This is a genomic window from Pseudomonas sp. ZS1P83 (assembly GCF_054897825.1).
The window spans coordinates 4,854,516-5,085,201 of sequence record NZ_CM142706.1 but is presented as its reverse complement, the minus strand read 5'-3'; the positions used below and the strand labels follow the sequence as shown (position 1 = coordinate 5,085,201).

Below are 230,686 nucleotides of genomic sequence, written 5' to 3'. Positions count from 1 at the left end.
CGGTCTGTTGCTGTTGTCCGAGCAATACAACGCCTGGCGCTGGTTGGGTTGGGCGATTCTGCCGAGCCTGTATTTGGTACTCGCGGCAGCAACCCGTGGTTGGCCATGGCCGGTGTCGGCTTATCCGCGCGAATACCGTGTGTATGCGGCGGCACCGTTGGCGTTGCTGATGCTCGGCTGGTTCTGGCTGGCAAACGTCGTCAGTGACGGCACCGCCGAGCCGTTGCCTTACGTGCCGCTGATCAACCCGTTGGAGTTGGGCCTGCTGTTTGCGCTATTCGGCGTTTATGTCTGGTCCCGCAGCGCCGTGACGCAACTGTTGATCCGCAAGGACTACGCCAAACACGCCACGCAACTGATCGCTGGCGCCTCGCTGTTTGTTTTCTTTACTGCGCTGGTGATGCGCACGGCCCACCATTGGGGCGGTGTGCCGTTCGAGCTGGAGGCGTTGCTCGAATCCATGCTGGTGCAGGCCGGTCTGTCTATCGTCTGGACCTTGATAGCCCTGAGTCTGATGATCGGCGGCCATCTGCGTCATCGCCGCGAAGTCTGGCTGATCGGTGCGGCGCTGATCGGTGTGGTGGTGGCCAAACTGTTGTTTGTCGAGTTGAGTAACCGCGGTGGGCTGGCGCGGATCGTGTCGTTTATCGGCGTTGGCGTGTTGCTGTTGGTCGTGGGCTATTTCGCCCCGTTGCCACCTAAGCGCGCCGAGGCTGTACCGGAGGCTGAACAACCGGCCCCGCAAACCGAAGGAGTGTCGTCTTGAGTCAGAAGCTGAGCCTCGGCTGGTTGGGCGCTGTTGCGCTGGGTGTGGCGCTGTCGGCCAGTGCTCAGGAAAAACCGACGGACTTCGCCACACAGGTGCCGTTGTCGGTAAACGGCGAAGGCCCGTGGTATCACCTCGAATTGCCCTTGAATGTGCAATTGAATGCGCGGAAAACCGATCTCAGCGATGTGCGCGTATTCAATGCTGCCGGTGAGGCTCAGGCGTATTCCTTGGCCCGCGCGCCGGCGCAAACCAGCGAAAACCGCACCCTGACTGACGTGAAATGGTTCCCGCTGTACAACTCGGCGGATTCCACCGAGCACGCACCGAGCGTGCGGGTGCAATCGAGTACCAACGGCACGCTGGTCGAAGTGCAGCCGTCCAGTCAGCTGGAAGCGGGCGAAGAAATGCTGCGCGGCTGGTTGCTCGACGCCAGCAGCATCAAAGCACCCTTGCAGCAGTTGATTCTCGACTGGACCAGCGAACGCGACGGCTTCCAGCGTTTCACCCTCGAAGCCAGCGACGACTTGCAACATTGGCAGTCCTGGGGCGAAGGGCAGGTGGCACGCCTGACGTTTGCCGACGAGCGGGTCGAGCAGCATGAAGTCGCTCTGCCGGGTCAATCAGCCCGTTATCTGCGTTTGCTGTGGAGCACGCCGCAATCGGCCCCGACGTTGACCTCGGCGCAACTGCAAAGCGCCAAGACCCGCAGTCTGCCGCTACCGCTGGTCTGGTCACAACCGCTGGCCGGCAGCAGCGTGAAGGCCGGTGAATACACCTGGCAATTACCCATGGGGCTGAATGTCGAGCGCTTGCAAATCGAGTTGAGTCAGCCCAACAGTTTGGCGCCGGTAACCTTGTCCGGTCGTCGGGAAAGCAGCCTGCCGTGGCAGCCGCTGAGCAGCGGTTTGCTCTATCGCCTGACCCAGAATGGCCAGGACGTGGTGCAGAACGAATTGCAGCTGTCAGGGCAAACCGTGCAGCAGTTGAAACTGACAGTGGACGAGCGCGGCGGCGGACTGGGGGGCGAGGCTCCGACTGTGCGGTTCGCCGTGCGCTCCACTCAATTGGTGTTCCTGGCGCGCGGAGCGGGGCCCTATACGCTCGCGTTGGGAAGTGCCACGGTGAAGGCGGCGAGCCTGCCGCTGTCGACGTTGATTCCGGATTACAGCGCTGCAAAGTTGGCGACGTTGGGCAGGGCTACGGTGGAGGGCGGGGCGGTGGTCACGCCGGCGTCGACAGTGACAACGGATGCTGCGACTGACATCAATTGGAAGAAGTTCGGGTTGTGGGCGGTGTTGCTGCTCAGCGTTTTGTGTCTGGCCGCGATGGCATTCAGTCTGCTGCGCAAGCCGCCGGTCAACCCTTGAAACTGGCAGCAATCCCCGGTGCACATCCGGGCGGTTTCGAACTACGCTCAACCGGGCGCATGAACTCTATTGGGTGTAACACGTCTGATAGGAGGAAATACGCCCCGACTCGCGTTAAACTGCGCGGGTTTTTAGCCCCCCATTCCACCGGAGCCTTCCATGTCCCGCGTTACCCTGAGTCGCTATTTGATTGAGCAGACCCGTAGCAACAACACGCCTGCCGATCTGCGTTTCCTGATCGAAGTGGTGGCGCGCGCCTGCAAGGAAATCAGCCACGCCGTGTCCAAAGGCGCCCTCGGTGGTGTTCTGGGCAGCATGGGCACCGAAAACGTCCAAGGCGAAGTGCAGAAGAAACTCGACGTGATCTCCAACGAGATCTTGCTCGAAGCCAACGAATGGGGCGGTCACCTGGCCGGCATGGCGTCCGAAGAAATGGACAATGCCTACCAGATCCCGGGCAAATACCCGAAAGGCGCGTACTTGCTGGTATTCGACCCACTGGACGGCTCGTCGAACATTGATATCAACGCACCGGTCGGTACTATCTTCTCGGTGCTGCGTTGCCCGAACGAATACCTGAGCCAGAACGAAGCCTTGAACGAAAAGGCCTTCCTGCAGCCAGGCACCGAGCAGGTAGCCGCCGGTTATGCCATCTACGGCCCGCAGACCATGCTGGTGCTGACCCTGGGTGATGGCGTGAAGGGCTTTACCCTGGACCGTGAAATGGGCAGCTTCGTGCTGACCCACGAAGACATCACGATCCCGGAGTCCACTCAGGAATTCGCGATCAACGCGTCCAACCAGCGTCACTGGGAAGCACCGGTACAACGCTACGTCGGCGAATTGCTGGCTGGCGACGAAGGCCCGCTGAAGAAGAACTACAACATGCGCTGGGTGGCCGCGATGGTCGCCGATGTGCACCGCATCCTGACCCGTGGTGGCCTGTTCATGTACCCGCGCGACAGCCGCGAGCCGTCGAAGCCGGGCAAACTGCGTTTGATGTACGAAGCCAACCCGATGTCGTTCCTGGTTGAGCAAGCGGGCGGCGCGTCCACCGATGGTCACCAGCGCATCCTCGACATTCAGCCTGAAGGCCTGCACCAGCGCGTAGCGGTGTTCCTCGGCTCGAAAGAAGAAGTCGCACGCGTCACGGCTTACCACAAGGAATAAATCCATGACCGCGCCCTGGAAGCCGTTGCTCGAATGGTGGTTTGGAAACTCCGAATCACCCAACGAAGTAGCGGCTGACAAGGGCAAGTTGTGGTTCGGCAAACGCGACAGCCAGGACCTCGAAGCGCGCACGCGTTTCGGGGACTGGGTCGAGCAGGCACTGGCCGGCGGATTGACTGACTGGGCGCAACGCCCCGAAGGTTGGCTGGCCCTGGTGCTGTTGCTCGATCAACTCCCGCGAATGATCTTTCGCGACACGCCCAAATCCTTTTCAGGCGATCTCAGGGCTCAGGCACTGGTGGCGCAAGGCATCGCTGCGGATTTCGATCGGCAGTTGCGGCCGATCCAGCGGGTGTTCATCTACCTGGTGTTTGAGCATTGCGAAAACCTGGTGGTGCAGAATGAAGCAGTTTCGCGGTTTATCGAGTTGGTGGTGCGACAACCGGAGGCTGATCGGGCGGTGTTTGCCGATAACCTGGATTATGCCGAGCGGCATCAGAAAGTGATTGCGCGGTTTGGGCGGTTTCCGCATAGGAATGCGGTGTTGGGGCGGGAATCTACGGCTGAGGAGTTGGAGTTTCTTTCGGGGCCTGGTTCAAGGTTTTAAATCTTCATCGCGGCTGATGCCGCCTTCGCGGGCAAGCCTCGCTCCTACAAGGATCAATGTCCTCTGTAGGAGCGAGGCTTGCCCGCGAAGGGGCCCGCAAGAACGGCTTAGATCCTGAAACTACCCACCAACTGCTTCAACCGCGCCGCCTGCCGCTCAAGATCGGCACACGCGCGCAAGGTCGACTGCAAGTTCTCCACGCCTTCCTGGTTCAACGTGTTGATCTCGGTAATGTCGACGTTGATCGATTCCACCACCGCCGTCTGCTCTTCTGTCGCTGTCGCCACCGACTGGTTCATCCCGTCGATCTCACCGATCCGCTGAGTCACGCTGCTCAGACGTTCGCCCGCCTGGTTGGCAATGCCGACGCTGCTTTCGCTCTGGCGCTGGCTCTCGGTCATGGTGCTCACGGCTTCCCGGGCGCCGACTTGCAGTTCCTCGATCATCTTCTGCACTTGCTGCGCCGAATCCTGGGTACGGTGCGCGAGGTTACGCACCTCGTCCGCTACCACGGCAAAACCACGACCGGCTTCACCGGCGCGGGCCGCTTCGATGGCTGCGTTGAGCGCCAGCAAGTTGGTCTGCTGGGAGATGCTGGTGATCACCTCCAGAATCTGCCCGATGTTCACGGTGTTGCTGTTAAGCGTTTCGATGTTGCCGCACGAATCGCTGATCTTCGCCGAGAGCTGCTGCATCGCCGCGATGGTTTTATCGACGACTTGCTGACCGTCTTCGGCCAATGCGCGAGCATCGCTCGAATGCTGAGAGGCGAGGGCGGCGTTCTGGGCGATTTCCTGGGCGGCGGCGCCCAGCTCGTTGATGGCTGCGGCCACGCTGCTGGTGCGCGAAGCTTGCTGGTCAGAGTTGAACATCGACGAGTTCGACGCGGCAACCACACGCAGCGCGACTTCATTGACCTGGCCAGTGGCCGAGGACACCTCGCGGATCGAGGTGTGAATACGTTCCACAAAACGGTTGAACGAGGTACCCAGCGCGCCGAATTCATCGTGGCCGTGGATGGTCAGTCGTTTGGTCAGGTCGCCTTCACCTTCGGCGATGTCATGCATCGCGCGACCCATGGTCAGCAGCGGCTGCATCAAGAAGCTGATCAGCATGCTCAACAGCGCGATGATGATCACCACGGCAATGACCATGGCGATAATCGCCGACGTGCGGAATTCGCTGAGCATCGAGAACGCGGTGTCCTGTTCCAGCACCAGCGCCACGTACCAGTCTGCCGAGGGCACACCGTTGACGTGTGTAAAGGAGATGAATTGAGTCTTGCCGTCGATCTCGACTTCTTTCATGCCCGGGCTGACTTTCGGGGCGCCGTTCGGGTAGGCGTCGGTCAGGCTCTTGAGTACCAGTTTACTGTCCGGGTGGATCAGGATTTTGCCGTCGGCACTGACGATAAAGGCATGGCCGTGGCCGCCGAAGTTCAGCGAGTTGATGATCGCGCTGACGCTGGACAGGTCAATGTCTGCGCCGGCGACGCCGATCATTTGATTCTGATGTTTCACCGGTGTGGCGACGGTGATCACCAGCTTGCCCGACGACGCGGCGATATACGGTTCGGTGACGATGGTCTGTTGCGCGCTGTAGGCCGCCTTGTACCAGCCGCGGGCGCGGGGATCGTAATCCGCCGCACGATTGCCGGCCGGGACCGAAAACATCACGCCGTCGGTGCCACCGAAGTAGCTCAGCTGAAAATTACTGGTGTAGGCCGGCAGGTCAATGGCGCGCTTGAGGTTGGCCTGAGCGCTGCCGTCCACCGCGATCTGCTGCGACAGCGATTGCAGCAACTGAATGCGGCTTTCCAGCCAGGTCTGGATGTTGCTGGTGGTCAGGCTGCCGAGTTCCTGCATCGAGGATTCGGTACTGCTGCGCAGGGTTTGCCGCTGGCGGTAGTCGTTGAAGAGGATGAAGCAAGCGAATGCAACGGCCACCACGAGGGCAGCAGCCAACAAGATCTTGTGGCTGAACTTCATGTTTTTGGTCATTAAATGAACTACCGCGAAGAGGCTGGTCAACAAAGGGGGCGTAAATTTGCCACAGTCGTGGGCTTTGCGCTGCTTTTATGTCGACTGAGCGGCGCCAAAGATTAGGCGGCTTTTGCGAAAACCGACGAAATGTTCAACAGCAAACAAAAGTTCCTTCTATTTCACGAAAGGCGGACGGCCGGCCCAAAAATAGCCGACCGGCCACGGAACCAGATGGGGGTTTTCTCTTCTAAGCTTCTGCTTGGCAGTCCTGCCATTCCCCTTCGCCCCAGGAGCTACACAATGTCGCTGCGTTCAATCGCCCTGCTTTCGTTCTGCGTGTTGCTGGCCGCGTGCAGCAAGGTCAATCAGGAAAACTACTCGAAGCTGTCGTCAGGCATGCCCAAGGCCGAGGTAGAAACCTTGTTGGGTAAACCCACTGACTGCTCGGGCGCGCTCGGCATGTCCAGTTGCACCTGGGGTGACAAAAACAGCTTTATCAGCGTGCAGTACGCCGGTGACAAAGTGCTGATGTTTTCCGGCCAAGGCCTGAAGTAATCCGGGGCTAAGCGCCCACGGGAGAAAAATAATGAAGCGGTTACTGATAGTCCTTTTTGCCGGCCTGGTATTGGCCGGCTGCGCCACTTCCGGCGTAGATCCGTTGGCACCGAAAACCGTCAACAGCGTCAATCTTAAGAAGTACCAAGGGACCTGGTACGAGTTGGCCCGTCTGCCGATGTATTTCCAGCGCAACTGCGCGCAATCCGAAGCCCATTACACGCTCAAGCCTGACGGCGACGTGTTGGTACTGAACCGCTGCCTGACGGCGGACTGGCAATGGGAAGAGGCCAAAGGCACGGCTTGGCCACAGGTGCCGGGCAAACCCGACAAATTGTGGGTCGAGTTCGACAACTGGTTTTCGCGGCTGATACCGGGTGTGGCGAAGGGCGAATACTGGGTGTTGTACGTCAGCGATGACTACAAGACCGCCATTGTTGGCGATCCGAGCCGCAAGTATCTGTGGCTGCTGTCCCGGACCCCGACGGTCAATGGCGTTGTGCGTGAGGAATTGCTGAGCAAGGCACGTCAGCAGGGCTACGACACCACGCGACTGATCTGGCGCGCGACAGATACGCAAATGGCCAAGACTTCGAACTGATTAATCCGCTAATGATAGTTCCCACGCTCCGCGTGGGAATGCAGCCCGGGACGCTCCGCGTCCCAAGAGCGGACGCAGAGCGTCCATTGAGGCATTCCCACGCAGAGCGTGGGAATGATCAGTGAGGGATCAGTCCAGGAGGTCGCGCAGGACTTGGGTGAAGGCGCGATTGCTTTCTTCTTCCCCGGCATGATGCCCGTCGCGCACTACCCACTGGCCATTGACCAGTACATCCCGCACCTGGCGGTCGCCGCCGGCAAACAACCAACGATTGAGAATCCCGTCGCCACTGGCTGTCGCCAGGTACGGATCGTTGCCATCCAGCACCAGCCAATCCGCGCGTTTGCCAACTTCCAGCGCGCCAATCGGCTGACCCAACGCCTGAGCCCCGCCATCCAGCGCTGCGTCGTACAGCGTGCGGCCAACCATCGGCTGATCCGCGCCATACAAACGATTACGACGTTGGTCGCGCAGGCGCTGGCCATATTCCAACCAGCGCAATTCTTCCACCACGCTCAATGACACATGACTGTCGGAGCCGATCCCCATGCGCCCGCCCTGAGCGAGGAAATCCACCGCCGGGAAGATACCGTCGCCGAGGTTGGCTTCGGTCGTCAGGCACAAACCGGCGATGGCGCGACTCTTGGCCATCAGCGTAACTTCTTCCGGGTTGGCGTGGGTCGCGTGAACCAGGCACCAGCGTTGATCGACCTCGGTGTTTTCGTACAGCCATTGCAGCGGACGGCGACCGCTCCAGCCCAGGCAGTCATCAACTTCTTTCTGCTGCTCGGCGATGTGAATGTGCACAGGGCACCGCTTGTCGCTGGCGGCCAGCACTTCGCTGATTTGCTGCGGTGTTACCGCACGCAACGAGTGGAAACACAAACCCAGCGACTGCGCCGGTTGTTGCGCCAGGATTGGCTGCAAGCGCGACTGAAGCTTGAGGTAGTTTTCGGTGGTGTTGATAAAGCGACGCTGACCTTCGTTCGGGGCTTGACCGCCGAACCCGGAATGGCTGTAGAGCACCGGCAGCAGGGTCAGGCCGATCCCGGCGGAACTGGCGGCCTGGCTGATGCGCAGCGCCAGTTCGGCCGGGTCCGTGTACGGTTGGCCGTTATTATCGTGGTGTACGTAATGAAATTCCGCGACCGAGGTGTAACCGGCCTTGAGCATTTCGATGTACAGCTGACGGGCGATGACGCCGAGCTGCTCCGGGCTGATTTTTCCGACGAGGCGATACATCAAATCACGCCAGGTCCAGAAACTGTCGTTCGGATTACCCGCCACTTCCGCCAACCCGGCCATGGCCCGCTGGAACGCGTGGGAGTGCAAATTCGGCATACCAGGCAGCAGCGGACCGCTAAGCCGTTCGGCGCCATCTGCGTGGGAATCGGCCTGGATATGGGTCAACACGCCATTGGCGCTGACCTCAAGACGTACATTGTTGGCCCATCCACTAGGCAGCAGCGCGCGTTCGGCAAAGAAGGCGGACATGGTTCAGCACCCCATCGTGTGTTATTTGTATATACATATACAGACGTTTGCCTGCTCGGTAAACTCCGGCAAGCTATGTGGCTCGTGTGGTTAGTTCGTCAGTTCAAGTCCGGATGCCAGAAATTCAGAGCCAAGGCGCTGCGACGAGTCATAGCTGGCTATGGCGAGGAGCAGCAACGCAGGATCTGGATTTCTGGCGCCGAAATTGAATGACAGAACTAACCATACGAGCCATATCACCTCTAACAGATCAACAAGGATTAACCGTGCCGACTCCGCCTGCAGTCTCTCCGTTGGCCGCACACATGGGCGACAGTCCGGCGCCCTTGTACGCCCGCGTCAAACAGATGATCACCCAGCAAATTGACAGTGGAAACTGGCCGCCGCACTACCGCGTTCCGTCGGAAAGCGAGCTGGTCAACCAGCTGGGCTTCAGCCGCATGACCATCAACCGCGCCCTGCGCGAGATGACCGCCGACGGTCTGTTGGTGCGCATGCAAGGTGTCGGCACTTTTGTCGCCGAGCCGAAAAGTCAGTCCGCGCTGTTTGAAGTGCACAACATCGCCGACGAAATCGCCTCCCGTGGCCATCGCCATACCTGCAAGGTCATCATCCTCGAAGAAGAGGCTGCCGGCTCCGAGCGCGCCTTGGCGCTGGACATGCGCGAGGGCCAGAAAGTCTTTCACTCGCTGATTGTGCATTTCGAAAACGATATCCCGGTGCAAATCGAAGACCGTTTCGTCAACGCACTGGTGGCGCCGGACTACCTCAAGCAGGACTTCACCCTGCAAACGCCCTACGCCTATCTGAACCAGGTCGCGCCGCTGACCGAAGGCGAGCATGTGGTCGAGGCGATTCTGGCCGAGGCCACCGAGTGCAAATTGCTGCAGATTGAAAAGGGCGAGCCGTGCCTGCTGATTCGTCGCCGTACCTGGTCCGGCCGTCAGCCGGTGACCGCCGCCCGTTTGATCCACCCCGGTTCCCGTCATCGTCTGGAAGGTCGGTTTCATAAATAGAGAGCCATAAATGAATGAGTTGAAGGTTCTACGCGCAAAGGATTACCCGCGCATGCCGTGGAAAAACGGCGGCGGCAGCACCGAAGAAATCACCCGTGATGCGGGCACCGGCCTTGATGGATTTGGCTGGCGCCTGTCGATTGCCGATATTGGCGAGTCGGGCGGGTTTTCCACCTTTGCCGGTTACGAGCGGGTGATCACCGTATTGCAAGGCGACGGCATGACCTTGCGCGTCGATGGTCAGGACACTCGGCCATTGTTACCGCTGGACCCGTTTGCCTTCAGTGGTGAGAGCCAGGTTTCCTGCACATTGCTAGGCGGGCCGATCCGCGATTTCAACCTGATCTATGCGCCGCAGCGTTACCGCGCGCGGTTGCAGTGGTTGGACGGCGAGCAGCGGTTTTTCAGCTCGGCGGGCACTGTGCTCGTGTTCAGTGTCACCGACGAGCTTGACGTGCAGGTCGGTAACAGCGCCTCACAACTCGGTCGGCATGATTGCCTGCAACTCGACGGTAACGCCGGCCTGCTGGAAGTCTCCAGCAACGGGCCATGCTGCGTGATTGAGCTGACTGCACACTGATCCAAAAACCACCACTGATCGTTCCCACGCTCCCGCGTGGGAATGCATCCCCTGACGCTCCGCGTCACCGTCGCAACAGCGGACGCGGAGCGTCCAAAGAGGCGTTACCACGCAGAGCGTGGGAACGATCATCTGATTCGAAACTGCGCACCACTTTGTTACCGAACGCCCCAGCGTGGCGCAAAACCCCGATCAAGTAACAGCTGTCACTCCCCTTGAAAAATCCCTCCGAAAAATTTCATCTCTGCCATAACCCTTGATCCAGACGCTTTCCAGCCCTTACAAAACTTTTCTTGAACAGCCATCCAACAAGTTGGCCGCTTGATTGCATATGCTTGTATGTACAAGTAAAGACGTATGCGTATGAGTCGATCCAGATTCCTCGCAGCGTCAACTGATTCGCTTATGGCGCAACGATGCGCACAAGCAGGCTGCCCACCGCCAGGGTTGGTTTGGATTGATCGCTGAGGAGTCTTTTTCGTGACTGACAATACCCAGAAACCTACTACCGCCTCTTTTACAAAGCACCGTGACGTTGAAATTCGTGCCGCTCGCGGTAACAAGCTGACCGCAAAAAGCTGGTTGACCGAAGCGCCGCTGCGCATGCTGATGAACAACCTCGACCCGGAAGTCGCCGAGAACCCTAAAGAACTGGTGGTTTACGGTGGTATCGGTCGTGCGGCGCGTAACTGGGAATGCTACGACAAGATCGTCGAAAGCCTGACCAACCTGAACGACGACGAGACCCTGCTGGTGCAATCCGGCAAGCCGGTCGGCGTGTTCAAGACCCACAGTAACGCCCCGCGCGTACTGATCGCCAACTCCAACCTGGTGCCACACTGGGCGAGCTGGGAACACTTCAACGAACTCGACGCCAAAGGCCTGGCCATGTACGGCCAGATGACCGCCGGCAGTTGGATCTACATCGGCAGCCAGGGCATCGTCCAGGGTACCTACGAAACCTTCGTCGAAGCCGGTCGCCAACACTACAACGATGACCTGACAGGTCGTTGGGTCCTGACCGCAGGCCTCGGTGGCATGGGCGGCGCTCAACCACTGGCCGCGACCCTGGCCGGCGCTTGCTCGCTGAACATCGAATGCCAGCAGGTCAGCATCGATTTCCGCCTGAACAGCCGCTATGTCGATGAGCAAGCCACCGACCTCGACGACGCTCTGGCGCGCATCGCTAAATACACCAAGGAAGGCAAAGCGATTTCCATCGCGCTGCTCGGCAACGCGGCTGAAATCCTGCCGGAACTGGTCAAGCGCGGCGTGCGCCCGGACATGGTCACCGACCAGACCAGCGCCCACGACCCGCTCAACGGTTACCTGCCAGCCGGCTGGACCTGGGACGAATACCGCGCTCGCGCCAAGACCGAGCCAGCTGCCGTGGTGAAAGCCGCCAAGCAATCGATGGCCGTGCACGTTAAAGCCATGCTCGAATTCCAGAAGATGGGCATCCCGACCTTCGACTACGGCAACAACATCCGTCAAATGGCGCAAGAAGAAGGCGTTGAAAACGCATTCGACTTCCCGGGTTTCGTACCGGCTTACATCCGTCCGCTGTTCTGCCGTGGCATCGGCCCGTTCCGTTGGGCTGCACTGTCGGGCGATCCGCAGGACATCTACAAAACCGACGCCAAAGTAAAAGAACTGATCCCGGACGACGCCCACCTGCACAACTGGCTGGACATGGCGCGCGAGCGCATCAGCTTCCAGGGTCTGCCGGCACGTATCTGCTGGGTTGGCCTGGGCCTGCGCGCCAAGCTCGGTCTGGCGTTCAACGAAATGGTTCGCAGCGGTGAATTGTCCGCGCCAATCGTGATTGGTCGCGACCACCTGGACTCCGGTTCTGTCGCCAGCCCGAACCGCGAAACCGAATCCATGCAGGACGGTTCCGATGCCGTGTCCGACTGGCCACTGCTCAACGCGCTGCTCAACACCGCGAGCGGCGCGACCTGGGTTTCCCTGCACCACGGCGGCGGCGTCGGCATGGGCTTCTCCCAGCACTCGGGCATGGTGATTGTCTGCGACGGTACTGACGAAGCGGCCGAGCGTATCGCTCGCGTACTGCACAACGACCCGGCCACCGGTGTCATGCGTCACGCCGATGCGGGCTACCAGATCGCTATCGACTGCGCCAAGGAACAGGGACTGAACCTGCCGATGATTACCGGTAAATAACAACGCAAAGCCAACCCCACAAAACAATCCACAGAGGTTGAATCATGGCTGTTAACAGCGATCGTGCAGGCAGTAAACCGTTGATCGAGAAACGTTCGATCGACTACATCCCGGAAGCGGAGAGACACGGTCGTTTGTTAAGCCAATTCACCCTGTGGTTGGGTGCCAACCTGCAAATCACTGCGATTGTAACGGGTGCGCTGGCGGTGGTGCTCGGTGGTGATGTGTTCTGGTCGTTGATCGGTCTGTTGATCGGTCAACTGCTGGGCGGCGGGGTGATGGCGTTGCATGCGGCGCAAGGGCCCAAGCTTGGCCTGCCGCAGATGATCTCCAGCCGGGTACAGTTCGGGGTTTATGGCGCGGCCATCCCGATCGTGCTGGTCTGTTTGATGTACCTCGGCTTCACCGCAACGGGAACCGTGCTTTCCGGTCAGGCGCTGGGCCAGTTGTTTGGCGTCAGCGACAGCGTCGGTATCCTCATCTTCGCCAGTGTCATCGTGCTGGTCACGGTGCTCGGTTATCGGGTGATCCATTTCATTGGCCGTGTCGCCAGCGTCATTGGTGTAATTGCCTTTGTTTACCTGTTCAGTCGTCTGATGAGCCAGACTGACATTGGCGCACTGCTGCAAATCCGTCACTTCAGCTGGAGCAGTTTCCTGCTCTCGGTGTCGCTCGCGGCGTCCTGGCAGATCGCCTTCGGCCCTTACGTGGCTGACTATTCGCGCTACCTGCCAAGCAAGATTTCCTCGGTGAAAACCTTTTTCGCCGCTGGCGCGGGTTCGGTCATTGGCGCACAGGTGGCGATGATCCTCGGCGTGTTTGCCGCCGCCACGGCCAATGGGCAATTCGCCGGCCACGAAGTAGCCTACATCGTTGGTTTGGGCGGTACCGGTGCCACCGCTGCGCTGCTGTACTTCAGCATCGCGTTCGGCAAGGTCACCATCTCCACGCTGAATTCCTACGGCAGCTTCATGTGCATCGCGACCATCATCAGCGGTTTCCGTGGTCACCTGCAGGTCACGCGCTTGCAGCGTCTGGTTTTCGTGCTGGTCATCGTTGGTACTGCGACCCTGATCGCGCTGCTCGGTCAGCACTCGTTCCTCGGTGCGTTCAAGTCGTTCATCCTGTTCTTGCTGGCGTTCTTTACGCCATGGAGCGCGATCAACCTGGTGGACTACTACTGCATCACCCGCGAGCGCTATGACGTGCCGGCGTTGGCCGATCCGAACGGTCGCTACGGCCGTTGGAACCCTCTCGGTATCAGCGTCTATGTCTTCGGTGTACTGGTGCAACTGCCGTTCATCTCCACCAAGTTCTATACCGGTCCGCTGGTAGACGCCCTGGGTGGTGTGGATATTTCCTGGATCATCGGTCTGGTGCTTCCCGCAGCCCTGTATTACGTGTGCGCAAAAAAATGGCATGGCACCGTACCCGATCAACTGATTCTGCCGGTCGAGCAGGACAGCGTTGTACAACCTAAAACAAGCGGGGCCGGTCGCGCTGCGGCGCAGACCTGATTGGATGTGGACAGGGCTGGATGCCTCTTGACTGCCGTAAGCCAATTCATGATTAGGAGCGTCACACAATGAAATCGAACAAGACCCTGCTGACCACATTGCTTTCCATGGGCCTGCTGGCCAGTGCCGGCGCCACTCAGGCGGCTGGTTGGTGCGAGTCGGGAAAACCGGTGAAGTTCGCCGGCCTGAACTGGGAAAGCGGCATGCTGTTGACCGACGTGATGCAGGTCGTGCTGGAGAAAGGTTACGACTGCAAGGTCGACAGCCTGCCAGGCAACTCCATCACCATGGAAAACGCCCTGAGCAGCAACGACATTCAAGTGTTCGCCGAAGAATGGGTCGGCCGTAGCGAGGTTTGGAACAAGGCCGAGAAGGCCGGCAAAGTCGTCGGTGTCGGTGCTCCGGTGGTGGGTGCCATCGAAGGTTGGTACGTGCCGCGCTACGTGATCGAAGGCGACGCCAAGCGCAAGCTGGAACCCAAGGCGCCGGACCTGAAAAACATCGCCGACCTGGCCAAGTACGCCGCCGTGTTCAAGGATCAGGAAGAGCCATCGAAGGGCCGTTTCTACAACTGCCCGGCCGGCTGGACCTGTGAGCTGGACAACAGCGAAATGCTGAAAAGCTACGGTCTGGAAAGCACCTACACCAACTTCCGTCCGGGCACCGGCCCGGCGCTGGATGCCGCGGTGCTGTCGAGCTACAAACGTGGCGAGCCGATCCTGTTCTACTACTGGTCTCCAACCCCGCTGATGGGCCAGGTGGACCTGGTTAAACTCGAAGAGAAGCCAGGCGTGGACAAGCGCGTAACCATCAAGGTCGGCCTGTCCAAGACCTTCCACGAGCAAGCCCCGGAACTGGTGGCTGTGCTGGAAAAGGTCAACCTGCCAATCGACCTGCTGAATCAGAACCTCGGGCGCATGGCCAAAGAGCGGATCGACTCACCAAAACTGGCGAAAACCTTCCTCAAGGAACATCCTGAAGTCTGGCACGCATGGGTGAGCGAAGACGCAGCCAAAAAGATCGACGCGGCCTTGTAGGTTGAGCCTCTCCGACTGCCCTGAGCGGCAGTCGGACGCTTGATCGCAACCCCTTGATTGAGAGTCTCTTATGTTTCCCGAAAGCTTTACCTTTTCCATCGCCGACTGGGTCAACGGTTGGGTCGATTCGCTGGTCACCAACTACGGCGACGTGTTCCGGCAGATCTCCGACACCCTGTTGTGGGCCATCGTCAATCTTGAAGGGTTGCTGCGTGCGGCGCCCTGGTGGCTGATGCTGGCGATCGTGGCGGGCGTTGCCTGGCACGCGACCCGCAAAGTCGTGACCACCGCCGTGATCGTCGGATTGTTGTTCCTGGTTGGCGCGGTCGGCCTCTGGGACAAGCTGATGCAGACGCTGGCGCTGATGATGGTCGCGACGGTCATTTCGGTGCTGATCGGCATCCCTCTGGGCATTCTCTCGGCGCGCAGCAATCGTCTGCGTTCGGTGCTGATGCCGTTGCTGGACATCATGCAGACCATGCCGAGTTTCGTGTACCTGATCCCGGTGCTGATGCTGTTCGGTCTGGGCAAGGTTCCGGCGATTTTCGCCACCGTGATCTACGCCGCGCCACCGCTGATCCGCTTGACCGATCTGGGCATTCGCCAGGTCGACGGTGAAGTGATGGAAGCGATCAACGCCTTCGGTGCCAACCGTTGGCAGCAACTGTTCGGCGTGCAACTGCCGCTGGCCCTGCCGAGCATCATGGCCGGGATTAACCAGACCACCATGATGGCCCTGTCGATGGTGGTCATTGCCTCGATGATCGGTGCCCGTGGCCTGGGTGAAGACGTGTTGGTGGGGATTCAGACCCTCAACGTCGGACGTGGTCTTGAAGCCGGTCTGGCGATCGTGATTCTGGCAGTGGTTATCGACCGCATTACTCAAGCGTACGGTCGGCCACGGCATGAGGTGAGCAAATGAACAACGAAGCCATCAGCAAAATCGAAGTCAAAAATGTCTTCAAGATTTTCGGCAACCGTTCCAAGGATGCGCTGGCAATGATTGGTCAGGGCAAAACCAAAGATCAGGTGCTGTCCGAAACCGGCTGCGTGGTCGGCGTGAACGACTTGTCCCTGAGCATCGCTACCGGCGAGATCTTCGTGATCATGGGCCTGTCGGGCTCCGGCAAGTCCACCCTGGTGCGCCACTTCAACCGCCTGATCGACCCGACCAGCGGCGCGATCCTGGTGGACGGCGTGGACATCCTGCAATACGACATGGAAGCCCTGCGCGAATTTCGTCGGCACAAGATCAGCATGGTGTTCCAGAGCTTTGGCCTGCTGCCGCACAAGCCCGTGGTGGATAATGTCGCCTACGGCCTGAAAGTGCGTGGCGAGACCAAGCAAATGTGCTCCGAACGCGCGCTGCACTGGATCAACACCGTGGGCCTCAAGGGCTACGAAAACAAATACCCGCATCAGCTTTCCGGCGGTATGCGTCAGCGTGTAGGTCTAGCCCGCGCGTTGGCGGCGGACACTGACATCATCCTGATGGACGAAGCGTTCAGTGCCCTCGACCCGCTGATCCGCGCGGAGATGCAGGACCAGTTGCTGGAACTGCAAAAGACCCTGCACAAGACCATCGTTTTCATCACCCACGACCTTGATGAGGCGGTGCGGATTGGTAACCGGATTGCGATTCTCAAGGACGGGCGCCTGATTCAGGTGGGTACGCCGCGAGAGATCCTGCATTCGCCGGCGGATGAGTATGTGGATCGGTTCGTTCAGCGGCGGGCTGCGGTGGTTTAAAGGTCGATCGTTCCCACGCTCTGCGTGGGAATGCATCCCGTGACGCTCCGCGTCACACATGCGCAGGGCTTGAGCCTTGCGATGACAACGGGACGCGGAGCGTCCCAGGCGGCATTCCCACGCAGAGCGTGGGAACGATCAAATTTTGTATGAGGCTTCAGATGTCCCAGGCTGAAAATATCGTAATCGCCGACGCCCCGTTGCGTTGGCAGGATGTGGTCGCCGTAGCCCGCCATGGCGCACAGCTTGAGCTGTCGCCACAGGCCTGGGCGCGGATCGAGAATGCCCAAGCGATCGTCCAGCGCATCGTCGCCAGCGGCGAGCGCGCCTATGGCGTCAACACCGGCCTCGGTGCCTTGTGCAACGTCTCGTTGAAAGACGAGCAACTCAGCCAACTCTCGCGCAACACCTTGCTCAGCCACGCCTGTGGCGTTGGCGCACCATTGGCCGACGAGCAGACCCGCGCGATCATGTGTGCGGCAATCCTCAATTACAGCCAAGGCAAGTCCGGTATTCACCGCCGGGTGGTCGAAGCGTTGCTGGCGTTGCTCAATCGCGGTATCACTGCGCAAGTGCCGTCCCAGGGTTCAGTGGGTTACCTGACCCACATGGCGCACATCGGCATCGCGCTGTTGGGCGTCGGCAATGTCAGCTATCGCGGGCAGATCGTTTCTGCGCAACAAGCTCTGGCCGAAGAAGGTTTGCAACCGGTTCAGCTCGGCGCCAAAGACGGCCTGTGCCTGGTCAACGGTACGCCGTGCATGACCGGCCTCAGCTGTCTGGCGATTGCTGATGCCACGCGCCTGCTGCAATGGGCTGACGTGATCGGCGCCATGAGCTTCGAGGCCCAGCGCGGCCAGATTGCTGCGTTCGATGCCGAGATCATCGCGCTCAAGCCGCATCCGGGCATGCAGCAGGTTGGCACCAATCTACGGGCGTTGCTGGATGGCAGTGAAGTGATTGCTTCGAGCATAGGCATTCGCACGCAGGATGCGCTGAGCATCCGTTCTATTCCGCAAGTCCACGGTGCTGCACGAGATCAACTGGCGCACGCGACTCAACAGATCGAAACCGAACTCAACGGCTGCACCGATAATCCGTTGCTGCTGGGCACGCCGGACAATTTCCGCATCATGTCCCAGGCCAACCCGCACGGCCAGTCAGTGGCATTGGCGGCGGATTTGCTGGCGATTGCCATGGCGGAAATCGGCTCCATCGCCGAGCGTCGCCTGGACCGCTTGATCAACCCGCATGTCAGCGGTTTGCCGGCATTCCTGGTGGCCAACCCGGGGGTTAACTCCGGAATGATGATCGTCCAATACGTCGCCGCTTCGCTGTGCGCGGAAAACCGTCAGTTGGCGCAACCGGCGGTGCTGGACAACTACGTCACCTCGGGCCTGCAGGAAGACCACTTGAGCATGGGCACCAACGCCGCGCTGAAGCTGCATCGCGCCCTGGAAAACTGCACGCAGATCCTCGCGATTGAGTACCTGCTGGCGGCACAGGCGTTTGAATTCCTCAAAGAACAACGCTTCGGCGCCGGCACCGATACCGCCTGGCGTCTGTTGCGCGAGCGGGTCCCGGCCTACGACCAGGACCGCTGGCTGGCACCGGACATCGCCGCCGCTGCCGGTGTGTTGAAAGACCCGATTTTGCTGCACAACGCTTTACCTAACCTGAACTGATTTCCACAAAACACCAGCGTGCCAAGGCGCAGCCCCCCAAAAGGTGGGAAGCGACGGACAACGGAAATCTCCGGAGCGTCTGGTGAGTACTCTTCACCTAAGAAGAAGACAAACTCTCAAAAGGAGCACGAAAATGACTGCGCTAAACCTGATTCCCGGCCAACTGAGCCTTGCCCAACTGCGTGATATCTATCAGCAGCCGGTCAAAATCACCCTCGACAACAGCGCTTCGCAACAGATTGAAGCCAGCGTTGCCTGCGTGGAACAGATCCTCGCCGAGAACCGCACCGCTTATGGCATCAACACCGGTTTCGGCCTGCTGGCTTCGACCCGTATCGCCAGTGAAGACCTGGAAAACCTGCAGCGCTCGCTGGTGCTGTCCCACGCCGCCGGTGTCGGTGAGCCGATCAGCGACGCGCTGGTTCGACTGGTCATGGTGCTCAAGGTCAACAGCCTGAGCCGTGGTTTCTCGGGCATTCGTCGTAAGGTCATCGACGCACTGATCGCCCTGATCAATGCCGAGGTTTACCCGCACATTCCATTGAAAGGTTCGGTCGGTGCATCCGGCGATTTGGCGCCTTTGGCCCATATGTCGCTGGTGTTGCTGGGTGAAGGCAAGGCTCGCTACAAAGGCGAATGGATGGAAGCGACCGAAGCGCTGAAAGTGGCCGGTCTGACCCCGCTGACCCTGGCGGCGAAAGAAGGTCTGGCGCTGCTCAACGGTACCCAGGTTTCCACCGCTTACGCGCTGCGTGGTTTGTTCGAAGGTGAAGACCTGTTCGCTGGCGCTGTGGCGCTGGGCGCCCTGACCGTCGAAGCCGTGCTGGGCTCGCGCTCGCCGTTCGACGCCCGGATTCATGCCGCTCGCGGTCAGAAAGGCCAGATCGACGCCGCTGCCGCTTACCGCGATCTGCTGGGCGAGCGCAGCGAAGTCTCCGACTCGCACCAGAACTGCGAAAAGGTTCAGGACCCGTACTCCCTGCGTTGCCAGCCGCAAGTCATGGGCGCCTGCCTGACTCAGTTCCGTCAGGCTGCCGAAGTGCTCGCTATCGAAGCCAACGCCGTTTCGGACAACCCACTGGTATTCGCCACTGAAGGCGACGTGATCTCCGGCGGTAACTTCCACGCCGAACCGGTCGCCATGGCCGCCGACAACATGGCCTTGGCCATCGCTGAAATCGGCTCCCTGAGCGAGCGTCGTATCTCGCTGATGATGGACAAGCACATGTCGCAACTGCCGCCGTTCCTGGTGGCCAATGGCGGTGTAAACTCCGGCTTCATGATTGCCCAGGTAACAGCGGCGGCACTGGCCAGTGAGAACAAGGCGTTGTCCCATCCGCATTCGGTGGACAGCCTGCCGACTTCCGCGAACCAGGAAGATCACGTGTCGATGGCCCCGGCTGCCGGCAAGCGTCTGTGGGAAATGGCCGAAAACACTCGCGGCGTTTTGGCGGTTGAGTGGCTGGCGGCGTGCCAAGGTCTGGATCTGCGTGATGGTTTGAAGACTTCGACCAAGCTGGAAAAGGCTCGCGCCATCCTGCGTGCTGAAGTGCCGTTCTATGAGAAGGACCGGTTTTTTGCGCCGGACATCAATGCTGCTAGCGAGCTTCTGGCGACTCGTTGCCTGAACGAGCTGGTTTCGGCGAAGTTGCTGCCTAGCCTGTAACGGCCTCTTCGCGAGCAAGCCCGCTCCCACAGGGTTTTTTGATCGTTCCCACGCTCCGCGTGGGAATGCAGCCTGTGACGCTCTGCGTCACCGGACGCGGAGCGTCCCTAGAGGCACTCCCACGCGGGAGCGTGGGAACGATCATCGATCCTTTCCGCCAATAAAAATAATTAAGGACGAGAAATGCAACAGCCAGCAAAAGGTTTGAAACGCGGGCTCTCTGCCCGACATATTCGCTTCATGGCACTGGGGTCGGCGATCGGCACCGGGCTGTTTTACGGTTCTGCCTCGGCCATTCAAATGGCCGGGCCTGCAGTACTGCTCGCTTACCTGATCGGCGGCGCGGCGGTGTTCATGGTCATGCGCGCCCTCGGCGAGATGGCGGTGCACAACCCGGTGGCCGGCTCTTTCGGCCAGTACGCCAGCACTTACCTTGGGCCGATGGCGGGCTTCATCCTCGGTTGGACCTACGCGTTTGAAATGGTCATCGTCGGTATGGCCGACGTCACCGCGTTCGGGATTTACATGGGCTTCTGGTTTCCGGAAGTCGCCCGCTGGATCTGGGTGCTAGGCATCGTTTCGGTGGTCGGCGGCTTGAACCTGTGCAACGTCAAAGTCTTCGGTGAAATGGAGTTCTGGCTGTCGTTGCTCAAGGTGGCGGCCATCGTCGCGATGATCCTGGGCGGCTTCGGCATCATGCTGTTCGGCATCAGCACGGCCCCCGGCGCTCAGGCGACCGACATCAGCAATCTCTGGAGCCATGGCGGCTTCATGCCCAATGGCGTGGGCGGCCTTATCGCTTCGTTCGCGGTGGTGATGTTTGCGTTCGGCGGCATTGAAATCATCGGCGTGACGGCCGGTGAAGCCAAAGACCCGCAGCACGTGCTGCCCCGGGCGATCAATGCCGTACCGCTGCGTATTTTGCTGTTCTACGTACTGACCATGTTAGTGCTGATGTCGATCTTTCCATGGCAGCAGATCGGCAGTCAGGGCAGCCCGTTTGTGCAGATTTTCGACAATCTGGGGATCAGTTCGGCGGCGACTATTCTTAATATCGTGGTGATTTCGGCGGCGATATCGGCGATCAACAGCGACATCTTCGGCGCTGGCCGCATGATGTACGGCCTGGCCCAGCAAGGGCACGCGCCCAAGGGCTTCGCCCGGTTGTCGCGCAATGGTGTGCCATGGATGACGGTGGTGGTGATGAGTGGCGCGCTGCTGCTGGGCGTGCTGTTGAACTACCTGATTCCGGAGAACGTATTTCTGTTGATTGCCTCCATCGCGACCTTTGCGACGGTGTGGGTCTGGTTGATGATTCTGCTCACCCAAGTGGCCATGCGTCGTTCCATGAGCAGCGAACAGGTCGCACAGTTGAAATTCCCGGTACCGTTCTGGCCCTATGCGCCGATGGCGGCGATTGCCTTCATGCTGTTCATCTTCGGCGTGCTGGGCTATTTCCCGGACACCCAGGCGGCGCTGATCGTCGGTGTGGTCTGGATTGTATTGCTGGTGCTGGCCTACCTGACGTGGGTTAAGCCCGCGGCGGGGAAGGCAGTACCGGTGGAGCAGGAACCTTCTTTTTCACATCGATAACCTAACGGAGGCCAAGGATGAAAACGCTCTGGCAACACTGCCACGTCGCAACCATGGCGCAAGGCGTCTACTCGATCATCGAGGATGCGGCCGTCGTGACGTCCGGTGCGCACATTGAGTGGATTGGCCCACGCGCTGAACTGCCGGCGGGCGAATACCCGGCCGTCAATGACTTAAAAGGCGCCTGGGTGACTCCGGGCCTGATCGACTGCCACACCCACACGGTGTTCGGTGGTAACCGCAGCGGTGAATTCGAACAGCGCCTGCAAGGCGTCAGCTACGCGCAAATCGCCGCGGCCGGTGGTGGCATCGCCAGCACCGTGCGCGCCACTCGTGCTGCCACTGAAGACGAACTGTTCGCCAGCGCCGCCAAGCGCCTGAAGAGCCTGATGCGTGACGGCGTGACCACGGTCGAGATGAAATCCGGCTACGGCCTGGACCTGGCCAGTGAACGCAAGATCCTGCGGGTGATTCGCCGTCTCGGCGCCGAACTGCCGGTCAGCGTGCGCAGCACCTGCCTTGCCGCCCACGCCTTGCCGCCGGAATACGCGGACCGTGCCGACGACTACATCGATCACATCTGTGCCGTCATGCTCCCGGCCCTGGCCGCCGAAGGGCTGGTGGATGCGGTGGACGCGTTCTGTGAATACCTGGCGTTCTCGCCCGCGCAGGTCGAGCGGGTGTTCATCACTGCGCAGAATCTCGGTTTGCCGGTGAAGCTGCACGCCGAGCAGTTGTCGTCCTTGCACGGTTCAAGTCTGGCGGCGCGTTACCACGCACTGTCGGCCGATCACCTGGAATTCATGACCGAAGACGACGCCATCGCCATGGCCAAGTCCGGCACTGTCGCGGTGTTGCTGCCCGGCGCCTTCTACTTCCTGCGGGAGACTCAGTTACCGCCGATGGAGGCTTTGCGCAAACACGGCGTGAAAATCGCCATCGCCAGCGACCTCAATCCAGGCACTTCACCGGCGCTATCGTTGCGCTTGATGCTGAACATGGCCTGCACTTGTTTGCGCATGACCCCGGAAGAAGCCCTGGCGGGCGCGACGATTCATGCCGCCACCGCGTTGGGCATGGCTGAGACTCACGGCTCGCTGGAAGTCGGCAAGGTCGCGGATTTCGTCGCCTGGCAAATCGATCGTCCGGCCGACCTGTCGTACTGGTTGGGCGGTGATCTGGAAAAACGCGTCGTGCGTCACGGCGTCGAAACAAGCGTTTAGGAGAGCAGTTGTGGATAAGGTTCTGAACTTCAAACAAGGCCGCGTGCCGCTGCTGATCAGCATGCCCCACGCCGGCCTGCGTCTGACCCCGGCGGTGGAAGCGGGGTTGATCCCCGACGCGAAAAGCCTGCCGGACACTGACTGGCACATCCCGCAGCTATACGATTTTGCTGCCGAGCTGGGCGCCAGCACCTTGGCCGCCGAGTACTCGCGTTTTGTCATCGACCTGAATCGACCGTCTGACGACAAGCCTTTGTATGTCGGCGCCACTACCGGTCTGTACCCGGCGACGCTGTTCGACGGCATTCCGTTGTTCCGTGAGGGCATGGAGCCGTCAGCGACGGAGCGAGCGACTTACCTGGAGCAAATCTGGACGCCGTATCACAGCACCTTGCAAAACGAACTGGCGCGACTGAAAGCCGAGTTTGGCTACGCGCTGCTGTTCGATGCGCACTCGATCCGCTCGGTGATCCCGCACCTGTTCGACGGCAAGCTGCCGGACTTCAACCTTGGCACCTTCAACGGCGCCAGTTGCGATCAACAGTTGGCCATTCAGTTGGAAGCCATCTGCGCGCGCCACGGCGAGTACAGCCATGTGCTGAACGGTCGCTTCAAGGGCGGCCACATCACTCGCCATTACGGCAATCCGGCCGAGAACATCCATGCCGTGCAACTGGAGTTGGGCCAGTGCACGTACATGGACGAGTTCGAGCCGTTCCGTTATCGCCCGGATCTGGCGGCACCGACCCAGGTGGTGCTCAAGGAACTGCTGCAAGGGCTGCTGGCCTGGGGCGCAAAGAACTACCGTTGACTGATCGTTCCCACGCTCCCGCGTGGGAATGCCTCAAGGGACGCTCCGCGTCCAGTGACGCGGAGCGTCACGGGCTGCATTCCCACGCAGAGCGTGGGAACGATCGATAGGGACGGTCGCCACCGTGCAAAACACGGTCGCCACAGGTCGCTTTTATGATCTCGACGCTGCGTAATGTTCGGGCACGGTGCACAAAGACGCCGGCCCTCACAATAATCTGCCGCACGAGACCCTCCCAATGAAAAGACTGTTCACCCGCTGTCTCTCAATCCTCTGCGGCACCGCTCTTCTGAGCACCAGCGTCTTGGCCCGTGACGACGCTTCCTGCAAGGCCGTGCGCATGGGCGTGGTCAACTGGACCGACGTGATCGCCACCAGTGGCATGGCCGATGTGCTGCTCAACGGCCTTGGCTACGAAAGCAAGCAAACCAGCGCCGTGCAGCAAATCATCTTCGCCGGCATCCGCGACAAGCGTCTGGACCTCTTCCTCGGTTACTGGAAACCGGCGATGGACAAAAACATCGCGCCGTTCGTGGCCGCCAATCAAGTGAAGGTCATGGACAAGCCGAGCCTGGCCGACGCTCAGGCAACGCTCGCCGTACCTGAGTACGTCGCCGAAGCGGGCCTGAAAACCTTCGCCGACATCGCCAAATTCAAGGATCAGCTCGGCGGCAAGATTTACGGCATCGAGCCGGGCAGTGGCGCCAACACCACCCTCAAAACCATGATCGAGACCAATCGCTTTGGCCTCAAAGACTTCAAGCTGATCGAGTCGGGTGAGGCCGGCATGCTTGCCGCCGTACAGCGGTCGGTGAATCGCAAGGAATTCGTGGTGTTCGTCGGGTGGACGCCGCACCCGATGAACATCAACATGAAGCTCGCCTACCTGACCGGCAGCGAAGATGTTTACGGCCCGAACGAGGGCGCCGCAACCGTTTCCACGGTGACCGCCCCGGACTACGCCCAGCGCTGTGCGAACGTAAACCGCCTGCTGGAAAACCTGACCTTCACCGCCGCCCAGGAAAGCCAATTGATGGTGCCAATCATGGAGCGCAATACGCCTCAGGACGTTGCCAAACAATGGCTGCGCGACCATCCGGAAGATTTGCAACGCTGGCTGGCGGGTGTCAGCAGTTTCGATGGCAAGGAAGGCGTGGCAACCGTTCAGGCCAGTTTGAAACCTTGATGGCTGCGTATCCTTTATCTGAACAGATGACGGCGTTCGTCGAGAAAACCGTCAGCTTCAACAGCACTGACAGCAACCTCACCGGTTTGCGTCAGGCCTACAGCGGGATGTGCCGGGCGTTTACTCCGCCGCGTCCCGCCGGGCTTTATGTGGTCGACTTTGAATTGGCAGGCGTGCCGGTGCGGTCGTATCAACCGCCGGTTTCGTCACCGACCAGCGGTTGCCCGTGCATCGTGTATCTGCACGGCGGCGGTTGGGTGGTGGGCGACCTGGATTCCCACGACTTCATCTGCGCCGAACTGGCGTCGACGCTCGGCGTGCTGGTGATCGCCGTGGATTATCGGTTGGCGCCGGAACATCCGTTTCCGGCGGCGTTCGAGGATTGTCTGGGTGTCTGGCGTGCGCTACGGGGCGGACCATTGCGGCTCGATCCCGAGCGAACGCTGGTGGCCGGGGACAGCGCCGGTGGCAACCTTGCTGCTGCGTTGTGTCTGGCGTTGCGCGATGCGGGCGAGCCATTGCCGGCTGCGCAGGTCCTGATTTATCCGGGGCTGGGTGGTGATTCGCGATTGCCATCGCGCAGCGAATGCATCGATGCACCCTTGCTCAGCAGCAGCGATCTGGAGTGTTATCACGCCCTGTACTTGCGCGGCACCCGACAGCCAGGTGCTTATGCTATGCCGTTGCTCGCCGAGGATTTCAGTGGTTTGCCGCCGACCTTGATCGCCGTGGCGCAATTCGATCCGTTGCGCGATGACGGCATGCTCTACACCGAGCGATTGAAAGCAGCAGGTGTGGCAGCGACGCTTTATTACGGGGAGGGGTTGGTTCACGGCTGTTTGCGGGCTCGGGGGCAGGTCGCCGAGGTCGATGCACTCTATGAAACGCTGCTCGGCTATTTGTCTGAAAAAACCGGCTGAAAAACTCTGACTCTGCAAGGCATGCTCATTGGCGTAATTCGGGTTTATGATGCCGGACGGCAGAATAATAGAAGTCCCCCCAGGGATGACCTCGACCCCTTACGGAGCGCGCAATGCAGACTTTGTACCCGCAGATCAAACCCCACGCCCGGCACGATCTGGCCGTCGATGAAACCCACACGCTGTATGTCGACGAAAGCGGTTCACCGGAAGGATTGCCGGTAGTGTTCATCCACGGCGGCCCCGGCGCCGGGTGCGATGCCCAGAGCCGTCGGTATTTCGATCCGAACCTGTATCGCATTGTGACCTTCGACCAGCGCGGTTGCGGTCGTTCCACGCCCCACGCGAACCTGGAAAACAACACCACCTGGGATCTGGTTGCCGACCTTGAGCGGACTCGTAAGCACTTGGGGATCGACAAATGGGTGTTGTTCGGCGGTTCGTGGGGTTCGACCCTGGCGCTTGCCTACGCGCAAACCCACCCGGAGCGTGTGCACGGTCTGATTCTGCGCGGGATTTTTCTCTGCCGCCCGCAGGAAATCGAGTGGTTCTACCAGGCGGGCGCCAGCCGTCTGTTTCCCGATTACTGGCAGGACTACATCGCGCCCATCCCGCTGGATGAGCGCGACGACTTGCTCTCGGCTTTCCACAAACGCCTGACCGGCAACGATCAGATCGCCCAGATGCATGCGGCCAAAGCCTGGTCCACTTGGGAAGGCCGGACCGCCACCCTGCGCCCGAACCCGCTGGTGGTCGATCGCTTCTCCGAGCCTCAGCGCGCGCTGTCGATTGCCCGTATCGAATGTCACTACTTCACCAACAATGCGTTTCTTGAGCCGAACCAGCTGATTCGCGACATGGGCAAGATCGCTCATTTGCCCGGCGTGATCGTCCATGGTCGCTACGACGTGATCTGCCCGTTGGATAACGCCTGGGAGCTGCATCAAAACTGGCCGAACAGTGAATTGCAGGTGATCCGTGACGCCGGCCATGCCGCCTCCGAGCCGGGCATTACTGATGCACTGGTTCGCGCCGCCGATCTGATGGCCCGGCGTCTGCTCGACCTGGCCCCTGAAGAAGCATGAAGGGCCTGCTGCAACGCGTGCGTGGCGCGCGAGTCGAGGTAGCGGGGGAGGTGGTTGGCGCAGTCGATCAGGGTTTGTTGGTGCTGGTAGCGATCGAGCCCGAAGATACTCGGGCCAGCGCCGACAAACTTCTGCATAAGCTGCTTAACTATCGTGTGTTCAGTGACGCCGAGGGCAAGATGAATCTGTCCCTGGCGGATGTAGGCGGTGGGTTGCTGCTGGTCTCACAGTTCACCCTGGCCGCCGATACCAGGAATGGGTTGCGTCCGAGTTTTTCGACCGCTGCCCCTCCGGCCCTGGGCGAGGAACTTTTCGACTATCTATTAGGCAAGGCGAAACAGGTGCATGGCACTGTGGCATCAGGTAGATTCGGCGCGGATATGCAGGTGCACATGGTCAACGATGGCCCGGTAACCTTCCTGTTACAGACCTGAAAGCGCTTGAAACATCTTTTTAAGGGCTTTTCGACTGAAAACAGGCGTTTTTCGCGATAAATACTTTGTTACCCCTGATGCGTTGTAACGCGGCCTACTAGATAATCGCGCGCTACGGGGATCAGCGTTCGTTGGTCCATTTTGACTTAGGTAGAGACTTGTCCTGGACCGTTTGGGGAATCATTTAGTCCCATCGGAGTCGGAACAATGCTCGCCAACTTGGCAAGAGTGGTCTGTAGGGTCGGTTTTTTCATTCCGCACACCTCACAGGCACTTTAACTGGCCGTTGGTTTTTTGATCTGTTTTCGGCGAGGGTTGCTCGTGATTGTTAGTCCCTGTAATGCACCAAAATTGTCTGCCAAACGGTTTCGAAGCGCACTGGTAGCGGGCTCTGCACTGCTCTGCCTGCTCAGCGCCGGTCAGCTTTGGGCATTCAATCTGGATGATGTATCGGTCAAGGCAAAAGAGCTGGCCGGGCAGAAATACGAAGCTCCGCGCAGTAACCTGCCGAACGAGTTCCGCGAGATGAAATTCGCGGACTATCAAAAAATCCGCTTCCTGACCGAAAAAGCTGAGTGGGCCGATCAGAAAACTCCGTTCAAGCTGTCGTTCTATCACCAGGGTATGCATTTCGATACGCCGGTGAAAATCAACGAAATCACGGCTAACACCGTCGAAGAGATCAAATACGACCCAAGTCGGTTCGATTTCGGCGACGTGAAGGTCGATCCTAAAGCCACCGAACAACTGGGTTATGCCGGTTTCCGTGTGCTGTACCCGATCAACAAGGCCGACAAGCAAGACGAAATCATGACCATGCTCGGCGCGAGTTATTTCCGCGTTGTCGGCAAGGGTCACACCTATGGCTTGTCCGCTCGCGGCATGGCCATTGATACCGCTTTGCCGTCCGGCGAAGAATTCCCGCGTTTCACCGAGTTCTGGATTCAACAGCCAAAACCGGGTGACAAGCAGCTGGTGATCTTTGCACTGCTGGATTCGCCACGGGCTACCGGTGCGTATCGCCTGACCCTGCGACCGGGCAGCGACACCGTTGTCGACGTCAAGGCCAAAATGTTCCTGCGTGACAAGGTCACCAAACTTGGCGTTGCGCCGCTGACCAGCATGTTTCTGTTCGGCGCCAATCAGCCGTCGAAAGTGCTGAACTACCGTCGCGAACTGCACGACTCCAGCGGTCTGTCGATCCATGCCGGCAATGGCGAGTGGATCTGGCGCCCACTGAACAACCCGAAACACCTGGCGGTGAGCAACTTCGCCATCGAGAACCCACGTGGCTTCGGCTTGCTGCAACGTGGCCGTGACTTCAGCCACTACGAAGACCTCGACGACCGCTACGACAAGCGGCCAAGTGCCTGGATCGAACCAGAAGGCGATTGGGGCAAGGGGTCCGTCGATCTGGTCGAGATTCCGACTGCCGACGAAACCAACGACAATATCGTTGCGTTCTGGAGTCCGGAAAAGCTGCCTGAGCCTGGCCAGCCGCTGGACGTCGCTTATCGCATGCACTGGACCATCGACGAAGCCGCACTTCACGCACCGGACAGCGCCTGGGTCCAACAAACCCTGCGCTCCACGGGTGACGTGAAACAGTCCAATCTGATCCGTCAGCCGGACGGCAGCGTTGCCTATCTGGTGGACTTTGAAGGTCCGTCCCTTGCGGCATTGCCGGAAGATACGGACGTGCGCAGCCAGGTCAGCGTTGGCGAGAATGCCGAGCTGGTCGAGAACAGCGTACGTTACAACCCTGAAACCAAGGGCTGGCGCCTGACCCTGCGGATGAAAATCAAGGATCCGGGCAAACCTACCGAGATGCGTGCTGCACTGGTCAAAAACGTCGTGACTGCCGACCTGGCCAAAACATCGGTACCCGCGTCCAATTCGTCCGTCGCCAAGGCCGACAAGATTGCCGCACGGCAGCAGGAGAAGCTGGACAAGGAAGCCAAGGAAGCCAAGCAAGCTGAAGCCAAACAAGCCGAGGCCAAGCAGGTCGAAGCCAAGCCAGCCGCAAATTCCAAGGACAAGGACAACAAAGACGCCAAGCAGCCAGTCGCTGCCGACGCGGTCCCAGCCACACCGGAATCGGCACCGACTGAAGAAGTCCTGACCGAGACCTGGAGCTACCAGTTGCCTGCCGATGAGTAATTCTCAAGTACAGCCAGAGACTCTTGCCGAGTATCTGGCGCATCTGCCAATGACCGACGAGCAGCGCGCGGAACTCGCGGGCTGTCAGTCCTTCAGCGAGCTGCACCAGCGTCTGTCGTCCTCGACGTTCGATGCACCGACCGAGGCTGCGCAAGCCTCGGTGGGCCGCCGTTTGACCCTGAACACCGCTGAAGAACTGGAAGAAGCGGAAATGCTGGTGCTCGACGCCAGCGGTCGGGTTTGCCTCAGGGCAACACCGCCGATCCGCCGGACCAAAGTCGTGCCCGAGCCGTGGCGCACCAACATTCTGGTGCGGGGCTGGCGGCGTCTGACCGGTCGCACCAATCCGCCGGCCCTGCCGAAAGACGAGAACGTGCTGCCGGCGGCGCGCTGGCGCACTGTCGGTTCGATCCGCCGTTACATTCTGCTGATACTGATGCTCGGTCAGACCATTGTTGCCGGCTGGTACATGAAAGGCATCATGCCGTATCAGGGCTGGTCGTTCGTCGATCTGAACGAAATCCTGCATCAGCCGCTCGTGCAAACCGTCACGCAAGTGCTGCCGTATGCGCTGCAGACCAGCATCCTGATTCTGTTCGGGATTCTGTTCTGCTGGGTATCGGCCGGATTCTGGACCGCGCTGATGGGCTTCCTCGAGTTGCTCACCGGTCACGACAAATACCGCATTTCCGGTAAAAGCGCCGGCAACGAGCCGATCCCCACGGACGCTCGCACCGCACTGGTGATGCCGATCTGCAACGAAGACGTGCCACGGGTGTTTGCCGGTTTGCGGGCGACCTTCGAGTCGGTTGCGGCCACGGGTAACCTGGATCGCTTCGACTTCTTTGTCCTCAGCGACAGTAACGACGCCGATATCTGCGTCGCCGAGCAACAAGCCTGGCTGGACGTCTGCCGTGAAGCCAAGGGCTTCGGCAAGATTTTCTATCGCCGCCGTCGACGTCGCGTTAAACGTAAAAGCGGCAACCTTGACGACTTCTGCCGTCGTTGGGGCGGTGATTACAAGTACATGGTCGTGCTCGATGCGGACTCCGTGATGAGCGGCGAATGCCTGACCAGTCTGGTGCGCTTGATGGAGGCCACCCCGGATGCCGGGATCATCCAGACCGCGCCGCGCGCTTCGGGCATGGACACGCTGTATGCACGCATGCAGCAGTTTGCGACCCGGGTGTATGGTCCGCTGTTTACCGCCGGTCTGCACTTCTGGCAGTTGGGTGAATCCCATTACTGGGGCCACAACGCGATCATCCGCATGAAGCCGTTCATCGAGCACTGCGCCCTGGCGCCGTTGCCGGGTAAAGGCGCATTTGCCGGTGCAATTCTGTCCCACGACTTCGTCGAAGCTGCGCTGATGCGCCGTGCCGGCTGGGGCGTGTGGATTGCCTATGACTTGCCGGGCAGCTACGAAGAATTACCGCCGAACCTGCTGGACGAACTCAAGCGGGACCGTCGCTGGTGTCACGGCAACCTGATGAACTTCCGGCTGTTCCTGGTCAAGGGTATGCACCCGGTGCACCGTGCGGTGTTCCTGACGGGCGTGATGTCTTACTTGTCGGCGCCGTTGTGGTTCTTCTTCCTCGTGCTGTCGACGGCGCTGTTGGCAGTCAACACGCTGATGGAGCCGCAGTACTTCCTTGAGCCACGCCAGCTCTATCCGCTATGGCCACAATGGCACCCGGACAAGGCGATCGCGCTGTTCTCGACCACCGTCGTGCTGCTGTTCCTGCCGAAGTTGTTGAGCATCATCCTGATCTGGGCCAAGGGCGCGAAAGAATTCGGTGGCAAGTTCAAGGTGACCCTGTCGATGCTGCTGGAGATGCTGTTCTCCATGCTGCTGGCGCCGGTGCGGATGATTTTCCACACCCGTTTCGTACTCGCCGCGTTCCTCGGCTGGGCCGCGACCTGGAACTCGCCGCAACGTGACGACGATTCCACGCCATGGAGCGAAGCGGTAAAACGCCACGGTCCGCAAACCTTGCTGGGCTTCTTCTGGGCCCTGCTGGTGATCTGGCTGAACCCGAGCTTCCTCTGGTGGCTGGTACCGATCGTCGGTTCATTGATGCTGTCGATTCCGGTGTCGGTGATCTCCAGTCGAGTCGGTCTGGGCCTCAAGTCCCGTGACGAAAGCCTGTTCCTGATCCCTGAGGAATACAATCCGCCACAGGCATTGCTGGCAACCGACCAGTACACCCATGAAAACCGTTGGCATGCGCTGAACGACGGCTTCATCCGGGCAGTGATCGATCCACAGCAGAACGCGTTGGCGTGCTCGCTGGCGACGTCCCGTCACCGTCAGGCCGAGCCGATCGAGTGGCTGCGGATCGAACGGGTTCGTCATGCGCTGAAAGCCGGGCCTGAGGGTCTGAACAACAATGAGCGCGTGCAACTGCTCAGTGACCCGGTGGCATTGGGTCGTCTGCATGAGCAGATCTGGAACGAAGGTCACCCCGAGTGGCTGGAGGCGTGGCGTAAATCGGTGAAGGCCGATCCCCATGCGCCGCTGTTGCCGCTCAAGCCGCTGAGTGCGCAGCCTCAGTTGGCATAATGAAAAGCCCCGCTACTTAAGCGGGGCTCTTTTTTGCCTGATGATTGTTCTCACGCAGAGCGTGGGAACAATCAGCCCGGCCGATTAAACCTTGAACCTTCCCACCAGCATCTGCAGATGCGTCCCCAGCCGCGCCAGCTCAATGCTGGAGGCCGCGGTCTCTTCACTGGCTGCCGAGGTCTGCTCGGATACGTCGCGCACGTTCAGCACGCTACGGTTGATCTCTTCGGCCACCGCGCTCTGCTGTTCGGCTGCTGCAGCAATCTGCTGGTTCATCGACTGAATCGCCGAGACGGTGCGGGTGATGCTTTCCAGTGAACCACCGGCTCGGCGGGTCAGTTCGACGCTGCTGTCGGTCAGGCTGCGGCTGTTGTCCATGATGGTTGCGACTTGCTGGGTGCCGGTTTGCAGGCCGACGATCAGCTCTTCGATTTCTTCGGTGGACTTCTGGGTGCGCTGGGCCAGGCTGCGGACTTCGTCGGCGACCACCGCAAAACCACGTCCGGCCTCACCGGCACGGGCGGCCTCGATGGCAGCGTTGAGGGCCAGCAGGTTGGTTTGCTGGGCCACGGATTTGATCACGTCGAGCACGCTGCCGATCTTGTCGCTTTCGCGTTTGAGATGAGCCATGGCCTCGGTGGAGTTGCCAACTTCTTTGGCCAGGCGCTCGATCTGGGCGATGGCTTCGCCGACCACTTTGTCACCTTCGCGGGCCTGTTGGTCGGCGGCGACGGCGGCTTCGGACGCTTCTTCGGCGTTACGCGCGACTTCCTGCACGGTGGCGGTCATTTCGTTCATGGCGGTAGCCACCTGGTCGGTCTCGACCTTCTGGCTGTTGACCCCGGCGCTGGTCTGCTCGGTGACTGCCGACAGCTCTTCGGCGGCACTGGCGATTTGCGTCACGCCGTCACTGATGCCACCAATCAACTCGCGCAGGCCCAGGGTCATGCTCTGCATGGCACGCTGTAGCTGGCCGAGTTCGTCCTGACGCTCAGAGATAAGGTTCTGGGTCAGGTCGCCGGCAGCAACGCGCTCCGCCACTTTGAGGGTCTGGCTCAGGGGAATCACGATCTGGCGAGTGATGGCCCAAGCGGCAAGCAGGCCGAAGGCGAGCGCCAGAACGGTGGCCATCAGCAGCAGGTTTTTGGCGTGAGCGGCGTCGGTGTCACGGACGATGGTTTGCGACTCGGTGAGTTTTTTGCTGGTGTCGCGCAGGATCTGGCCTTGATCGGCCATGTGTTGGAGTGCCGCGGCGCTGGCGACCTGAGAGTCGCGGAACTGGCTGACGGCGGCGCGATAGGCCTTCAACGAATCCGTAGCTTGTTGCAGGTTGGCGATGTGCTGCTCTGGCAGTTTGGAGGGCAGGCTTTCGAGGTTTTTCAACGCGTTGTCGATGGCGTCCAGAGCCGGTTGCTCGGCCTCGGTTTTGCCGCTGTAGGTATAACCGCGAACCTGGAAGCGCGCTTGCTGGATCAGTTTGCTCAGGTCGATCACGCTATTGAACTCGGCGACGCTGTCACCCTGCAGCATGGATTTTTCGACTTCGGCGACACGGGCCACGGCGTTGTCGGCGGTGGCGCCAAGTTTGCCGCGGGCGTCTTCGCGGTTGGCGCCGGCCTGGGTCATGGCGCTGAAGGCTTGTTTGTACTCACTGACGGCGGCCAGTTGCTGGTCGATCATGGCCGCGTCGGCCGGTTGTTCGATCAACGTGCGCGCGGTCTTCAGGCCGGTATCGAGTTGGCTGAGCAGGTCGTTGACCGCACCGGGCCCTTGTTCGCCGCGACGTATTTCGTAATCCAGACGGGCCAGGCGCAGGTCTTTGGCCAGGTCATTGAGGCTGGCAATAAAACCCAGCTTATCGCCGCGACTCATCACGCCACTCAGGCCGGTCCAACCGGTGAAAGTGATCAATAAGGTCAGCAGCAGCACCAGACCGAAGCCGATACCCAGTTTGCGATTGACGCTGACGTTCCCCAGTTTCTCGGCTATCCATCGGTACATGCTGCTACTCCCTCGAACCATTCGTTGGTTTTATGGAGACTGTATCGGCAGGCAGCCGGGTATCTGTAGGGATTAGAACAGGCGTGCGAGCAGTGCAGTGACGGCGGTTTCGACCCGCAGGATGCGGTCGCCGAGCTGTACCGGTTGCAGACCGGATTTGCCCAGCAGTTCGATTTCGTAGGGGATCCAGCCGCCTTCGGGGCCGATCGCCAGGGTCACCGGTTCGTCCAGGCCACGAGGGCAGGGTGGGTAACTGCCGGGGTGGCCGACCAGGCCGAGGGTGCCTTCGGTGATGGCCGGCAGACGATCTTCGACGAACGGCTTGAAGCGCTTCTCGATAACGACTTCCGGCAACACGCTGTCCCGGGCCTGTTCGAGGCCGAGAATCAACTGCTCGCGAATCGCCTCGGGCTCAAGGAACGGGGTTTGCCAGAAGCTCTTCTCGACGCGATAGCTGTTCACCAGCACGACTCGTGGCACACCCATGGCCGCCACGGTCTGAAACACCCTACGGAGCATTTTCGGCCGTGGCAGGGCCAACACCAGGGTCAGCGGCAGCTTGGCCGGTGGTGGCTGGTCGAGAGCGACGCGCAGTTCGGCTTCATCGGCGTCCAGGCGTAGCAGTTCGGCCGAGCCCATCAGTCCGCCGATGCGCCCGACCCGCAGGCTGTCGCCGACAACGGAGCGATGGACTTCCTGCATGTGAGTCAACCGGCGATCGCGCAGGATCACCCGGTCGGCCGCAATGAAATCGGCTTCTTCGAGAAGCAGCAGGTTCACGGTTGGGTCGCTGGTGGCTGGTCGTTGTTATCGTCGGCCGGTTGGTCGTCCGGGTGCTCGCCGCGCTTGCTGATCAGGCTGCCGAACAGGATGCCGATTTCGAACAGTAGCCACATCGGTACGGCCAACAGCGTCTGCGAGAAGATGTCCGGCGGCGTCAGGATCATGCCGACTACGAAGCAGCCGATAACCACGTACGGGCGGATCTTCTTCAGGTATTTGACGTCGACCACGCCGATCCACACCAGCAGCACCACGGCCACCGGGATCTCAAACGCCACGCCGAAGGCGAAGAACAGCGTCATGACGAAATCGAGGTAGCTGGTGATGTCGGTCATCATTTCCACGCCGGCCGGGGTGGCGGCGGCGAAAAATTTGAATATCAGCGGAAACACCAGGTAATAGGCAAACGCCATGCCGGTGTAGAACAGCAGGATGCTGGACATCAGCAGCGGCACCGCAATGCGTTTTTCATGCTTGTACAGGCCTGGCGCGATAAAGCCCCAGATCTGATGCAGGATCACCGGGATCGCCAGGAACAGCGAGACCATCATGGTCAGCTTCAACGGCGTCAGGAACGGCGACGACACGTCGGTGGCGATCATCGTCGCGCCCACTGGCAGGTACTGACGCAGCGGCGTGGAGACGAAGGTGTAGATCTGCTGGGTGAAGGCAAACAGCCCGGCGAAGATGATGAAGATCGCCGCTACGCAACGCAGCAGACGGGTACGCAGCTCGGTGAGGTGCGAAACCAGCGGCATGTGCTGGTCGTTTTCAGGGAGATCGCTCATGGGGCTCGCGGCGGCAATGTTGGGTCATGAGGAGCGGGAGCAACTGGCGCCGCCGCGGGAGCAACAGGTTCTACGGGTGTCGGCGCGGCAACAACAGGCGCGGGCTCGACGCCACCCACGGTGGCCACCGATTCTGTTCCCGACGCGTGAATCGTCTGCTCCACCACCGGTTCAACCGGCTGAACCGGTGAGGCTTGCTGCTGAGTCGGAGTGAAAATCTTCCGCGCCTCCTGCTCCAGCGACAGAATGTGCTCGTTGTGCAGTTGCCGACGAATCTCGTCGGCACCGATTTCACGTTCAACTTCCTGTTTGATCGCGTTGAAGCTGCGCTTCAGACGTCCGACCCACAGGCCGGCGGTGCGCGCAGCACCCGGCAGACGCTCGGGGCCCAGCACCAGCAGGGCCACCAGGCCGACGAGCAGCAGTTCAGAGAAGCTGATACCAAACATTAGTCAGTGCTCACACGTCTTTGCGGATCGGCTCTTCGACTTTTTGCGCCTGCACGTCGATGGTGTGCGGCGGGTTCACGGACTGTGTGGTCTGTGGCTGAGCGGGTGGAACCGGTTGGGCCGGTGTTACCGTCGGGTCAGCTGTCTTGTCTTCATCGTTCATGGCTTTGCGAAAGCCCTTGATCGACTCACCCACGTCAGTGCCAAGGTTTTTCAGTTTCTTGGTGCCGAACACCAATACGACAACAACCAGGATGACGATCCAGTGTTTCCAGTCAAAAATGCCCATGTCGCTGCTCCTCTCCAATAGTTGTTCAGGCGGACGGACGCGAGGCTTTCTCGGCGTGTCCGGACAGACCGAAACGACGGTCCAGTTCATCGAGTACAGCCTGTGGATGCTGCCCCAGTTGGGCGAGCATGACCATGCTGTGGAACCACAAATCGGCGGTTTCGTAGATCACATCGCTGCAGTCACCGCTGATGGCGGCATCCTTGGCGGCAATGATGGTTTCGACCGACTCTTCGCCGACTTTTTCCAGAATCTTGTTCAAGCCCTTGTGGTACAGGCTGGCGACATACGAGCTGTCGGCAGCGGCGCCTTTGCGCTCTTCCAGTACCTCGGCCAGACGGGTCAGAGTGTCACTCATGGGTGTGTCCTGCGGAATAGATGGCGTGCGGGTCTTTCAGAACCGGGTCGACGGTTTTCCAGTCGCCATTCTCGAAGACGCGGTAGAAGCAGCTCTGTCGGCCGGTATGGCAGGCGATATCGCCGATCTGCTCGACCATCAGGATGATGACGTCGGCGTCACAGTCCAGGCGCATCTCATGCAGGGTTTGCACGTGGCCAGACTCTTCGCCCTTGCGCCACAGCTTGCCACGGGAACGTGACCAGTAAATGGCGCGGTTCTCGGCAGCGGTCAGTTCCAGCGCTTCACGGTTCATCCAGGCCATCATCAGGACGCGCCCGGTCTTGTGATCCTGGGCAATCGCCGGCACCAGGCCATCGGCGTCCCACTTGATCTCGTCCAGCCAGTTTTTCATCTTCGACTCCGATGCAGGCCCACACTTCATGAATAGAAGCCTACGTGAAATTCAGCGTTGAAACAGTGTGCCAGCGTGTGGGGGCTCTGGCTATCGGCGAACGACCAGATACAAACCGACGGCCACCATGATGCCGGCCGGCCAATGACCCAGTTCGTTCAACGGCCCACCGGCAGCGAGTATTGTGCCGCCGGCCAGGTGCGCGCCGCCAAGCAGTCGCAAGAACCAATCATCCTTGCGCCGGTGCCACGGTGGCGGCGGGTCGTAGGCGTGGGGCTGGGACATGCGCTCGAGCAGGTCACGGGCCATATTGGCCAGGTGCGGCAGTTGTTCGAACTGGCTCTGCACGTTGCCGAGCAAGGTTTTGGGGCTGACCCGCTCACGCATCCAGCGTTCGAGGAACGGCTGGGCGGTGTTCCACAAATCGAGGTCCGGGTACAACTGCCGGCCCAGGCCTTCGATGTTCAACAGGGTTTTTTGCAGCAGCACGAGCTGCGGCTGCACTTCCATGTTGAAGCGCCGAGCGGTCTGGAACAGGCGCATCAGCACCTGACCGAAGGAAATATCTTTTAACGGTTTTTCGAAGATTGGCTCGCACACGGTGCGGATCGCCGCCTCGAATTCGTTGAGTTTGGTTTCCGCCGGCACCCAGCCCGAATCGATGTGCAACTGCGCCACACGACGGTAATCACGCTTGAAGAACGCGAACAGGTTGCGCGCCAGGTAATCCTGGTCTTCCGGGGTCAGGCTGCCGACGATGCCGCAGTCGATTGCGATGTACTGCGGGCTCCACGGGGTCACGGTGCTGACGAAGATGTTGCCGGGGTGCATGTCGGCGTGGAAGAAGCTGTCGCGGAACACCTGGGTGAAGAAGATCTCCACACCGCGTTCGGCGAGCATTTTCATGTCGGTACGCTGATCAGCCAAGGTCGCGAGGTCAGTGACCTGAATGCCGTAGATGCGCTCCATCACCAGCACTTTCGGCCGGCACCAGTCCCAATAGACTTGCGGCACGTAGAGCAGCTCCGAGCCGTCGAAGTTGCGCTTCAACTGGCTGGCGTTGGCCGCTTCACGCAGCAGGTCGAGTTCGTCGTAGATGGTTTTTTCGTAGTCCAGTACTACGTCCACCGGGTGCAGCAGGCGCGCGTCGGAAGAGAGCTTTTCGGCGGCGCGGGCGAGGATGAACAGCCACGCCAGGTCCTGCGCGATGATCGGTTTCAGGCCTGGGCGGATGACCTTGACCACCACTTCTTCACCGGTTTTCAGCTGCGCGGCATGCACCTGCGCCACCGAGGCCGAGGCCAGCGGCTCGACGTCGAAGCGGCTGAAGACTTCACTGATCTTTTTGCCGAGCTGCTCTTCAATCAGCTTGATCGACACTTGCGAGTCGAACGGCGGCACGCGGTCCTGCAGCTTCATCAGCTCATCAGCGATGTCTTCCGGCAGCAAGTCGCGGCGGGTGGACAGGATTTGCCCGAATTTGATGAAAATCGGCCCCAGGTCCTGCAACGCCAGACGCAATCGTGCGCCACGGCTCAGGTCCAGCGTCTTGCGCGGGAACCAGCGCCACGGCAAGGCGTAGCGCAGCGCCAGCAAAAACCACGGCAATGGCAGGGCGAACAACAGGTCATCGAGGCGGTAGCGAATCACAACGCGCTGGATGCGCAACAAACGGCGGACGGCAAGCAGCTTCATGCGTTATCGCTTGGGTCGAGGGATCGGGAAAGGCGCTCGAAGCGCGCCTCGAGACGTTCCAGATCGAGTTTGATCTGGTCCAGTTCACTGAAACGGGCTTCGGCTTCGCGCTGGCCGACGAGGGTGCGCGATTCTTCGGCCAGGTACTCGCCAAGATTCTGGTTCAGGCTAGCGAACCCTTGCTGATAAAAGCGTGCGCGGCTGCGCAGGTGGCCGCCGAGCAGTTGCGTGGCGACAGGTCCCAGCACGCGTGCGAGCTCGTACTCCCAGTCCAGCTCAAGGTCCTGAAGGATCGCCGCCAGTTCCAGCAGCACGCCGCTGTCGCCGTCGAGTTCGACTTCAGGAGCATGCAGGACCGAAGTCTTGTCCTTGCTCATTGCCAGTTTCAGCAGGCTGGAGGCCGGTGCACGCAGGGTGCAGTCGGCGCCGGTTTCCCAGTGGGAAGCCAACATCAAGCCTTCGTCGCTGGGCAGGATAAACACTTGCAGCGCCGGGCTGCGGCAGTCGACGGCAATCACCTTGCCGCTCAAATGCGCCAGCCGCGGCAGCGCCGTGCTGTCGAGACGCAGCACCCGGTTCAGACCGAGTTCAACGCTGGCGAGCAGGCCGGTCAGCAACATCAGGGTTTGATGCCACGGTGCAGGGCGACGATGCCTGCGGTCATGTTGTGGTAGGTCACGCGGTCGAAACCGGCCTCGACCATCATCGACTTCAAGGTTTCCTGATTCGGGTGCATGCGGATCGATTCGGCCAGGTAGCGATAGCTTTCCGAGTCGTTGGTGATCAGCTTGCCCATCAGCGGCATGAAGGCGAACGAGTAGGCGTCGTAGGCTTTGGACATCAGCGCGTTGGTCGGTTTGGAGAATTCCAGCACCAGCAGACGGCCGCCCGGTTTCAGCACGCGCAGCATCGAGCGCAAGGCGTCTTCTTTATGGGTAACGTTGCGCAGGCCGAAAGCGATGGTCACGCAGTCGAAATGGTTGTCCGGGAATGGCAGCTTTTCAGCATCGGCCTGGACGAATTCGACGTTGCCAGCCACACCCAGGTCCAGCAGGCGGTCACGACCGACCTTGAGCATGGATTCGTTGATATCGGCCAACACGACCTGGCCGGTCGGGCCAACGAGGTGCGAGAACTTCTTGGTCAGATCGCCCGTGCCGCCGGCGATGTCCAGCACGCGGTTACCGGTGCGAACGCCCGACAACTCGATCGCGAAACGCTTCCACAGACGGTGCATGCCGCCCGACAGGAGGTCGTTCATCAAGTCGTACTTGGCGGCTACCGAGTGGAAAACCTCAGCGACTTTTTCCGCTTTTTGGCTTTCCGGAACGTTTTTGAAACCGAAGTGAGTGGTGGGTTCGGTATCGCTGCCTTTGCGCTGATCAGTCATATCGCTGTCACCAGAAGAGAATGCGGGACATTCTAATCCCGGTGGCCTGCTTTGTCTTGGCAAGGCTGAAGGTAAGATAGGTAACCACCGGGACGTTTTGCCGCAGTAGCGGTCAAGATGCTTCAGGAAAGTATCCATAAAGCAGGAGTCATTTGATGGCCCGTATTAGTGTTGAGCGTGCCCACGGCCTGGGTAAGGAAGCGGCCCGCGAGAAGGCTGACAAGTTGGCGCAAAAACTGTCCGATCAATATGGCCTGGAGCCGCAATGGTCCGGCGACACCCTGAACCTCAAGCGTTCCGGTGTGAAAGGCGCGGTGTATGTGGGCGAGAATTCGATCAAGGTCGATGTCGAACTTGGCCTGTTGATGTCGGCCATGAGCGGCACCCTCAAATCGGAAATCGAGAAGGCCCTCGATAAAGCGTTGGCATAACGTCGAACCCCACAATTGATCACAGACCCGGCCCAAGGGTTTGTGTCAGTAGTTAGGGTGCTGTTTCTAATAATTCTCACTACTTTGTGCCTGAGCCCGACGCTTTCGCGGGCAGTTCCTCAAACCTTCTGCGCGTGAGGTGCACCATGGCCAAAGTTATTTTGAAGAAAAAAATCGACGCTTCGACGACTGCTCTGAGCGACGTTAAATCTTATGCCCGCAAGATCTGGCTGGCAGGCCTGGGGGCCTACGCCAGGGTCGGCCAGGAGGGTGGCGAGTACTTTCAAGAGTTGATCGTCGCGGGTCAAGCTGTTGAAAAGAAAGGTAAAGAAGCAGTTGCCGAGAAACTTGAAGCGGCTAATGCCGAGATCGATGAAGCCACGACTGAAGTCAGCACTTTCAAAGGCAAGGTCGAAGTTCAACTCGACAAAGTCGAGAAGGCTTTTGACTCGCGTGTCGCAAGTACCTTGAATCGCATCGGCATTCCGTCTAAACATGACGTTGAGACACTCTCTGCCAAGCTCGATGAGCTGACGGCATTGCTCGAACGCGTCGCGCAAAAATCTTAAGGAGAACGGGATGGCTGGTAAAAAGAATACTGAAAAAGAAGGCAGCTCGTGGATCGGGAAAGTCGAAGACTACTCCCGCAAAATCTGGCTGGCTGGTTTAGGCGTGTACTCGAAGATCGACACTGACGGCAGCAAGCTCTTCGAAGCATTGGTCAAAGACGGCGAGAAAGCCGAAAAACTCACCAAGAGCGCTGTCGACAAAAAAGTCGATGCGGCCAAGGATTCCGCTACGTCGGCCAAGTCGCGCATCAGCGGCGTGAAAGATCGCGCACTGGGCAAGTGGGATGAGCTGGAAGGGGCTTTCGACAAGCGTTTGAACAGCGCCATTTCGCGCCTGGGTGTACCGAGCCGCAATGAAGTCAAAGCGCTGCACAGCAAGGTCGATACCTTGACCAAGCAGATCGAGCGTCTGACCGGTGCGAAGGTTGCGCCTGTTGCGGCGAAAACCGCGGCGGCCAAACCTGCGGCGAAGTCCGCTGCCAAACCACTGGCCAAAGCTGCCGCTAAACCGGCTGCCAAACCAGCGGCCAAAACTGCCGCAGCGAAACCTGCAGCAGCCAAGCCAGCAACCAAGCCAGCGGCAAAACCTGCCGTAGCGAAGAAGCCGGCAGTGAAAAAACCGGCAGCGCCGAAAGCCGCTGCACCAAAACCAGCAGTAGCTGCCGCCAAACCGGCAACCCCGGTCAGCGCATCGAACTCCGCTGCTGCGCCAACCCCTGCTGCAACCTCGACTGTCGCGCCAGCTCCATCAACGCCAACCAGTCAGTCCTGATGATCGTTCCCACGCTCCGCGTGGGAATGCCTCACCGGACGCTCCGCGTCCATTGCAGCAGTGACGCGGAGCGTCACCGGCTGCATTCCCACGCGGAGCATGGGAACGATCACGCCCGGCCTGTGAAGGTCGGGCGTTTTTGTTTGGGTGGTTTGCAATGAGGAAATTGGTGGTTCTGACTGACTCACTCATGCTCCTCGAGATATTGCAAAGCCAACTGCTCCGTCGCCACCTTGATCGGCGGCAACAAATGCGGCGCCACCAGCATCATGATCTGGTACACCACCAATCGCACCTCACCTTCACGATCAAGAATCCGCTGATAGTCCAGCGAGAACAGCAGCGTCATGGTGATCTGCTCCACCAGTTGTCCCAGTGCCTGGGTCTCGCTGACCAATTGCCCCTGAGCCTTCAATCGAGCGAGTAATGAAGCCAGCGTGCGCTTCAACGCATTGAGCAGGTTGCGTATGCCCTTGGCCAGTTTCGGCAAGCGCCCGGCGAGGTTCGACAGGTCCTGGAACAGAAACCGGTAGTGGGCCAGGCGCTCGACGATCAGGTGCAGGAACAGCCAGTAATCTTCCGGTGCAAGCTCGACATCGGCCGGTGGATCGAGCAGGGGCGCCAGTTCGACCTGGAAGCGCTCGAACAACCCGAGAATCAGCGGTTCCTTGCCGTGGAAGTGGTAGTAGAGGTTGCCCGGGCTGATGCCCATTTCATTGGCAACTTCCATGGTAGAGACGTTCGGTTCGCCCTTCTGATTGAACAACTGCAAAGCACATTCGAGAATCCGGTCGCGGGTTTTCATCCAGTCTTCTTAATGGTTCGTTGAACGTCAGCGCACACGCACGTAAGTACCGGGTGCTGCCTCCATCGGTGGATAGTTCGGGTTGCCGAGGGCCATGTCGGTTTCTTTTTGCGCGCCTGAACGTTCTTGAATCCAGCTCAGCCATTGGGTCCACCAACTGCCGTCGACTTGCTTGGCGTCGTAATACCAGGCCCGTGGGTCGCTGCTCAGTTTCGTGCTTTCGACGAAATTGGCTTTCGGGTTGGAGGGCGGGTTGAGAATGCTCTGCACATGACCGCTGTTGGAGAGCACGAAACGTCGCTCGCCACCCAGCAGCAGGGTCGAGCGATACACCGCATCCCACGGGGTGATGTGGTCGTTGATGCCCGCGACGCTGAAGCTGTCGACGGTGACTTTCTGCAAGTCGATCGGCGTGCCGCACACCTCCAGACCACCCGGATGACTCAGCGGGTTGTGTTTGAAGAAGTCCAGCAAGTCGCCATGGAGGGCTGCCGGCAAACGTGTGTTGTCGTTGTTCCAGTAGAGGATGTCGAACGCTGGCGGCTCCTTGCCCAACAGGTAGTTGTTAACGAAATAGCTCCAGATCAGATCGTTGGGGCGCATCCAGGCGAAGACCTTGGCCAAGTCGCGGCCGTCCAGCACGCCTTTCTGATAGGAGCGGCGTTTGGCCGCCTCAAGGGTCTGTTCGTCAGCGAAGAGGGTCGCAGGCGAGTCCATCTGACTGTCGAGCAGGCTTACCAGATACGTTGCGCTGGACACTCGCCGCAATTGCCGCTTGGCCTGCAAATGCCCTTGCAGCGCGGCAATGGTCAGCCCGCCCGCGCAGGCGCCCATCAGATTGACTTCACGAGCACCGGTGATCGCCCGGCAGACGTTCATCGCTTCTTCCACGGCTTCCACGTACGTCGACAGTCCCCATTCGCGATGCCGTACATCCGGATTGCGCCAACTGATCATGAAGGTCTGCAAACCGTTTTTCAGGGCGAACTGGACGAAGCTGTTGCCGGGGCTCAAGTCGAAAATGTAGTACTTGTTGATCTGTGGTGGCACCACCAGCAGCGGTTTTGAATACTGCTTTTCGCTCATAGGTTTGTACTGGATAAGCTCCAGCAACTCATTGCGAAACACCACGGAGCCAGTAGTGGTGGCGACCGTTTTGCCGACCTCGAAAGCTTGCTTGGTGACTTGTCTGGGCAAGCCATCGTTGTGCAGGAAGTCGTCGACCAGGTGGCTGATACCTCGCACCAGGCTGTTGCCGCCGGAGTTGAAGATCTCCTTGATCGCCAGCGGGTTGAGCAGGCTGTTAGACGGTGAAACGGCATCGTTCAGCAAGGCGAAAGCGAAGTGGGCGCGGGTGCGATCATCCGGGCTCATGTTGCTCTCATCGATCCAGCTTTTGACCTGTTTTTGCCAGCTCAGGTAGGCCTGCAAACTACGGCGATAAAAAGGGTTGAGGCTCCACGCCGGGTCAGCAAAGCGACTGTCCTGCGGATTGGTCGGGTGCAAGGTTTCGCCGAGCAGCACGCGGCCCAGTTGGCCGCCCAGCTTCAAGGCGTGTCGGGCGCTGTGCACCGGGTTGCGCAAGCCATGGGCGGCAACGCTGCGCAGGGTCGACAACAGATCCCGACCGCGCAGGCCGGTAATCGCACTCTGTGCGTTGATGAACGCGGCGGGAGCGGGCAAAAAGTCCCTCGCTGGTTTTTCGCGCATGAAACAACACTCCTTCGTCTTCAGGCCAAATACAGATACACCGAACCAGAACACCATAGACGCTGTTACGGGTTGTTGCGCGGCGCGGCGTCCTGCCGAGCCTTTTTTCGTTAACAAAACCGGGGCCGGTTAATCGCCGAATGGCGCCGGGTGCGGGTGCATCACGGCACGCTGACGTTCTTCCTCGAGAAACATCATGATGATCGGTGCCACCGCTTCGGCCCGGGTAATCAAAAACAGATGCCCGTCATCGATGATGTGCAACTGGGCGTTGGGAATTCGCCAGGCCAGCACACGCATGTTAATCAGCGGGATCAGCGGATCGTCGTCGCCGGCCAGCACCAGAGTCGGCTGGTGGATCTTGTGCAGCCAGTGAATGCTGGTCCATCCGAGGCCGGCGAACAGCTGCCAGTAGTAACCGAGTTTGCCGGCCGAGCGGACCTTCGCAGCGTGGCTCGCGGCGAGCGTCGGATCGCGACGGAACGCGCCGCCGTAGATCATCGGCGCAATGCGAATCACGTGAGACGGTTGGATATAGCGTCGTGGGCTGGCCATCATCCATAGGACTTTCGGCTTGCCCGGTACCATCACCGTGCCGGCCGCCGTGGCCGCCAGAACGAGTTTCTTGCAGCGCTCGGGATAGTCGTAAGCGAACTGCTGGGCGAGGGCGCCCCCCCAGGAAACGCCGATCACATTGACTCGGCCGTAGTCGAGATAGTCGAGCATCCGCGCCGTGAGTTTCGCCAGGCCCGGAAAGCGATACGGTCGATTCGGCGTCGATGAACCGCCGACGCCAGGGACGTCGAAGGCAATGACTTCCAGGTCCGGATCCAGCGCCGCGACAAACGGAAACACCAGCTCCAGGTTGGCACCGATGCCGTTGAAAATCAGCAAAGGCGTCAAGTGAGGCTTGCCGGGGCGTACCGCCGTGCGGAGGGTCTGGCCATCCAGGTCGACGGTACGAAATATGAATTGTTGCGGCATGCTTCAAGCCCTGTGGGTCACTTTCTCAAATTCATCCTCGATCCCTGTAGGAGCGAAGCTTGCTCGCGAACGCGTCAGATCAGTCGACATCTATGTTGAGTGAATGACCGCTTTCGCGAGCAAGCTTCGCTCCTACAGGGGCGCGAGGTGTGTCAGTTACCGCTCATGCACATAAGTGCCCGGCGCAGCTTCGCCCGCCGGATAAGCCTTGCTGCCCAAACTGCCCGGAGACTTCTTCAGCTTGCCCGAACGCTCGGCTTGCCATGCCTGCCAGTGCAGCCACCAGGAATCGGTGTGTTTGGTGGAATTTTCTTGCCACTCCTCGGCCTTGACCGGCATCTCGGTGCTGGTCATGTAGCGCGATTTCGGATTGCCCGGCGGGTTCAGAATGCTCTGGATATGCCCGCTGCTGGACAGCACGAATTCGACCTTGCCACCGAACAGTTGCGCCGACTTGTAGCAGGACTTCCACGGGGTGATGTGGTCGTTGGTGCCGGCCAGGGAGAAGATGTCGGCAGTGACCTGCTTCAGATTGATCGGTGTGCCGCACACTTCCAGTGCATCAGGACGGATCAACGGGTTGGTTTTGAACAACTCGATCAGGTCGCCATGGAACGCGGCGGGCAACCTTGTGGTGTCGTTGTTCCAGAACAGGATGTCGAAAACCGGCGGTTCGTTGCCCAGCAGGTAGTTGTTGACCCAGTAGTTCCAGATCAGGTCGTTGGGACGCATCCAGGCGAAGACTTTCGCCATGTCGCGGCCTTCCAGGACGCCGGCCTGATAGGAGTGACGCTTGGCGGATTCCAGGGTCTGCTCGTCGACGAACAGTGCCACGTCGCTGTCCAGGGTGGTGTCCAGCACGCTGACGAGCAGCGTCAGGGCGTTGACCTTGTTCTCACCGATCGCGGCGTAGTGGCCCAGCAGGGCGGTGCAGGTGATGCCGCCGGAGCAGGCGCCGAGCATGTTCACGTCTTTGCTGCCGGTGATCGCAGTGACCACGTCGACCGCTTCCTTGAGCGCTTCGATGTAGGTCGACAGACCCCATTCGCGCTGCTCCTTGGTCGGGTTGCGCCAGCTGACAATGAACGTCTGCACATTGTTGCGCAGGCAGAAACGCGCCAGGCTCTTGTCCGGGCTCAGGTCGAAAACATAGAACTTGTTGATCTGTGGTGGCACCACCAACAGTGGGCGCTCGTACACCTGCTCGGTGGTCGGCCGATAGTGGATCAACTCCAGCACGTCATTGCGAAACACCACCGCGCCTTCGGTAACGCCCAGGCTCTTGCCGACCTCGAACGCGCCCATGTTGACCTGGCTCGGCATACCGCCGTTGTGCACCAGGTCCTTGGCCAGATGGGCCAGGCCGTCGAGCAGGCTTTTGCCGCCGGTTTCGAAGAAACGTTTGACCGCCGCCGGGTTGGCCGCACTGTTGGTCGGGGCCATGGCTTCGGTCATGAGGTTGATCACGAAATGCCCGCGTGCGACGTCCTTGGGCGAGAGGTTGCTGTCGCCGATCCAGTCGTGGAGTTCCTTGCGCCACGCCAGGTAAGTTTGCAAATAACGTTTGTAGAGCGGGTTCTGGCTCCAGGCCGGATCGGCGAAGCGACGGTCATCGCTTGTCGGTAGAAGCTCGGATTTTCCGAACAACACATTTTTCAGTTCAAGGCCGAAATGGGCGACATGCCTGGCGCTGTGAACCGGTTGTCGGATGGCATGCCTTAGCACCATTCGAGCAGAAGCCAGTAGATCCTTTCCACGCAGCCCAACGACAGGATTCAGCCCCAAGGTGTGTTCCGAGGCTTGATACTTCAAGTCATCGTTATTCTTGTTACTCATCTACGACGCTCCATTGTCCTGAGGCGAGTACCTGGTCCCAGCTGTGCATTCACACGGCAAATGCCAGGTACTACTGCTCGGTTGACCGTTAATACTGCATCGCTGCTTTTTTATCGCAGAGAGCACTGCAGGGAACTTGCCAGTTCCATTGGTTACCCGAGTTTAATTTTTTTCGCAAGCAGGCCAATCGTCGACCCGAAAGCGGAGCATTCAAACAGATGGAATTAGAAAATGCCTTCTAAAGAGCGAGAGGCCCGAGTTAGAGCATCAGCTTGACGATGGATTGATTCGGATCGCGGGTTTTTCCGGCGGCTTTGAGCTCGGCAAGATAATCGTTCCAGAGATCCTCTTGGCGCACTCCCAGCTGGTACAGATATTCCCAAGTGAACAGGCCGCTGTCGTGGCCGTCGTCGAAGGTCAATTTCAGTGCGTACTGACCGGCCGGTTCGACCTTGGTCAGGCCTACGCCGATCTTGCCAAATTGCAGGATAGGTTTGCCGTGGCCCTGGACTTCGGCGGAAGGAGAGTGCACGCGCAGGAATTCGGCAGGCAGGTGATATTCCTCGCCGGACGCGTACTTCAGCGACAGGGTTTTCGAGGCTTTGTGCAGTTTGATATCGGTGGGGAGTTGGGTCATGACCTGGAGTCCGTCTGTAGGCGCGTGGTCTGACTCCTGTAGGAGCACGGCTTGCCGGCGATGGCGATTTCAAGTGCGCCATCGCCAGCAAGCTGTGCTCCTACAGAGGGTCGCTTGGCTTACAGGATATAACGGGACAGGTCTTCGTTCTGCGCCAATTCGCCCAAGTGGCTGTTGACGTAATCGGCGTCGATCACGATCGCTTTGTCGTCGTGGGCACTGGCCAGATCACCGGCGCTGAACGACACCTCTTCAAGCAGACGTTCAAGCAGCGTGTGCAGGCGACGGGCACCGATGTTCTCGGTCTTCTCGTTGACCTGCCAGGCGATCTCGGCAATACGCTTGATACCGTCCGGCTGGAACTCGATAACCAGGCCTTCGGTTTTCAGCAGTGCGCAATACTGCTCGGTGAGTGACGCATGCGGTTCGCTGAGAATGCGCTCGAAATCTTCAGGCGTCAGCGCCTTGAGCTCGACACGAATGGGCAGGCGACCTTGCAGCTCGGGTACCAGATCGCTCGGCTTGCTGAGGTGGAACGCACCGGACGCGATGAACAGGATATGGTCGGTCTTGACCATGCCCAGTTTGGTGTTGACGGTGCAGCCCTCGATCAGCGGCAGCAGGTCGCGCTGTACGCCTTCACGGGACACGTCGATGCCACCGGAGTTGCCGCGCTTGGCGACCTTGTCGATTTCGTCGATGAACACGATGCCGTGCTGCTCGACGGCTTCCAGCGCCCTGGCTTTCAACTCTTCTTCGTTGACCAGGCGACCGGCTTCTTCGTCACGCACCAGTTTCAGCGCTTCCTTGACCTTGATCTTGCGGCTTTTCTTTTTGCCCTTGCCCATATTGGCGAACAGGCTCTGCAGCTGGTTGGTCATCTCCTCCATGCCCGGTGGCGCGGAGATATCGACGCCGGTCACTTCGGCGACTTCGATTTCGATTTCCTTGTCATCCAGCTGACCTTCGCGCAGACGCTTGCGGAACAGCTGCCGGGTGTTGGAATCGGCCGACGGTGCGGCGTCGTCGTTGCTGAAGCCCATGCGTGCCGGTGGCAGCAGGGCGTCGAGGATGCGTTCTTCGGCGGCGTCTTCGGCGCGGTGGCGAACCTTGGTCATTTCCTGTTCGCGCAACAGTTTGATCGCCGCGTCAGCCAGGTCACGAATGATCGATTCAACGTCGCGGCCGACATAACCGACTTCGGTGAACTTGGTCGCTTCAACTTTGATGAACGGCGCGTTGGCCAGTTTGGCCAGACGACGAGCAATCTCGGTTTTACCGACACCGGTCGGGCCGATCATCAGGATGTTCTTGGGGGTCACTTCAACGCGCAGCTCTTCAGGCAGCTGCATCCGGCGCCAGCGGTTACGCAGCGCGATGGCGACGGCGCGCTTGGCATCGTCCTGGCCGATGATATGACGATTGAGTTCGTGGACGATTTCACGGGGAGTCATGGACATAGTAATTGGCGGTCCTCAAGTAAAAGTGAGCCGTGGCGTGGTGGCCAAAACAGGCTTACTCAGCGAGGTCCTGCTCCTCAATGGTGAAGGTGTGGTTGGTGAATACACAGATGTCGCCGGCGATGCCGAGGGCAGTTTCGACGATTTCGCGGGCCGACAGATCTGTTTTCTTCAGCAGCGCGCTGGCGGCGGCCTGGGCGTAACCGCCACCGGAGCCCATGGCGATCAGACCTTCTTCAGGTTCGACCACGTCGCCGTTGCCGGTGATGATCAGAGAGGCATCTTTGTTCGCGACCGCGAGCATGGCTTCGAGGCGGCTGAGGGAGCGGTCAGTGCGCCATTCTTTGGCGAGTTCGACAGCGGCGCGAACCAGGTGGCCTTGATGTTTCTCAAGCTGGCCCTCAAAACGCTCGAAGAGGGTGAAGGCGTCAGCGGTGGCTCCGGCAAAACCGGCGATTACCTGGCCGTGGTACAGGCGGCGAACTTTCTTCGCGTTACCTTTCATCACGGTATTGCCGAGAGAAACCTGGCCGTCGCCGCCCATGACGACTTTGCCGTGGCGGCGAACTGAAACGATGGTGGTCAAGGGAGAGTCTCCACGCAGCGAGGCGAAAATGCCTTATGCCAACTCATATGGGGGTGGTGGAGCGGTTTTCAACTGCGGAGCGGGAGAGGGGACGAGCGGTTGATCGTTCCCACGCTCTGCGTGGGAATGCCTCTGGGGACGCTCCGCGTCCAGTGACGCGGAGCGTCACGGGCTGCATTCCCACGCAGGAGCGTGGGAACGATCAATGATCAGCGGAAGGTCAGCGGTTCTGGCGTTGTTGTAACAGCAGGTTGCTGAAGCCAGCACCGGACAGTTGTTTCTGGGCAGTAGTCAGCTGTTCGCGGTTGCTGAACGGCCCGACGAGTACCCGATACCAGGTCTCGTCCTTCACGGTGCCGGACTCAACCGCCACTGCCTGGCCGAGCAAAATGATCTGCGCACGCACCTTGTCCGCGTCAGCCTCCTTGCGGAAAGAACCAGCCTGCAGGAAGAACTTGGTCACCGGCGCCGCTTTGGAAACCGGTGGCGCTGGCGGTGGAGTGATCCCGGCCAGTGCTGCCTGAGCCCGCGCGGTATCGATCTTCGCCGCTTGCTCTGGCGTGACCGGCGTCGTCGGAATGGCCGGAACTTGCGGCGTCGGCAGGGTTTTCTCCGGAACGGCATCCGGCGGCACGATGACTTCCGATTCCGGCAGCAACGTGTAGAAGTCGTACTTCGGCTTCACCGGTTGCGTCGGGCTCGGCGGGGTCTTGTTGGCCTCGGCGATCTTGGTGGCTTTCTGCTGCTCGATCTTCTCGCGCTTGACGCTCTCGCTGCCCTTACCCGGCTCCAGCTTCATCAGGAACACGATAAACGCACCGACCGTCAGGCCGATGGCCATCCACAGCCAGCCCGGGATCGGTTGCTTTGCAGGAGCGGTGTAACGACTGGCGCCACGCTTGGGTGCAGGTTTTTTCTTGGCAGCCAACTTACATACGCTCCAGAGTTTCCAGACCCAAGAGTTCAAGGCCTTGCTTGAGTGTGCGACCGGTCAGCGCGGCGAGGCGCAGACGGCTCTGCATTTGCGCCGCAGTGCCGGCACTGAGGATCGGGCAGTTCTCGTAGAAACTGGAGAACAGACCGGCGACATCGTACAGGTAGGTGCAGAGGATGTGCGGTGTGCCTTTGTCGGAAACGTTGTTCAGCACTTCGCCGAATTGCGCGAGCTTCGCCGCCAATTCGTGTTCGTGCGCCGCTTCGAGGACGATCTGGCCTTCGACTTCGCTGAAGTCTTTGCCGAGTTTGCGGAACACACCGGCCACGCGAGTGTAGGCGTACAGCAAGTAAGGCGCGGTGTTGCCTTCGAAGTTCAGCATCAGGTCGAAGTTGAAGCTGTAGTCGCTGGTGCGATGCTTGGACAGGTCGGCGTATTTCACCGCGCCAATGCCCACGACCTTGGCGATGTTGCGCAACTCGTCATCGGCCAGCTCTGGGTTCTTGTCCTTCACCAGGGTGTAGGCGCGTTCCTGAGCTTCGGTCAGCAGGTCGATCAGCTTCACGGTGCCGCCATCACGGGTCTTGAACGGACGGCCATCTTTACCGTTCATGGTGCCGAAGCCCATGTGTTCCATTTCCATCGGGTGCGTCACGAAGCCGGCCAAGCGCGCGACCTGGAACACTTGCTGGAAGTGCAGGGCCTGACGCTGGTCGACGAAGTACAGCGCGCGATCAGCCTTCAACTTGCTACTGCGGTAACGCACGGCCGCCAGGTCGGTGGTGGCGTAGAGGTAGCCGCCGTCAGCCTTGACGATAATCACTGGCAGCGGGTCGCCGTCGGCGTTCTTGAATTCGTCGAGGAACACGCACTGGGCGCCGTTGCTTTCGACCAGCAGGCCGGCGGCCTTGAGGTCGTTGACCACGTTGATCAGGTCGTCGTTGTAGGCGCTTTCGCCCATCACGTCGGCCATGGTCAGTTTGACGTTCAGCAGTTCGTAGATTTTCTGGCAGTGGGACAGGGAGATGTCTTTGAACTTGGTCCACAGCGCCAGGCAGTCCGGGTCGCCGGCTTGCAGCTTGACCACCAGGCCACGGGCGCGGTCAGCGAACTCTTCGGATTCGTCGAAGCGTTGCTTGGCGGCGCGGTAAAAGTTTTCCAGGTCCGACAGCTCATCGCTGGTGATCGGGTTTTCCTGCAGATACGCCATCAGCATGCCGAACTGGGTGCCCCAGTCGCCGACGTGGTTCTGACGGATCACTTCGTCGCCGAGGAACTCCAGCACTCGCGCCACGCCGTCGCCGATGATGGTCGAGCGCAAGTGGCCGACGTGCATCTCTTTGGCCAGGTTCGGTGCCGACAGGTCGACGACGGTACGCTGCACCGGGTCGGTCTTGCGCACGCCGATGTGGGCGTCGGCCAGGGCGGCGTCCAGGCGAGAGGCCAGGGCTTGGGTGTTCTGGAAAAAGTTCAGGAAGCCGGGACCGGCGATTTCGGTCTTGGTGACGTTTTCGTCAGCCGGCAGCGCGGCGATGATTTTCTCCGCCAGGTCACGCGGCTTCATGCCGGCCGGCTTGGCCAGCATCATCGCGATGTTGCTGGCGAAGTCGCCGTGGGTCTTGTCACGGGAGTTTTCCACCTGGATCGCCGGCGACAGGCCTTCAGGCAACACACCTTCGTTGACGAGTTGGGTGATGGCTTGTTGGATCAGCTGGCGAATGGTGTCTTTCATGGTGTTCTCTTTCGACCGCAAGCGCGGCGGCGCTTCGATGCGCTGGTGGAAAAACTGGGCATTATCCGTTGCGAAGACGGGCTTGCCAACTATAGCGGGCAGGTTATGGATATGTGGTGACAAATAGACCGCCTTCGCGGGCAAGCCTCGCTCCTACAGCTATGCGTTTGACCACTGTAGGAGCGAGGCTTGCCCGCGAAGGCGATCTGTCTATCAGTACAAATCCACAGGATCGACATCCAGCGACCAACGCACCGCCCGCCCGCTCGGCATCTGCTCCAGCGCCAGCAACCAGCTGCTCAACAGCCGATGCAGCGGCGCCCGAGCCGTCGCTTGCAGCAACAGCTGCGCACGATAACGCCCGGCCCGGCGTTCCATCGGTGCCGGCACCGGCCCGAGCAGTTCAATCCCGGTCAGATTCTGCTCGGCCAGCAAGCGCTCGGCCTCGCTGCACGCCTCATCGAGAAAGCCTTCGGCCTGCCCCGGTTTGTGCGCTTCAGCCCGCAGCAGTGCCAAATGCGCAAATGGCGGCAGGCCCGCCGAGCGACGTTCGCTCAAGGCCTGTTCGGCAAAGGCGAAGTAACCCTGCTCGGTCAATTGCACCAGCAGCGGATGGTCGGCCAGGTGCGTCTGGATAATCACTTTGCCCGGCTCTTCAGCCCGGCCCGCGCGCCCGGCAACCTGGACGATCAGTTGCGCCATGCGCTCGCTGGCGCGGAAGTCGCCGGAAAACAGCCCGCCGTCGGCATCGAGAATCGACACCAGGGTCACCCGTGGGAAGTGATGCCCTTTGGCAAGCATCTGCGTGCCGACCAAAATGCACGGTTGGCCCTTCTGGATGGTCGCGAACAGTTGATTCATCGCGTCCTTGCGCGAAGTGCTGTCGCGGTCGACCCGCAGCACGGGGACATCCGGAAACAAAATCCCCAATCGCTCTTCGGCGCGCTCGGTGCCGGCACCCACTGGCCGCAAATCGACCTTGCCGCACTTCGGGCAATGCCGGGGCACGCGTTCGACGTAGCCGCAATGGTGGCAGCGCAATTCGCCGGAGCGTTGGTGCACGGTCATGCGCGCATCGCAGCGCTGGCACTCGGACATCCAGCCGCAGTCGTGACACAGCAAGGTCGGCGCAAAACCGCGACGGTTAAGGAACACCAATACTTGTTGGCCTGCGGCGAGCGTCTGACCGATGGCTTGCTGCATCGGCCCGGAAATGCCGCTGTCCAGCGGTCGGCTTTTCACGTCCAGGCGCAGAAAGCGCGGTTGTTTGGCGCCACCGGCACGCTCGTTTAATCGCAGGAGGCCATAACGACCGGTGTAGGCGTTGTGCAGGCTTTCCAGCGAAGGCGTGGCAGAGCCGAGGACAATCGGGATGTTTTCCTGCCGGGCGCGGACCAATGCCAGGTCGCGGGCGTGGTAGCGCAAGCCTTCCTGCTGTTTATAGGAGCCGTCGTGCTCTTCATCGATGATGATCAGGCCGGGGTTCTTCATCGGCGTGAACAGCGCCGAGCGGGTGCCGATAATAATGTCGGCGTCACCGTCCCGGGCGGCGAGCCAGGCTTCGAGCCGCTCGCGATCGTTGACCGCCGAGTGGATCAGCGCGATGCGCGCATTAAAACGCTGCTCGAAGCGCGCCAGGGTCTGGGGGCCGAGGTTGATCTCCGGGATCAATACCAGTGCTTGTTTGCCGGCCTCAAGGGTTTCGCGGATCAACTGCAAATAGACTTCGGTCTTACCGCTGCCGGTGACACCGGCCAGCAGGAACGCGTGATAACTGTCGAACCCGGCGCGAATGGCTTCATAGGCCGCACGCTGCTCCGGGTTGAGTGGCAGTTCCGGCTGCGCCAGCCAGTGTTCGTGGCGGGCGCCGGGGGCGTGCTTGCGGATGTCGACTTGCACCAGATCCTTGGCCAGCAGCAGGTCCAGGCTGTCCTTGCTCAGCATCAGTTTGCTCAACAACTGATGGGCGACGCCATGGGGATGCTGGGCCAAGGTCGCCAGGGCCTCACGTTGACGCGGGGCGCGAGCGATGCGCGGGTCATCAAGGCGGGCGCCCGGTGCGGCCGACCAGAAGCGTTCCTGCCGTGCTTCGGCCAGTTCGCCCTGACGCAGCAACACCGGCAGCGCCCAGCTCAAGGTATCACCGAGACTGTGCTGGTAATACTGGGATGTCCACAGGCACAGTTTGAACAGCGCCGGCGGCAGCGGCGCTGTGGCATCGAGCAGTGCCAGAGCCGGTTTGAGCTTCTCTGCCGGGACTTCGCTGGTGTCGGTGACCTCCACCAGAATCCCGATCATCTCCCGCCGACCGAACGGCACCCGCAGGCGCATGCCCGGTTGCAACTGGGCGCGCAGGACCCCGGCCGGGGCACGGTAATCGAACAGGCGGCGCAGGGGCGAAGGCAGGGCGAGGCGCAAAATGGCGTCGGGCACGCGATGATTTACTCGATGATGGGACGGTGAAGAAGGCCGGGAGCCTAGCAGACGACTGGTTCAAGCGACAGCTTGCGTGATTGCAAAGGTCTGGTAGAATCCGCGGCCTAATTACGTGCGGTATTCAACAATAGTGTTGAGTGGCGGCACGCTAGCCTGAGGAATACATCATGAAAGCCGATATCCATCCAGCGTACGAAACCATTGCAGTAACTTGCAGCTGCGGCAACAAGTTCGAAACTCGTTCGAACCTGTGCAAGCCACTGGGTACTGACGTATGCAACGAGTGCCACCCGTTCTACACCGGTAAGCAGAAGACTCTGGATACTGGCGGCCGTGTACAGCGCTTCGCAGACCGTTTCGGTGCTTTTGGCAAAGCCAAAGCTCCTGCTGCTGCAGAGTAAGGTTGCAAAGCCCCATGGGCTTTACCTTGCTGATGAAAAAGGCGTCCCTTGCGGGCGCCTTTTTTATGTCTGCGATTTGGCTGTCCGGTGCCCAGGCCTTCTGCCCGGCGCCGAGCGGGCTGACACCCGTCGCGGTGCAGCGGGTGGTGGATGGTGACACGCTGCGCCTGAGCGATGGCCGCAGCGTGCGCATGATCGGTTTGAACACGCCGGAGCTGGGCAAGAAAGGCCGCTCCGACGAGCCGTTCGCGGTGACGGCGCGCCAACGCCTGGAAGCGCTGGTGGCCGCCAGCGACGGTCGGGTCGGTTTACTGCCCGGCAAAGAGAGCAAAGATCATTACGGTCGCACGCTGGCCCATGTCTACAGCGCCGATGGCGCCAACCTTGAGGCGCAGATGCTCGCTGAAGGGCTCGGTTTCCAGGTGGCGGTCGCGCCGAATGTCGATCTGGTCGACTGCCAGCAAGTGGCGGAACGCAGTGCCCGTCAGGCCGGACTCGGGTTGTGGCGCCAATCCCCTGTGCTGAAAGCGGAGCAGATCAGCACGTCTGGTTTCGCTGTGCTCAGCGGTCGTGTGAGCAAGGTTCAGCGCAATCGCGGTGGGGTTTGGATCGAGTTGCAGGATTCGGTTGTATTGCGCATTGCACCCCATCTGTTGGAGCAGTTCGATATTGCGACTCTTGAGCAGCTGAAGGGCAGGCAGATTGAGGCGCGTGGCTGGGTGCTGGACCGTTCGCGCCGCGGTGGACTTAAAGAAGGGCAGGCGCGCTGGCTTCTGCCATTGACCGCTCCGGCGATGCTGCAAGCGGCGCCATGAGAAAAAATTGTAGACATTCTTACTCTCGATTGTGAACAGGCTATCCCTTGTGTTCCGCGGCTCTTGGTCCAAAGTCGTAGGGCCGGGTGCTTGGCAGGGGTGACTGGTCAGTCTTGTGGGGACTTTACGACACGCGTATCCTCGGCGGTCCGTCTGTCCAACAGTAAAAAGCGGAATGCCCACATGTCTGATTTGAAAACTGCCGCTCTCGAATATCACGCCCATCCTCGTCCAGGGAAGCTGAGTGTCGAGCTCACCAAGGCCACCGCTACCGCCCGCGACCTGTCGCTGGCCTACAGCCCCGGCGTAGCCGAACCAGTACGCGAAATCGCCCGCGATCCTGAACTGGCCTACAAATACACCGGCAAGGGCAACCTGGTTGCAGTCATTTCCGATGGCACCGCAATTCTCGGCCTGGGTAACCTCGGCCCTTTGGCTTCCAAGCCAGTAATGGAAGGTAAAGGTGTGCTGTTCAAGCGCTTCGCCGGCATTGACGTATTCGACATCGAAGTCGATTCCGAAAGCCCGCAAGCCTTCATCGACACTGTCAAGCGCATCTCCATCACCTTCGGTGGCATTAACCTGGAAGACATCAAGGCACCTGAGTGCTTTGAGATCGAACGCGCTCTGATCGAGCAGTGCGACATTCCGGTATTCCACGATGACCAGCACGGCACCGCGATCGTTACAGCGGCCGGCATGATCAACGCCCTGGAAATCGCTGGCAAAACCCTCGCTGACGCCAAGATCGTCTGCCTGGGCGCCGGTGCGGCGGCCATCTCCTGCATGAAATTGCTGGTGAGCATGGGCGCCAACATCGAAAACATCTACATGGTTGACCGTACCGGCGTGATCCACTCCGGCCGGGACGACCTGAACCAGTACAAGGCTGTCTTCGCTCACGCGACCGACAAGCGCACCCTGGCTGACGCCCTGACCGGTGCAGACGTGTTCGTTGGCCTGTCCGGCCCGAACCTGCTGAGCGCTGAAGGCCTGAAATCCATGGCAGCCAACCCGATCGTGTTCGCGTGCTCCAACCCTGATCCGGAAATTTCCCCGGAACTGGCTCACGCCACCCGTGATGACGTGATCATGGCCACCGGCCGTTCGGACTACCCGAACCAGGTCAACAACGTGCTGGGCTTCCCGTTCATCTTCCGTGGTGCCCTGGACGTTCGCGCCAAGCGCATCAACGAAGAAATGAAAGTGGCTGCCGCCAACGCCTTGCGTGAACTGGCCAAGCTGCCGGTTCCTCAGGAAGTGTGCGACGCCTACGGCGGCATCAAACTGGAATTCGGTCGTGAGTACATCATTCCGAAGCCAATGGATGCGCGTCTGATCACCCTGATCTCCGATGCTGTGGCCAAGGCCGCGATCGAGACCGGCGTAGCGACCCTGCCGTATCCGAAGAACTACCCGCTGAAAAGCGTGGATGACGTGTTCAACGGCTAAGTCGTTGTAGCGCTTCAACAGAAAGCCCCGGCTCTTGTGAGTCGGGGCTTTTTTTTGCCCGGGAGTTTTGCAGCGGTAGTGATGGCCTCTTCGCGGGCAAGCCTCGCTCCTACAAGATTTGCGTCATACGCAATATCGCTAGCGACACATATCTGTAGGAGCGAGGCTTGCCCGCGAAGAGGCCGGCACAGGAAACACAGATGCAAAAAAGCCCCGCTCTTCTCTCGAAGGCGGGGGTTTTTGTTGCGTCACCCGATCAGAACAAATCGATCGGCGCCGCTTCATCCGCTGGCAGTGGGCTGCCCGGTGCGTTGCCGTTACCCAGCTCATTCACCGACGGTGGCGTGTCTTCGGCCTTGAACAGCTCGAAGTAGGCGCCTGGCGTGCCTGGGGTGGCTGCACGGCCGCTGATCGGGTCGACTCGCAGGCTGAGGATGCCTTCCGGCTCTTGTTGCGTATGGGGCGGCATGCCTTTGAGTGCGGCGCCCATGTAGCTCATCCAGATCGGCAGGGCGACGGTACCGCCGAACTCCTTGCGACCCAGGCTTTCAGGCTGGTCGAAACCGGTCCAGACGGTTGTTACATAATCGGCGTTGTAACCAGAGAACCAGGCGTCCTTGGATTCGTTGGTGGTACCGGTCTTGCCCGCAATGTCGCTGCGGCCCAAGGCCAAGGCGCGGCGGCCGGTGCCGAGTTTGATCACGTCCTCGAGCATGCTGTTGAGGATGTACGTGGTGCGGCCATCAACGATACGCTCGGCCACGGCCGGCGTTTGTGGTGCTGGCTGGGCAGTCAGGGCTTCGCCCGGGGTTGCGTTGACGGTGAAGGCGTTGGCCGCGACAGGGGCGGCAATGCCGTCGGTGGCGACGTTGCCTTTCGGGACGCTCGGCGGGTTGGCGACGAACAGCGTGTCGCCATTGCGGCTTTCGATCTTGTCGATGATGTAGGGGCTGATCTTGTAGCCGCCATTGGCGAAGGTGCTCCAGCCAGTGGCGATTTCCATTGGCGTCAGCGTCGCGGTACCCAGGGCCAGGGACAGGTTGCGTGGCAGGTCCTGCTTGTTGAAGCCGAACTTGCTGATGTAATCAATGGTGCGGTCGACGCCCAGCGCCTGCAGCAAGCGGATCGACACCAGGTTGCGCGACTTGTAGAGCGCTTCACGCATACGGATCGGGCCGAGGAAGGTGTTGGTGTCGTTCTTCGGACGCCATACCTTGTCCAGGTACTCGTCGACGAACACGATCGGTGCATCGTTCACCAGGCTGGCGGCGGTGTAGCCGTTATCCAGCGCGGCACTGTAGACGAACGGCTTGAAGCTCGAGCCCGGCTGGCGCTTGGCCTGCATGGCGCGGTTGTAGTTGCTCTGTTCAAAGGCGAAACCGCCGACCAGGGAACGAATGGCGCCGTTCTGCGGGTCGAGGGAAACCAGTGCGCCCTGAGCCTGCGGGATCTGGCTGAATTTCAGCGAATTGTCTGGCTGACGCTGTACCCGAATCAGGTCGCCGACCTGGGCGACGTCCGACGGCTGCTTCGGATTGGCACCCATGCTGCTGGTGTTCAGGAACGGACGCGCCCATTTCATGCTGTCCCAACCGACGTGTTCGTCACCGGTACGGGTCATCACCTGTAAGCCGGTCTTGTCGACCTGGGTGACGATGGCAGGCTCAAGGCTGCTGATGGTGCGCTGCTTGGTCAACTCGGTTGTCCAGGCCTCGCGAGTCTTGCCCGGCAGGCGCGACTCCGGGCCGCGGTAACCATGACGCTGGTCGTAGCTCATCAAACCTTCGTGGACCGCGGTGTTGGCCATTTCCTGCAGGTTGCTCGGCACCGTGGTGGTGACGCGGAAACCCTCAGTATATGCGTCGCTGCCATAACGACCGACCATTTCGGCGCGGGCCATTTCAGCGATGTACGGTGCATTCACTTCCGGGGTCGGCACGTGATAGCTGGCGTTCAGCGGCTCGTTGATCGCCGTGGTGTAGTCGGCTTCGGTGATCTTGCCGAGCTTGTACATGCGCCCAAGGATCCAGTCCCGACGTTCCTTGCTGCGGGCCGGGTTGGCCAGCGGGTTAAAACGCGAAGGGGCCTTTGGCAGACCGGCGATCATCGCCATCTGTGCGAGGCTGACGTCACGAATCGATTTGCCGTAATAGACCTGCGCCGCCGCCTCGATGCCATAAGCGCGGTTACCCAGATATATTTTATTGACGTATAACTCAAGGATCTCGTCCTTGGTCAGCTGCCGTTCGATCTGCAGGGCGAGGAGAATTTCGGTGGTCTTGCGCGAGAAGCTGCGTTCGCTGGTCAGGAAGAAGTTCTTCGCCACCTGCATGGTGATGGTGCTGCCGCCGGACTGAATGTGTCCGCTTTTTACCAACTGGGTGGCCGCGCGCATCAGGCTGCTAGGGTCGACGCCGTAGTGGTTGGCGAAGTTGTCGTCTTCAGCACTTAGTAACGCATTAATGAAATTGGGGGGAATGTCGGCGAAACGGATCGGGGTACGGCGCATTTCGCCAAATTCTGCGATCAACTTGTTGTCGCTGCTGTACACCCGCAAAGGGATCTGCAACTGAATGCTTCTCAGCGCCTCCACGGACGGTAATCCCGGACTAAGGTAGAGAAATGCGCCGCTAAGACCGAGGAGCAGTCCGCAAAAAACGGCGACGATGGACCAACCGAAAAATTTCAGCAGACGAATCAAGGCTTTTGGACATCCAGGGCAAAGAATGAATGAGGCATCAGGGTTCAGATAACAGGGAACGACCCGCGCTTGAAGTAAAAACCGGAAAAAAACGCTGGGCATTATAAGCATTTTTCCGTCGAGGGCGTCATTTGCGCTGCTGTCAAGACGGGTGGTTTGAACGCAACTGATATTACAGAGTCCGTAAGACACGGATAGTCATAGGGAATTGGTAGTGCTAGGACTCTTCAATAAAAAGGCCAATACGCTTCTGGGGATCGACATCAGCTCCACGTCGGTAAAGCTTCTGGAGCTAAGCCGCCAGGGCGACCGTTATCGGGTCGAGGCCTATGCGGTGGAGCCTTTGCCCACCAATGCGGTGGTCGAGAAAAATATCGCCGAGCTCGATGGCGTGGGGCAGGCACTCGCGCGCGTGCTACTCAAGGCCAGAACCAGCCTCAAGAACGTCGCCGTGGCCGTGGCCGGTTCGGCGGTGATCACCAAGACCATCGAGATGGATGCCGGTCTTTCCGACGACGAGATGGAAAACCAGCTGAAGATCGAGGCCGATCAGTACATCCCTTATCCATTGGACGAAGTGGCCATCGACTTTGAGGTCCAGGGTGTTTCCGCGCGCAATCCCGACCGAGTCAATGTGCTGCTGGCCGCCTGTCGCAAGGAAAACGTCGAGGTCCGGGAAGCGGCCCTGGCCCTGGCCGGGCTGACGGCGCGCGTGGTCGACGTCGAGGCCTATGCGCTGGAGCGTTCTTACGGATTGTTGGCGGGGCAACTGGCTGCTTCTCAGGAGCGTCTGACAGTAGCGGTGGTCGACATCGGCGCGACCATGACCACCCTGAGCGTGCTGCACAAGGGACGAATCATTTACACCCGCGAACAATTGTTCGGCGGTCGTCAACTGACGGAGGAAATCCAGCGACGTTATGGGCTGACGCTCGAGCAGGCCGGGCTGGCGAAGAAGCAGGGGGGATTGCCGGACGATTACGTCAGCGAGGTGTTGCAGCCGTTTCGCGACGCGCTGGTGCAGCAGGTGTCGCGTTCGTTGCAGTTTTTCTTCGCCTCCGGTCAGTACAACTCGGTTGATCACATCCTGCTGGCCGGAGGTACCGCATCGGTCTCGGGGTTGGATCGGTTGATCGAGCAGCGATTGGGCACGCCGACGCAAGTAGCTAACCCATTCTCCAACATGGCCCTGAGCAGTAAGGTCAACGCCGGTGCCCTGGCCAGCGATGCGCCGGCACTGATGATCGCTTGCGGGCTGGCCCTCAGGAGTTTCGACTGATGGCACGGATCAATCTTTTACCTTGGCGTGAAGAGCAGCGTGAAGCGCGCCGCAAACGCTTTTTGTTGTCGCTGGTCGGTGTGATAGTGGGGGCAGTGGGCGCGGTGTTGATCGCAAACCAGGCCATCAATGGCGCCATCGATCGGCAAGTTGCTCGTAATGACTACATCGGAAAACAGATTGCTGTGGTCGACGAGCGGATTAAGCAGATCAGCGATTTGAAGGCCCGTCGCCAGCAACTGGTCGAGCGCATGCGCATCATCCAGGACCTGCAAGGCAACCGCCCGATCAGCGGGCGGATCTTCGATCAGTTAGCGCGTACCTTGCCGGACGGAGTGTATTTCACCGAAGTGAAAATGGCTGGCAAAACCCTGTCCATTACCGGCGCGGCAGACTCCAACAATCGTGTTTCGGACCTGATGCGTAATCTGGATGCGTCGGACTGGTTCAATGCGCCGACCCTGACGGAAGTCAAAGCGACCACTGCTGGTCAGCTGGACCAGGCCAACGTCTTTCAATTAACCGTTCGTCAGACTCAGCCAGCCGCTGCGGAGGGCGGCCAATGACTCCGTCTGAATGGTTTGAGGGGCTGCGCAGGGTCGACATCAACGACCTGGACACCAATAACATGGGTTCCTGGCCGCCAGCCATCAAGGCACTGGCGGGTATTCTGCTGATGGTCCTGGTGCTTTCACTGGGCTACAGTTTTTCCGTCAGCGACCTTCAGAGCCATCTCGATCTCAAGCGCGAGGAAGAGTCGACCCTCAAGGAGCAATTCGCCAACAAAGCCCACATGGCGGCGAATCTGGAGCTGTATACCCAGCAGATGAAGCAAATGGAGAACTCCTTTGGCGTGCTGCTGCGGCAATTGCCCAGTGACACCGAAGTGCCTGGTCTGCTGGAGGACATCACTCGCACCGGCCTGGGCAGTGGGCTGGAGTTCGAAGAGATCAAACTGCTGCCAGAGGTCACGCAGCCGTTCTACATCGAGCTGCCTATCCAGATCACCGTCACCGGTGCCTATCACGACCTGGCCACCTTCGTCAGCGGCGTGGCCGGGCTGCCACGGATTGTCACCTTGCATGACTTCGACCTTGCGCCGGCTAACCCGGAAGGTGGTCCGAAGTTGCGCATGAGCATCCTTGCCAAGACCTACCGCTACAACGACAAGGGGCTGCAAAAATGAGCCCGATTCGTTACTTTTCGATGGTTGTGTTGGTCGCCGGCCTGGCCGGTTGTGGCAGCGACAATGACTTCAGCGACCTGGACGCCTACATGAACGAAATGCGTTTGCGTGCGCCCGGCAAGATTGAACCAACACCGACATTTCGGTCTTACCCAACATTCACGTACAACGCCGCCAACCTGCGAAGCCCGTTTTCCCGACAGATCAGAGTCGACCTGGCCGGCCAGAAGCACGGCTCACGCAACGTCAAACCTGACCCTGATCGGGTCAAGCAGTACCTCGAAGGTTTCAACATCGAGCAGTTTGAAATGGTCGGAACGATTGCCAATGCGGCCGGCTCCTTTGCGCTGGTGCGCGGGGCGGGTGGGGTGCATCGGTTGAAAGTCGGCGATTACCTGGGGCGTAACGATGGGCGGATCGTCGCCATCAGCGGCTCGCAGGTCGATGTGGTCGAAATCGTTCCCGACGGCCAAGGCGCCTGGCTGGAGCGGCCGCGGACCATACCTTTGAAAGAGCACTCATAGTGGAACTCGAATAATGAACAGGATTTTCTCAACCTTCGGTATTTCGCTATGGATAGCGTTGCTTTCGCCGATGGTACAAGCGGCTAACCTTAAAGCGCTGGATGTTGCGGCGCTGCCGGGGGGCCGCATCGAGTTGAAGTTGTCGTTCGATGGGCCGCCACCGCCGCCCCACGGTTACACCACGGAACAACCGGCTCGGATTGCGCTGGATCTGCCCGGCGTCGTCAGTCAGCTAAAAAACAAAAATCGTGACCTGGGCGGTGGAAATGCCCGCAGCGCCACAGTGGTGGAAGCCAAGGACCGCACACGACTGATCATCAATCTGACCCAGTTGACCCCGTATAACGCACGGGTCGAAGGCAACAATCTGTTTGTGGTGGTCGGGCAAGGAGCCAACAAAACGGCCTCCAACCCAGCGCCCAAAACGCAGCGCGCCGCGACTGCAACGCCAGCCCCGGCGAAAGCCTATGCGCCGGTAGGCAAGGCCATTCGGGGTGTGGATTTCCAGCGCGGCACTCAGGGCGAAGGCAATGTGGTCATCGATCTGTCGGACCCTTCTATCGCCCCGGACATTCAGGAGCGCGACGGCAAGATCATTCTCGGTTTTGCCAGGACCCAATTGCCTGAACCGTTGCGTGTACGTCTGGACGTCAAGGATTTCGCCACGCCGGTGCAGTTCGTCAACGCCAGCGCCACCGGTGATCGGGCCACGATCAGCATTGAGCCCAGCGGTGCATTCGATTATTCGACTTACCAGACCGACAACAAGCTGACCGTCAGCATCCGGCCGATGACCGTCGATGACTTGCAGAAGCGCAACACTGAACGTTTTGCCTACACGGGTGAAAAACTTTCGTTGAATTTCCAGGACATCGATGTGCGTTCGGTGCTGCAACTGATCGCCGATTTCACCAATCTCAATCTGGTCGCCAGCGACACAGTGCAGGGCGGCATCACTCTGCGTTTGCAGAACGTACCGTGGGATCAGGCGCTGGATCTGGTGTTGAAAACCAAAGGCCTGGATAAACGCAAGATCGGTAACGTGTTGCTGGTGGCGCCGGCCGATGAAATCGCCGCCCGCGAGCGTCAGGAACTGGAGTCGCAGAAGCAAATTGCCGACCTGGCGCCCCTGCGTCGCGAGCTGTTGCAGGTCAACTACGCCAAAGCTGCCGATATCGCCAAGCTGTTCCAGTCTGTGACCAATGCCGAGGCAAAGGCCGATGAGCGAGGCTCGATCACGGTTGATGAGCGGACCAACAACATCATTGCCTACCAGACTCAGGATCGCCTCGACGAACTCCGCCGTATCGTCGCGCAACTGGATATCCCGGTGCGTCAGGTGATGATCGAGGCGCGTATCGTCGAAGCCAACGTCGACTATGACAAAAGCCTCGGCGTGCGCTGGGGTGGTTCGTTGCAGAACAAGGGCAACTGGAACACCTCAGGCGTCAGCAATGGGGCTAACGCTTCTTCGACCATTGGAACGCCTGGCAGCACCAGCACCAACTCGCCGTTCGTCGACCTGGGCACTGCCGCCAACACCTCGGGGCTCGGCATCGCGTTCATCACCGACAATGTTTTGCTGGATCTCGAGCTGACGGCCATGGAAAAGACCGGTAACGGCGAAATCGTCTCGCAACCCAAGGTGGTCACGTCGGACAAGGAAACTGCGAAAATCCTCAAGGGCACCGAGATTCCCTACCAGGAAGCCAGCTCCAGCGGCGCGACCTCGGTGTCGTTCAAGGAAGCCTCGCTGTCTCTGGAGGTGACGCCGCAGATCACCCCGGACAACCGGATCATCATGGAGGTCAAGGTCACCAAAGATGAACCGGACTACCTGAACAAGGTGCAGGATGTACCGCCTATCAAGAAAAACGAGGTCAATGCCAAGGTCCTGGTCAATGACGGCGAGACCATCGTGATTGGCGGGGTTTTCTCAAATACTCAGAGCAAGGTTGTAGATAAGGTGCCATTTCTCGGTGATGTGCCGTATCTTGGCCGCCTTTTCCGGCGTGACGTGGTTTCGGAGAAAAAATCCGAGCTGCTGGTATTTCTCACTCCGCGTATCATGAATAACCAGGCGATTGCTGTGAGTCATTGATTCTGTGCGAAATTTGATTCTTGTTGGACCGATGGGGGCTGGAAAAAGCACCATCGGCCGGTTGCTGGCCAAAGAGCTGCGCCTGCCGTTCAAAGATTCCGATAAGGAAATTGAATTGCGCACGGGCGCCAATATCCCGTGGATTTTCGATAAAGAAGGCGAACCGGGCTTTCGGGACCGCGAGCAGGCGATGATTGCCGAGCTGTGCGGGTGCGACGGCGTGGTGCTGGCGACCGGCGGCGGCGCGGTGATGCGCGAGGCCAATCGTTTGGCGCTGCACGCCGGTGGTCGGGTGGTCTATCTGCATGCGTCAGTCGAGCAGCAGGTGGGCCGCACTTCTCGCGATCGCAATCGCCCGCTGTTGCGTACTGCCGATCCGGCCAAGACCCTTCGGGATCTGCTGGCGATTCGCGATCCGCTTTATCGGGAAATCGCCGATCTGGTGGTGGAAACCGATGAGCGGCCGCCGCGAATGGTAGTGCTCGATATTCTCGAACGCTTGCAGCAGCTACCTCCCCGTTAATGCGCAGCGCGAAATGCGCTATCCTCGGCGTCCTGTCACAGCCGCTCAAGGTTGTGGTGGATGGCTACCGAACGGTGTCACACCAGCAGACGCCGTGGACATTAACTCAAGGCAGGACGCCTGATTCCATCTTTACTGTGGGGACACATGCAGACACTCAAGGTCGATCTAGGCGAGCGCAGCTACCCGATTCATATTGGCGAAGGTTTGTTGGATCAGCCTGAGCTACTGGCTCCGCATATCCGCGGACGGCAAGTGGCAGTCATATCCAACGAGACCGTTGCGCCGCTCTATCTCGAGCGTCTGACCCGCAGTCTTGCACAGTTCTCGGTGGTTTCCGTGGTGCTGCCCGACGGCGAAGCCTTCAAGACCTGGGAAACCCTGCAACTGATTTTCGACGGTCTGCTGACCGCACGGCACGACCGCCGTACCACGGTGATCGCCCTCGGTGGTGGCGTGATTGGTGACATGGCCGGTTTTGCTGCCGCCTGCTACCAGCGTGGTGTCGATTTCATCCAGGTCCCGACCACGCTGCTGTCGCAAGTCGACTCTTCAGTGGGCGGCAAGACCGGGATCAACCATCCCCTGGGCAAGAATATGGTCGGTGCTTTCTATCAGCCGAACGTGGTGCTGATTGATACCGCTACCCTAAATACCCTGCCGGCCCGCGAACTGTCCGCCGGGCTTGCCGAGGTCATCAAATACGGGCTGATCTGCGACGAGCCGTTTCTGACCTGGCTTGAAGAAAACGTTGATCGCCTGCGCGCCCTGGACCAGGTCGCCCTGACATACGCCATCGAGCGCTCTTGCGCGGCCAAGGCTGCGGTGGTCGGTGCCGACGAACGGGAGACCGGTGTTCGCGCCACGCTCAATCTGGGTCACACCTTCGGCCACGCCATCGAAACCCATATGGGCTATGGTGTGTGGCTGCATGGTGAAGCGGTCGCTGCTGGCACCGTAATGGCCTTGGAAATGTCCGCGCGCCTGGGCTGGATCAGCGAGCAAGAGCGCGATCGCGGCATTCGTCTGTTCCAGCGTGCCGGCCTGCCGGTCATCCCGCCTGAAGAGATGACTGAAGTCGATTTTCTCGAACACATGGCAATTGACAAGAAAGTGATCGACGGTCGTTTGCGCCTGGTGCTGCTGCGCCACATGGGCGAAGCGGTGGTGACCGACGATTATCCGAAAGAGGTTTTACAGGCCACGCTGGGAGCGGATTACCGCGCTCTGGCTCAGCTTAAAGGTTAATAAGATCCCGATGACTAGTTTGCACGCCGACGAGGCTTTCCTCGGCCATTACCAGTTGAGTCATGACCCTTTTGCTCCACGGGTGCCTGGCTTCAAATTCTTCCCGGCCCAGCGCAAACCGGTGCTGGGACAATTGCATCACCTGGCACGCTACAGCCAGTTGCTGTTGGTCGTCACTGGCCCGCAAGGCAGTGGCAAGACGCTGTTGCGCCAGGCCCTGGTGGCCAGCACCAACAAACAGTCGGTGCAGAGCGTGGTGGTTTCCGCCCGTGGTGCCGGCGATGCGGCGGGTGTGCTGCGTCAGGTTGCTCAGGCGCTGAACGTGGCCCAGGCCGAGATCGGCGCGATTCTGGCTCAAGTGGTGCAACTTGCGCTCACGGGGCAGGAAGTCTATTTGCTAGTGGATGACGCCGAGCAACTCGACGAGTCCGCGCTGGAAGCCTTGATGGCCCTGGCCGCCGGTGCACCGGAAGGTCGCCCGCATGTGTTCCTGTTCGGTGAGTCGTCGCTGATTGCTCAACTTGAGGCGCTGAGCCTCGAGGAAGAGCGTTTCCACGTCATCGAGTTGCAGCCTTACACCGAAGAAGAAACCCGCGAATATCTGGACCAGCGGCTCGAAGGCGCCGGTCGGGGTATCGAACTTTTTACCGCAGATCAGATCTCTGATATTCACGAAAGCTCCGACGGTTGGCCTGGCACCATCAACCAGGTCGCCCGCGATGCAATGATCGAAGCCATGATTGCCAGCCGCTCAGCGGTCAAGCGTCCAAGTATGGGGTTCAACATGCCGAAGAAACACGTATTGGCGATTTCCGCCGTCGTCGTGGTCGCGGTAGCCGCCGCCTGGTTGATGCCGGGTCGCAGCAAAGCACCGACCACGGGTGCACCTGCCAACGAACAGGCGCAACTGCCGCTCGGCCAGGGCACGCCACAACCTAACAGTGGCGGCGCGCCTGCCGTCGAATTCGCCGGTAACTCGCAACCGATGCCATTGCCGCTGGTCGGCAACTCGCAACCGGTCATGCGCGGTCCACTGGCCGAAGCTGCCGGCGGCATCTCCGAAGGCGACGACGGCGTGCCGGTCGAAGGTTCCAGCGCTACGCCGCCAACCGTGACCACCACCGCGCCTCCAGCAGGTCTGTCGGCCGGTCCTGCACCGACGCCAGCCTCCAAGCCTGTGCCTGCGCCGACTCAGGTCGCTACGGCCAAGCCAGCCCCGGCGCCTGCCGTGAAGCCTGCGCCAGTGGTTAAACCGGCGCCGGTGACCAAACCTGTCGAGAAACCAACCACCGTGGCCAAGGCCGCCGGTGGCACCTGGTACGCAGGGCAAGCACCGGGTAACTACGTGGTGCAGATTCTCGGCACCAGCTCTGAAGCGGCCGCGCAATCCTTCGTCAAGGAGCAGGGCGGCGAGTACCGTTATTTCAAGAAAGTCCTCAACGGCAAGCCGCTTTACGTCATCACTTACGGTAGCTTCGCCAACCGCGATGCAGCCCTTACCGCCATCAAGGCCTTGCCAGCGAAGGTTCAGGCTGGTAAACCTTGGCCTCGCACTGTCGCCAGCGTCCAACAGGAACTGGCAACAACTCGCTGAAGATTCGGCGGCCTTACCCAGGCCGCCTCTCCCGGCACCTCAAAATTTCTGCAAGCGCATGCCGCCTTTAGGGTCTGTTGGCGCTTGCTGACGACCGCGTTGCGCGCCAACATGCGCGAGGCTGCGTTGCGGGATTTGCCAAGGGAAGAGCCATTGGCAGCATCCCGCGCCTTGCCCCGCACACGTGGGCATCACAACGCGGTTCGTCAGCAAGCACCAACAGACCCTGGGCCGCGTGCCTTGTGGTGTCTGCGTCACAGTAGTCTTTGAGTCGTTGCAGTCAAAATTAAAAAAGTTTTGACTAGCACAGCATATCGCTTTAAACCTTTCATAAATGCGACATAGATTTGCGACATTTCGTCGTCAAATTTGTGAGCCTCTGTGTCGGTGTGTACAATGACCTCCCTTTTGCCCCCGCAAAGCTGGCGTACGTTCGGCGCGGATGGCAAGTGGTTGAATTGAAAAGAAATTTGCCTCGCTAAGAGGCAGCCTGGTGAGAAAGTGTCTATGAAAGCAGGTCTGTACCAACCAGATGAATTCAAGGATAACTGCGGTTTCGGCCTGATAGCGCATATGCAGGGCGAGCCCAGTCATACCCTTTTGCAAACGGCCATCGAGGCCCTGACCTGCATGACCCACCGCGGTGGGATCAACGCCGACGGCAAGACCGGTGACGGTTGCGGTCTGCTGATTCAAAAACCGGATGTGTTCCTGCGTGCAATTGCCCAGGAAACCTTCGGCGTCGAACTGCCTAAGCAATACGCTGTGGGCATGGTCTTCTTCAACCAGGACCCGGTTAAAGCCGAGGCCGCTCGCGAGAACATGAACCGCGAGATCCTGGCCGCCGGTCTGCAACTGGTCGGCTGGCGCAAAGTGCCGATCGACACCAGCGTCCTCGGCCGCTTGGCCCTTGAGCGCCTGCCGAAGATCGAGCAGGTGTACATCGGCGGTGAAGGCCTGAGCGATCAGGACATGGCGATCAAGCTGTTCACCTCCCGTCGTCGCTCGTCCGTGGCCAACGCCGCCGACGCCGATCACTACATTTGCAGCTTTTCGCACAAGACCATCATTTATAAAGGCCTGATGATGCCGGCGGATCTCACCGCCTTCTATCCAGACCTCAGCGACAAGCGCCTGCAAACTTCGATCTGCGTGTTCCACCAGCGCTTCTCCACCAACACCCTGCCGAAATGGCCGCTGGCTCAGCCGTTCCGCTTCCTCGCCCACAACGGCGAGATCAATACCATTACCGGTAACCGCAACTGGGCCGTGGCCCGTCGCACCAAGTTCACCAACGACTTGATGGACCTGGAAGAGCTCGGCCCGCTGGTCAACCGCGTCGGTTCCGACTCCTCCAGCATGGACAACATGCTTGAGCTGATGGTTACCGGTGGTATCGACCTGTTCCGGGGCGTGCGGATGATCATTCCGCCTGCGTGGCAGAACGTCGAAACCATGGACCCGGATCTGCGTGCGTTCTACGAATACAACTCGATGCACATGGAACCGTGGGACGGCCCGGCCGGCGTGGTAATGACCGACGGTCGTTACGCGGTGTGCCTGCTTGACCGTAACGGTCTGCGTCCGGCGCGCTGGGTCACCACCAAGAACGGTTTCATCACCCTGGCCTCTGAAATCGGTGTCTGGAACTACCAGCCTGAAGACGTGATCGCCAAGGGCCGCGTCGGGCCGGGTCAGATTTTTGCCGTGGACACCGAAACCGGTCAGATCCTCGACACTGACGCCATCGACAACCGCTTGAAGTCGCGTCATCCGTACAAGCAATGGCTGCGCAAGAATGCCCTGCGCATCCAGGCGACCATGGAAGACAACGACCACGGTTCGGCTTTCTACGACGTCGACCAGCTCAAGCAGTACATGAAAATGTACCAGGTCACTTTCGAAGAACGTGACCAAGTGCTGCGTCCGCTCGGCGAGCAAGGCTACGAAGCCGTTGGCTCGATGGGCGACGATACGCCGATGGCCGTGCTGTCCCAGCGCGTGCGCACGCCGTACGACTATTTCCGCCAGCAGTTCGCGCAGGTCACCAACCCGCCGATCGACCCGCTGCGTGAAGCCATCGTCATGTCGCTGGAGATCTGCCTCGGTGCCGAGCGCAACATCTTCCAAGAGTCGCCGGAGCACGCCTCGCGCGTGATCCTCAGCTCGCCGGTCATTTCCCCGGCCAAGTGGCGCTCGCTGATGAACCTCGATCGTCCGGGCTTCGAACGCCAGATCATCGACCTCAACTACGACGAAAGCGTCGGTCTCGAAGCGGCGATCCGCAACGTTGCTGATCAGGCTGAAGAGGCTGTGCGCTCCGGTCGTACCCAAGTCGTGTTGAGTGACCGTCACATTGCCCCGGGCAAGTTGCCGATCCACGCTTCCCTGGCCACCGGCGCGGTGCACCACCGCCTGACCGAAAAAGGCCTGCGTTGCGACTCCAACATCCTCGTGGAAACCGCGACGGCTCGCGATCCGCACCACTTCGCGGTGTTGATCGGTTTCGGCGCCTCGGCGGTCTATCCGTTCCTGGCCTACGAAGTGCTGGGCGACCTGATCCGTACCGGCGAAGTCTTGGGTGACCTCTACGAGGTGTTCAAGAACTACCGCAAAGGCATCACCAAAGGCTTGCTGAAGATCCTGTCGAAGATGGGCATCTCGACCATTACGTCGTACCGCGGTGCGCAGTTGTTTGAAGCCATCGGCCTGTCTGAAGAAGTCTGCGAGCTGAGCTTCCGTGGCGTACCGAGCCGCATCAAAGGTGCGCGTTTCGTCGACATCGAAGCCGAGCAGAAAGCCCTGGCTGCCGAAGCCTGGAGCCCACGCAAACCGATCCAGCAGGGTGGTTTGCTGAAGTTCGTCCACGGTGGCGAATATCACGCGTACAACCCGGACGTGGTCAACACCCTGCAAGCGGCTGTGCAGCAGGGCGACTACAGCAAGTTCAAGGAATACACGGCGCTGGTCGACAACCGTCCGGTGTCGATGATCCGCGACCTGTTCAAGGTCAAAACCCTGGACACGCCGCTGGACATCAGCGAGATCGAACCGCTGGAGTCGGTGCTCAAACGCTTCGACTCCGCGGGCATCTCCCTTGGCGCGCTGTCGCCGGAGGCTCACGAAGCCCTGGCCGAAGCCATGAACCGCCTCGGTGCGCGTTCCAACTCTGGCGAAGGCGGTGAAGACCCGGCGCGTTACGGCACCATCAAGAGCTCGAAAATCAAGCAAGTCGCGACCGGCCGTTTCGGTGTGACTCCGGAATACCTGGTCAACGCTGAAGTGCTGCAGATCAAGGTCGCTCAGGGCGCCAAGCCCGGCGAAGGTGGTCAGCTGCCAGGCGGCAAGGTCAACGGTCTGATCGCCAAACTGCGTTACGCAGTGCCGGGCGTGACCCTGATTTCGCCTCCGCCGCACCACGACATCTACTCGATCGAAGACTTGTCGCAGCTGATTTTTGACCTGAAACAAGTCAACCCGAAGGCCCTGGTCTCGGTGAAGCTGGTAGCAGAAGCGGGCGTTGGCACCATCGCCGCTGGTGTGGCCAAGGCCTATGCGGACTTGATCACCATCTCTGGCTACGACGGCGGCACCGGTGCATCGCCGCTGACGTCGATCAAATACGCGGGCGCTCCGTGGGAGCTCGGCCTGGCCGAAACCCACCAGACCCTGCGCGGTAACGACCTGCGCGGCAAAGTCCGGGTGCAGACCGACGGCGGCCTGAAAACCGGCCTCGACGTGATCAAGGCAGCGATCCTCGGCGCTGAAAGCTTCGGCTTCGGCACCGCGCCAATGATCGCGCTGGGCTGCAAATACCTGCGCATCTGCCACCTGAACAACTGCGCCACCGGGGTCGCAACTCAGAACGAAAAGCTGCGCAAGGATCACTACATCGGGACCGTCGACATGGTGGTGAATTTCTTCACCTACGTCGCTGAAGAAACTCGTGAGTGGCTGGCCAAACTGGGTGTGCGCTCCCTCGAAGAGCTGATCGGTCGCACCGATCTGCTGGAAATCCTCGAAGGCCAGACCGCCAAGCAGCAACACCTGGACCTGACGCCGTTGCTGGGCAGCGACCACATCCCGGCAGACAAGCCTCAATTCTGCCAGGTCGACCGCAACCCACCGTTCGACAAAGGCCTGCTGGCCGAGAAAATGGTCGATATGGCCACCTCGGCCATCAATGACATGAGCGGCGCTGATTTCGCTCTGGATATCTGCAACTGCGACCGTTCGATCGGCGCGCGGATCTCCGGTGAAATCGCTCGCAAGCATGGCAACCAAGGCATGGCGAATGCGCCGATCACCTTCCGCTTCAAAGGGACGGCCGGTCAGAGCTTCGGTGTGTGGAACGCTGGTGGCCTGCACATGCACCTGGAAGGCGACGCCAACGACTACGTCGGCAAAGGCATGACCGGCGGCAAGCTGGTTATCGTTCCGCCGAAGGGCAGCGTCTACAAGACGCAGGACAGTGCCATCATCGGCAACACCTGCCTGTACGGCGCCACCGGCGGCAAGCTGTTCGCCGCCGGTACCGCGGGCGAGCGTTTCGCGGTGCGTAACTCCGGTGCTCACACCGTGGTGGAAGGCACTGGCGATCACTGCTGCGAGTACATGACCGGTGGTTTCGTCTGCGTGTTGGGCAAGACCGGTTACAACTTCGGCTCAGGCATGACTGGCGGTTTCGCCTACGTGCTCGACCAGGACAACTCCTTCGTTGACCGGGTCAACCACGAACTGGTGGAAATCCAGCGGATCAGCGGTGAGGCGATGGAAGCCTATCGCAGCCACCTGCAACGCGTGCTGAACGAATACGTCGCGGAAACCGATAGCGAATGGGGTCGTAACCTCGCTGAAAACCTCGATGACTATCTGCGTCGTTTCTGGCTGGTCAAGCCCAAGGCTGCCAACCTGAAATCGTTGCTTTCCAGCACCCGTGCCAACCCGCAGTGATATGCGCCTGAAGAGTTTGATGAGGTTTTAACAATGGCTGAACGTCTGAATAACGACTTCCAGTTCATCGATGTCGGGCGCAAAGATCCGAAGAAGAAACTGTTGCGTCAACGCAAGAAAGAGTTCGTGGAGATCTACGAACCGTTCAAACCCCAGCATTCGGCCGATCAGGCTCACCGCTGCCTGGGTTGCGGTAACCCGTATTGCGAATGGAAGTGCCCGGTGCACAACTTCATTCCGAACTGGCTGAAACTGGTGGCCGAGGGCAACATCCTTCAGGCCGCCGAGCTGTCGCACCAGACCAACACCTTGCCGGAAGTGTGCGGCCGGGTGTGCCCGCAGGATCGTCTTTGCGAGGGTGCCTGCACCCTCAACGACGGCTTTGGCGCAGTGACCATCGGTTCGGTCGAGAAGTACATTACCGACACCGCGTTTGCCATGGGCTGGCGCCCGGACATGTCCAAGGTCAAGCTGACCGGCAAGCGTGTTGCCATCATCGGCGCGGGCCCTGCTGGCCTCGGTTGTGCCGACGTGCTGGTACGCGGCGGCGTGACCCCGGTGGTGTTCGACAAGAACCCGGAAATCGGTGGTCTGCTGACCTTCGGTATCCCCGAGTTCAAGCTGGAAAAGACCGTGCTGAGCAATCGTCGCGAAGTCTTCACCGGCATGGGCATCGAATTTCGCCTGAACACCGAAGTGGGCAAGGACGTGACCGTCGAGCAACTGCTCGAAGAATACGATGCCGTGTTCATGGGCATGGGCACCTACACCTACATGAAGGGCGGTTTTGCCGGTGAGGATTTGCCAGGCGTGCATGACGCGCTCGACTTCCTGATCGCCAACGTCAACCGCAACCTGGGCTTTGAAAAGTCGCCGGAAGATTTCGTCGACATGAAAGGCAAGAAGGTTGTGGTCCTGGGTGGCGGCGACACGGCGATGGACTGCAACCGTACGTCGATTCGCCAGGGTGCCAAGTCGGTGACCTGCGCTTATCGTCGTGACGAAGCGAACATGCCGGGCTCGCGCAAAGAGGTGAAGAACGCCAAGGAAGAGGGCGTGAAATTCCTCTACAACCGCCAGCCGATCGCCATCGTCGGTGAAGACCGCGTCGAAGGCGTGAAAGTGGTCGAGACCCGTCTCGGCGAACCGGACGCCCGTGGCCGTCGCAGCCCCGAGCCGATCCCGGGTTCCGAAGAGATCATCCCGGCCGACGCCGTGGTCATCGCGTTCGGTTTCCGTCCAAGCCCGGCGCCGTGGTTCGAACAGCACAGCATCCAGACCGACAGCCAGGGCCGCGTTGTGGCTCCGGAACAAGGCCAGTACAAGCACCAGACCAGCAACCCGAAAATCTTCGCCGGTGGCGATATGGTTCGCGGTTCCGACCTGGTGGTAACGGCGATCTTCGAAGGGCGCAACGCCGCCGAAGGGATCCTGGATTACCTGGGCGTCTGATTGACGCCGGCCCCGCTGATCGTTCCCACGCTCTGCGTCACTAGTGTCCGGTAAACATGCTTCATAGTTGAAGGCTGCCTTGGGCAGCCTTCAACTTTTCTCGCTCCTGCCTTCGTCGATCCCTCAATACTGGGGTTCCGGGCCGTTCAAACAGGACATGAACTATGCGAACCGTCAGTTCGAACAACGAGCCGGTAAATCCTGAGCGACGATGGAGTATTTGCAGTAACAGATAGCTGATCAAGGCACTGTAAATCTGCAAACGCACCGCATTTTCGGAGTAGGCATAAAAGCGTTTGAGCTTCAGATGTTGTTTGATCCACTTGAAAAATAGCTCGATCTGCCAACGATCTTTGTACAAGGACGCGATTTCTTCAGCTGTCCTCGTGAAGTCGTTGGTCACCAGAACTAACGGCGTCGCATGCCCCTCGCGCTCAACCACGACGCGTCTTACCGACTTTTCCCAATAGTCGTTCAGGCGTTTGCCGGCCAAATGCTTTTTGCCAAACTGGACGACTTCATCGGTCATGACCGAGCTTTGCTCAGTCACGGTCGAGTGCTCATGCAGCACTTTGATATTGGCGTTTTTCTTCAGGCGGGTGACGAAAAAAGCACCTTTGGTCTGCAACTCGTGCCACCAGTTGTAATCGCAGTAGCCCTTGTCGAAAACATACGTCATGCCGGTCTGGATCGGCATTTCCAGTGCATCGCTCAGGTCGTTGACGTTGGCAGGCGTAATGTTCACGTACACCGGGGCCAGCTGCGCCAGATCCAGCCCGACATGCACTTTGAGGCCTTGGGTGATGCGGGTTTTCGTCGCGGCTGTCCAGCCATCGAAGTGAGGTCCGCGCAAGGTGATCGACGTGGAGTCAATCAGGCTAACCATGGCCCCGACCTCCTTGCGCTGCTGGCGGCTGACGGCGCTCATCAGGTACCCACAAAGGTCCTGTAATGGCCGGTAGTCACGCTTGTTCAAGGCATCGGACATTGTCGAGCGGGCAATAGGGCCGGCATTAAGATGGTAGCTATGCGGGCCGAAATTTTCGGAGATAGTCGCCAAGGATCGCAGGCTTGAGGCTCGGGTCAAATGGCCGCTGATCAGTGTCACCAGCAATTGCCAGGTCGTGCAGCGTTTGACGTAGCGATCAGCTTGGTGTGTTTCGATGGATTGCTGGAAAAACTGGCGCGGGATCGCACTGAGTAGTTGGCTTAAACGGGTGCTGGAAAACATAAGTCAAAATCGAGTCTGAAAAAACCGATTATGCCTCACAGCCGCCAACAGCAAGGGGGAGCAAGCTCCCCCCTCGTTTTTTACCGGACACTAGTGACGCGGAGCGTGGGAATGCAGCCCGGGACGCTCCGCGTCCCAAAGGCGTGACGCGGAGCGTCACTGGAGGCGTTACCACGCGGAGCGTGGGAACGATCTTTCGGGGGCGAACCCGCGACAAATTGACCCGATAGACAAAAGGCACGGCTCTTGCCGTGCCTTTTACGTCGCGCTCTGAGAAAATGCCCGCACTTTTTTACCGGATGCCGACATGACTGCCCTGAAGAACGACCGTTTCCTTCGCGCCCTGCTCAAGCAACCCGTAGACGTCACCCCTGTGTGGATGATGCGTCAGGCCGGCCGCTACCTGCCTGAATACCGCGCCAGCCGTGCCAAGGCCGGCGACTTCATGAGCCTGTGCATGAACCCGGAGTTCGCTTGCGAAGTCACGATGCAACCGCTCGACCGCTATCCACAACTGGACGCGGCGATCCTTTTTTCCGACATTCTGACCATCCCGGACGCTATGGGCCAAGGCCTGTACTTCGAAACCGGTGAAGGTCCGCGCTTCAAGAAAGTCGTCAGCACCCTGGCCGACGTCGAAGCCCTGCCAATCCCTGATCCGCACAAAGACCTCGGCTACGTCATGGACGCGGTCAGCACCATCCGCCGCGAACTGAACGGTCGCGTGCCGCTGATCGGCTTCTCCGGCAGCCCATGGACCCTGGCCACTTACATGGTCGAAGGCGGTTCGTCGAAAGACTTCCGCAAGACCAAGGCCATGCTCTACGACAACCCGCAAGCCATGCACTTGCTGCTGGACAAGCTCGCGCAGTCGGTCACCAGCTACCTCAACGGCCAGATCATGGCTGGCGCGCAAGCGGTGCAGATCTTCGACACCTGGGGCGGCAACCTGTCAGCGGCGGCGTATCAGGAATTCTCCCTGGCCTACATGCGCAAAATTGTCAGCGGCCTGATCCGTGAACACGAAGGCCGCAAGGTGCCGGTCATCCTGTTCACCAAGAACGGCGGCCTGTGGCTGGAAAGCATTGCCGATGCTGGCGCTGATGCGCTGGGCCTGGACTGGACTTGCGATATCGGCGAAGCCCGCCAGCGTGTCGGCAACAAAGTCGCGCTGCAAGGCAACATGGACCCGACCGTGCTGTACGCCAAGCCAGAAGCCATTCGCGCCGAAGTCGGCCGAATCCTCGCCAGCTACGGCAAAGGCAGCGGTCACGTGTTCAACCTCGGCCATGGCATCACCCCGGAAGTTGATCCGGAACACGCCGGTGCGTTCCTGCGCGCGGTGCATGAACTGTCGGCGCAGTATCACGAGTGATCGTGGCCCGATAACGAAAACGCCCGGCTTTTGCCGGGCGTTTTTGTTTTCAGGCTTTCACGCCGGTCAACGGCGGCAACTTCGCCAGCTTCAACGCCACCAGCAACGCAATCACCAGCAACCCGCCAATGAACAGTCCAATCCCGTTCCAACCGCCGAGGTGCCAGAACACCCCGCCGGCAGTACCGGCAATACTCGACCCGGCGTAGTAGCTGAACAGATAAAGCGACGACGCCTGCCCCTTGGCCTTGATCGCACGACGGCCGATCCAGCTGCTGGCTACGGAGTGCGCGCCGAAGAAGCCGAAGGTAAAGATCAACATGCCAATGATCACCACCGGCAGCGGCGTGAGCATGGTCAGGGCGAGGCCGGCGATCATCAGCACGATGGTCACCCACAGCACTTTGCGACGGCCAAGTTGGTCGGCCAAGGCGCCGATTTTCGCTGAGCTGTAGATACCCGACAGGTACACCACCGAGAGCAGCCCGACGAAGGCCTGGTCCATGTGGTACGGCTCGGCCAGCAAGCGATAGCCGATGTAGTTGAACAGCGTGACGAACGCGCCCATCAGCACGAACGCTTCGACAAACAGCAGCGGCAAACCGGCGTCGCGAAAGTGCAGGGTGAAGCCATCAATCAAGCTGCGCGGGTGCAATGAACGGGCGCGGAAGTTGCGCGACTCGGGAAGGATTTTCCAGAACACCGCCGCCGCGATCATGGCCAGACCGCCGATCACCAGCATCGCCGTGTGCCAGCTGACGAAATCGATCAACACGCCGGTAATCAAGCGTCCGCACATCCCGCCAATCGCGTTGCCGCCGATGTACAAACCCATGGCCAGGCCGATGTGCTGTGGATGAATCTCTTCGCTCAGATAGGTCATGGCCACCGCTGCCAGGCCGCTTAACGACAATCCGATCAACGCACGCATGATCAATACACCTTCCCAACTCGGCATCATCGCGCTGGCCATCGTGCACAAGGCCGCCGCGAACAACGCGGTCACCATCACTGGCTTACGTCCGACGCGATCGGAAATCGGGCCAGTGATCAGCAGGCCGATGGCGAGCATGCCAGTGGCCACCGAGAGGATCAGGCTGCTCTGCGCCGCGTTGATGGAATATTCGTGGGACAACAGCGGCATCATCGGTTGCACGCAATACAGCAGAGCGAAGGTCGCGAAACCGCCAGAGAACAGCGCCAGCACCGTGCGCATAAACATCGGCGTGCCTTTTTCGATGTAGATCTCCTTCAATTCGGCGACAACATCCTCCACCGCTGCGGGCGGAACTTCATGGGCAAGTGGAGCGACAGCAGTTTTCACTTCGGACCTCGGAGGGCGCAGCCGGTCAGGTAATGAAAAAAGCATATAGCTGCCTAATGATTCAATCCAATATATTGTTCGACCTGTTTGATAGGTTTAACGACCTAATGGAGTTTTCATGGAATTGCGTCACCTGCGCTACTTCATCGCCGTCGCCGAAGAACTGCACTTCGGCCGCGCCGCCCAGGTGCTGGGCATCTCGCAACCGCCGCTGAGCCAGCAGATTCAGGCGCTGGAGCAAGAGGTGGGTGCGCGGTTGTTCGAGCGGACCAATCGTCGGGTCGAGCTCAGTGAAGCCGGTCGGCTATTTCTGGAAGAGGCGCGTCTGGTGCTGGCGCAGGTCGATAAAGCGGCAGACGTGGCACGGCGGGCGCAGCTGGGTGAGTTGGGCGAACTGAAGATTGGCTTCACCTCGTCAGCGCCGTTCAACTCAACGATCCCTCAGGCGATTTTTTCATTTCGTCAGCGCTTCCCGGCGGTGCATTTGAACCTGCGGGAGATGAGCAGCACCCAGGTGGCGGATGCGTTGGTGGATGAGTCGATCGAAGTCGGGATCATGCGGCCGCTTGGGTTGCCGGACTCGCTCAGCGTGGTGGAGCTGATGCGCGAACCACTGGTGGCGGTGCTCAGCTCCAAGCATCCGTTGGTGAATGACAGCGAAGAGGGCTTGTTTCTGTCAGCCCTGGCCCTCGAACCCTTCGTATTTTTCCCACGCAGCTATGGCAGTGGTCTGTACGCACAATTACTTAGCCTGGCCCGAGATGCCGGTTTCAGCCCGCACTTCGCGCAAGAGGCGGGCGAGGCGATGACGATCATTGGTCTGGTGGCCGCGGGGCTGGGTGTTTCGGTGCTACCAGCGTCCTATCAACGGATGCGCATCGACGGGGTGGTCTATCGGCCTCTGCTCGATCCTGAGGCGGTGTCGGCGGTGTGGCTGGTGCAGCGCAAGGATCAGAAGTCGCCGATGGCCAAGGCGTTTGTGGAGTTGTTGACGCGTAAGGTTGAGCCGCTGAAGGCGTGACTGCTTCGCAGTCATTCGCGAGTTCACTAGAAATGGTGCAGTTGCCTATGCCAAAGCGGACACTTCGCTGAGGAGCGTAGGACATTTCCGAACCGTCTCGGACAGGCCACAGCGCCTTGCGGCATTGCCTACAACTAATCCAGAATCCGCCGGCTTGTGCGCTTTGGGGGCCATCGGTAACTTCGTTCGCATCACTGATTCCCAGTGATCGGGTTTAGTAGCCCGTGGATTAACGAGGCGCATTTGCGCTCCTGACAGTCAGGTATTTCATACCTGCACTTGATGGCAGCAGTGCGCAGGGCGCCTTCGGGCGCGCCGGTTTCTCGTGTCCCCGGTCTACTAACCTGCGCACAGCTGCCACCCTTTTGTGTAGTAGCGACTCGGTGACGGCTCCACTTTTTTGGACCGAATTATGACCAATACAACAGCAAACCCACCGGGCACGGATCTGGACGCTCCACGCCAACCAAGCAAAATCTTCCTCATCGCCCCCGATATCGACAACCACACCCTACTGGAATACGCCTGTGAATCCCTGGCATCAGCGAATGTCATGGCGAGCGATTTCGCGAGGTCTCTGCAAGGATCGCAAAGCAACACACTGCTCGGGATTCAACAGTCGATCATGCTGGGGGAGCTGGCGGTGAACCGGGTGCTGGATAACCTCGATCCACGCTGAGCGGACCTAACTGATCGTTCCCACGCTCCCGCGTGGGAATGCCTCTCCGGACGCTCTGCGTTCGGCTCTGGAGGGGACGCAGAGCGTCCCGGGCTGCATTCCCACGCAGAGCGTGGGAACGATCAAACGCAGCATCACCGTACTTCGCGGGCACCAATACTACCCGCGTTCCCGAAAGCGCCCTTTGTCGTTCGGGCGTTACTGAAATCGTTGACTGACTCGATTTATGACCAGCGCAGGAAGATCAGCGGGGCGGTTACGACCCCATTGAGCTTCAAGGTTTTGTTGGGTACGGCCGATAACAGTCGTTGGACTCATCAAAAAGCATGGAGATACAGGATGTTCAAGCAGTTAACCTTCACCGTTTTGCTGGCATTGACCGCTCTGACCGGTGGTTGTGCTTCGGTAAAAATGGCGGATGAAAGCCAGGACGCTCAGGCCAAGACCTTTCAGGTCACCCCGGACAAAGCCAATATCTACGTTTATCGCAACGAGAGCATGGGTGCAGGCGTGAAAATGCCGGTGGCACTCAATGGTAAGCCGGTAGGGCAAACCGTCGCCAAGTCTTACCTGATGTTATCTGTCCCAGCCGGTCAACAGACCCTGGTGTCTTCGGCGGAAAACGATTCTGAACTGAAACTCACCGCAGAAGCCGGCAAGAACTACTTTGTCTGGCAGGAAGTGAAAGTGGGCTTCATCAAGGCGCGTAACAACCTGCAAGTTGTCGACGACAAGACAGGCCGCGCTGGCGTCGCGGAAAGCAAATTGATTCAAGCTCAGTAAGCGTCTGGGCGACCCCTGCGTAAATCGCGGGGGTGGTCCCGTTCACTGCACCCGTACCAAATCCCCGCGCAACGCTACTCGCGCCACAAACACTCCGGCCCGGCACTCATAGGTGTTCAGGTCTTGGCGCACATGCTGATCGTAATAACTCACGATGTTGATCACCGCATTCGCCCCGACCCGCTTTGCCTCTGCTTGCAACTCGATCAACGTCGATTGCACTGCCCACTCACAGGCATCGAAATCGCTCTTGTTGAAGGCATTGGTGGGCCAGTCGCTGACGACATTCGTGCGCAACACTTGAAGGTGCTCCGTCGGTCCATTGCCGGCCAGGTAGAACCTCACGCTGCCATCGAGCCGCCCGGCGCGGATCGCATTGGACAGGACTGTCTCAAAAGGCATGTACATCAGATTGGTTGCTTGGCTGGCACTGGGCAGCAGGCCGAACAGTAACGCGGCGATCAGGGCTTTCACTTGCATGGTCATCTCCTTGACGTGAAAGAGAACCGCGAGTCGTGTGACGGATCAGCGTTTTCGGTTCGAGCAGGCTGGGTGCATGCGGGTCTGATTCAGCGAGTGTAGATGGGATTGACTGATCGTTCCCACGCGTCGGGATATCTTGTCAGCGGCTCACGCGCATGCCAGCTGGATCTTGTGCGGTTCTTGGCCTCCATAGTTGAAAGCTTCGGCTCCATACCACGTACTCAGCAGTCAGTGCTTTAAAAGCTTCGAGTATCGGCTTGTTTACGGCCCAGTTTCCGTGGCAATTTAGGTACACATGAGCTTCGCCGAACACCAGACGGATTTCCCGCGCAGCGAGGGCTTGCGGTAGATAGTTCTGTTTACGGTATTCGGCCAGCATCCATTGGGCGATGCGCATGTCTTCATCTGTCCAAGTCATGGCGTGGATTCCTGCTGAAGGCCCTTAGTTCACAATTGCTGATCGGGGCGGAAGAGGTGTTGATCGAGAATGCGTTCAACCTGTTGCGGCGTCTTGCACGAGAACCACAGGTTAGCGGGGTAAATCACCATGACCGGGCCGTGGTCGCAGCGGCCCAGGCAGCCCGATGCGTTGGCACGCGATGTTCCCGGTTTACCCATTTTGGCGAGCTTGCGTTTTGCTGCGCTGAGCAGTTCATGAGCGCCTGAGCCTGAGCAACTACGGCGACCATCGGGGCGCAGGTTGGTGCAAATCAGCACATGGTGTTCGTAAGCCAGGGTCGGATTTTCTGAGTCATTCATAGGTGGTCTCGACCTCTGTTCAAACTTTGTCGACAGGCACTGCGGCTTTCGATGGTTCCAGATTGAGGGCGAGTACGCTCGTCAGCACAATGGCCGTTCCTACGATGACCATGGCAGAAGGGCGTTCACTCAGAACCAACGAGGCCATCAACATCGCTGTGGGTGGTATCAGGTAAAGCGAAATGGACGCGCGGCTCACGTTGCTCTGTGCCAGTACGTATGCCCAGGCGAGGTACGCAAGGGCGCTGGGGAAGATGCCCAGAATGAGCACCGCCAGGTTGACCGAAGTTGAGGCATTTTGTACTTCGCCCCACAGCCCCGGGATATATACAAGCAGCAGGACCGTGCCCGACCAAATGGTGTAACACACCATCGTCAGCCCGTCATAACGATGGGAATGGCGTTTTTGCAAGGCGAAATATAGGCTCCAAGACAACGCCGCCAGCAGAATCAACAGCCCATGCGCGTCCAGCTCACCAAAACCACGGTCCCCGGTGACTACCACCGCGGCGCCGAGTAGCCCGCATAGCACACAGATCCATTGCCAGCCGTTGACCCGATCTTTGAACGCGAAATGCGCCAATAACGTGCTGAACAGCGGGGTGGATTGTGCCAGTACGCTGGCGGCCCCAGCGCTAACACCTCGTTGGCCGTAGTTGAGGGCTATGTGGTGCAGGCTGACGGCAAAGAACCCCAGCACCGCCAGCAGAGGCAGGTCTTTCAGGCGAGGCAGGGAAATACGCATCACCAATGCGACGCCAGCCATGAACGTTGATGCGATGAGAAATCGCATTAGCGCGAGATGACCGGGCTCATAGGCCTTTAGCCCGATGTGGATTCCAATGGGGGAATAGGCCCAGCAAAGGATTACAAAAATCGCCGCCAAAGCGGTTTTTATGCCGGGCCTTGTATTCATTAAGCCGTAATCCTCGACGCAGACCGATTTTGCATGCTGGGCATGGCACGGGCTATACCGTCCCAGTACTGCTCGGTGATGATCAGGAAGCGGTTGAACGAAGCGCTGACTTCCTCTATGTGCTGGTCGGTGGTGCATTCTTGAGTGGCCGCTTTCACCGCCTGGATCTTGTGTTCTTTTTCTGCATCCCCGATGTGGATGTAGAAGTACTCGCAGTGCTCATGAAAGTCGTCGTTATTGGCGTACAGGTGCTTATAGTTGCGTGCCCCTTCGTACAAACGGGTGAGCATCGAATAGGCCAGCCATTCCTGAGCCAACAATGTGCCGAGTACATGGCGCGGATTGTTGTTGCCACCGTCGGTATAGAGACTCAATTGTTCGCGACTAAACGTGTGGCTACTTTCCAACACCGGCAAAGCCGTGAGTTCGTCCATACTGTACGGCCGATCAGCGAGACGGCTGAGAAGGTCGATGAGGTAGCTTTCCAGCAGGGCAAGGTGGGCCTTTTCCGGGTTGCCGTAGCCCATTTCGGAGTACAGGTTTTTGACGATTTCGACTTGAGCGTACAGGTCGTCAGTGCTCACAAATGATAGGGCAACCATACGAGAAGTCTGTGTGGTACGGGCCAGGTAGTTTCGAGCAAACACCTCAACGTCGGCGAGGGGGAGTGAGCCACCCATCCAGCGTCGATAGAATTCGTTATCCAAGGCTTTATGGGTGAAAACGCTTTCGGCGAGGGACTGGATTTTTCGCTCAACTAACTCCATAAAAACTCCTGCTTATCGAGGGATATGAAAGGGCGACGGCGTCACTGCAACGTGCGCCGGTTGAAGTATCAAAAACACCCAGCCTCACTACAAGTGACTTAAACTGATCTATGCATTCACTCTGGGTGAGCTATGGAATTGTCCCAACTGCGCATGTTCAAGACGGTTTACGACTTCGGCAGCATCGCGCGCGCTGCCGAGTTGCTGCACTGCGTGCCGTCCAACATCACCGCACGTCTCAAGTCCCTGGAGCGTGAGCTCGGCACACCGTTGTTTTTCCGCGACGGACGAGGGTTGCGGATCACTCCTGCTGGGGAGGTGTTTCTTGATTACGCGACGAAGATCCTGGGTTTGGCTGATGAAGCTCGGCGCGCGGTAGCGCCCACCAACACGCCAGGCGGTCCACTGCGCATTGGCGCCATTGAATCTAGTGCTACGGGACGGCTGCCCCGTTTATTGGCCAAGTACCATGCGCTGTACCCGCAGGTGTCTCTGGAGTTGAGCACCGGCACTTGGGCTCAATTGCTGGACGATACTCAACATCACCGACTTGATGGGGTGATCGTGGCGGTGAACATTGAACGCCCCGGACTTAAGCGTGCAGTGGTGTACCGGGAAGATTTAATTCTCATCGCGTCCGAGTCGCATGGGCCATTACGCAAAGCAGCGGATCTGCAAGGTAAGGAAATTTTCATGTGGCCCCCGGGCTGTCCGTACCGGTTGGCGCTGGAGCAGTGGCTGTTGCGCCATGATCAGGTGTTGCCGATCGTCAGCATTGCAAGCTATGGCACCATAGTTGGTTGTGTCAGTGCCGGTGCCGGCGTTGCGCTGGTACCTCGCGGTATCTATGAGCAATACCGCCACAGTGCGGGTTGGCAAGGATATGAATTCCCGGAACTGACGAGTATCGACAACCTTTTTTATTGGCATGAAAATGCAGGTCGACACCCGGCTCGGGAGGCGTTTTTGGCGCTACTGCAGACTGAGTTCGAGGGCCCGGCGGCGTCGGAAGGAGGCGCTTGTGCGCCTCAGGTAGAACCATACTGATTACGGCACCTTCACCAGATCCCCTTCAACGCAACCCGGCCATAATCGTCCCGCCGTGGCATTCATAGGTCTTGGGGTCCTTGCGTTCATTGCTCTTGTAGACGCTGACGATATCCTTGACCTTGAAGTTTTAAGTTACGACCAGCGCCGGAAGATCAGCGACGTATTAACCCCGCCAAACGCAAAATTATTGTTCATCACGTACTGGTTGCTCATCTTTCGGAACTCGCCGCGCAGGTAATCGAGCTTGCCGCAGTGCGGGTCGACCTCGTCGAGGTTGAGGGTGTGGACGTACAGGTCGCGGTTCAGCATTTCGATGCTGAACCAGGATTCCAGTGCACCGCAGGCTCCCAGGGTGTGGCCGAGGAAGCTCTTCTGCGAGCTGATCGGCATGTGCTCGCCGAACAACGCGCTCGTTGCCAGTGTTTCGGCAATGTCGCCTTGTTCAGTCGCGGTGCCGTGACCATTCACGTAGCCGATGTCCGAAGGCTTCAGCCCGGCGTCTTCCAGGGCCAGCTCCATGGCTCGGCGCATGGTGGTTTGCTCCGGCCGGGTGGCGTGCTGGCCGTCGGCGTTGCTGCCGAAACCGACGAGTTCGGCGTGGATGTGCGCACCGCGAGCCAAGGCGTGTTCGAGTTCTTCGAGCACCAGCATGCCGCCGCCTTCACCGATCACCAGGCCATCGCGGCCGATGTCGTAGGGGCGTGGGGAAGTCTGCGGTGCGTCGTTTTTCAGGCTGGTGGCGTAGAGCGCGTCGAAGACCATGGCTTCGGTCGGGCACAGTTCTTCGGCGCCGCCGGCGAGCATCAATGGCAAGCGGCCGAACTTGATCGATTCGTAGGCGTAACCGATGCCCTGACTGCCGCTGGTGCAAGCGCTGGAGGTCGGGATCAGCCGACCGGTGAGGCCGAAGAAGATGCTGATATTCGCCGCTGTGGTGTGCGGCATCATGCGCACGTAGGAGTTGGCGTTCAGGCCCTCGGCCACAGAGTTGAGCAGCATGTTGCCGAACGCCTTGATCTCGTCGGTGCTGCCGGTGGATGAGCCGCAGGAAACGCCCATGCGCCCGTCCTTGATCGATTCGTCACCCAACAGCCCGGCATCGGCCAATGCCTGTTCCGCCGCACCGACCGCCAGGCGCGAGACCCGGCCCATGCTGCGCAATTGTTTGCGGGTCCAGTGGCTCGGCACTTTGAAGTCATCGATCGGCCCCGCCAGGCGCGTGTTGAGTTCGGTGAAGCGATCCCACTCATCCATGCGGCGTATGCCGCTGCGATTGGCGGCGAAGTTGCTGGCGATGGTGTCCCAATCGCTGCCCAGTGAGGTGATGCCGGCCATGCCGGTGACGACGACGCGCTTCATCAGCACAGGCCTCCGTTGACGGCCAGAACCTGCCGGGTGATGTACGACGCTTCCGCCGACATCAGGAAATTCACAGCGCTGGCCACCTCTTCAGGTGTGCCCATGCGTTGTGCGGGAATCATTTTCATCAGTTCTTCCACCGGCACGTTTTCATCGAGCATCGCGGTGTCGATCAAGCCGGGTGCGACACAGTTAACGGTAATTTTGCGCTTGCCCAATTCGATCGCCAACGCCTTCGCGGCACCGATCAACCCGGCCTTGGAGGCGCTGTAGTTGACCTGGCCACGGTTGCCGATCAATCCGGAAACCGAGGTGATGCAAACAATCCGTCCGGCCGCGCGGCGACGAATCATCGGCATCATGACCGGGTGCAGCACGTTGTAGAAACCGTCGAGATTAGTGCGCATCACCACATCCCAATCATCCTCGCTCAGGGCTGGAAAAGCACCGTCGCGCGTCAGACCGGCGTTAAGCACCACGCCGTAATAGGCGCCGTGGGTTTCCACGTCGGCGTCGAGAGTGGCTTTGCAGCTGGCGCGGTCGGATACGTCGAATTGCAGGATGCGCGCTTTACGCCCCAACGCTTCGATGTCGGCCTTCACGGCTTCAGCGTCCGCAAGGCCACTGCGGCAATGCAGCACGATGTCATGCCCGGCCTGGGCCAGACGCAAAGCGATGGCGCGGCCGATGCCACGGCTGGAACCGGTGACCAGTACGGATTCAGTCATGACTGGGCTCCTTGAGATTCATGAAGGTATTGAGCGGCCTGAGGCGGACGGAACACGTTCAGACGAGCGGTGGCGTGAATGCCGGGGGCGGTGATGTGGCATTCGAATACGCCCATGCCGTTGTCGTCTTCCAGCGAGCGTATTCCGTGGATGGTCAGCTCGGTGCCGACGGGGAAGTGCTCGACGTTGCATTCGAATTTACGGGTGCCGAGCAGAAACCCCAGTTCCACCGCATCGCCACGCTGGCGGGCATGGCAACCGGCGTAGGCAGCGACGCTCTGGGCCATCAATTCGATGCCGACCCAGGCCGGCAGGCTGCCGTCCGGGCGGTTGAACAGGCCATCGGGCTTGACCGTGAGACGGGTGTGAATCTGCTCGTCATCGAACGCCAGGATCTGATCGATGAAGATCATGTCGCCAGCGTGCGGCAGCAGTTCGGCGATCGGCCAGTCAATCATGGGGCGTCTCCGATAATCAGGCTGACGTTGTTGCCACCGAAGGCAAAGGAGTTGCTCATCAGATAGCGAGGTGCAATGGACGCCAGGCGATTGGCCGGGGTCACCCAATTCAGGGCTGGCAGTTCGGGGTCCGGTTGGCCGTCCCAGACGTGGGGTGGCAAGGCGTGCTCGCGGTTGCCTGCACTCAGGCTCAACCAGCAGAACGCCGCTTCCAGAGCGCCGGCCGCGCCGAGGGTGTGGCCGGTCATGGGTTTAGTCGACGAACACGGCACACCCGCCGGGAACAACGTCGCCACTGCCAGGCTTTCCATGGCGTCGTTGTGTTGGGTGGCGGTACCGTGCAGGTTCAGGTAATCGATCTGCTGCGGCTGCAGTTCTGCTAGGCTCAAGGCTTTGCGCATTGCTTGCAGGGCGCCACGGCCGCTGGGTTCCGGTGCGGAAATGTGATGCGCATCGGAGCTGGCGCCACTGCCGAGCAGGGCAATCGGCTGGCTGTCGCCGACACTTTTGCTCATCAAAAACAGCACCGCCGCTTCGCCAATGTTGATGCCGTTACGGTTCACCGAAAACGGGTTGCAGCGTTGCCCGGACACCGCTTCCAGCGCTGAGAACCCATTGAGGGTCAGCTTGCACAGGCTGTCGACACCGCCGCACAGCACCGCGTCGCACACGCCCAGGTTCAGCAACCGCTGAGCACTCATCAGCGCTCGGGCGCTGGAGGTGCAGGCTGTGGAAATCACATAGGCCGGGCCGCTCAGTTGCAGCCAGTCGGCGAGGAAGTTCGCCGGGGCGCCGAGTTCCTGTTGCTGATAGTCGTAATCGGCCGGGAACTGATGCTCGCGGATGTAATGGGCCAGGCCGCGACTGGCTTCGTCGATGCCCGAAGTGCTGGTGCCCAGAACGATACCGATGCGGCTGCGACCGTAAGTCTGGATCGCCTGGTCGATGTCTTCGCGAATTTGCAACGCGGCTTCCAACAGCAATTGATTATTACGGCTGCTTTGCTGCGCAAGCTCAGCCGGGATCGGTGCCAGTTCACCTTGGACCGCGGCCACGGGTAGCGACCGTTCCGCCACCCAGCCGGCTTCATTGCGCATGCCCGAGCAGTCACCGGCAAACAAGTTGCGGGCGACTTCGTGCTTGTCACGGCCCAGGGTGCAGATCACCCCGAGGGCATTCAGGTAGGCCGTCATGGCGCGTCCCCACTGAGCGGCGTGACGCGATATTTCGGGCCTTTGGGCAGGTTCAATTCAAAACTCATGGGTTGTGAGTAACGGACGTCCCAGTGCGCTGGCAAGGACCGCTGCGCGCCATGCTGCCAAGCGGCGGGATAGTTGCCTGACAGTTCATCTTTGGGGGTCAGTGCAAACAGCAACGCAGCGAACAGCTCTCGCGCTTCTGGATTGGGTGGCAGCAGGCCGTCAGCCTGCCACTCACCATCGACCAGTTTCTGGCGTGCCTGTGGAATGCCCAGCAAGTCCATCATCGACCAGCGAATGCCCGGGCCTTCACGCTGGATCACCAGCACCCAGTCCTGCCGTTGGTCGGCCACCAGGCGCTGGATGTGCAATTGCAGCGGCAACGACAGGTTCAGAGGGTGCTCGGGCAGCGGCGCCCGGCTGGCACAGGCGCTCAGCAACAGGACGCAACCCAGGAGCAGAAAACGGATCATCAGGCACACCTTTCAAGGGGTTTGCGCGCGACCACATTGACCAGGGTTTCTTCCCGTTGGCCAATGGGTTTTGGCTGGCGTAGACCAAAGCGTTCAAGCAAGCCGAAATCCTTGGAGCGGCTCCACCACAGGTACGGATAAGACACGTTTTTCGGGCCGAATTCGAAACCCTGTTGGCGAATCATTTCCAGATACCCGGCGGCGCTCTTCTGCACATGCATTGGATGGCGGAACAACCAGCGGATCACCCAGGTATCAATGTAAGCCTCGGTGGATTCGGCGAACAGCAGATAGCCACCGGGCTTGAGCACGCGGTAGAACTCGGCCAGTGCCTGATCTTGCTGCACCAGATGATGGAAGGTCTGGTGACAGAACAGCAGATCGACGCTGGCGTCCGCAACGTTGATGCGCGCGCAGTCGCTGCCGATCAACTCAACCTCCATGCCCTGACGGACGGCTTCTTCGCCGGCCAGGTTCAGGCTGTGAGGGTCGGCGTCCAGACCGATCAGGCGCTGGGGCGCAAAGGTCTGGTGCAAGTACTGGAATGACTTTCCCTGACCGCAACCGGCATCCAGCAGCACCGGGTTGCTCGGCGGTGTTTCGCTGAACAGGCTGCGCAAATCGTTGATTGCCACTCGCAGTACATGGTGCTGCCAGGTGTGGCTGCGCAGGAACCAGAAACCGAAACGGGTTTCTTCGACGTAGGTGTCGCTCAAGTAGCTCAAGAGGCATCACTCGCGCAAATTTCCGAGAGCATACGCAACCGGCGTTTGGCTTCGCTGACAAACGGATTACGTTCGTCCCACGCATAGCCGGCCAGGATCGAGCTGATCATGCGGCGAATATCCGCAGAGCCGCCCACGTGATAGATCACGTCCTGGAACGTCCCGGCGTACCAGCCTTCGACGTAGCAACGGAAGGTGTCGACGCCGCGCTTGAGCGGGATGGCGAACTCAGTCTGCCAATCGACACGTTCGCCTTGCAGTTGGCGATGCAGAACCCCGGCGGCCATGCTCGCCGAGCGCATGGCGATGGTCACGCCGGAGGAGAACACCGGGTCGAGAAACTCCGCCGCGTTGCCGAGCAGTGCAAAGCCAGGACCGTGGAGCGTTTTGACGTTGGCCGAGTAGCCGCCGATGGTTCGAGCAGGCGTATCCCACACAGCGTTGTTCAGCACACCGGCCAGGCTTGGGGTTTCAGCGATAAACCCACGCAGGCACTCGTCCAGATTCTCCATGCGGCCTTCGAAGTGTTCGGCTGCCGCAACCACGCCCACCGAGCAACGGCCTTTGCTGAACGGGATGGTCCAGAACCAGATATCGCGGTGGATCGGATGGGTGGTGATGAGGATTTTTTCCCGCTCGAAGGTCGGGTTGTCAATGTGGTCTTCGACATGGGTGAACACAGCCTGACGCACCGGGAAATCCGACGGTGCTTCAAGGTCGAGCAAGCGCGGTAACACGCGGCCGTAGCCGCTGGCATCAAGTACGAAATCGGCTTCGACGCGGTACTGGCTGCCGTCTTCGCGAAGCACGTCGAGCTGCGGTTTGGGCAGTGTGAAATCGACGCTGACGATGGCTTCGCCGTAGCGAACGTCCACGCCTTGCAGCGCGGCCTGATCGGCCAGCAGTTTGTCGAAATCGGCACGCTGGACCTGGAAGGTGGTTGGCTTGCCGTTGCTGAAGGTGTCACCGAAATCAAAAGCGCTGTACTGCTCGCCCCAGGCGAATGCCGCACCGTTTTTCAACTGGAATCCAGCGGCGTTTACGGCCTCGAGCATGCCGGCTTCTTCGACGAAATCCAGGCAGTGAGACAGCAGGCTTTCACCGATGGAAAACCTTGGGAAATGCTGGCGTTCGATCATCAACACATCGTGGCCTTTGCGCTTGAGCAGCGCGGCGGCGATGGCGCCCGATGGACCGGCACCGATCACCACGACCTGGCGATGTTCCATTTCAACTGTTGGCACGGGGGCTCCTTGCCGGGACGGCGATGTTCAGAGGGGTTCGGTGCATGCCGGCAAGTGCCGGCAGCAGTGTCGCGATCAGGCCCATCACCATCAGCGCGAAGTACAGCGCCGGGCTGATGAGGTGTTGTTGCAGCAGCAAGTTGAGAAAGACGATTTCACTCAAGCCACGAATATTCAGCAAGATACTTTCGCGCCAGCGACTGGCGCCTTCAAACGAGGCGCCGGCCCACCCGAGGCCCAGCCAGTTGCCCAGCAGTTTACTGGCAATCGGGAACAGCAGCAGTGCCGCCAGTTGCACCCAGCCGAGGCTGGCCATGGCGCTGTGGACGTTGATCTGCACGATGCCGAACGTGAGGATCAGCGGGATCGCGATGTACGTCTGCAAGTGACTCATCCAGATCACCGGCAACGGCAGCACCAGCGGCACTTTGAGCAGGGCCATCCACATCAGGTAGCCGATGCCGAAAATCAGCGCGTTGAGCTTGAAGTGTTCCGCCACGACCAGCAGTGCGAAGAAGCAACCGCTGTGCAGCAACGGTTGGCGCAATCGGAGCAGACGCAGCAGCAACGGCAGGCAGGCGCCCGCCAGCGGCAGCAGGAGGCTGCTCAAGTGCAGGCTGCCCTGGGCGATGGCGAACAGGGTCCAGCAGGTGAGGTCGATGAGGATGGCGGTCTGCACCAGTCGCCGGGTCGCGGTGGGCGGGTAGTTGATGTGCCGCAGGTACAAATACAACACCGGAATCGCGGTGATGGCGAACAGCAAGCCGACCGCCAGAGAACTGATCCACGGCTGCGGCGGTAACAGCCACACCGCTGTCGCGAGGCCGCAGGCAAACGGAATGGAGAAACTCGGCAGGGCGATTTTCAGGCTCTGACGGTCGAGTCGCAGGTCGATCACGTCACTGAGAATGTGCCCCAGCAACAAGGCAAAACTCAGGCTGTAGAGGTTTTTCAGCCAGACCGGCGCGACCAGCGCGGCGCCGCTTAATTGCCACTGGGGTTCGACCCAGAAGTACATCAGTAGCGGCAGGCCGAAGGTGGCCAGCAGCAACTGGCTGACGATCGGGATCACGCCGAAGTGACGACCGACCCGGGTGGCCACGGCGAACAGTGCCAGGGCCATTGCCCAAAACAAGGCAATCATCATGCAGCAGACTCCGCGACCGGGGTGGTGTGAATCTGGCGTCCGGCCCAAGGCGCAAGCATGAAGCTGAAGGCCAGGCCCAGGCTAACGGACAGGCCGAAGTTGCTCACCGCCGGAGTGCTGGACACTGCCAGCAGACCGAACGACAGCCAGGTGGTCAGTGCCGCCAGCAAGGTGCCCAGCAGGCTCACCGCAGCGCCACCGACCTGTTCACGCATGAGGATCGCGTAATCGACGCTGATGGCCGTCACCAGCAGCAGGCCGAACAGGCTGAACAGCGTCAGCGGTTGCCCCAGCCAACCGAGACTGGCCAGGCTGCACAGCGCGGCCAGCAGTGGCAGGGCGACGATTCGCAGCGCGCCGCCGAAGCCGAACGGCAGGATCAGCACCAGCACGATCAGCACACAGGAAGCGAGTTTCAGCTCTGCGGCACTGACCTGAGTCGCGGCGAACACCTTGTTCAACTCACCGAGGCGATCCACCAGTTCCACGCCCGGCAAATCCAGCGCCTGGACGCGCAGCAGAGAGGGGTTGTTCAGGCCTTGCAGACTGACCATCGCCGCTACGCCGTCCTCGGTCGGCCCCAGCCACAGTGCGCGATAGGGTTCGGCCAACGGACCGACCAGCGCCGCGTCGATGTCTTCGGTGGGCAGTGCCTGTAACTTCGTGAGCTCTGCTTGCAGCGCCTCGGCCGGCACGCCGACATCGAGCAGCGGTTGCCAGAACTGCGGCAATGTGTTCAACGCTTCGCGCACTTGCCGCTGTTCGGTCGGCTGGCTAACCAGTTGATTGAGCGACAGATAACCCTGGAGTTTTTCCAGGTTGATCAACTGATCCAGCCGCTCGCTCAACGCGGTTTGGCGTTCGAGCAGTTCCTGCTGATTGGCCGCCCGCACCAGGAAGAACTGGCTGGTGGGTTGATAGCCCGTGATGCGCGCAATGGTTTGTGCTTGGTCAGTCAGTTGCTGCGGTGCACCGACCCATTGGCGAATGTCGTTTTTGGTGTCGAGCTGCAACAGACCACCCACACAAAAGGCAATCAGCAGCGCCAACAACACCGGCGTGCTCGCGAGTTTGAGCAACGCTTCACGGCGCCCCAGCAAATACTCGGAAACCCGCAGTGGCCATTGCGCCGGTCGTAGGTCTACGCCTTTGAGCAGTGCCGGGAGCAGGCACACCGCAGACAAATAAGCACCGAGCAGACCAGCGGCAGAGAACACGGCAATCTGGGTCAGCGCCGGGAAGGGGGTCCAGGCCAGGGCCAGGTAACCGATGCAACTGGTGATCAGGCTCAGCGTCAGGCCCGGCAACGTCAGGCGCAGGGCCGGCCAACTGTGCCAGGGTTTCAGGCTCCAGCTCTTGGACAGGTAATGCAGCGGGTAATCGACCGCCACGCCGATCAGGCTCGAACCGAGCACCAGCGTCATCACGTGCATATGGCCGAACAGCGCCACGCAGGCCACCGCGCCGAAGAGCATGCCCACCAGCACCGGGACGAAGGCCAGCAACACGCGCCAGCGCCGGAAGGCCAGCAACAGCAACAACAGAATCCCCGCTGTGGCACCGCCACCGACCCAGGTCATTTCTCGCGTCGCTTGCTGTTGACCGGCTGCTGCGTAGAGCAGGCCGCTGGCGGCAATCAGCTGCACGTCGGCTTGGGCGGCCTCTTCGCGGCTGTGCTTGAGCAGATCGGCCACTTGCAGCGGCAGGTTCATGTCGAAGGCGTTGCCCGTGGTTCGCGAGCGCAGCAACACCCAGCTCTTGCCGTCGGCATCGGCGACCAGCGCACCGCTGCCGATGTCCAGTTGCACGGCGCCGTGTTGCGGCTGGCTGTTCTGGATGCGCCCGGTCAGGCCCAGCCAGTCATCCTGGCTCGGCACCAGACTGAAACCGGTGAAGGGGTCGAACAGCGCTTGCACCCTTTGCTGGATAAACGCGTCGGGATGCTCGATCAGTTGCTGCCGGTCGACCGCCGAGAGCATTGCCAGTCGGCCTTGCAGCAATTGCGTGCGCAGCGCCGGGAGGTCGGCTTGCAGGTTCCATTGGACCTTTTCGAATAAGCCGCTCGCCTGCCACTGCTCACCCAGTTTCTGCGCCATGGCGACGGCTTGCTGGCGATCCGTATGACCCACCAACACCAGCATTTCGCGGTTCAGCGGTTCTTGCATGCGTTGTTCGGCGCGCAGTTCCAGCGCGTCCGGCGCCGTGCCTGGCACCAGTTCCATCAGGTTGGCCGACAGCGGGGCGCCGTCACGCCATTGCCAACCGGCGAGCGCGAGCACCGCCAGCAGCAGGATCAGAAACAGCCGCGGAAGACTCCGTTCACTCGGCAAAGTCATGTTGCTCCGCGTTGCTCAACGGTTGGGCGCTGGTGCTGTCTTGCATGCGTAAAAGCGTGCTGTCGCCCTGGGTTTCGAGCAGCTCGATGCTGTGCACCAGTTCGCCGCCGGCAATGTTGATCTGAGTGAACACCTGCTTGAGGAGCATTGAACGCGGGGTCAGCGTCAGCTTCCAGTTCTGCGCATCGCCGCTCAGCGAAAGCTCGAAATCCCGTTGCAGCCCGCTGCTGTCACCTTGCAGTACGGCGAGGAACAAGCGGTTCTGCTGGGCGCCGGCATGCTTGCTCGGGAGCATTTGCCAACCGTTGGCGTCACGCCGGGCAATGCCTTTGTCGCTGATGCGGTAATCCTGTTGCAGCGGGGTTTTCAGCAGCCAGAGCAAGCCGTGGTTTTTAGCGAGGACGAAGGTGCCTTTGCTGGTCAACGGCTGGGGCAGGGAGCGCAGGTGTTTTTCCTGGATGAAGTTGCCGTGGATCACATCAGGTTTGGCCAATTGATCGCTGAGTTGTTGCAGATCGAAGGCATGAGCGATTGATGACAAACCAAGCAGCGCCACCGCGCCGAGGCATTTGAAGAACGGGGTCATGCGAGCATCCTTTCAACAGCGTCAGTGAAGACCTTGGGTGAGGCCAACAGCATTTCGCGGCTGCTCATGTCGACGGCGACCTGCACGGAACTGGCGCGGGTCAAGCGTTCGCCGGTTTCCAGATCGCTGATCAGGTAGCTGATCTTCAGACGGTTCTCCCACTCGACCAGGTTTGCGCGCACATTCAACTTCTGGCCGAACACTGCGCCGCGCACATAACGCAATTGCAGATCGATCACCGGCCATGCGAAACCGGACTCGACCATGGCGTCGTAGTTGTGGCCGATCTTGTCCAGCAGCGCGCAGCGGGCGACTTCCAGGTATTTGACGTAATGGCCGTGCCAGACGACGTTCATGGTGTCGACGTCAAAGAACGGCACGAGGATTTCCGTATCGGTGTGAAGCACGCCCTTGCTACGCATGCAGCCTCCAGTGTTGCTCGGCGATACGCTGCAGGCACAGGCGCAATTCGCCTTCCAGCGCCCGGTCTTCGATGACCGGCGGGAAGTCTTTCGCCAGCTCTTCGTGCATGGCGGCCAGGGCTGGCGGCAATGGACGGCCATCCTCGGCCTTGCTGCGCAGCCAGACGCCTTGATTGGCGGCCAGCAGGGTGGCGGCGGCGACCTGTTCGGTCAGTTCCAGCACGCGGATCGCATCGCGAGCGGCGATGGTGCCCATGCTCACCTTGTCCTGGTTGTGACACTCAGTGGAGCGCGAGAAGACACTGGCCGGCATGGTGTTTTTCAGCGCTTCGGCGGTCCAGGCACTGGTGCCGATCTGCACGGCTTTGAAGCCGTGGTTGAGCATCGCGCGATCCGCGGTTGCACCGGACAGGTTGCTCGGCAAACCGTGGTTGTATCGCTCGTCCACCAGCAACGCGAGTTGACGGTCGAGCAGATCGGCGACATTGGCCACCAGGTTCTTCAGGCTGTCCATGGCGAACGCAATGTGGCCGCCATAGAAGTGCCCACCGTGCAGCACGCGTTCGGCTTCGGCGTCGATGATCGGGTTGTCGTTGGCACTGTTGAGCTCGATCTCGATGAATGAGCGCAGCCAGTTCAGGCTGTCGGCCAGCACGCCGAGGACGTGGGGCGCGCAACGCAGGGAATAGCGGTCTTGCAGGCGATGCAGCGGCGCGGTCGGCGCGTCGATCGCCAGATCCTTGCGCAGCCACGCGGCGACTTTCATTTGTCCCGGATGCGGTTTGGCGGCGAACAGGCGCTCGTCGAAGTGCTCGGGGTTACCTTGCAGCGCGACCACGTTCAACGCGGTGATGCGGGTGGCCAATTGCAGCAGGTAATCGGCGCGGGCGAAAGCGAGGCAAGCGATACCGGTCATCACGGCGGTGCCGTTCATCAGCGCCAGTGCTTCTTTGGGACGCAGTACCAGCGGTTCCCAACCCAGTTCGCGGTGCACGTCGGCGGCTTGCCAGCGTTCACCCCGGAACATCACTTCACGCTCACCGGACAGGGTCGCGGCGACGTAGGACAACGGCGTCAGATCACCGCTGGCGCCCACCGAACCTTCTTCCGGAATCAGCGGCAGAATGTCGTGTTCGAGGAAGGCTTGCAGGCGTTCCAGCAGCTCCACGCGCACCCCGGACACGCCGTGGCACAGCGACTGCAAACGTGCCGCCAATACCGCACGAGTGGCTTGTGCATCGAGCAGTTTGCCCAGGCCGCAGCCGTGGAACGTGTACAGATGACGGGGCAACGCCTCGACGTGATGCAGCGGCACCGCGACCACGCAGGAATCGCCGTAACCGGTGGTCACACCGTAGATCACGCCTTCCTTGTCCAGCAGGGAGTCGAGGAATCGCGCCCCTTTGGCGATACGCTCGCGGTACGCAGGGTCGCCTTGCAACTGCGTCGGCACCTGACGATTGGCCAGGGCCAGCACGTCTTCGATGCGCAAAGGGAGTTCGCCGAAGGTTACCGGCTCAAGCGTTGGCGTCGTCATCGGTCTTCCAGAAAGGGTAAAAGTTAAACCATTGTTGAGGCGCTTCAAGGCAATAGTGACCCAAGCGTTCGGCATAGCGGGAGGCCCACTGATGAATGACCTGCTCGCGGTCGCTGCGTTTCCACACCACGGCCTCGGCGAACGGTTCGAGGGTCAGTCGATAGTCGCCCGTCGGTTTCTTCAGGCACAGCATCAGGTTGATCGGGCATTTCAGCAGCCCGGCCAGCAACCATGGCCCCTGAGGGAACGCGGCTTGATGGCCGAGGAAATCCACGGTCACGCTACGCCCGCCATGCAGCGGCACGCGGTCGCCGGCAATCGCCAGCCACTCGCCGCGTTCCAGGCGTTCATGAAGTTGCAGCATGATCAGCGGGTCCAGTTCGCTGACCTGGATCAGGCGCAGATTGGTCGCGCCGGCCTCGCCCAGCAAACGGTTGAATTGCTCGGCGTGCTTGGTGTGCACCAACACGTTCATCGTGACTTTTTCGCCGATCTCCGCCAACGCACGACAGACCTCGAGATTGCCCAGGTGCGCGCCCACCAGCATCTGCCCGCGGGTGCCGCGCAGTTGATTGCGCAGCAATGCCGGGTCGATGATTTCAATCTGCTCGATGCTCAGCTTGCCGTTCCACACGTCGAGTTTGTCGAGCATGGAGTCGGCGAAGGCCATGAACTGGCCGAACACCCGCCAATGAGTCGGGCGCAATGTGTTGCGACCACTCCAGTCGGCGAGCCGTTGCTGGTATTGCCAGGCGCTGCGGCGAGCGCTGCGACCGAACAGGAAAAAGTACAGTACGATGCCGTACAGCAGCGGGCTCAGCAGCCGACGGCCCAACACCTTTGCACCGAACGCCGTGAGCTTCATTAGCCAGAAGCTGCCGCGCTCCTGGCGGTCAGCCCAGTGCTTTTTGTCCACGTTGCTGCTCATGCTCGCCACCGGCGCCAGAGAATCACCGGCGCTCGCAGCAACATGCCGAAGAACAGCCGGGTGTGCATGCTCGTAATCAGCACATTGTCGTGGAACAGGCGGAAATGCGAGACGCCATCCAGCGGGTAATGGACTTTGGTTTGCAGCCATTGCATGGGGAGATTGCGCCACGCCAGTCGCACGAGAATGTCCGAGTCGAAGTCCATGCGCTTGCCGATCTTCGCGGTATCGATCAGCGCCAGGGTCGGTGGCAACGGATAGACGCGGAAGCCGCACATGGAATCGCGAATCTGCAACGACAGGGTGTTGATCCAGACCATCACGTGAGTCAGGTAACGGGCGTACAAACGACCTTTCGGCACGCTGGCGTCGTATTGCGGATAGCCGCAGATCACCGCTTCGGGATGGGCGCGTGACTGTTCGATGAAGGTCTGGACGTCTTGCAGATCATGCTGACCGTCGGCGTCCACCTGCAAGGCATGGCTGAAGCCCAGGCGCGAGGCTTCGCGGAAACCGGTCATGACCGCACCACCCTTGCCCTGGTTGGCGCCGAGTCGGATCAGGTACACCTTGTCGCGCTGGGCCAGTTGATCGAGCACCTTTGCACAGGCCGGGCTGCTGGCGTCGTCCACAAGAATGCACGGCAGGCGGCTTGCGAGCAGCGCATCAACCACGGTGGTGATGGCGGTTTCGTGGTTGTAGACCGGGACCACGGCGCAGGGGTTATGCATGATGGCGCACGCCTGAAAGACCGAGTTGTCTGCTTCGCGAGCAGGCTCGCTCCCACAGGGGATTCGTGTTGGGCGCAGATCCAGTGTAGGAGCGAGCCTGCTCGCGAATGAGTGCGCAGCACTCACCAAGGTTATGCATCGGTTGCTGCCTCCAGCAAGATCCGCCCACTGGAGCAGGTCGCGGTCTCGTTGCGATAGGCGAAATACAACTTGTTGCGCGTCGGGTCGAAGCGCAAGTGCAGCTGGACTTCATCGCCGGGGCGCACCAGTTGCTGGAATTTCAGCACTTCCATGCCGGCGAATTTTGCCGGCAGGTCCATCAATTGCTGGCCCAGCGTTAACGCCCATTCCACTTGCACCACACCGGGCAATACCGGCGCCTGGGGGAAGTGGCCGCTGAAGTAAGCGAGGTCGGGTGGTACCGCCAGTTGCAGGCTCCACTCGCCATCGACTTCGATCTGCTCCAGGACCTCCGGGGCCTTGGTGCGCGGCGCCAGCAGCAGGGCTTCAACGGTGGCCTGGGGCAGTTTGCCCTGAGCGTTCAGCGGCAGATGCCGCAACAGGCGCCAACGGCGTGGCAAGGCCAAGGCTTCGCAATGCTGGCTCAGATGTTGACGCAGTTCTTGCGTGAGGGTGCGTCGACCCTGATTACGCAGGGCATGCAGGCCTGACTCGGTCAGCACCAGCAGCGCACCCAACGAAGCGCGGTTTTCCTGAACCACGCCAAGACGCGCTTCGGCGACCCAGTCGTGGGCCATTAGAGCCTGTTCCAGCATCGGTAGCGAGATACGTTTTTCTTCCAGTTTGACGATCCGGTCCAGACGTCCGAGCAGTTCGAATCGGCCGTCGGCAGCGATTCGCGCGGCGTCCGCAGTGTGTTCGATATGGCCGTGCGGTAAGTACGGCGAAGCAATGAGCAGAGCGCCGTCGCTGTCCTGGCTCAATTCAATGTCAGCAAAGGGCTGCCAGAGATCGTGACCCTGACGCCAGGCGATGCCGCCGGTTTCCGAGCTGCCGAGGATTTCCGTCGGCCATTGCTGCAGGCGTTGCTGGAGGCTTTGCGCGGCCTCGGCCGGTAATGCACCGCCGGAGGAAAATACTCGGCGAACCGCGCTTAAAGCGGGCCAGTCAAGGTTGTCGCCCATGCGCTTGAGCAGTGCCGGGCTGGCAACCCAGACAAACGCCGGGTGTTCGCGGCTGGCGCGCTGCAGGTCTTCAGGGAATGCCAGCTGCTTGCGCACAAACGAGCGCCCGGCGCACAGCGGCCACAGCACTCGAAACAATAATCCGTAGATATGTTGAGTGGCGACGCTGCCAATGATGCAAGCCTGGCCCAGATCGGTTCCCCAGAGCAGCTCCAGCGCTTCGACTTCATTGGCCAGTTGACGCAGGGTTTTGTCGATGCGCTTGGGCTCGCCACTGGAACCGGAGGTACACAGGCTCAGCGAACAGCGATCCAGATCCAGTGCAGCGGCCATCAACGGCGGATGTCGGTAATCGCTCAGGTGCGCGTCATCGGCCTGATCGGTCAGCCACAGATCGACTTCGGTCGACCAGCGCTGTCGAGTCTGGGCTTGCAGGTCTGCGGGCAGCAGCACGCTGACCCCGGCACGCCAGGCACCCAGCAGGGCAATCGCCAGGTCGGCGGCATCCTCAAGGTGCACGGCAATGCGCCGTACACTCTGGGCTTGCAGGCCCGCGGCGAGGCTCAACGCCTGTACGCACAGTTGCGCGTGATTCAGCGTCGGTTCGGCCGTCACGGCACGTTCCGATTGCGCCTTGAGCAACAGTTGCTCAAGTTTTATCCAATTCATGGGTGGCCTCGTACCCGTTGTCGTATAAGCCATTCAATGGCAAACAGCAGGCCCATCAATCCGTAGGAAATCAGGCCGGTGTACAACATCCACCAACTCAGCGGTGCCCAGAGGGTCAGAGCGGCGGCGAGCAAACCATTGCAGAGGAAAAACACGCTCCAGACGATCGTCACCTGGCGCGTATAAACAATCGCCTTGGCCGGCAATTGCGGTTCACGCATACGCGCCAGACGTTCGATCATCGGTGGGCCGTATTTCAGGCTCAGGCCAAACAACCCAAGCATGAAAGCGCTGATCAGCACCGGGTACCAGCGCAGCAACAGCGGGCTGTCGAACAGCGCCAGCAACAGGCAAAAAACGATCGCGGTGATCGCCATCCACACGCTGCCAGGACGGCGCGCGCCGAGCAGCGCCCGGGCCAGCCACAGACTGCCCAGCAGCAGACCGAACTGCCATGGGGCGAAATGCTCCATGCCGAAATACACCGCGAAGGGGTACAGCAGACCCGCCAGCAGCAGGCCAAGGCCGATCAATCGACTCATGCGGCCGGCTGAACCAGACGGTAGACCGCCTCGACCACGTCGCTGACCGTGCGCACCGTTTTGAATTCTTCGGCAGCGATTTTCTTGCCGGTCTGACGTTTGATGTGATCGATCAGGTCGACCGCGTCAATGCTGTCAATTTCCAGGTCCTGATACAGGTTGGATTCGAGGCTCACGCGCTCAGGGTCCAGCTCGAAGAGCTCGACCAGAGCATCGCGCAGGGTGTTGAAGATGTCGTCACGAGTTTGCATGGTCCGGTCTCAAGCTGCCTGTTTTGCAGTGACGAACGCCGCAAGGCTCGTCACGTTGCTGAAATGATTGCGAGTGTCTTTAGCGTCGGCGTCGATTTTGATGCCGTATTTTTTCTGGATCGCCAGGCCGAGTTCCAGGGCGTCTACGGAATCCAGGCCCAAGCCTTCGCCGAACAGCGTCTGGTCGTCGCCGATGTCTTCGACGCTGATGTCTTCCAGGCCCAGGGCGTCGATGATCAGCTCTTTGATTTCACGGTGTAGATCGCTCATCTTCGGCGAGCTCCTTAATAAAGTAATGATGCAAATAGTCATTGAGCTTGCGCGAGGCCTGTGGAGCAGGGCCCAGCGCGGCGAAGGCTTGTGGGTCTATATCGGCCCCGACACGGAAACTGAAGTGCACGCGACGTTTGGGGATTCGATACCAGGGTTCGGCCTTGGTCAATGTGGTCGGGCTAACCTTGATGATCACCGGGGTGAGAATTCTCGCACCGCGCAGCGCGATCGCCGCAGCACCCCGATGGAAGGCCGGCGGCTGACCCGGTTGGGTGCGGGTGCCTTCGGGAAAGATGATCAGGGTCTGGCCGCTTTTAAGCGCATCGGCAGCGGCATCGAGCATGTCCATGCTGCCGTCGTTGCTGATGTATTCGGTGCTGCCTAGCGGGCCGCGGGTAAAAGGGTTCTCCCAGAGGCTTTTCTTGACCACGCAGTTGGCGTGACGCACCAGGCCGATCAGGAACACCACATCGATCAGCGACGGGTGATTGGCGATGATCATTTGCCCGGGTCGACCGAGTTTTTCGGCGCCCTGGATGTCGTAAGTCAGCACGCCGGTGCGAGCCATGAATCGCACAAAAAACCAGAACAGGCGAGCGACGGTCTGCCGCGCTCGAAGCCGGTGTGTCGGGGCATCGCCGGGCAGGCAGTTCAGCAGCGGAAAAACCACCAGGCGCAGGCACAGCCCGCCCAACCCGAACAGGGTGAAGCTTGCGGCGGTAGCCAGCAGGCGCCAGTAATAGGCGTCGCGGTTTTTATCGATTACAGGTTGCGTTGCCAGGTCCATACACGATTTTTCCAGGCATGTTGGCAGGTTGTCTGCTGGCCGAGCAGGGTACTCAATAGGTTCAGGGCATGGGGCCAGTGGGCTTTGGACAACTCATCCGAGGTGCTGTTCAGGGACAGCTGCCAATCGTTGCCGGGGGTGATCAGCAGACCGACCGCGTAAGGGAACGGCACGTCGTCGATCCAGGTCGAGTAGGCTTCGGGCGGTTGCTCTTCGGTGACGATCAGCAGTACCGCGGGTGCGCCTTCGCCAAGCAAAGCCGCGGCCTCTAGCATGCCGTGTTCAAGGCCATCGCCGGCTGCCGCGAGGGCGGTCATTTCGCTGGTTTCACCCCGCATGATCGACCACAGGCCGATGATCGCGTTGTGCACGGACAGGCTGAATTGAGTCGGCGACAGCGGCTGATCGGCAGCCAGATCGCTGAGAATATCGAAAGTGCGCGGGGTTTCGCCGTGGCGAGAAATAAAGACCAACGGTAGGTCCTGGCGACCGTCGGCCAAAGGCCAGCCGACACTGAACGCCATCCGCGCCAGACGACTGAGTCGACGGCGCTGCATGGCCGGCAGAAACGAGACGTCGGGGGCGGCATCGCTGCTCGCAAGCACGACCGGTTGTCGGCTCCAGGCCTGCCAATCGTCCACGCTTTCGAGCCCAGGGGCCCACGCGCGCCATTGGGCGATGTTGAAGTTGATCACAGACATTCATCCCGCCCCTGCGGGCTTCCTTGACGTGGTGAGTCGCAAAAAGCGCGAACTACCTTACGTGGCGCTTGGCGCCGAGTGGCGCGCATTATCCCGTTGCGGCGGGCGTGTAGCAAATGATGGTTACATTTTGCTCAATGAAATGTACTGGCTGGTTCGTGCGCGGCTGTCATTTGGCCATTATCTACACTGGGACCTGCCTGTCTGTCGGCTCTGTCAGCAAGGAATGCACGAGTTCATGGTTTTTTCCGCGTGAGATCACACCTGACTGTGTAGTCCCGATGCCGGCGAGGTAGCTAAGCAGCGCCATGGACTACTACACTCGGTCATTCTTTGATACACGGAGGTTTTGACATGCGGCGCGTGGTGTTCAATCAGAAAGGTGGCGTAGGCAAATCCAGCATTGCCTGCAATCTGGCGGCGGTCAGCGCTAGCGAGGGTTATCGCACCCTATTGGTGGATCTCGATGCCCAAGCCAACTCCACTCAGTACCTGACTGGGCTCACCGGTGATGACATTCCGATGGGCATCGCCGATTTTTTCAAACAGACCCTGTCTTCCGGACCGTTCTCGAAGAAAAACCAGGTCGATATCTACGAAACCCCGTTCGACAACCTCCACGTCATCACCGCGACCGCCGAGTTGGCTGACCTGCAGCCCAAGCTTGAGGCCAAACACAAGATCAACAAGCTGCGCAAATTGCTTGAGGAGCTGGAGGGCGATTACGACCGGATGTACCTCGACACCCCGCCGGCGCTGAATTTCTATGCGGTTTCGGCCTTGATTGCGGCTGATCGTGTGCTGATCCCCTTCGATTGCGACAGCTTCTCGCGTCAGGCGTTGTACGGCGTGCTGGCAGAAATCGAAGAATTGAAGGACGACCACAACGAAGGGCTGGAAGTCGAAGGAATTGTCGTTAACCAGTTCCAGGCTCGCGCCAGTCTGCCCCAGCAAATCCTCGACGAACTGATCGCCGAGGGCCTGCCGGTGTTGCCGGTGTACCTGGGTAGTTCGGTGCGCATGCGTGAATCCCACCAGGCCAACACGCCGCTGATCCATCTCGATCCGCGTCATAAGCTGACGCAGCAATTCGTCGAGCTGCACAACCTGCTGGAAAACACCTGACTGCTCGTCAGATCCCTTGGCTGCGCAACCAGCTCATCAACTGCGGCAATGGGAAGGCCCCGCTCTGGCGTGCGACTTCCCGGCCGTCCTTGAACAGAATCAGACTCGGGATCGAACGGATCCCTAGCTGCGCCGAGAGCTGCTGGTTCGCCTCGCTGTCCAGCTTGGCCAGCCGACACTTGCCCGCCAATTGCACCGCCGCCTGCTCAAACACCGGCACAAACGACTTGCACGGCCCACACCAGTCCGCCCATACATCCACCAGCAGCGGCAGATCGCCCTTGATCTGGCTGGCGTAATCGCTTTGTTTCAAATCGAACGGTTTGTTCAGCAAGACCTCGGCTTTGCAGCGGCCGCATTTTGGATGGTCGTTGAGGCGCGAGGCGGGGATGCGGTTGAGGCCGTTGCAGTGGGGGCAGGGGATTAGGAGTGGGTCGGGCATGAGGATGGTCCTGTTAAAGAAGCCGATCACTCCTATTTGGAGACGTTTGCTCATATTTTCAATCGTGCAGCGTCAGGCGATAAAACTAGGCTGAGTCGTACTGCGCGAGACCGTTGGTCTGCGCACTAATATCGCAACTTGCGATATTTTTGGTCTGTGATTAACTACCCATAGCAGAATGCGATAAGGATGTTGCATGCTGTCATCTCCGAAAAACGAATACGTGAAGCCAAGACCAAATGGCCAAATACAGCCACCGCATTGGATTATTGGTATCAATTGGCCAAAGGAAGTAAGCCATCGGATTTTGCGGCGATGAGAGCCATCTTTCCTGCTGTCGACAAGGTGGGTGAGCATCACGTTTTCGATATCGGTGGCAATAAATTGCGGCTGATCGCTTTTGTCAGGTATCGATCGCAAAAGCTTTATATCAAGCATGTGCTGGATCACCGCGAATATGATCGCGGAAAATGGAAGGAGGAAAGAGCATGAGTGTTCTGATCAAAAGAGCTGCCGAGCATTGGGAGTTTGTCTCGCCTGTACTGCGCAAACCAAAAAATGAAGACGACTATGACATGTTGGCGCGGGCGCTGGACGAGTTGCTCGAGATGACCGGTGATGACGAGTCCCATCCTCTGATGAGTCTTGTGGATATCATCGGTGACTGGATTGAGGAATGGGATCACAAGCATCACCCAATGCCGAAGCCCAGCGGTGTCGACGTCCTCGGCTACTTGATGCGCGAGCACGGTCTGAGCCAAAGCGACTTGCCCGGTGTCGGCGCCCAGTCTGTTGTCTCCGAGATTCTGAGCGGCAAGCGTCAGCTCAACCTGCGGCAGATCCGCTGGTTGGCCGAGCGCTTCGGTGTGTCAGTGGAGACCTTTATCTGATCAGCCTCACGACGAACAACTGATCTCCAGATGCTTTCCCCACTCCGGCGGCCGCTCGGCATAGCTCTCCATCCCCGGCTGCTCCTCGAACGGATTGCTCAGCACTGCGTGCAGCCGACGTACCTCTGAATAGTCGCCGCTCTGCGCCGCATCGATAGCTTTCTGCGCCAGGTAGTTACGCAGGATGTAGAGCGGATTGACGGCGTGCATCCGTTTGCGGCGTTGTGCCTGATCAACCTCGCCTTCACGGGCAACCCGGGCGATGTAGAGCTCACCCCAGGCATCGAAGCCCTTGATGTCGACGAAGTCATCGCGCAAACGGGTGACGGCCAGTTCAGGTGACTCATCACCCAAACGCCGGAAGAACAGGCTGTAGTCGACGCCGCTGTTCTGCATCAGTTGCAGCAAGTGTTCCAGCAGTTTTTGGTCATCGTCTTCGGCCGTGGTGAAGCCGAGGCGGCGGCGCATCAGGTCCAGGTAATGGGCCTGGTACAGCGGCAAGTACAGGCCGAGGGTTTCACGCAGGGCTTCGACGCTGATAAAAGGCGTCAGGGCCTGGGCCAGGGCGCTGAGGTTCCACTGGCCGATCGGCACCTGGTTGCTGAAGGAGTAACGACCCTGGTCATCGGAGTGGTTGCAGATGAAGTGGGCGTCGAAGTCGTCGAGGAACGCGAACGGGCCGTAGTCGAAGGTAATGCCCAGGATCGACATGTTGTCGGTGTTCATCACGCCGTGGCAGAAACCATAGGCCTGCCATTTGGCGATCAGTTCAGCGTTGCGCTCAACGATTTCACGGAACATCGCCAGGTACGGTTCCGGCTGTTCAAGACATTCCGGGAAATGCATGGCCAGCACGTGCTCGCCGAGCTCTTTCTGCTTCTCGGGACGTTTGGTGTAGTAGAAATATTCGAAATGCCCGAAACGCACATGGCTCGGCGCCAGGCGCAGGACCATGGCCGCGCGCTCCTGTTTCTCGCGCCAAACCGGCGTGTCGGAGCCGATCACGCACAGCGCGCGGGTGGTCGGGATGTTCAGGGCATTCAGCGCTTCGGAGGCGAGAAACTCGCGGATCGAGGATCGCAGGACCGCTCGCCCATCACCCATGCGCGAAAAGGGTGTCTGGCCGGCACCCTTGAGGTGCAGGTCCCAATGCTCGCCGGCCTCGTTGTAGACCTCACCCAGCAACAGACCGCGACCATCGCCCAGCTGTGGGTTGTAGGAACCGAACTGATGACCTGAATAGACCATCGCCCTCGGGACCGCGTCGGCCCAGAGCTTATGGCCGCTGAACAGTTCGGCGAACTCCGGGGTTTCGGCCACGACAGGGTCGAGGTCGAGCAGTGCCATGGCGGCGGGGCTGGCCACCACCAGACGCGGGTTGTCGATGGGTTCGGGCAGCACGTGGGCGGAAAACGTATCGCCCAGGCGGGCGAAACGATTATCGAAGGTCAGTTCGTCGAGGGCTTTCAAGGGCCATCTCCAGCAGAATGTCCGAGCATTCTGCTAGGGATAAGCCGCTTAGTCGAGCTTGGCCGGTGGTGGCTCTAGCGGCGATTTGCCATCAACCAGCGGCACGATGGTTTTGGTTTCCGGATCGACGGGCACCATCCTGTATTCCTGGCCTTGAAGGTTCTTGAGATAAACCTCCATCTGCCGGAACGAGATGTTGATGTGCTGATTCTTGAACTCGCGGTTGATGAACCGGTTGACCTCATCGAGCACCGGGTTACGGTCGCCGAGGTCGCGCACATGCATGCGCAGTTCATGATCGAGGGTGCTTTCGCCGAAGTTCAGGAAGTACACGTGAGGCTCGGGATCCTTCAGCACACGTGGGTTTTCACGGGCAGCCTTGAGCAGCAATTCCTTGACCAGGTCCAGGTCAGAGCCGTAATCGACGCCGAGTTTGAGGGTCACTCGGGTGATGGTGTCGGTCAGGGACCAGTTGATCAGTTGCCCGGTGATGAAGGTCTTGTTCGGGACAATGATGTCCTTGCGGTCGAAGTCGGTGATGGTCGTGGCGCGGATGCGGATCTTGCTCACCGTGCCCGACAGGTTACCGATGGTAATGGTGTCGCCGATCCGCACCGGGCGTTCGAACAGGATCATTATCCCGGAGATGAAGTTCGCGAAGATTTCCTGCATTCCGAAACCGAGACCTACCGATAGCGCCGCCACCAGCCATTGCAACTTGTCCCAGCTCACGCCGAGCGTCGACAGGGTCGAGACGAAACCGACACCGGCGATCACGTAGGACAGCAACGTAGTGGTGGCGTAGGCGCTGCCCTGAGCCAGGTTCAGCTTCGACAACACCAACACTTCCAGCAGGCCCGGCAAGTTGCGGGCGAGGGCGAAGGTGATGCCGATGATGATCAGCGCGCCGAGCATGTCGCCCATGTTGATCGGCACCATGCTCATGTTGGCGCCGGTGCCGCTGGTGTATTCGTAGAGGGTGACGTTATCCAGGTACGAAAACACCGAGATCAGATCGGACCAGACCCAGTACAAGGCCGCGATGAAACCGCCAAGCAGTGCCAGACGGATCAGGCGCAGGGACTGCTCGTTGACCTTCTCGATGTCCAGGGTCGGTTCTTCGATCACCGCTTCGCCGTCGCCGGCCTCTTTCGCGGCCTGGCGTTTGGCCAGGGCGCGCTGGTAGGCCAGCCGCCGTGCGGCAACGCTAAGGCCTCGGACGAAAGTGGCTTCGATCACCAGCCAGAACATCAGCAGGTACAGGGTGTTGATCAACCGGTCACTGAGCTTCAGCGCGGTGTAGTAATAGCCGAAGCACACCGCTACAAATAACGCGACCGGCAGGACGGTGAACATGATCCCGACGGTTTTGCGAAACAGCGAAGCGTTCTGGTGCGTCGGGCTGCTGATCAGCAGGCGACTGAGCAGCCAGGCCATCAAGGCGTAGCAGGTCAACACCACCGGCATGCCGAGCACGTCATCGGCCAGAGTCGCGGGTTGCAGTTCGGCAACCGCCACCACGGCGACCAATGCCATCACCACCAGTCCGAGTCGGCGGACCCAGCCCTGAAGGAACTCGACCTGGGGTTTTTCCCAGCGGAAGTGCAGTTCGGCCACGCCGCCTGGCGCGAGGATCCGGTAAGCGGTGTAGAACACCAGCCAGGCCTGAGCCATTTGCAGCAGCGCCGCGCCCATGTTCGCGTTCTGTCCGCGGGCGTCGATTTGCAAGGCCAGGCCACACAAGGCCAGGCCCAGAGACACCGGCATCGCCAGCAAAATGTTGATCAGGATCGCCTGCGGCGTGTGCCACTGGCTGTCGCGCTTGAAGTGACCGATGTCCTGGTGAACTTTGCTCAGTCGGGCATACAGGCTTTTACGCCGCCACAGCAGGGCACCGATCAACAGCGCCAACGGCAGGAACAGCAGCGGCCGCTGGGTCAGGCCATCACTCAATTCGCTCAGACTGGAAGCCCACGGCAGCGTGGTGACCTGACGTTGCAGGCGCTCCGGTACGGCGCGCATCCATTCCAGGTCCAGCGGCTTGTTGCTGGGAATCCAGAACATTTGCTCATCGAGGGTGGCCCGCAGGCTTTGCGCGGTGCTGAGCAATTGTTTCTGATTGAGTTGCAGGGTGATGGACTCGTTGAGCACCGCGCTTAGTTCGCGGTTCAACCGCTCCAGCAGGTCGACGCGGGTCGTGGCCAGCTCCATCAGGCTCTTGCGCAGCGGCGGGGTGACTTGCTCCGGCGGTTGGGTAGACAGCAGATTGTCGACGTAAGTGGCCGGGTTGCTGAGCAGTTCCCGTTGCTGGCTGACTTCGAATTGATAGAGGCGAATGTCGGCGATCTGGTCGGCCAGGTCGCGGTCGAGCTTGAGGAGTGGCAGGGCCTGTTTCTGTTTGTAGAGAATCTTGGAGAGCAACAGGCTGCCCTTGAGCACGTTGATTTGCTCTTCCAGCGCCGAATCGCTCTGGGTCACGTTGTCCAGCTGCTGCTTGGTCTGCAGGTTCTGCTGGGTGACTTCGTTGAGGCGGTCGGTACTTTTTAGCAGGTAGTCAGAAAGCTTCAGGTTGGCCGCGCTTTCGGTGGCCAAAAGGCTGCTGCCACCGGCCTTCTGCGCTTCGATGGACTGCTGGGTCACCGTTTCCTGAGACTGAGCCAGGCGCTTCTGGTTGATCAGGGTTTGCAGCTCCTGGCTTTCCTGATCCAGACGATCGGATTTTTCCGATAACAAATCATGCTGGCTGTTGCCCAGGTCCTGCAGTTGACTGTTGCCGGCCAGTTCCTGGCGGCGCAACGGGATCAGGGCATTCAGCGCCGCGAGCTCGGCGTTGAGCAGGTCGCGTTGCTCGGGGGTCACGGTTTTGCCGTTGTCCTTGCCCGCCTTGAGGATGTTGTTGATCTGCTGGATGCGCGTCTGGCTGGTAGAAATTTCGGCTTGGGCGCGCTCCGGGCGGGTCTGGGCGGTAGTGACCAGACTGTTGGCGTCGGCCAAGGACTTCTGCAGATCGCTTTGCTGGGTGGAGCGCTCAGTGAGCATCTGCTCCAGTTGCTGAACAGGCTCTTTGGCATAGCGCTGCGGCACCGGCAGCACTTTGGTGGCTTTGAGCTTGGTCAGTTCTCGCTGGTTCTCGATGTTCTGCTTCGGGGCGCTGGCCAGTTGCCGTTTGAGATCGGCCAGCCTCTGCTCGTAATCACGCTGGTTGTTGAGTTGGGTCAGCGTGCTTTGCAGGATGCTCTGCAGGGCTTTCTGATCGGCTTCCGGCAGTTTGCGGTCGGCGATCTTGTTCAGGTTCGCCTGCACGGCTTCGCTGGACGGCGGTTCGGCCGCTTGCAATGTACCGACAGAAAGACTCAAGCCCAGCAGGGCCATGATGAAAAAGGTGCGCAGGGTTGACATAGAGACCGATCGAAAACGAGACGAAGAATGGAGTTTAGAGGAACAAGCCCGGGCCCGGGCGACTTCCTTCGGGGAATCTGACGCCCACTTTGCCGATCTTGTTCCCTTCCATGACCGCGACGGTCCAAATGGTGGCGTTCCACTCCACCTGGTCACCAACCACGGGTGCACCGCCCACTTTCTGGGCAATGAAATGGCCCAGGGACATGTCCGGATCGATGCCTTCCACTTTCAATCCGTACAACGCAGCAACCGCGGCCAGCTGGGCGTCTCCTTCGAGTACGAAGTCGCCGAAGAAACGCAAATCGAGGCCTCGTTGCGGTGCCTGACTGAAGAGTTTTCCGAGGGCCGGAAGGTTGTGTTCATGGCCGATTACACACAGCAAATCATCGACTTCGAGCACCGTACTACCCGACGGATGGAGCAGTTGCTGGCCACGAAACAGGGCAGCAATGCGAGTGCCCTCGGGCATTTTCAGGTCCCGAAGGGGCGAGCCGATGCACCATTTCTCGGCGCCGAGGCGATAAACGAACAGCTCCCACTCACTGGTGACGTGCACTTCCAGCGCTGCGCGGGAGATCGGCGCAGGCTCCGGCGGAACGGTCACTTTCAAAAGCTTCGCCACCCATGGCAGGCTCGTACCCTGAACCAGCAGCGACACCAATACGATAAAGAAGGCGAGGTTGAAGTAGAGCTGGGCGTTGGGCAGGCCGGCCATCAGCGGGAACACCGCCAGAATGATCGGGACCGCGCCGCGTAAACCGACCCAGGAAATAAACGCCTTCTCGCGCCCATGGAACGCCTTGAACGGCAGCAGACCGACCATCACCGACAACGGCCGGGCAAACAGAATCATCCACAGCGCCAGACCCAGAGCGGGCAGGGCAATCGGCAACAAGTCATGGGGCGTCACCAGCAGCCCCAGCACCAGGAACATGCCAATTTGCGCCAGCCAGGCCATGCCATCGAGCATGTGCAAAATGCCGTGGCGGCTGCGCACCGGGCGGTTCCCGACGACCAGGCCGCACAGGTACACCGCCAAAAAGCCGCTGCCGTGCAAGGCGTTGGTCAGGGCAAACACGACCAATCCGCCCGCAATGACCAGAATCGGATAAAGACCGGTGGCCAGGTGGATACGGTTGACCAGTTGCAACATGACCCAGCCACCGCCCAGGCCGATGACGGCACCGATACCGAACTCACGCATGAAGTGCCCGAGCAGGCTCCAGTGCAGGCCGGTCTGGCCGCTGGCGAGCATGTCGATCAGGGTGACGGTGAGAAACACCGCCATCGGGTCGTTACTGCCGGACTCGATCTCGAGGCTGGCGGTGACCCGTTCGTTCAAGCCTTTGCCACCCAGCAGCGAGAACACCGCCGCGGCGTCGGTGGAGCCGACGATAGCGCCGATCAGCAGTCCCTGGATCAGGTTCAGGTTGAACAACCAGGCGGCTGCCATACCGGTCAGCCCGGTGGTAATCAACACCCCGACCGTCGCGAGCGACAGCGCCGGCCATAACGCCACGCGGAAGCTGGAAACCCGGGTGCGCAACCCGCCGTCGAGCAGGATGACTGCCAGGGCGAGGTTGCCGACCAGATAAGCCGTTGGGTAGTTATCAAAAATAATGCCGGCACCGTCGACGCCGGCCGACATGCCTACCGCGAGGATGATCACCAGAATCGGGATGCCGAGGCGGGACGAAAGTGAGCTCACCAGAATGCTCGCACCTACCAGCAACGCGCCGATCAAGAACAGGCTGTTGATGGTCGTCGCATTCAAAGGCAATACTCCAGAAAGCTGAAAGGCGGGCACAAACTGACCATGCAGTCTGCGTGCCAGCGATTCTAACCTGTTGAAATGTGATGCTGTCAAAAAGCTTTGACCGTGATCGTTCCCACGCGGGAGCGTGGGAATGATCAGTTACGGGTTAGAGGCTAAACCGCCCAACCATATTGTTCAGGTCCAGCGCCAACCGCGACAACTCATTGCTGGCAGCACTCGTCTGATTCGCCCCGGTTGCCGACTGCACCGACAAATCACGAATGTTCACCAGATTGCGATCCACTTCGCGAGCCACCTGCGCCTGCTCTTCGGCGGCGCTGGCGATCACCAGGTTGCGTTCGTTGATTTCGACAATCGCACTGTTAATAGTGTCCAGCGACATGCCTGCACCACGGGCAATGTTCAGCGTCGACTCGGCGCGCTCGGTGCTGTTGCGCATCGAATCCACCGCGTGCTCGGTGCCGCTCTGGATGCTGCCGATCATGCGTTCGATTTCGCTGGTCGATTGCTGGGTGCGGTGGGCCAGTGCACGGACCTCGTCCGCGACCACGGCAAAACCACGACCGGCTTCACCGGCACGGGCTGCTTCGATGGCCGCGTTCAAGGCCAGCAGATTGGTCTGGTCAGCCAGGCCGCGAATCACGTCCAGCACTTTGCCGATGTCACGGGACTCGTTGGCCAGGTCGCCAATCAGGGTCGCGGTGCTCTGCACATCGGCGCTCATGCGTTCGATGGCGCTGACGGTTTCCTGCACCAGGTCACGACCATCACCGGCAGAGGTGGTGGCATTTTTCGACGCTTCGGAAGTGCTGACGGCATTGCGCGCGACTTCTTCTACGGCGCTGGTCATTTCATTGACGGCGGTGGCGGCTTGCTCGATTTCGTTGTTCTGCTGGGTCAGGCCACGGGCGCTTTCGTCAGTGACACTGTTGAGTTCTTCAGCGGCAGACGCCAGTTGCGTGGCAGAGCCGGAAATCCGTTGCAGGGTGTCGCGCAGCTTGTCCTGCATCTTCGACATGGCCAGCAGCAAACGGCCGGCTTCGTCCTCACCGTCGACTGTGATCGGGCGAGTCAGGTTGCCTTCGGCAATTTCTTCGGCGGCGCTCAGGGCATTAGCGATCGGCTTGGTGATGCTGTTGGTCAGCAACCAGGCGAAAAGCAGGGTCAGGCCGCTGGCGATGACCAGCAAAGTGATCACCAGATTGAACGACGTCGAATACTGATCGCCGGCGCGCTGGTCAGTTTCCTCGATTTGCTGGGTGTTGATCTCCAGCAGCTTCGCGAGGGCCGCGTTGACCTCTTCGGAGTTGGCGAGCAACTCGGTGTTCAGCATCTTGCGCAGGTCGTCGACCTGATTGTTGCGCGAGAACGTCTTCATCCGCTCTTCAAGCTGACGATACTGCGCCAGCAACTGCACGTACTTATCGTAAGCGCCGCGTTCTTGCGGACCATCGATCAGCGGCTCATAGACTTTCTGCGCCTCGCGGATCTGCTGGTTGCGCAGGTCGAACAGGTCAATAGTCTTCTGTTGAACATCAGGTTCGCGGTTCACCAGCAAACGGTAAGACAGCACCCGCAGGCGCAGTGTGAGCTGAGTGAATTCGTCGAGGCTCTTAATGCTCGGCACACTCATGGAAGCGATGTCTTCACCGGCGCCGCGAATCTTGCTCATCTGGTTCAAGGCAAATACCCCCAAAACCAGCATCAAACCGCCAATCAGGGTGAAGCCGAGGAACGCCCGCGGTGCGATATTCATATTACGAAGGGACATGGTATTTACCGAAAAGAGCGCATCCGTGCGGCGCTGAGACTGACGTATGGGTGACTTATCGGTCATACGACTAAAGTCTTGAACCCCTGCGCGTATTTGTCGCACAACGGCCCGGGCGACGAAGTGCAGGAACCAGATCCGCCAATCACAGTCTTTAAAGTTCGCGAGGAAGGTCGCCCGCCAGCAAAATCAAGGCCTTGCGCCTGGATAACCCTGGCATCCGTGGTGACTTTTCTTTATCGTACGCGCCCTTTGAAAATGCTCGGAAAATCAAAATGTTGGAAGCATCCCTAAGCCAATTGGAACAGCTGGTCAGCGACCTGGTGCAACAGAACCAGACCCTGCTCGGCACTCACCAAACCCTGAGCGCAGAATTGGCCCAGGCCAAGGATGAAAACGAAAGCCTGCAGCTGAGCCTGATGGAACAGGAAGAGAAACAAGGTGACACCGCCGCACGCATCCAGGCCTTGGTTGAGCGCGTCAGCGCCGGCCCAGTCAGCGCATGAGTCACGGCGCCGCAGGGGTAAAAGTCGTCTCGATCCTGGGGGAGGACTATTCGATCAAGGCGCCGGCCGGGGAAGAGCAAACCCTGCTGGACGCCGCATTAATGCTGAAGGCTGCCCTGGCCGACACCAAAAAGAAGTACCCGACGCTGATCGGTGACCGCTTGCTGGTGCTGGCCGCGATGAATCTGTGCTCCCAGCAGATCGACATGCAGAAACAGCACAAGCAGGAACTCGACCGTTACCAAGAGCAAGTCAGCGCCACGGTTGAAGTGATCTCCAAGACGATCAATCAGGCCTGATCGGCTTTGCGCACAACCAAAGAATAAATTGTCGGTTGCGTTGTATACAATCGGCACGGCTGTTGCAGTGGTTCAGCCTCTTATTCTTTGGGGGTGCTCCATGCAGTTCTGGCGACGCAGTATTCAATGGCAGTTGATCCTGAGTATGGGCACCGCCCTGCTGGTCAGCATTCTGATCGTGGTTGGCGTTTATACCCTCGTGGTCAACCGTCTCGCCCAGCGCTATCTGGTCGAACAAGCGCTGCCGTCGAGCATCGAAGCGATGCGCAACGACATCGAGCGAATCCTCGTTCAACCCCTCACCGCCGCCAAGGACATCGCCAGCAACAGCATGGTGCGCGACTGGCTCGCAGGGGGTGAAGGCAGTGCCCAGACCGCCACGTTCGTGCAGTACCTGGAAGGCATCCGCGCCGAGCACAAAGCCTTTACCGCGCTGATCGTCGGCACGGCCTCAAACCACTACCTCACGGAAAAAGGCCTGGACCGGACCCTCAGCCGTTCCAACCCTAAAGACGCCTGGTTCTACGCCTTTCTCGACAGCAACCAGCCGCGCACCCTCAATATCGACAATGACACCGCGACCGGAGAATTGGCGCTGTTCATCGACCTCAAGGTCGAGCAGGCCGGCAAAGTGGTTGGCGTTGCCGGGCTCGGGTTGAGCATGAAAGAGCTGTCGGAGCTGATCCACAATTTCAACTTCGGCGAGCGCGGCAAGGTCTATCTCGTGCGTTCCGACGGTTTGATCCAGGTTCATCCCGAGGCGCAATTCAGCGGCAAACGCACTCTGACTGAACAAATCGGTGCCCCGGCGGCACAAGCGGTCATGGGTCAAAAAGTTGCCACCAACAGTGGTTTCACCCGTGATGGCGAAGATTTTCTGGCATTGAGCCTGCCATTGCGGGATCTGGGCTGGACCTTGGTGGCCGAAGTGCCGCAGTCGCAAATCTACGCCGAAGCCCGCCGCGCCATGTGGACCAGCAGCGCCATCGGCCTGGCGGTGGCGCTGGTGTGCCTGATGTTGGTGGTGTTGCTGGCCCGCGGATTGGTGCGCCCGATCCGTCAGGTAACAGCAGCGCTGGTAGCCATCGGTAGCGGTGGGGGAGATTTGACCCACAGGTTAGATTCCAGTCGCGCCGATGAGCTGGGTGACCTGGCGCGTGGCTTCAATCGGTTCCTGGAAAGTCAGCGCGACATGATTGGCGAAGTGCTGACCACCAGCGAGCGTTTACGCACGGCAGTCGGCCAAGTGGCGCGGGTGGTGGACAACACCGCCGAACGCTCCGGCCGTCAGCAGGAAATGACCGACATGGTCGCCACCGCCGTCCACGAAATGGGCCTGACGGTGCAGGAAATCGCCCAGAACGCAGGTAACGCCGCGATGGCTTCGCAAAACGCCCGTGATGAGGCGATGCAGGCGCGAGAAGTGGTGGGTGGATCGATCCGGCATATTGAAAGCATGTCCGCCGAAATCGGCCTCGCCGCGAGTGCGGTGGGTGAGCTGGCCCATCAAGTGGCGTCCATTGATCAGGTGTTGGCGGTGATTCGCGGGATTTCCGAGCAGACAAATTTGCTGGCACTCAACGCGGCCATTGAAGCGGCGCGAGCCGGGGACATGGGCCGTGGGTTTGCCGTGGTGGCGGATGAGGTACGCACGTTGGCGCGGCGGACTCAGTCGTCGACTGATGAGATTCAGCAGATGATCGGCAGCCTCAAGCAAGGCGCGGAGAATGCGGTCTCGTCGATGCATTCCGGGCAGGCGGCGACGGGCACTGGGGTTGAGTCGAGCCAGCGCACCGGGGCGTCGTTGACAGCGATCACCGGGCAGGTCGAGCGGATCAGCGACATGAACCATCAGGTGGCGACGGCGACGGAAGAGCAGTCGGCGGTGACCGAAGAGATCAACCGCAACGTGCAGGGGATTTCCGATTTGGCCCGGGCAACGGCCGGGGAGGTCAGGGCTTGTCGTGAGGATTGTCAGACGCTGCAGCGGTTGGCGGATGATTTGGCGCGGCAGATGGGTGGGTTCAAGCTGCGCTGATTAAATGGATCGCCTGCACTGACGCCTTCGCGAGCAGGCTCGCTCCCACATTTGAACGCGTTGTGTGCTTAAACGCGGACCACTGTGGGAGCGAGCCTGCTCGCGAATGGATTTCAGCAGCACAACACGTCTTCAGTTAGAACCACTCATCCCGCATCCCCAGGCAAACATCATCCCGCGCCTCAAGAATCGCCAGCTCATGGTGGCAACTCGGCACTTCCCACGTCAGGAAATACCGCGCCGCCTGCAGCTTGCCCTTATAGAAGCTCACATCCGCCGCATTCCCCTTGGCCAACCCTTCTTCGGCGCGAATCGCCTGTTCCAGCCAGCGCCAGCCAATCACCGTGTGCCCGAACACTTTCAAATACAGTGCGGAGTTCGCCAGGCTGCTGTTGACCTTGCCTTGTCCGAGATCCGTCAGCAGGCCAATGGTCACTGTTTGCAGGCGTGCCACCAGTTTCTCCAGCGGTTCACGCAGCGCGGTCAACGACTCATGCGCCTGCGCTCGCTCAGCAGTGTCGGCGATCAGTCGAATCAGTTGCTTGAGCCCCGCGCCACCGTTCTGCGCCAGTTTGCGCCCCAACAAGTCCAGCGACTGAATGCCATGAGTGCCTTCATGAATCGGGTTTAAACGGTTGTCGCGGTAGTACTGCTCAACCGGATATTCGCGGGTGTAACCGTGGCCGCCAAGAATCTGGATCGCCAGTTCATTGGCCTTCAGGCAAAACTCCGACGGCCAGGATTTGACGATCGGTGTCAGCAAATCCAGCAACTCATGGGCCTTTTTGCGCTCGGCTTCAGTCTCAAGGGTCGTGGTGTCATCGAACAGCCGCGCCGCGTACAGCCCGAGGTCGAACGAGCCTTCGACGTACGCCTTCTGAGTCAGCAGCATGCGTTTGACGTCGGCGTGCTGAATGATCGCCACCGGTGCGGTGTTCGGGTCCTTGCTGTCCGGCACGCGACCCTGCGGACGCTCGCGGGCGTATTCCAGGGAATACAGATAGCCGGCGTAACCGAGCATCACCGCGCCCATGCCGACGCCGATCCGCGCTTCGTTCATCATCTGGAACATGTAGCTCAAGCCATGGTGCGGCTTGCCCACAAGGTAGCCGACACACTCGCCGTTATCACCGAAATTCAGCGCGGTGGAGGTGGTGCCGCGCCAGCCCATTTTGTGAAACAAGCCGGCCAGCAGCACGTCGTTGCGCTTGCCGAGACTGCCGTCGTTGTTGACTAGAAACTTGGGCACGATGAACAACGAAATACCCTTCACCCCGGGCGGTGCGTCCGGCAATTTCGCCAGCACCATGTGCACGATGTTTTCCGACAACGGGTGATCGCCGCCGGAGATGAAAATCTTGTTGCCCTTCAGGCGATAGGTGCCGTCAGACGCAGGCTCGGCGCGGGTACGAATATCCGACAGCGACGAGCCAGCATGCGGCTCGGTCAGGGCCATGGTGCCGAAGAAACGGCCATCGATCATCGGCTGCAGGAAGCGCTGCTTCTGCTCCTCTGTACCAAAGCTTTCGATCAGGTTCGCCGCGCCCATGGTCAAGAACGGATAAGAAGTCGACGCCGCGTTGGCTGATTGAAAGTGAGCGAAGCAGGCTTGGGACAACAGCGTAGGAAGTTGCATGCCGCCCGCATCGAAACTGCGCGCCGCGTTGAGGAAACCTGCTTCAAGGAAGGCATCCACCGCCGGTTTCACCTCCGGAATCAGAATCGCCTGACCGTCTTCATAGCGCGGTTCGTTCTCGTCGCCCTTGCGGTTGTGCGGGGCGAAGAACTTCTCGGCGATGTTGCGGGCGGTGCCGATGGCGGCGTCGAACGTCTCGCGGTTGTGCTCGGCGAAACGCTCGCGCTGAGTCAGGCCCTCGGCATCGAGGACTTCATACAGCTCGAAAGCCAGATTGCGGGAACTGAGCAGCGTCTCGGACATGGCGGCCTACCTTTTTTTGGAATGGACCGAGTCTAGGCGTGGGAAGGGCGGGGTGAACAGGATGATTGATGAGCGTGATGGAGAGGTGCGGGCAGCACTAATCAAATGTGGGAGCGAGCCTGCTCGCGAAGAGGTCGGCGCATCCAACATCTATGTTGAATGACACACCGCTTTCGCGAGCAGGCTCGCTCCCACAGGGATTTTTGCAAACCAGGCACCTATTGCGGGTGCCCGGCCTTGTTGCCATTTAACCGATTGTCATCAGGCTCGCATTACCACCCGCTGCAGCGGTGTTGACGCTCAGCGCCCGCTCGATCACCAGACGTTCCAGCGCAATGTTGGTTTCGCCTTGCGACAGTCCATGTACCCCAACAATCGCCCCGGCACGCTTGGCCACCTGCTGGCAGACCGCACGCAGCTGATCGGAATGGCCGTGATGCAGAGCCGCATCAAACAGCACTTCGTCCTTGCTCCAGTCGGAAACCAACTTGATCCGTGCCTGAACTTCTTTTGGCAGACGTGCGAACAACGCCTTGGTCAATTCTGCTTCCGGCCATACCGCCGAACCTCCAACAGCCAATACCGCCGCCAGTTGAGTCAGCAGATCGCCTTCGACGTCCGCCAGGCACAGCACGTGTTCGCGCGGCAGGATGGCGTAGCTGTTGCGCTCGCCGGTCGGACCGGCCAGAACGCGGGTGATGCCGCTTTGCGATTGCGCCGCGAACTGCACGCACAGGGCGCTCAGGTCAGCGAACTTGTTGCTGTCGGCCCACGCCTTCAGGGCAGTCAGCGGTTTGCTCATGGCATCACGCAGACGAACATCCGGTGCTGCGATGGCATCACCGCGAGCGAAGGATTGTTCGATCGCATCGGTAGGACGCGTCGACAGCAGACGGTACAGGTACAGCGGACCACCCGCCTTCGGACCCGTACCCGACAACCCTTCGCCGCCGAACGGCTGCACGCCGACCACGGCACCGACAATGTTGCGGTTCACATAAACGTTACCAGCGTTGACGTTGTCGATCACCTTGGCGATGGTCTCGTCGATGCGCGTGTGCACGCCCAGCGTCAGGCCGTAACCGGAAGCGTTGATCTGACCGATCAGCTGATCGATGTCTTTGCGCTTGTAGCGAACCACGTGCAGCACCGGGCCGAAGATCTCCCGTTGCAGTTCGTCGAAGCTTTCCAGCTCGATCAATGTCGGCATCACGAAGGTGCCGCGTTTGACTTCTTCGGTGTTGGCGATTGCCACCTGATACACGCTGCGACCTTTATCGCGCATGGCCTGGATGTGCTTCTCGATGCCCGCCTTGGCTTCGGCGTCAATCACCGGGCCGATGTCCACGGACAGGCGCTCTGGGTTGCCGAGACGACATTCAGCCATGGCACCTTTGAGCATTTCGATGACACGCTCGGCGGAATCTTCCTGCAAGCAAAGTACACGCAGAGCCGAGCAGCGTTGACCGGCGCTGTCGAAGGCCGACGACACCACGTCGATCACCACTTGTTCGGTCAGTGCCGAGGAGTCGACGATCATCGCGTTCTGGCCACCGGTTTCGGCGATCAGCGGAATCGGGCGACCTTGAGCATCCAGACGACCCGCGATGTTGCGTTGCAGCAAGCGAGCGACTTCAGTGGAACCCGTGAACATCACACCTTTGACCCGATCGTCACCAACCAGACGAGCGCCAACGGTTTCGCCACGGCCCGGCAGCAATTGCAGCACGCCTTCCGGAATCCCGGCTTCGAGCAGCAAGCGCACGGCTTGAGCGGCAACCAGCGGGGTTTGTTCCGCAGGCTTGGCCAATACCGGGTTACCGGCGGCCAGTGCCGCAGCAACCTGGCCACTGAAAATCGCCAGCGGGAAGTTCCACGGACTGATGCACACCACCGGACCCAGTGGGCGGTGGGCGTCGTTGGTGAAATCGTTGCGAGCCTGCACCGCGTAATAACGCAGGAAGTCCACGGCTTCACGCACTTCGGCGATGGCGTTGGCGAAGGTCTTGCCGGCTTCGCGAGCCAACAGGCCCATCAGCGGCTGGATCTCGCCTTCCATCAAGTCAGCGGCACGTTCCAGAATCGCGGCGCGTTCGGCGGGCGGAGTGGCCTGCCAGATCGGTGCAGCGTTCAGGGCGCACTGGATCGCATTGTCGACGTCTTCGACGGTGGCTTCCTGCACATGGCCGACCACATCACGCAGATCGGACGGGTTCAGCACCGGCGCCGGCGTTTCAGTGCTGGACGCGCAACCGAGCATCGGCGCAGCTTTCCAATTGTTGTGAGCGGTGGCCAGCAAAGCACAGGACAGCGAAGCCAGACGATGTTCGTTGGCCATGTCGATGCCGCTGGAGTTGGCGCGCTCGGCGCCATAAAGATCACGCGGCAGCGGGATACGCGGGTGCGGCAGGCCGAAGCCGCCTTCCAGCGTCGCCATCCGCTCGATGCTGGCCACTGGATCGGCCACCAGCGCCTGAATCGAGATGGACTGATCGGCGATCTGATTGACGAACGAGGTGTTCGCGCCGTTTTCCAGCAGACGACGCACCAGGTACGCCAAGAGAGTTTCGTGAGTGCCGACCGGTGCGTACACGCGGCACGGACGGTTCAGCTTGCCTTCGGAAACTTTGCCTACAACCTGTTCGTACAGCGGTTCGCCCATGCCGTGCAGGCACTGGAACTCGTACTGGCCGGGGTAATAGTTCTGACCGGCGATGTGGTAAATGGCCGACAGGGTGTGGGCGTTATGCGTAGCGAATTGCGGGTAGATGACTTCCGGTACCGACAACAGTTTGCGCGCGCAGGCGATGTAGGAAACGTCGGTGTACACCTTGCGGGTGTAGACCGGATAGCCTTCCAGGCCTTCGACCTGGGCGCGCTTGATCTCGCTGTCCCAGTACGCGCCTTTTACCAGACGGATCATCAGGCGATGACGGCTGCGACGCGCCAGGTCAATCACGTAATCGATCACGTACGGGCAACGCTTCTGGTAAGCCTGAATCACGAAACCGATGCCGTTCCAGCCGGTCAGTTGCGGCTCGAAGCACAGGCGCTCCAGCAGATCCAGCGACAGCTCGAGGCGGTCGGCTTCTTCGGCGTCGATGTTCAAACCAATGTCGTATTGCTTGGCCAATAGGGTCAGCGACAGCAGGCGCGGGTACAACTCGTCCATCACGCGCTCGTACTGGGCGCGGCTGTAACGCGGGTGCAGTGCCGAAAGCTTGATGGAAATGCCCGGGCCTTCATAAATTCCGCGACCGTGGGACGCTTTGCCGATCGAGTGAATGGCTTGTTCGTACGAGGCCAGGTACTTCTGGGCGTCGTGTTCGGTGAGGGCGGCTTCACCCAGCATGTCGTAGGAATAGCGGAAGCCTTTGGCTTCGAACTTGCTGGCGTTGGCCAGGGCTTCGGCGATGGTTTCGCCGGTGACGAACTGCTCGCCCATCAAGCGCATGGCCATGTCGACGCCCTTGCGGATCATCGGCTCGCCGCTCTTGCCGATGATGCGGCTCAGCGATGAAGTCAGGCCGGCTTCGTTGTGGGTGGCGACCAGTTTGCCGGTCAGCAGCAAGCCCCACGTAGCGGCGTTGACGAACAGCGATGGGCTGTTGCCCAAATGCGGATGCCAGTTGCCGGTGCTGATCTTGTCGCGGATCAGCGCGTCACGGGTGCCTTTGTCCGGGATGCGCAGCAGCGCTTCGGCGAGACACATCAACGCCACGCCTTCCTGGGATGACAGGGAAAATTCCTGCAACAGGCCCTGAACAATCCCGGCACGGCCGCCGGCGCTCTTCTGATTGCGCAGTTTTTCGGCAATCGAAGAGGCGAGTTTGTTGGTGGCTTCAGCCATCGCAGCGGGCAGGCGAGCCTGCTCGATCAACATTGGCACGACTTCAGGTTCCGGGCGGCGGTAAGCGGCGGTGATCGAAGCGCGCAGCACCGATTGCGGCAGGATGCTTTCTGCGAACTCCAGGAAGCACTGGTGCGCGTGGTCACCGTGGACCTCGCCGGCGTCGTCAGCGTCTTTGCTGATCAAACCGCTCAGCTCGGTCAGGGTTGCACCACCCTCGAGTTTTTCCAGGTAATTGAAAATTGCCTGCTTGATCAGCCAGTGCGGCGTGCGATCAATCGAGGTCGCGGCGGCCTTGAGGCGCTCGCGGGTCGGGTCGTCAAGTTTGACCCCAAGGGTGGTGGTAGCCATATTTTTATCCTCATGTTTGCCACGACCGCGTGGCATCAGCTGGCGGCAAGATTAGCTGCGCAACTCTCGAGGTGCAACCGGGTGCAACCCTTTTTTTGTCGGAATAATCAGCAGTTCGTCAGGAATTAAATTCCGGTACGAACGTACCGCTCCTGCTTGGTGCTTTTGCTTCTAGTAAACAGCGCGAACTGCCCTAAAAGGGAGCAAAAACGGACGTTTTTCACGAAAATCCGACTAGGTGCAACTTATTCCAAAGAAACTGGTTGCACCTTATTTACGTTGTTGAATAGGATTCGCGCCCAAGGTGCAACCGACTAAAAAGTCAGGTGCGCCGGCTGATGGCTTTCCTGGGGAAACATCAGTCATAAATGCGCGGGGCTGGAAATCGTTTCAACAAACGTTGTCGTTTGTCGGCGTTTCACACTTCGCCGCTACATAAAAACAAAGCCAGGGCATCACTCGAATGAGCGTTAGTAATCCAACCCTGATCACGTTCGTGATCTACATCGCAGCAATGGTGCTGATCGGCTTCATGGCCTATCGCTCCACCAATAACCTTTCTGACTACATTCTGGGCGGTCGTAGCCTGGGCAGCGTCGTGACTGCATTGTCCGCCGGCGCCTCCGACATGAGCGGCTGGTTGTTGATGGGCCTGCCGGGCGCTATCTACATGTCCGGTCTCTCCGAAAGCTGGATTGCCATCGGCCTGATCATCGGTGCTTACCTGAACTGGCTGTTCGTTGCCGGCCGCCTGCGCGTGCAGACCGAGCACAACGGCGATGCGCTGACCCTGCCGGACTACTTCTCCAGCCGTTTCGAAGACAAAAGCGGTCTGCTGCGGATCATCTCGGCGGTTGTGATCCTGGTGTTCTTCACCATCTATTGCGCTTCCGGCATCGTAGCCGGCGCTCGTCTGTTCGAAAGCACCTTCGGCATGTCCTACGAGACGGCGCTGTGGGCCGGTGCTGCAGCGACGATTGCCTACACCTTCGTCGGTGGTTTCCTGGCAGTGAGCTGGACTGACACCGTACAAGCCACGCTGATGATCTTCGCCCTGTTGCTGACGCCGATCATCGTGCTGCTGGCCACTGGCGGCGTCGACACCACGTTCCTGGCCATCGAAGCACAAGACGCCAGCAACTTTGACATGCTGAAAAACACCACTTTCATCGGCGTGATTTCGCTGATGGGCTGGGGCCTGGGCTACTTCGGCCAGCCGCACATCCTGGCGCGTTTCATGGCCGCGGATTCGGTCAAGTCGATCGCCAAGGCACGTCGCATCTCGATGACCTGGATGATCCTGTGCCTGGGCGGCACCGTCGCTGTAGGTTTCTTCGGTATCGCTTACTTCTCGGCGCACCCGGAGCTGGCCGCTCCTGTGACCGAAAACCACGAACGCGTGTTCATCGAACTGGCGAAAATCCTGTTCAATCCATGGGTCGCTGGTGTACTGCTGTCGGCCATTCTGGCTGCCGTCATGAGCACCCTGAGCTGCCAATTGCTGGTGTGTTCGAGTGCCCTGACCGAAGACTTCTACAAAACCTTCCTGCGTAAAACCGCCTCCCAGGTTGAGCTGGTCTGGGTCGGTCGCGCCATGGTGCTGCTGGTTGCCCTGATCGCCATCGTGATGGCCGCTAACCCGGAAAACCGCGTACTGGGCCTGGTCAGCTACGCCTGGGCTGGATTCGGTGCTGCGTTCGGTCCGGTTGTCCTGATCTCCGTGATCTGGAAAGACATGACCCGTAACGGCGCACTGGCTGGCATCCTGGTCGGCGCGATCACCGTGATCGTCTGGAAGCACTTTGAGTTGCTGGGTCTGTACGAAATCATCCCTGGTTTCATCTTCGCCAGCCTGGCGATCTACATCGTCAGCAAACTGGGAGAGCCTACTGAAGGCATGTATCAGCGCTTCGCCGCTGCCGAGGCAGATTTCCGTCTGAACAAGTGATGGGGATGAGCTGATGCTCTGACCTTTCGCCGAACATGAAAACGGCCCGCTTCCTTATGGAGGCGGGCCGTTTTTTTTTGTTCGCGGGGAGAGGTTTGGTGTTACCGATGGCGCCTTCGCGGGCAAGCCTCGCTCCTACAGAACACACAAATCCGTAGGAGCGAGGCTTGCCCGCGAAGGCGTCCTCTGCACCAGCACGTCACTTCTGACAGGAATGTCTGTAGGTCACTGCCCCGATTCTTGAGGGAGGATTCCCTAAAAAAGTAGGGCAAATCTGATTTTCCTGTCTCTCCCTCAACACCCCTATCCGGTCATGCAGAATCGCCCGCCTTCATTCTGCAGAGACACATCGGATGTTCGCTCCTGCCAATCAACCGCGTTTCACGTTGACGATCGACGGCGTCCAGAATGAGCTCAAGGTACTTGAGTTCACGGGCAAGGAAGCCATCAGCCAGCCCTACCGTTTTGACCTGGAACTGGTCAGCGAACGGCCGGACATCGAACTCGAAAGCCTGCTGCATCGTCAGGCATTTCTGAGTTTTGATGCACAGGGTTCCGGCATTCATGGTCAGATTTTTCGCGTCGGTCAAAGCGATTCCGGCCAACGCCTGACGGGTTACCAAATCAGTCTCGTGCCGCGACTGGCGTACCTGGGCCAGCGCATCAATCAGCGGATCTTCCAGCACAAAAGTGTGCCGACGATCGTCGCGCAAATCCTCAAGGACCACGGCATCCAGCGCGACGCCTTCGAGTTTCGGCTCGGCAGCGACTACCCAGCGCGCGAGTACTGTGTGCAATACGCCGAAAGCGATCTGGCGTTCATCCAGCGCCTGTGTGCCGAGATCGGCATTCACTACCACTTTCAGCACAGCCTTGACGGGCACCTGCTGGTGTTTGGTGATGACCAGACGGTTTTCCCTCGTCTGCCCGAGCCGACGCTATACCTGCCGGGCAGCGGAATGGCGGCGGATGCGCCGGCCATCAAGCGTTTCAACGTGCGGCTGGAAACCCGGACGACAGCGGTAACCCGTCGCGATTACGACTTCCGCAAACCGCGCCTGCAACTCGAAAGCCGCCTCGACAGCGAACAGCGACCGGTGCTGGAGGATTATCACTTTCCTGGCCAATTCACTGATCGCGAACACGGCAAACATCTGGCTCAACGAGCACTCGAGCGCCACAACGCCGACTTCCGTCAAGCCGAAGGTCGTGGCGACGAATCTGCGTTGGTCTGCGGGCACTTCCTGCACCTCGCCGAACACCCACGTCAGGCGTGGAATGACCTGTGGCTGGTCACCGAAATTGAACACCGTGGTCGCCAGCCGCAAGTGCTGGAAGAGTCAGTCACCAGCGACAGCCCGGATGATTTCCAAGGCTATCGCAATACCTTTCTGGCAATACCGTGGGACGTTTCGTTTCGTCCGCCGCTCGGGCCGGAAAAGCCACGCATGCTCGGCTATCAACCTGCCGTGGTCACCGGCCCGACCGACAGCGAAATCCATTGCGACGAGTTCGGTCGGGTCAAGGTTCAGCTTGCCTGGGACCGTGACGGTCAGCTCAATGAACACTCCAGTTGCTGGCTGCGCGTGGCCACCGGCTGGGCGCACGACCGTTACGGCAGCGTGCTGATCCCGCGAGTCGGCATGGAAGTGCTGGTCGGGTTCATCGATGCCGATGCGGATAAACCGCTGGTGATGGGTTGCCTGCCAAACGCGGCGACACCGGTACCGCTCGACTTGCCCGCCGACAAGACCCGCAGCATTTTCCGCAGCCAAAGTAGTCCCGGTGGCGGCGGTTACAACGAATTACGCATCGAGGATCGCAAAGGCGCCGAGGAAATCTACCTGCGGGCCCAGCGAAACTGGACTCAGCACGTGTTGAACGATCAACAGGTGCAGGTCGATAACCAGCGCAGCATCGTCGTCACCGGCACCGCTCGCCATGAACTGAAGGCCGACGAGCAACGCATCACCCACGGCCAGCGCCAGGCCGAAGTGAAGCTGGACGATCACTTGGTGGTGATCGGCGACCGGCACATTCGCGTGACCAGTCAGGCGCTGAATGCCAGTCAGCAATTCCATGTCAGCGCCGGTCAGCAAGTGGTGATCGACGGCGGCGCCAGTGCGACGATTCAGGCGGGTGGGCAGTGGATCAACATTGGTCCCGGTGGGATTTTCAGCAGCGTGCCGATTCAGGTCGGTGGTGCGTTGATGCCGGCCATGACTGCTGCGCCAGCCTCGCCGGATACGCTGTTGAATCTAGTTGCCGCTCCGGCGGCGCTGCTGAGTGCTGCACAGATTCTGAGCCTGAAAAGTGATGCGCCGTTCTGTGAGGAATGTGAGCGTTGTAAGGAGGGTGTCTGTGCAGCCTGATCGCTTGTCACCCCACGACTGGCTCAATCGCCAACCGCTGAAACCATCGGAACAATTGTTCGCCATCTTCAGCAATACGAGTGCCGCTGAACCTCTCAAAGCTTGGCAGCGTTGGAGCACCGCTCAAGCACCCAGTCCAATCTGGGCCGACACCGCTTACGCCGAGTGGGAACCGGTGATGCCCTATGTCGGAATCGTCGCTGCAGGCAGTGAGTTTCTGGAGTGGGTCGCCAACACCGAGTCCCGCGATTGGGGTTGGCTAGCGGTTTCTTCTGCCTCTCAAGAAGTGCTGGTCGAGCATTTGCGCAGCCTTACCCAAGTCCTTTTGCCCAACGGCAACGCGGTGTTTTTCCGCTTCTGGGATGGGCGTTATTTGCTGTCGATCCTTCAGTCTGCCGAAGTTAACGCCACGCAGTTAATGCCTGTGATCGACCGCTGTTTGATCAATGGCCAGCCGCTCGAGATGGGTGGCAGCGCGTTGAAAGCCTCAAGGGTTTTTCCGTGGAGGGAAGTTTCTGAATCGCTGCTTAAACACCTCAGTGCTGAGTCCGCTACAACCCGTATCAACAACTTGGTGAAGTGGTTGAGCGAGGAGCGCCCTGACCTTTATGAAGCGTTTTCGATAAGCGTATTGCGGCACAAGGTCGCGATCTTTCTTGAGACGCCCGACCTGCCTCAAGCACCCAAAACAGCCTTGGTGGAATACCTGATGGCGGAGCTGAACTGATGGATCAGATCGAGCGTATCGAGCAGGAGCTCGACGGTTTCAAAGACACCCTGAGTGTGTATCGGCAGCAACTTGGCGGCTTTCTGAGTCGGAATGCGGACAGGGTCAGTCGGGCTGCGGACATGCCGTCGCTGATGGGCATGGAGCGCAAGATCAAACTGGGGAATACCAGTAAGCCCGTAATTCAAAGTGATGAGGATTTTTTCTCCAGTGTTGCGCAATGCCCGGAAGGCGGAATTCTGGAGATCGAGAGCAAGTTTGAATCGGTTTACGACATTCCGTTGGGGAATATTTCGGTCGATGTGATTGCCATGGATGGCGGCAAGCGCACACCGGTCCCGCTCGACGAAAACGGTAAGGGGCAGTTCGAAGGCACTCCCGGCAAGTTCTATCGCGTTCATGTCCAGAATGAAGTCACCCCGACTCAAATCGATGATCTTTTCTCCTCTTACGACGGCCTGACCAAAGAGCTGGACGGCTGGCTGCGCAAAGAGTGGGAAGGGTTTAAACCGCAGTGGTCGCAGTCGACTTTTGCTGCGACGGGTAACGGAATGCTCGCAGGGAGTTGGGCGGCGATCGTGGGCGTGTGGGACAGCATCAGCCTGCTTTCGGACATTCTCCAGGATCCCCGAAAGTTCGTTGGCCGCCTGGGGAGCGGTGCCGACAAACTGGCCGAACTGGCGGAGAAATTTCCGGCAACGATGGAAAAGGTCCAGCTGCTGGCCAGTGATGAAGCGGCCCTCTGCCTATTGCTACGCACGGCCAGCCTCTGGTTGGAGATGCTGCCCCCCAGCGAAATCACCGGCAAAACTGCCGAAGCAGTTTCAACCGTGGTGGTGCAGCTACTCATCGATATTCTGATCGGGGTTGTTCTGACTTTTGCGGGCGCAGGCGCAGGCATCGCCTATTTGGGTATGCGCCTTGCCAACTACGGCGCCCGGATCGTCGACGCTGTAGTGGGTTTCGTCAAAGCGATCTTCAACATCATCAACAGCTTCATTACCTACGTTGATCGCTACAAAAAAGTTGCAGCGCGCGGTGTTGCAGCGGGTCTGAAAAAAGGTCGCATGCAACTGCGTTGGGATGCCAAGCGCAACACCACGCTCAAGCAAACCGAACACCACGACGACGTCCCGGATCAAGCGAAAAACCCCAACGGCGACAGCGCCGACTCCGTCGATAAAACCGCCACCAACAAATGCCCGGTGTCGATGGTCACCGGCGAAGAACTGCTGACCCTGACCGACGGTTCGCTGGACGGCATCCTGCCGTTCGACTTCACCCGGCTCTATCGCACCAGCGCTGCCGAAATCGACGGCGGCCTCGGCTACGGCTGGAGTCACAGCCTCGCGCATCGACTGGAAATCGACGGCGACCACGTCATCTGGGTCGACCACGAAAACCGTCGTACTTCCTTCCCGCTGCCCAACCGCGAACGCCCAGCGATCCACAACAGCCTCTCGCGCGCGGCGATTTATCTCGGTGATCAACCCGAAGAACTGATCCTCGCCCAGGCCGGCGACGACACGCGTTTCTATCACTTTCAAAACGGTCGACTGACCACCATCAGCGACGCTTACGACAACCGCCTGCGCATCACCCGCGACCGTCAGGACCGGATCAAACGCCTCGACAACGGTGCCGGTCGCGCCTTGCTGTTGCGTTATGACCGCAGCCATCTGGTCGCCGTCGACTACCAGCATTTTGTTCCGGCCCAGACCCTCGACGAGGCCTGGCAGACCGCGCAAACACTGGTCAGTTATCGCTACGACGAACGCTCGCAACTGATCGAAGCGACCAACGCCGCCGGTGAAAGCGAGCGCTACGACTACGACGATCAGCACGTCATCCTGCAGCGACAACTGGCCGGTGGGGCGAGTTTCTTCTGGGCGTGGGAAAGGTCCGGCAAGGCGGCCCGATGCATCCGCCACTGGGCGTCGTTTGCGCAGATGGACGCGCAGTATCTCTGGGATGACCAGGGCAGCGTCACCGTTCAGAACATCGACGGCAGCGAAGAGGTTTACGTCCACGACGAGCGGGCGCGGCTGGTGCGCAAGGTCGAACTGGATGGCGGCGAACAGCTCAAGGCCTACGACGACCAAGGTCGGCTGATTGCCGAGCAGGATCCGCTCGGCGCCGTCACTGAATACCACTACGACGAAGTCGGACGGCTGGTCGCGCTGATTCCACCGGAAGACGAACCGACGGCCTACGAGTATCGCAACGGTTTCCTGCACGCGCGCTATCGCGGCAAAGCCGTCTGGACCTATCAGCGCGATGCTCAGGGCGATGTCACCGAAGCGACCGATCCCGACGGGCATGTCAGCCACTATCACTACGACGAAAAAGGCCAGCTGCTGTCGATCCGTTACCCGGACAACAGCCGGCATGTGTTCGTCTGGAGCGCCTTAGGGCAACTGCTCGAAGAGACCTTGCCGGACGGTGGCCAGCGGCGGTTTTCCTACGACGCTTTGGGGCGGCAGATTACCCGTCGGGATGAGCACGGCGCCGTCACCCAGTACCAATGGGACGCCGTCGGCCGACTGATTCAGACGACGCTGCCCACCGGTGCCAGCCGCGCGTTCAGCTACAACGCCTACGGCAAAATCACCGCCGAACGCGACGAACTGGGTCGCGTCACGCGTTACGAATACGTCGACGATCTGCACCTGGTCAGCCGCCGGATCAATCCCGACGGCACCCAGCTGAAGTATCGCTACGACAACGCCCAGCTGTTGCTCACCGAAATCGAAAACGAATCCGGCGAAAAATATCAGCTGGACTACACGGCCAACGGCCTGATCCGACAGGAAAGCGGATTCGACGGCCAGCGCACGGCGTACAGCTACGACCTCAACGGCCAGTTGCTGGAGAAAGCCGAGTTCGGCGATGACGGCTCGCGGTTGGTCACGGCTTATGAGCGGGACTCGGCAGGGCGATTGCTGGTCAAAACCCTGCCCGACGGCATCAAGATCGACTACCGCTATGACAGCCTCGGTCGCCTGATCAGCGTCGACGACGGCCATGACCATCCGCTGGAATTCGAGTACGACCCACAGGATCGCCTGATCACCGAACATCAGGGCTGGGGCACGCTGCGCTATGGCTACGACGCCTGCGGCCAGCTCAATCGCCTGCGCCTGCCGGACGGCAGCAAACTCGATTACCACCACGCCAAGGGCGGCACGCTGACCGCCATCGACCTCAACGGTGCGCGACTCACCACTCACCAATTCGCCTTCGGTCGCGAACAGCAACGCCAGCAAGGCCTGTTGCTCAGCGAATATGCCTACGACGATCAGGGACGCCTGAAGGCCCACGCCGTCAGCCAACGGCAACAACCACTGTATCGCCGCGACTATGCCTACAACGCCAACGGCAATCTCGACAGCATCGCCGACACCCGCCACGGCCAGCGCAGCTACCAATACGACCCACTCAACCGCCTGACCCGCGTGCGCCACACCCGCGACGACCCACCGGAAAGCTTCGCCCACGACCCGGCCGGCAACCTGCTGATGCAGGACCGCCCCGGCGCCGCGACCGTCAAAGGCAATCGTCTGCTCATGCAGGGCGACCGCCACTACGACTACGACGCCTTCGGCAACCTGATCCGCGAACGCCGCGGCACCGGGCAAAAACTCGTCACCGACTACCGCTACGACTGCCAACACCGCTTGGTCGGCGTCACGACCCCGGACGGTCGTTGCTCAAGTTACCGCTACGACGCCTTCGGCCGCCGCATCGCCAAAACCGTCGACGGCCACACCACCGAGTTCTTTTGGCAGGGCGACCACCTCGTCGCCGAAAGCAGCCGCGAGCACTACCGCAGCTACGTCTACGAACCGGGCAGCTTCCGCCCACTGGCCATGCTCGACGGCAAAGGCCCGCAAAAGGCTTGCCCGTTCTACTACCAACTCGACCACCTCGGCACACCGCAGGAATTGACCGATTTCAGTGGCGAGATCGTCTGGTCGGCGAAATACAACGCCTACGGCAAGGTCACTCGCCTGGCGTTCGGTGGGGGCGAGCAGCTCGAGCAGCCGTTGCGGTTTCAAGGACAGTACTTTGATGCCGAGAGCGGCCTGCACTACAACCGGCATCGGTACTATGATCCGGAGATTGGCCGGTACCTGACGCCGGACCCGATCAAGTTGGCGGGCGGGCTGAACCAGTATCAGTACACGCCGAATCCGACGGGGTGGGTTGATCCGTTGGGGTTGAGCGGTAATTGTCCGCCGTCGAATAAGCCAGGGTGTCAGGCGCCGGATGATACGGCTGGCGTTAAGGTTGATGAGGGTGAGCCGGCGCTACCGAAGCTGACGGGTGATCAGCGTAGGGCGCGGATTGATGAGCTGGCGGAGGCGGTTGTTCATAGGCGATTGAAAGAAATGGAAGATTCAATTGATGAGGCCCACTTTCTACAGAAACATGGTGCTCAAACCACTCTGCAGTCCCAGCTTCAGCGAGTGCAAGAAGGCAGGAACCCTACGACCGGCGAAATAGAAAGGTACGAGAGAGGAAGGCGACGGGGCGAACCCGTAATACCCTCTGCGGCGACACACTTTCTCAGCCATCGTGATCAGCTGAATGCGATACAGCGTGCGCAATTGATTTTTAAACAGAGTGGTTTGAATGCTTCCCGGCGTCCTATCGAAATGGGTAAAAAAGTAGGCGAGGGATTTAAGAGAGATGGCTTGCAGTACGGTGAGCAAACCAGAGCTGTAGTTATATTGGATGAAATGGGTCGGCCTAAAACAGCTTTTACGGATTTTGACTAATGAAAAATTCTTACAACATTTGGGATATACGTAGTTTGCTTTTCGTTTTTGACATAGAAAATACACGTGACCTGAAAAGGGAAGAAATAATAGTTTCGAAGGATGTAAATGATGAGCAAGAGCTCACTGAACTATTTGATGTCTTGACGCGTCCGGAGTTTTTTATCTATAGCAAAAAGGAACGTCAATTATTTATTGATACGTTGGTGCATTTTTTAGATTGTGGTGACAGTTTTGATGGGGTTTTTTCAAAAATTGATACTTATTTTGATGATGACGTTAAGGATCAGAGAAAATTTATGGAGGTTCTACTTAATTGTCTGCACCGTTATCAGTCTGAGGAAGGTGTTAAATAATGTCTGAGGGTTCGCAGCGAAATTTCTGGGCAATGTCATCGGAAATTTCCTTCAACCTGTAGCGGTTTCCATGAACTGGTGCGAAGTGAGTTCCATGGATAGTCTTTTGGCTGTCACTGCAAATGCAGTGGCAGGGTGTAGGAACCCTGGGAAATTCACCGCGCATCAGCGCTGTCGTTTGATTGCGGCACTTAATTCGTGTCCGTAAGATCGTTCGCGGCGGCTGTGCGCGGGACACGCTTCGGCGTGGCTGAGTTTTTGGTGGATTCCTCAGTTTCCTACTCCCGCGTACGGCTGCCACCCAAGCCCGTAGGAAAGGCCGTTGGTAGCTTTAACTCAACCACCAAGGTCTATCGAAAATGAAAATTCTTCACCCCGACCCACCCTACAAAAAACCAACCCCCCACCCCGAAAACCGCTTCATGGCACTCACCAGCAACTGCGACGACATGCCCACACTGTTCGTTGATACCCAAGCGCCGCTTGATGTTTTGTATGACGCTGCCAGCTACTGAATCCGCGCTGTCACTCAAGTGATGGAGAACCTGTCCATGCGCGGTTCGATTGAGTGTCAGTCCTTCATTCTCAGTGACTTCGCCTTGCTCTGCGCCATTCCGTTGCGGGATGGGTGTGATGTGCTGGATGTGCTTGGCCGGCGTTTGCGGGCGCGGTCTTCGGATTAACGCCGGGCGGCTTTTGTGGCGAGGGGGCTTGAAAGATCGTTCCCACGCTCTGCGTGGGAATGCAGCCCGTGACGCTCTGCGTCACTTCGGTGTCAGGCGCGAAATCGGTGGTGCGGCTGGAACGCGGAGCGTCCCTTGAGGCATTCCCACGCAGAGCGTGGGAACGATCACCGTGTAGAGTGCCCGCTCGGCTGCGAGGTCCTGACGTTCGCCGCTGTACAAGGTAAACTTCCCGCCCTTCGCAGGAGCAATTATGAATTATCGTCACGCCTTCCATGCCGGCAATCACGCCGATGTGTTCAAACACCTGACTTTGACCCGCCTCATCGCTTTGATGTCGCGCAAGGAGCAGCCGTTTGCCTATCTCGACACTCACGCCGGCATTGGTCTGTATGACCTGCAGGGTGATCAGGCGAGCCGAACCGGTGAGTACCTGGAAGGCATTGCGCGTTTGTGGGATCAGCCGGATCTGCCGGCGTTGACCGCGGATTACATGAAGGTGCTGCACGACATGAACCCGGATGGCCAGTTGCGCTATTACCCGGGTTCGCCGGAGTTGGCGCGGCGTCTGACGCGGCCGCAGGATCGGGTGATGCTCAACGAGAAGCACCCGGAAGACGGTGTGTTGCTCAAAGACAATATGGCGGGCGACCGTCGGGTGAAGGTGCATCTGGGCGAAGGCTGGCATGTGCCGCGTGCGATGTTGCCGGTGCAGGAGAAGCGGGCGGTGATGTTGATTGATCCGCCATTCGAGCAACTGGATGAAATGCAGCGCTGTGCGGCGTCGTTGAAAGAGGCGATTGGCCGGATGCGGCAAACCGTGGTGGCGATCTGGTACCCGGTGAAGGACCCGCGCATGTTGCGTCGTTTTTATCAGGATTTGGCAGGGAGTGGCGCGCCGAAGTTGTTGCGGGTGGAGTTGCTGGTGCATCCGCTGGATACGCCGAACAGTTTGAACGGGTCCGGGTTGGCGATTGCGAATCCGCCGTGGGGGCTGGAAGAGGAGTTGCGTGAGTTGCTGCCGTGGTTGTCCAAGAAGTTGGGACAGACCCAGGGTGGGTGGCAGATGGATTGGTTGATTGCTGAGAGTTGACCGGTGATCGGTCCCACGCTCTGCGTGGGAATGCAGCCTGTGACGCTCTGCGTCACGCCCTTCAAGAGCGGACGCGGAGCGTCCATTGAGGCATTCCCACGCGGAGCGTGGGAACGATCAGATCAAAAGATTAGATCGGGCAAGTCACGCCCGTACCGCCAATCCCGCAATACCCTTCAGGGTTCTTGGCCAGGTATTGCTGGTGATACGCCTCGGCGAAGTAGACCGTCGGCGCTTCTTCGATTTCGGTGGTGATGGTGCCTTTGCCAGCCTTGGTCAGTTCGGCCTGGAACACCTGCTCGCTATGCTTGGCGGCGGCCAGTTGCGTCGGGTTGGTCGCATAGATCACTGAGCGGTACTGCGTGCCGATGTCATTGCCCTGACGCATGCCCTGAGTTGGGTTGTGCAATTCCCAGAACATCTTCAGCAGCTCTTCGTAGCTGACTTTCGCCGGCTCGTAGACCACCAGTACCACTTCGCTGTGGCCGGTCAGGCCCGAGCAGACTTCTTCATACGTCGGGTTCGGCGTAAAGCCGCCGGCATAACCCACCACCGTACTGACCACGCCTTCGCGCTGCCAGAACTTGCGTTCCGCGCCCCAGAAGCATCCGAGGCCGAAGATCGCGAAATCCACATCGGTGACGAACGGGCCCAGCAGCGGGGCGTCGTGGACGAAGTGTTTTTCCGGCAGGTTCATGGGGGTTTCGCGGCCAGGCAGAGCTTGTTCTTTAGTCGGGAGCACGTTTTTGTTCACCAGAATTTCCGAGCGCAGAACCATGGTCAGTCCTCTCAGTCAGGTTGAAATGTAAATAAACAGGCCGCCAGTGTGCCTAATACCAGTTGGTTAAGCACTATCCATGTGGGAGCGAGCTTGGGCGGCGTTCCGACGAATGCGGTGAGTCAGACGCCATCGATGTTGACTGTTACGCCGCCTTCACGCCCTGAGCCTTTCCGTCAACACGGTTTTGCTGTGTCCGGCTCGCTGGTCAACGGTGAGCCGTGCCGGAGCAAGGCTTGTAAATAAACCTTTTCGTCGTACACGGTGCTGCTCTTCCAGCACTGATAAACGATCCGGATCCACTTGAACGCCAGGGCCCTGAGGGCCGCTTGGTATGAGCAGCCTTTGGCCCTTTGCTGGCGATAATAAGCCTCTGCCCACACCGATTGATTGATGCTGTGTGCAGCCCACTCAACAAAGGTCTGGCGCAAAAAAGTTGCGCATTGATAGCGCCAGTGGACGACTTTTTTCTTGCCACTGCGTTCGGTGACCGGGGCAATCCCGGCATATCGCTGCACAGCACTGGCATCCTTGAAGCGATCACGCTGCTCACCAAAGGCGACCATCAACCGTGGTGCAAGCTGCTGTCCCGCGCCGGGCAAGGCCTTGAAGAGTCGATAGTCGGCCAGGGTGTTGGCAGTTTTTTCGATCTCCCGATCAAAATCTTTGATCGCCGTGATGACCCCTTTCAGTTGCGAGACCAGGGCCAGCACATACAGCGCTGAAGGACTGACCACGCCTGGATCTTCAGTCAACGGCATGGCTTTGGCGATCAATGCCAAACGCTGCTGATTGAGCTCAGCATGGCGAACATTATGCGCGTGAAGGAACTTCAAAACGCTGGCTGGCCGAGCGTGCTTAAGCACTTCAAATGTCGACCAGCGCGCCAAAAACTCACAGAAAACCAGCGTGTCATGGTCATGAAACAGCTCAAGAGCCAACGGATAATACTGTTTGAGCATGCAGACCAGACGATTGCTGATCTTGACCCGGTCATCGACCAACCCGCGGCGATGTTCGGTCAGGCTGGCGAGCGAACGCATGGCGGAGCTTTGCTGGACCAGTTGAGGAAACCGTTCGGGGTGATTCAGCAACAGCTCAAGCGCCCATTGAGCATCCGTTGGATCATCCTTGGCGCCACTGGGGACGAAGGTTTTACGGTGCCGGGCCAAGATGCTCGGATTGATCGGAAAGATACAAAAAAACTCATATTTTTGCAGAGCCGCTATCAGTGGCCCTTTGTTCAACTCCACGGCGATCGCGATCGGGCCACCGTAACGTTGATGCAGCGACTTGGCCCAGCGATCAATCGACTCGGGCTTGTGGTCGATGACCTCGAAACTCCGCTGCGCCTCTCCAGCAATCTGCAAACAGATGTCGTGCTTGGCGTCTGCCCAATCAATTCCGATATAAGCAGTGAAATTCTGAGACAGGAGCGTTTGCATGGAACACCTCCACAGGCGCTAAAGTACATGCAGGGACATGCATGCTTGCGTCCAGCGAAGGCGATATAGAGAGCCGTGTCGGGCTTTCCCTGAGAATTCGTTAGAGGGCGCAAGCGCACCTGTGGACTCGAAGGTGAAGGCGTAATCATCGAGTGCTGCGCGAGCATATTCGTAGCCCGCAGGTGCATGTTCCTTCCTCGCCGACAGCCAACTTCCAGCGAAGTCAGTATGGAAGAGAAAGGAACGGACTACCTATATCGCGAGCAAGCTCGCTCCCACATGGTCAGGCGATCGGGCCACGCGGATAGCGCTTGAGCTTTTCGATCAGCTCTACGCCGGGGATCGGTCGGTCGAACAGGTAACCCTGGCCAACGTCGCAGCGGTGACGGCGCAGGAAGGCTAACTGCTCGGCAGTCTCGATGCCTTCAGCCACGACCTTGAGTTTCAGGTTGTGGGCCATGGCGATCACCGCAGAGGTGATTTCCATGTCGTCCTGGTTGTCCGGGATCTCGTGGATGAAGCTTCGATCAATCTTAATGATGTCGATCGGGAATTTTTTCAAGTAACTGAGCGACGAGTAACCGGTGCCGAAGTCATCCATGGCCAGGGTCAGGCCCAGACGCTTGAGTTGATCGAGCTGCAAGTGGGTGTCTTCGGTGGCTTCCAGCAGCAGGCCTTCGGTGAGTTCGAGTTCCAGCAGATTTGCCGGCAGCGCTTCTTCTTTGAGGATATTGGCGATGGATGACACCAGGTCCGGATCGGAGAACTGCTTGGGCGAGAGGTTGATTGCCACCTGAAGATTACCCAGGCCAGCGGCGGTCAGGTCTTTGCTCATGCGGCAGGCCTGGCGGGCGATCCATTTCCCGATGGGAATGATCAGCCCGGTTTCTTCGGCGACGCTGATGAACTGGTCTGGGCGGATCATGCCTTTTTCCGGATGGTTCCAGCGCAGCAAGGCTTCCATCCCGAGCAGGCGACCGCTGCGCAGGCAAAGTTTGGGCTGATAGAAAACGTCCAGCTCGTTCTGGGTCAGGGCGCGGCGCAGGTTGTTCTCGACGAACAGCTTGTAACTGGCCTCGGCATTCAGCGCTTCAGTGAACACTTGAACCTGGTGTTTGCCGTTGGCCTTGGCCTTGTGCAGCGCCAGGCCGGCGTTGCGCATGAGGGTTTGCGGGTCGCGGCCATGCAACGGCGCGCAGGCCAGGCCTACTGAGCCGGTGACGCTGATCAGCTGATTGTCGACGAACATCGGTTTGTCGAGGGTCATCAGCAATTCGCTGGCGATCTGTTGGCCCGCATGCAGGTCGGTGTTGTCCAGCAGCACGGCGAATTCGTTACTGGCAAACCGCGCCAGGCTGCCACTCGGGCTCAGGCTATTGCGCAGGCGTCTGGCCAGGCTGATCAACAGTTTGTCGCCGGTCTGGTGGCCGAGGCTGTCGTTGATCCGCTTGAAGTTGTCGATGTCGACCAACAGCAGGCTGATCGGGGTATCGCTGTCTCGGGCGAAGCGTTCATCGAGGTTGCGGATAAACGACGGACGATTGCCGAGGTTGGTCAGGTTATCGGTGTAAGCCAGACGTTCGATGCGCTGCTGAGCGAGCTTGGTCTGGGTGATGTCTTCGTAGATGCCGATGTAATGGGTCAGTTCACGGTTGTCGCCGTAGACTTTGGAAATCGACAACTGGCCCCAGTAGGGTTCGAGGTTTTTGCGGCGACTTTTGAACTCGCCTTGCCAGCTGTTGCTCTTGGCCAGCGCCGAGGGCGCGTCGAACAACAGTTCGCTGAGGTTTTCCAGTGCCGGCAGTTCCGACAGCCGCTGGCCGTGGACTTCTTCGGTGCTGTACTGGGTGATCGCCGTGAAGCTCGGGTTGACGTATTCCACCACGCCATCGCAATTGACCAGCAAAAAGGCGTTGGCGCTTTGCTCTACCGCACGCTGGAACAGGTGCAGGGCGCTGGTGGCGGTGCGGCGGTTATGGTTGTTGATGACCTGAGCGAATTGATCCGCCAGTTCGCCGGCGAAAGCGATTTCGTCCGATTGCCAGGCGCGGGTCGTACCGATCTGCTCCAGGCAGAGTACGCCGACCACTTGGCCGTCGACGCGGATGCTGGCGTCGAGCATGGCGTTTACGTCGCGCGGGCGCAGGTGTTCGGCCATTTCCCGGGTGCGCGGGTCGCGCATGGCGTTATGAGCGTCGATGGCGCGGCCGGTGTGCAAGGCTTCCAGGTAGTCAGGGAAGTGACTGACGTCGATCGGCTCCGGCAGTTGGTATTCCTGGTTGGCGCGGTGATAGGCCGAAATCGGCACGAGCAGTGAACCTTCGAGGTTCCACAGGCTGGCGCAGTCGATTTCGTAAATGTCACAGGCACTGCGAGTGATCAGCTCGGCGGCTTCTTGCAGGGAGTTGTTGCTGCGGTAGCGCTGGCGGGTCAGCAGCAGGATCAAGTCTTGCTGGGCGCGCACCCGGTCCAGGTGCAGGAGCTGTTCCTGCTGAGCGAGTTGATTGAGCGCCAGGGCGATTTGCAGGCGAGAGTTTTGGGTTTCCAGGTCCAGCGCCGGCAGCAGTTGCTCGCCCTCGTGCAGGCCGTCGACCACCAGCAGGTAGCCGCGCAGCAGGTGTCGGTTGTGTTGTTTGTAGGCTTCGCCCAATTCCAGCAGGTTCAATGAGCCTGCGGCAGTGTGCAAGGTGTAGCGGATCTGGTAGTTCGGACTTTCGGTGAGCTGCTGCTGGACCGCGTCATGCAGCTGATAGCGCGCTTCAGGTTCCATCAGGCTGGCGTAAGGTGAGTCGACCAGAGCACAGAGGTCCACCGCCGGCAGGCCGAACTGTCGTTCGCAATTGGGATCGAGAAACAGCAGTGCCCAGCTTGGTTCATTCAGCCGTTCGAAACGCAGCATGCCGAGCCGCGAGGGCACTGGCAACTGCGTCACTACCTCGGCCACCATACGGCTGGCGGCATCGGGTTGGCTTTTCATTGAGGGAAACTCGCTTCGAATAGGCTGATCGCGCCGGGCTCTCGCCCTCTTTACTGTTGTCTGCGGCAAGGTTGCATCATTGCAACACTGACTGACAAGAGACATGAAGGCCAAGTGCTATAAGAATATGTCGGCCGGGACGATGATTTCTTCAGCAAGAGGCCGAAAACTAATGCATTTGGCCTTAATGGGCTTAGCGCAACGTGATACTGGCCGATTCTAAAAGCTTGCCGTCCCTGTCGTGATAGTTGACCTGAACCTTCTTCTGATCAACGACCAGATGGGCAAAGTTGTCCTCGCTGACCACCTTGCTAGTCAGTTCATGCCGATAGTCGCCCGCGACCGTTTGCGCCAGTGGCTGATCGAGAATGAAAGTGGATGCCTTGGCATATGGCAGCAGTTTGCTGTTGCACAGCGGTGACGACACGATGGTGTGCACTTCGAAGTCCGGGTCCTTGCTGTGGGTCAGGCGACTGGTCAGGGAGCCATGGACATCGCCCGAAATGAAGAAGACGTTCTTGATCCTGTGTGTACGAATCGTCTCCAGCAGCCGTAGTCGTTGTTCCGGGAAGGCTTTCCAGGCGTCATCGCCATGGGCTTTGCGGTCGGGATAGAACATCACGCTGGTGACCACGATTTTGACCCTGGCTGGGCTGTGGAACAGCCATTTGCACAAAGCCTGTTCCTGCTCTTCGTCGAGAATGCGTCGATCATCGGCCGACAGGTTGCGACGGGTTCGGCTGTCGGTGACAAACCATTCAATATCGCCTTCGGCGAACTGATACCAATACTGTTCCAGTTTTCTATTTATTTGCCCGTCGGAAAGAAGTTCATGAGCCGGGCTATGGCTGGCTTGATACACCTCATACGCCGCGATGGCGTTTTTGTATAAGTAGGCATCAGCCTTACTTTCGTTTGCGGGCCAGTTGTCTTCAATTTCATGGTCGTCGAGGATCATGTAAGTTGGCACGCTGGACATTAACGTTGCAATATTGGGTTGGGAAAAGGCTGCGCGGTACTTATTGAGTATTTCCTTATATTCCCGGTCGGGAGCAATGACGTTCAGGTCATCGACATAGATTTGATCGCCGGTCATCAGCATCGCACTGATGGGCGGTTCGGCCTGATGCGCCAGATTCGTGATCGAGGCGAAGATTCGATCCCCCAGATGCGGTGCAGACGGGATGCCAGCGGTCATGCGCAAGTAACGGCATGACCCGACGATATAGGCCCGTGGAATCGTGCCTTTGCTGGACTGCGTGCGAAACCGGTAGATATCCCGCGGCCATTGCAGCGGCAGTTCCTGAACCGTTTCCACGGTATGCACCGGGCTCATGGGGCTGAACCATCCCGCTTGGTATTCGTACTCGGTATCGGCGGCCAGATCGTTGAGTGCAATAACATCGGACATGTCGCGCACGATCGTCAATTTTGCAAATACACCTTGGGACCAGCGTTCTTCGCCGGGCCGGCGATAACGAATACCTGCAAATACCGGCGCGTTATTTTGAAGTTCACCGCGCAAGAAGATGCGTGTGTGATTAGTTGTGGTGTGGCCAATAATAGGGCCGACAGTCGGTTTGAGCATGTTCGAATCCGTTCGAGGTAATGCTAACTAAGCAAAATAGGTTGGTGAAAGTTGTAACAGTAATAAGTTGAACTAAGCTTAGTTATTGGTTCAAAAAAAATATCGAGCAGAAGTGGACTGAAGTTGTGGGCGACGTAAACCACGAATGTAGGAAAAGTGTGTGGGGTGGCTTTTTTCCAGCCAAAAAAAAAAGCCCCGCCAAACTGGCGGGGTTGAGGTACGAGCGTGGCGCTCGGAAAACGTGGAACTCGAGCGGCCCTCCAATGAAGGAGGGCCAGTCGGTGTTACAGCAGGATGGTGCGGATGTCCGCCAGCAGGTCGCTCAGACGCTTGGTGAAGCGTGCAGCAGCGGCGCCGTTGATCACACGGTGATCGTAGGACAGCGACAGTGGCAGCATCAGTTTCGGCTGGAAGGCTTTGCCGTCCCAGACTGGCTGGATGGTTGCCTTGGAAACACCGAGGATCGCCACTTCCGGCGCGTTGACGATCGGCGTGAAGCCGGTGCCGCCAATGTGGCCGAGGCTGGAAATGGTGAAGCAGGCGCCTTGCATGTCGTCAGCGGTGAGCTTTTTGTCGCGGGCTTTGGCGGCCAGTACGGCGGCTTCGGCTGCCAGTTGCAACAGGCTCTTCTGGTCGACGTTCTTGATGACCGGTACCAGCAGGCCTTCAGGGGTGTCGACTGCGAAGCCGATGTTCACGTACTTCTTGCGGATGATCGCTTTACCGCTGGGTGCCAGCGAACTGTTGAAGTCCGGCAGTTCCTTGAGCAGGTGCGCGCAGGATTTGAGCAGCAGTGGCAGGATGGTCAGCTTGACGCCAGCCTTCTCTGCAACGGCTTTCTGAGCGATACGGAATGCTTCCAGATCGGTGATATCAGCCGAATCGAACTGAGTCACGTGTGGAATGTTCAGCCAGCTGCGATGCAGGCTCGACGCGCCGATTTGCATCAGGCGGGTCATCGGCACTTCTTCGGTTTCACCGAAGCGGCTGAAGTCCACGACCGGAATTGGCGGGATGCCCGCGCCGCCGGTTGCACCACCCGCAGCGGCCGGTGCTTCCTTGGCCTTCTGCATCATGGCTTTGACGTAAACCTGCACGTCTTCTTTCAGCACACGGCCGTGCGGGCCGCTTGGGCTGACCGCGTTCAGCTCGACGCCGAACTCACGAGCCAGTTGGCGCACCGCAGGACCTGCGTGAACCTTGGCGCCCGGTTTGGCGGGTGCAGCAGCCGGTGCGGCCGGTGCCGTGGCAGCGGCTGCCGGAGCAGCTTCAGCCTTGGCAGCTGGCGCAGGAGCGGCGGCTGGAGCCGGGGCTGCAGCAGGCGCAACGCCTTTGACTTTCAACTTCAGGATCAGGTCGCCAGTACCGACTTCGTCATCCAGCTTGATGGAAACGCTTTCCACCACGCCAGCGGCAGGCGATGGAATTTCCATGCTTGCCTTGTCGGATTCCAGGGTAATTAGCGACTGGTCGGCTTCAACGGTGTCGCCGGCCTTGACCAGCACTTCGATGATCTTGGCCTTGCCTGCCGAGCCGATGTCCGGGACGTGAATGTCCTGAACAATGTCAGCGACCGGTGACGCCTGTGCCGCAGCGGCTGGCGCTGGAGCAGCGGCAGCAGGTGCCGCCGCCTGAGCTGGCGCGGCTGCAGCCGGTGCCGCAGCACCTGCCACTTTCAGCGCCAGAATCAGGTCGCCGGTACCGACTTCGTCGTTGAGCTTGACGCTGATGCTTTCGACCACGCCAGCGGCGGGCGAAGGGATTTCCATGCTGGCTTTGTCGGATTCCAGAGTGATCAGTGACTGATCAGCCTCGACGGTGTCGCCGACTTTGACCTGGATCTCGATGATCTGGGCCTTGCCCGACGAACCGATGTCCGGCACGTGCACTTGTTGAGTGGTTGCAGCAACAGGCGCGGCAGCAGGAGCAGCCGGCGCCGGGGCAGCAGCCGGTTTTGCTTCAGCCTTTGGCGCCTGCGCAGCGGCAGCCGCAGGGGGCGGTGCAGAGGCCGGGGCAGCGGCACCTTCGACTTCCAGCTCGAGCAATTCGTCGCCTTCTTTCAGGCGATCACCCAGCTTCACTTTAATGCTTTTGACGATGCCGGCCTTGGGAGCAGGAATTTCCATGCTCGCCTTGTCCGACTCAAGCGTCAGAATGCTCTGGTCGGCTTCGATACGGTCGCCGACCTTCACAAATAGTTCGATTACTTCACCTTCACCGCTGCCGATGTCAGGTACGCGAATGAGTTCGCTCACAGAGTGTCTCCTCAGCAGTCCAGTGGGTTGCGTTTTTCCGGGTTGATCCCGAACTTGGCGATGGCTTCAGCCACCACCTTAGGTTCGATATCACCACGGTCAGCCAAGGCTTCCAGGGCTGCCAACACCACGAAATGACGGTCGACTTCGAAGAAGTGACGCAGCTTCTTACGGCTGTCACTGCGGCCGAAACCGTCGGTGCCCAGGACTTTGAATTCCTTGGACGGTACCCACTGACGAATTTGCTCAGCGAACAGCTTCATATAGTCGGTAGAGGCGATGACCGGACCTTGACGGCCGTTCAGGCACTCTTCGACATAACTCAATTTAGGCTTCTGGCCCGGGTGCAGACGGTTGCTGCGCTCTACGGCCAGGCCGTCGCGACGCAGTTCGTTGAAGCTGGTTACGCTCCAGACATCAGCGCCGACGTTGAACTGTTCACGCAGGATCTTCGCCGCTTCGCGCACTTCACGCAGGATGGTGCCGGAGCCCATCAGCTGAACGTGATGCGCCGCTTCGCGGGTGTCTTCCTCGAGCAGGTACATGCCCTTGATGATGCCTTCCTCGACACCGGCCGGCATGGCTGGCTGCTGGTAGGACTCGTTCATCACGGTGATGTAGTAGAAAACGTCCTGCTGCTCTTCGGTCATCTTCTTCATGCCGTCCTGAATGATCACCGCCAGCTCGTAGCCGTAGGTTGGATCAAAGGTGCGGCAGTTCGGGATGGTGCCAGCCAGGATGTGACTGTGACCGTCTTCGTGTTGCAGGCCTTCGCCGTTCAGCGTGGTCCGGCCGGCGGTGCCGCCGATCAGGAAGCCACGGGTACGGCTGTCGCCAGCGGCCCAGGCGAGGTCGCCGATACGCTGGAAGCCGAACATCGAGTAGAAGATGTAGAACGGCAGCATTGGCTGGTTGTGGCTGGAGTACGAAGTACCGGCAGCGATGAAGGAACTCATGGCGCCCGCTTCGTTGATGCCTTCTTCGAGGATCTGGCCCTTCTTGTCTTCGCGGTAGAACATCACTTGGTCTTTATCGACTGGCTCGTAGAGCTGGCCGACGGACGAGTAGATGCCCAACTGACGGAACATGCCTTCCATACCGAAGGTACGGGCTTCGTCCGGGATGATCGGGACGATGCGCGGACCGATTTCCTTGTCCTTGACCAGTTGCGCGAGGATCCGCACGAAGGCCATGGTGGTGGAAATTTCACGGTCGCCCGAACCATCAAGAATGGCCTTGAGGGTATCGAGGGACGGCGTCGGTACGCTGCTGCTCTTCGCACGACGCTGTGGCACGAAGCCGCCCAGTGCAGTGCGACGCTCGCTCAGGTAGCGGGCTTCGGCGCTGTTTGGCTCCGGTTTGAAAAACGGCAGGTTTTCCAGCTCTTCGTCTCGGACCGGAATGTCGAAACGATCGCGGAACAGCTTCAGGCTTTCAACATCAACTTTCTTGGTGTTGTGCGCCGTGTTCTTCGCTTCGCCGGCACCGGTGCCATAACCTTTGATGGTCTTGGCCAGGATGACGGTGGGTTGTTCTTTGTGGTTGACCGCTTCGTGGTACGCCGCGTAGACCTTGTACGGGTCGTGGCCGCCACGGTTGAGTTTCCAGATCTCGTCGTCGGACAGGTCAGCAACCATCGCCTTGAGTTCTGGCGAGTTGAAGAAGTGTTCACGTACGAACGCGCCGTCTTTGGCTTTGTAGTTCTGGTACTCGCCGTCGATGACTTCGTCCATGCGGCGTTGCAGGATACCGTCGACGTCTTTGGCCAACAGTGGGTCCCAGAAACGGCCCCAGATAACTTTGGTCACGTTCCACTGAGCACCGCGGAACACGCCTTCGAGTTCCTGGATGATCTTGCCGTTGCCGCGAACCGGGCCATCAAGGCGCTGCAGGTTGCAGTTAATAACGAAGATCAGGTTGTCGAGTTTCTCGCGGCCAGCCAGCGAGATGGCGCCCAGGGATTCCGGCTCGTCGCACTCGCCGTCGCCCAGGAAACACCAGACTTTTTGCTTGCCTTCTGGGATAAAACCACGGGCTTCCAGGTACTTCATGAAGCGTGCCTGGTAGATCGCCTGGATCGGGCCCAGACCCATGGATACGGTCGGGAACTGCCAGAAATCAGGCATCAGCCAAGGGTGCGGATAGGACGACAAGCCCTGACCGTCGACTTCCTGGCGGAAGTTGTTCATTTGGTCTTCGGTGATGCGGCCTTCCATGAACGCACGGGCGTAAACGCCTGGCGAGGTGTGACCCTGGAAGTAGATCAGGTCGCCGCCGTGTTCGTCGGTCGGAGCCTGGAAGAAATAGTTGAAGCCGATGTCATACAGGGTTGCGCTGGAGGCGAAACTGGAGATGTGACCGCCCAGGTCAGAATCTTTCAGGTTCGTACGCATCACCATGGCCATCGCGTTCCAGCGTACCAACGAGCGAATGCGGCGTTCCATGAACAGGTCGCCAGGCATGCGTGCTTCGTGGGTAACGGGAATCGTGTTGCGGTACGGCGTGGTGATGGCGTAAGGCAATTGCGAACCGCTGCGGGTTGCGAGTTCGCCCATACGGGTCATCAAATAGTGAGCGCGGTCTTCGCCTTCTTTGTCGAGAACCGATTCCAGGGCGTCCAGCCATTCCTGGGTTTCGACGGGATCGAGGTCTTGCATGGCTTGCTCCAGGGCGGAAAGGCTTCCAGAATCGGTTGCCTGAGTTTGCGACTGGCCTTGTGGGCAGACGATATAAATTCTTGGATTGCCGAGAGGTTGTTCCGGCGGCGTGTAGTTTTACTACAAATCATCGGGCATTTCAGCCTTTCGAATGTATATACGAGTAGTAGAACTACAGATGAGCGGCTTGTGGCCTCCAGCTGCGTTGTGAGAATAATCGTTAAGGTTGGTCTTTAGCCAACCAGAAAAGGTGAAAGCTTGATGCTGTCTGCCAAAAATAAAGAAATTTCAGCTATTTCTAACCTTTGTTCGACAGTCGATCACGTAGTGCATTCTGGCGAATCACTACATGCAGCCCTCTACACGCCGATCAAGGATAGACCATGAGCCTCCCTTCGCTTGCCGAACTGCCCGGCATTCTCCTGCCATTTGTCACCCGCGCCGAGCAGTCGTTCCGTACGGCCGTCGCCGGGCTGGACGACGATCATGGTCTGTCTGGCTGGACGCCTGATCGCTGGGCGCAATTGGCGCGTGTCACCGCTGCCAGCGATTTCGTGATTGAGCAGGGCGTGCGTGATCCGTTGATGTTGCTGGAACTGGTGCGGTCCGGTGAGCTGGATCGAAGTTTTGTTCCCGGCGAGCTGTGCGCACAGATTGCGGCAGCGGTGAATGCGGCGGAAACCGAAGATGGACTGGGTCGCGCCCTGCGTCGTCAACGTACCCGCCATCAAGTGCGGATCATTTGGCGCGACCTGACTCGTCAGTGCGATCTGATCCAGACCTGTCGCGACCTCTCGGACATGGCCGATGCCAGCATCGATCAGGCCTATCAATGGTTGTACTCGCGGCATTGCCAGCAGTTCGGCGTGCCTACCGGTCGGCGCAGCGGCGAGCCGCAGCAAATGGTCATCCTCGGCATGGGGAAGCTCGGCGCGGTGGAGCTCAACCTGTCGTCGGACATCGACCTGATCTTCGCCTATCCCGAGGGCGGCGAAACCGTTGGCGTGAAGCGCTCGCTGGATAATCAGGAATTTTTTATTCGTCTCGGTCAGCGCCTGATCAAGGCGTTGGACCCGATGACCGTCGACGGTTTTGTATTTCGCGTCGACATGCGCCTGCGGCCTTACGGTTCGGCCGGCGCGTTGGTGTTGAGCTTCAATGCGCTGGAGCAGTATTACCAGGATCAGGGCCGCGACTGGGAACGCTACGCGATGATCAAGTCGCGGGTGGTGGCCGGCGATCAAGTGGCCGGCGCGCAATTGCAAGACATGCTGCGGCCGTTCGTTTACCGGCGCTACCTCGACTTCTCGGCGATCGAAGCGCTGCGCACCATGAAGCAGCTGATTCAGCAGGAAGTCCGGCGCAAGGGCATGGCCGACAACATCAAGCTCGGCTCCGGTGGCATTCGTGAAGTCGAGTTTATTGCCCAGGCGTTCCAGCTGATTCACGGCGGTCGCGACCTGAGCCTGCAGCAACGTCCTCTATTAAAAGTACTGAACACACTGGAAGGTCAGGGTTATCTGCCGCCGGCGGTGATCAGCGAATTGCGCGAAGGCTACGAATTCCTGCGTTACACCGAACATGCGATCCAGGCGATTGCCGACCGCCAGACCCAGATGCTGCCGGGTGGTGCGCAGGATCAGGCGCGCATTGCCTTTATGTTGGGCTTCGCTGACTGGGAGGCTTTCCATGAGCAGCTGATGTATTGGCGCGGCCGCGTGGCTTGGCACTTCGGTCAGGTGATCGCCGATCCCGATGAAGAGGAAGGCACCGAAAGCGAAGTGGTGGTCGGCGGTGAATGGCTGCCGCTGTGGGAGGAGGCTCAGGATGAAGAGGCCGCTTGCCGCCAGCTGGAAGAGGGCGGTTTTGCCGATGCCACCAAGGCTTTGAAGGCGTTGGCCGGTTTGCGCAGCAGCCCGCAGTTGCGCGCTATGCAACGCTTGGGGCGCGAACGCCTCGATGCGTTTATTCCGCGGTTGCTGGCTCAGGCTGTCGAACACGCCAATCCAGATCTGGTGCTGGAACGTGTGCTGCCGCTGGTTGAAGCGGTGGCCCGTCGCTCCGCGTATCTGGTGCTGCTGACCGAGAACCCCGGCGCGCTGCGACGTTTGCTGACCTTGTGCGCCGCGAGCCCGTGGATCGCAGAGCAGATCACCCGCTTCCCGCTGCTGCTCGACGAATTGCTCAACGAAGGCCGGTTGTTCAAGCCTCCCCTGGCGCCGGAACTGGCCGCCGAGTTGCGCGAGCGTCTGACGCGAATTCCCGAGGACGATCTCGAACAACAAATGGAAGCCCTGCGCCATTTCAAACTGGCGCACCGCTTGCGGGTTGCGGCTTCGGAAATCGCCGGCAGCCTGCCGTTGATGAAAGTCAGCGATTACCTGACCTGGCTCGCCGAAGCGATTCTCGAACAAGTGCTGGCCCTGGCCTGGCGCCAGACCGTGGCCAAATACGGCACGCCGCTGCGAACCGACGGCACGTTGTGCGACCCCGGCTTCATCATTGTCGGTTACGGGAAAGTCGGCGGTCTGGAACTGGGGCATGGTTCGGACCTGGACCTGGTGTTCATCCACGATGGCGATCCGCAGGCAGAAACCGACGGGCTGAAGCCGATCGACGGCGCGCAATTCTTCACCCGGCTGGGGCAGCGGATCATTCACTTGCTGACGGCCCAGACCAACTCCGGTCAGCTGTATGAAGTGGACATGCGCCTGCGGCCGTCCGGTGCGTCGGGGTTGCTGGTGAGTTCGCTCGGTGCGTTTGCCCGGTATCAGGAAAACGAAGCCTGGACCTGGGAGCATCAGGCGCTGGTGCGGGCGCGGGTGCTGGTGGGCAGTCCGGACGTCGGCCAGGCATTCGAGAAAGTCCGTGCGGCGGTATTGGGCAAGCCGCGGGACCTTGCGACCTTGCGCCAGGAGGTCAGCGAGATGCGCGCCAAAATGCGCGATAACCTTGGCAGCAAGAGCACCGCGGCCGGCACCGCGGCAAATGCCTTCGAGGCCACGGCGCCGTTCGATCTCAAGCAGGACGCCGGAGGTATCGTCGATATTGAATTTATGGTGCAATACGCGACCCTGGCGTGGTCCGAAACGCATCCGCCATTGCTGCGCTGGACTGACAATATCCGCATTCTGGAGGGGTTGGAGGAGGAAGGGCTGATGCCCGCCGAAGACGCCAGCCTGTTGCGCGAGGCCTATAAAGCCTACCGCTCCGCCGCTCACCGGCAGGCCTTGCAGAAGGACGCCGGAGTGATACCGGGCGACCAGTTCGTGGACGAACGGCGGCAAGTAGTGCGGATTTGGCGTGAGCTGGGGCTAAGCTGAAACCGGATATTTGAAACACCCAATACCCAATGTGGGAGCGAGCTTGCTCGCGATGGCGGACGATCAGTCAACATTGATGTTGAATGTGAGGGCCTCATCGCGAGCAAGCTCGCTCCCACAGTAGATCTGCAGTGTTTTGTAGAATTCTGGAGGCGGGGAGGCGTATGCCTCCCCGGTTCGTTTTTGGAAACCACATGAAAATTCTGATCGTTGGGCCCAGTTGGGTCGGTGACATGGTGATGGCGCAGACACTTTTTCAGTGTCTCAAGCAGCGCCACCCGCAATGCGAAATCGACGTGCTGGCCCCCGAGTGGAGCCGGCCGATTCTTGAGCGCATGCCCGAAGTCCGCCAGGCCTTGAGCTTTCCGCTTGGTCACGGTGCTTTGGAGCTGGCGACGCGTCGGCGTATCGGCAAATCCCTGGCCGGCCAGTACGACCAGGCGATCCTGCTGCCCAATTCCCTGAAGTCGGCATTGGTGCCGTTCTTCGCCGGCATCCCGAAACGCACCGGCTGGCGTGGCGAGTTCCGCTACGGCCTGCTCAATGACGTGCGCACGCTGGATAAAGAACGTTACCCGCTGATGATCGAACGCTTCATGGCCCTGGCTTACGAGCCGGGTGCTGAGCTGCCGACACCTTATCCACGGCCGAGCCTGCAGATTGACCCGGTCACTCGCGAAGCAGCAATGGCCAAGTTCGGCCTGGCCCTCGACCGCCCGGTGTTGGCGCTGTGCCCCGGTGCCGAGTTTGGCGAGTCCAAGCGCTGGCCGTCCGAGCACTATGCCAAGGTTGCCGAAGCGAAGATCCGCGAAGGCTGGCAAGTCTGGCTGTTTGGTTCGAAAAACGATCACGCCGTCGGCGAAGACATCCGTTCGTGGCTGATTCCCGGTTTGCGTGAAGAGTCGGTGAATCTCAGCGGCGGCACCTCCCTGGCCGAAGCCATCGACCTGATGTCCTGCGCCGACGCGGTGGTGTCCAACGACTCCGGCCTGATGCACGTGGCCGCTGCGCTGAATCGCCCGTTGGTGGCGGTCTACGGCTCGACGTCACCAGGTTTCACACCGCCACTGGCCGAACACGTCGAGATCGTACGCCTGGGCATCGAATGCAGTCCGTGCTTCGACCGCACGTGCCGCTTCGGTCATTACAACTGCCTGCGCCAGCTGATGCCGCAAGCGGTGAACGAAGCCTTGCAGCGTTTGCAGGGCACTGTGGTCGAGGTCAAATAGTTTGCGCGTTCTGTTGATCAAGACTTCTTCGCTGGGCGACGTGATTCACGCGTTACCAGCGTTGACCGACGCGGCGCGGGCGATCCCCGGCATCACGTTCGACTGGGTGGTGGAAGAAGGCTTCGCCGAAATCCCGACCTGGCACCCGGCCGTGGGCAAGGTGATTCCCGTGGCGATCCGTCGCTGGCGCAAAAACATCTGGCAGACCATCAAGAGTGGTGAGTGGAAGCGCTTCAAGCAAAGCGTTCGCGCCAACCAATACGATCTGGTGATCGATGCCCAGGGCTTGCTGAAAAGTGCGTTGCTGACCCGATATGCCAAAGCCCCGGTGGCCGGGCTGGATAAAAACTCGGCCCGTGAGCCGATTGCCGCACGCTTTTATTCCCGGCGTCTGGCCGTGGCCCGTGGGCAACACGCGGTGGAGCGGGTGCGTCAGCTGTTCGCCGTGGCTTTGGGGTACGACCTGCCAAAAGGCTTGGGCGATTACGGCCTGAACGTCGAACGACTGGTGGAATTGCCGCGCAAGAATGCTTACGTGGTGTTCCTGCACGGCACCACGTGGGACACCAAACACTGGCCTGAAGCCTACTGGCGCGAGCTGGCCGAGCGAGTCGGCTATCTCGGTGTCGGGGTGAAGCTTGCGTGGGGCAACCCGATCGAAAAAGCCCGGGCCGAACGCATCGCCAAAGACATGAAACACGTCGAAGTGCTGCCCAAGCTGAACCTGGCCGGTGTCGGCAAGGTGCTGGCCGGCGCGCAAGCCTGCGTAGCGGTGGACACCGGTCTCGGTCATCTCGCCGCCGCACTGGACGTGCCGACCCTGTCACTGTTCGGCCCGACCAACCCGGGCCTGACCGGCGCCTACGGCAAGTCGCAGATTCACATGGCCAGCGACTTCCCTTGCGCGCCGTGCCTGCAAAAGAAATGCACCTATCAACCGACGGCCCAAGATGCCCGTCAGTTTGACCTTAAACGCGAGTGGCCCCTGTGCTTCACGCGTCTGAATCCCGAGCGTGTCGCCAGCCGACTGAGCACGTTGTTACTGGCTGAGGAGCTGCGCTGATGCAATTGGCATTTGTCCTGTACAAATACTTTCCCTTTGGCGGCTTGCAGCGCGACTTCATGCGCATTGCCCTTGAGTGCCAGCAGCGCGGCCACCAGATTCGGGTCTACACGCTGATCTGGGAAGGCGACATTCCACCCGGCTTCGAAGTTCTGGTGGCGCCGGTCAAAGCGTTTTTCAATCATCGGCGCAACGAGAAACTCAGCGAGTGGATGGAGGCTGATCTGGCCAAGCGTCCGGTGGACCGTTTGATCGGCTTCAACAAGATGCCGGGCCTGGATGTCTACTACGCCGCCGACGGTTGCTTCGAAGACAAGGCGCAAAACCTGCGTAACTCGCTGTACCGTCGCTGGGGTCGCTACCGGCACTTCGCGGAGTACGAGCGCGCCGTGTTCGCCAAGGATGCCAAGACTGAAGTGCTGATGATTTCCGAAGTCCAGCAGCCGCTGTTCATCAAGCATTACGACACGCCGCTTGCGCGCTTCCATTTGCTGCCGCCGGGCATCTCTCAAGACCGTCGCGCGCCGGCCAATGCCGCCGAGATCCGTGCCGAGTTTCGCCGCGAATTCAACCTGAAAGACGATGAACTGCTGCTGGTGCAAATTGGCTCAGGGTTCAAGACCAAGGGTGTGGATCGCAGCCTCAAGGCGCTGGCCGCATTGCCCGCCGATCTGAAGAAACGCACCCGGCTGTTTGTAATTGGCCAGGACGACCCCAAATTATTCCAGATGCAGAGCGCCACATTGGGGCTCGGCGATAACGTGACGTTCCTCAAGGGTCGCAGCGACATCCCGCGTTTTCTGCTCGGCGCCGATCTGTTGATCCACCCGGCGTACAACGAAAACACCGGGACCGTGTTGCTCGAAGCCCTGGTGGCCGGCCTGCCGGTACTGGTGAGCGCGGTCTGTGGTTACGCCCATTACATCGCCGACGCCGACGCCGACGCCGGTCTGGTGCTGGACGAACCTTTCGATCAGGCGCAACTGACTCAGTACCTGACCGGCATGTTGAACGACGCTCAAGCACGGGCGGCCTGGAGCCGCAACGGTCTGGCCTTCGCCGAGACGGCCGACCTCTATAGCATGCCGCAGCACGCGGCCGATGTGATTCTGGCGGAGCACGCTTAATGAAGTTGATGCTGGCTGAACCGTTCAAGAGCCTTTGGGCTGGACGCGACCCGTTCGCCGAAGTCGAGGGTCTCCAGGGCGAGGTATACCGCGAACTTGAAGCGCGCCGTACCCTGCGAACCGAAGTCAATGGCAATGGCTTTTTCGTGAAGATCCACCGTGGCATTGGCTGGGGCGAGATCTTCAAGAACCTGCTCACGGCCAAGCTGCCGGTGCTCGGTGCGGGCCAGGAATGGAAGGCCATTGCGCGCCTGCAAGAAGTCGGTGTGCCGACCATGACCGCCGTGGCTTACGGCGAGAAGGGCAGCAACCCGGCAGACCAGCATTCGTTCATCGTCACCGAAGAGCTGGCGCCCACGGTCAGCCTCGAAGACTTCAGCATCGACTGGGTCAAGCAGCCGCCCGAGCCAATACTCAAGCGTGCGCTGATTGCCGAGGTTGCGCGCATGACCGGCATGATGCACCGCGCCGGGGTCAACCATCGCGACTGCTACATCTGCCACTTTCTGCTGCACACCGACAAACCGGTGACGGCCGACGATTTCAAGCTCTCGGTGATCGACCTGCACCGCGCCCACACTCGTCCGAGGATCACTCAGCGCTGGCGCAACAAGGACCTGGCGGCGCTGTACTTTTCGGCCCTGGACATTGGCTTGACCCGGCGTGACAAACTGCGCTTTCTCAAGGGCTACTTCCAGCAGCCGCTGCGCCAGATCCTGGGCGAAGAAGCCGGGTTACTTGCCTGGCTGGAAGGCAAGGCGAACAAGCTCTACGACCGTAAACAGCGATACGGGGATGCGCTCTGATGGCGGGTTGGAAACTGGAGCCTGCGTACAGCGATCTGGCTGAAGATTTCGGCAGTCTTGAGGCTGTGTTTGCTCTGCAGGGCGAGCGCCTGACCCGCGATCTGTTATCCGAGGTCATTCGCGTCCAGCGCAATGGCGTCAACTATTACGTCAAACGCTACGTGGGTGCCGGCAAAGGTCTGCGCCGTTACCTGGGCAAACCCCGGGTGAAAGCCGAGTGGCAGAATCTCAAGCGCTTCGCCAAGTGGGGCATTCCCACTGCCGAAGTGGTGGCCTGGGGCCTGGAGCGTCGTGGTGCGGCATACGATCGTGGGGCGATGATCACCCGTGAGCTGCCGCATACCGAAGACTTGTCGGCCCTGGCCGAGCGGCATGATCCAAAGCTGGCGGACCGCGCCTGGGTCGACAACGTCAGCCGGCAGCTGGCGGGTTATACCCGGACCATGCACGACCATCGTTTCACCCATAACGATTTGAAGTGGCGCAACCTGCTGATCGACGATGAGCCCCGGCTGTTTTTAATCGACTGCCCCAATGGTGATTTCTGGCGCGGCTTCTGGCTCAAGTACCGGATCACCAAGGACCTGGCGTGTCTGGACAAGGTCGCCAAGTATCATTTGTCGGCCACTCAGCGCCTGCGCTTTTACCTGCAATACCGCCAGCATGATCGGCTGAATGCCGCCGACAAAAAACGGATCCGGCACGTGGTGAGATTTTTCGAGGGGCGCGAATGACTGATTATCTGGCCGCTGAAGACCGTGCGCTGCTTGAGCGACACGGCCTCGGCACCTTCGACGCACTCTGGACCAAGGAGCTCGACGCTGTGGACGAACCCAACACCGCTCGCGGTGGCTGGAGCAGCGTGTTTCGTCTGGATCTGGAAGGTCATGGCTACTACCTCAAACGCCAGAGCAACTACCAGACGCACACGTTGCATGCGCCCTTTGGCGAGCCGAGCTTTGCCCGTGAATTTCGCAATATCAGTCGCTATGAAAAGCTCGGTATTCCAGCATTGAAAGCGGCATTCTTCGGTGAGCGCAAAGTCGACGGCGAGGTTCGGGCAATTCTGCTGACCCGTGCTCTGGATGGTTGGGATGACCTGGATTCGCTGTTGCAGCGCTGGTCGGACCTGAGTTCGGCGCAGCATTCAGCGATTATGAAAGCCTGTGGTCAACTGGCTCGGCGCATGCACGGCGCGCGTCAGGTTCACGGTTGCTTCTACCCCAAACACATTTTTCTCCAGACCACCGGCGACGGTTACCTGGCCCAACTGATCGATCTGGAAAAGACCCGGCCGTTGCTGTTTGGTCAGCGTGACCGGGCGAAAGACCTGGAGCCATTGCTGCGTCGGGCGCCTCAGTGGAGCGAAACGCAGTTGCGCGAGCTGCTGGCCGCCTATCTGGATCAATCCCAGGACAGCTCGTTGATCGACAGCTGGCTGGCGCGACTGACCGCACGGCGCACTCACAAGGAGACGCGCTGATGCGTTTGTCCGAGCTGAAAAACGCTGGCCGCAGCCCCAGCCTGCCGCTGAACATTTCACTGGCCGATGCTGCCGGCCCTGCCGAGTTGCAGTTGCTGAGTCTGTTGCGGGTGTTGCCGGGGCAGCGTTATGTCGGCGCCGGCGTCTGGCGTGGGCGGCCGGTGCTGGCCAAATTGTTGGTCGGCAGCAAAGCGGCGCGGCATTTCCAGCGTGAGCACAACGGCGTGCGGTTGCTTGCGGCTCAGGGGTTGACCACGCCGTTGCTGCTGGCTGATGGCCTGAAGGACGGCGAGGGCGGTTGGCTGCTGTTCGATTTCCTTGAAGGCGCCGAAAGCTTGGGGGATGCCTGGAAACAGGTCGAGCATTTGCCGATGTTGGCGGATGAACAATCGGCAGTATTGGCCGATGCGCTGGGTGCGATTGGTCAATTGCACCGCAAGGGCCTGTGGCAGGAAGACTTGCACCTGGACAACCTGCTGCGCCAGGGCGGCCGGCTGTATTTGATCGACGGTGCCGGGATCTGTGCCGAAACGCCTGGCCAGCCGCTGTCGCGACAGAAAGTCCTGGAGAATCTCGGGGTGTTTTTCGCCCAGTTGCCCAAGTCCCTGGAACCTTATACCGAAGAATTGCTGGTGTATTACCTGCTGAGCAACGGCGAGCATGCCTTGCCCATGGAAGCGTTGCAGAAGCAGATCAGCAAGGTCCGCAGCTGGCGCCTCAAAGACTTTCTGATCAAGGTCGGCCGCGAATGCACGCTGTTCAGTGTCCAGCGCGGAGCGTTCGGCTTACGAGCGATTCGCCGCGAGGAAGAGGCGGCGATGCTGCCGGTGCTGGAGCAGGCCGATGCGTTGCTCGATCAGGGCCATCTGTACAAGACCGGCGGCGCGGCGAGCGTCGGCAAGGTCGAGGTGGCCGGTCGTACGCTGGTGATCAAACGCTACAACATCAAAGGTTTTGCCCATTGGCTCAAACGCTTCTGGCGCCCGAGTCGTGCCTGGCATTCCTGGATCGAAGGCAATCGCCTGGCATTTCTCGGCATTGCCACGCCCAAGCCGTTGGCGTTGCTGGAGAAGCGTTTTCTCTGGTTGCGCAGTCGGGCTTATCTGGTGACCGAGTATTTGCCGGGGCCGGATATCATCGAGCGCTTTGCGCCCTATGTCGAAAGCGGTGAGGCGCCGGAAGCCGAGTTGCTGGCGCTGGATCATTTGTTTGCCGAGTTGATTCTTGAGCGGATCAGTCACGGGGATTTCAAGGGGCATAACCTGTTCTGGCAGCAAGATCGCTGGGCGCTGATTGATCTGGATTCAATGTGTCAGCATGCCTCGGTGAACAGCTTCGCCCCGGCCTATGCGCGGGATCGGGCGCGGTTCATGCGTAACTGGCCTGAGAGTAGTGCGCTTTATCAGGTCATTGATCAGCGTCTGCCCAAGGATATCTCTAGCGTAGCTTGAATCCCTTCGTCGGAACGCCGCCCGGAGCAACCCGTCACCCAAGATTAAGGGTGCCGCCTGCTTTCGCCCGGAGCATCTTCACGGGGGCAATATGCGCTGGGTCATTCCCGCCATGTTTACGCTATAATCCCGCCCTTTAGCTGCCACTCGCCCTTTGCGAGGGCACATTAATCTTTGAGGCGCCTTGCGCCTGCACGCAGACTAAAGAGGCTAGACCCCTGTGGCATTGACGATTCTTGGCCTGTCCGGCGCCCTTAGCCATGATCCTTCCGCAGCCTTGTACATCGACGGCAAGCTGGTCGCGGCGGCTGAGGAAGAGCGCTTTGTGCGCGATAAACATGCAAAGAACCGCATGCCTTACGAGTCGGCGAAGTTCTGCCTCGAACAGGCTGGCATCAAGCCGTCCGACGTTGATGTGGTAGCGATTCCATTCGCGCCGATCAGCCTGTTCGGCAAGGCTCGCTGGCATTACGCCAAGCGTTACTGGTACGCCCCGGACCGCGCGCTCGACGCGATCCTGATGGGTAATCGTCGTTACAAACGCTATCGCAACAAGATTGTCTGGTGCCTCGAGCAATTGGGTTTCGATCCGAAAAAAATCAAGATCGAACCGGTCGAGCATCATTTGGCTCACGCCTCCAGCGCTTATCACTGCTCCGGTTTCAAAGAGAAAACCGCGATCCTCGGGATCGACGGCAAGGGTGAGTACGCCACGACCTTTTTCGGTTACGGCGAAAACGGCAAGATCCACAAGATCAAAGAATTCTTCGATCCGGACTCCCTTGGCGGCCTGTACGGCGCGATCACCGAGTTCCTCGGTTTCGAGATGCTCGACGGTGAGTTCAAGGTCATGGGCATGGCGCCGTATGGCGATGCCAGCAAATACGATTTCTCGCGTCTGGCTTCGTTCGAGAACGGCGAGCTGGTGATCAACACCGACTACGCCAACGTCATCGGCTTGCGTCGTTATAAAGAGAAAGGCAAAGGCTTCTATTTCTCGCCGAAGCTGATCGAGTGGTTGGGGCCGAAGCGCGAAGGCGACATCGCCGACGAACCGTACATCCACTACGCCGCGAGCATGCAAGCGCTGTTCGAAAAGATCTCGCTGCAGATGATCGACCACTATCTGGGCGACGTACTCAAGGAAACCGGCAAACTGGCCTTCGCCGGTGGCTGTGCGTTGAACGTCAAACTGAACCAGAAAATCATCGCCCGCGACGACGTCAAAGAGTTGTTCGTGCAGCCGGCGTCCGGCGATGCCGGTACTGCGGTCGGTGCTGCGGCTTACGTGTCCCACGCCCGTGGTGTACCCGTCGAGAAGATGGAACACGTCTACCTCGGCCCGTCCTACACCAATGAAGACGTGCTCGCGGCGTGTGCCCGTCACCCGAGCAAGCCTGTATGGCGCAAGCTCGAGAACATGCCGGAAAACATCGCCAAAATCATGGTCGACGGCAACCCGGTGGCCTGGTTCCAGGGTCGCATGGAGTTCGGTCCGCGCGCCTTGGGTGGTCGGTCGATCATCGGTTGCCCGAGCGCCACCGGCGTGGCTGACCGGATCAACCACCAGATCAAGTTCCGCGAGCGCTGGAGGCCTTTCTGCCCGTCGATGCTCGACACCGTTGCACCGCAGATGATCAAGGTCGATCACCCGGCGCCGTTCATGACGTTCACCTTTGAAGTGGCGGAAGAGTGGAAAACCCGCGTGCCGGAAGTCGTCCATGAAGACGGTACGTCGCGGGCCCAGGTGCTCAAGCGCGAATACAACCCGCGCTACTACGACATGATGAAGGCGCTGGAAGTGCTGACCGGTAACGGCGTATCGCTGAACACCTCGCTCAACCGTCGTGGCGAACCGATGATCTGCTCGCCGACGGACGCCCTGAACATGTTCTTTGGTTCTGATCTGCAATACTTGATCATGGAAGACATTCTTGTGGTGAAAGAGGGCGCGGAAGGGTACGGTTTTGACTGAAACACTGATCAGCGTCGTTATTCCGGCCTACAACTATTCCCAGACCCTGCCGCGGGCAGTGGAGTCAGTACTGGCGCAGTTGGTTGAGGGGCGGACGGAGCTATTGGTCATTGATGACGGGTCCACCGACGCAACGCCTGAAGTGGTCGAAAAGCTTATGACGGTACACGTCGGACGCTTTCGTGCTTTGCGCAAAACCAATGGAGGGCTTTCTTCAGTTCGCAATCTCGGGATCGAAGAGACGAGCGGGCGCTACCTGGTCTTTCTCGATGCGGATGACGAGATGGCCCCGGGGGCGCTGGATGGGTTGATTCAGCATATCGCGAGCAACCCTGAGAGCCGTTTGGTCATTGGCGGCCACTGGTCGGTGTTCGCTGACGGCAAACGCAGTTTGCATACCGTAAAGCCCTTGCCTGCCACGGCGCGGGAGCGAGTTCGAGGCTACTTGCTGGACAAAACCGTGTCGATCTCCAATGGTGCTTGCGCGATGCGTCGTGATGTCTTCGCGCCAGGCAACTATCCCGAACACTTGCGCAACGTTGAAGACATTCCGGTATTCGCTCAGGTGCTGGCGCGGTTTCCCTGCAGCGTTCTCGATCAGCCTCTGGCGTTTATCTATAAGCACGCCGACAGCATGCGACATGATTTGACCCAAAGCCTTGCGGCGGGCACGGAAATGGTCGGCGAGGTTTTTTCTTACGAACGCATGCCCGAAGAGTTGCATGATTTGCGCCAGGCGTTTTTGGTACAGCGGTGCCTGTCGTTGTTTCGCGATTGTTACGTCGGGGGCGAGTATGCACTGGCCAAGAAGTTCTATCTTCAGGCTTTGCGTGCCGACTGGCGCACGCTCACACGCTGGTCCTACACACGCAAGGCGGCGCGTCTGCTGTTCAGGTAAGCAGTCGAGACCGTGTCTTCGAGCATGTCGTTCAGTGTTAATGGCTGATGATAAGGCTTGAACTTGATCCGGCAGACGCTGCCTGAGGCTGTTGCAATCCATTCGTTGAACTGTTTTGCGCCAAACGTTGTGCGCGTTGTTGAGGGGGGCGGATGTTAAAAACTGGCAGCAAAGCGGGGGCTCTGATCTCGCGGATTATTGGTGAATATCCGGTCAGGTTGGCGTTCTGGAGTAGTTTGCTGCTTTCCCTGATTGCCGTGCTTGGAACGGCGACTGTCGGACGTGATGCTGCGCTTTACATTGATATTGCTCAGCAGGTCACGGAACACGGGCCAAAAGTGGCCTGGCAGACCTTCGATTGGCCCTGGTTTTCTTATCTCCTGGCCGGTACTCATATCGTCCTGCATTTGCCGTTGGAGCTGAGCGCCTATCTGTGGTGTGGGGGCTTTCTTGCGGGCACCTGTGCGTTGGTGGTTGATTGTGTACGGCAACGTTCCCCGGACAGCGCTCGCTGGGCCTGCCTGGTGGTATTGGCAATGCCTGCGGTCAATTCTTTTCGAAATGACATCATTCGCGAATTTGGTTTCTGGTTTTTCTGCACCCTGACGCTCTGGCTTGCTTTGCGATGGCAGGCGCGTGGCGGCTGGCTTCGTGCGGCGTTCATCCACTTGGCAATCGTGGCGGCCGCGTTGTTTCGCCTTGAGGCCTTGCTGCTGATACCCGCGTTGGGGCTCTGGCAGTTGTCGAATCTTTGGTCATCCACGCAACGCAAGCAGTTCCTGCAGTTTATTCTGTTGCCAGTGGTGGGGTTGGTTGTGATCTCGGTGTCGGGCGCTTTTTCGGCCGCGCGTGTTTCGCTCTACCTGGAAATGCTCAATCCGCATAGTGTGTTTGCGTCGTTCGGTCAGCTGTCCGGGCAGTTTTCCAAATCGTTGATCAATAAGTACTCGCAGGACGAGGCCGGGCGGATCATTTTCTTCGGCATCCTGGCATCCATGTTGATTAGCATCGTGAAACTGATGGGGCCTTTCGCTCTTCCGTTTGTTCTACGAAGCAACTGGAGTGTTCTGCGGGCTTACTGGCGCGACTATCGCCCGTTTGCCTGGACAGCTTTGCTGTATGGAGTAGTGCTGGTTCTGTTCTATTTGAAGCAGCAGTTCATGAACACTCGCTACTTGAGTTTCCTGAACCTGCTGTTCGTTCCTGTGCTGGCGTCGGCGTTGGCGGTCTTTGTCCGTCAGTTTCCGCGCTGGGGCAAGGCGCTGGTGGTGCTGGGTTTGTTGGTGATGCTGTCCAACGTGGTTTCCACCAGTCCGGGGAAGACTCATTTTGTCGAGGCAGGCCACTGGGTGGCCGCCCATATTGAGCCGGGCGCACCGGCATACTTCGAGGACGGCCGCATCAGCTATTACGCCGGTCGTGGTTATGTGCTCAATAGTCTGACCCGGGAGGAGGCGATGTCCCCGGAGCACGCGGGCGATTTTCGCTATTTCCTGATCGATGCCCGTGGCGACGAGCCATGGCTAAGTGGATGGTTGGAGGAGCACAAGCAGCGCATTCTTGCGCGTTTCGCCAACCGCAAAGGCGCCACCGTATTGGTCATCGGCCAGTAACGTTTAGTCCAGCAGTTGGCGCAGACGCTCGATCATTGGTGACTGCCGATTGATAGGTAGACCCTGGCGATAACCTTCAAGGAAGGTGTCGCCAGCATCCTGGCCCAGCAACCACTGCCGATCCTCTTTGTAGCGCAGCAGATGGGCAAAATTGCGCAGCCGTTTGCTGTCGCTCAGGGTGCACTTTTGGCAGCGCAAGTCCGCAATGTCGATGAGTCCCAGGGTGTTGTCGGGCGTCAGCACCACGTTGCCAAAATGCAGCGACCGAAAGTACACCCCCTTCTCGTGCAAACGGGCAATGAAACCCCCTAGTTGGGATCTCAAGGCGTTGGCCTCTTCGGCAGTGATTTGCAGCTGGCGCACTGTCGTTCCTTCAAGGGGGCTGTAGTACACGCCATCGCGTTGAATGCTGGGGATGCGATACACCGCGATAATTTTCGGGCAGGGAATGCCTCGCAGCTCCAAGGCGCGGGTGTTGTTGGCGAAGCGTTGAGCGTAGGGATAAAACAGCGCGGAACTGAGCAGGCGTTTGCGGCGAAACAGCTTGAGCATGCGTCCGTCGGCCAACCTGAGCACCTTGTCGCCGGAGCCATCGGCTTCCAGTACGTGCGCGCCTTCGCGCAGTGCCTCATAGGTGCTGTGATCAATCGCTTGCATGCCTGACTCCCCATATAAGCCGGTTATCTTAACCGACTTGGCCAGAGGCTGGCCTGCCGTCATGTTCATTGGGGAAAAAGGGGCGTGTGATATCATCCGCTCCTCACTGATTTGCGCGGATTCTTATGAGCAGTCCTGAACCGAAAGCCCAGTCTACGCTGGCCATCTATTTCCGCCTTCTGGCTTACGTAAAGCCTTACGTGGGCCTGTTCATACTGAGCATCGTAGGGTTTTTGATCTTCGCATCGACCCAGCCGATGCTCGCTTATATCCTCAAGTATTTCGTCGACGGCCTGGCCAACCCGGAAGCCAGCCTGTTTCCCGGGAACCCTTACCTGGGCAAATTGCAGTTGCTGGAAACCGTACCGTTGATGATCGTCGTGATCGCGGTCTGGCAGGGTGTGGGGTCCTATTTGGGTAACTTCTTTCTGGCGCGGGTTTCCCTGGGCCTGGTCCATGATTTGCGAGTGGTTCTGTTCAATAAGTTGCTGGAGTTACCGAACCGCTTCTTCGACAAGAACAATTCCGGTCACCTGATTTCTCGTATCACCTTCAACGTCAACATGGTCACCGGTGCCGCTACCGATGCCATTAAGGTGGTGATTCGTGAAGGCATGACCGTGGTTTTCCTGTTCTGCACGCTGCTGTGGATGAACTGGAAACTTACGCTGGTGATGCTGGCCATCCTGCCGCTGATTGGCATGATGGTGAACAGCACCAGCCGTAAATTTCGCAAGCAAAGCAAAAAGATTCAGGTTTCGATGGGCAATGTCACGCACGTCGCCTCCGAGACCATTCATGGCTATCGCGTAGTGCGCAGCTTCGGCGGCGAAACCTATGAAAAGGTACGCTTCAAGGACTCCAGTCAGAGCAATACCGACAAGCAACTGGCCATGACCAAAACTGGCGCCGTCTACACACCGATGCTGCAACTGGTGACCTACAGCGCCATGGCCGTTGTCATGTTCCTGGTGTTGTACTTGCGTGGCGATGCCTCGCCCGGCGACCTGGTCGCTTACATCACCATGGCGGGCCTGCTACCCAAGCCGATTCGTCAGCTCTCTGAGGTAAGTTCCACCATTCAGAAGGGTGTGGCGGGTGCCGAGAGTATTTTCGAGCAGTTGGATGAGCCGGCGGAAGTCGATCAGGGTACGGTTGAATATGATCGCCTTGAGGGGCGTCTGGAAGTGCGCAACCTCAGCTTCCAGTACCCGGAAAGCGACAAGCAAGTGCTCAACGACATCAGCTTTATCGTGGAGCCCGGGCAGATGGTTGCACTGGTCGGACGCTCGGGCAGTGGCAAGTCCACACTGGCCAGCCTGATTCCACGCTTCTATCAGCACGAACAAGGGCAGATTCTGCTCGACGGTGTGAAGGTCCAGGATTTCACCTTGCGCAGCCTTCGTCGGCAGATTGCCCTGGTGACCCAACAGGTCACCTTGTTCAACGACACCGTGTCCAACAACATCGCCTACGGCGACCTCGCTGGTGCGCCCGTTGAAGAAGTGCGCCGGGCGGCTTTGGAGGCTTATGCCGACGAGTTCATCGTCAAGATGCCCCAGGGCTATGAAACCATAGTGGGTGAAAATGGTGTGCTGCTGTCTGGCGGCCAGCGCCAGCGTATCGCCATTGCCCGGGCCTTGCTCAAGGATGCACCGCTGCTGATCCTCGATGAGGCGACTTCTGCCCTCGATACCGAGTCGGAGCGTCATATCCAGGCAGCTCTGGATCAAGTAGTGAAAAACCGTACGACTCTGGTGATTGCCCACCGCTTGACCACCATCGAGAAGGCCGACTTGATTTTGGTCATGGATGAAGGCCGGATCGCCGAGCGCGGTACTCATGTGGAGCTTCTGGCGCTCAACGGCTATTACTCCCGTCTGCACGCCAAAGAGTTTCAAGAGGGTGACGAGCTGCAGTCGACACACGTGATTGGCGCATGCTGAGGCTGCTTCGAAGCTGGCGCGAACGTGGCTGGACCGAGATTGACCGTAGTGCCTACGAGCGGGCCTGGCAGTGTTTTGGCGGCAGCTTCGCCACTCACCCTCAGGTGGTAGAGCGCTTGTCGACATTTGTCGGCATCGAGCTGCGTTATCTTGGCTGGATCGTGGACGGTGCTGTCGTGGCAGCCGTTCCTTGCTGGGGGCGCCACATCGCCTTGTCCAAGGAAGTGCTCAAGCGCGAGGGCAAACGCGGGTTGCTGGACATGGGGAACGCGGAGATTATTCTGCCCATCGCCCCGGACGTCGAGGTACCAGTCCGTCAGCGCATGGCGTATGTCTCGGAACTCAATGTCCGGCAAATCAGCACCTTGCGCGAGCTCCCCCAAGGACTGGCACTGGCGCGAGCACCAGAAGACTATTCGAAAAAATTCCGCTACAACCAGCGACGTGACCAGCGACTGCTGGAAGAGGCTGGCGGGGAGTTGATCCCGATGTCCCAGCTGTCACCGCAGGAGCAAGCGGCTGCGTATGGCGAGCTGTTTCAACGCCGCTGGGGGTTTGAAGTCCCTGGCAAGGCAGGGTTGGCGGAAGTGTTCACCTTGCTGCGCGAGTTCATGACCGGCTCGGTGGTGATGTTGGACTCGGTGCCTATCGCCACCCAGATTCTGTATCGCGTCGAAGCGCCCCAATGGGTTTCCCTGGAATACATCAACGGCGGTGTCGACCCTCAGAACCGCGAGTTCAGCCCGGGTAGCGTGCTCAGTTTCGTCAACACTCAGCAGGCCTGGGAAGAGGCGCGGGCGCTGGGCAAGGTTCTGCGTTATTCATTCGGTCGTGCCGATCGCGAATATAAGGATCGCTGGTGCCATAAGGTGCCGGTCTATCAGGTCTAATTCATGAGTGCTCGCAAACAACGGCTTCTCAAGGCTCATCGGCGCAATAAGCGAGTGTTTCTCGTTGCTTTCCTGCTGACACTGGCGGTACTCGGTTTCTGGCTGGGGTGGTGGATGGTGCCGCTTCTGCTGGTGCTGGCTTGGGTGGCTCACGAGGCGTGGTTTGCCGATCACCTGTTTTATCGGGCCTCTGATGACTACCAGTACGGTTTTCCCGATGGCACCCCGCATCAAACGGTGAACCTTGAGGCTGGCTTGGTACGTCTGAGCGAGCCGCTGGCTGAAGGCGAGACCCTCATACTCGAACTTGAAGTGAAAACCACCTGGCTGGGTCGCTGGCTGGATCCGTTTGTCGAGGTCGGTGATGATCGCCAAGAGTTCGAGCGCGGCGTAAAAGGACGGCGTTTTCTTAATCTCTCAGGGCAGGGCGCGATGCTTGCGCAGGGCTCGCTGGTGGTGCGTGGACGCTATTGCACCCTGGCTGCCACGGGTACGCTGTGGGTCATGGCCAATCCCGATTATGCGCAGCAACGCGTGATGATTATTGCGCCCCACGCCGATGATGCCGAGCTGGCCGCGTTCGGCCTTTACAGTCGCAGTGAAGAGGTCAGCATCGTCACCTTGACTCAGGGCGAAATCGAGGCCGATAATTTTCAGCGCCTGGGGCTGAGCGAGTCTCAGGCGGCGCGTCTGAAAGGGCGTCTGCGCAGCTGGGACAGCCTGGCCATTCCGCTGTGGGGTGGTGTGCCCGTCAACCGCTGCGTGCAATTGGGCTATTACTGCCTTCAATTGCCGTTGATGGCCGAGGAGCCTGCCAAGTCGTTTGGCTCGCGCGAGTCCGGGGACAGCGATGTTCGCCCTGTGCGCCAGCAAAACCCGATGATTTTGCCCGCTGATATCGACGGGGCGCCGACCTGGCAAAACTTGATCGCCGACCTGGTAGCGCTACTGGAACATTTCCGTCCCGAGGTGGTGGTGACTCCCCATCCCGAACTGGACCCTCACAGCGATCACGTCGCGTCAACCGGCGCGGTTCTTGAAGCCATCGCCGCCAGCGCCTGGAAGCCAGGGACCCTGCTGATGTACGCCAATCATCTGCATGACAACGACCGCTGGCCCATGGGGGCGGCCGGTGCCGGTATCGCCTTGCCGCCGGCCATCGAACCGTTGCCTGTCGACAAGCTGTGGAGCCCGCAGCTGTCCTCTGACGAACAACTGGATAAGGCCATGGCGCTGGCAATGGAGCATGACCTGCAGGAGGCTCCGGTTTTCAAACGTCAGTTGCGACGTCTGATTCAGCAGGCATTGGCCGGTCGGCGCTGGCCCGCCACAGGTAGTAACGAGTTTTTCCGCAAGGCGGTGCGGCGTCACGAATTGTTCTGGGTGCGCGACCTTTGAGATTGAGGCGGACGGCGCTTTTCCATGTGTTAGAATCGCGCCCCTGTTAATTTTGTATGCGGGTTGCTCCATGAAGTTGTCCATGCCGCGATTCGATCAAGCCCCTGTCTTGGTAGTCGGCGATGTCATGCTCGACCGTTATTGGCATGGTGGTACCTCTCGGATTTCTCCTGAGGCGCCTGTTCCGGTAGTCAAGGTCGAGCAAATCGAGGACCGCCCGGGCGGTGCCGCGAACGTTGCGTTGAACATTGCCGCCCTCGGCGCGCCTGCCTCGCTGGTCGGTGTGACCGGCGACGATGAAGCCGCCAACAGTCTGGTCAATAGCCTCAAGGGTGCTGGCGTGCGGGCGTTGTTCCAGCGCATCGCGCACCAGCCAACCATCGTCAAGCTGCGGGTCATGAGCCGTCACCAGCAATTGCTGCGTATCGACTTCGAAGAGCCGTTCGCCACCGACGCCCTGGCGTTGACGGGGCAGGTCGAAGAACTGCTTGAAGGCATCAAGGTGCTGGTCCTTTCCGATTACGGTAAAGGCGCGTTGAAAAACCATCAGGTGCTGATTCAGGCCGCCCGTGCTCGTGGCATTCCAGTGCTGGCCGATCCCAAGGGCAAGGATTTCTCCATCTACCGTGGTGCGAGCCTGATTACCCCGAACCTCAGTGAATTCGAGACCATCGTCGGCGGTTGCGCCGATGAGCACGAGTTGGTGAGCAAGGGCGCACAGCTGATGCACGATCTGGACCTTGGCGCGTTGCTGGTGACCCGTGGCGAGCACGGCATGACGTTGCTGCGCCCTGATCATCCGGCGCTGCACCTGCCCGCTCGGGCCCGTGAAGTGTTTGACGTAACCGGTGCCGGCGACACGGTGATTTCGACGCTGGCGGCAGCGATCGCCGCCGGCGAAGAGCTGCCGCACGCGGTAGCACTGGCCAATCTGGCGGCTGGCATCGTGGTCGGCAAGCTCGGCACGGCGGCCATCAGTGCCCCCGAGCTGCGTCGCGCCATCCAGCGTGAAGAAGGGTCCGAGCGCGGCGTGCTGGGCCTTGAGCAGTTGTTGCTGGCGGTCGACGACGCGCGTGCGCATAACGAGAAGATCGTCTTCACCAACGGTTGCTTCGACATTCTGCATGCCGGCCACGTGACCTACCTCGAGCAGGCACGTGCCCATGGCGATCGTTTGATCGTTGCAGTCAACGATGATGCGTCGGTGAGCCGTCTGAAAGGGCCGGGTCGTCCGATCAACAGTGTCGACCGTCGCATGGCGGTGCTGGCGGGTCTGGGGGCGGTGGATTGGGTGATCAGTTTCCCTGAAGGAACGCCGGAAAATCTGTTGCGTGAGGTTAAGCCGGACGTGCTGGTCAAGGGGGGGGACTACGGGATCAACCAGGTAGTCGGCGCTGACATCGTGACCGCTTACGGCGGGACGGTGAAAGTACTGGGGTTGGTGGAAAACAGCTCGACTACGGCGATTGTCGAGAAGATCCGCAGCCGTTGACGGGATGAACGACTCCCTTCATGTCTGGCGTGGGAACGGGGCTTGGCTATACGCCAGCGCCCGTACCTATTGACCGGTACATACCCGATGCGCTTACCTGTTTTTGTCTCTTGGTACACTAATTTATGAAAGTCATGCTCCTGGTGATGGACGAGCAGCGCGTCATATTGGATCGCCTGTATGAAATCGTGCAGCAGAATTGCACTGATTGCGTTGTCTATCGCCTAAGCAAACAGCAACAGATGAATCTCGGTCCGTTTCTCGCCTCAGTCAGTTATCAGGACTTTGATCGAGTCGTGATTTTCTCGAGGGTCAAGCGCCTCGTCACTCAACTCAGTGTGCTGAAGTGTATCCCCGGGCTGGTCTTTCTGGAGCATGACGCCTATCAGAACTACATGCCCGGCAGTAAGTACCGGCGTATCTATTCGCGCCTGTACAGCCGTCTTCCCAGCGCTCGTGTGCTGGTGTCGGGCGCTGTCGTCGCGCGTCGGATGCAAGCTGAAAATATTGACGCGGTGTTTGTGTCCAAGGGATATGACGAACAAATGCTGCGCAATGTCGGCGGTACTCGCGACATTCCGATCGGCTTTCTGGGCAGTCTGAAAAGTACCGAATATGCGCAGCGCAAGGCGGTCCTTGAATCCCTGGCTCGGCGGACCGGCATGCTGGTGACCCGGACCAAGTCCGGCGCCGAATATCTGGAAACACTTAATCGCATCAAGATTTTTGTCAGTGCCGATATCGGCATGGGCGAATTCATGATCAAGAACTTCGAAGCCATGGCGTGTGGCTGTGTCCTGCTGGCCTGGAGTCAGGGTGAAGAAGACGGGTTGCTGGGTTTCCAGGATATGCACAACACCGTGTTCTACCGCTCCGAAGATGAAGCCGTGGAAAAACTCAAGCTGTTGGAAAGTGATCCCGAGTTGGCGTCTCGCATCGCCAGTAATGGGCAGGCGTTCGCGGAGAACCAGTATTCCTTCGCTCGTGTGGGACGTACCCTCGCCGCTGAAATACAGCGTGGAATGCGTGCTTGGCAACCGCCTTCAGCGTTCATTCGCCTGTGGGTCAAGTTACGCCACGGGATGAAGGTTTCAGGGTAAATGGCCGATTCTCAACAGTTGCAAGTCAGCGAGAAGATGGCGCTGGATGCGATGCCCGGCGGCCATCAATCTGTCATCAATGGACTGCCGCCGGAGCTGAAAGCGTGCTTGCGCAACGCGGCGCGCGTGGTGCTGGTGGCCAATAATCCGGCAATTACGGCGGCCGATTTCCAGGCGCTGAATATCGGCACCGATGACGTGGTCGTCAGCTTCAATACCTGTGCGAAATCTGCACTGCTGCGCCCGCAGAGCGTCAATGTGTTCGTGCATGGTTTTAATGCGCCTGACGCTTATTTTTTCGGCCTTCCCTATGGGCCGCAAGTGCAGCAATTGTTCGAATACCCTGACGCCCGTTGTTTCACGATGCTGGTGGGCAGCACTGCAGCGATGTGTGCTTTACCGCGCGTGGCGCTTTATTGGGAGCGCATTCCGCTGCCGCCGCTGTGGAATTACCCGGTCGACCGGCCGGAGGGCAAACGTTACGTCGGACCTTCCACGGGTTTCAATGCGCTGGTGTTGTTTGACTGGCTGCGCAGCCATGCTGGTTACACCTACCAGCTAATGACGCTGGGGTTTTCCAACGAAGCAGGAAAGTTCTGGGGCGGTCATGCCTGGGACTATGAGCGAGACTGGCTGCTCAAGTCAGATGTCATCCTCGTACCTTTGCAGCGTCGGCGCTGGTGGCAAGTAGTGTTTCGTCGCAAATGAATGATCAGGTGCGGCGCGGTTGCCAATAAGGCGCCGTGAAGAGGTCGATTATTTTTCAGGGAGCAGTTAAGTGTTAAATGTTGCGGTGGCGTTTTTTGGTATTCCAAGAAATTCGGAAATCTGCTTTCCGTCCATTCAAGAAAACGTGCTTGCGCAGCTCCCTGCGGACAGCAACGTAAAGTGCTTCTACCATCTCTATAAAATCGACGAAATCCAGAACTCGCGTTCAGGTGAAACAGGTGAGTTGAGCGCGGGCAACTACGAGGTCTTCCAGTCCATGACCGGCGTGCTTGCCTCGACGGAGGGCGTTCTGGAACGCTGGGACTTCGAGCGTGTGAAAGCACTCGGCGATACTTGGGCTGATGAGCACGTGTCTCTCAGGAACCTGATCTATCAGCTCAATTCGCTGCACACTGTCACGGCCATGATGGAGTCCTTCAACCCTGATTTCGTTGTCTTCGTGCGTCCCGATAATTTCTATCACTCACCCCTTCCCTCTTATGTGTTCAAGCACCCTAAAGCCAGGCGGCTGAATGTCTACATTCCCGATTGGCAGTGGTGGGGAGGGCTGAACGATCGGTTTGCCATCTGTGGGCGTGATGCTTACCAGGCCTATGGCAAAAGGATCGAACACATCTTCGATTTTTGTAAGGCGACGGGAAGAAAGCTGCATTCCGAGCGACTGCTTAAATACGTACTGCAACAGGCCGGAACCAAAGTCTGCACCATGGACGCCACGGCTTCGCGTGTTCGTATCACTGGTGCATTCGCTGATGAGTCGTTCTCTCCCAAGCGAGGCATGGGCAAGCGAGAGAATCGCTACTTCCACCTGTTTGCGCGATTACGTACCCTCATGGACAAGCGGCAATCGGATTAGGCCGAAGGGGAAAGGACGTCAGCCCATCGTGCGCTAGCGTCTTCGTACCAATCGCACCAGTTGCAGTGCCTTGGCGCCGAGTTTAATCAGTCCTTGTCGCTGAGCTTTTGGCACCCCTAGCCCCTGTTGTGCGACCCAGTCTTTCCAGCGAATACGTTCTTCACGGACCACCCAACCTTCCTGGGCGGCAAAGCTTTCCGCGAGGTACAGTCCTCGGGTGCTGGCCGGCAACAACTGGTCGCGCTTGAGGGTGTAGAGCTCGGGAAGAGGCACACCATCTTCATGCGGCATCAGGTATAGATCAGGACGCTTGCGATCGAGGCGGGCTACCAGTTGATCGCCCTCCAGTCGTTCGTCGACATGAAACAAACTCAAGGATTTGGCTTCCTTGGGCACGTCCAGGCGCAAGTCATAGATCAATTGCAGCGAGGCCGTCGGCAAATGCACGTAAGCCCACGGGCGTTCGATCAACTGCATCTTGGCGCAACGCACTGGCCGCGCCGAACCAGACAGCGGCGTCAGGCGAAACGGCAAAGCCTCGCGATAATGCAGCGCGGACGAGTAGGGCGCCGGTAGCCAAGTGTCGTTGAAGCGCCCGCCGAGCCAGCCTTCCGGCGTTTCCAGCAAGCACTCTTCGGCAATCTCCTGGATCGCCGTGTGCAGCGGCAGGTTCAGCTCATGGGCCGGCACGTAACCGGAGATCAGCTTGAGCACTACATCGCCGCGATCCTGCCGACGCTGACGGACCAGCACCCAGTAGTCGCGATTTTGCCAATGTAGGGTCAGGCGCACCGAGACCCCGAGGTTGGCCAGCTCAAGCGAAAACCGCTGAGTGTCGGCTACCGTTACCGGGCGGCGACGTTGCAGGGTCTGGGAGAAATTGAGCGGCATCCCGACGCTTTGATAACTCAGGCCTTCGGGAGTCGCTTCGACGAATAACGGCAGGGTCTTGAAGTTGCTCGGGTTCTTTCTTATGAGCGTACGCGGCATGTCGGCTCCTGCTTAAGGCCGCGTGGGCGGCATCAGTTTCTACGTAGGACCTGGGCAACGGTCGCGACGTTATGGGCGAGGTGCAGCGGATTAATGGTCCCGACAATAGCACTGGCAACACCCGGATGTTCAAACAACAACTCGAAGCTTGCACGCACCGGGTCCACGCCCGGACTCAGGCAGACGTGGCCGCTGGCGAGGGCTTTTTTGACCAGAATGGCCTTGCCGTGAGCAGCAGCATAGTCAATGACCGGCTTCTCGTTCTGTTCATTCAGATTGTAGGTGACCATGGCGCAATCACCTTGTTCCAGAGCCTTCAAACCGCCTTCGACGGTTTTTCCGGAAAAACCGAAGCCGCGAATCTTGCCCTCGCTCTTCAGCGCCGCGAGAGTCGCATAGACTTCGCTGTCGTTGAGGATCGCCAGGTCGTTGCCGTCGGAGTGCACCAGCACCAGGTCGATAAAATCCGTTTCCAGGCGTTGCAGGCTGCGTTCCACCGACAATCGTGTGTGGGCGGCGCTGAAATCGTGGCTCGACTGGCCGTCAGCAAACTCTTCGCCAACCTTGCTGACGATCACCCAATCCTGACGCTGCCCACGCAGCAACGGGCCGAGGCGCTCTTCGCTGCGGCCATAAGCCGGGGCGGTGTCGATCAGGTTGATGCCCATGTCGCGCGCAAGTTTGAGCAGCATTCGCGCTTCGTCGTCTTCGGGAATCTGGAAACCGTTGGGGTATTTCACGCCTTGGTCACGGCCGAGTTTTACCGTGCCCAGGCCCAGTGGCGAAACCAGCAGGCCGGTGCTGCCCAGCGGGCGATGCAGATCGTGCAGGGTCGGTTGGTTCATGGCAGCAGTTGCTCCCAGGCAGGGACGCCCATCGGCGGTTTTGGCAGGTCGGGCAGCGGCGCCGAGTGGCTTGGCTGGATGCCGTCGCGCTGCAAGGAGGCGATGACCCGGTCGGCGAAGTCTGGCGCGAGGGCCAGTTTGGTCGGCCAACCGACCAGCAGCCGACCCTGTTCGGCAAGAAACGCGTTGTCAGGGCGAGTCAGGCCCGATTGTAGCGGCTCGGCGCGATCCACTCGCAAGGTCGCCCATTGCGCCGTGCTCAGGTCGATCCATGGCAGTAACTGGCCGAGTTCTTTTTGCGCCGTGGCGATTTGTGCCGCGGGTTCACGAGCGACACCTTCTGCTTCGGCGATATCGCCGCCCAGGTACCAGACCCACTGGCCATCGGCGGCCGGATGGGTGGTGACGGTAATGCGCGGTTTGGTGCCGCCGCCCAGGCAGTGGGCATACAGCGGTTTGAGGCCCGGGCCTTTGGCGATGATCATGTGCAGCGGCCGGCGTTGCATGGCCGGCTGGCTCAGCCCCAGGGTTTCGAGCAACGCCGCCGTACCGGCACCGGCACTCAAGACGATGCGCTGGGCGCGAATCTCGCGCTCGTCGACGTTGAGGCCGACCAGAACGCCACCTTCCAGAAGCGGTTCGATTTTCTGGCCGGCGAGCAAACCATCACCCGCCAGATCGGCGAGGCGCTGAATCAGGCTCGGCACGTCGATCACCAGTTCCGCCAGACGATAGACCTTGCCCTTGAAGCGCTTGTCTTGCAGAGCGGGTGGCAGTTGCTCGCCCTTGACCTGATCGACGCGACCGCGCACCGCTTTGCTGGCGAAGAAACTGGTGAGGTTGCCGGCGATCGTACCGGGGGACCAGAGGTAATGGGCTTCGGACAACAGGCGCACGCCGGTCAGATCCAGCTCGCCGTCACCGGCCAGGGCTTCACGCCAGCGGCGAGGCATGTCGGCGATGGCTTCCGATGCACCGGTCAGGGCGCCATGCAACGCGTACTTGGCGCCGCCATGGATGATGCCTTGGGACTTCACACTTTGCCCGCCGCCGAGGCTGGCGCTTTCCACCAACACGGTCGAAAAACCCTGGCGACGCAGGCGCGCATTCAGCCAGAGGCCGGCGACACCAGCGCCGACAATCAGAACGTCGGTGGAAATAACGGATGGCATGCAGCGACCTCAGTGTTCAAGACGAGGGCGCAGTATACAGACTCGAAGATTGGAGGTTTTACTGACGATCAACAGATGACCGGCCACAACCCCTGTGGGAGCGGCGGTGCGGCGATCCCACAATGAATCGTGTTTCAACTCTTAGTGGCCGGCGGTTTTGGAGAACAGTTGAATCACGACCACGCCCAGCACAATCAGCGCCATCCCCAGCATTGCCGGTACATCCAGTTTCTGCCCGTAGATAAACAGCGCCGCCACACTGACCATCACGATTCCCATGCCGGCCCACACCGCGTAAGCGATGCCCACCGGAACGCTGCGCACCACCAGCGTGAGCATCCAGAAGGCGATGCCGTAGCCGACGATGACCAACAACAGCGGCAATGGGGTGCTGAAGCCTTTGACCGCTTTCATCGAAACAGTGGCGATCACTTCGGCGCAGATGGCGATGGCCAGGTAGTAGTAAGCGGTCATAGATGCATCCTCGTGTGAAGTGTTGCTTTCTGAGGTCGGCATTCTAGAGATTCTGCAGATGCGGTAAAGTCATTACCTATCTGTTCTGAAGATGGGTTGAGCCATGAATATGCAATGGAATCTGGAGCAGCTGCGGCTATTTGTCAGCGTAGCGGAGCAGCGTTCGTTTTCTGCGGTGGCGCGGGATCAGCGCAAGGCGCAGTCGGCGGTCAGCAGTTCGATTGCTCTGCTCGAAGAGGACCTGGGCGTCAGCCTGTTCGATCGTAGCAGCGGCCGCCAGCCGAAACTCACCGAGGCCGGTAACGCATTGCTGGACGAGGCGCGGGAAGTGCTGCGCCAATGCGAGCGCCTTAACGGTCGGGCGCTGGCAATGATGCGCGGCCAGGAGGCGCGTTTGCGTGTGGCTCAGGATGAGGCGATGCCCTATCAACCGATTATCGAAAGCTTCGAAGCCCTGGCTCAGCAATTTCCCAGCCTTGAAGTGCAACTGACCAGCGCCGCCCAGGGCGATGTTGCGCGCAAACTGGTGGCGCGTCGGGCCGATCTGGGGCTGCTGTTTTATCACGATCAGATTCCCGAAGCGCTCGAGCGGCGGGTGTTGGGCAGCGTCGAAATGGTCACAGTGTGCGGCGTCGGCCATCCACTGGCGAAACAGGCTCAGGTCGATTGCCAGCAGCTGGCGCAGCATCGTCAGTTGCTGATGTCCACACAGTCCAGTGTCTATCCCGGAAGCGAGCCCGCCAGCCCGCAGGTCTGGCGGGCCGACAGTTTTTACGTGATGGCTGAATGGCTGGTGCGCGGCCTCGGCTGGGCCTGGCTGCCGCGCCACGTGGTGCAGTATCCGGCGTATCAGGATTTGATGGTCGAACTGGTCAGCGAATGGACCCCGCCAGCGCTGGTGGTGGAGCTGGTCTGGCGCCGCGATGAACCTCTGGGCCCGGCGGCTCGTTGGTTGGCGGAACGTTTTGCTGTGCACTTGCAGGCGATCGGCGAAAAAACCGATAAACTCCGCCGCCATGAATAGAACTCTCTACACCGCGCTGTTTTACCTGGGGCTGCCATTGGTAGCGATTCGGCTTTGGCTGCGGGCGCGCAAGGCGCCGGCGTACGCCAAGCGCATTGGCGAACGTTTCTCCCTTGGACTGCCGATGATGAAGCCCGGCGGTATCTGGGTGCACGCGGTGTCGGTGGGAGAAAGCATTGCCGCAGCGCCGATGATTCGCGCCTTGCTGCAACGTTATCCACAGTTGCCCATTACCGTGACCTGCATGACCCCGACCGGTTCGGAGCGCATCCAGGCGCTGTTCGCCAATGAGCCGCGCATCCAGCACTGCTATTTACCTTACGACTTGCCTTGCGCAGCGAAGCGATTCCTTGATCGGGTCCAGCCGAAACTGGCGGTGATCATGGAGACCGAGCTCTGGCCGAACCATATCCATCAATGCGCCAGGCGCGGGGTTCCCGTGGCACTGGCCAATGCGCGACTGTCCGAGCGTTCGGCCAAGGGCTATGGCCGCTTCGGCAAACTGACTCAGCCGATGCTCACCGAGATGAGCCTGTTCGCGGTGCAGACCGAGGCCGAGGCCCAGCGCTTCCGCGATTTGGGGGCGCGGTCGAAAACCGTGGAAGTGACCGGTTCGATAAAATTCGACCTGACCATCGACCCGGCACTGCTGCAGCGTGCCGCCGAGTTGCGTACGCAATGGCAGGCCCAGGAGCGTCCGGTGTGGATCGCTGCCAGCACCCACGAAGGCGAAGACGAAGTGGTGCTGGCGGCTCATCGCCAATTGCTGGCCAATCATCCCGATGCGTTGCTGATTCTGGTGCCGCGTCATCCAGAGCGATTCAATTCGGTGTTGGAGTTGTGTCAGCAACAGGGTTTCGCCACGGTGCGTCGGTCCACTGGCGACCCGGTCACCGCGCAGACTTCGGTGCTGGTGGGCGACACCATGGGTGAGTTGCTGTTTCTGTATGCCTTGGCTGACAGCGCTTTTGTGGGCGGCAGTCTGGTGCCGAACGGCGGGCATAACCTGCTGGAACCGGCTGCTCTGGCCAAACCGGTGTTGAGCGGGCCGCACCTGTTTAACTTCCTCGAAATCGCCGCGCAGTTGCGCAGTGCCGGGGCGTTGCAGGAAGTGGAGGATGCGGAAGGTCTGGCGCTGGCAGTGCAGCGGCTGTTCGAGTTGCCACGGGATGCGCAGCGGATGGCGGAGGCGGGGCTGAAAGTGATGCGCACCAATCAGGGCGCGTTACAGCGGTTGTTGGATGGGTTGGGGCGGTTGATCGACTGACCTGACACCTGACCTGTGGCGAGGGAGCAGGCTCCCTCGCCACAGGTTAGCCCTGCCACAAAATCCCCTTAGGGGCGCGCTTTGAGCTGATCCGCTGCTGCCTTGGCCAGATCCGGCGGCAGGAAGTCTTTATCCGGGTTGTAATCAGCCTTGAGATAACGCGCCAGGTCCTGCAAATCCCCCGGGTTCAAGGTACCGGCGGCCTGCTTCAAGCGCAGGTTGTCGAGGATGTAGTCGTAGCGAGTGTTGTTGTAGTTGCGCACCGAGGTGTACAGCTGACGCTGCGCATCCAGCACGTCGACGATGTTTCGCGTGCCCACCTGATAACCGATTTCAGTCGCTTCCACCGCACTCTGGTTGGAGATGATCGACTGCTTGCGCGCTTGCACCTGCTCCACATCGGTGTTCACCGCGCGGTGCAGGTTGCGGGTGTTTTCTACCACTTGCCGACGCAGGGATTCGCGCTGTTGTTCGGTTTGATCCAGGCGTGAGTAAGACTCGCGAACCTGTGAAGTGGTCAGGCCGCCGCTGTAGATCGGGATACTCAATTGCAAGGCTAGCGTGCGTTGCTCGACGTTACCGCCGTAAGGCGTACCGAAGGCGTTCGGGTTGCTGAAACCCAGGGCGTCGTTGTCGCCCTTCTCGTATTTCGCCACGGCATCCAGGGTCGGAGCGTGACCGGCCTTGCGCTGCTTGAGGGTTTCTTCGGCGGCGCTGACGGCGTAGTTGCTGGCCAGCAAATTCAGGTTCTGTTTGGCGGCGGTGTCGACCCAGGATTTGGCGTCGTTCGGTGCCGGCGGCAGAATCGGCAACGTGTGGACGATGCCCTGGAGCGAGTTGTACTGACGGTTGGTCAGGGTGATCAGGGCTTCGAACGCATCATCCACCTGACGCTGCGCGACGATCCGGTTGGCTCGCGCGGTGTCGTAACTGGCTTGGGATTGCAGCACGTCGGTCTTGTCCGAGAGGCCGACGTCGAAGCGCTCGTTGGACTGGTCGAGCTGTCGCTTGAACGCTGCCTCTTCGGCCTTGGTCGAGGCGAGGTTGTCCTGGCTGCGTAGCACGTTGAAGTAGCTTTCGGCCGTTTGCAGGATCAGGTTCTGCTCGGTCGCCGAGAGTTGCAGTGCAGCCTGTTCGTTGACGTCCTTGGCGGCCTGATACTGGAACCAGCGATCGGCACGGAAAAGTGGCTGGGCCAGGGTTGCCTGATAGGAATGGGCGCTGCGACTGGCAACGGCCGAGGGCTGGTCGATCGAGGTGCGCACGTTGGCCACTTCGGCACCGCCGGAGAGGTTCGGCAGCAGCCCGGCGCGGGCCTGGGGCACGACTTCTTTCTGCGCGCCGTACTGAGCGCGAGCGGCAGCCAGGTCGGCGTTGTTGTCCACCGCTTCCTGGTAGACGCTGACCAGATCGGTTTTGGTCGATAAGGGCGCTTCTGCTGCCCAGGCCATTCCGTTGGACGCACAAGACACGGCAAGGGCCAGTGAGAGTTTGCGCAGCATGAGGCGATCCCTAAAAAATTACGCTGATAATTTGAGCGCCAAAGGTACGGCGCAGCGCCATACAGCGTCAAGGCGCGGCACAGCGTAGCGAGTGTAGTGGTGCGCGCGAACGGCAACAATCCGTTAATTGCGCCATTCATCATGGTGTTTACCGCGGTGTTGGCGTTCTTTGTCCGTTGTGTCTAGACTGGCCGGGTTCTTGTCGGGGTGCCTTGCTATGAGGCTGAGATCGAATAATTTCGGATCCCGTTGAACCTGATCAGGTTAGCGCCTGCGTAGGGAACAAGATTTCTCGTCACCCGGCGAGTCCTCTTGTGCTTCGTCCGGGATGTTGTTCGACAATCGAACACCCCTCGAGCATTGAGCACAGCACCCGCTAGTTTTCTAGCGACGCGTGCGTCCATTCGTTTACAGGTTCGCTCCGACAAAAAATCCACTGCCTGGATGTGTCTGGAGAGCCCGTGATGACTACAAAACCAAAAATCGCAACCAACCTGAGTGACTCGGCCAAGGTCGATCAGCAATCGGTTCAGCCTTTTACTCGCTCGCAAAAAATCTATGTTCAGGGCACTCGCCCGGACATCCTCGTGCCGATGCGCGAAATCAGCCTTGATGTGACCCCGACCGACTTCGGCGGCGAGATTAATGCGCCGGTGGTTGTGTACGACACCTCGGGCCCTTACACCGACCCCAACGTCATTATCGACGTGCGCAAAGGCTTGGCCGATGTGCGTTCACCGTGGATCGAATCCCGTGGCGACACTGAGCGTCTGCCGGGTCTGAGTTCCAACTTCGGCCAGGAACGTCTCGCCGATGCGGAGCTGACCAAGCTGCGTTTCGCTCACGTGAACAACCCGCGCCGGGCCAAGGCCGGTGCCAACGTCAGCCAGATGCACTACGCCCGCAAAGGCATCATCACCGCCGAGATGGAATACGTCGCCATCCGCGAAAACATGAAGCTTGAAGTGGCTCGCGCCGCTGGCCTGCTGGACCAGCAACACGCCGGTCACAGCTTCGGCGCCAGCGTGCCGAAAATCATCACCCCTGAATTCGTCCGTGAAGAGATCGCCCGCGGTCGCGCGATCATTCCGGCCAACATCAACCACACCGAACTGGAACCGATGATCATCGGCCGTAACTTCCTGGTGAAGATCAACGGCAACATCGGCAACAGCGCATTGGGTTCGTCCATCGAAGAAGAAGTGGCGAAACTGACCTGGGGCATTCGCTGGGGTTCGGACACGGTCATGGACCTGTCCACCGGCAAACACATTCACGAAACCCGCGAGTGGATCATCCGCAACTCGCCAGTGCCGATCGGTACGGTGCCGATCTACCAGGCCCTGGAAAAAGTCGGCGGCGCTGCCGAAGACCTGACCTGGGAGCTGTTTCGCGACACGCTGATCGAGCAGGCCGAGCAGGGCGTCGATTACTTCACCATCCACGCCGGCGTGTTGCTGCGCTACGTGCCGCTGACCGCCAAACGCGTGACCGGCATTGTTTCCCGTGGCGGTTCGATCATGGCCAAGTGGTGCCTGGCGCACCACAAAGAGAACTTCCTCTACACCCATTTCGAAGACATCTGCGAAATCATGAAGGCCTACGACGTCAGCTTCTCGCTGGGCGATGGCCTGCGTCCTGGCTCGATTGCCGACGCCAACGACGCTGCACAATTCGGTGAGCTGGAAACCCTCGGCGAGCTGACCAAAATTGCGTGGAAACACGACGTGCAGTGCATGATCGAAGGCCCGGGCCACGTGCCGATGCAGTTGATCAAAGAGAACATGGACAAGCAGCTGGAGTGCTGCGACGAGGCGCCGTTCTACACCCTCGGCCCGCTGACCACCGACATCGCGCCAGGCTACGACCACATCACCTCCGGCATCGGTGCGGCGATGATCGGCTGGTTCGGTTGCGCCATGCTGTGCTACGTGACGCCGAAGGAACACTTGGGCCTGCCGAACAAAGATGACGTGAAGACCGGGATCATCACCTACAAGATCGCCGCGCATGCCGCCGATCTGGCGAAGGGGCATCCGGGAGCGCAGATCCGCGACAATGCCTTGAGCAAGGCGCGTTTCGAATTCCGTTGGGAAGATCAGTTCAACCTGGGCCTTGATCCGGACACCGCTCGTTCGTATCACGATGAGACCCTGCCGAAGGATTCGGCCAAGGTCGCGCATTTCTGCTCCATGTGCGGGCCAAAATTCTGCTCGATGAAAATCACTCAGGAAGTCCGCGAATACGCGGCCAACCAACGGATCGAAACCGTCGATGCCGAAGTCGCCCAGGGATTGGCGGACCAGGCCGAGCGGTTCAAGCAGGAAGGCAGCCAGCTGTACAAGAAGGTTTGATCCCGTACTGATCGTTCCCACGCAGAGCGTGGGAACGATCACATCGTCAAAAAACAACAAATGTCCCTCTGAGATAACACCCTTGAGCATTCAACCCAGCACTTATTCCCCTGATATCGCGGTGCCCACCGACAAACGTGTCTTCGGTGGTCGCGATCTGTTTTCCCTGTGGTTCTCCCTCGGTATCGGCCTGATGGTCCTGCAGACCGGTGCATTGCTCGCGCCAGGTCTGGGTCTGTCCGGCTCGTTGCTGGCCATCTTCCTCGGCACCCTGGTTGGCGTTCTGTTGCTGGCTGCCGTTGGCGTGATCGGCAGCGACACCGGTCTGTCATCGATGGCCGCGCTCAAACTCAGCCTCGGTGCAAAAGGCGCGAGCCTGCCGGCCGTGCTGAACCTGCTGCAACTGATCGGTTGGGGCTCGTTCGAAATCATCGTCATGCGCGACGCCGCCAGTCTGCTCGGCGCGCGGGCGTTCAGTGAAGGCAGTCTGCTGTCGAATCCGCTGCTCTGGACCGTGTTCTTTGGCGGTTTGGCAACCTTGCTGGCCATCAGTGGTCCGCTGACGTTCGTGCGGCAGATCCTGCGCAAGTGGGGCATCTGGCTGCTGCTGGCCGCGTGCATTTGGCTGACCTGGAACCTGTTCGCCAAAGCCGATCTGGCCGCGTTGTGGGCGCAGGCCGGTGACGGTTCGATGTCGTTCGCCGTGGGCTTCGACATTGCTATCGCTATGCCGCTGTCGTGGTTGCCGCTGATTGCCGACTACTCGCGTTTCGGCAAGCGTGCGAAAAACGTGTTCGGCGGCACGGCGCTGGGCTTCTTTATCGGTAACTTCTGGCTGATGAGTCTCGGTGTGGCTTACACCCTGGCGTTTGCGCCGAGCGGCGAAGTGAATGCCTTGCTGTTGGCATTGGCCGGTGCCGGTTTGGGGATTCCGCTGCTGCTGATCCTGCTGGATGAGTCGGAAAATGCCTTTGCCGATATTCACTCGGCGGCGGTTTCCAGCGGTATTTTGCTGCGCTTGAAGGTTGAGCATCTGGCACTGGCGATTGGCGTGATCTGCACACTGATCGCGTGCTTGGCGCCGTTGGCCCAGTACCAGAACTTCCTACTGTTGATCGGTTCGGTGTTTGCGCCGCTGTTTGGCGTGGTGCTGGTGGATCACTTCATCCTGCGCAAGCGCGGTGCTCGTGTCGCGTCAGCCGCGTTGCGCTGGCCGGCGCTGCTCGCCTGGTTGGGCGGCGTGAGCACCTATCATTTGCTGGCTAATCTGTATCCGGACATCGGTGCAACCCTGCCGTCACTGATTCTGGCAGGGCTGCTGCAGCTGGTGCTGGGTCGAGCCTTCAGTTACGGCCAGGAAACAGCTCGGGCTTGAGAATGCCGTTCAGGCGTGGGTAAGGGATCTTCAGTTCGACGTGACCCAGCGCGTAAGGCGCGATGGTGCTCACTTCGTACTTGAGGATCACCCCGCCATAGGTCAGCGCTACGTTCTGGGTTTTCACGAAGGACCAGCTCTTCACAAACTCCGGCTCCTGATCGAGTTTGGTGCTGATCAGCCAGCTGTTGTGCGCCACCTGCGCGGCTTTCCAGAACGCCTCTTCCTGCCCAGGCACCAACATGTCCGACAGTGTCAGCACCTTGTGTTGCTGGCGTGAGTAGTTGATGAAGCTGCGGCCCGGCGTGCCATGGGCACCACCGGTGTCCAGGTAGCTGGAGAATTCAACGATCACCAAGCCGTCATGCTGCTCACGTACCTTGGCTTGCAGGTAACTGCTGTAGCGCGGGCCGGCACTGCTCAAAAATTGCCCGCGATACGCTGCCAGCGTCGGCGCCACCGGGGCGTCGGGCGAGGTGCGGGTCATTTGCAGCAGGCGTTTTTCGAGGATGCCGTCCAGTTGCGGTTCGTCTGGGAAGCGTAGCGTATCAATGTTTACCAACGGGCAATCAGGCGTGGTGCAGCCAGGCTTCAACTGTTCCGATGCATCGCGGGTGGTTTCCAGCGGCGCCCGGTAGTTGGGTTGGAACAAACTCTGGCACGCACCCAGAGTCAGGGCGATTGCAGCCACGGAGGCGATTTTAAAAAGCGACATGGGCGTCCTTCATAAAACAGGGAAAGGCGAAAAGTTATCCGCTTCGACTGTCAACGAAGCAGTCAGTTCGCCACTAAGCTAATTAGAGTTGGTTTCGCCCTCACCGTCTATCCCGCTGACTGGAAAGGGGCTGCATCAAACGCCGCGGGCGCGTTAGGATGGCGCGAAGTCGAGGTTGCAAGTAACAAAAAGGAGCCTCGTAACGGATTTGCAGTAAAGAGGATAGTCATGACTGATTTTGCCAACGCCATTCCCACCGCCGTTGAGATCGTTCGGCGCGAAAAGTGCTACGAGGGCTTCTACAAGCTCGATCGCGTGCACTTGCGCCACGAATTGTTCGCCGGTGGCATGAGTCGCGAGATCAATCGTGAAGTGTTTGTTCGCCACGATGCGGTGTGCGTACTGCCTTACGATCCGCAGCGTGACGAAGTGGTGTTGATTGAGCAGTTTCGCGTCGGCGCCATGGGCAAAATCGACAATCCATGGCTGATCGAACTGGTCGCTGGTCTGATCGACAAGGATGAAGAACCGGAAGCAGTTGCTCACCGCGAAGCGCAGGAGGAAGCTGGGCTTGTGTTCGGGGCGCTCTGGCCGATGACCCAATATTTTCCATCGCCGGGCGGCAGCAATGAATTCGTGCATTTGTACCTGGGGCGCTGCGACAGTACCGGGGTCGGCGGCCTGCATGGGCTGGAGGAAGAAGCAGAAGATATCCGCGTCACGGTCTGGGCGTTCGAAGATGCCCTGCAGGCCGTACGCGACGGACGAATTGCCAACGCGGCCAGCATCATTGCTTTGCAATGGCTTGCTTTGAACCGCGCTGAAGTGAGGGGGTTATGGTCGTAAACAAACTGCGCGATCGCTATCGGGTCGACCTTGTGGGGTTGCAAGCCTCTTGCGAGGCCAACTACGCGCGTCTGATGCGACTGCTACCGGACATGCGCAACGAGCCGCAAGCGCGGCGCATTGCCGTGACCCACGGGGACCAGATGCTCGGCGTGCTGGCCCTCGAAGTGCTGCAGGTCTGTCCGTACACCACGACCTTGCAAGTGCGCCAGGAACACAGCCTGCCGTGGTTGCCGGTGCCGCAACTGGAAGTGCAGGTCTATCACGACGCGTGCATGGCCGAAGTGGTCAGCGCCGAACATGCGCGACGCTTTCGCGGCATCTATCCTTACCCGAATGCCTCAATGCATCAGCCGGACGAAAAGGCCCAGCTGAATATGTTCTTGGGCGAATGGCTGAGCCATTGTCTGGCCTGCGGACACGAGTACGCGGTTGTGCGGTAGCGGTAGATGTGAACTGCGTCAGGTTCACAGGTTTCCCCTTTTGATCGTCCCCCAGCATAATTGCGGCACTCATCCAATCCCGTGATTCAGCCCTGGGAGATCGCCTTGCCGAGCGTATCCACATTAACCACCGCCGATTCGGCGTTGCTGGTGCAACTGTCCGACAGTCATCTGTTTGCCGAAGCGGACGGAACATTGCTGGGCATGAATACGCGTGACAGCCTGCAAAAAGTCATCGAGCTGGTGCGGGTTCAGCAGCCGCAGATTGATCTGATCATCGCCAGCGGTGATTTGTCTCAGGACGGGACGCTGGAGTCCTATCAGCTGTTTCGCGACCTGACCCGGCAACTCGATGCGCCGGCGCGCTGGATTCCCGGCAATCATGATGAGCCGCAGATCATGGCCGAAGCGGCCGTGCAGAGTGCGTTGCTGGAGCCGGTGGTGGATGTCGGTAACTGGCGCGTCACGTTGCTCGATTCGGCCGTTCCAGGTTCGGTGCCGGGGTATTTGCAGGATGAGCAGCTGCAGTTGCTGGCCCGTTCGTTGAGCGAGGCGCCGGAGCGGCATCATCTGGTGTGCTTCCATCATCATCCGGTGTCGATCGGGTGTGCGTGGATGGAGCCGATCGGGTTGCGTAATCCTGAAGCGTTGTTTGCGGTGCTCGATCGTTTTCCGCAGGTTCGCGCTGTTTTGTGGGGGCATGTGCATCAAGAGATCGACCAGGTTCGCAATGGCGTGCGTTTGATTGCTTCGCCTTCGACGTGTATTCAGTTCGAGCCGGGCAGTGATGATTTCAAAGTCAGTGAGCAGGCGCCGGGGTATCGGTGGTTGCGGTTGTTGGCGGATGGCCAGATTGAAACCGGTGTGGAGCGTGTGACCGGGTTTGACTTTGAGGTTGATTACGGTTCCAACGGTTACTGAATTTTGTGGTGCGGCCTTCGCGAGCAAGCTCGCTCCCACAGGGGATTTGTGAACGGCACAGGTCGAATGTGGAGCCTGCTCGCGAAGGCGTCCGCACTGGCGATGCGAGTTCCACGGATATCCCCGATTCCCCCGACACCCTGTAAACTGCGCCTCTTTACCCAACGCACAGGGAGCTCAAATGTCCGGTTCGATCCTATATATCCACGGTTTCAACAGCGCGCCTGCCTCCAAAAAGGCCTGTCAGTTGATGAATGTGATGGAACGGCTGGGCTTGAGCGATCAGTTGCGCGTTCCGGCCTTGCATCACCATCCGCGCGAGGCCATCGGTCAGCTAAACAAGGCGATTGAGGAGCTGGGGCGGCCACTGCTGGTCGGCAGCTCACTCGGCGGCTACTATGCGACTCACTTGGCCGAGCGCCATGGCCTCAAGGCCCTGTTGATCAACCCTGCCGTCAGTCCGCACCGGATGTTCGACGGGTATCTGGGGACGCAGAAAAACCTGTATACCGATGAGGCCTGGGAACTGACCCACGACCACGTGACGGCCCTGGCCGAGCTGGAAGTGCCGGCTCCCCAGGACCCGCAGCGGTATCAGGTGTGGCTGCAGACCGGCGACGAAACGCTGGATTACCGCCTCGCCCAGCAGTATTACCGGGCCTGTGCCTTGCGCATCCAGGCCGGCGGTGACCATAGTTTCCAGGGTTTTGCCGAGCTACTTCCGGCAATGCTGAGTTTCGCCGGCATCGGCGCAGATTTGTATCAGGCGATTGATTTCACTGCACTGTGATTCATCGCCTCTTTTTCACAGAACACTTTTTATAGAAGACGGACGACGAGACCCCATGGCCACTCCCAGCGCTAGCTCTTATAACGCAGACGCCATCGAAGTCCTCTCGGGCCTCGACCCGGTGCGTAAACGCCCCGGCATGTACACCGACACCAGTCGGCCGAACCACCTCGCCCAGGAAGTCATCGACAACAGCGTCGATGAAGCCTTGGCCGGGCATGCGACCTCGGTGCAGGTCATCCTGCACGCCGATCACTCCCTGGAAGTCAGTGATGACGGCCGCGGCATGCCGGTGGATATCCACGCCGAAGAAGGCGTTTCGGGCGTCGAGCTGATCCTCACCAAGCTCCACGCGGGCGGCAAGTTTTCCAACAAGAATTACCAGTTCTCCGGCGGTCTGCACGGGGTGGGTATTTCCGTGGTCAACGCCTTGTCGAACGAAGTCCGGGTGCGCGTCAAGCGTGACGGCAACGAATACCAGATGACCTTCGCCAATGGCTACAAGAAAACCGAGCTGGAAATCATTGGCACCGTCGGCAAGCGCAACACCGGTACCAGCGTGTTCTTCGCACCGGACCCGAAGTACTTCGATTCGCCGAAATTCTCCATCAGCCGCCTCAAGCACGTGCTCAAGGCCAAGGCCGTTCTGTGCCCGGGGCTGCTGGTCAGTTTTGAAGACAAAGCCACCGGCGAAAAAGTCGAATGGCATTACGAAGACGGCCTGCGTTCCTACCTGGTAGACGCGGTCAATGGCTTCGAACGTCTGCCGGACGAGCCGTTCTGCGGCAGCCTGGCCGGTAATAAAGAAGCGGTCGATTGGGCGCTGTTGTGGTTGCCGGAAGGTGGCGATAGCGTTCAGGAAAGCTACGTCAACCTGATCCCGACGGCTCAGGGCGGTACCCACGTCAACGGCCTGCGACAGGGCTTGCTCGACGCGATGCGCGAGTTCTGCGAATTCCGCAGCCTGCTGCCACGCGGCGTGAAGCTGGCGCCGGAAGACGTCTGGGAACGCATCGCGTTCGTTCTGTCGATGAAAATGCAAGAGCCGCAATTCTCCGGCCAGACCAAAGAGCGTCTGTCGTCCCGTGAAGCAGCCGCGTTCGTTTCCGGGGTAGTCAAGGATGCATTCAGCCTGTGGCTCAACGCTCACCCTGAGCTGGGCATGCAGCTCGCGGAACTGGCGATCAACAACGCTGGCCGTCGCCTCAAGGCCAGCAAAAAGGTCGAGCGCAAACGCATTACTGCAGGGCCGGCACTGCCGGGCAAACTCGCGGACTGCGCCGGGCAAGACCCCATGCGCTCTGAACTGTTCCTGGTCGAAGGTGATTCCGCCGGCGGTTCGGCCAAGCAGGCGCGGGATAAAGAGTTCCAGGCGATCTTGCCTTTGCGTGGCAAGATTCTGAACACTTGGGAAGTCGACGGCAGTGAAGTGTTGGCCAGCCAAGAAGTGCACAACATCGCCGTGGCCATCGGTGTCGATCCGGGCTCGGCGGACATCGCTCAGCTACGGTACGGCAAAATCTGCATCCTCGCCGACGCCGACTCCGACGGTCTGCACATCGCCACCTTGCTGTGCGCGTTGTTCGTCCAGCATTTCCGCCCGTTGGTGGATGCCGGTCACGTCTACGTCGCCATGCCACCGCTGTACCGCATCGACTTGGGTAAAGAGATTTACTACGCCCTGGACGAAGCCGAACGCGATGGCATCCTCGATCGTCTGGTGGCCGAGAAGAAACGTGGCAAGCCTCAGGTCACACGATTCAAAGGTCTGGGTGAAATGAACCCGCCGCAGCTGCGCGAAACCACCATGGACCCGAACACTCGGCGTCTGGTGCAGCTGACGCTTGAAGATTACGACGCTACAGCAGAAATGATGGACATGCTGCTGGCGAAGAAACGTGCAGGTGATCGCAAATCCTGGCTGGAATCCAAAGGCAACCTGGCCGAGGTTCTTGGCTGATGCGGGTTGGCTTTGCCCTGGCGTTTGCGTTACTGCTGACCTCGGTGACGGCGTTTGCCGAACCGGTGCCGGAACTGCGCTTGTTGTCCGAGCATCCCGTTGACGGTATGCGCGGCGGCAACCTGTCGGGGCTGGCCCAGTGTGGCAAGGAAATGTGGACGGTGTCCGATCGCGATGATGATCAGATTTACCGCCTCGATACCCGCGATACCGTCTGGCAGGCTGAAACCGTGGGCATCGGCGTACCTGCGGTGCCAGACAGCGGCTTGCCCTTGGGGCTGCGTTCTCGGACCTGGGTGGCGTCGTTTGTCCGGGGCGGGGATCTGGATTTTGAAGGCATCGCCTGCGACAGCGCGGGTAATCGCTACATCGTCAGCGAATCCCATGCGGCGGTTCTACAAGTGCCGCCCGTTGGGCCGACGTCCTGGCTGAAGATCTCGCCGATGCTGGTCCGCGAGGCACGGGCCAGTGGCATGCTGTTGCACTTCAATGCGCTGTTCGAGGGACTGGCGATCAATCCGGCGGGTGATCAGTTGTGGCTCGCCGCCGAGCGTCAAAGTCGTGGATTGCTGCTGATCAAGCGCAAACAGACGGTCTGGGATTGCGATGGGGGGTGCGTGTTGGTGAGCGAAACGGGGAAAGAAATGCAGCCGGCGCAGTTTCCCCGAGCCAAAGCGGTATCTCGGGACTTTGCCGATCTATCGCTGTTCGACGGCAAGCTGTTCACCCTTGAACGCAACGCTTACCAGATCTGTCGCCGTGATTCGGTGACGGCCAAGGTCGAGCGCTGCTGGTCGTTTGCCGATGAAGCCTTGCAGGCGCATCGCCGTTATTCAGATCCCTACGGCCTGACCGAAGCGTTGGTTATCGACGCAGAGGGAGCGTGGATCGGCACCGACAACAACAACGATGCCCGCGCCGATGGCGAGAAACGCCCGATCGTCTGGCGTTTTGCCGCACCTGAAGGTGGCTGGAGTGCCAAGCCATGAGTCCGCAGCCACCGGGCAAACGCGCCGGTCGAGTGTTGATGGTACTGGCCTGGTGCGCGGCGCTGTTTCTGGCCACACGGTTTTTCGGCCAGTGGGAAGTGCGTCAGCAGAACCCTAATGTCGTGGTCAGCACGGAGCAGGGTGAAGGTTTTATCGAAGTGAAACTGGCAAGCAACAATCAGGGGCACTTCGTCGCCAGCGGCCAGATCAACGGCCAACCGGTGGATTTCATGCTCGATACCGGGGCGACCGACGTGTCGATCCCGGCAGAAATGGCCGAACGGCTGAAACTGGAAAAAGGCTTTGGGGTGACCCTGAGCACGGCCAATGGTCGTGCCGAGGGTTATCGAACCCGCGTCGACCGGCTGCAACTGGGCGACATTGTGCTGCGTGATGTGCGCGCCCTCGTCGTGCCAGGCCTGGATGGCAAACAAGTGCTGCTCGGTATGAGCGCGCTGAACAAACTTGAATTTACCCAGCGCGGTGGCACCATGCTGCTGCGCCAGACAACGAACCGATGAGGCCCGCATGAGCGACTCCCTTGATCTCAGCCTGGACGGTGTAGAACGCCGGTCACTGGCTGACTTCACCGAAAATGCCTACCTCAACTACTCCATGTACGTAATCATGGACCGTGCCTTGCCGCATATCGGCGACGGCCTGAAACCGGTACAGCGGCGCATTATCTATGCGATGAGCGAGTTGGGGCTGGACGCCGATTCCAAGCACAAGAAGTCGGCGCGTACCGTCGGTGACGTGCTCGGTAAGTTCCACCCGCACGGCGATTCGGCCTGCTACGAAGCCATGGTCCTGATGGCCCAGCCGTTCAGTTACCGCTACACACTGGTCGATGGCCAGGGTAACTGGGGTGCGCCGGATGATCCCAAGTCCTTCGCCGCCATGCGTTACACCGAGGCGCGGCTGTCGCGTTATTCCGAAGTGCTGCTCAGCGAACTGGGCCAGGGCACCGCGGACTGGGGCCCGAACTTCGACGGCACCCTCGACGAGCCGCTGGTGTTGCCAGCGCGATTGCCGAACATCCTGCTCAACGGCACCACTGGCATCGCCGTGGGCATGGCCACCGACGTACCGCCGCACAACCTGCGCGAAGTCGCGACAGCGTGCGTGCGTTTGCTCGATGAGCCCAAAGCCACGGTCGAACAGCTCTGCGAACACATTCAGGGCCCGGATTACCCGACCGAAGCGGAAATCATCACGCCGCGCGCCGATCTGCTGAAAATGTACGAAACCGGCAAGGGTTCGGTGCGCATGCGCGCCGTGTACCACATTGAAGACGGCGACATCATCGTTACCGCGCTGCCGCATCAGGTCTCGGGTGCCAAGGTGCTGGAACAGATCGCGGCCATGATGCAGGCCAAGCCGTCCAAGGCCCCACAGATCGCTGACCTGCGAGACGAATCCGACCACGAAAACCCGTGCCGGATCGTGATTATTCCGGGCGCGCGCAAAAACTTTGACCACGATGCGCTGATGCAGCACCTGTTCGCCAGCACCGAGCTGGAGTCGAGCTACCGGGTCAACATCAACATCATCGGTCTGGACGGCAAGCCGCAGCTGAAAAACCTGCGTGCGTTGCTGGTGGAGTGGCTGGAGTTCCGCGTCAACACCGTGCGTCGACGCCTGCAATTCCGCCTCGACAAGGTCGAGCGTCGCCTGCACCTGTTGGACGGCTTGTTGATCGCCTACCTCAACCTGGATGAAGTGATTCACATCATCCGCACCGAGGAGCATCCGAAAGCGGCGCTGATCGCGCGTTTCGCCCTGAGCGAAATCCAGGCCGATTACATCCTCGACACCCGTTTGCGTCAGTTGGCGCGCCTCGAAGAAATGAAGCTGCGTGCCGAGCAGGATGAACTGCTTAAGGAACAGGCCAAGCTGCAAGCCCTGCTGGGTAGCGAAGCCAAGCTGAAAAAACTGGTACGCACCGAACTGATCAAGGACGCTGAAACCTACGGCGATGACCGTCGCTCGCCAATCGTCGAGCGCACCGAATCCAAGGCCCTGACCGAGCACGACCTGCTGCCGAACGAGAAAGTGACCGTCGTCCTGTCGGAAAAAGGCTGGGTTCGTTCTGCCAAAGGGCACGAAATCGACGCCACTGGCCTTTCCTACAAAGCCGGGGACGGTTTCAAGGCCTTGGCGCCCGGTCGCTCCAACCAGTTCGCCGTGTTTATAGACTCCACTGGTCGCAGCTATTCCGTGGCCGCACACACGCTGCCATCGGCCCGTGGCCAGGGCGAACCGCTGACCGGTCGTCTGACGCCGCCACCAGGGGCGAGCTTCGAATGCGTACTGATGCCGGAAGACGATTCGCTGTATGTGATCGCGTCCGACGCCGGTTACGGGTTCGTGGTCAAGGGTGAAGACCTGCAAGCCAAGAACAAGGCGGGCAAGGCGTTGTTGAGCCTGCCGAACAACGCCAAGGTGATTCTGCCGCGTCCGGTGGCCGATCGTGAGCAGAACTGGCTGGCCTCTGTGACCACCGAAGGTCGCCTGCTGATCTTCAAGATCAGCGATCTGCCACAATTAGGTAAGGGCAAAGGCAACAAGATCATCGGGATCTCCGGTGAGCGTGTAGCCAGTCGCGAAGAATATGTCACGGACATCGCGGTACTGCCGGATGGCGCCACGTTGGTGCTGCAGGCCGGAAAACGTACCTTGTCACTGAAAGCAGACGACCTCGAGCACTACAAAGGTGAGCGTGGGCGTCGTGGTAACAAACTGCCACGTGGCTTTCAGAGGGTAGATGCGCTGCTCGTCGAAAACCTCAATTAAGCGACCTAGAGCGCTCGATCTACGATTTAACGCGTAGATCGACACTTTGGCGCTGGAGTCGGAACGCATATTCACGGATGATATGGCCTTTCAAGCGCCGGCGTGGCCGAGCGTTCTTCATATTTATTGAGTATTTTCACTGTGGTTAGCCTTGTGGCAACCACCTGGATGGGGACGATGACTGCTCTGCGCCTTCCTTTTATTTTGATGCTCGCTGGCGTTCTTGGCCTGGCGGGTTGCAGCGTTCACCAACCGGTGTCGCTGTATCAACTGGACAGTGGAAGTCCAGCTCAGCCTGCGCAAAGCGCGGGCATGGCTGTATTGCTGGGTCCGGTAACGGTGGCTGATTACCTGCAACGCGAAACGTTGTTGCAGCGACAGCCGGATGGCAGCCTGCATGCTTCGACTGATGGTCGCTGGGCGGGTAGCCTGTCGTCCGATATCGATCAGCTGTTGCTGCGTCAGGTAGCGGGGCATCTGGACAGCCAGCGCGTGGTGCTGGCGCCTGCGACACTTGGCTTCACGCCGGATGTACAGGTTCTTCTGACGATTACTCGTCTGGACTCGGGTGAGGCACAACCGGCGATCCTTGATGCGCAATGGCGTCTGATCGACCGTCGGGGCCAGGTTCGCGATAACCGCATCATTCATCTGCAGGAACAGCATGCCGGTGGAACGGCGGCTCAGGTTCAGGCTCAGGGTGTATTGCTGCAGCGTCTGGCCGAGCAACTGTCGACGGCGCTCAAGCCACTGGCCAATCAGCCTCCGATCGCCCAATCACCACGTAAACCGCCTGCAAAGCCTGCGGCACCAGCGGCAGAGCAGGAAAAGCAACCGAAGATCCCGATGGCTTCGCCGATCCGGACCGATATGGAAGTGTTCAGGTTCTAAGCCTGGATTGATCCAAAGCAAAGCCCGCCTAGTGCGGGCTTTGTTGTTTCTGCAGGTTGAGATCTTCAGTGCTCCCGATGGCCTCTTCGCTGGCAACCCATGCTCCTACAAGTTCCGTGTCGTACGCACATCGCGTGAACGACACAGCACCTGTAGGAGCATGGCTTGCCAGCGAAGGGGTCGGAACGGGCAACAAAAAGCCCGCAGACGATCACTCATCTGCGGGCTTCTTCACATCAGGGCTAAGACTTACGCGCGGCGCTCATGCATCCTCGCCAGTTGCCGCTCGAGCATCGACGGATAAGGCTCCATCAGCCGCTCTACACAGCATGCGCCTTCCGGGCTTGCGATCGGGCGGATCCGTGCGCGCTGGCGGATCAGCGCGTCGTCACCGATCTTGCGCTCCACCAGCAGCAGGTTGCGGCTGTGTTGCGACAGAGCCAGCGCATCCTGAGCGGTTTCGGTCAACAGCAGATCAATCTGGCTCAGGCCGAACAACTCGTCACCCAGGGTCAGGCCCAGCTGCAATTGCAGGGTGATGCCACTGTCGGCGACCTCGATCTGCAGCTGATGGCCCAGCGCTCGCAATAATTCACCACAGCAGATGGCGTTGGTCAGGTAGTCGTCGCCGCTGTCTTCGGTGTGGAACAGCATCAGCGTGCTGCCATCGTTCAGGGTGTGCAGTTCGCTCTGGTAGAGCGAGGCGGCCTGATCGAGGCAGTCACGATAGCGTTTGAGCAATTCTTCCAGGCGTGTGCGAGGCAGGCGACGCAGCTGATCCTGAGCACCCAGTTGCACGGCCAGCACCGCGCTGTGCTGCGCAACGTTCGAGATCTGTGGTTTCGCTGCCGGCTTCGGCGCGCTGTTTGCCGAGTCGTCACGCAGGTCGGCAAACGGATCTTCGTCGTCCTCATCGTCTTCGACAGTACTGACAATTTGCCGGGGGGCGGGCTTGAGGCCTGCCACCGGTCGGGTTTCGTCAAAGCTTGGATCGCGCAGGTTACGCACTTCGAAGGCCGGATCGGCATCGTCGTTGTCGTAATCGCTGTCATCGAACTCGGGTTCCGGCTCCGGTTCCGGCTCGACCGGCTCAGGTGCGAAGTTGGCGTGCAGCTGGCGAGCCAGGTCACCGATCTCATCCTGACGATCGGTGGCCGGGGTGTATTCGTCGATATTGCGCAGCCACACCCGCAATTGCAGCAGCGGTGTGGAGATGTGCCGGCCCAGACGCAGGCTCAGTGCCAGGGACAGCGCCAGAAGAATCGCGCTCAAAATGCCCATGCTTTGCAGGCTGATGGTCATCGGCTGCTGGAACTGATCCATATCCAGGCTGATGCGCAGTTGCCCGGCGGTCACGTCCTGGAACGTGATCTTGCTCTGGTACATGCCTTCGGCTTCGCCCAGCAGGCTGTGCTTGGGGCGCTGGCCGGCTTCGGCGAGGATGCGGTTATCCACGCTGTAGATGGCGGCGTGGGCCACCAGCTTGTTTTTGGTCAAGTTGTTGAGCAGCACGTTAAGGCTGAGGATGTCGTTGGACACCAACAGCTCCGTGGCGGACGTGGCGGTCTGCGTGGTCAGGCTCTCGCCCAGGGCATCTGCCTGCTCGTGCATGGCCTGCTTGAACTGCAAACCCATCACGCAGGCATAGATCACCAGGGCCAGAGCGACCAGGATCACGTTATGGCTGGCGATGCGTAATGCAATCGGTACACGGCGGTGGCGCAGTGCACGGAAGATCAGCAGAAAGAAGTTATCGGTTTTTACTGGCGTGGGCCGGTTCACTTGAGCTCGGCTCTTTTGTCCGTGAAGTTGACGCGCAGTATAGCGACAGGCCCTAGACCGTCAAAGCGCTCACGGTGCCCGATGGTCACTGAAAGTGGGTAGAATGCGGTTTTTTTCCACTTGCGGGGGTGCGCCTTGCGCGAAATCGTCCTGATAAACATCACGGGAGTCGACCGTCCGGGTTTGACTGCGGCTATTACCGGCGTTCTGGCCCAGGGTGGTGTGAACATTCTCGACATTGGTCAGGCGGTGATCCACGACACCTTGTCGTTCGGCATCCTGGTTGAAATTCCTGACACCGAGCAAGGCAAGTCGGTGCTCAAGGACATCCTGTTCACGGCTTACAAGCTCGATCAGCAGGTGCGTTTCACGCCGGTGTCCGAAGAGGATTACCAGCAATGGGTCGGCAATCAGGGCAAAAAACGCCACATCGTGACCCTGTTGACCCGCAAAGTGACTGCCGGCCAATTGCAGGCCGTGAGTTCGATCACCGCCAAATATGGCCTGAACATCGACCACATCGATCGACTGTCCGGGCGCATGCCGCTGGACACCCCGGCCGATCAGGGCAAGGGCTGCATCGAGTTTTCCGTTCGTGGTGAAGCGGCTGATCCGCAGGCGCTGCGGGCCGAATTCCTCAGCGTCGCTCAGGAATTGAACGTCGACATCGCTTTTCAGGAAGATTCGCTGTTCCGCCGCAACCGTCGTCTGGCGGTGTTCGACATGGACTCGACGCTGATCGAAGCCGAAGTCATCGACGAACTGGCCAAGGCTGCCGGCGTGGGCGATCAGGTGTCTGCGATCACTGAACGGGCGATGGCCGGCGAATTGGACTTCCGCGCCAGCTTCAAGGAGCGTCTGGCCTTGCTCAAAGGGCTGGACGTCAGCGTGCTGGATTCAATCGGTGCCTCCCTACGCCTGACCGAAGGCGCCGAAACCCTGTTCGCCGAACTCAAGCGCCTGGGCTACAAGACGGCGATTCTGTCGGGCGGCTTCACCTACTTCGCCAAGCAACTGCAGGCCAAGCTGGGTATCGACTATGTGTTCGCCAACGAACTGGAAGTGGTCGACGGCAAGGTCACCGGCGTGGCGGTCGAGCCGATTGTTGATGCGCAGCGCAAGGCCGATCTGCTGAAGGAACTGGCGCACAAGGAAGGTTTGCGTCTGGAGCAGACCATCGCCGTTGGCGACGGTGCCAACGATTTGCCGATGCTGGCGATTGCCGGGTTGGGCGTGGCGTTCCGCGCCAAGCCGCTGGTGAAGCAGTCGGCGAAGCAGGCAATTTCCACCCTGGGGCTGGATGGCGTGCTGTATCTGCTGGGATTCCGGGATCGCGACGGGCAGCTCTGAGTCTTGTATTGACTGAAAGGGCCTCTTCGCGGGCAAGCCTCGCTCCTTGTACGGAATTGTCCTTGTAGGGGCGAGGCTTGCCCGCGAAGGGCGCACCGCGGTCTCACAGATTCACCCTCAAAGTGTTTTCCACAACGAATCAAAACTCTCCTCAGCGCCGCTCACCGCGGCGTTGTCGGTTTTGGCTGTCTCCAGGGGACGGTAGGCAAACTGATTGAAGCTGTTGGTGCTCGACACCCGCCGATCCAGCCCGACCCGGCGTTCTTCGCCGTTGGTATTGATCATGATCTTGTTGCCCTCCTGAAAGGGCAGGCGCGGCGCGAGCAAAGTGGCGGGCGCGTCGATGGCGCTGATTTGCGGCAGCAACAGGCCGCGAAGGTATTGGCTGTGGTCATCACGGGTGCGCACCAGTTGCAGGCCGCAGGGCTCGGCGAAGGGCGCAACCTGCTCGATGCCCATCTGCGTGCCACCGCCACGCACCTGGCGGATCCAGCGCACCACCGCGATGCTCCAACCCTGACCGGCAGCGTCCTCGATGCCGACCATCTCACCCGCCTGTAACTCGGCAGGCACCGCGCCGGGCCAAGCCAGGCAATAGCCGCCGGGGCTGTGATTGATCACTGACAGGACGTGGGTCGGGAAGTGCTGATTGCGGTCGGATGCCTCGTGGCTGTCGTCGTTCAGCAACTGCGGGTATTCGATCTCTTCGTAGGGCAGTAGAGCGTTCGCAGTGCCTTGGGGGGCGGCGTCGAAGGCTTGGTGCCATTGGTCCTTTTCCCTACCTGTGACAGGCGTCGCCGAAAATTGTGCAATCCGGGCACCAGGGTTTTTCAAGATGTCGCTGAATGAACGTTGCCCGCCCAGATAAAAGTGCAGCGCGCTCATGCCCACGCACAAGGTCAAATTACCTTGGCCGACGGTACGCTGGAAGCTGCGCTCGGCAGCCTGGCCCCACGCAGCGCTGAGGTGTTGCAACGTGTCGAGGCTCAGCTCCGACGGTACGGGTAGCGGCGATGAGCTGTCGGTTTTTTGCAAATAGCCTTCGATGGCCGCGACCAGCGGCTGCGGATCGATCCCCAGCAAACTCTCCTGTTGCTCGGCCCGGAACTTGGTGCGGTAACGCGGCCCGGTGTCGAGGTCGGGCGCGACGGCAAACAGACCGGTGGACGGGTTGCCGGGTTGCAGCTTGATCCATTGGCTCCAAGGCTCCAGCACCTCGGCCACCCGGGCAATCTGGTTCTGGCGCAGTTGATTGCAGCGCGAGGCGCCCAGCAGCAAGGCAACCACGTATGTTTGTTCGATACTCAGATTTTGCGTCTGGCTGGCCAGCTCATCGCGCAGGCTCAGATGCTGGAGCCGGTGCGCGCAGGCGACCCGGTAGAGCTGATGCAGCTCCAGCCACAGGCCTTCCGGCACCGGGCAATAGAGTTTAGTCGAGCGAATCAGCGGCCCGTTCAAGCAATGGATCGCTCGTTGCAGCGCTTGGGTCAGCAGCGGCGCACGGTCCTTGCTGAACTTCGGTGTGATGCGCACGACAATCTGTTTGTAACCAATGGCCAAGTGACTTTGCAGCGCCTGGCAGAGGTTGGCGATCTTGCGGGAACGCTCGTCGAGGACAATCGACTGATGCAGGAAATGCTGCTCAAGGTGTTTGCAGACGTAATACACCTCGGGCCGCAGCAGTTCGAGCAATTGCAGGCGATTGTCGCTGGGCGTGAGCAGCTGGTTGAGTTCGCTCAAGCCTTGATACAGCTGGCGGGCGGTTTCGCCGATGTTGGCTTTGGGCAGATTGGCGATCCAGCGCTTGAGATCGCGCGGGGTGGCTTCACAGAACGACAGGCGCGCGTGCATCGGGATGGGGGCGCGTAGCAGCAGGTGGGGGCTGGTCTCATTCATGCCGTGGAAACTCCAACCAGTAAATGGGCAGTGAATGATCCGACTGTAGCACCTAAGGCAGCGAACGGTATTTTTGACATGCTGGCCACCTGTAGGAGCACGGCTTGCCGGCGAAGGCGATCTCAAGGACGCCTTCGCCGGCAAGCCGTGCTCCTACAGGGAATCAAGCGTTTGGCAGGCCCATGCCTTGGCCCATCTGCACCGGCGAACCGGCCGCCAGCTCTTCAGCCCACTTCACTTGATCAGGCCCGAACAGCACGACTGCGGTCGAACCCAGTTTGAACCGGCCCAGTTCTGCACCTTTCTCCAAATGGATTGGCGCACGGGCAGCTTCGTCGTAGCGGAAGGTTTTCAGCTCGCGTTTTGGCGGCGTGACCAGCCCGGCCCAAACGGTTTCGATCGACGCCACGATCATTGCGCCCACCAGCACCACGGCCATCGGCCCGCGTTCAGTGTCGAAAATGCATGCCACACGCTCGTTGCGGGCGAACAGTTCCGGAACGTTTTCCGCGGTGGTCTGGTTGACCGAGAAGATCCGGCCCGGGATGTAGACCATCTCGCGCAGGGTGCCGGCCAGCGGCATGTGCACGCGGTGGTAGTCCTTCGGCGACAGGTAGATGGTGGCGAAATCACCGCCCATGAACGGCGCTGCGTTGGCAGCGTCGCCGCCCAGCAATTCCAGCACGCTGAAGCTGTGGCCCTTGGCCTGGAACACGCGACCGTGTTCGATCGGGCCGAGTTGGCTGACCGCGCCGTCGGCCGGGCTGAGGATCGCGGCTGGCGTCTCGTCCAGCGGGCGGGCGCCGTCCTTCAAGGCACGAGTGAAGAACGCATTGAAGTGCTCGTAGGCGGTCAGGTCTTCGACCAGCGCCTGCGACATGTCCACCTGATAACGCTTGGCGAACCAGGCGGTGAAGGCATTCTTGAACCAGCGCACGCGGCATTCGGCAATGCACCCGGCCAGTCGCGACAGCAGGTGATGGGGCAGCAGGTATTGGCTGAGGATAAACAAACGCTTATTCATTAACTGTCCTTAAAAACCTTAAATCTCTACGGGCGTATCGGGGTGGTTGCCCCATTCGCCCCAGGAACCGGCGTAGCCTTTGACCCGCGGATAACCGAGAGCCTTGGCCACCAGATAGGTGAAGCCAGAACGATGGTGAGTCTGGCAGTGGGTAATCACTTCTTTGTCTTTACTGATCCCGAGTTTTTCCAGGATCTGCGGCATGTCGGTGCGGATGCGCAGGTGGCGCGACTGATCCATGCCCGCGGTCCATTCGAAATTGACCGCGCCGGGAATGTGCCCGGCCTTGGCCGCCAGGACTTTCTCGCCGGAGTACTCCAGTGGCCCGCGTGCGTCCCAGATTGCCAGGTCGGCGGCACCGAGACGGCTTTGCAGGTATTCGCGGGTGGCAGTGGGTTCGTCGTGCAGGGTCAACGCAACCGGGCCGCCAACCGCTGGCGGGATCTGGATCGACATTGGCAAACCTTCTGCCAGCCAGGCCGGCAGCCCACCGTCGACATAGTGGTAGTGGCTGTGGCCGATGACATCCAGAAGCCAGATAAAGCGCCCGGCCCAACCGCCGCCTTCGTCGTCATAGACCACGTAGACTGCGTCCTTGTTGTGGCCCAGTTCGCCGAACAACGCTTCGAGTGCCGCTTGCGGCGGCACCAGTCCCGGCGCAGGCGCCTGACCGAGTTGCGTGCGTTTCGGATCGACGAAACGCGCACCGGGGATATGCCCTTCGGCATAGCGGGCGCTGCTGGTCAGGTCCACCAGAATCAGTTCGCGGGCGTCGAGACGCGGGAGCAAGTCGCTCGGCTCGATGACCAGCGCCAAGCCAGAGAAGTCAGACATGTGAGGTCTCCAGAGCACAAAGGGGAGGATTGTAGCGCAGCCTTATTGGCCACGGGAGCTAAAGCTGTGTAGTGCCTTTTCGATGCACTGCGCGGTTTTACCGAAGGCTTGCACGGTGATTTCCGAGAACGGCCCGCCACCCTGATCCGCCGCCACAATCATGATGACCCGGCCGTTATTGACCAGTGAGCGTAGCAGCAGGTGTTCGCCACCGAACTGTGAGCGCAGGCTGGCCGGCAACAGCGCCGAAAATTGCGCATTGTTGTCCGGTGTCAGTCGGACTTGGGCCTGTTGCGAGAGCAGGCGCTGCAGCACGGTGCTCTGGCTGACAATCAGGTTCAGGCCGGCCGCTTCTTTCGGCAGCCCGGCGGTTTGATGCACTCGCAGATTGACGTGAGTGCGGTCGGCCATCAGGATCATCACTCGACGCATGCCGCACGCAACCAAAGCGTCCCGGGCAGACGTGGTCAAGTGCATGGCATTGGTGAATCGACTCGGCTCCACCAGCAACTCGGCGCACTGCCTGCGCCACTTCGCCAGGTCTTCGGCGGTCGGCGCCGGAGCCGGCAGCAAACCGGCGTGAATGCGGTTTACGCCCCATGGCCAGATCAGCGACACAGCCGGGTGCCAAAGGTCTGGCATAGCGTGATGGCGGGCGCTGTTGGCGGCCTGTTGGTGCAACTGCTGCTGCACTTCATCCATCGGCATTTGCAGGTAAAGGCTGGTCAGATACTGCCAGCGATCACTGTGAGGGCTGTCCCAGGCGTGTTGTGCCGACAGCGCCAGTCCGTTGGCCAGCAGCACCGTATTGGCTGGTTGATTGAGCCAGCGGCGCAGGGTCGGATCGTCATCGAGGCGGTTCTGCTGGCGCAGTGGATGATCACTGTCACGCGCGATGCGCAGCACTTTCACCAGCTCACGCTGCTCGTTGAGCAACAGCCGATAACCCTGCTGCACCCAGATCGGCAGGCGCCAGATGTCCACGAGCGCCAGACAGATTTCCAGCAGGCGTGCGCCGAACAATTGCTTCTCGACTTTGCCCGCCGATTCACCTTTATGGATGACCCGCAGCTCCCACTCTTCGAGCAGCTGCGGATGGGTCAACGCCATCGGCCACAGCGGCGAGAGAAACAGCAGGCTGCCCCAGTGAATGTCCTGCCACAGCCGGGCCAGGCGACTGGCGAAAAAACCGTTGGCCTGTTGAGTCGCGTGCTGGCTGATCAGTTGTAACTGACGCAGGGCAACCGGGATGTTGGACTGAGGTTCGGCGGGCAGGCGGGCGAGCAGCTCTTCGGTGCGCTTCAAACCGAGGCGATTGATCGCCACCTCAAGGTTTTCCGCAGGTTCCGTCATGCTGCCATGGGTGTGGCGGTTGGCTTCGCGAATCACGCTCAAGGCCAGCGCGGGGCTGTCCTGTATCAGTTCGGCGATATCGCGCAGGGAGCTGCGACTGTTGGCGATGGCCTTGCAGACACGGTCATGACTGGCTTGCGGAACCGGCAGGCGCACGCCATCGAGAAGCTTGACCCAGCCTTCGAGAGTGGTCGGTTTTGGAGTTGGAACGTTCGTTTCGTTAGCCATGGTTGGACGCGATCATCGTCTGCATTACCTATGCCCGGAGCGGGCCAAATTGGCTTTTCGCCTGAACTGGCTATAGTCTGGCGCAGTTTTGCCGATAAGTAGAAGAAGAGATTTTTTAACTTCCGAATATGACCTTGAACCCGACTCAGTAAGTGCTCTCCTACCTATGGCTAAATTAATCGGCATCATCGTCGTATTCGCGAGCGTGCTCGGCGGATACGTGCTTTCCCACGGCAAAATTGCGGCCCTGATTCAGCCCTTCGAGGTGATGATTATTGGTGGTGCGGCCCTTGGCGCGTTCCTGCAGGCCAACCCCGGTTACATGACCATGCACGTGCTCAAGAAATCCTTGGGCATGTTCAGTTCGCGTTTCAGCCACACGTTCTATCTGGAAGTGCTGGGTCTGATCTACGAGATCCTCAACAAGAGCCGCCGCGAAGGCATGATGGCCATCGAAGGCGACATCGAAGATGCCTCCGCGAGCCCGATCTTTGCCAAGTACCCGACCGTGCTCAAAGACGATCGCATGACCGCGTTCATCTGCGATTACCTGCGCATCATGTCCTCCGGCAACATGGCTCCCCATGAGCTTGAAGGCCTGTTCGACATGGAGCTCTACAGCCTCAAGGAAGACCTCGAGCATCCATCCCACGCAGTGAACGGCATTGCCGACGCCATGCCCGGTTTCGGTATCGTCGCGGCGGTACTCGGTATCGTGGTGACCATGGCCTCTCTGGGCGAAGGCGACCAGAAATCCATCGGCCTGCACGTGGGTGCTGCACTCGTCGGTACCTTCTTCGGTATTCTCGCGGCGTACGGTTTCTTCGGCCCGCTGGCCCATTCCCTGGCCCACGATGCCAAGGAAGAACTGAACGTCTACGAAGCCATCAAGGCCTCGCTGGTCGCTTCCGCTTCCGGCATGCCGCCGTCGCTGGCGGTAGAGTTCGGCCGCAAGGTTCTGTACCCGGCGCACCGTCCTAGCTTTGCTGAGCTGGAACAAGCGGTTCGCGGTCGCTAAGCCATGGAAAATAACCAGCCGATAATCATCAAGCGCGTCAAGCGCATCGCCGGCGGGCATCACGGGGGCGCCTGGAAAATCGCCTTCGCGGACTTCGCGACGGCGATGATGGCGTTCTTCCTGGTGTTGTGGCTGCTGTCCACCGCCACACCCGAACAGAAGATCGCCATCGCCGGTTACTTCAAGGACCCGGTCGGCTTTTCCGAAAGCGGCACGCCGTACATCATCGACCTGGGCGGCACGCCGACCCTGGCGCCGGAAAACACCCTCAACCCCGAGGTGAAATCCCAGCCGCAGCCAGACAAGGTGACCATCGACGCCGAGCAGGTTGAAGGCATGGCCGAACAGGTCGAGAAGGAACGTCTCGAGCTGCTGCTGCAAGAACTGCAGAACAAGGTCGAAGAGAACCCGCAACTCAAAAAATTCAAAGACCAGATCCTGTTCGAGATTACGCCGGACGGTTTGCGCATCCAGATCGTGGACGCCGAAAACCGGCCGATGTTCGACTCCGGCAGTGCCCGTCTGAAGCCGTACTTCGAAGACATCCTGCTGGCCATGGCCGACACCATCAAAGCGGTGCCGAACAAGATCAGCATCAGCGGCCACACCGATGCCAAGCCGTACACGGGCACCGGTGACTTTGGTAACTGGGAGCTCTCGGCCAACCGTGCCAACGCTGCACGTCGTGCGCTGATCGCCGGCAGTTATCCGGATTCGCAGGTGGCGCGCGTCGTGGGTTATGCCTCGTCGGCGTTGTTCGACCGCGAGAAACCGTTCAATCCGGTCAATCGCCGAATCGACATCGTGGTGCTGACCAAGAAAGCCCAGCGCGCCATCGAAGGTTCGCAAGGTGCGGAACCGGCTCCAGAGCCGTCGCAAGGGCAGGGTGGCCCGGGCGAAGTGCCCGCCACACCAGCCGACCCGAACGCGTTGCCGGCGGATAAAGAACCGTTGCCGGCGCATGAGCTTCGCGAGCGCTTGAATCTGTTCGATAGCCCGGCACCGAAGCCGGGTGAGCCACCGAAGCAGTGACCCACAAAAAAGCCGACAGCGATGTCGGCTTTTTTTTGCGGCCTTCACTGGTTTGGAAGCCACTTTATTTTCAGCGTGGGCACGGTCCCTGTGGGAGCTGGCTTGTCGGGTCGCTGCATCGCTGCGATAGCGGCCTTATGGCCGGCGTGAGTTTTGGTGTGTACATATCCATTCCTGCGGTAACGGCCCCCTATGGTTTCGCTTTTACAGCGAGTCACTTGGAAAAGCGCCAAGTAACCAAGCGCTCTTGCCCCTTTCGTTCGGTGCCTCGCTAAGGCTCGGCATGCCCGCGTTCCGGTCCTGCTCCGTGGGCCCGCCGCCATCGGCCATCCATGGCCGGGGGCGGCTAACCCGGCATCCATGCCGGGTTGCCCACTGCGCAGAACCTCCACTCGGCCTCTCGAGGGGGCGTGCACCGCAACAGCACCGCGAAGCGAGCTAACGCTCGACCTCGTTGTTTGGTGGTGTACGCGTTCCCTTGTAGGAGCCGGCATGCTGGCGATGGTCGTTAACGATAACGCGCGTGAACTGGTTAAACGCGGGGCACTTGAGTCTATCGACAGCAAGCCGGCTCCTACAGGTATTGCGTTATCTGTGTTTTCCCGGACTTCACGATGAGCCTTTTTTGCCTGCAAGAAAAAATTTACATCTGCCTGATCGCGGTAAAAATCAAGGAATGAGGGCATGTCCGAGAAAGGTGTAGGAAGTCTCCGAGACGTATAAACCGGGTTTTTCTTCGCTTAAGGCTCGCCTATAGTTTGTCCGTCGCCGACGAATCGGTGATCGACTTTAGCCGGTCGTATCAGATGATGCACAAGCGCCCGTATAATCGCGGCGCTTTTCGCTGCCTGGCAACTACATGTCTATGGTGGCTGTGCGTGGGACACCTTCGGGTGTACCGGGTCATCTGTCCGGTCGGCTAAACCCGCGCACAGCTACCACCTAATTCGTTTAGCCGCGAAAGGGTGGGAGCTTCACCTATCAGATGAGATTCAAGCCATGCCCAAATTCCACCCGCTACAAGGCAACTTCAGCGTCGGCCCGACGCTGTACATCGACACCGAAGCCCGCGCTTCCGATCTCCTCGAAACCGCCGTCCACCGACTCAAAGCCGCGCGTAATCTGCTCAACAGCGTCACCTGCCTGTGCGTCAAAGAAGCCGAAGGTCACGACCTTGAGCATTTCGCCAATGCTGCGCACATGTTGATCCAGGACGGCTGTGATGCCTTGGATGTGCTGGGCTGGAGGCTGGAAAAAGCTGCAAGCTGAAAATGAGAAAGCCGCGATGTTTGCGGCTTTTTTTCTCTCGATGTTTCACAAGCAGCCGAGACGGATTTCTGATTTTTAATTTCATATGAAGGCATTGGCGTGGTGTGCCGATCATGTTCGTGGCATCACGAAAATGATCGAGGTCGGCTAAGGTGGTCAGCGCCCGATCGAAGATTTCATATTCTCTTGTTATCCTTGCTACCGTTTGCCCGTTCGGCCTCCGGAGAGGCCGAGAGCGAGCACGCACCTGTGGGAGCGAGCCTGCTCGCGAAAAACTTCAGGACAACGCGTTCATTCAGGCAGCGCGGGTTCTCATAGTCGTCCATCTCGAGCAGGCTCGCTCCCACAGTTGATCGGCGTACAACTGGCTTTTCACCAGTCATCAGGCTGAGCGTTAGCTAGCCTTCAAACGGATATTCACCCAAGCAAATGCGGCAGTTTCGTGCGCGTCAAAAACCGCGACGAATACGCGTTTTGAGCTTGTCATGAAACACATCCGCATCCCGCTTATACACACTGCGAATCGCCTCACTAAAAGACTCCAGTCCCATCGTTCGACTGGACAGCGTCTCTTCCCGATAAGCATCAATAAAGAAATTGATGTCAGCATCGCCGCTCAATTTCGGCCATTTATCGAGATACAGCGGCAGGGCGTTCTGACCAGTCTGAAAAGAACAAATCCGCCGATTGCTGATCGTTGCTTCACCGATTTCAAACGGAACCCACCAGGACTGTGCCGTCTCCTGCGAGACCACCGCCAGCAAATGCGTGCAGTCGCTGATGTTGCGGGTGATGACGGCGGTGATGTCATCGGTTTGCTGGGATTCGGTATCCAGTACGTCGAGGTAGGTCTTGATGTTGGCCCGCACCAGGCGATCGTTGATGGTCATCGCCTGTGCGCGATCGGTGTGGCGGTAGCTGATAAACACTGGCATCAGAAGTGTCCCTTGATCGCGAGTTCGCGGTAATAGGCGCCGAGCGCGGTCAGGCGGCAGCCGGTGGAATGCATGGCGGCGAAGTACATGTGCTCGGCGTCGACCGGTTCGATCAGGCTGTGGCGATTGCACTTTTGCAGCTGGCTGAAAATCTCGCCGTTGTCGGGATCGAACGCGGCTGCGGTAGGTTCGTGACTGGGATCGAGCGGATACACATAACTGGGCTCCGGGAACCAGTCCTTGAGTTTGCGCAGGGTTTCTTCGGCGATCAGTGGCGCGACTTCGCGCAACGGCACAAATTGCGAGACGTTGGTCTTGAACACTGGCCGTTGTTCCCACGCGCCCAACGCATTGTCGACGAATGAATACACGCTGCCGGGAGTGACCTTGCCCAGTACGTTGGCGGCCCCACCGTGCAGCGCTTGCAGCAACAGGTCGGTAAACACGCCGTGGCCGCGTCCTTCGAGTGCAACCTGATCTTTTTTGCAGGCGGTGAGAATGGTCATGCCTTCGCCGATGACGCTGCTACCACCGCGTAACCCGCGCATTGCGGCGGCTGCGCCAGCCTGGCAGCAGTCGAGGATGATGATTTTGTTCTTGATGTGGGGGGCGTTGTCCGCCCAACTCAATATGTCGCTGATGCGAATACCATCGCCACCCCGTGCAAAGTCCTGAGGAATCAGCAGCCCCTCGTCGATGCTGGTATCGAATTGGCCATGGCCGGCGAAATACAGCAGCGCCACATCACAATCGCCGGAAAACAGGCTTTGGATGTGCTGCTTCATGGCCGTCAGCGAAAGGTCATCTTCGGCTGAGGTCAGCACCTTGCTGCTGAAGTTCGGCCGCCCGTTGGCGTGACGCTCCAGCACCGAGGCCATGGCCATCGCGTCGTTATTGCATCCGCTCAATGGAGAGACGTGGGCGTAATGGTTGATCCCGATGAACAATCCCTTGCGCATGGTTCAACCCGCCGCGTGAGTGCGAATGGCACTGATGATGCTGTTGGTGTTCCACGCACACTCCGCGTGCGCCGCCTGGCGTACCACCGTGGAAATCCGCTCCGCACCAAACGGCTTGACCGCAATAATCACCTTGTTCATGCGTTTGGCGATCTCGATTTCCTTGTTGATCCACTTGCTGTAGGTCGAATACATCCCCGCCATGATCAGCACTGCCGAGCAGGGCCGGATCTTGTTTTCGATGGCGGCTTCAAGTTGTTTGTCGGTCTGCGCGCCGATGATCGGGTTGTCCGTCGGCACTGAAAAATTTTTGAATGTGAAGCCGGGTTTGGCGTTGAGCAGCCGCACGAGGTTGTCGTGAGCGTGGGGGTAACTCCACGAGTGGCTGATGAACAAATGATAGGTTTGCATGGATGTCCCTCGGTATCGCCGGAGTGCGAAGAGGGCTTGAATGTATGCACTTGGATGGGCGCAACAAGGCCTGCGCGGTTAAAGAGACGGGTCCTTCAAACAGGCGCGCAAATGCCCTACAGAGATATCTGACGTTTAAAAGGCGGGGGATTTACAGGTCGCAACGAACAGCCCGCCGCCCCGTTTGCATCGGAGCGGCTGGAGTGTCTGTTTAATAGCTGGTTTCGGGCAAACTGGCGATGATCGAGCGATAACTGTTCATCCGTTGCTGCTGCACGCGGCCTTCTTCCAAGGCCTTGAGCAGGGCGCAACCCGGCTCGCGGTCGTGCTTGCAGTCGCGGAAGCGGCAGGTGCCGATCAGGTCGTTGAACTCGATGAAGCCGGCTTCGACATCGGCGCGGCTGACGTGGCCCAGACCGAACTCACGAATACCCGGGGAGTCGATCAACTCACCGCCACCGGGGAAGTGGAACAACCGCGCGGTGGTGGTGGTGTGAGTGCCCTGGCCGGACAGCTCGGACAGCGGGCCGACACGGGCTTCGACTTCAGGCAACAGGCTGTTGACCAACGAAGACTTGCCGACGCCGGACTGGCCGACGAACACGCTGATGCGCCCGTCCAGCTGTTCTTGCAGTTGCTCCATGCCGTTGCCGTGGTGCGCCGACACTTCCAGCACCGGGTAACCCAGCGTGCGGTAAACCGCCAGCAAGGCATTCAACGCCGGGGCGTTCTGCTCGTCGATCAGGTCGAACTTGTTGAGCAACAGCAGCGGCCGGATGCCCGCGTGTTCAGCGGCGACCAGGTAACGGTCGATCAAGTTGGCGTGAGGCTCGGGCAGTGGCGCGAAGACAATCACGATCATGTCGACGTTGGCGGCTACAGGCTTGAGCTGGCCACGGCTGTCCGGACGGCAGAGTTCGGTTTTGCGCGGCAGTTGCGCCACGATCACGCCGATGCCCTGGTTGCCGGCACGCCAGACCACCTGATCACCGGTCACCAGCGCAGGCAGGTTGGCGCGCAAGTGGCAGCGGAACACCTGGCCGGCCAAATCGCCATCGAGGGCTTCGACTTCGACCTGCACACCGAAGTGCGCGATCACCAGGCCGGTCTGTTCCGGACCCAGATCGCCACCCTCAAGTGCCTCGACAGCCGAGGACTCGCGTTTGGCGGCGCGGGCAGCGCGCTCGCCCTGAATCTTTTCGATGCGCCAGTTTTGACGACGATTGAGTTGGCGTTTGGCCATGGGTGTTCCGTATCAAGAATGCAGCGATTAGGTAAAACGGCCGCGAGTTTAGCACGCCCGGCCACCGGCCTAGGCTAAACTGCGCAGCATTGCCTAGGAGCCGACATATGCAAAACCCGCAGAATCTGATTTGGATCGACCTGGAAATGACCGGTCTGAACCCTGATACCGACGTCATCATCGAGATGGCCACCATCGTCACCGACAGTGACCTGAACACCTTGGCCGAAGGTCCGGTGATCGCTATCCACCACAGCGACGAAATCCTCGCCGGCATGGACGAATGGAACACCCGTCAACACGGCGGCTCCGGGCTGACCCAACGGGTGCGCGACAGCCGTATCAGCATGGCTGAAGCCGAAGCCGAAACCATCGCCTTCCTGGAAAAATGGGTGCCGAAGGGCAAGTCGCCGATCTGTGGCAACAGCATCTGCCAGGACCGTCGCTTCCTTTATACCCACATGAAATCCCTGGAAAGCTTCTTCCACTACCGCAACCTCGACGTCTCGACGCTGAAAGAGTTGGCCGCACGCTGGGCGCCGGATGTGCGCGACAGCTTCAAAAAGGGCAGCACGCACCTGGCCTTGGACGACATCCGCGAATCGATCGCCGAGCTGCAGCACTACCGCAAGCATTTCATCAAGTTCTGATGCAGATGGGCCTTTGTGGCGAGGGGATTTATCCCCGTTCGGCTGCGCAGCAGTCGTAAAGCAATTATCTGCGGTGTGCCTGATACACAGCGGTTGCCAATTGGGACCGCTTCGCGATCCAGCGGGGATAAATCCCCTCGCCACAGGTCAGCACTCATGCCATAAACGGCATGGCGCTCTTTTGGGGCTTCGGTGAAGTGAGTAGACTGCGCGCCTTCCTGCAAGGACCGCCACCATGTTGCTGATGCTTTACCTGATCGCCATCACCGCCGAAGCCATGACCGGTGCCTTGTCTGCCGGACGTCGCGGGATGGATTGGTTTGGCGTGGTGCTGATCGCATGCATCACAGCGTTGGGCGGTGGTTCGGTGCGTGACGTGCTGCTCGGTCACTACCCGCTGACGTGGGTCAAACACCCGGAATACCTGGTGCTGACCTCGGTGGCGGCGATGTTCACGGTTTTCGCTGCGCGCTGGATGCGGCACCTGCGCTCGCTGTTTTTGGTGCTCGACGCCGTAGGTCTGGTGGCATTCACCCTGATCGGCTGCATGACCGCCCTCGAAATGGGCCACGGCATGCTGGTGGCGTCGGTCAGCGGCGTGATCACCGGGGTTTTCGGCGGCATCCTGCGCGACATTTTCTGCAACGACATCCCGCTGATTTTCCGTCGCGAACTCTACGCCAGCGTCTCGTTCGCCGCGGCGTGGTGCTACATGCTCTGCATTTACCTGCAATTACCCGGTGAACAGGCGATCCTCATCACCCTGTTTGGCGGCTTCCTGCTGCGTTTGCTGGCAATCCGTTTCCATTGGGAAATGCCGAAGTTCGTTTATAACGACGAAACCTGATTTCAGCGGTGTGCATGGTCTGATAAATGTGTGCTTCGAAATATCCTGTCGAGGAAGTCGCTTAGGTTGCTCAGTGAAAATAGGGTAAAAAGTCCATAAATAGGGCAATTCGTTATTGAATTACCCTGTTTAGTTTTGAATTACCCTATTTGGCAGGTACAACATTTATGCGGTCACTTACTCCTGAATTTCTCTCAACGCTTCGCTACAACGGATTGCAGGTCGCGACGTTGCGGGCTCTCGGTGAGTACCGTGGCAAGCAACAATTGTTCGTTTCCCAGTCCCCAGAAATTCTCCAGGACCTGAAGCAGCTTGCAGTCATCGAGTCCACAGAGTCATCGAACCGATTGGAGGGGGTGGTTGTTTCACCAAGTCGGTTGAAGTCGCTGATTATCAAAAATGCTGACCCGAAAAGTCGCTCCGAGCAAGAAGTTGCGGGTTACCGCGATGCGCTTTCTCTTATTCATGAGGCGGCAGAGGGGATGCCATTCTCCGAGGGCGTCATTCGGCAATTGCATGGCATGCTTTATCGCTATCTACCGCAGGATGGCGGGGAGTGGAAAGCAACGAACAATGACATCATCGAGCGTCATCCGGACGGCAGTTCGCGTATCCGCTTTCAACCGGTCGCTGCACATCTGACACCCATTGCAATGGTCGATATGGTCATGCAGTACCGCAAAGCATTGGATCAGAATCTGGCAGACCCGCTGGTGTTGGTCCCGCTGAGTATTCTCGACTTTCTCTGCATACACCCTTTCTCAGATGGCAACGGGCGCGTAGCACGACTGCTTACCTTGTTGTTGCTTTATCAGTTTGATTATCGCGTAGGCCGTTTTATTAGCCTTGAGCGGATTTTCGAAGACTCAAAGGAAAGCTACTACGAAACACTTGAGGTCAGCTCTCAAGGTTGGCATGAGGGTCGGCACGATGTTCAGCCATGGCTCAACTATTTCTGGGGCGCGCTACTTCGCGCTTACAAAGAGTTTGAGGAGCGTGTTGGTAAGATCGATAAGCGCCATGGAGGAAAAAGCGATCGAGTTCGAATTGAAGCGTTGAAGCGCACCCTACCGTTTTCGATTACTGAGCTTGAAGAGGCTTGCCCTGGCGTGAGTCGAGACACTGTGCGTATGGTTTTGCGTTCATTGAAAGCTGAAGGGCTAATTGAGTCGACTGGGAAGGGGCGCAGTGCCAAGTGGATAAACTTGCATCGCTAAGGGCGAGTTCCATGGTCGTCAGCGCGCTGCTCATGTTGCTTCAACGCCCACTCGACATGCCCCCGCACCAACTCCGACGGATAGTCCCGCCGCGCCTTCAACGCTTCCAGCACCGGAATGCTCGACGGCGCGTTCCCCAGGCCTACCGCCAGGTTTCGCAGCCAACGCTCGTAACCTGCTCGGCGTAACGGCGAACCTTCGGTGCTGTTGAGGAACTTGTCCTCGTCCCACATGAACAGCTCGGCCAGTTCAGCGTTGTCCAAATTGTGCCGTGGCTTGAAGTCGCTTTCGCCGGACGGACGGGCGAAGCGGTTCCAGGGGCAGACGATCTGGCAGTCATCGCAACCGAACACCCGATTGCCGATCAGTGGCCGCAAATCTTCCGGGATCGCGCTTTTCAGTTCGATGGTCAGGTAGGAGATACAGCGTCGGGCATCCAGCACGTACGGGCCGACGAAGGCATTGGTCGGGCAGATGTCGAGGCACGCGGTGCAGCGGCCGCAATGTTCGGAGGCGTGGGGCGGGTCGATGGGCAGCGGCAGGTCGACGAACAGTTCGCTGAGGAAGAAGTAACTGCCAGCCTTGCGATTTAGAACCAGAGTGTTTTTGCCGATCCAGCCAAGTCCGGCCTTTTCAGCGATGGCTTTTTCCAGCACCGGCGCGCTGTCGACAAAGGCGCGATAGCCAAACGGGCCGATGACTGCCTGAATTTTTTCCGCCAGTTGTTGCACGCGTTTACGGATCAATTTGTGGTAATCACGGCCCAAGGCATAACGCGAGACGTAGGCTTTGGCAGGTTGTGCCAGGCGTTTGGCCATTTCGGTGTCGCCCGGCAGGTAGTCCATGCGTAGGGAAACCACCCGTAACGTGCCCGGCACTAGCTCTTCCGGGTGTGAGCGTTTGCTGCCGTGGGCGCCCATGTACTCCATTTCGCCGTGGTAGCCGGCCGCGAGCCAACGTTCCAGGTGCTGCTCATGCTCGGCCAGGTCGAGACCGCTGATGCCGACTTGCTGAAAGCCCAGCTCGCGGCCCCAGTCCTTGATGGATTGGGCGAGGGCGGGCAGGTCTGTGGTAATAGCGGGCATGAGGCGAGAGAAACCGGAGCTGAGGTGCGTATAATTCTGCCAGACATCGGAGCCCGAAGACGCATGCCGCAGACTAAAGATGATTTACCCGACGCGCTGTATAGCGCCGCGCAAGTCCGAGCCCTCGATGCGAGCCTGATCGCGGCTGGTACATCGGGCTTCGAATTGATGCAGCGCGCGGCGCGGGCGACCTGGCGCGCGCTGGTCCGTCATTGGCCGACGGCGAACGAGTTGAGTGTGGTGGCCGGCCACGGCAATAACGCCGGCGACGGTTATCTGGTGGCAGTACTGGCGCGACGTGCTGGCTGGCATGTGCGGGTGTTGGCGGCGGGTGATCCCCAGCGTTTACAAGGCGACGCGGCATTGGCCCATGCCGAGGCCGTGTCCGAGGGTGTCGCGGTTCAAGCCTGGAACGCACATTCGGAGTTGCGCGGTATCGTGCTGGATGCCTTGCTCGGCACCGGTCTGACGGGAGAGGTGCGAGAGCCTTACGCCAGTGTGATCGCGGCGATCAATGCCAGTGGGCTGCCGGTTGCGGCCGTGGATATCCCTTCGGGGTTGTGTGCTGATACCGGCCGAATACTCGGTGCTGCCGTTCGAGCTGATCTGACCGTAACCTTCATTGGTTTGAAGTTGGGTCTTTTCACGGGAGACGCTGCGGATCTGGTTGGCGAACGGGTCTTCAATGATCTGCAAGCTTCCCCCGAGTTTTTCAACGGGGTCGCCGCCACCGCCCGTCGCCTGACGACCGGTAACGTGCCGCGTCTGGCGGCTCGCCCCCCCAGCTCCCACAAAGGTAAATTCGGCCACGTCCTGCTAATCGGCGGTGATCGCGGATTTGGCGGCGCCATCCTGCTGAGTGCGCAAAGTGCGCTGCGTAATGGTGCCGGAATGGTGTCCGTGGCCACGCGCAGTGAACATGTTCAGGCCGCACTGGCGAGAATTCCCGAAACCATGGTGTTGGGTATTTCGTCGGCCAATCAACTGATGGGACTGCTTCAAAAAGTTTCCGTGCTGGTTGTCGGCCCAGGCTTAGGTCAGGCTTCCTGGGGGCGCAGCCTTTTGTCGGCGGCTGCCAACGCGCCGTTGTCGCAAGTCTGGGACGCCGATGCGTTAAATATGCTGGCTGAAGAACGAGTGAGCTTGCCCAAGGATTGTGTGATCACTCCGCATCCGGGCGAGGCGGCGAGGCTGCTGGGGATATCGACTGCCGAGGTGCAGGCTGATCGTCCTGCAGCCGTTCACGCATTGAGCAAAAAATACACGGCTGTAGTCATTTTGAAAGGCGCTGGCAGCCTGGTCGCCAGCCCCGATGGGCGCCTTGCGTTGTGTCATCAGGGGCATCCGGCCATGGCCACCGCTGGTTTGGGTGATGTGCTGGCCGGTCTGGTTGGTGCTTTGCTGGCTCAAGGCATGGAGGCGTACGACGCCGCCTGCCTGGCCGTCTGGCTGCACGCCAATGCCGGCGAGCAAGAAGGTAAAACGGGCCGTGGGCTGGCGGCCAGTGATCTGATTCCAGCCATTCGTCAGTTGTTGGAGGAGCAAGCACCGTGTCTGAAGTAACCCTGTACCTGGCTGATGAAGAGGCGATGACCGCATTTGGCGAGCGCATCGCAAAAACCACTCAAGGGCACGGTCTGATTTTTCTGGAAGGGGATCTGGGGGCCGGGAAAACCACGCTGTCGCGGGGCATCATCCGGGGTCTGGGGCATGTCGGTGCGGTGAAAAGTCCGACGTTCACGCTGGTCGAACCCTACGAGATTGGCGACATCCGGGCCTTCCATTTCGACCTCTATCGCTTGGTCGACCCTGAAGAGCTGGAATACCTCGGTATCCGCGACTACTTCGAAGGTGACGCCTTGTGCCTGATCGAATGGCCCCGACAGGGTGCAGGCTTTTTGCCAAAGCCCGACCTGACCATTACCATTAGCCCGCAAGACAGCGGGCGTTCGCTGAAAATTTTGTTCCAGGGCTCGCGTGGCGAGTCGTGGTGTGCCGCTTTGGCATTGGAATCCAATTAAATGATGGGGTTAGGTATGCGCTTTCGCGCGATGGTAGCTGCCGTAGGATTGTTGTTTTTGGCGGTGACCGTCGACGCTGTGGCCGAGACGAAGGTCAACAGCGTTCGCCTGTGGCGGGCTCCGGACAACACACGATTGGTGTTCGACCTGACAGGGCCTGTCCAGCACAGCGTCTTCACCCTGACCGCCCCGGATCGGCTGGTCATCGACATCAATGGCGCGACTCTTGGGGCGCCGTTGAACGTCAACTCCTCGAACACTCCGATCACCGCCATGCGCTCGGCTCAACGTACGCCGACCGACCTGCGAGTGGTCATCGACCTGAAAAAAGCCGTAACGCCGAAAAGTTTTACCCTGGCGCCAAACGCCCAGTACGGCAATCGCCTGGTGGTCGACTTGTTTGATAACGCCGCCGACGCCGCGCCAATTCCAGTGCCGACCAATGTCGCGACAGTAGCCCCGGTACCGGTCACGCCGGTGGAACCCGTGGTGAAGCTGCCGCCCGCACCAGCCGGCAAGCGCGACATTATTGTGGTCATCGATGCCGGTCACGGCGGCGAAGACCCGGGTGCCTCGGGCTCTCGCGGTCAGCGTGAAAAAGACGTGGTGCTGGCCATTGCCCGCGAACTGCAGCGTCAGGTCAACGGCATGAAAGGCTTCCGCGCTGAACTCACCCGCACCGGCGACTACTTCATTCCGCTGCGTGGCCGTACCGAAATCGCCCGCAAGAAAGGCGCCGACCTGTTCGTCTCGATCCACGCCGACGCCGCGCCTTCTGCGGCCGCCTTCGGTGCGTCGGTGTTCGCCTTGTCTGATCGCGGTGCGACCTCGGAGACCGCCCGTTGGCTGGCCGACAGCGAAAACCGTTCCGACTTGATCGGTGGTGCCGGCAGCGTCAGCCTCGACGACAAGGACCGGATGCTGGCCGGCGTGCTGCTCGACCTGTCGATGACCGCTTCCCTGACGTCCAGCCTGAACGTTGGCCAAAAAGTCTTGAGCAACATCAGTCGCGTCACCCCATTGCACAAACAACGGGTGGAGCAGGCCGGGTTTATGGTGCTGAAGTCCCCGGATATTCCATCGATCCTGGTGGAAACCGGGTTCATCTCAAACGCCAACGAAGCTTCCAAGCTTGCCGCAGCGAACCACCAGCAGGCGCTCGCGCGTTCGATCAGCGCCGGTGTTCGCCAATTCTTCCAGCAGAATCCGCCACCGGGCACCTACATCGCCTGGCTGCGTGATTCCGGCGGAATCGCTCAAGGCCCACGTGACCATCGGGTAAACCCGGGTGAAACACTGGCGATGATTGCCGTGCGTTACCAGGTGTCGCCAGCCACGCTGCGCAGTGCCAACAACCTGAAGAGTGACGAGCTGAAGATCGGTCAGAACCTGACCATTCCCGGCACTGAACTGGCGGCCAAAGAATGAACCAGGTGTTGACCAACACGGCTCGCATCGAGCTGCTCAGCCCGCGACTGGCGAACCAGATTGCCGCCGGTGAGGTGGTTGAGCGCCCGGCCTCGGTAATCAAGGAGCTGCTGGAAAACAGCCTCGACTCCGGCGCCAAGCGCATCGATGTCGATGTGGAGCAGGGCGGCGTCAAGTTGCTGCGGGTTCGCGACGACGGCAGCGGCATTTCCGCCGATGACCTGCCGCTGGCTCTGGCCCGTCACGCCACCAGCAAGATCCGCAACCTGGAAGACCTCGAGCAGGTCATGAGCCTGGGCTTTCGCGGTGAGGCACTCGCCTCGATCAGCTCCGTGGCCCGCCTGACCCTCACCTCTCGCACGAAAGAGGCCGATCAGGCCTGGCAGGTAGAAACCGAAGGCCGGGACATGGCGCCTCGCGTGCAGCCGGCGGCCCATCCGGTGGGCACTTCGGTGGAAGTGCGCGACCTGTTCTTCAATACCCCGGCGCGGCGCAAATTTCTCAAGACCGAAAAAACCGAATTCGATCACCTGCAAGAAGTGATCAAACGTCTGGCCCTGGCACGTTTCGACGTGGCGTTCCATTTGCGTCACAACGGCAAAACCATCCTCAGCCTGCACGAAGCCCATGACGACGCGGCCCGTGCCCGGCGTGTGGCGGCGATTTGCGGTTCGGGTTTTCTCGAGCAGGCGCTGCCGATCGAGATCGAGCGCAATGGCTTGCATTTGTGGGGTTGGGTTGGCTTGCCGACGTTCAACCGCAGCCAGGCGGACTTGCAGTATTTCTTTGTGAACGGCCGTGCGGTACGCGACAAACTGGTGGCCCACGCGGTGCGCCAGGCCTATCGCGACGTACTGTTCAACGGTCGGCACCCGACGTTCGTGCTGTTTTTCGAGGTCGATCCGGCGGGCGTCGACGTCAACGTGCACCCGACCAAGCACGAAGTGCGCTTCCGTGACGGGCGCATGGTTCATGATTTCCTCTATGGCACCCTGCACCGCGCCTTGGGCGATGTGCGGCCGGAAGATCATTTGGCCGCGCCGGTGGCGACGGCCATCGTTCGACCGACCGGCATTGATGCTGGCGAGTTCGGTCCGCAGGGCGAAATGCGTCTGGCGGCCAATGCGTTACTGGAACAGCCTCAGGCCCAGCCATCGTTCAATACGTCGGCAGGCTCGGGCGCGGGCGCCGGTTATCAATATCAGTACTCGCCGCGGCCTCAATCGGGTGTACCTGCGGCTGAAGCGCAGGCTGCCTACCGTGAGTTCTTTGCGCCGTTGCCAGAAGCGAATGCTGTCGCACTTCCGGCCGGGCAGGACGATATTCCGCCGCTGGGTTATGCACTGGCGCAGCTCAAAGGCATCTACATTCTTTCGGAAAACGCCCAGGGCCTGGTGCTGGTGGACATGCACGCCGCCCACGAGCGGATCATGTACGAGCGCCTGAAAATTGCCATGGCCAGCGAAGGCCTGAGCGGCCAGCCGCTGCTGGTGCCGGAATCCCTGGCGGTCAGTCAGCGTGAAGCCGATTGCGCCGAAGAACACGTTGCTTGGTTCCAGCGCCTGGGCTTTGAATTGCAGCGTCTCGGTCCGGAATCCCTGGCCATCCGGCAGATCCCGGCATTGCTTAAACAGGCTGAAGCTAATCGTCTGGTAAGCGATGTACTGGCAGATTTGATGGAATACGGCACCAGCGACCGGATTCAGGCCCACCTGAACGAACTGCTCGGCACCATGGCCTGCCACGGCGCGATTCGTGCGAATCGGCGTCTGGCCCTGCCGGAAATGAACGGCCTGCTGCGCGACATGGAAAACACCGAACGCAGCGGTCAATGCAACCATGGCCGACCGACCTGGACCCAGCTGGGCCTGGACGATCTGGACAAACTGTTCTTGCGCGGTCGCTGATGAGCCAGCTCCCTCCTGCAATTTTCCTGATGGGGCCGACCGCCGCCGGCAAGACCGACCTGGCCATTGAACTCACCAAGGTCTTGCCTTGCGAGCTGATCAGTGTCGATTCGGCGTTGGTCTACCGCGGTATGGACATCGGCACCGCCAAGCCTTCCAAAGCGCTTTTGGCTGAGTTCCCACACCGGTTGATCGATATTCTCGACCCGGCAGAGAGCTATTCGGCCGCAGATTTCCGTCGTGACGCCCTTGAAGCCATGGCCGAGATCACCGCGCGGGGGAAAATTCCGCTGCTGGTGGGCGGCACAATGCTCTATTACAAGGCTTTGGTTGAAGGTCTGGCAGACATGCCCGCGGCCGATCCGGACGTTCGTGCGCAGATTGAAGAAGAAGCTGCACGCCTTGGTTGGCAAGCTCTGCACGATCAATTGGCGGTCATCGATCCGGAGTCCGCCGCGCGTATTCATCCGAACGATCCGCAGCGACTCAGTCGAGCGCTGGAAGTTTATCGCGTCAGCGGTCAGAGCATGACTGCACTAAGGTTGCGACAATCTGCGCAAAGTACTGAAGCAGCCGCTTCGGGACTGCAACAATTGCCCTATACTGTCGCGAACTTGGCCATTGCTCCGGCAAATCGTCAGGTATTGCACGAGCGAATTAAACAAAGATTCACGAATATGTTGGAACAGGGATTCATTGATGAGGTCGTAGCCCTGCGTAAGCGAAGTGACCTGCATGCCGGGTTGCCTTCTATACGTGCAGTAGGCTATCGACAAGTCTGGGACTACCTGGATGGCAAGCTGACGCAAGCCGAGATGCAGGAGCGTGGAATCATTGCCACGCGCCAATTGGCGAAGCGCCAGTTCACCTGGCTGCGCAGTTGGGCTGATTTACACTGGTTGGACAGCCTGGATTGCGACAATCTGCCGCGCGCCTTGAAATACCTGGGGACCATCTCCATATTGAGCTGAGTCCTTGCAATTGCCGTCTATCCTTGGGGGTCTGACGGCCACAAGCCATCTGTTTACCTATTTTTTATATTGAATCCTTAAAGGAGTGCGGCACATGTCAAAAGGGCATTCGCTACAAGACCCTTACTTGAATACTTTACGTAAAGAGAAAGTGGGGGTTTCCATCTACCTGGTCAACGGGATCAAACTGCAAGGCACGATCGAGTCTTTCGACCAGTTCGTTATCCTGCTGAAAAACACCGTCAGCCAGATGGTTTACAAACACGCTATCTCTACAGTGGTGCCGGTTCGTCCAATTCGTCTGCCTAGCGCAACCGAATCCGAAGCAGGTGACGCTGAGCCAGGTAACGCCTGATAGGAGTCTCCTTTGTTCTTTGAGCGCCACGGTGGTGGTGAGCGGGCAATTCTCGTTCACTTGGATGGTCAGGACCCTGAGGCGCGCGAAGATCCGCAGGAGTTTCAGGAGTTGGCAATTTCGGCTGGCGCCGAGACCGTCGCGTTTCTCAACGTACCGCGTCATCGGCCAACCGCCAAATACCTGATTGGCAGCGGCAAGGTCGAAGAGTTACGTGACCTGGTCAAAGCCGAGCAGGTAGATCTGGTGATTTTCAATCACATCCTTACGCCCAGTCAGGAACGTAACCTCGAACGTGTTTTCGAGTGTCGCGTGATCGACCGCACGGGTCTGATTCTCGATATCTTCGCCCAACGCGCCCGTACCCATGAAGGCAAGCTCCAGGTCGAACTGGCCCAGCTTGAGCACATGAGTACGCGGCTGGTTCGGGGCTGGACTCACCTTGAGCGGCAGAAGGGCGGTATCGGTCTGCGCGGTCCGGGTGAAACCCAGCTCGAAACCGACCGGCGCCTGTTGCGGGTTCGCCTGCGGCAGATCAAGGGGCGCCTGGAAAAGGTTCGCAGCCAGCGCGAGCAGTCTCGTCGCGGGCGCAAACGGGCTGACATTCCGACGGTTTCACTGGTGGGTTATACCAACGCCGGCAAATCGACGCTGTTCAACTCGGTGACCGACTCCGACGTCTTCGCGGCTGACCAACTCTTCGCCACCCTCGACCCGACCCTGCGCCGACTCGAACTCGATGACCTCGGGCCGATCGTGCTGGCCGACACCGTGGGTTTCATTCGCCACCTGCCGCACAAACTGGTCGAGGCATTTCGGGCTACGCTCGAAGAGTCCAGCAACTCCGACCTGCTGCTGCACGTGATCGACGCCCATGAACCCGAGCGTATGGCTCAGATTGAACAGGTCATGGTGGTGCTCGGGGAGATCGGGGCTCAAGACTTGCCGATCCTTGAGGTATACAACAAACTCGATTTGCTCGAGGGTGTAGAGCCGCAGATCCAGCGCGATGCCGATGGCAAGCCGCAGCGGGTCTGGTTGTCGGCCAAGGACGGTACTGGCCTGGATCTGCTCAAGCAGGCGGTGGCCGAGCTGCTCGGGGATGATTTGTTTGTTGGCACCTTGCGCTTGCCGCAACGTTTTGCTCGACTGCGTGCGCAGTTTTTCAAACTCGGTGCGGTACAGAAAGAAGAACACGACGAAGAAGGCATCTGCCTGCTGGCCGTTCGTTTGCCACGGATCGAGTTGAATCGACTGGTGAGCCGCGAGGGATTGCAGCCGATGGATTTCATCGAGCAACACACTTTGCAATAAAAGCCTGAGAAAGCGGTTGTGCCGCGGTGACAGGCATTCTGTAGCATTGGTCGGCGCGCCGTGGGTGCGTCTTTGCTTTATCAGATGGAGAGCGCTATGGCTTGGAATGAGCCGGGTGGCAACTCGAATAATCAGGATCCTTGGGGTGGCAAGCGCCGCAATAACGGCGACCGCAAGGGACCACCGGATCTCGACGAGGCCTTCCGAAAGCTGCAGGAAAGCCTGAACGGGTTGTTCGGTGGTGGTAAAAAACGCGGTGATGACGGCGGTGGTTCGGGCAGGAGTGGCGGCTTCGGCGGCATTCTTGGCATCGGCCTTGTCGTGCTCGCGGCCGTATGGCTGTACAGCGCGGTCTATGTAGTCGACGAGCAGGAGCAAGCCGTGGTGCTGCGCTTCGGCAAGTACTACGAAACCGTCGGCCCGGGCCTGAACATCTATTTCCCGCCGCTTGATCGCAAGTACCTGGAAAACGTCACGCGTGAGCGTGCCTATACCAAGCAGGGTCAAATGCTGACTGAAGACGAGAACATCGTCGAAGTGCCGCTGACCGTGCAGTACAAGATCAGCAATCTGCAGGACTTCGTACTGAGCGTCGACCAGCCGGAAATCAGCCTGCAGCACGCGACCGAAAGTGCCTTGCGCCATGTGGTGGGTTCCACCGCGATGGATCAGGTGCTGACCGAAGGTCGTGAATTGATGGCCAGCGAAATCAAGGAGCGTCTGCAACGCTTCATGGATACCTATCGCACCGGTATCACCGTCACTCAGGTCAACGTACAGAGCGCAGCGGCACCGCGTGAAGTGCAGGAAGCCTTCGATGACGTGATTCGCGCCCGTGAAGACGAGCAGCGTTCGCGCAACCAGGCTGAAACCTATGCCAACGGCGTCGTGCCGGAAGCCCGTGGTCAGGCCCAGCGCATCATCGAAGATGCCAATGGTTACCGTGACGAAACAGTCTCGCGCGCCAAGGGTGAGGCCGATCGCTTCACCAAGCTGGTCGCCGAGTACCGCAAGGCACCCGAAGTCACCCGCGAGCGTCTGTACCTGGACACCATGCAGGAAGTCTTCAGCAATACCAGCAAGGTTCTCGTGACCGGCAACAAGAATGGCCAGAGCAATCTGCTGTACTTGCCGCTGGACAAAATGGTCGAGAGTGGTCGTAGCACCGGCACTGTGACCGGCGCGGCAGCCACCAGCAATGAAGCGAGCGCGCGTGCGGCAGCTGATCTGCAGCAACAGCCAGCACGTACCAGGGAGAGTCGCTGATGAGCAATAAATCGCTGATCACCCTTATTGTCGTCGTCGTCGTGGCGATCGCAGCCTGGAACTGCTTCTACATCGTGGCTCAGACCGAGCGTGCGGTGCTGCTGCAGTTCGGTCGCGTGGTCCAGGCTGATGTTCAGCCAGGCCTGCATGTGAAAGTGCCTTACGTTAACCAGGTGCGCAAATTCGACGCCCGCCTGATGACGCTGGATGCACCGACGCAACGCTTCCTGACGCTGGAAAAGAAAGCCGTGATGGTCGATGCCTACGCCAAGTGGCGCGTGAAAGATGCCGAGCGCTTCTACACCGCGACGTCCGGCCTCAAGCAGATTGCTGACGAGCGTCTTTCCCGTCGTCTGGAATCGGGCCTGCGTGACCAGTTCGGTAAGCGCACGCTGCACGAAGTGGTTTCCGGTGAGCGCGATGCGCTGATGACCGATATCACCACTTCGCTGAACAAGATGGCGGAAAAAGAGCTGGGCATTGAAGTTGTCGATGTTCGGGTCAAGGCCATCGATCTGCCGAAAGAAGTGAACCGCAGCGTGTTCGAGCGCATGAGTTCCGAGCGTGAGCGTGAAGCTCGCGAGCATCGCGCCAAGGGTAACGAGCTGTCAGAAGGCATTCGTGCCGACGCCGATCGTCAACGCCGTGTGTTGCTGGCTGAAGCCTATCGTGAATCCGAAGAGGTTCGCGGTGACGGTGATGCCCAGGCTGCTGCGATCTACTCCAAGGCCTACGGCCAGGATCAGGAGTTCTACGGTTTTTACCGTAGCCTGCGTGCCTACCGTGAAAGCTTCGCGAACAAATCCGACGTCATGGTCCTCGACCCAAGCAGCGACTTCTTCCGTTACCTGGAAAAAGCCAAGCCTTGATACGACGTTGACCTGAATCATCCCCCGCCTGGCGGCTAAAGCCTCGGGCGGGGTGATCCTTTGGGAAAACGTGTGTATGATGCGGCAGCCGGGAAATCCCCGGCTTTTTTGCGTCTGCACGTTTGATTGCTGTTTTTATGCAGGCGCCCGAGTTGATTGACTCGACAGGTTTTTCGAGGAAAGTGGTTGGCGAAGCCGATTTCAGGCTTTTCGCCCCGTTGTTCATGCGCGTGGTTTGTGCGCCTGAGCCGATCATTTTCTGCTTCACTCAAGGCTCGCCCAAAGGCTTGCCGCCCGGATCATAGGGGAATGGCGTAATGGCAACGGTAGACCGCTGGCTGCTGCCAGATGGCATCGAAGAAGTACTGCCACCAGAGGCGGCGCGTATCGAAGTAGCGCGCCGTCAGGTGTTGGATCTGTTCCAGAGCTGGGGTTACGAGTTTGTCGTGACTCCCCATATCGAGTACCTGGAATCCCTGCTGACCGGCGCGGGCCAGGACCTCGATCTGCGTACATTCAAGGTCATCGACCCGCAATCGGGCCGGCAGATGGGTTTCCGTGCCGACATCACGCCGCAAGTGGCGCGCATCGATGCGCACACCTTGCGTCGCGAAGGCCCGAGTCGCCTGTGCTATGCCGGTAGCGTGCTGCACGCTCAGCCACGCGCCTTGTCGTCCTCGCGCAGCCCGATTCAACTGGGCGCCGAGTTGTACGGCGATGCCAGTCCGAGCAGCGACGTGGAAGTCATAAGCCTGATGTTGGCTATGCTGCAACTGGCCGACGTGCCGGATGTGCACATGGACCTCGGTCATGTGGGTATCTACCGCGGCCTGGCTCGCGCCGCCGGTTTGTCCGGTGAAGTTGAACAACAGTTGTTCGATGCGTTGCAACGTAAAGCCATCGATGAGGTCATTACCTTGACCGAAGGCTTGCCTGCCGATCTGTCGGGCATGTTGCGGGCGTTGGTCGACCTGTGTGGCGGCCGTGAAGTATTGAGCGCTGCCCGCGAGCGTCTGGCGAATGCGCCTGCGCCAGTTCTGGCAGCTCTGGACGACCTGCTGGCGATTGCCGAGCGCCTGTCCACGCGTTTCCCGGAGTTGCCGCTGTATTTCGACCTGGGCGAGTTGCGCGGCTACCACTACCACACCGGTGTGGTGTTCGCGGTGTTCGTGCCGGGTGTTGGCCAGTCCATTGCTCAGGGCGGTCGTTACGACGACATCGGCGCCGACTTCGGTCGCGCTCGTCCGGCAACCGGCTTCTCTACCGATTTGAAAACCCTGGTGACCCTGGGGCGTGCTGAGATCGAGTTACCGTCTGGCGGTATCTGGATGCCTGACAGTACGGATGCGGCACTCTGGCAGCAGGTTTGCCAGTTGCGCAGTGAGGGTCAGCGTGTCGTTCAGGCATTGCCTGGGCAACCTTTGGCCGCCGCCCGTGAAGCGGACTGCGACCGGCAATTGATTCAGCAGAACGGGCTTTGGCAAGTATCGCCACTGGCTTCTTGAGTTTTCCTGCCGGCCGCGGCCGGCACCAAGTTTGCGCGAATGAGGACAAGTGTTATGGGTAAGAATGTCGTAGTCCTGGGCACCCAATGGGGTGATGAGGGCAAAGGCAAGATCGTTGATCTGCTGACCGAACATGCTGCCGCCGTAGTGCGCTACCAAGGTGGTCACAACGCTGGTCACACCCTGGTGATCGACGGCGAAAAAACCGTCTTGCACCTGATCCCGTCGGGCGTGCTGCGCGCAGGCGTGCAGTGCCTGATCGGCAACGGCGTGGTGGTTGCACCCGACGCTCTGCTGCGGGAAATCATCAAGCTGGAAGAGAAAGGCGTACCGGTGCGTGAGCGCCTGCGTATCAGCCCTTCCTGCCCGCTGATCCTGTCCTACCACGTAGCGCTGGACCAGGCTCGTGAAAAGGCCCGTGGCGAGCTGAAGATCGGTACGACCGGTCGCGGCATCGGTCCGGCGTACGAAGATAAGGTTGCGCGTCGCGGTCTGCGCATCGGTGACCTGTTCCACCGTGAGCGTTTCGCTGCCAAGCTGGGCGAGTTGCTGGATTACCACAACTTTGTACTGGTCAATTACTACAAAGAACCCGCAATCGACTTCCAGAAGACGCTCGACGAGTGCATGGAATACGCCGAGCTGCTCAAGCCGATGATGCTCGACGTCACCGCTGAGCTGCACGAACTGCGTCGTGCTGGCAAAGACATCATGTTCGAAGGCGCCCAAGGCTCCCTGCTGGACATCGACCACGGTACCTACCCGTACGTCACCAGCTCCAACACCACGGCGGGCGGCATCGCCACCGGTTCGGGTTTTGGTCCGATGTACCTGGATTACATCCTCGGCATCACCAAGGCCTACACCACTCGCGTGGGTTCGGGTCCTTTCCCGACTGAGCTGTTCGATGACGTGGGTGCTTTCCTGGCCAAGCGTGGCCACGAGTTCGGTGCTACCACCGGCCGTGCCCGTCGTTGCGGCTGGTTCGATGCCGTCATCTTGCGTCGCGCTATCGACGTCAACAGCATCTCGGGCCTGTGCCTGACCAAGCTGGACGTGCTGGATGGTCTGGAAACCATCAACATCTGCGTTGGCTACAAGAACCAGGATGGTGCAGTGATCGACGCACCGACTGATGCCGACAGCTACATCGGCCTGGAGCCGGTGTACGAAGAGATGCCAGGCTGGACCGAATCCACCGTCGGTGCCAAAACCCTGGAAGAGTTGCCGCAAGCTGCTCGCAACTACATCAAACGCGTCGAAGAGTTGGTCGGTGCGCCGATTGACATTATTTCGACGGGTCCGGACCGCAACGAAACCATCGTTCTGCGTCACCCATTCGCTTAATAAGTCGTTGATGTAAATCACAAAGGGTCCTTAATTGGGCCCTTTGTCGTTTATGTCGTCTACACGGCATGACCTTTGCTGTGATTACCTCTTCTGGCGTGCCATCAATTTAATGGCGTCAAAGCAGAGGGATTTCCTGTGTCGGCCGTTCTCTCACTGTTACAAAGCCGTCTATTGCGGCCCGTGTTCGTTACCCTAGGTATCGCCCTTTTGGTGCAGGTGCTGGTAGCTGTTGCTCTGACTCGGAGCACAGTGACCGCACTCGAAGCCGATCTGGGTGGGCGCCTGGGTGCCGACAGTCAAAAGCTCTCTGGTGAGCTGGAGCAGGCGGGGCGTGAAGTCACGTCGAGCCTCGACAGCCTCTCCACCAGTACTCGTCAACGCCTTACGGCCGGTTTGTCCTCGCGATTGAAGGATGAGCAGGCACAACTGCGTGCGACGCTGGAAAAGGATCTAAAGGACTCCGCCAATGATATGGCGCAGCTTCTGGCCTCGGTCGCACCCCGTGCCATGTGGGACAGCGACGTTCCAACCCTGTCCGAATTCGCCCGCCGGGCCCAGCGCAATCCCAATGTGTTGTTCGTGGTCTACGACGACGCCACGGGGCAGCACCTGACGCGCTACTTGAATCGCGAGAATCCGATCAACAAGGCGCTGTTGGAGAAGGGCCAAGGTGAGCGTGCCCTGGACAAGGTGCTGGATGCGGCGAAGAACGATCCATCGGTCTATTACCTCGAAGCCTCGATCAATCCTAACGGCGTGGAAATCGGCAAGGTCTTGATGGGCGTCTCCACCGCCTCGGTGGAAACCGATCTGGCGGCCCTGGACAAGCGCTTCTTGGCGCTGATCACAAGCAGTGATCAACTGGTCGGCGATAGCCTCAAGGGCGCGGCCGCTGACAGCGCCACGGCAATGCGTGCGCGTCTTACGTCTGCTCAGTCCACCGCCTCTGAAATGAAAGACAACACTACCAGCACTGTTCAGGAAGCCGCGGCGACCTTGCGCTGGCGCATCGGCATGGGTCTGGCGCTGGTAGGGTGTGGTGTGCTGCTGTTGCTCGCGGTGGTGCTGGGTCGTCGAGTGGTCAACCGCTTGAAAATGCTCATCGCGGCCATGGACGACCTGGCGGCGGGCGAGGGCGATCTGACCAAGCGCGTGCAGATCAACAGTAAGGACGAAATCGGCGACATGGCCTCGGCGGTCAATCGCTTTGTGGATAAGTTGCAGCCGATCGTGCGCGAAGCGGGCGATGTGGCTCAGCGAACCGGCGTGGAAATCGGCGCCATGACCTTGCGCAATGCGGGTGCCGATGCGGCGGCGGGCATGCAGCGCGATGAAGTGGCCGAGAGCCTGCGTGCGTTGTCGCAAATGGCCGATGATGCCCAGTCTGAAAGTCATGCCATGCAGGCAGCCTTGCAGCAAGTGGTGGATATTCGTTCGGCCACGGATGAAAACACCCGGACGTCGGCGAAAGTCGGCAGCCTGATCGAGGCGTTGGCCGGGCAGGTCGATACCGGTGCGAAAGTCATCGAGCGGCTGGCGCAGCAGAGTGAGCAGATTGAAGTGGTGCTGACGGTGATTCACGGGATCGCCGAGCAAACCAACCTGCTGGCGCTGAACGCGGCCATTGAAGCGGCACGCGCTGGCGAGACCGGCCGCGGGTTTGCCGTGGTAGCGGACGAGGTGCGAGCGCTGGCGAGCAAGACACAGAGCTCCACCGGCGACATTCAGGCGCACATCGTTGCCTTGCAGCAAGGTGCGCGTGAGGCAGTGGCCGCGATCGGTCAGGCCGGGCGTCAGGCCAGCGAAGGTTTGCTGGTACTGCGTGACAGTGCGCGGTTGCAGCAATCAGTGCAGGCGTCGGTCGAGCAAGTGCATGCGGCAATTGGTTTGGCAACGCAGGCCGCGGCGCATCAGGCACAAGGCGCGCAGGCGGTGCGTGGTCGCGTTGAGACCATTCATGCGCAGGCTGAGCAAGCGGCTCAAGCGGTGGTGGCAACCACGGCCAGCGGCAAGGTGCTTGATGGGTTGGCGGCGCAGTTGAAGGCCAGCCTTGGGCAGTTCAGGGCTTAGGATTTGTATTGGCGGGTCTGACGCCTTCGCGGGCAAGTCGGATCGCCGCACCGCTCGCTCCTACAGGGTTCACACGATCCAATGTAGGAGCGAGCGGTGCGGCGATCCGACTTGCCCGCGAAGGCAATGTCAGCGGCTCAGATACATCCGGGTAGTCAGCAGATAGACCGGCAACCCCGACACCAAAATCAACAACGCCGCATAAGGCGCCGCCGCCGCAAACTCCACATTCGCGGTATGCGCCCAGACTTCCGTCGCCAACGTATTGAGCCCGGTAGGACTCAGCAACAACGTCGCTGTCAGCTCCTTCATCGCATCCAGAAATACCAGCGCAAACGCCGCGCCGAGTGCTGGAAAGATGATCGGCAGCGTCACCCGGCAAAACGCACTGAAGGACGATGCCCCCAGCGTGCGTGCCGCCTCTTCCAATTGTGGCGCAGCCTTGTTCAATGCCGTGCGAATCGGCGCTTGAGCCAGCGGCAGAAACAGCAGCGCATAAGCGATCAGCAACAGCGCCGAGGTCTGATACAGCGCCGGCACATAGTGCAGGGCGAAATACACAAGCGTCAGTGCGATCACCAGTCCTGGCAGTGCATGCAGCAAATACGGCAGGCGCTCGGCCCAGATTGCCAGTTGACCCTTATAGCGCACCACCAGCAGCCCAACCGGTACAGCCAGCACCAGACATAATGCTGCACCACCGAGGGAGAGTGCCAGTGACGACAACAGTGCTTCGCTGATCGCCGCCACGGGGAATGCGGCTGAGGAACCTACGGCTAGCCAGTACACCAACATGCCCAGCGGAATGCCGCTGCCGATGATCGCCAGCGCCAGACAATAAGCCTGCCCAACCGCCGACCACGGTCCCAGGCGAACCTGCTCCGCACGCCGTGCCGCGCCTTGACCGGTGCGCACATGCCGGCCCTTGCCGCGCACCCGCAGCTCAAGCCAAAGCAGCACCAGACACAGCGCCAGCAATACTGCCGAAAGCATTGCTGCGTTGGCGTTACTGAATTCGAGCTCGAACTGTTGATAGATCGCGGTTGTGAAGGTCTGCAGGCCGATGATCGACAGCGCGCCGAACTCAACCAGCATGTGCAGGGCGATCAGCAGCGAACCGGCCAGCAACGAAGGCCAGAGCAGCGGCAGGGTGATCCTGAAGAACACGCCCCAGCGATTCTGCCCAAGGGTTCGTGCGGACTCCTCGAGAGAGGGATCAAGATTGCGCAGAGCCGCCGCGACCGGCAGAAATATCAGCGGGTACTTGGACAGGGTCATCACCAGGATTGCCCCGCCGAGCCCTTCGAAGTGCGCACTCAGCGACACCCAGGTAAAGCTGCTGACAAATGCCGGCACCGCGAACGGCAGGCACAGAATTACGCCCCACAAGCGTCGCCCCCGCAAATTGCTACGTTCCAGCAGCCACGCCAGCGACAGGCCGATCACGCCGCAGGCCAGCGTCACACCGACCATCAATGCCAAGGTATTGCGCAGCAGCCCGAGCACATAAGGCCGCCAAAGCAGGTGCAGTGCCTCGGCCCAACCGGCCTGCCAAGTCTTGAGCCCGACATACACCAGCGGCAAGAGGCTGAGCACTACCAGCAGTAAAACCGGGAGCAACAACCAGATCGATGGCCGCTTGCGCCGTGGCACGTAACCCCCGCGCGAGACGGGGGCGGATAACGATACGCTCATCAGTTCAAGCCAACGTCACGTTCCAGGTCCAGGGCTTGTTCGGCATTGCCAAGATCGGCTGGCGTGACCTTCGGTGCCTCAAGTTCGCTGAACGGCTTGAGTCCGCGATCCGATTCCATGCCTTTGTGCAGAGGGTACTCGGCGGTGGTCTGGGTGATCACGCGCTGACCGTCTTCGCTGGCCATGTAGGCGAGGAATTGCTGGGCTTCTTTTGGATGCTTGCTGGATTTCAGCACCGCCGCACTGGAAACGGTGATCAGCCCGCCGACGTCGCCGCCGGTGAAGTAATGCAGTTTCGAATCGAGCTGGCCTTTCTCGCGCTGCAAAGCGAACCAGTAGTAGTTGTTCACCAGCACGGTGGCGACTTCGCCGTTTTCCACCGCCTTCAGCGCAACCATGTTGTTGCTGTAAGTCTTGCCGAATGCGCGCAGGCCGCTCAGCCATTCTTCCGCAGCGTCCATGCCGTGCACTTTGATGATTGCGACGGCCTGTTCCTGGAAGGCGCCGCTGGTAGGCACAAAGCCGACCTTGCCTTGCCATTTCGGGTCGGAGAACTCCATCACCGACTTGGGCAGATCCTTCTCGTCAATCAGTTTGGGGTTGTAGGCGACGACGCGGACTCGCGCGGTGATGCCGATCCAGGTGCCATTGCCAGCGACATAGTCTTTCGGCAGAACGGCGAGGGTGGCGGCATCGGTCTGGGCCAGCAGGCCTTGTTCGCCGAGTTTGTTCAGAGGGGGCGACTCTTCGGTATAGATCACGTCGGCGGGAGAGCGATCACCTTCTTCGACGACCTGGCTGGCGAGCTGGTTGCTGCTGCCTTTTCGCACATTGACGTGAATGCCGGTCTTGGCTTCGAAGGCTTTGGCGATTGCGTCGCCCACTTCCTTGTGTTGACCGTTATAGAGTGTCAGGGAAGCGGTATCGGCGGCCTGGGTGAGGGGAGTAGCGAGTGCCAGGCCAAGCAGGGTGAAGGTCAGGCCGCGGCGCAGGGTATTTCGAAACATCATTCGCAGGGTTCCTCACTGTCGCATTGCAAAAACTTGAAACAATGATAAACGATATTGTTTCTCAAGTGCGCCCAGAACGCTTTCTGTAGGAGCAGAGCTTGCTCGTGATGGCGATCTTAAGGACGCCATCGCCGGCAAGCTCTGCTCCTACAGAAGACTTGCTTGAATTTTCATAGGCTTTTTGAAAGCCAGAAACGCAAAAACCCGCTTTCGCGGGTTTCTGTGTAATTCAAGATCGGAATCTTGAATTTGAATTGGTGCCCAGAAGAAGACTCGAACTTCCACGACCTTGCGGTCACCAGCACCTGAAGCTGGCGTGTCTACCAATTTCACCATCTGGGCATAATCGCAAGCGTTGCCGCTGTTGATGTGGCGCACTATACGGAGAGCTTTTTGATCTGTAAACCCCTGATTTAGTATTAATAAATCAGAAGCTTAGAATGCAAAAAACCCGCTTTCGCGGGTTTTTGTGTGAGCCTTGAAATTGATCTAATCTCAAGCTCGAAATTGGTGCCCAGAAGAAGACTCGAACTTCCACGACCTTGCGGTCACCAGCACCTGAAGCTGGCGTGTCTACCAATTTCACCATCTGGGCAGTATCGGCAACGTCTCCGTCGTCGATGGCGCGCACTATACGGAGCGTCTTTTTAACTGTAAACCCCTGACATCAAAAAAACCTGGAAAATTTTACCAGTGGCATTCAAATCAGCTTTGCAGTGTCGATAAAGGGCTTTAGATGGGCTGTCATAGCCTGAAATTTCCCGTTTCATTACGCCTATGCCAAACTAACCCGCATATAGACAAGGTGAAAACTCTCTAATGGCCGATTGGCAGTCCCTCGATCCCGAGGCCGCTCGTGAAGCGGAAAAATATGAAAACCCTATTCCTAGCCGCGAACTGATCCTTCAGCACCTTGCTGATCGGGGTTCGCCTGCTAACCGCGAGCAGCTGGTCGAAGAGTTTGGTCTGACCACAGAAGACCAGCTCGAAGCCCTGCGTCGCCGCCTGCGCGCCATGGAGCGCGACGCTCA

At 59.6% G+C, this 230,686-nt stretch carries 190 protein-coding genes, 2 tRNA genes, 6 pseudogenes and 1 riboswitch (2 of these 199 only partly in view); of the genes and pseudogenes, 110 read left to right on the top strand and 88 right to left on the bottom strand.

The annotated features are described in order from the left end of the window. From ACYZT0_RS23865 to ACYZT0_RS23850, 4 genes are all read left to right on the top strand, one after another. Nucleotides 1-766, top strand: partial view of a DUF2339 domain-containing protein gene (locus tag ACYZT0_RS23865; RefSeq protein WP_462043273.1) — the end only. 2,822 nt of this gene lie to the left of the window's left edge; only the last 766 of its 3,588 coding nucleotides appear in the window; the start codon falls outside the window, past its left edge; the stop codon is at nucleotides 764-766. Next, complete coding sequence (locus tag ACYZT0_RS23860) at nucleotides 763-2,136, top strand: DUF3999 domain-containing protein (RefSeq protein ID WP_462043272.1); 1,374 nt, start codon at nucleotides 763-765, stop codon at nucleotides 2,134-2,136. The genes ACYZT0_RS23865 and ACYZT0_RS23860 overlap by 4 nt, the downstream gene beginning before the upstream one ends. 159 nt (nucleotides 2,137-2,295) lie before the next feature. After that, nucleotides 2,296-3,306, top strand: coding sequence for a class 1 fructose-bisphosphatase (locus tag ACYZT0_RS23855; RefSeq protein WP_282377315.1), 1,011 nt, complete (start codon nucleotides 2,296-2,298; stop codon nucleotides 3,304-3,306). A 4-nt stretch (nucleotides 3,307-3,310) separates the two neighbouring features. Beyond that, nucleotides 3,311-3,913, top strand: coding sequence for a DUF924 family protein (locus ACYZT0_RS23850; protein WP_462043271.1), 603 nt, complete (start codon nucleotides 3,311-3,313; stop codon nucleotides 3,911-3,913). 107 nt (nucleotides 3,914-4,020) lie between these two features. Here ACYZT0_RS23850 and ACYZT0_RS23845 read toward each other — a convergent pair whose 3' ends face one another. Continuing rightward, nucleotides 4,021-4,785: a methyl-accepting chemotaxis protein gene (locus ACYZT0_RS23845; RefSeq protein WP_462046628.1), complete on the bottom strand. Its 765-nt coding sequence runs from the start codon at nucleotides 4,783-4,785 to the stop codon at nucleotides 4,021-4,023. Nucleotides 4,786-4,878: 93 nt separating this feature from the next. Then, nucleotides 4,879-5,901: pseudogene (locus ACYZT0_RS23840) on the bottom strand (HAMP domain-containing protein); the annotation flags it as partial. Nucleotides 5,902-6,195: 294 nt separating this feature from the next. Between ACYZT0_RS23840 and ACYZT0_RS23835 the strand changes: the two are divergent. Then, complete coding sequence (locus ACYZT0_RS23835; RefSeq protein WP_045061982.1) at nucleotides 6,196-6,450, top strand: lipoprotein; 255 nt, start codon at nucleotides 6,196-6,198, stop codon at nucleotides 6,448-6,450. Nucleotides 6,451-6,481: 31 nt separating this feature from the next. Continuing rightward, entirely contained in the window at nucleotides 6,482-7,051 is a 570-nt protein-coding gene (locus ACYZT0_RS23830) for a lipocalin family protein (protein ID WP_462043270.1), read from the top strand. Between the two features lie 129 nt (nucleotides 7,052-7,180). Here the strand turns inward: ACYZT0_RS23830 and ACYZT0_RS23825 are convergent, their stop codons facing one another. Then, entirely contained in the window at nucleotides 7,181-8,545 is a 1,365-nt protein-coding gene (locus tag ACYZT0_RS23825) for a formimidoylglutamate deiminase (RefSeq protein ID WP_462043268.1), read from the bottom strand. Nucleotides 8,546-8,850: 305 nt separating this feature from the next. Here ACYZT0_RS23825 and hutC point away from each other — a divergent pair, with 305 nt between their 5' ends. From hutC to mdoH, 18 genes are all read left to right on the top strand, one after another. Further along, nucleotides 8,851-9,561 carry a histidine utilization repressor gene (gene hutC / locus ACYZT0_RS23820; RefSeq protein WP_462046627.1) on the top strand — a complete coding sequence of 237 codons (711 nt, stop codon included), beginning with the start codon at nucleotides 8,851-8,853 and terminating at the stop codon, nucleotides 9,559-9,561. A 10-nt stretch (nucleotides 9,562-9,571) separates the two neighbouring features. Then, entirely contained in the window at nucleotides 9,572-10,141 is a 570-nt protein-coding gene (locus ACYZT0_RS23815; protein ID WP_462043267.1) for a HutD/Ves family protein, read from the top strand. A 480-nt stretch (nucleotides 10,142-10,621) separates the two neighbouring features. Beyond that, a complete protein-coding gene (hutU, locus tag ACYZT0_RS23810; RefSeq protein WP_462043266.1) occupies nucleotides 10,622-12,325 on the top strand; it encodes a urocanate hydratase in 1,704 nt (567 codons plus the stop codon). 44 nt (nucleotides 12,326-12,369) lie between these two features. Then, the gene (locus tag ACYZT0_RS23805; RefSeq protein WP_462043265.1) at nucleotides 12,370-13,842 is read left to right on the top strand and encodes a purine-cytosine permease family protein; all 1,473 of its coding nucleotides are present in this window, start codon (nucleotides 12,370-12,372) and stop codon (nucleotides 13,840-13,842) included. A 68-nt stretch (nucleotides 13,843-13,910) separates the two neighbouring features. Beyond that, nucleotides 13,911-14,879: an ABC transporter substrate-binding protein gene (locus ACYZT0_RS23800; protein WP_462043264.1), complete on the top strand. Its 969-nt coding sequence runs from the start codon at nucleotides 13,911-13,913 to the stop codon at nucleotides 14,877-14,879. A 70-nt stretch (nucleotides 14,880-14,949) separates the two neighbouring features. Next, entirely contained in the window at nucleotides 14,950-15,801 is an 852-nt protein-coding gene (locus ACYZT0_RS23795) for an ABC transporter permease (protein WP_045061975.1), read from the top strand. Further along, nucleotides 15,798-16,628 carry a quaternary amine ABC transporter ATP-binding protein gene (locus ACYZT0_RS23790; protein ID WP_462043263.1) on the top strand — a complete coding sequence of 277 codons (831 nt, stop codon included), beginning with the start codon at nucleotides 15,798-15,800 and terminating at the stop codon, nucleotides 16,626-16,628. The genes ACYZT0_RS23795 and ACYZT0_RS23790 overlap by 4 nt, the downstream gene beginning before the upstream one ends. 161 nt (nucleotides 16,629-16,789) lie before the next feature. Further along, nucleotides 16,790-18,313, top strand: a complete 1,524-nt coding sequence (gene hutH / locus ACYZT0_RS23785; protein ID WP_462043262.1) for a histidine ammonia-lyase — start codon at nucleotides 16,790-16,792, stop codon at nucleotides 18,311-18,313. Between the two features lie 133 nt (nucleotides 18,314-18,446). Continuing rightward, nucleotides 18,447-19,979 carry a histidine ammonia-lyase gene (gene hutH / locus ACYZT0_RS23780; protein ID WP_462043261.1) on the top strand — a complete coding sequence of 511 codons (1,533 nt, stop codon included), beginning with the start codon at nucleotides 18,447-18,449 and terminating at the stop codon, nucleotides 19,977-19,979. Nucleotides 19,980-20,162: 183 nt separating this feature from the next. Further along, nucleotides 20,163-21,572 carry an amino acid permease gene (locus ACYZT0_RS23775; RefSeq protein WP_462043260.1) on the top strand — a complete coding sequence of 470 codons (1,410 nt, stop codon included), beginning with the start codon at nucleotides 20,163-20,165 and terminating at the stop codon, nucleotides 21,570-21,572. A gap of 17 nt (nucleotides 21,573-21,589) precedes the next feature. Beyond that, on the top strand, nucleotides 21,590-22,795 hold the full coding sequence (hutI, locus tag ACYZT0_RS23770) for an imidazolonepropionase (protein WP_462043259.1): 1,206 nt from the start codon (nucleotides 21,590-21,592) through the stop codon (nucleotides 22,793-22,795). A 10-nt stretch (nucleotides 22,796-22,805) separates the two neighbouring features. After that, nucleotides 22,806-23,606 (top strand): N-formylglutamate deformylase, encoded by an 801-nt coding sequence (hutG, locus tag ACYZT0_RS23765; RefSeq protein ID WP_462043258.1) that lies wholly within the window; start codon nucleotides 22,806-22,808, stop codon nucleotides 23,604-23,606. A gap of 238 nt (nucleotides 23,607-23,844) precedes the next feature. Continuing rightward, complete coding sequence (gene choX / locus ACYZT0_RS23760; RefSeq protein ID WP_462043257.1) at nucleotides 23,845-24,792, top strand: choline ABC transporter substrate-binding protein; 948 nt, start codon at nucleotides 23,845-23,847, stop codon at nucleotides 24,790-24,792. Next, complete coding sequence (locus tag ACYZT0_RS23755; RefSeq protein WP_462043255.1) at nucleotides 24,792-25,712, top strand: alpha/beta hydrolase; 921 nt, start codon at nucleotides 24,792-24,794, stop codon at nucleotides 25,710-25,712. Before choX ends, ACYZT0_RS23755 begins: the two co-directional genes overlap by 1 nt. Nucleotides 25,713-25,825: 113 nt before the next feature. Continuing rightward, nucleotides 25,826-26,797 carry a prolyl aminopeptidase gene (pip, locus tag ACYZT0_RS23750; RefSeq protein ID WP_462043254.1) on the top strand — a complete coding sequence of 324 codons (972 nt, stop codon included), beginning with the start codon at nucleotides 25,826-25,828 and terminating at the stop codon, nucleotides 26,795-26,797. After that, nucleotides 26,794-27,231 (top strand): D-aminoacyl-tRNA deacylase, encoded by a 438-nt coding sequence (dtd, locus tag ACYZT0_RS23745; protein ID WP_462043253.1) that lies wholly within the window; start codon nucleotides 26,794-26,796, stop codon nucleotides 27,229-27,231. The genes pip and dtd overlap by 4 nt, the downstream gene beginning before the upstream one ends. Before the next feature lie 321 nt (nucleotides 27,232-27,552). Next, the gene (locus tag ACYZT0_RS23740; protein ID WP_462043252.1) at nucleotides 27,553-29,391 is read left to right on the top strand and encodes a glucan biosynthesis protein; all 1,839 of its coding nucleotides are present in this window, start codon (nucleotides 27,553-27,555) and stop codon (nucleotides 29,389-29,391) included. Continuing rightward, nucleotides 29,384-31,954 (top strand): glucans biosynthesis glucosyltransferase MdoH, encoded by a 2,571-nt coding sequence (gene mdoH / locus ACYZT0_RS23735; RefSeq protein WP_462043251.1) that lies wholly within the window; start codon nucleotides 29,384-29,386, stop codon nucleotides 31,952-31,954. The genes ACYZT0_RS23740 and mdoH overlap by 8 nt, the downstream gene beginning before the upstream one ends. Nucleotides 31,955-32,038: 84 nt before the next feature. Here the strand turns inward: mdoH and ACYZT0_RS23730 are convergent, their stop codons facing one another. The 11 genes and pseudogenes from ACYZT0_RS23730 to ubiE form a co-directional block, all read right to left on the bottom strand. Next, a complete protein-coding gene (locus ACYZT0_RS23730) occupies nucleotides 32,039-32,752 on the bottom strand; it encodes a methyl-accepting chemotaxis protein (protein WP_462046626.1) in 714 nt (237 codons plus the stop codon). A gap of 144 nt (nucleotides 32,753-32,896) precedes the next feature. Next, nucleotides 32,897-33,955, bottom strand: a pseudogene (locus ACYZT0_RS23725) (methyl-accepting chemotaxis protein); the annotation flags it as partial. Between the two features lie 72 nt (nucleotides 33,956-34,027). Beyond that, a complete protein-coding gene (locus ACYZT0_RS23720) occupies nucleotides 34,028-34,735 on the bottom strand; it encodes a 16S rRNA (uracil(1498)-N(3))-methyltransferase (RefSeq protein ID WP_462043249.1) in 708 nt (235 codons plus the stop codon). Then, nucleotides 34,732-35,526: a twin-arginine translocase subunit TatC gene (tatC, locus tag ACYZT0_RS23715; RefSeq protein ID WP_462043248.1), complete on the bottom strand. Its 795-nt coding sequence runs from the start codon at nucleotides 35,524-35,526 to the stop codon at nucleotides 34,732-34,734. The genes ACYZT0_RS23720 and tatC overlap by 4 nt, the downstream gene beginning before the upstream one ends. Next, nucleotides 35,523-35,975, bottom strand: coding sequence for a Sec-independent protein translocase protein TatB (gene tatB, locus ACYZT0_RS23710; protein WP_462043247.1), 453 nt, complete (start codon nucleotides 35,973-35,975; stop codon nucleotides 35,523-35,525). The genes tatC and tatB overlap by 4 nt, the downstream gene beginning before the upstream one ends. A 10-nt stretch (nucleotides 35,976-35,985) precedes the next feature. Then, the gene (locus ACYZT0_RS23705) at nucleotides 35,986-36,264 is read right to left on the bottom strand and encodes a twin-arginine translocase TatA/TatE family subunit (RefSeq protein ID WP_462043246.1); all 279 of its coding nucleotides are present in this window, start codon (nucleotides 36,262-36,264) and stop codon (nucleotides 35,986-35,988) included. A gap of 25 nt (nucleotides 36,265-36,289) precedes the next feature. Next, complete coding sequence (locus ACYZT0_RS23700) at nucleotides 36,290-36,622, bottom strand: phosphoribosyl-ATP diphosphatase (RefSeq protein WP_008047820.1); 333 nt, start codon at nucleotides 36,620-36,622, stop codon at nucleotides 36,290-36,292. Next, complete coding sequence (hisI, locus tag ACYZT0_RS23695) at nucleotides 36,615-37,016, bottom strand: phosphoribosyl-AMP cyclohydrolase (protein WP_007899278.1); 402 nt, start codon at nucleotides 37,014-37,016, stop codon at nucleotides 36,615-36,617. The genes ACYZT0_RS23700 and hisI overlap by 8 nt, the downstream gene beginning before the upstream one ends. A 90-nt stretch (nucleotides 37,017-37,106) precedes the next feature. After that, entirely contained in the window at nucleotides 37,107-38,711 is a 1,605-nt protein-coding gene (ubiB, locus tag ACYZT0_RS23690) for a ubiquinone biosynthesis regulatory protein kinase UbiB (RefSeq protein ID WP_462043245.1), read from the bottom strand. Beyond that, nucleotides 38,708-39,331 carry a ubiquinone biosynthesis accessory factor UbiJ gene (locus ACYZT0_RS23685; RefSeq protein WP_462043244.1) on the bottom strand — a complete coding sequence of 208 codons (624 nt, stop codon included), beginning with the start codon at nucleotides 39,329-39,331 and terminating at the stop codon, nucleotides 38,708-38,710. The genes ubiB and ACYZT0_RS23685 overlap by 4 nt, the downstream gene beginning before the upstream one ends. Beyond that, the gene (ubiE, locus tag ACYZT0_RS23680; protein ID WP_462043243.1) at nucleotides 39,331-40,101 is read right to left on the bottom strand and encodes a bifunctional demethylmenaquinone methyltransferase/2-methoxy-6-polyprenyl-1,4-benzoquinol methylase UbiE; all 771 of its coding nucleotides are present in this window, start codon (nucleotides 40,099-40,101) and stop codon (nucleotides 39,331-39,333) included. The genes ACYZT0_RS23685 and ubiE overlap by 1 nt, the downstream gene beginning before the upstream one ends. Nucleotides 40,102-40,256: 155 nt before the next feature. Here ubiE and ACYZT0_RS23675 point away from each other — a divergent pair, with 155 nt between their 5' ends. The 3 genes from ACYZT0_RS23675 (at nucleotide 40,257) to ACYZT0_RS23665 (ending at nucleotide 41,873) form a co-directional block, all read left to right on the top strand. Next, nucleotides 40,257-40,532 (top strand): polyhydroxyalkanoic acid system family protein, encoded by a 276-nt coding sequence (locus tag ACYZT0_RS23675; RefSeq protein ID WP_462043242.1) that lies wholly within the window; start codon nucleotides 40,257-40,259, stop codon nucleotides 40,530-40,532. A gap of 146 nt (nucleotides 40,533-40,678) precedes the next feature. Then, nucleotides 40,679-41,101 carry a phasin family protein gene (locus ACYZT0_RS23670; RefSeq protein WP_462043241.1) on the top strand — a complete coding sequence of 141 codons (423 nt, stop codon included), beginning with the start codon at nucleotides 40,679-40,681 and terminating at the stop codon, nucleotides 41,099-41,101. Nucleotides 41,102-41,111: 10 nt separating this feature from the next. After that, on the top strand, nucleotides 41,112-41,873 hold the full coding sequence (locus ACYZT0_RS23665; RefSeq protein ID WP_462043240.1) for a phasin family protein: 762 nt from the start codon (nucleotides 41,112-41,114) through the stop codon (nucleotides 41,871-41,873). A gap of 184 nt (nucleotides 41,874-42,057) precedes the next feature. Here ACYZT0_RS23665 and ACYZT0_RS23660 read toward each other — a convergent pair whose 3' ends face one another. From ACYZT0_RS23660 to ACYZT0_RS23615, 10 genes are all read right to left on the bottom strand, one after another. Beyond that, a complete protein-coding gene (locus ACYZT0_RS23660; RefSeq protein ID WP_282379943.1) occupies nucleotides 42,058-42,678 on the bottom strand; it encodes a TetR/AcrR family transcriptional regulator in 621 nt (206 codons plus the stop codon). 27 nt (nucleotides 42,679-42,705) lie between these two features. Next, nucleotides 42,706-44,388 carry a class II poly(R)-hydroxyalkanoic acid synthase gene (gene phaC / locus ACYZT0_RS23655; RefSeq protein ID WP_462043239.1) on the bottom strand — a complete coding sequence of 561 codons (1,683 nt, stop codon included), beginning with the start codon at nucleotides 44,386-44,388 and terminating at the stop codon, nucleotides 42,706-42,708. A 129-nt stretch (nucleotides 44,389-44,517) separates the two neighbouring features. Continuing rightward, nucleotides 44,518-45,372 (bottom strand): poly(3-hydroxyalkanoate) depolymerase, encoded by an 855-nt coding sequence (gene phaZ, locus ACYZT0_RS23650; protein WP_462043238.1) that lies wholly within the window; start codon nucleotides 45,370-45,372, stop codon nucleotides 44,518-44,520. A 156-nt stretch (nucleotides 45,373-45,528) separates the two neighbouring features. Further along, nucleotides 45,529-47,208 carry a class II poly(R)-hydroxyalkanoic acid synthase gene (gene phaC / locus ACYZT0_RS23645; protein ID WP_462043237.1) on the bottom strand — a complete coding sequence of 560 codons (1,680 nt, stop codon included), beginning with the start codon at nucleotides 47,206-47,208 and terminating at the stop codon, nucleotides 45,529-45,531. A 259-nt stretch (nucleotides 47,209-47,467) separates the two neighbouring features. Further along, entirely contained in the window at nucleotides 47,468-47,845 is a 378-nt protein-coding gene (locus ACYZT0_RS23640) for a gamma-butyrobetaine hydroxylase family protein (protein ID WP_462043236.1), read from the bottom strand. Between the two features lie 119 nt (nucleotides 47,846-47,964). After that, nucleotides 47,965-49,305, bottom strand: coding sequence for an ATP-dependent protease ATPase subunit HslU (hslU, locus tag ACYZT0_RS23635; protein WP_462043235.1), 1,341 nt, complete (start codon nucleotides 49,303-49,305; stop codon nucleotides 47,965-47,967). A 55-nt stretch (nucleotides 49,306-49,360) separates the two neighbouring features. Further along, complete coding sequence (hslV, locus tag ACYZT0_RS23630) at nucleotides 49,361-49,891, bottom strand: ATP-dependent protease subunit HslV (RefSeq protein WP_007899242.1); 531 nt, start codon at nucleotides 49,889-49,891, stop codon at nucleotides 49,361-49,363. 220 nt (nucleotides 49,892-50,111) lie between these two features. Further along, a complete protein-coding gene (locus ACYZT0_RS23625; RefSeq protein WP_462043234.1) occupies nucleotides 50,112-50,819 on the bottom strand; it encodes an SPOR domain-containing protein in 708 nt (235 codons plus the stop codon). Between the two features lies 1 nt (nucleotide 50,820). Continuing rightward, nucleotides 50,821-52,557, bottom strand: a complete 1,737-nt coding sequence (argS, locus tag ACYZT0_RS23620) for an arginine--tRNA ligase (RefSeq protein ID WP_462043233.1) — start codon at nucleotides 52,555-52,557, stop codon at nucleotides 50,821-50,823. Nucleotides 52,558-52,770: 213 nt separating this feature from the next. Then, nucleotides 52,771-54,990 carry a primosomal protein N' gene (locus ACYZT0_RS23615; RefSeq protein WP_462043232.1) on the bottom strand — a complete coding sequence of 740 codons (2,220 nt, stop codon included), beginning with the start codon at nucleotides 54,988-54,990 and terminating at the stop codon, nucleotides 52,771-52,773. Nucleotides 54,991-55,160: 170 nt separating this feature from the next. On the opposite strand from ACYZT0_RS23615, the gene rpmE reads away from it, so the two are divergent. The 3 genes from rpmE (at nucleotide 55,161) to ACYZT0_RS23600 (ending at nucleotide 57,661) form a co-directional block, all read left to right on the top strand. Beyond that, nucleotides 55,161-55,394, top strand: a complete 234-nt coding sequence (gene rpmE, locus ACYZT0_RS23610) for a 50S ribosomal protein L31 (RefSeq protein WP_282379923.1) — start codon at nucleotides 55,161-55,163, stop codon at nucleotides 55,392-55,394. Between the two features lie 14 nt (nucleotides 55,395-55,408). Beyond that, nucleotides 55,409-56,209 (top strand): thermonuclease family protein, encoded by an 801-nt coding sequence (locus tag ACYZT0_RS23605; RefSeq protein ID WP_462043231.1) that lies wholly within the window; start codon nucleotides 55,409-55,411, stop codon nucleotides 56,207-56,209. Between the two features lie 183 nt (nucleotides 56,210-56,392). Beyond that, nucleotides 56,393-57,661, top strand: coding sequence for a malic enzyme-like NAD(P)-binding protein (locus ACYZT0_RS23600; protein WP_449642738.1), 1,269 nt, complete (start codon nucleotides 56,393-56,395; stop codon nucleotides 57,659-57,661). A gap of 256 nt (nucleotides 57,662-57,917) precedes the next feature. Here the strand turns inward: ACYZT0_RS23600 and ACYZT0_RS23595 are convergent, their stop codons facing one another. After that, nucleotides 57,918-60,359 carry a penicillin-binding protein 1A gene (locus tag ACYZT0_RS23595; RefSeq protein ID WP_462046625.1) on the bottom strand — a complete coding sequence of 814 codons (2,442 nt, stop codon included), beginning with the start codon at nucleotides 60,357-60,359 and terminating at the stop codon, nucleotides 57,918-57,920. Between the two features lie 217 nt (nucleotides 60,360-60,576). Between ACYZT0_RS23595 and ACYZT0_RS23590 the strand changes: the two genes are divergently transcribed. The 10 genes from ACYZT0_RS23590 (at nucleotide 60,577) to ACYZT0_RS23545 (ending at nucleotide 75,222) form a co-directional block, all read left to right on the top strand. After that, entirely contained in the window at nucleotides 60,577-61,641 is a 1,065-nt protein-coding gene (locus tag ACYZT0_RS23590; RefSeq protein WP_462043230.1) for a pilus assembly protein PilM, read from the top strand. Next, the gene (locus ACYZT0_RS23585; RefSeq protein WP_462043229.1) at nucleotides 61,641-62,207 is read left to right on the top strand and encodes a PilN domain-containing protein; all 567 of its coding nucleotides are present in this window, start codon (nucleotides 61,641-61,643) and stop codon (nucleotides 62,205-62,207) included. The genes ACYZT0_RS23590 and ACYZT0_RS23585 overlap by 1 nt, the downstream gene beginning before the upstream one ends. After that, entirely contained in the window at nucleotides 62,204-62,827 is a 624-nt protein-coding gene (gene pilO, locus ACYZT0_RS23580; protein ID WP_462043228.1) for a type 4a pilus biogenesis protein PilO, read from the top strand. The genes ACYZT0_RS23585 and pilO overlap by 4 nt, the downstream gene beginning before the upstream one ends. Next, on the top strand, nucleotides 62,824-63,351 hold the full coding sequence (locus ACYZT0_RS23575) for a pilus assembly protein PilP (protein WP_462043227.1): 528 nt from the start codon (nucleotides 62,824-62,826) through the stop codon (nucleotides 63,349-63,351). The genes pilO and ACYZT0_RS23575 overlap by 4 nt, the downstream gene beginning before the upstream one ends. A gap of 13 nt (nucleotides 63,352-63,364) precedes the next feature. Continuing rightward, on the top strand, nucleotides 63,365-65,452 hold the full coding sequence (pilQ, locus tag ACYZT0_RS23570; protein ID WP_462043226.1) for a type IV pilus secretin PilQ: 2,088 nt from the start codon (nucleotides 63,365-63,367) through the stop codon (nucleotides 65,450-65,452). Between the two features lie 4 nt (nucleotides 65,453-65,456). After that, on the top strand, nucleotides 65,457-65,975 hold the full coding sequence (gene aroK, locus ACYZT0_RS23565) for a shikimate kinase AroK (protein WP_462043225.1): 519 nt from the start codon (nucleotides 65,457-65,459) through the stop codon (nucleotides 65,973-65,975). Nucleotides 65,976-66,122: 147 nt separating this feature from the next. Then, nucleotides 66,123-67,223, top strand: coding sequence for a 3-dehydroquinate synthase (gene aroB / locus ACYZT0_RS23560; RefSeq protein WP_462043224.1), 1,101 nt, complete (start codon nucleotides 66,123-66,125; stop codon nucleotides 67,221-67,223). Nucleotides 67,224-67,233: 10 nt separating this feature from the next. Continuing rightward, on the top strand, nucleotides 67,234-68,817 hold the full coding sequence (locus ACYZT0_RS23555; RefSeq protein WP_462043223.1) for an AAA family ATPase: 1,584 nt from the start codon (nucleotides 67,234-67,236) through the stop codon (nucleotides 68,815-68,817). A 507-nt stretch (nucleotides 68,818-69,324) separates the two neighbouring features. After that, nucleotides 69,325-73,770 carry a glutamate synthase large subunit gene (gene gltB, locus ACYZT0_RS23550; RefSeq protein WP_462043222.1) on the top strand — a complete coding sequence of 1,482 codons (4,446 nt, stop codon included), beginning with the start codon at nucleotides 69,325-69,327 and terminating at the stop codon, nucleotides 73,768-73,770. Nucleotides 73,771-73,803: 33 nt separating this feature from the next. Further along, nucleotides 73,804-75,222 carry an FAD-dependent oxidoreductase gene (locus ACYZT0_RS23545; RefSeq protein WP_462043221.1) on the top strand — a complete coding sequence of 473 codons (1,419 nt, stop codon included), beginning with the start codon at nucleotides 73,804-73,806 and terminating at the stop codon, nucleotides 75,220-75,222. 61 nt (nucleotides 75,223-75,283) lie between these two features. Here ACYZT0_RS23545 and ACYZT0_RS23540 read toward each other — a convergent pair whose 3' ends face one another. Continuing rightward, entirely contained in the window at nucleotides 75,284-76,453 is a 1,170-nt protein-coding gene (locus tag ACYZT0_RS23540; RefSeq protein WP_462041955.1) for an IS4 family transposase, read from the bottom strand. Nucleotides 76,454-76,760: 307 nt separating this feature from the next. Here ACYZT0_RS23540 and hemE point away from each other — a divergent pair, with 307 nt between their 5' ends. Beyond that, nucleotides 76,761-77,828, top strand: a complete 1,068-nt coding sequence (hemE, locus tag ACYZT0_RS23535) for a uroporphyrinogen decarboxylase (RefSeq protein WP_462043220.1) — start codon at nucleotides 76,761-76,763, stop codon at nucleotides 77,826-77,828. A gap of 49 nt (nucleotides 77,829-77,877) precedes the next feature. Here hemE and ACYZT0_RS23530 read toward each other — a convergent pair whose 3' ends face one another. After that, nucleotides 77,878-79,152 carry an MFS transporter gene (locus ACYZT0_RS23530; protein WP_462043219.1) on the bottom strand — a complete coding sequence of 425 codons (1,275 nt, stop codon included), beginning with the start codon at nucleotides 79,150-79,152 and terminating at the stop codon, nucleotides 77,878-77,880. Nucleotides 79,153-79,270: 118 nt separating this feature from the next. Between ACYZT0_RS23530 and ACYZT0_RS23525 the strand changes: the two genes are divergently transcribed. The 3 genes from ACYZT0_RS23525 to ACYZT0_RS23515 all read left to right on the top strand — a co-directional run bounded on the left by ACYZT0_RS23525 (nucleotide 79,271) and on the right by ACYZT0_RS23515 (nucleotide 81,635). After that, nucleotides 79,271-80,173, top strand: a complete 903-nt coding sequence (locus ACYZT0_RS23525; RefSeq protein WP_111449361.1) for a LysR family transcriptional regulator — start codon at nucleotides 79,271-79,273, stop codon at nucleotides 80,171-80,173. 412 nt (nucleotides 80,174-80,585) lie between these two features. Beyond that, the gene (locus tag ACYZT0_RS23520) at nucleotides 80,586-80,852 is read left to right on the top strand and encodes a DUF6124 family protein (RefSeq protein ID WP_462043218.1); all 267 of its coding nucleotides are present in this window, start codon (nucleotides 80,586-80,588) and stop codon (nucleotides 80,850-80,852) included. A gap of 339 nt (nucleotides 80,853-81,191) precedes the next feature. Beyond that, entirely contained in the window at nucleotides 81,192-81,635 is a 444-nt protein-coding gene (locus ACYZT0_RS23515) for a DUF2846 domain-containing protein (protein WP_462043217.1), read from the top strand. 42 nt (nucleotides 81,636-81,677) lie between these two features. Here the strand turns inward: ACYZT0_RS23515 and ACYZT0_RS23510 are convergent, their stop codons facing one another. The 5 genes from ACYZT0_RS23510 to ACYZT0_RS23490 form a co-directional block, all read right to left on the bottom strand. Beyond that, nucleotides 81,678-82,115, bottom strand: a complete 438-nt coding sequence (locus ACYZT0_RS23510) for an excinuclease (protein WP_462043216.1) — start codon at nucleotides 82,113-82,115, stop codon at nucleotides 81,678-81,680. Between the two features lie 142 nt (nucleotides 82,116-82,257). Beyond that, nucleotides 82,258-82,536, bottom strand: coding sequence for a DUF6953 family protein (locus ACYZT0_RS23505; RefSeq protein WP_462043215.1), 279 nt, complete (start codon nucleotides 82,534-82,536; stop codon nucleotides 82,258-82,260). Between the two features lie 29 nt (nucleotides 82,537-82,565). Next, a complete protein-coding gene (locus ACYZT0_RS23500) occupies nucleotides 82,566-82,877 on the bottom strand; it encodes a (2Fe-2S) ferredoxin domain-containing protein (RefSeq protein WP_462043214.1) in 312 nt (103 codons plus the stop codon). 19 nt (nucleotides 82,878-82,896) lie between these two features. Further along, on the bottom strand, nucleotides 82,897-83,793 hold the full coding sequence (locus ACYZT0_RS23495) for a DMT family transporter (protein WP_462043213.1): 897 nt from the start codon (nucleotides 83,791-83,793) through the stop codon (nucleotides 82,897-82,899). After that, nucleotides 83,793-84,560: an iron-containing redox enzyme family protein gene (locus ACYZT0_RS23490; protein ID WP_462043212.1), complete on the bottom strand. Its 768-nt coding sequence runs from the start codon at nucleotides 84,558-84,560 to the stop codon at nucleotides 83,793-83,795. The genes ACYZT0_RS23495 and ACYZT0_RS23490 overlap by 1 nt, the downstream gene beginning before the upstream one ends. A gap of 132 nt (nucleotides 84,561-84,692) precedes the next feature. On the opposite strand from ACYZT0_RS23490, the gene ACYZT0_RS23485 reads away from it, so the two are divergent. Continuing rightward, a complete protein-coding gene (locus ACYZT0_RS23485) occupies nucleotides 84,693-85,607 on the top strand; it encodes a LysR family transcriptional regulator (protein ID WP_462043211.1) in 915 nt (304 codons plus the stop codon). Here ACYZT0_RS23485 and ACYZT0_RS23480 read toward each other — a convergent pair. The 21 genes and pseudogenes from ACYZT0_RS23480 to ACYZT0_RS23380 all read right to left on the bottom strand — a co-directional run. Next, nucleotides 85,608-85,728 (bottom strand): annotated as a pseudogene (locus ACYZT0_RS23480) (excinuclease); the annotation flags it as partial. It lies immediately after the preceding gene. 14 nt (nucleotides 85,729-85,742) lie between these two features. After that, entirely contained in the window at nucleotides 85,743-86,969 is a 1,227-nt protein-coding gene (locus tag ACYZT0_RS23475; RefSeq protein WP_462043210.1) for a beta-ketoacyl-ACP synthase, read from the bottom strand. Beyond that, a complete protein-coding gene (gene fabG / locus ACYZT0_RS23470) occupies nucleotides 86,969-87,697 on the bottom strand; it encodes a 3-oxoacyl-ACP reductase FabG (RefSeq protein ID WP_462043209.1) in 729 nt (242 codons plus the stop codon). The genes ACYZT0_RS23475 and fabG overlap by 1 nt, the downstream gene beginning before the upstream one ends. Next, the gene (locus tag ACYZT0_RS23465) at nucleotides 87,694-88,155 is read right to left on the bottom strand and encodes an ApeP family dehydratase (protein ID WP_462043208.1); all 462 of its coding nucleotides are present in this window, start codon (nucleotides 88,153-88,155) and stop codon (nucleotides 87,694-87,696) included. The genes fabG and ACYZT0_RS23465 overlap by 4 nt, the downstream gene beginning before the upstream one ends. Beyond that, nucleotides 88,152-89,348 (bottom strand): beta-ketoacyl-[acyl-carrier-protein] synthase family protein, encoded by a 1,197-nt coding sequence (locus ACYZT0_RS23460; RefSeq protein ID WP_462043207.1) that lies wholly within the window; start codon nucleotides 89,346-89,348, stop codon nucleotides 88,152-88,154. The genes ACYZT0_RS23465 and ACYZT0_RS23460 overlap by 4 nt, the downstream gene beginning before the upstream one ends. Then, nucleotides 89,345-89,827, bottom strand: a complete 483-nt coding sequence (locus tag ACYZT0_RS23455; RefSeq protein ID WP_462043206.1) for a hypothetical protein — start codon at nucleotides 89,825-89,827, stop codon at nucleotides 89,345-89,347. The genes ACYZT0_RS23460 and ACYZT0_RS23455 overlap by 4 nt, the downstream gene beginning before the upstream one ends. Then, nucleotides 89,827-90,552, bottom strand: coding sequence for a class I SAM-dependent methyltransferase (locus ACYZT0_RS23450; RefSeq protein WP_462043205.1), 726 nt, complete (start codon nucleotides 90,550-90,552; stop codon nucleotides 89,827-89,829). Before ACYZT0_RS23450 ends, ACYZT0_RS23455 begins: the two co-directional genes overlap by 1 nt. Continuing rightward, nucleotides 90,549-91,796: an NAD(P)/FAD-dependent oxidoreductase gene (locus ACYZT0_RS23445; RefSeq protein ID WP_462043204.1), complete on the bottom strand. Its 1,248-nt coding sequence runs from the start codon at nucleotides 91,794-91,796 to the stop codon at nucleotides 90,549-90,551. Before ACYZT0_RS23445 ends, ACYZT0_RS23450 begins: the two co-directional genes overlap by 4 nt. Next, complete coding sequence (locus tag ACYZT0_RS23440) at nucleotides 91,783-92,943, bottom strand: cation:proton antiporter (RefSeq protein WP_462043203.1); 1,161 nt, start codon at nucleotides 92,941-92,943, stop codon at nucleotides 91,783-91,785. The genes ACYZT0_RS23445 and ACYZT0_RS23440 overlap by 14 nt, the downstream gene beginning before the upstream one ends. Beyond that, complete coding sequence (locus ACYZT0_RS23435) at nucleotides 92,940-95,279, bottom strand: MMPL family transporter (RefSeq protein WP_462043202.1); 2,340 nt, start codon at nucleotides 95,277-95,279, stop codon at nucleotides 92,940-92,942. The genes ACYZT0_RS23440 and ACYZT0_RS23435 overlap by 4 nt, the downstream gene beginning before the upstream one ends. Then, nucleotides 95,263-95,865, bottom strand: coding sequence for an outer membrane lipoprotein carrier protein LolA (locus ACYZT0_RS23430; RefSeq protein WP_462043201.1), 603 nt, complete (start codon nucleotides 95,863-95,865; stop codon nucleotides 95,263-95,265). Before ACYZT0_RS23430 ends, ACYZT0_RS23435 begins: the two co-directional genes overlap by 17 nt. Next, nucleotides 95,862-96,287 carry an acyl-CoA thioesterase gene (locus tag ACYZT0_RS23425; RefSeq protein WP_462043200.1) on the bottom strand — a complete coding sequence of 142 codons (426 nt, stop codon included), beginning with the start codon at nucleotides 96,285-96,287 and terminating at the stop codon, nucleotides 95,862-95,864. Before ACYZT0_RS23425 ends, ACYZT0_RS23430 begins: the two co-directional genes overlap by 4 nt. After that, the gene (locus tag ACYZT0_RS23420) at nucleotides 96,280-97,824 is read right to left on the bottom strand and encodes an HAL/PAL/TAL family ammonia-lyase (protein ID WP_462043199.1); all 1,545 of its coding nucleotides are present in this window, start codon (nucleotides 97,822-97,824) and stop codon (nucleotides 96,280-96,282) included. Before ACYZT0_RS23420 ends, ACYZT0_RS23425 begins: the two co-directional genes overlap by 8 nt. Beyond that, nucleotides 97,805-98,752, bottom strand: a complete 948-nt coding sequence (locus tag ACYZT0_RS23415; protein WP_462043198.1) for an LpxL/LpxP family acyltransferase — start codon at nucleotides 98,750-98,752, stop codon at nucleotides 97,805-97,807. The genes ACYZT0_RS23420 and ACYZT0_RS23415 overlap by 20 nt, the downstream gene beginning before the upstream one ends. Continuing rightward, on the bottom strand, nucleotides 98,749-99,483 hold the full coding sequence (locus ACYZT0_RS23410) for a glycosyltransferase family 2 protein (protein WP_462043197.1): 735 nt from the start codon (nucleotides 99,481-99,483) through the stop codon (nucleotides 98,749-98,751). The genes ACYZT0_RS23415 and ACYZT0_RS23410 overlap by 4 nt, the downstream gene beginning before the upstream one ends. 131 nt (nucleotides 99,484-99,614) lie before the next feature. After that, the gene (locus ACYZT0_RS23405; protein ID WP_462043196.1) at nucleotides 99,615-101,297 is read right to left on the bottom strand and encodes an AMP-binding protein; all 1,683 of its coding nucleotides are present in this window, start codon (nucleotides 101,295-101,297) and stop codon (nucleotides 99,615-99,617) included. Further along, nucleotides 101,294-101,839, bottom strand: a complete 546-nt coding sequence (locus ACYZT0_RS23400) for a COG4648 family protein (RefSeq protein ID WP_462043195.1) — start codon at nucleotides 101,837-101,839, stop codon at nucleotides 101,294-101,296. Before ACYZT0_RS23400 ends, ACYZT0_RS23405 begins: the two co-directional genes overlap by 4 nt. Continuing rightward, nucleotides 101,836-102,090: an acyl carrier protein gene (locus tag ACYZT0_RS23395; RefSeq protein ID WP_017336166.1), complete on the bottom strand. Its 255-nt coding sequence runs from the start codon at nucleotides 102,088-102,090 to the stop codon at nucleotides 101,836-101,838. Before ACYZT0_RS23395 ends, ACYZT0_RS23400 begins: the two co-directional genes overlap by 4 nt. 9 nt (nucleotides 102,091-102,099) lie before the next feature. After that, nucleotides 102,100-102,360 (bottom strand): phosphopantetheine-binding protein, encoded by a 261-nt coding sequence (locus ACYZT0_RS23390; RefSeq protein WP_462043194.1) that lies wholly within the window; start codon nucleotides 102,358-102,360, stop codon nucleotides 102,100-102,102. Next, a complete protein-coding gene (locus ACYZT0_RS23385; protein WP_462043193.1) occupies nucleotides 102,341-103,150 on the bottom strand; it encodes a lysophospholipid acyltransferase family protein in 810 nt (269 codons plus the stop codon). The genes ACYZT0_RS23390 and ACYZT0_RS23385 overlap by 20 nt, the downstream gene beginning before the upstream one ends. Further along, nucleotides 103,126-103,851 carry a beta-ketoacyl synthase chain length factor gene (locus ACYZT0_RS23380; protein ID WP_462043192.1) on the bottom strand — a complete coding sequence of 242 codons (726 nt, stop codon included), beginning with the start codon at nucleotides 103,849-103,851 and terminating at the stop codon, nucleotides 103,126-103,128. Before ACYZT0_RS23380 ends, ACYZT0_RS23385 begins: the two co-directional genes overlap by 25 nt. Before the next feature lie 354 nt (nucleotides 103,852-104,205). Between ACYZT0_RS23380 and ACYZT0_RS23375 the strand changes: the two genes are divergently transcribed. After that, nucleotides 104,206-104,976, top strand: a complete 771-nt coding sequence (locus tag ACYZT0_RS23375; protein ID WP_462043191.1) for a ParA family protein — start codon at nucleotides 104,206-104,208, stop codon at nucleotides 104,974-104,976. A 7-nt stretch (nucleotides 104,977-104,983) separates the two neighbouring features. Here ACYZT0_RS23375 and trxC read toward each other — a convergent pair whose 3' ends face one another. Next, nucleotides 104,984-105,418, bottom strand: coding sequence for a thioredoxin TrxC (gene trxC, locus ACYZT0_RS23370; RefSeq protein ID WP_462043190.1), 435 nt, complete (start codon nucleotides 105,416-105,418; stop codon nucleotides 104,984-104,986). 189 nt (nucleotides 105,419-105,607) lie between these two features. On the opposite strand from trxC, the gene ACYZT0_RS23365 reads away from it, so the two are divergent. Both ACYZT0_RS23365 and ACYZT0_RS23360 read left to right on the top strand, forming a co-directional pair. Beyond that, nucleotides 105,608-105,910: a type II toxin-antitoxin system HigB family toxin gene (locus ACYZT0_RS23365; protein ID WP_462043189.1), complete on the top strand. Its 303-nt coding sequence runs from the start codon at nucleotides 105,608-105,610 to the stop codon at nucleotides 105,908-105,910. After that, on the top strand, nucleotides 105,907-106,308 hold the full coding sequence (locus tag ACYZT0_RS23360) for a helix-turn-helix domain-containing protein (RefSeq protein ID WP_282379823.1): 402 nt from the start codon (nucleotides 105,907-105,909) through the stop codon (nucleotides 106,306-106,308). Before ACYZT0_RS23365 ends, ACYZT0_RS23360 begins: the two co-directional genes overlap by 4 nt. A 6-nt stretch (nucleotides 106,309-106,314) precedes the next feature. Here the strand turns inward: ACYZT0_RS23360 and selO are convergent, their stop codons facing one another. From selO to ACYZT0_RS23335, 5 genes and pseudogenes are all read right to left on the bottom strand, one after another. After that, nucleotides 106,315-107,778: a protein adenylyltransferase SelO gene (gene selO, locus ACYZT0_RS23355; RefSeq protein ID WP_462043188.1), complete on the bottom strand. Its 1,464-nt coding sequence runs from the start codon at nucleotides 107,776-107,778 to the stop codon at nucleotides 106,315-106,317. 48 nt (nucleotides 107,779-107,826) lie between these two features. Then, on the bottom strand, nucleotides 107,827-111,177 hold the full coding sequence (mscK, locus tag ACYZT0_RS23350; protein WP_462043187.1) for a mechanosensitive channel MscK: 3,351 nt from the start codon (nucleotides 111,175-111,177) through the stop codon (nucleotides 107,827-107,829). A gap of 34 nt (nucleotides 111,178-111,211) precedes the next feature. After that, nucleotides 111,212-112,954, bottom strand: a complete 1,743-nt coding sequence (locus ACYZT0_RS23345) for a potassium/proton antiporter (protein WP_462043186.1) — start codon at nucleotides 112,952-112,954, stop codon at nucleotides 111,212-111,214. 148 nt (nucleotides 112,955-113,102) lie between these two features. Then, nucleotides 113,103-113,966 (bottom strand): methyl-accepting chemotaxis protein, encoded by an 864-nt coding sequence (locus ACYZT0_RS23340; protein WP_371922129.1) that lies wholly within the window; start codon nucleotides 113,964-113,966, stop codon nucleotides 113,103-113,105. After that, nucleotides 113,958-114,713 (bottom strand): annotated as a pseudogene (locus ACYZT0_RS23335) (MCP four helix bundle domain-containing protein); the annotation flags it as partial. The gene ACYZT0_RS23340 and the pseudogene ACYZT0_RS23335, both read right to left, overlap by 9 nt. 290 nt (nucleotides 114,714-115,003) lie before the next feature. On the opposite strand from ACYZT0_RS23335, the gene ACYZT0_RS23330 reads away from it, so the two are divergent. The 4 genes and pseudogenes from ACYZT0_RS23330 (at nucleotide 115,004) to ACYZT0_RS23315 (ending at nucleotide 117,571) form a co-directional block, all read left to right on the top strand. Beyond that, nucleotides 115,004-115,234 carry a hypothetical protein gene (locus tag ACYZT0_RS23330; protein WP_462043185.1) on the top strand — a complete coding sequence of 77 codons (231 nt, stop codon included), beginning with the start codon at nucleotides 115,004-115,006 and terminating at the stop codon, nucleotides 115,232-115,234. Next, nucleotides 115,231-115,533: a cell division protein ZapA gene (locus tag ACYZT0_RS23325; protein ID WP_462039906.1), complete on the top strand. Its 303-nt coding sequence runs from the start codon at nucleotides 115,231-115,233 to the stop codon at nucleotides 115,531-115,533. The genes ACYZT0_RS23330 and ACYZT0_RS23325 overlap by 4 nt, the downstream gene beginning before the upstream one ends. A gap of 100 nt (nucleotides 115,534-115,633) precedes the next feature. Further along, a pseudogene (locus ACYZT0_RS23320) lies at nucleotides 115,634-116,704 on the top strand (HAMP domain-containing protein); the annotation flags it as partial. 21 nt (nucleotides 116,705-116,725) lie between these two features. Continuing rightward, the gene (locus ACYZT0_RS23315) at nucleotides 116,726-117,571 is read left to right on the top strand and encodes a methyl-accepting chemotaxis protein (protein WP_462046624.1); all 846 of its coding nucleotides are present in this window, start codon (nucleotides 116,726-116,728) and stop codon (nucleotides 117,569-117,571) included. A 136-nt stretch (nucleotides 117,572-117,707) separates the two neighbouring features. On the opposite strand, the gene ACYZT0_RS23310 is transcribed toward ACYZT0_RS23315, so the two are convergent. Continuing rightward, nucleotides 117,708-119,510: an acyl-CoA dehydrogenase gene (locus ACYZT0_RS23310; RefSeq protein WP_462043184.1), complete on the bottom strand. Its 1,803-nt coding sequence runs from the start codon at nucleotides 119,508-119,510 to the stop codon at nucleotides 117,708-117,710. A gap of 247 nt (nucleotides 119,511-119,757) precedes the next feature. Then, nucleotides 119,758-123,711: a trifunctional transcriptional regulator/proline dehydrogenase/L-glutamate gamma-semialdehyde dehydrogenase gene (putA, locus tag ACYZT0_RS23305; RefSeq protein WP_462043183.1), complete on the bottom strand. Its 3,954-nt coding sequence runs from the start codon at nucleotides 123,709-123,711 to the stop codon at nucleotides 119,758-119,760. 463 nt (nucleotides 123,712-124,174) lie between these two features. On the opposite strand from putA, the gene putP reads away from it, so the two are divergent. From putP to ACYZT0_RS23270, 7 genes and pseudogenes are all read left to right on the top strand, one after another. After that, nucleotides 124,175-125,659 (top strand): sodium/proline symporter PutP, encoded by a 1,485-nt coding sequence (putP, locus tag ACYZT0_RS23300; protein WP_462043182.1) that lies wholly within the window; start codon nucleotides 124,175-124,177, stop codon nucleotides 125,657-125,659. 353 nt (nucleotides 125,660-126,012) lie between these two features. Further along, entirely contained in the window at nucleotides 126,013-128,031 is a 2,019-nt protein-coding gene (locus ACYZT0_RS23295) for a type VI secretion system Vgr family protein (RefSeq protein ID WP_462043181.1), read from the top strand. Then, complete coding sequence (locus tag ACYZT0_RS23290; protein WP_462043180.1) at nucleotides 128,021-128,758, top strand: DUF4123 domain-containing protein; 738 nt, start codon at nucleotides 128,021-128,023, stop codon at nucleotides 128,756-128,758. The genes ACYZT0_RS23295 and ACYZT0_RS23290 overlap by 11 nt, the downstream gene beginning before the upstream one ends. Continuing rightward, nucleotides 128,758-133,539: an RHS repeat-associated core domain-containing protein gene (locus ACYZT0_RS23285; protein ID WP_462043179.1), complete on the top strand. Its 4,782-nt coding sequence runs from the start codon at nucleotides 128,758-128,760 to the stop codon at nucleotides 133,537-133,539. The genes ACYZT0_RS23290 and ACYZT0_RS23285 overlap by 1 nt, the downstream gene beginning before the upstream one ends. Then, entirely contained in the window at nucleotides 133,539-133,895 is a 357-nt protein-coding gene (locus ACYZT0_RS23280) for a hypothetical protein (RefSeq protein ID WP_462043178.1), read from the top strand. The genes ACYZT0_RS23285 and ACYZT0_RS23280 overlap by 1 nt, the downstream gene beginning before the upstream one ends. A 359-nt stretch (nucleotides 133,896-134,254) precedes the next feature. Beyond that, nucleotides 134,255-134,578, top strand: a pseudogene (locus ACYZT0_RS23275) (hypothetical protein). 253 nt (nucleotides 134,579-134,831) lie between these two features. Next, complete coding sequence (locus tag ACYZT0_RS23270) at nucleotides 134,832-135,671, top strand: 23S rRNA (adenine(2030)-N(6))-methyltransferase RlmJ (RefSeq protein WP_461976386.1); 840 nt, start codon at nucleotides 134,832-134,834, stop codon at nucleotides 135,669-135,671. A gap of 130 nt (nucleotides 135,672-135,801) precedes the next feature. On the opposite strand, the gene msrA is transcribed toward ACYZT0_RS23270, so the two are convergent. From msrA to aceE, 6 genes are all read right to left on the bottom strand, one after another. Further along, nucleotides 135,802-136,449: a peptide-methionine (S)-S-oxide reductase MsrA gene (msrA, locus tag ACYZT0_RS23265; protein WP_403138926.1), complete on the bottom strand. Its 648-nt coding sequence runs from the start codon at nucleotides 136,447-136,449 to the stop codon at nucleotides 135,802-135,804. Nucleotides 136,450-136,625: 176 nt separating this feature from the next. Further along, nucleotides 136,626-137,894, bottom strand: coding sequence for an IS110 family RNA-guided transposase (locus ACYZT0_RS23260; RefSeq protein ID WP_462041914.1), 1,269 nt, complete (start codon nucleotides 137,892-137,894; stop codon nucleotides 136,626-136,628). 283 nt (nucleotides 137,895-138,177) lie between these two features. Next, the gene (locus ACYZT0_RS23255; protein WP_462043177.1) at nucleotides 138,178-140,871 is read right to left on the bottom strand and encodes a sensor domain-containing phosphodiesterase; all 2,694 of its coding nucleotides are present in this window, start codon (nucleotides 140,869-140,871) and stop codon (nucleotides 138,178-138,180) included. A gap of 193 nt (nucleotides 140,872-141,064) precedes the next feature. After that, entirely contained in the window at nucleotides 141,065-142,459 is a 1,395-nt protein-coding gene (locus ACYZT0_RS23250) for an alkaline phosphatase D family protein (RefSeq protein WP_462043176.1), read from the bottom strand. 284 nt (nucleotides 142,460-142,743) lie between these two features. Continuing rightward, on the bottom strand, nucleotides 142,744-144,714 hold the full coding sequence (gene aceF / locus ACYZT0_RS23245) for a dihydrolipoyllysine-residue acetyltransferase (RefSeq protein WP_462043175.1): 1,971 nt from the start codon (nucleotides 144,712-144,714) through the stop codon (nucleotides 142,744-142,746). Nucleotides 144,715-144,725: 11 nt separating this feature from the next. Then, entirely contained in the window at nucleotides 144,726-147,371 is a 2,646-nt protein-coding gene (aceE, locus tag ACYZT0_RS23240) for a pyruvate dehydrogenase (acetyl-transferring), homodimeric type (RefSeq protein ID WP_462043174.1), read from the bottom strand. Nucleotides 147,372-147,754: 383 nt separating this feature from the next. On the opposite strand from aceE, the gene glnE reads away from it, so the two are divergent. The 11 genes from glnE to ACYZT0_RS23185 all read left to right on the top strand — a co-directional run bounded on the left by glnE (nucleotide 147,755) and on the right by ACYZT0_RS23185 (nucleotide 162,339). Next, on the top strand, nucleotides 147,755-150,694 hold the full coding sequence (gene glnE, locus ACYZT0_RS23235; protein WP_462043173.1) for a bifunctional [glutamate--ammonia ligase]-adenylyl-L-tyrosine phosphorylase/[glutamate--ammonia-ligase] adenylyltransferase: 2,940 nt from the start codon (nucleotides 147,755-147,757) through the stop codon (nucleotides 150,692-150,694). A 194-nt stretch (nucleotides 150,695-150,888) separates the two neighbouring features. Beyond that, nucleotides 150,889-151,923 (top strand): lipopolysaccharide heptosyltransferase II, encoded by a 1,035-nt coding sequence (waaF, locus tag ACYZT0_RS23230; protein ID WP_462043172.1) that lies wholly within the window; start codon nucleotides 150,889-150,891, stop codon nucleotides 151,921-151,923. A 1-nt stretch (nucleotide 151,924) separates the two neighbouring features. Next, nucleotides 151,925-152,986, top strand: a complete 1,062-nt coding sequence (waaC, locus tag ACYZT0_RS23225; protein WP_462043171.1) for a lipopolysaccharide heptosyltransferase I — start codon at nucleotides 151,925-151,927, stop codon at nucleotides 152,984-152,986. Then, the gene (locus tag ACYZT0_RS23220) at nucleotides 152,986-154,113 is read left to right on the top strand and encodes a glycosyltransferase family 4 protein (protein ID WP_462043170.1); all 1,128 of its coding nucleotides are present in this window, start codon (nucleotides 152,986-152,988) and stop codon (nucleotides 154,111-154,113) included. Before waaC ends, ACYZT0_RS23220 begins: the two co-directional genes overlap by 1 nt. Beyond that, the gene (gene rfaP / locus ACYZT0_RS23215) at nucleotides 154,113-154,919 is read left to right on the top strand and encodes a lipopolysaccharide core heptose(I) kinase RfaP (RefSeq protein ID WP_462043169.1); all 807 of its coding nucleotides are present in this window, start codon (nucleotides 154,113-154,115) and stop codon (nucleotides 154,917-154,919) included. Before ACYZT0_RS23220 ends, rfaP begins: the two co-directional genes overlap by 1 nt. After that, nucleotides 154,919-155,653, top strand: a complete 735-nt coding sequence (locus ACYZT0_RS23210; protein WP_462043168.1) for a lipopolysaccharide kinase InaA family protein — start codon at nucleotides 154,919-154,921, stop codon at nucleotides 155,651-155,653. Before rfaP ends, ACYZT0_RS23210 begins: the two co-directional genes overlap by 1 nt. Further along, nucleotides 155,650-156,402, top strand: coding sequence for a lipopolysaccharide kinase InaA family protein (locus ACYZT0_RS23205; protein WP_462043167.1), 753 nt, complete (start codon nucleotides 155,650-155,652; stop codon nucleotides 156,400-156,402). Before ACYZT0_RS23210 ends, ACYZT0_RS23205 begins: the two co-directional genes overlap by 4 nt. Further along, nucleotides 156,402-157,853 carry a lipopolysaccharide kinase InaA family protein gene (locus ACYZT0_RS23200; RefSeq protein ID WP_462043166.1) on the top strand — a complete coding sequence of 484 codons (1,452 nt, stop codon included), beginning with the start codon at nucleotides 156,402-156,404 and terminating at the stop codon, nucleotides 157,851-157,853. Before ACYZT0_RS23205 ends, ACYZT0_RS23200 begins: the two co-directional genes overlap by 1 nt. A gap of 220 nt (nucleotides 157,854-158,073) precedes the next feature. Then, on the top strand, nucleotides 158,074-159,828 hold the full coding sequence (locus ACYZT0_RS23195; protein ID WP_462043165.1) for a carbamoyltransferase family protein: 1,755 nt from the start codon (nucleotides 158,074-158,076) through the stop codon (nucleotides 159,826-159,828). Beyond that, nucleotides 159,821-160,726 carry a glycosyltransferase family 2 protein gene (locus ACYZT0_RS23190; protein WP_462043164.1) on the top strand — a complete coding sequence of 302 codons (906 nt, stop codon included), beginning with the start codon at nucleotides 159,821-159,823 and terminating at the stop codon, nucleotides 160,724-160,726. The genes ACYZT0_RS23195 and ACYZT0_RS23190 overlap by 8 nt, the downstream gene beginning before the upstream one ends. Nucleotides 160,727-160,878: 152 nt before the next feature. Next, nucleotides 160,879-162,339, top strand: a complete 1,461-nt coding sequence (locus ACYZT0_RS23185) for a hypothetical protein (RefSeq protein ID WP_462043163.1) — start codon at nucleotides 160,879-160,881, stop codon at nucleotides 162,337-162,339. Nucleotides 162,340-162,342: 3 nt separating this feature from the next. Here the strand turns inward: ACYZT0_RS23185 and ACYZT0_RS23180 are convergent, their stop codons facing one another. After that, the gene (locus ACYZT0_RS23180) at nucleotides 162,343-162,996 is read right to left on the bottom strand and encodes a lipopolysaccharide kinase InaA family protein (RefSeq protein ID WP_462043162.1); all 654 of its coding nucleotides are present in this window, start codon (nucleotides 162,994-162,996) and stop codon (nucleotides 162,343-162,345) included. Between the two features lie 125 nt (nucleotides 162,997-163,121). On the opposite strand from ACYZT0_RS23180, the gene msbA reads away from it, so the two are divergent. The 7 genes from msbA to ACYZT0_RS23145 all read left to right on the top strand — a co-directional run bounded on the left by msbA (nucleotide 163,122) and on the right by ACYZT0_RS23145 (nucleotide 171,407). Next, on the top strand, nucleotides 163,122-164,942 hold the full coding sequence (gene msbA, locus ACYZT0_RS23175; RefSeq protein ID WP_462043161.1) for a lipid A export permease/ATP-binding protein MsbA: 1,821 nt from the start codon (nucleotides 163,122-163,124) through the stop codon (nucleotides 164,940-164,942). Continuing rightward, nucleotides 164,936-165,832: a GNAT family N-acetyltransferase gene (locus ACYZT0_RS23170; RefSeq protein ID WP_462043160.1), complete on the top strand. Its 897-nt coding sequence runs from the start codon at nucleotides 164,936-164,938 to the stop codon at nucleotides 165,830-165,832. Before msbA ends, ACYZT0_RS23170 begins: the two co-directional genes overlap by 7 nt. Nucleotides 165,833-165,835: 3 nt before the next feature. Beyond that, on the top strand, nucleotides 165,836-167,230 hold the full coding sequence (locus tag ACYZT0_RS23165) for a PIG-L deacetylase family protein (protein WP_462043159.1): 1,395 nt from the start codon (nucleotides 165,836-165,838) through the stop codon (nucleotides 167,228-167,230). Nucleotides 167,231-167,300: 70 nt separating this feature from the next. Beyond that, nucleotides 167,301-168,722, top strand: a complete 1,422-nt coding sequence (gene hldE / locus ACYZT0_RS23160; protein ID WP_462043158.1) for a bifunctional D-glycero-beta-D-manno-heptose-7-phosphate kinase/D-glycero-beta-D-manno-heptose 1-phosphate adenylyltransferase HldE — start codon at nucleotides 167,301-167,303, stop codon at nucleotides 168,720-168,722. A gap of 125 nt (nucleotides 168,723-168,847) precedes the next feature. Then, complete coding sequence (locus ACYZT0_RS23155; RefSeq protein ID WP_462043157.1) at nucleotides 168,848-169,822, top strand: glycosyltransferase family protein; 975 nt, start codon at nucleotides 168,848-168,850, stop codon at nucleotides 169,820-169,822. Beyond that, nucleotides 169,823-170,530, top strand: coding sequence for a hypothetical protein (locus tag ACYZT0_RS23150; protein ID WP_462043156.1), 708 nt, complete (start codon nucleotides 169,823-169,825; stop codon nucleotides 170,528-170,530). Between the two features lie 70 nt (nucleotides 170,531-170,600). Then, the gene (locus ACYZT0_RS23145) at nucleotides 170,601-171,407 is read left to right on the top strand and encodes a hypothetical protein (RefSeq protein WP_462043155.1); all 807 of its coding nucleotides are present in this window, start codon (nucleotides 170,601-170,603) and stop codon (nucleotides 171,405-171,407) included. Between the two features lie 33 nt (nucleotides 171,408-171,440). Here ACYZT0_RS23145 and ACYZT0_RS23140 read toward each other — a convergent pair whose 3' ends face one another. The 4 genes from ACYZT0_RS23140 to ACYZT0_RS23125 form a co-directional block, all read right to left on the bottom strand. Then, the gene (locus ACYZT0_RS23140; RefSeq protein WP_462043154.1) at nucleotides 171,441-172,397 is read right to left on the bottom strand and encodes a metal ABC transporter ATPase; all 957 of its coding nucleotides are present in this window, start codon (nucleotides 172,395-172,397) and stop codon (nucleotides 171,441-171,443) included. Nucleotides 172,398-172,429: 32 nt separating this feature from the next. Next, nucleotides 172,430-173,242, bottom strand: a complete 813-nt coding sequence (locus ACYZT0_RS23135; RefSeq protein ID WP_462043153.1) for an aldo/keto reductase — start codon at nucleotides 173,240-173,242, stop codon at nucleotides 172,430-172,432. Continuing rightward, a complete protein-coding gene (locus tag ACYZT0_RS23130) occupies nucleotides 173,239-174,414 on the bottom strand; it encodes an NAD(P)/FAD-dependent oxidoreductase (RefSeq protein ID WP_462043152.1) in 1,176 nt (391 codons plus the stop codon). Before ACYZT0_RS23130 ends, ACYZT0_RS23135 begins: the two co-directional genes overlap by 4 nt. A gap of 141 nt (nucleotides 174,415-174,555) precedes the next feature. Then, the gene (locus tag ACYZT0_RS23125; protein ID WP_462043151.1) at nucleotides 174,556-174,888 is read right to left on the bottom strand and encodes a DMT family transporter; all 333 of its coding nucleotides are present in this window, start codon (nucleotides 174,886-174,888) and stop codon (nucleotides 174,556-174,558) included. Nucleotides 174,889-174,991: 103 nt separating this feature from the next. Here ACYZT0_RS23125 and ACYZT0_RS23120 point away from each other — a divergent pair, with 103 nt between their 5' ends. Beyond that, nucleotides 174,992-175,912 carry a LysR family transcriptional regulator gene (locus tag ACYZT0_RS23120; RefSeq protein ID WP_462043150.1) on the top strand — a complete coding sequence of 307 codons (921 nt, stop codon included), beginning with the start codon at nucleotides 174,992-174,994 and terminating at the stop codon, nucleotides 175,910-175,912. Beyond that, nucleotides 175,905-177,179 (top strand): lipid IV(A) 3-deoxy-D-manno-octulosonic acid transferase, encoded by a 1,275-nt coding sequence (gene waaA / locus ACYZT0_RS23115; protein WP_462043149.1) that lies wholly within the window; start codon nucleotides 175,905-175,907, stop codon nucleotides 177,177-177,179. Before ACYZT0_RS23120 ends, waaA begins: the two co-directional genes overlap by 8 nt. A gap of 68 nt (nucleotides 177,180-177,247) precedes the next feature. Here the strand turns inward: waaA and ACYZT0_RS23110 are convergent, their stop codons facing one another. Next, complete coding sequence (locus ACYZT0_RS23110) at nucleotides 177,248-178,681, bottom strand: TolC family outer membrane protein (protein WP_462043148.1); 1,434 nt, start codon at nucleotides 178,679-178,681, stop codon at nucleotides 177,248-177,250. 193 nt (nucleotides 178,682-178,874) lie between these two features. Beyond that, a riboswitch (TPP riboswitch) is annotated at nucleotides 178,875-178,980 on the top strand. A 165-nt stretch (nucleotides 178,981-179,145) separates the two neighbouring features. Here ACYZT0_RS23110 and thiC point away from each other — a divergent pair. Further along, nucleotides 179,146-181,035 (top strand): phosphomethylpyrimidine synthase ThiC, encoded by a 1,890-nt coding sequence (gene thiC / locus ACYZT0_RS23105; RefSeq protein ID WP_462043147.1) that lies wholly within the window; start codon nucleotides 179,146-179,148, stop codon nucleotides 181,033-181,035. An 82-nt stretch (nucleotides 181,036-181,117) separates the two neighbouring features. After that, nucleotides 181,118-182,410, top strand: coding sequence for a putative hydroxymethylpyrimidine transporter CytX (gene cytX / locus ACYZT0_RS23100; RefSeq protein WP_462043146.1), 1,293 nt, complete (start codon nucleotides 181,118-181,120; stop codon nucleotides 182,408-182,410). Here the strand turns inward: cytX and ACYZT0_RS23095 are convergent. Further along, nucleotides 182,379-183,125, bottom strand: a complete 747-nt coding sequence (locus tag ACYZT0_RS23095; protein ID WP_462043145.1) for an RsiV family protein — start codon at nucleotides 183,123-183,125, stop codon at nucleotides 182,379-182,381. The two genes, cytX and ACYZT0_RS23095, sit on opposite strands and share 32 nt — an antisense overlap. 228 nt (nucleotides 183,126-183,353) lie before the next feature. Here ACYZT0_RS23095 and ACYZT0_RS23090 point away from each other — a divergent pair, with 228 nt between their 5' ends. The 9 genes from ACYZT0_RS23090 to ACYZT0_RS23050 all read left to right on the top strand — a co-directional run bounded on the left by ACYZT0_RS23090 (nucleotide 183,354) and on the right by ACYZT0_RS23050 (nucleotide 192,761). Beyond that, nucleotides 183,354-183,971, top strand: coding sequence for an NUDIX domain-containing protein (locus ACYZT0_RS23090; protein WP_462043144.1), 618 nt, complete (start codon nucleotides 183,354-183,356; stop codon nucleotides 183,969-183,971). Then, the gene (locus tag ACYZT0_RS23085) at nucleotides 183,962-184,414 is read left to right on the top strand and encodes a DUF1249 domain-containing protein (RefSeq protein WP_282376656.1); all 453 of its coding nucleotides are present in this window, start codon (nucleotides 183,962-183,964) and stop codon (nucleotides 184,412-184,414) included. The genes ACYZT0_RS23090 and ACYZT0_RS23085 overlap by 10 nt, the downstream gene beginning before the upstream one ends. A 105-nt stretch (nucleotides 184,415-184,519) precedes the next feature. After that, nucleotides 184,520-185,335 (top strand): 3',5'-cyclic-AMP phosphodiesterase, encoded by an 816-nt coding sequence (cpdA, locus tag ACYZT0_RS23080; protein WP_462043143.1) that lies wholly within the window; start codon nucleotides 184,520-184,522, stop codon nucleotides 185,333-185,335. Between the two features lie 181 nt (nucleotides 185,336-185,516). Then, nucleotides 185,517-186,125, top strand: coding sequence for a YqiA/YcfP family alpha/beta fold hydrolase (locus tag ACYZT0_RS23075; RefSeq protein ID WP_462043142.1), 609 nt, complete (start codon nucleotides 185,517-185,519; stop codon nucleotides 186,123-186,125). A 55-nt stretch (nucleotides 186,126-186,180) separates the two neighbouring features. Beyond that, the gene (parE, locus tag ACYZT0_RS23070) at nucleotides 186,181-188,085 is read left to right on the top strand and encodes a DNA topoisomerase IV subunit B (protein WP_462043141.1); all 1,905 of its coding nucleotides are present in this window, start codon (nucleotides 186,181-186,183) and stop codon (nucleotides 188,083-188,085) included. Next, on the top strand, nucleotides 188,085-189,074 hold the full coding sequence (locus tag ACYZT0_RS23065; protein ID WP_462043140.1) for an esterase-like activity of phytase family protein: 990 nt from the start codon (nucleotides 188,085-188,087) through the stop codon (nucleotides 189,072-189,074). Before parE ends, ACYZT0_RS23065 begins: the two co-directional genes overlap by 1 nt. After that, nucleotides 189,071-189,595, top strand: a complete 525-nt coding sequence (locus ACYZT0_RS23060) for a retropepsin-like aspartic protease family protein (protein ID WP_462043139.1) — start codon at nucleotides 189,071-189,073, stop codon at nucleotides 189,593-189,595. The genes ACYZT0_RS23065 and ACYZT0_RS23060 overlap by 4 nt, the downstream gene beginning before the upstream one ends. A 7-nt stretch (nucleotides 189,596-189,602) precedes the next feature. Beyond that, entirely contained in the window at nucleotides 189,603-191,870 is a 2,268-nt protein-coding gene (gene parC / locus ACYZT0_RS23055) for a DNA topoisomerase IV subunit A (protein ID WP_449646190.1), read from the top strand. Between the two features lie 177 nt (nucleotides 191,871-192,047). Beyond that, complete coding sequence (locus ACYZT0_RS23050; RefSeq protein WP_462043138.1) at nucleotides 192,048-192,761, top strand: PqiC family protein; 714 nt, start codon at nucleotides 192,048-192,050, stop codon at nucleotides 192,759-192,761. Nucleotides 192,762-193,010: 249 nt separating this feature from the next. On the opposite strand, the gene ACYZT0_RS23045 is transcribed toward ACYZT0_RS23050, so the two are convergent. Then, the gene (locus ACYZT0_RS23045) at nucleotides 193,011-194,543 is read right to left on the bottom strand and encodes an AhpA/YtjB family protein (RefSeq protein ID WP_462043137.1); all 1,533 of its coding nucleotides are present in this window, start codon (nucleotides 194,541-194,543) and stop codon (nucleotides 193,011-193,013) included. Nucleotides 194,544-194,678: 135 nt separating this feature from the next. Between ACYZT0_RS23045 and serB the strand changes: the two genes are divergently transcribed. After that, entirely contained in the window at nucleotides 194,679-195,893 is a 1,215-nt protein-coding gene (serB, locus tag ACYZT0_RS23040; protein ID WP_008153333.1) for a phosphoserine phosphatase SerB, read from the top strand. A 117-nt stretch (nucleotides 195,894-196,010) separates the two neighbouring features. On the opposite strand, the gene ACYZT0_RS23035 is transcribed toward serB, so the two are convergent. From ACYZT0_RS23035 to ACYZT0_RS23020, 4 genes are all read right to left on the bottom strand, one after another. Next, nucleotides 196,011-197,789: a molecular chaperone gene (locus ACYZT0_RS23035; RefSeq protein WP_462043136.1), complete on the bottom strand. Its 1,779-nt coding sequence runs from the start codon at nucleotides 197,787-197,789 to the stop codon at nucleotides 196,011-196,013. A 163-nt stretch (nucleotides 197,790-197,952) separates the two neighbouring features. Then, the gene (asd, locus tag ACYZT0_RS23030) at nucleotides 197,953-198,813 is read right to left on the bottom strand and encodes an archaetidylserine decarboxylase (RefSeq protein ID WP_462043135.1); all 861 of its coding nucleotides are present in this window, start codon (nucleotides 198,811-198,813) and stop codon (nucleotides 197,953-197,955) included. Nucleotides 198,814-198,831: 18 nt separating this feature from the next. Beyond that, complete coding sequence (locus ACYZT0_RS23025) at nucleotides 198,832-199,647, bottom strand: rhodanese-like domain-containing protein (protein ID WP_462043134.1); 816 nt, start codon at nucleotides 199,645-199,647, stop codon at nucleotides 198,832-198,834. Nucleotides 199,648-199,689: 42 nt separating this feature from the next. Continuing rightward, nucleotides 199,690-201,228, bottom strand: coding sequence for an HDOD domain-containing protein (locus tag ACYZT0_RS23020; RefSeq protein WP_462043133.1), 1,539 nt, complete (start codon nucleotides 201,226-201,228; stop codon nucleotides 199,690-199,692). Between the two features lie 166 nt (nucleotides 201,229-201,394). Between ACYZT0_RS23020 and motA the strand changes: the two genes are divergently transcribed. The 3 genes from motA to ACYZT0_RS23005 all read left to right on the top strand — a co-directional run bounded on the left by motA (nucleotide 201,395) and on the right by ACYZT0_RS23005 (nucleotide 204,547). Further along, the gene (motA, locus tag ACYZT0_RS23015) at nucleotides 201,395-202,246 is read left to right on the top strand and encodes a flagellar motor stator protein MotA (RefSeq protein ID WP_462043132.1); all 852 of its coding nucleotides are present in this window, start codon (nucleotides 201,395-201,397) and stop codon (nucleotides 202,244-202,246) included. Between the two features lie 3 nt (nucleotides 202,247-202,249). After that, a complete protein-coding gene (motB, locus tag ACYZT0_RS23010; RefSeq protein WP_462043131.1) occupies nucleotides 202,250-203,278 on the top strand; it encodes a flagellar motor protein MotB in 1,029 nt (342 codons plus the stop codon). Between the two features lie 999 nt (nucleotides 203,279-204,277). Further along, the gene (locus tag ACYZT0_RS23005; RefSeq protein WP_462043130.1) at nucleotides 204,278-204,547 is read left to right on the top strand and encodes a hypothetical protein; all 270 of its coding nucleotides are present in this window, start codon (nucleotides 204,278-204,280) and stop codon (nucleotides 204,545-204,547) included. Nucleotides 204,548-204,996: 449 nt separating this feature from the next. Here the strand turns inward: ACYZT0_RS23005 and ACYZT0_RS23000 are convergent, their stop codons facing one another. From ACYZT0_RS23000 to rsgA, 4 genes are all read right to left on the bottom strand, one after another. Beyond that, nucleotides 204,997-205,482 carry a toll/interleukin-1 receptor domain-containing protein gene (locus ACYZT0_RS23000; protein WP_462043129.1) on the bottom strand — a complete coding sequence of 162 codons (486 nt, stop codon included), beginning with the start codon at nucleotides 205,480-205,482 and terminating at the stop codon, nucleotides 204,997-204,999. Continuing rightward, entirely contained in the window at nucleotides 205,482-206,441 is a 960-nt protein-coding gene (locus ACYZT0_RS22995; protein ID WP_462043128.1) for a caspase family protein, read from the bottom strand. Before ACYZT0_RS22995 ends, ACYZT0_RS23000 begins: the two co-directional genes overlap by 1 nt. Nucleotides 206,442-206,444: 3 nt before the next feature. After that, nucleotides 206,445-206,852 (bottom strand): TIR domain-containing protein, encoded by a 408-nt coding sequence (locus tag ACYZT0_RS22990; protein ID WP_461976488.1) that lies wholly within the window; start codon nucleotides 206,850-206,852, stop codon nucleotides 206,445-206,447. A gap of 211 nt (nucleotides 206,853-207,063) precedes the next feature. After that, nucleotides 207,064-208,095, bottom strand: a complete 1,032-nt coding sequence (rsgA, locus tag ACYZT0_RS22985) for a small ribosomal subunit biogenesis GTPase RsgA (protein WP_008153263.1) — start codon at nucleotides 208,093-208,095, stop codon at nucleotides 207,064-207,066. Between the two features lie 107 nt (nucleotides 208,096-208,202). On the opposite strand from rsgA, the gene orn reads away from it, so the two are divergent. From orn to ACYZT0_RS22970, 3 genes are all read left to right on the top strand, one after another. Further along, a complete protein-coding gene (orn, locus tag ACYZT0_RS22980) occupies nucleotides 208,203-208,745 on the top strand; it encodes an oligoribonuclease (protein ID WP_008035288.1) in 543 nt (180 codons plus the stop codon). A gap of 235 nt (nucleotides 208,746-208,980) precedes the next feature. After that, complete coding sequence (locus ACYZT0_RS22975) at nucleotides 208,981-209,592, top strand: trimeric intracellular cation channel family protein (protein WP_462043127.1); 612 nt, start codon at nucleotides 208,981-208,983, stop codon at nucleotides 209,590-209,592. A gap of 167 nt (nucleotides 209,593-209,759) precedes the next feature. Continuing rightward, nucleotides 209,760-210,809, top strand: a complete 1,050-nt coding sequence (locus tag ACYZT0_RS22970; RefSeq protein ID WP_462043126.1) for a Fic family protein — start codon at nucleotides 209,760-209,762, stop codon at nucleotides 210,807-210,809. Here the strand turns inward: ACYZT0_RS22970 and queG are convergent. Continuing rightward, nucleotides 210,806-211,894, bottom strand: a complete 1,089-nt coding sequence (gene queG / locus ACYZT0_RS22965) for a tRNA epoxyqueuosine(34) reductase QueG (protein WP_462043125.1) — start codon at nucleotides 211,892-211,894, stop codon at nucleotides 210,806-210,808. The two genes, ACYZT0_RS22970 and queG, sit on opposite strands and share 4 nt — an antisense overlap. Nucleotides 211,895-211,957: 63 nt before the next feature. Here queG and ACYZT0_RS22960 point away from each other — a divergent pair, with 63 nt between their 5' ends. The 12 genes from ACYZT0_RS22960 to ACYZT0_RS22905 all read left to right on the top strand — a co-directional run bounded on the left by ACYZT0_RS22960 (nucleotide 211,958) and on the right by ACYZT0_RS22905 (nucleotide 226,950). Beyond that, nucleotides 211,958-213,457, top strand: a complete 1,500-nt coding sequence (locus ACYZT0_RS22960) for an NAD(P)H-hydrate dehydratase (protein ID WP_462043124.1) — start codon at nucleotides 211,958-211,960, stop codon at nucleotides 213,455-213,457. Beyond that, on the top strand, nucleotides 213,445-213,915 hold the full coding sequence (gene tsaE / locus ACYZT0_RS22955) for a tRNA (adenosine(37)-N6)-threonylcarbamoyltransferase complex ATPase subunit type 1 TsaE (protein ID WP_462043123.1): 471 nt from the start codon (nucleotides 213,445-213,447) through the stop codon (nucleotides 213,913-213,915). The genes ACYZT0_RS22960 and tsaE overlap by 13 nt, the downstream gene beginning before the upstream one ends. Then, complete coding sequence (locus ACYZT0_RS22950) at nucleotides 213,916-215,343, top strand: N-acetylmuramoyl-L-alanine amidase (RefSeq protein WP_462043122.1); 1,428 nt, start codon at nucleotides 213,916-213,918, stop codon at nucleotides 215,341-215,343. After that, the gene (mutL, locus tag ACYZT0_RS22945) at nucleotides 215,340-217,250 is read left to right on the top strand and encodes a DNA mismatch repair endonuclease MutL (RefSeq protein WP_462043121.1); all 1,911 of its coding nucleotides are present in this window, start codon (nucleotides 215,340-215,342) and stop codon (nucleotides 217,248-217,250) included. The genes ACYZT0_RS22950 and mutL overlap by 4 nt, the downstream gene beginning before the upstream one ends. Further along, nucleotides 217,250-218,221: a tRNA (adenosine(37)-N6)-dimethylallyltransferase MiaA gene (gene miaA / locus ACYZT0_RS22940; protein WP_462043120.1), complete on the top strand. Its 972-nt coding sequence runs from the start codon at nucleotides 217,250-217,252 to the stop codon at nucleotides 218,219-218,221. The genes mutL and miaA overlap by 1 nt, the downstream gene beginning before the upstream one ends. Before the next feature lie 94 nt (nucleotides 218,222-218,315). Next, nucleotides 218,316-218,576, top strand: a complete 261-nt coding sequence (gene hfq, locus ACYZT0_RS22935) for an RNA chaperone Hfq (protein WP_007902656.1) — start codon at nucleotides 218,316-218,318, stop codon at nucleotides 218,574-218,576. 12 nt (nucleotides 218,577-218,588) lie between these two features. Continuing rightward, on the top strand, nucleotides 218,589-219,890 hold the full coding sequence (gene hflX, locus ACYZT0_RS22930; RefSeq protein WP_462043119.1) for a ribosome rescue GTPase HflX: 1,302 nt from the start codon (nucleotides 218,589-218,591) through the stop codon (nucleotides 219,888-219,890). A gap of 96 nt (nucleotides 219,891-219,986) precedes the next feature. Further along, complete coding sequence (hflK, locus tag ACYZT0_RS22925; RefSeq protein ID WP_462043118.1) at nucleotides 219,987-221,156, top strand: FtsH protease activity modulator HflK; 1,170 nt, start codon at nucleotides 219,987-219,989, stop codon at nucleotides 221,154-221,156. Then, entirely contained in the window at nucleotides 221,156-222,025 is an 870-nt protein-coding gene (gene hflC / locus ACYZT0_RS22920; RefSeq protein ID WP_462043117.1) for a protease modulator HflC, read from the top strand. Before hflK ends, hflC begins: the two co-directional genes overlap by 1 nt. A 317-nt stretch (nucleotides 222,026-222,342) precedes the next feature. Beyond that, on the top strand, nucleotides 222,343-223,530 hold the full coding sequence (locus ACYZT0_RS22915; protein ID WP_007939588.1) for an ATP phosphoribosyltransferase regulatory subunit: 1,188 nt from the start codon (nucleotides 222,343-222,345) through the stop codon (nucleotides 223,528-223,530). Nucleotides 223,531-223,584: 54 nt separating this feature from the next. Next, complete coding sequence (locus ACYZT0_RS22910) at nucleotides 223,585-224,877, top strand: adenylosuccinate synthase (protein ID WP_149630033.1); 1,293 nt, start codon at nucleotides 223,585-223,587, stop codon at nucleotides 224,875-224,877. A 138-nt stretch (nucleotides 224,878-225,015) separates the two neighbouring features. Continuing rightward, nucleotides 225,016-226,950 carry a methyl-accepting chemotaxis protein gene (locus ACYZT0_RS22905; RefSeq protein ID WP_462043116.1) on the top strand — a complete coding sequence of 645 codons (1,935 nt, stop codon included), beginning with the start codon at nucleotides 225,016-225,018 and terminating at the stop codon, nucleotides 226,948-226,950. Between the two features lie 129 nt (nucleotides 226,951-227,079). Here ACYZT0_RS22905 and ACYZT0_RS22900 read toward each other — a convergent pair whose 3' ends face one another. The 4 genes from ACYZT0_RS22900 to ACYZT0_RS22885 form a co-directional block, all read right to left on the bottom strand. Further along, nucleotides 227,080-228,645 (bottom strand): ABC transporter permease, encoded by a 1,566-nt coding sequence (locus ACYZT0_RS22900; RefSeq protein ID WP_462043115.1) that lies wholly within the window; start codon nucleotides 228,643-228,645, stop codon nucleotides 227,080-227,082. Next, the gene (locus ACYZT0_RS22895; protein ID WP_462043114.1) at nucleotides 228,645-229,655 is read right to left on the bottom strand and encodes an iron ABC transporter substrate-binding protein; all 1,011 of its coding nucleotides are present in this window, start codon (nucleotides 229,653-229,655) and stop codon (nucleotides 228,645-228,647) included. The genes ACYZT0_RS22900 and ACYZT0_RS22895 overlap by 1 nt, the downstream gene beginning before the upstream one ends. A 255-nt stretch (nucleotides 229,656-229,910) precedes the next feature. Then, nucleotides 229,911-229,997, bottom strand: a tRNA-Leu gene (locus ACYZT0_RS22890). 166 nt (nucleotides 229,998-230,163) lie between these two features. Then, a tRNA-Leu gene (locus ACYZT0_RS22885) sits at nucleotides 230,164-230,250 on the bottom strand. 224 nt (nucleotides 230,251-230,474) lie between these two features. On the opposite strand from ACYZT0_RS22885, the gene rnr reads away from it, so the two are divergent. Next, nucleotides 230,475-230,686, top strand: partial view of a ribonuclease R gene (gene rnr / locus ACYZT0_RS22880; RefSeq protein ID WP_462043113.1) — the start only. Its footprint extends 2,428 nt past the window's final position; 212 of the gene's 2,640 nt are visible here — the first part of the coding sequence; its start codon is at nucleotides 230,475-230,477; its stop codon lies off the right edge, out of view.

Excerpts from the sequence above, each read along its gene's own strand:
- phaZ (WP_462043238.1), bottom strand. The coding sequence starts at position 45,372 with ATGCCGCAACAATTCATATTTCGTACCGTCGACCTGGATGGCCAGACC.
- ACYZT0_RS23085 (WP_282376656.1), top strand. The coding sequence starts at position 183,962 with ATGGTCGTAAACAAACTGCGCGATCGCTATCGGGTCGACCTTGTGGGG.
- tatC (WP_462043248.1), bottom strand. The coding sequence starts at position 35,526 with ATGAGCGATCTCCCTGAAAACGACCAGCACATGCCGCTGGTTTCGCAC.
- ACYZT0_RS23600 (WP_449642738.1), top strand. The coding sequence starts at position 56,393 with ATGTCTGATTTGAAAACTGCCGCTCTCGAATATCACGCCCATCCTCGT.
- ACYZT0_RS23210 (WP_462043168.1), top strand. The coding sequence starts at position 154,919 with ATGGCGGGTTGGAAACTGGAGCCTGCGTACAGCGATCTGGCTGAAGAT.
- putA (WP_462043183.1), bottom strand. The coding sequence starts at position 123,711 with ATGGCTACCACCACCCTTGGGGTCAAACTTGACGACCCGACCCGCGAG.
- hfq (WP_007902656.1), top strand. The coding sequence starts at position 218,316 with ATGTCAAAAGGGCATTCGCTACAAGACCCTTACTTGAATACTTTACGT.
- hldE (WP_462043158.1), top strand. The coding sequence starts at position 167,301 with ATGAAGTTGTCCATGCCGCGATTCGATCAAGCCCCTGTCTTGGTAGTC.
- hutH (WP_462043261.1), top strand. The coding sequence starts at position 18,447 with ATGACTGCGCTAAACCTGATTCCCGGCCAACTGAGCCTTGCCCAACTG.
- rpmE (WP_282379923.1), top strand. The coding sequence starts at position 55,161 with ATGAAAGCCGATATCCATCCAGCGTACGAAACCATTGCAGTAACTTGC.
- ACYZT0_RS23545 (WP_462043221.1), top strand. The coding sequence starts at position 73,804 with ATGGCTGAACGTCTGAATAACGACTTCCAGTTCATCGATGTCGGGCGC.
- ACYZT0_RS23435 (WP_462043202.1), bottom strand. The coding sequence starts at position 95,279 with ATGACTTTGCCGAGTGAACGGAGTCTTCCGCGGCTGTTTCTGATCCTG.
- ACYZT0_RS23475 (WP_462043210.1), bottom strand. The coding sequence starts at position 86,969 with ATGAAGCGCGTCGTCGTCACCGGCATGGCCGGCATCACCTCACTGGGC.
- orn (WP_008035288.1), top strand. The coding sequence starts at position 208,203 with ATGCAAAACCCGCAGAATCTGATTTGGATCGACCTGGAAATGACCGGT.
- rfaP (WP_462043169.1), top strand. The coding sequence starts at position 154,113 with ATGAAGTTGATGCTGGCTGAACCGTTCAAGAGCCTTTGGGCTGGACGC.
- ACYZT0_RS22970 (WP_462043126.1), top strand. The coding sequence starts at position 209,760 with ATGCGGTCACTTACTCCTGAATTTCTCTCAACGCTTCGCTACAACGGA.
- ACYZT0_RS22995 (WP_462043128.1), bottom strand. The coding sequence starts at position 206,441 with ATGCGCAAGGGATTGTTCATCGGGATCAACCATTACGCCCACGTCTCT.
- ACYZT0_RS23360 (WP_282379823.1), top strand. The coding sequence starts at position 105,907 with ATGAGTGTTCTGATCAAAAGAGCTGCCGAGCATTGGGAGTTTGTCTCG.
- ACYZT0_RS23575 (WP_462043227.1), top strand. The coding sequence starts at position 62,824 with ATGAGCCCGATTCGTTACTTTTCGATGGTTGTGTTGGTCGCCGGCCTG.
- ACYZT0_RS23205 (WP_462043167.1), top strand. The coding sequence starts at position 155,650 with ATGACTGATTATCTGGCCGCTGAAGACCGTGCGCTGCTTGAGCGACAC.
- ACYZT0_RS23845 (WP_462046628.1), bottom strand. The coding sequence starts at position 4,785 with ATGTTCAACTCTGACCAGCAAGCTTCGCGCACCAGCAGCGTGGCCGCA.
- ACYZT0_RS23255 (WP_462043177.1), bottom strand. The coding sequence starts at position 140,871 with ATGAAAAGCCAACCCGATGCCGCCAGCCGTATGGTGGCCGAGGTAGTG.
- msbA (WP_462043161.1), top strand. The coding sequence starts at position 163,122 with ATGAGCAGTCCTGAACCGAAAGCCCAGTCTACGCTGGCCATCTATTTC.
- ACYZT0_RS23490 (WP_462043212.1), bottom strand. The coding sequence starts at position 84,560 with ATGGAGTTAGTTGAGCGAAAAATCCAGTCCCTCGCCGAAAGCGTTTTC.
- ACYZT0_RS23525 (WP_111449361.1), top strand. The coding sequence starts at position 79,271 with ATGGAATTGCGTCACCTGCGCTACTTCATCGCCGTCGCCGAAGAACTG.
- ACYZT0_RS23405 (WP_462043196.1), bottom strand. The coding sequence starts at position 101,297 with ATGAATTGGATAAAACTTGAGCAACTGTTGCTCAAGGCGCAATCGGAA.
- trxC (WP_462043190.1), bottom strand. The coding sequence starts at position 105,418 with ATGCCCGACCCACTCCTAATCCCCTGCCCCCACTGCAACGGCCTCAAC.
- ubiB (WP_462043245.1), bottom strand. The coding sequence starts at position 38,711 with ATGAAGCTGCTTGCCGTCCGCCGTTTGTTGCGCATCCAGCGCGTTGTG.
- msrA (WP_403138926.1), bottom strand. The coding sequence starts at position 136,449 with ATGGTTCTGCGCTCGGAAATTCTGGTGAACAAAAACGTGCTCCCGACT.
- ACYZT0_RS23640 (WP_462043236.1), bottom strand. The coding sequence starts at position 47,845 with ATGACCCAACTCCCCACCGATATCAAACTGCACAAAGCCTCGAAAACC.
- ACYZT0_RS22895 (WP_462043114.1), bottom strand. The coding sequence starts at position 229,655 with ATGATGTTTCGAAATACCCTGCGCCGCGGCCTGACCTTCACCCTGCTT.
- ACYZT0_RS23700 (WP_008047820.1), bottom strand. The coding sequence starts at position 36,622 with ATGAGTGACACTCTGACCCGTCTGGCCGAGGTACTGGAAGAGCGCAAA.
- ACYZT0_RS23050 (WP_462043138.1), top strand. The coding sequence starts at position 192,048 with ATGACTGCTCTGCGCCTTCCTTTTATTTTGATGCTCGCTGGCGTTCTT.
- ACYZT0_RS23775 (WP_462043260.1), top strand. The coding sequence starts at position 20,163 with ATGCAACAGCCAGCAAAAGGTTTGAAACGCGGGCTCTCTGCCCGACAT.
- phaC (WP_462043237.1), bottom strand. The coding sequence starts at position 47,208 with ATGAGTAACAAGAATAACGATGACTTGAAGTATCAAGCCTCGGAACAC.
- ACYZT0_RS23520 (WP_462043218.1), top strand. The coding sequence starts at position 80,586 with ATGACCAATACAACAGCAAACCCACCGGGCACGGATCTGGACGCTCCA.
- ACYZT0_RS23465 (WP_462043208.1), bottom strand. The coding sequence starts at position 88,155 with ATGATTGACTGGCCGATCGCCGAACTGCTGCCGCACGCTGGCGACATG.
- asd (WP_462043135.1), bottom strand. The coding sequence starts at position 198,813 with ATGAATAAGCGTTTGTTTATCCTCAGCCAATACCTGCTGCCCCATCAC.
- ACYZT0_RS23705 (WP_462043246.1), bottom strand. The coding sequence starts at position 36,264 with ATGGGCATTTTTGACTGGAAACACTGGATCGTCATCCTGGTTGTTGTC.
- ACYZT0_RS23420 (WP_462043199.1), bottom strand. The coding sequence starts at position 97,824 with ATGACGACGCCAACGCTTGAGCCGGTAACCTTCGGCGAACTCCCTTTG.
- ACYZT0_RS23375 (WP_462043191.1), top strand. The coding sequence starts at position 104,206 with ATGCGGCGCGTGGTGTTCAATCAGAAAGGTGGCGTAGGCAAATCCAGC.
- ACYZT0_RS22990 (WP_461976488.1), bottom strand. The coding sequence starts at position 206,852 with ATGCAAACCTATCATTTGTTCATCAGCCACTCGTGGAGTTACCCCCAC.
- ACYZT0_RS23165 (WP_462043159.1), top strand. The coding sequence starts at position 165,836 with ATGAGTGCTCGCAAACAACGGCTTCTCAAGGCTCATCGGCGCAATAAG.
- ACYZT0_RS23180 (WP_462043162.1), bottom strand. The coding sequence starts at position 162,996 with ATGCAAGCGATTGATCACAGCACCTATGAGGCACTGCGCGAAGGCGCG.
- ACYZT0_RS23325 (WP_462039906.1), top strand. The coding sequence starts at position 115,231 with ATGAGTCACGGCGCCGCAGGGGTAAAAGTCGTCTCGATCCTGGGGGAG.
- ACYZT0_RS23000 (WP_462043129.1), bottom strand. The coding sequence starts at position 205,482 with ATGCCAGTGTTTATCAGCTACCGCCACACCGATCGCGCACAGGCGATG.
- ACYZT0_RS23485 (WP_462043211.1), top strand. The coding sequence starts at position 84,693 with ATGGAATTGTCCCAACTGCGCATGTTCAAGACGGTTTACGACTTCGGC.
- ACYZT0_RS23515 (WP_462043217.1), top strand. The coding sequence starts at position 81,192 with ATGTTCAAGCAGTTAACCTTCACCGTTTTGCTGGCATTGACCGCTCTG.
- ACYZT0_RS23155 (WP_462043157.1), top strand. The coding sequence starts at position 168,848 with ATGAAAGTCATGCTCCTGGTGATGGACGAGCAGCGCGTCATATTGGAT.
- mutL (WP_462043121.1), top strand. The coding sequence starts at position 215,340 with ATGAACCAGGTGTTGACCAACACGGCTCGCATCGAGCTGCTCAGCCCG.
- ACYZT0_RS23365 (WP_462043189.1), top strand. The coding sequence starts at position 105,608 with ATGTTGCATGCTGTCATCTCCGAAAAACGAATACGTGAAGCCAAGACC.
- ACYZT0_RS23395 (WP_017336166.1), bottom strand. The coding sequence starts at position 102,090 with ATGCAAACTCGTGACGACATCTTCAACACCCTGCGCGATGCTCTGGTC.
- ACYZT0_RS23125 (WP_462043151.1), bottom strand. The coding sequence starts at position 174,888 with ATGACCGCTTACTACTACCTGGCCATCGCCATCTGCGCCGAAGTGATC.
- ACYZT0_RS23200 (WP_462043166.1), top strand. The coding sequence starts at position 156,402 with ATGCGTTTGTCCGAGCTGAAAAACGCTGGCCGCAGCCCCAGCCTGCCG.
- parC (WP_449646190.1), top strand. The coding sequence starts at position 189,603 with ATGAGCGACTCCCTTGATCTCAGCCTGGACGGTGTAGAACGCCGGTCA.
- parE (WP_462043141.1), top strand. The coding sequence starts at position 186,181 with ATGGCCACTCCCAGCGCTAGCTCTTATAACGCAGACGCCATCGAAGTC.
- thiC (WP_462043147.1), top strand. The coding sequence starts at position 179,146 with ATGACTACAAAACCAAAAATCGCAACCAACCTGAGTGACTCGGCCAAG.
- ACYZT0_RS23675 (WP_462043242.1), top strand. The coding sequence starts at position 40,257 with ATGGCCCGTATTAGTGTTGAGCGTGCCCACGGCCTGGGTAAGGAAGCG.
- ACYZT0_RS23605 (WP_462043231.1), top strand. The coding sequence starts at position 55,409 with ATGGGCTTTACCTTGCTGATGAAAAAGGCGTCCCTTGCGGGCGCCTTT.
- ACYZT0_RS23585 (WP_462043229.1), top strand. The coding sequence starts at position 61,641 with ATGGCACGGATCAATCTTTTACCTTGGCGTGAAGAGCAGCGTGAAGCG.
- pilO (WP_462043228.1), top strand. The coding sequence starts at position 62,204 with ATGACTCCGTCTGAATGGTTTGAGGGGCTGCGCAGGGTCGACATCAAC.
- motB (WP_462043131.1), top strand. The coding sequence starts at position 202,250 with ATGGAAAATAACCAGCCGATAATCATCAAGCGCGTCAAGCGCATCGCC.
- ACYZT0_RS23730 (WP_462046626.1), bottom strand. The coding sequence starts at position 32,752 with ATGAACGAAATGACCGCCACCGTGCAGGAAGTCGCGCGTAACGCCGAA.
- phaC (WP_462043239.1), bottom strand. The coding sequence starts at position 44,388 with ATGCGCGAAAAACCAGCGAGGGACTTTTTGCCCGCTCCCGCCGCGTTC.
- ACYZT0_RS23670 (WP_462043241.1), top strand. The coding sequence starts at position 40,679 with ATGGCCAAAGTTATTTTGAAGAAAAAAATCGACGCTTCGACGACTGCT.
- putP (WP_462043182.1), top strand. The coding sequence starts at position 124,175 with ATGAGCGTTAGTAATCCAACCCTGATCACGTTCGTGATCTACATCGCA.
- ACYZT0_RS23380 (WP_462043192.1), bottom strand. The coding sequence starts at position 103,851 with ATGTCTGTGATCAACTTCAACATCGCCCAATGGCGCGCGTGGGCCCCT.
- ACYZT0_RS23095 (WP_462043145.1), bottom strand. The coding sequence starts at position 183,125 with ATGTCGCTTTTTAAAATCGCCTCCGTGGCTGCAATCGCCCTGACTCTG.
- ACYZT0_RS23315 (WP_462046624.1), top strand. The coding sequence starts at position 116,726 with ATGATTGGCGAAGTGCTGACCACCAGCGAGCGTTTACGCACGGCAGTC.
- waaF (WP_462043172.1), top strand. The coding sequence starts at position 150,889 with ATGAAAATTCTGATCGTTGGGCCCAGTTGGGTCGGTGACATGGTGATG.
- hflK (WP_462043118.1), top strand. The coding sequence starts at position 219,987 with ATGGCTTGGAATGAGCCGGGTGGCAACTCGAATAATCAGGATCCTTGG.
- ACYZT0_RS22900 (WP_462043115.1), bottom strand. The coding sequence starts at position 228,645 with ATGAGCGTATCGTTATCCGCCCCCGTCTCGCGCGGGGGTTACGTGCCA.
- ACYZT0_RS23430 (WP_462043201.1), bottom strand. The coding sequence starts at position 95,865 with ATGACCCCGTTCTTCAAATGCCTCGGCGCGGTGGCGCTGCTTGGTTTG.
- ACYZT0_RS23510 (WP_462043216.1), bottom strand. The coding sequence starts at position 82,115 with ATGCAAGTGAAAGCCCTGATCGCCGCGTTACTGTTCGGCCTGCTGCCC.
- glnE (WP_462043173.1), top strand. The coding sequence starts at position 147,755 with ATGAGCCTCCCTTCGCTTGCCGAACTGCCCGGCATTCTCCTGCCATTT.
- ACYZT0_RS23270 (WP_461976386.1), top strand. The coding sequence starts at position 134,832 with ATGAATTATCGTCACGCCTTCCATGCCGGCAATCACGCCGATGTGTTC.
- ACYZT0_RS23130 (WP_462043152.1), bottom strand. The coding sequence starts at position 174,414 with ATGCCATCCGTTATTTCCACCGACGTTCTGATTGTCGGCGCTGGTGTC.
- ACYZT0_RS23855 (WP_282377315.1), top strand. The coding sequence starts at position 2,296 with ATGTCCCGCGTTACCCTGAGTCGCTATTTGATTGAGCAGACCCGTAGC.
- ACYZT0_RS23090 (WP_462043144.1), top strand. The coding sequence starts at position 183,354 with ATGACTGATTTTGCCAACGCCATTCCCACCGCCGTTGAGATCGTTCGG.
- ACYZT0_RS23665 (WP_462043240.1), top strand. The coding sequence starts at position 41,112 with ATGGCTGGTAAAAAGAATACTGAAAAAGAAGGCAGCTCGTGGATCGGG.
- ACYZT0_RS23410 (WP_462043197.1), bottom strand. The coding sequence starts at position 99,483 with ATGCATAACCCCTGCGCCGTGGTCCCGGTCTACAACCACGAAACCGCC.
- ACYZT0_RS23140 (WP_462043154.1), bottom strand. The coding sequence starts at position 172,397 with ATGCCGCGTACGCTCATAAGAAAGAACCCGAGCAACTTCAAGACCCTG.
- ACYZT0_RS22975 (WP_462043127.1), top strand. The coding sequence starts at position 208,981 with ATGTTGCTGATGCTTTACCTGATCGCCATCACCGCCGAAGCCATGACC.
- ACYZT0_RS23500 (WP_462043214.1), bottom strand. The coding sequence starts at position 82,877 with ATGAATGACTCAGAAAATCCGACCCTGGCTTACGAACACCATGTGCTG.
- ACYZT0_RS23065 (WP_462043140.1), top strand. The coding sequence starts at position 188,085 with ATGCGGGTTGGCTTTGCCCTGGCGTTTGCGTTACTGCTGACCTCGGTG.
- ACYZT0_RS22950 (WP_462043122.1), top strand. The coding sequence starts at position 213,916 with ATGATGGGGTTAGGTATGCGCTTTCGCGCGATGGTAGCTGCCGTAGGA.
- hutC (WP_462046627.1), top strand. The coding sequence starts at position 8,851 with ATGGGCGACAGTCCGGCGCCCTTGTACGCCCGCGTCAAACAGATGATC.
- ACYZT0_RS23020 (WP_462043133.1), bottom strand. The coding sequence starts at position 201,228 with ATGGCTAACGAAACGAACGTTCCAACTCCAAAACCGACCACTCTCGAA.
- ACYZT0_RS23800 (WP_462043264.1), top strand. The coding sequence starts at position 13,911 with ATGAAATCGAACAAGACCCTGCTGACCACATTGCTTTCCATGGGCCTG.
- ACYZT0_RS22910 (WP_149630033.1), top strand. The coding sequence starts at position 223,585 with ATGGGTAAGAATGTCGTAGTCCTGGGCACCCAATGGGGTGATGAGGGC.
- ACYZT0_RS23830 (WP_462043270.1), top strand. The coding sequence starts at position 6,482 with ATGAAGCGGTTACTGATAGTCCTTTTTGCCGGCCTGGTATTGGCCGGC.
- pilQ (WP_462043226.1), top strand. The coding sequence starts at position 63,365 with ATGAACAGGATTTTCTCAACCTTCGGTATTTCGCTATGGATAGCGTTG.
- ACYZT0_RS23075 (WP_462043142.1), top strand. The coding sequence starts at position 185,517 with ATGTCCGGTTCGATCCTATATATCCACGGTTTCAACAGCGCGCCTGCC.
- ACYZT0_RS23660 (WP_282379943.1), bottom strand. The coding sequence starts at position 42,678 with ATGAAAACCCGCGACCGGATTCTCGAATGTGCTTTGCAGTTGTTCAAT.
- motA (WP_462043132.1), top strand. The coding sequence starts at position 201,395 with ATGGCTAAATTAATCGGCATCATCGTCGTATTCGCGAGCGTGCTCGGC.
- ACYZT0_RS23815 (WP_462043267.1), top strand. The coding sequence starts at position 9,572 with ATGAATGAGTTGAAGGTTCTACGCGCAAAGGATTACCCGCGCATGCCG.
- ACYZT0_RS23425 (WP_462043200.1), bottom strand. The coding sequence starts at position 96,287 with ATGCGTAGCAAGGGCGTGCTTCACACCGATACGGAAATCCTCGTGCCG.
- hisI (WP_007899278.1), bottom strand. The coding sequence starts at position 37,016 with ATGAAAAACTGGCTGGACGAGATCAAGTGGGACGCCGATGGCCTGGTG.
- ACYZT0_RS23135 (WP_462043153.1), bottom strand. The coding sequence starts at position 173,242 with ATGAACCAACCGACCCTGCACGATCTGCATCGCCCGCTGGGCAGCACC.
- waaA (WP_462043149.1), top strand. The coding sequence starts at position 175,905 with ATGAATAGAACTCTCTACACCGCGCTGTTTTACCTGGGGCTGCCATTG.
- fabG (WP_462043209.1), bottom strand. The coding sequence starts at position 87,697 with ATGACTGAATCCGTACTGGTCACCGGTTCCAGCCGTGGCATCGGCCGC.
- mdoH (WP_462043251.1), top strand. The coding sequence starts at position 29,384 with ATGAGTAATTCTCAAGTACAGCCAGAGACTCTTGCCGAGTATCTGGCG.
- argS (WP_462043233.1), bottom strand. The coding sequence starts at position 52,557 with ATGAAAGACACCATTCGCCAGCTGATCCAACAAGCCATCACCCAACTC.
- ACYZT0_RS23790 (WP_462043263.1), top strand. The coding sequence starts at position 15,798 with ATGAACAACGAAGCCATCAGCAAAATCGAAGTCAAAAATGTCTTCAAG.
- ACYZT0_RS23400 (WP_462043195.1), bottom strand. The coding sequence starts at position 101,839 with ATGAGTCGATTGATCGGCCTTGGCCTGCTGCTGGCGGGTCTGCTGTAC.
- ACYZT0_RS23455 (WP_462043206.1), bottom strand. The coding sequence starts at position 89,827 with ATGATCCGTTTTCTGCTCCTGGGTTGCGTCCTGTTGCTGAGCGCCTGT.
- ACYZT0_RS23755 (WP_462043255.1), top strand. The coding sequence starts at position 24,792 with ATGGCTGCGTATCCTTTATCTGAACAGATGACGGCGTTCGTCGAGAAA.
- ACYZT0_RS23460 (WP_462043207.1), bottom strand. The coding sequence starts at position 89,348 with ATGACGGCCTACCTGAATGCCCTCGGGGTGATCTGCACCCTGGGCCGT.
- mscK (WP_462043187.1), bottom strand. The coding sequence starts at position 111,177 with ATGTCAACCCTGCGCACCTTTTTCATCATGGCCCTGCTGGGCTTGAGT.
- ACYZT0_RS23835 (WP_045061982.1), top strand. The coding sequence starts at position 6,196 with ATGTCGCTGCGTTCAATCGCCCTGCTTTCGTTCTGCGTGTTGCTGGCC.
- ACYZT0_RS22915 (WP_007939588.1), top strand. The coding sequence starts at position 222,343 with ATGGCAACGGTAGACCGCTGGCTGCTGCCAGATGGCATCGAAGAAGTA.
- aceE (WP_462043174.1), bottom strand. The coding sequence starts at position 147,371 with ATGCAAGACCTCGATCCCGTCGAAACCCAGGAATGGCTGGACGCCCTG.
- ACYZT0_RS23295 (WP_462043181.1), top strand. The coding sequence starts at position 126,013 with ATGTTCGCTCCTGCCAATCAACCGCGTTTCACGTTGACGATCGACGGC.
- ACYZT0_RS23805 (WP_462043265.1), top strand. The coding sequence starts at position 12,370 with ATGGCTGTTAACAGCGATCGTGCAGGCAGTAAACCGTTGATCGAGAAA.
- ACYZT0_RS23260 (WP_462041914.1), bottom strand. The coding sequence starts at position 137,894 with ATGCAAACGCTCCTGTCTCAGAATTTCACTGCTTATATCGGAATTGAT.
- hutI (WP_462043259.1), top strand. The coding sequence starts at position 21,590 with ATGAAAACGCTCTGGCAACACTGCCACGTCGCAACCATGGCGCAAGGC.
- aroB (WP_462043224.1), top strand. The coding sequence starts at position 66,123 with ATGCAGACACTCAAGGTCGATCTAGGCGAGCGCAGCTACCCGATTCAT.
- rsgA (WP_008153263.1), bottom strand. The coding sequence starts at position 208,095 with ATGGCCAAACGCCAACTCAATCGTCGTCAAAACTGGCGCATCGAAAAG.
- pip (WP_462043254.1), top strand. The coding sequence starts at position 25,826 with ATGCAGACTTTGTACCCGCAGATCAAACCCCACGCCCGGCACGATCTG.
- tatB (WP_462043247.1), bottom strand. The coding sequence starts at position 35,975 with ATGTTTGGTATCAGCTTCTCTGAACTGCTGCTCGTCGGCCTGGTGGCC.
- ACYZT0_RS22960 (WP_462043124.1), top strand. The coding sequence starts at position 211,958 with ATGCCGCAGACTAAAGATGATTTACCCGACGCGCTGTATAGCGCCGCG.
- ACYZT0_RS23060 (WP_462043139.1), top strand. The coding sequence starts at position 189,071 with ATGAGTCCGCAGCCACCGGGCAAACGCGCCGGTCGAGTGTTGATGGTA.
- ACYZT0_RS23110 (WP_462043148.1), bottom strand. The coding sequence starts at position 178,681 with ATGCTGCGCAAACTCTCACTGGCCCTTGCCGTGTCTTGTGCGTCCAAC.
- ACYZT0_RS23540 (WP_462041955.1), bottom strand. The coding sequence starts at position 76,453 with ATGTTTTCCAGCACCCGTTTAAGCCAACTACTCAGTGCGATCCCGCGC.
- ACYZT0_RS23505 (WP_462043215.1), bottom strand. The coding sequence starts at position 82,536 with ATGACTTGGACAGATGAAGACATGCGCATCGCCCAATGGATGCTGGCC.
- gltB (WP_462043222.1), top strand. The coding sequence starts at position 69,325 with ATGAAAGCAGGTCTGTACCAACCAGATGAATTCAAGGATAACTGCGGT.
- hutH (WP_462043262.1), top strand. The coding sequence starts at position 16,790 with ATGTCCCAGGCTGAAAATATCGTAATCGCCGACGCCCCGTTGCGTTGG.
- ACYZT0_RS23555 (WP_462043223.1), top strand. The coding sequence starts at position 67,234 with ATGACTAGTTTGCACGCCGACGAGGCTTTCCTCGGCCATTACCAGTTG.
- ubiE (WP_462043243.1), bottom strand. The coding sequence starts at position 40,101 with ATGACTGATCAGCGCAAAGGCAGCGATACCGAACCCACCACTCACTTC.
- ACYZT0_RS23685 (WP_462043244.1), bottom strand. The coding sequence starts at position 39,331 with ATGTTGCTGACCGGCCTGCTCGCCAGCGTTGAACTCGGTCTGAACCGG.
- ACYZT0_RS23825 (WP_462043268.1), bottom strand. The coding sequence starts at position 8,545 with ATGTCCGCCTTCTTTGCCGAACGCGCGCTGCTGCCTAGTGGATGGGCC.
- ACYZT0_RS23310 (WP_462043184.1), bottom strand. The coding sequence starts at position 119,510 with ATGTCCGAGACGCTGCTCAGTTCCCGCAATCTGGCTTTCGAGCTGTAT.
- ACYZT0_RS23795 (WP_045061975.1), top strand. The coding sequence starts at position 14,950 with ATGTTTCCCGAAAGCTTTACCTTTTCCATCGCCGACTGGGTCAACGGT.
- ACYZT0_RS23170 (WP_462043160.1), top strand. The coding sequence starts at position 164,936 with ATGCTGAGGCTGCTTCGAAGCTGGCGCGAACGTGGCTGGACCGAGATT.
- ACYZT0_RS23495 (WP_462043213.1), bottom strand. The coding sequence starts at position 83,793 with ATGAATACAAGGCCCGGCATAAAAACCGCTTTGGCGGCGATTTTTGTA.
- ACYZT0_RS23035 (WP_462043136.1), bottom strand. The coding sequence starts at position 197,789 with ATGAATGAGACCAGCCCCCACCTGCTGCTACGCGCCCCCATCCCGATG.
- ACYZT0_RS23390 (WP_462043194.1), bottom strand. The coding sequence starts at position 102,360 with ATGAGCGATCTACACCGTGAAATCAAAGAGCTGATCATCGACGCCCTG.
- hflC (WP_462043117.1), top strand. The coding sequence starts at position 221,156 with ATGAGCAATAAATCGCTGATCACCCTTATTGTCGTCGTCGTCGTGGCG.
- ACYZT0_RS23280 (WP_462043178.1), top strand. The coding sequence starts at position 133,539 with ATGAAAAATTCTTACAACATTTGGGATATACGTAGTTTGCTTTTCGTT.
- ACYZT0_RS23285 (WP_462043179.1), top strand. The coding sequence starts at position 128,758 with ATGGATCAGATCGAGCGTATCGAGCAGGAGCTCGACGGTTTCAAAGAC.
- ACYZT0_RS23340 (WP_371922129.1), bottom strand. The coding sequence starts at position 113,966 with ATGCAGGACAAGCTGCGCGACACCCTGCAACGGATTTCCGGCTCTGCC.
- ACYZT0_RS23150 (WP_462043156.1), top strand. The coding sequence starts at position 169,823 with ATGGCCGATTCTCAACAGTTGCAAGTCAGCGAGAAGATGGCGCTGGAT.
- dtd (WP_462043253.1), top strand. The coding sequence starts at position 26,794 with ATGAAGGGCCTGCTGCAACGCGTGCGTGGCGCGCGAGTCGAGGTAGCG.
- ACYZT0_RS23025 (WP_462043134.1), bottom strand. The coding sequence starts at position 199,647 with ATGTCTGACTTCTCTGGCTTGGCGCTGGTCATCGAGCCGAGCGACTTG.
- ACYZT0_RS23440 (WP_462043203.1), bottom strand. The coding sequence starts at position 92,943 with ATGATGATTGCCTTGTTTTGGGCAATGGCCCTGGCACTGTTCGCCGTG.
- ACYZT0_RS23220 (WP_462043170.1), top strand. The coding sequence starts at position 152,986 with ATGCAATTGGCATTTGTCCTGTACAAATACTTTCCCTTTGGCGGCTTG.
- ACYZT0_RS23120 (WP_462043150.1), top strand. The coding sequence starts at position 174,992 with ATGAATATGCAATGGAATCTGGAGCAGCTGCGGCTATTTGTCAGCGTA.
- ACYZT0_RS23850 (WP_462043271.1), top strand. The coding sequence starts at position 3,311 with ATGACCGCGCCCTGGAAGCCGTTGCTCGAATGGTGGTTTGGAAACTCC.
- ACYZT0_RS23415 (WP_462043198.1), bottom strand. The coding sequence starts at position 98,752 with ATGAGCAGCAACGTGGACAAAAAGCACTGGGCTGACCGCCAGGAGCGC.
- ACYZT0_RS23385 (WP_462043193.1), bottom strand. The coding sequence starts at position 103,150 with ATGGACCTGGCAACGCAACCTGTAATCGATAAAAACCGCGACGCCTAT.
- choX (WP_462043257.1), top strand. The coding sequence starts at position 23,845 with ATGAAAAGACTGTTCACCCGCTGTCTCTCAATCCTCTGCGGCACCGCT.
- queG (WP_462043125.1), bottom strand. The coding sequence starts at position 211,894 with ATGCCCGCTATTACCACAGACCTGCCCGCCCTCGCCCAATCCATCAAG.
- ACYZT0_RS23185 (WP_462043163.1), top strand. The coding sequence starts at position 160,879 with ATGTTAAAAACTGGCAGCAAAGCGGGGGCTCTGATCTCGCGGATTATT.
- miaA (WP_462043120.1), top strand. The coding sequence starts at position 217,250 with ATGAGCCAGCTCCCTCCTGCAATTTTCCTGATGGGGCCGACCGCCGCC.
- ACYZT0_RS23005 (WP_462043130.1), top strand. The coding sequence starts at position 204,278 with ATGCCCAAATTCCACCCGCTACAAGGCAACTTCAGCGTCGGCCCGACG.
- ACYZT0_RS23330 (WP_462043185.1), top strand. The coding sequence starts at position 115,004 with ATGTTGGAAGCATCCCTAAGCCAATTGGAACAGCTGGTCAGCGACCTG.
- hemE (WP_462043220.1), top strand. The coding sequence starts at position 76,761 with ATGACTGCCCTGAAGAACGACCGTTTCCTTCGCGCCCTGCTCAAGCAA.
- ACYZT0_RS23250 (WP_462043176.1), bottom strand. The coding sequence starts at position 142,459 with ATGCTCAAACCGACTGTCGGCCCTATTATTGGCCACACCACAACTAAT.
- hslU (WP_462043235.1), bottom strand. The coding sequence starts at position 49,305 with ATGTCCATGACTCCCCGTGAAATCGTCCACGAACTCAATCGTCATATC.